162 protein-coding genes, 10 pseudogenes and 1 riboswitch (1 of these 173 running past the window's edge) are annotated in these 165,492 nt (G+C 71.7%); of the genes and pseudogenes, 88 read left to right on the top strand and 84 right to left on the bottom strand.

Features of this window, described 5'->3' with window-relative positions; translation table 11 throughout:
* Nucleotides 1-1,147 (bottom strand): FAD-binding oxidoreductase (locus AC27IY_RS12470; protein ID WP_487178039.1); only part of this gene is annotated, 1,147 nt, incomplete at its 3' end.
* A gap of 235 nt (nucleotides 1,148-1,382) precedes the next feature.
* On the opposite strand from AC27IY_RS12470, the gene AC27IY_RS12465 reads away from it, so the two are divergent.
* The 7 genes from AC27IY_RS12465 (at nucleotide 1,383) to AC27IY_RS12435 (ending at nucleotide 7,541) form a co-directional block, all read left to right on the top strand.
* Complete coding sequence (locus AC27IY_RS12465) at nucleotides 1,383-3,758, top strand: ATP-binding cassette domain-containing protein (RefSeq protein ID WP_487178044.1); 2,376 nt, start codon at nucleotides 1,383-1,385, stop codon at nucleotides 3,756-3,758.
* 62 nt (nucleotides 3,759-3,820) lie between these two features.
* Nucleotides 3,821-4,288 (top strand): helix-turn-helix transcriptional regulator, encoded by a 468-nt coding sequence (locus tag AC27IY_RS12460; protein WP_423448054.1) that lies wholly within the window; start codon nucleotides 3,821-3,823, stop codon nucleotides 4,286-4,288.
* A 5-nt stretch (nucleotides 4,289-4,293) separates the two neighbouring features.
* On the top strand, nucleotides 4,294-4,704 hold the full coding sequence (locus tag AC27IY_RS12455) for a VOC family protein (protein ID WP_344216153.1): 411 nt from the start codon (nucleotides 4,294-4,296) through the stop codon (nucleotides 4,702-4,704).
* A 25-nt stretch (nucleotides 4,705-4,729) separates the two neighbouring features.
* Nucleotides 4,730-5,398 carry a transcriptional repressor LexA gene (gene lexA / locus AC27IY_RS12450; RefSeq protein WP_449952965.1) on the top strand — a complete coding sequence of 223 codons (669 nt, stop codon included), beginning with the start codon at nucleotides 4,730-4,732 and terminating at the stop codon, nucleotides 5,396-5,398.
* Between the two features lie 107 nt (nucleotides 5,399-5,505).
* Nucleotides 5,506-6,297, top strand: a complete 792-nt coding sequence (locus AC27IY_RS12445) for a maleylpyruvate isomerase family mycothiol-dependent enzyme (RefSeq protein WP_487178038.1) — start codon at nucleotides 5,506-5,508, stop codon at nucleotides 6,295-6,297.
* Nucleotides 6,298-6,331: 34 nt separating this feature from the next.
* Nucleotides 6,332-7,078 (top strand): hypothetical protein, encoded by a 747-nt coding sequence (locus tag AC27IY_RS12440; protein ID WP_487178037.1) that lies wholly within the window; start codon nucleotides 6,332-6,334, stop codon nucleotides 7,076-7,078.
* Nucleotides 7,079-7,127: 49 nt separating this feature from the next.
* Nucleotides 7,128-7,541: a hypothetical protein gene (locus tag AC27IY_RS12435; RefSeq protein WP_423448051.1), complete on the top strand. Its 414-nt coding sequence runs from the start codon at nucleotides 7,128-7,130 to the stop codon at nucleotides 7,539-7,541.
* On the opposite strand, the gene AC27IY_RS12430 is transcribed toward AC27IY_RS12435, so the two are convergent.
* Nucleotides 7,538-7,849, bottom strand: coding sequence for a hypothetical protein (locus AC27IY_RS12430; protein WP_423471021.1), 312 nt, complete (start codon nucleotides 7,847-7,849; stop codon nucleotides 7,538-7,540). The two genes, AC27IY_RS12435 and AC27IY_RS12430, sit on opposite strands and share 4 nt — an antisense overlap.
* Nucleotides 7,850-8,035: 186 nt before the next feature.
* Here AC27IY_RS12430 and AC27IY_RS12425 point away from each other — a divergent pair, with 186 nt between their 5' ends.
* Together AC27IY_RS12425 and AC27IY_RS12420 are read left to right on the top strand one after the other, a co-directional pair.
* Nucleotides 8,036-9,055 (top strand): fatty acid desaturase family protein, encoded by a 1,020-nt coding sequence (locus tag AC27IY_RS12425; protein ID WP_487178036.1) that lies wholly within the window; start codon nucleotides 8,036-8,038, stop codon nucleotides 9,053-9,055.
* 7 nt (nucleotides 9,056-9,062) lie between these two features.
* Nucleotides 9,063-9,590, top strand: coding sequence for a GNAT family N-acetyltransferase (locus tag AC27IY_RS12420; protein ID WP_487178035.1), 528 nt, complete (start codon nucleotides 9,063-9,065; stop codon nucleotides 9,588-9,590).
* Here AC27IY_RS12420 and AC27IY_RS12415 read toward each other — a convergent pair.
* Together AC27IY_RS12415 and AC27IY_RS12410 are read right to left on the bottom strand one after the other, a co-directional pair.
* Nucleotides 9,563-10,843 (bottom strand): pentapeptide repeat-containing protein, encoded by a 1,281-nt coding sequence (locus AC27IY_RS12415; protein WP_487178034.1) that lies wholly within the window; start codon nucleotides 10,841-10,843, stop codon nucleotides 9,563-9,565. The genes AC27IY_RS12420 and AC27IY_RS12415 overlap by 28 nt on opposite strands.
* Nucleotides 10,844-10,897: 54 nt before the next feature.
* Nucleotides 10,898-13,126, bottom strand: a complete 2,229-nt coding sequence (locus AC27IY_RS12410) for an ATP-binding cassette domain-containing protein (protein WP_487178033.1) — start codon at nucleotides 13,124-13,126, stop codon at nucleotides 10,898-10,900.
* A 62-nt stretch (nucleotides 13,127-13,188) separates the two neighbouring features.
* Here AC27IY_RS12410 and AC27IY_RS12405 point away from each other — a divergent pair, with 62 nt between their 5' ends.
* Complete coding sequence (locus tag AC27IY_RS12405) at nucleotides 13,189-14,163, top strand: helix-turn-helix transcriptional regulator (protein ID WP_344216133.1); 975 nt, start codon at nucleotides 13,189-13,191, stop codon at nucleotides 14,161-14,163.
* Here AC27IY_RS12405 and AC27IY_RS12400 read toward each other — a convergent pair.
* Nucleotides 14,125-14,559 carry a DUF6010 family protein gene (locus tag AC27IY_RS12400; RefSeq protein WP_487178031.1) on the bottom strand — a complete coding sequence of 145 codons (435 nt, stop codon included), beginning with the start codon at nucleotides 14,557-14,559 and terminating at the stop codon, nucleotides 14,125-14,127. The two genes, AC27IY_RS12405 and AC27IY_RS12400, sit on opposite strands and share 39 nt — an antisense overlap.
* Nucleotides 14,560-14,648: 89 nt before the next feature.
* Here AC27IY_RS12400 and AC27IY_RS12395 point away from each other — a divergent pair, with 89 nt between their 5' ends.
* Nucleotides 14,649-15,602: a GlxA family transcriptional regulator gene (locus AC27IY_RS12395; protein WP_487178030.1), complete on the top strand. Its 954-nt coding sequence runs from the start codon at nucleotides 14,649-14,651 to the stop codon at nucleotides 15,600-15,602.
* 5 nt (nucleotides 15,603-15,607) lie between these two features.
* Here AC27IY_RS12395 and AC27IY_RS12390 read toward each other — a convergent pair whose 3' ends face one another.
* On the bottom strand, nucleotides 15,608-16,114 hold the full coding sequence (locus tag AC27IY_RS12390) for an FBP domain-containing protein (protein ID WP_487178029.1): 507 nt from the start codon (nucleotides 16,112-16,114) through the stop codon (nucleotides 15,608-15,610).
* Between the two features lie 68 nt (nucleotides 16,115-16,182).
* On the opposite strand from AC27IY_RS12390, the gene AC27IY_RS12385 reads away from it, so the two are divergent.
* Nucleotides 16,183-16,755, top strand: coding sequence for a TetR/AcrR family transcriptional regulator (locus AC27IY_RS12385; RefSeq protein ID WP_344216125.1), 573 nt, complete (start codon nucleotides 16,183-16,185; stop codon nucleotides 16,753-16,755).
* A gap of 5 nt (nucleotides 16,756-16,760) precedes the next feature.
* Here the strand turns inward: AC27IY_RS12385 and AC27IY_RS12380 are convergent, their stop codons facing one another.
* Nucleotides 16,761-17,438 (bottom strand): CHAP domain-containing protein, encoded by a 678-nt coding sequence (locus tag AC27IY_RS12380; RefSeq protein WP_487178028.1) that lies wholly within the window; start codon nucleotides 17,436-17,438, stop codon nucleotides 16,761-16,763.
* A gap of 14 nt (nucleotides 17,439-17,452) precedes the next feature.
* Nucleotides 17,453-17,594, bottom strand: a riboswitch (cyclic di-AMP (ydaO/yuaA leader).
* A gap of 198 nt (nucleotides 17,595-17,792) precedes the next feature.
* The gene (locus AC27IY_RS12375) at nucleotides 17,793-18,662 is read right to left on the bottom strand and encodes an LLM class F420-dependent oxidoreductase (protein ID WP_487178027.1); all 870 of its coding nucleotides are present in this window, start codon (nucleotides 18,660-18,662) and stop codon (nucleotides 17,793-17,795) included.
* Nucleotides 18,663-18,679: 17 nt separating this feature from the next.
* On the opposite strand from AC27IY_RS12375, the gene AC27IY_RS12370 reads away from it, so the two are divergent.
* The 7 genes from AC27IY_RS12370 (at nucleotide 18,680) to AC27IY_RS12340 (ending at nucleotide 24,960) form a co-directional block, all read left to right on the top strand.
* Nucleotides 18,680-19,792: an iron-containing redox enzyme family protein gene (locus AC27IY_RS12370; RefSeq protein WP_487178026.1), complete on the top strand. Its 1,113-nt coding sequence runs from the start codon at nucleotides 18,680-18,682 to the stop codon at nucleotides 19,790-19,792.
* Nucleotides 19,793-19,888: 96 nt separating this feature from the next.
* The gene (locus AC27IY_RS12365; protein WP_281249601.1) at nucleotides 19,889-20,017 is read left to right on the top strand and encodes a hypothetical protein; all 129 of its coding nucleotides are present in this window, start codon (nucleotides 19,889-19,891) and stop codon (nucleotides 20,015-20,017) included.
* Complete coding sequence (locus AC27IY_RS12360) at nucleotides 20,017-21,111, top strand: YeiH family protein (protein WP_423448039.1); 1,095 nt, start codon at nucleotides 20,017-20,019, stop codon at nucleotides 21,109-21,111. The genes AC27IY_RS12365 and AC27IY_RS12360 overlap by 1 nt, the downstream gene beginning before the upstream one ends.
* Before the next feature lie 93 nt (nucleotides 21,112-21,204).
* Nucleotides 21,205-21,984, top strand: a complete 780-nt coding sequence (locus tag AC27IY_RS12355) for an ABC transporter permease (protein ID WP_487178025.1) — start codon at nucleotides 21,205-21,207, stop codon at nucleotides 21,982-21,984.
* Between the two features lie 21 nt (nucleotides 21,985-22,005).
* Nucleotides 22,006-23,046 (top strand): taurine ABC transporter substrate-binding protein, encoded by a 1,041-nt coding sequence (locus AC27IY_RS12350; protein ID WP_487178024.1) that lies wholly within the window; start codon nucleotides 22,006-22,008, stop codon nucleotides 23,044-23,046.
* The gene (locus AC27IY_RS12345; RefSeq protein ID WP_423448036.1) at nucleotides 23,030-23,872 is read left to right on the top strand and encodes an ABC transporter ATP-binding protein; all 843 of its coding nucleotides are present in this window, start codon (nucleotides 23,030-23,032) and stop codon (nucleotides 23,870-23,872) included. Before AC27IY_RS12350 ends, AC27IY_RS12345 begins: the two co-directional genes overlap by 17 nt.
* Before the next feature lie 5 nt (nucleotides 23,873-23,877).
* Nucleotides 23,878-24,960 (top strand): LLM class flavin-dependent oxidoreductase, encoded by a 1,083-nt coding sequence (locus AC27IY_RS12340; RefSeq protein ID WP_487178023.1) that lies wholly within the window; start codon nucleotides 23,878-23,880, stop codon nucleotides 24,958-24,960.
* A 9-nt stretch (nucleotides 24,961-24,969) separates the two neighbouring features.
* Here AC27IY_RS12340 and AC27IY_RS12335 read toward each other — a convergent pair whose 3' ends face one another.
* Nucleotides 24,970-25,362: a hypothetical protein gene (locus AC27IY_RS12335; protein ID WP_371247443.1), complete on the bottom strand. Its 393-nt coding sequence runs from the start codon at nucleotides 25,360-25,362 to the stop codon at nucleotides 24,970-24,972.
* Between the two features lie 83 nt (nucleotides 25,363-25,445).
* Complete coding sequence (locus AC27IY_RS12330; RefSeq protein ID WP_344216104.1) at nucleotides 25,446-25,763, bottom strand: sensory rhodopsin transducer; 318 nt, start codon at nucleotides 25,761-25,763, stop codon at nucleotides 25,446-25,448.
* Nucleotides 25,764-25,851: 88 nt separating this feature from the next.
* On the opposite strand from AC27IY_RS12330, the gene AC27IY_RS12325 reads away from it, so the two are divergent.
* Nucleotides 25,852-27,072 (top strand): FUSC family protein, encoded by a 1,221-nt coding sequence (locus tag AC27IY_RS12325; RefSeq protein WP_487178022.1) that lies wholly within the window; start codon nucleotides 25,852-25,854, stop codon nucleotides 27,070-27,072.
* Here the strand turns inward: AC27IY_RS12325 and AC27IY_RS12320 are convergent.
* Both AC27IY_RS12320 and pta read right to left on the bottom strand, forming a co-directional pair.
* Nucleotides 27,064-27,873 (bottom strand): GNAT family N-acetyltransferase, encoded by an 810-nt coding sequence (locus AC27IY_RS12320; RefSeq protein ID WP_487178021.1) that lies wholly within the window; start codon nucleotides 27,871-27,873, stop codon nucleotides 27,064-27,066. The two genes, AC27IY_RS12325 and AC27IY_RS12320, sit on opposite strands and share 9 nt — an antisense overlap.
* Nucleotides 27,870-29,969: a phosphate acetyltransferase gene (pta, locus tag AC27IY_RS12315; protein ID WP_487178020.1), complete on the bottom strand. Its 2,100-nt coding sequence runs from the start codon at nucleotides 29,967-29,969 to the stop codon at nucleotides 27,870-27,872. The genes AC27IY_RS12320 and pta overlap by 4 nt, the downstream gene beginning before the upstream one ends.
* 76 nt (nucleotides 29,970-30,045) lie before the next feature.
* Between pta and AC27IY_RS12310 the strand changes: the two genes are divergently transcribed.
* Nucleotides 30,046-30,768 (top strand): class I SAM-dependent methyltransferase, encoded by a 723-nt coding sequence (locus AC27IY_RS12310; RefSeq protein ID WP_487178019.1) that lies wholly within the window; start codon nucleotides 30,046-30,048, stop codon nucleotides 30,766-30,768.
* Nucleotides 30,769-30,917: 149 nt separating this feature from the next.
* On the opposite strand, the gene AC27IY_RS12305 is transcribed toward AC27IY_RS12310, so the two are convergent.
* Nucleotides 30,918-31,694, bottom strand: coding sequence for an SDR family oxidoreductase (locus tag AC27IY_RS12305; protein WP_344216094.1), 777 nt, complete (start codon nucleotides 31,692-31,694; stop codon nucleotides 30,918-30,920).
* Nucleotides 31,695-31,868: 174 nt separating this feature from the next.
* Between AC27IY_RS12305 and AC27IY_RS12300 the strand changes: the two genes are divergently transcribed.
* Nucleotides 31,869-32,729 carry a helix-turn-helix transcriptional regulator gene (locus AC27IY_RS12300; RefSeq protein ID WP_423471053.1) on the top strand — a complete coding sequence of 287 codons (861 nt, stop codon included), beginning with the start codon at nucleotides 31,869-31,871 and terminating at the stop codon, nucleotides 32,727-32,729.
* Between the two features lie 80 nt (nucleotides 32,730-32,809).
* Here AC27IY_RS12300 and AC27IY_RS12295 read toward each other — a convergent pair whose 3' ends face one another.
* The 3 genes from AC27IY_RS12295 to AC27IY_RS12285 all read right to left on the bottom strand — a co-directional run bounded on the left by AC27IY_RS12295 (nucleotide 32,810) and on the right by AC27IY_RS12285 (nucleotide 34,790).
* Entirely contained in the window at nucleotides 32,810-33,325 is a 516-nt protein-coding gene (locus tag AC27IY_RS12295) for a GyrI-like domain-containing protein (protein WP_423448028.1), read from the bottom strand.
* Nucleotides 33,326-33,423: 98 nt separating this feature from the next.
* Nucleotides 33,424-34,272, bottom strand: a complete 849-nt coding sequence (locus AC27IY_RS12290; RefSeq protein WP_487178018.1) for a cytochrome c biogenesis CcdA family protein — start codon at nucleotides 34,270-34,272, stop codon at nucleotides 33,424-33,426.
* 5 nt (nucleotides 34,273-34,277) lie between these two features.
* Complete coding sequence (locus AC27IY_RS12285) at nucleotides 34,278-34,790, bottom strand: TlpA family protein disulfide reductase (protein WP_487178017.1); 513 nt, start codon at nucleotides 34,788-34,790, stop codon at nucleotides 34,278-34,280.
* 278 nt (nucleotides 34,791-35,068) lie between these two features.
* On the opposite strand from AC27IY_RS12285, the gene AC27IY_RS12280 reads away from it, so the two are divergent.
* Nucleotides 35,069-35,908, top strand: a complete 840-nt coding sequence (locus AC27IY_RS12280) for an alpha/beta fold hydrolase (RefSeq protein ID WP_487178016.1) — start codon at nucleotides 35,069-35,071, stop codon at nucleotides 35,906-35,908.
* A gap of 53 nt (nucleotides 35,909-35,961) precedes the next feature.
* Here the strand turns inward: AC27IY_RS12280 and AC27IY_RS12275 are convergent, their stop codons facing one another.
* The 5 genes from AC27IY_RS12275 to AC27IY_RS12255 all read right to left on the bottom strand — a co-directional run bounded on the left by AC27IY_RS12275 (nucleotide 35,962) and on the right by AC27IY_RS12255 (nucleotide 40,460).
* Entirely contained in the window at nucleotides 35,962-36,441 is a 480-nt protein-coding gene (locus AC27IY_RS12275; RefSeq protein WP_487178015.1) for a hypothetical protein, read from the bottom strand.
* Between the two features lie 104 nt (nucleotides 36,442-36,545).
* On the bottom strand, nucleotides 36,546-37,544 hold the full coding sequence (locus AC27IY_RS12270; protein ID WP_487178014.1) for an LLM class flavin-dependent oxidoreductase: 999 nt from the start codon (nucleotides 37,542-37,544) through the stop codon (nucleotides 36,546-36,548).
* A gap of 119 nt (nucleotides 37,545-37,663) precedes the next feature.
* Entirely contained in the window at nucleotides 37,664-38,881 is a 1,218-nt protein-coding gene (locus tag AC27IY_RS12265) for a L,D-transpeptidase (protein WP_487178013.1), read from the bottom strand.
* Nucleotides 38,882-39,027: 146 nt separating this feature from the next.
* Nucleotides 39,028-39,627, bottom strand: coding sequence for a dihydrofolate reductase family protein (locus tag AC27IY_RS12260; RefSeq protein ID WP_487178012.1), 600 nt, complete (start codon nucleotides 39,625-39,627; stop codon nucleotides 39,028-39,030).
* Nucleotides 39,624-40,460 carry a metalloregulator ArsR/SmtB family transcription factor gene (locus AC27IY_RS12255; protein WP_423448021.1) on the bottom strand — a complete coding sequence of 279 codons (837 nt, stop codon included), beginning with the start codon at nucleotides 40,458-40,460 and terminating at the stop codon, nucleotides 39,624-39,626. The genes AC27IY_RS12260 and AC27IY_RS12255 overlap by 4 nt, the downstream gene beginning before the upstream one ends.
* An 89-nt stretch (nucleotides 40,461-40,549) precedes the next feature.
* Here AC27IY_RS12255 and tsaA point away from each other — a divergent pair, with 89 nt between their 5' ends.
* Nucleotides 40,550-40,951, top strand: a complete 402-nt coding sequence (gene tsaA, locus AC27IY_RS12250) for a tRNA (N6-threonylcarbamoyladenosine(37)-N6)-methyltransferase TrmO (protein WP_364457759.1) — start codon at nucleotides 40,550-40,552, stop codon at nucleotides 40,949-40,951.
* Between the two features lie 110 nt (nucleotides 40,952-41,061).
* Here the strand turns inward: tsaA and AC27IY_RS12245 are convergent, their stop codons facing one another.
* Nucleotides 41,062-43,218, bottom strand: coding sequence for a TerD family protein (locus AC27IY_RS12245; protein WP_487178011.1), 2,157 nt, complete (start codon nucleotides 43,216-43,218; stop codon nucleotides 41,062-41,064).
* 98 nt (nucleotides 43,219-43,316) lie between these two features.
* Here AC27IY_RS12245 and AC27IY_RS12240 point away from each other — a divergent pair, with 98 nt between their 5' ends.
* Entirely contained in the window at nucleotides 43,317-44,543 is a 1,227-nt protein-coding gene (locus AC27IY_RS12240) for an MFS transporter (RefSeq protein WP_423471070.1), read from the top strand.
* A 77-nt stretch (nucleotides 44,544-44,620) separates the two neighbouring features.
* On the opposite strand, the gene AC27IY_RS12235 is transcribed toward AC27IY_RS12240, so the two are convergent.
* The 3 genes from AC27IY_RS12235 to AC27IY_RS12225 form a co-directional block, all read right to left on the bottom strand.
* Complete coding sequence (locus AC27IY_RS12235) at nucleotides 44,621-46,006, bottom strand: hypothetical protein (RefSeq protein WP_423471071.1); 1,386 nt, start codon at nucleotides 46,004-46,006, stop codon at nucleotides 44,621-44,623.
* A gap of 139 nt (nucleotides 46,007-46,145) precedes the next feature.
* Nucleotides 46,146-47,015, bottom strand: a complete 870-nt coding sequence (locus tag AC27IY_RS12230; RefSeq protein WP_487178010.1) for a hypothetical protein — start codon at nucleotides 47,013-47,015, stop codon at nucleotides 46,146-46,148.
* Nucleotides 47,015-47,569 carry an RNA polymerase sigma factor gene (locus AC27IY_RS12225; RefSeq protein WP_364457718.1) on the bottom strand — a complete coding sequence of 185 codons (555 nt, stop codon included), beginning with the start codon at nucleotides 47,567-47,569 and terminating at the stop codon, nucleotides 47,015-47,017. The genes AC27IY_RS12230 and AC27IY_RS12225 overlap by 1 nt, the downstream gene beginning before the upstream one ends.
* Nucleotides 47,570-47,710: 141 nt before the next feature.
* On the opposite strand from AC27IY_RS12225, the gene AC27IY_RS12220 reads away from it, so the two are divergent.
* Complete coding sequence (locus tag AC27IY_RS12220; RefSeq protein ID WP_487178009.1) at nucleotides 47,711-48,526, top strand: pentapeptide repeat-containing protein; 816 nt, start codon at nucleotides 47,711-47,713, stop codon at nucleotides 48,524-48,526.
* On the opposite strand, the gene AC27IY_RS12215 is transcribed toward AC27IY_RS12220, so the two are convergent.
* Entirely contained in the window at nucleotides 48,492-48,884 is a 393-nt protein-coding gene (locus AC27IY_RS12215) for a hypothetical protein (RefSeq protein WP_487178008.1), read from the bottom strand. The genes AC27IY_RS12220 and AC27IY_RS12215 overlap by 35 nt on opposite strands.
* Before the next feature lie 70 nt (nucleotides 48,885-48,954).
* Here AC27IY_RS12215 and AC27IY_RS12210 point away from each other — a divergent pair, with 70 nt between their 5' ends.
* Entirely contained in the window at nucleotides 48,955-49,839 is an 885-nt protein-coding gene (locus AC27IY_RS12210; RefSeq protein WP_487178007.1) for a helix-turn-helix transcriptional regulator, read from the top strand.
* Between the two features lie 70 nt (nucleotides 49,840-49,909).
* Here the strand turns inward: AC27IY_RS12210 and AC27IY_RS12205 are convergent, their stop codons facing one another.
* Nucleotides 49,910-50,422, bottom strand: a complete 513-nt coding sequence (locus tag AC27IY_RS12205) for a GNAT family N-acetyltransferase (RefSeq protein WP_487178043.1) — start codon at nucleotides 50,420-50,422, stop codon at nucleotides 49,910-49,912.
* Nucleotides 50,423-50,469: 47 nt separating this feature from the next.
* Complete coding sequence (rsgA, locus tag AC27IY_RS12200) at nucleotides 50,470-51,546, bottom strand: ribosome small subunit-dependent GTPase A (protein ID WP_487178006.1); 1,077 nt, start codon at nucleotides 51,544-51,546, stop codon at nucleotides 50,470-50,472.
* Between the two features lie 332 nt (nucleotides 51,547-51,878).
* Here rsgA and AC27IY_RS12195 point away from each other — a divergent pair, with 332 nt between their 5' ends.
* On the top strand, nucleotides 51,879-53,147 hold the full coding sequence (locus AC27IY_RS12195) for an ABC transporter substrate-binding protein (protein WP_487178005.1): 1,269 nt from the start codon (nucleotides 51,879-51,881) through the stop codon (nucleotides 53,145-53,147).
* 116 nt (nucleotides 53,148-53,263) lie between these two features.
* Here AC27IY_RS12195 and AC27IY_RS12190 read toward each other — a convergent pair whose 3' ends face one another.
* Both AC27IY_RS12190 and AC27IY_RS12185 read right to left on the bottom strand, forming a co-directional pair.
* On the bottom strand, nucleotides 53,264-53,842 hold the full coding sequence (locus tag AC27IY_RS12190; protein ID WP_487178004.1) for an EF-hand domain-containing protein: 579 nt from the start codon (nucleotides 53,840-53,842) through the stop codon (nucleotides 53,264-53,266).
* A gap of 189 nt (nucleotides 53,843-54,031) precedes the next feature.
* A complete protein-coding gene (locus AC27IY_RS12185; protein WP_487178003.1) occupies nucleotides 54,032-56,359 on the bottom strand; it encodes a molybdopterin-dependent oxidoreductase in 2,328 nt (775 codons plus the stop codon).
* A 159-nt stretch (nucleotides 56,360-56,518) separates the two neighbouring features.
* On the opposite strand from AC27IY_RS12185, the gene AC27IY_RS12180 reads away from it, so the two are divergent.
* From AC27IY_RS12180 to AC27IY_RS12150, 7 genes are all read left to right on the top strand, one after another.
* Nucleotides 56,519-56,905, top strand: a complete 387-nt coding sequence (locus AC27IY_RS12180; RefSeq protein WP_423447996.1) for a hypothetical protein — start codon at nucleotides 56,519-56,521, stop codon at nucleotides 56,903-56,905.
* Nucleotides 56,902-57,798, top strand: a complete 897-nt coding sequence (locus AC27IY_RS12175) for a hypothetical protein (RefSeq protein ID WP_487178002.1) — start codon at nucleotides 56,902-56,904, stop codon at nucleotides 57,796-57,798. The genes AC27IY_RS12180 and AC27IY_RS12175 overlap by 4 nt, the downstream gene beginning before the upstream one ends.
* Nucleotides 57,799-57,852: 54 nt before the next feature.
* Entirely contained in the window at nucleotides 57,853-61,191 is a 3,339-nt protein-coding gene (locus AC27IY_RS12170) for a CHAT domain-containing protein (RefSeq protein WP_487178001.1), read from the top strand.
* A gap of 85 nt (nucleotides 61,192-61,276) precedes the next feature.
* On the top strand, nucleotides 61,277-61,690 hold the full coding sequence (locus AC27IY_RS12165; RefSeq protein WP_423471085.1) for a VOC family protein: 414 nt from the start codon (nucleotides 61,277-61,279) through the stop codon (nucleotides 61,688-61,690).
* Between the two features lie 47 nt (nucleotides 61,691-61,737).
* A complete protein-coding gene (locus tag AC27IY_RS12160; RefSeq protein ID WP_364457692.1) occupies nucleotides 61,738-62,073 on the top strand; it encodes an ArsR/SmtB family transcription factor in 336 nt (111 codons plus the stop codon).
* Nucleotides 62,070-62,528: an SRPBCC family protein gene (locus AC27IY_RS12155; protein WP_487178000.1), complete on the top strand. Its 459-nt coding sequence runs from the start codon at nucleotides 62,070-62,072 to the stop codon at nucleotides 62,526-62,528. Before AC27IY_RS12160 ends, AC27IY_RS12155 begins: the two co-directional genes overlap by 4 nt.
* Before the next feature lie 120 nt (nucleotides 62,529-62,648).
* Entirely contained in the window at nucleotides 62,649-63,611 is a 963-nt protein-coding gene (locus tag AC27IY_RS12150) for a hypothetical protein (protein ID WP_487177998.1), read from the top strand.
* A gap of 79 nt (nucleotides 63,612-63,690) precedes the next feature.
* Here the strand turns inward: AC27IY_RS12150 and AC27IY_RS12145 are convergent, their stop codons facing one another.
* Nucleotides 63,691-66,159 (bottom strand): ligand-binding sensor domain-containing protein, encoded by a 2,469-nt coding sequence (locus AC27IY_RS12145; RefSeq protein WP_487177997.1) that lies wholly within the window; start codon nucleotides 66,157-66,159, stop codon nucleotides 63,691-63,693.
* Between the two features lie 236 nt (nucleotides 66,160-66,395).
* On the opposite strand from AC27IY_RS12145, the gene AC27IY_RS12140 reads away from it, so the two are divergent.
* The 3 genes from AC27IY_RS12140 (at nucleotide 66,396) to AC27IY_RS12130 (ending at nucleotide 69,477) form a co-directional block, all read left to right on the top strand.
* Nucleotides 66,396-67,280, top strand: coding sequence for a Gfo/Idh/MocA family protein (locus AC27IY_RS12140; protein ID WP_487177996.1), 885 nt, complete (start codon nucleotides 66,396-66,398; stop codon nucleotides 67,278-67,280).
* 88 nt (nucleotides 67,281-67,368) lie between these two features.
* A complete protein-coding gene (locus tag AC27IY_RS12135; protein ID WP_423471094.1) occupies nucleotides 67,369-68,376 on the top strand; it encodes an NAD-dependent epimerase/dehydratase family protein in 1,008 nt (335 codons plus the stop codon).
* A gap of 45 nt (nucleotides 68,377-68,421) precedes the next feature.
* Entirely contained in the window at nucleotides 68,422-69,477 is a 1,056-nt protein-coding gene (locus AC27IY_RS12130; RefSeq protein WP_487177995.1) for a dihydrodipicolinate synthase family protein, read from the top strand.
* Between the two features lie 10 nt (nucleotides 69,478-69,487).
* On the opposite strand, the gene AC27IY_RS12125 is transcribed toward AC27IY_RS12130, so the two are convergent.
* On the bottom strand, nucleotides 69,488-70,693 hold the full coding sequence (locus tag AC27IY_RS12125; protein ID WP_364457674.1) for a hypothetical protein: 1,206 nt from the start codon (nucleotides 70,691-70,693) through the stop codon (nucleotides 69,488-69,490).
* Nucleotides 70,694-70,758: 65 nt separating this feature from the next.
* Here AC27IY_RS12125 and AC27IY_RS12120 point away from each other — a divergent pair, with 65 nt between their 5' ends.
* The 6 genes from AC27IY_RS12120 (at nucleotide 70,759) to AC27IY_RS12095 (ending at nucleotide 77,428) form a co-directional block, all read left to right on the top strand.
* A complete protein-coding gene (locus AC27IY_RS12120; protein ID WP_423447986.1) occupies nucleotides 70,759-71,898 on the top strand; it encodes a DegT/DnrJ/EryC1/StrS family aminotransferase in 1,140 nt (379 codons plus the stop codon).
* Between the two features lie 85 nt (nucleotides 71,899-71,983).
* Nucleotides 71,984-73,231, top strand: a complete 1,248-nt coding sequence (locus AC27IY_RS12115; protein WP_423447985.1) for an ABC transporter substrate-binding protein — start codon at nucleotides 71,984-71,986, stop codon at nucleotides 73,229-73,231.
* A 70-nt stretch (nucleotides 73,232-73,301) separates the two neighbouring features.
* Nucleotides 73,302-74,144 (top strand): carbohydrate ABC transporter permease, encoded by an 843-nt coding sequence (locus AC27IY_RS12110; protein ID WP_371247490.1) that lies wholly within the window; start codon nucleotides 73,302-73,304, stop codon nucleotides 74,142-74,144.
* Nucleotides 74,141-75,007 carry a carbohydrate ABC transporter permease gene (locus AC27IY_RS12105; RefSeq protein WP_344215979.1) on the top strand — a complete coding sequence of 289 codons (867 nt, stop codon included), beginning with the start codon at nucleotides 74,141-74,143 and terminating at the stop codon, nucleotides 75,005-75,007. Before AC27IY_RS12110 ends, AC27IY_RS12105 begins: the two co-directional genes overlap by 4 nt.
* A 202-nt stretch (nucleotides 75,008-75,209) precedes the next feature.
* On the top strand, nucleotides 75,210-76,406 hold the full coding sequence (locus AC27IY_RS12100; protein WP_487177994.1) for an RNA-guided endonuclease InsQ/TnpB family protein: 1,197 nt from the start codon (nucleotides 75,210-75,212) through the stop codon (nucleotides 76,404-76,406).
* A 74-nt stretch (nucleotides 76,407-76,480) separates the two neighbouring features.
* Nucleotides 76,481-77,428: a dihydrodipicolinate synthase family protein gene (locus tag AC27IY_RS12095; protein WP_487177993.1), complete on the top strand. Its 948-nt coding sequence runs from the start codon at nucleotides 76,481-76,483 to the stop codon at nucleotides 77,426-77,428.
* On the opposite strand, the gene AC27IY_RS12090 is transcribed toward AC27IY_RS12095, so the two are convergent.
* From AC27IY_RS12090 to AC27IY_RS12080, 3 genes are read right to left on the bottom strand one after another with little or no spacing between them, the layout of a single operon-like run.
* On the bottom strand, nucleotides 77,372-79,312 hold the full coding sequence (locus AC27IY_RS12090) for a PQQ-binding-like beta-propeller repeat protein (protein ID WP_487177992.1): 1,941 nt from the start codon (nucleotides 79,310-79,312) through the stop codon (nucleotides 77,372-77,374). The genes AC27IY_RS12095 and AC27IY_RS12090 overlap by 57 nt on opposite strands.
* A complete protein-coding gene (locus tag AC27IY_RS12085) occupies nucleotides 79,309-80,085 on the bottom strand; it encodes an amidohydrolase family protein (RefSeq protein WP_487177991.1) in 777 nt (258 codons plus the stop codon). Before AC27IY_RS12085 ends, AC27IY_RS12090 begins: the two co-directional genes overlap by 4 nt.
* Nucleotides 80,082-80,807 (bottom strand): amidohydrolase family protein, encoded by a 726-nt coding sequence (locus AC27IY_RS12080; protein ID WP_487177990.1) that lies wholly within the window; start codon nucleotides 80,805-80,807, stop codon nucleotides 80,082-80,084. The genes AC27IY_RS12085 and AC27IY_RS12080 overlap by 4 nt, the downstream gene beginning before the upstream one ends.
* A gap of 82 nt (nucleotides 80,808-80,889) precedes the next feature.
* Here AC27IY_RS12080 and AC27IY_RS12075 point away from each other — a divergent pair, with 82 nt between their 5' ends.
* The 5 genes from AC27IY_RS12075 (at nucleotide 80,890) to rph (ending at nucleotide 88,019) form a co-directional block, all read left to right on the top strand.
* Entirely contained in the window at nucleotides 80,890-82,896 is a 2,007-nt protein-coding gene (locus AC27IY_RS12075) for an outer membrane protein assembly factor BamB family protein (RefSeq protein WP_487177989.1), read from the top strand.
* 197 nt (nucleotides 82,897-83,093) lie between these two features.
* Nucleotides 83,094-83,513 carry a hypothetical protein gene (locus tag AC27IY_RS12070; RefSeq protein ID WP_487177988.1) on the top strand — a complete coding sequence of 140 codons (420 nt, stop codon included), beginning with the start codon at nucleotides 83,094-83,096 and terminating at the stop codon, nucleotides 83,511-83,513.
* 38 nt (nucleotides 83,514-83,551) lie between these two features.
* Nucleotides 83,552-84,700 carry a sensor histidine kinase gene (locus AC27IY_RS12065; RefSeq protein WP_487177987.1) on the top strand — a complete coding sequence of 383 codons (1,149 nt, stop codon included), beginning with the start codon at nucleotides 83,552-83,554 and terminating at the stop codon, nucleotides 84,698-84,700.
* Nucleotides 84,697-85,362, top strand: coding sequence for a response regulator transcription factor (locus tag AC27IY_RS12060; protein ID WP_364457652.1), 666 nt, complete (start codon nucleotides 84,697-84,699; stop codon nucleotides 85,360-85,362). Before AC27IY_RS12065 ends, AC27IY_RS12060 begins: the two co-directional genes overlap by 4 nt.
* A 119-nt stretch (nucleotides 85,363-85,481) precedes the next feature.
* Nucleotides 85,482-88,019 (top strand): rifamycin-inactivating phosphotransferase, encoded by a 2,538-nt coding sequence (gene rph, locus AC27IY_RS12055; protein ID WP_487177986.1) that lies wholly within the window; start codon nucleotides 85,482-85,484, stop codon nucleotides 88,017-88,019.
* Here the strand turns inward: rph and AC27IY_RS12050 are convergent.
* Nucleotides 87,998-88,945 (bottom strand): LysR family transcriptional regulator, encoded by a 948-nt coding sequence (locus AC27IY_RS12050; protein ID WP_487177985.1) that lies wholly within the window; start codon nucleotides 88,943-88,945, stop codon nucleotides 87,998-88,000. The two genes, rph and AC27IY_RS12050, sit on opposite strands and share 22 nt — an antisense overlap.
* Nucleotides 88,946-89,072: 127 nt before the next feature.
* Here AC27IY_RS12050 and AC27IY_RS12045 point away from each other — a divergent pair, with 127 nt between their 5' ends.
* Together AC27IY_RS12045 and AC27IY_RS12040 are read left to right on the top strand one after the other, a co-directional pair.
* Complete coding sequence (locus AC27IY_RS12045; protein ID WP_487177984.1) at nucleotides 89,073-90,314, top strand: MFS transporter; 1,242 nt, start codon at nucleotides 89,073-89,075, stop codon at nucleotides 90,312-90,314.
* A 23-nt stretch (nucleotides 90,315-90,337) separates the two neighbouring features.
* Nucleotides 90,338-90,952 (top strand): cysteine hydrolase family protein, encoded by a 615-nt coding sequence (locus AC27IY_RS12040; RefSeq protein WP_487177983.1) that lies wholly within the window; start codon nucleotides 90,338-90,340, stop codon nucleotides 90,950-90,952.
* Here AC27IY_RS12040 and AC27IY_RS12035 read toward each other — a convergent pair.
* Genes AC27IY_RS12035 through AC27IY_RS12025 form a run of 3 tightly spaced genes read right to left on the bottom strand, consistent with a single transcriptional unit; the run spans nucleotide 90,932 to nucleotide 94,628 of the window.
* A complete protein-coding gene (locus AC27IY_RS12035) occupies nucleotides 90,932-93,433 on the bottom strand; it encodes an FtsX-like permease family protein (RefSeq protein WP_487177982.1) in 2,502 nt (833 codons plus the stop codon). The two genes, AC27IY_RS12040 and AC27IY_RS12035, sit on opposite strands and share 21 nt — an antisense overlap.
* Entirely contained in the window at nucleotides 93,430-94,122 is a 693-nt protein-coding gene (locus tag AC27IY_RS12030) for an ABC transporter ATP-binding protein (protein WP_449953142.1), read from the bottom strand. Before AC27IY_RS12030 ends, AC27IY_RS12035 begins: the two co-directional genes overlap by 4 nt.
* Nucleotides 94,119-94,628 carry a PadR family transcriptional regulator gene (locus tag AC27IY_RS12025; RefSeq protein WP_364457639.1) on the bottom strand — a complete coding sequence of 170 codons (510 nt, stop codon included), beginning with the start codon at nucleotides 94,626-94,628 and terminating at the stop codon, nucleotides 94,119-94,121. Before AC27IY_RS12025 ends, AC27IY_RS12030 begins: the two co-directional genes overlap by 4 nt.
* 83 nt (nucleotides 94,629-94,711) lie before the next feature.
* Between AC27IY_RS12025 and AC27IY_RS12020 the strand changes: the two genes are divergently transcribed.
* Nucleotides 94,712-95,224, top strand: coding sequence for a hypothetical protein (locus AC27IY_RS12020; protein ID WP_487177981.1), 513 nt, complete (start codon nucleotides 94,712-94,714; stop codon nucleotides 95,222-95,224).
* 10 nt (nucleotides 95,225-95,234) lie between these two features.
* Here AC27IY_RS12020 and AC27IY_RS12015 read toward each other — a convergent pair whose 3' ends face one another.
* From AC27IY_RS12015 to AC27IY_RS11970, 10 genes are all read right to left on the bottom strand, one after another.
* The gene (locus tag AC27IY_RS12015) at nucleotides 95,235-95,990 is read right to left on the bottom strand and encodes a GntR family transcriptional regulator (RefSeq protein WP_364457635.1); all 756 of its coding nucleotides are present in this window, start codon (nucleotides 95,988-95,990) and stop codon (nucleotides 95,235-95,237) included.
* A complete protein-coding gene (gene trpA, locus AC27IY_RS12010; protein ID WP_423446721.1) occupies nucleotides 95,987-96,802 on the bottom strand; it encodes a tryptophan synthase subunit alpha in 816 nt (271 codons plus the stop codon). The genes AC27IY_RS12015 and trpA overlap by 4 nt, the downstream gene beginning before the upstream one ends.
* Nucleotides 96,799-98,004: a tryptophan synthase subunit beta gene (gene trpB / locus AC27IY_RS12005; RefSeq protein WP_423446723.1), complete on the bottom strand. Its 1,206-nt coding sequence runs from the start codon at nucleotides 98,002-98,004 to the stop codon at nucleotides 96,799-96,801. Before trpB ends, trpA begins: the two co-directional genes overlap by 4 nt.
* Before the next feature lie 85 nt (nucleotides 98,005-98,089).
* Complete coding sequence (locus AC27IY_RS12000) at nucleotides 98,090-98,680, bottom strand: DUF1707 SHOCT-like domain-containing protein (RefSeq protein WP_487177980.1); 591 nt, start codon at nucleotides 98,678-98,680, stop codon at nucleotides 98,090-98,092.
* A 63-nt stretch (nucleotides 98,681-98,743) separates the two neighbouring features.
* Complete coding sequence (locus AC27IY_RS11995; RefSeq protein WP_487177979.1) at nucleotides 98,744-99,391, bottom strand: TetR/AcrR family transcriptional regulator; 648 nt, start codon at nucleotides 99,389-99,391, stop codon at nucleotides 98,744-98,746.
* A 66-nt stretch (nucleotides 99,392-99,457) separates the two neighbouring features.
* Nucleotides 99,458-100,189, bottom strand: a complete 732-nt coding sequence (locus AC27IY_RS11990; protein WP_423471132.1) for a hemerythrin domain-containing protein — start codon at nucleotides 100,187-100,189, stop codon at nucleotides 99,458-99,460.
* Nucleotides 100,190-100,300: 111 nt separating this feature from the next.
* The gene (locus AC27IY_RS11985; protein ID WP_487177978.1) at nucleotides 100,301-101,566 is read right to left on the bottom strand and encodes an APC family permease; all 1,266 of its coding nucleotides are present in this window, start codon (nucleotides 101,564-101,566) and stop codon (nucleotides 100,301-100,303) included.
* 51 nt (nucleotides 101,567-101,617) lie between these two features.
* A complete protein-coding gene (locus tag AC27IY_RS11980; RefSeq protein WP_487177977.1) occupies nucleotides 101,618-101,998 on the bottom strand; it encodes a VOC family protein in 381 nt (126 codons plus the stop codon).
* On the bottom strand, nucleotides 101,995-102,789 hold the full coding sequence (locus AC27IY_RS11975; protein ID WP_487177976.1) for a metalloregulator ArsR/SmtB family transcription factor: 795 nt from the start codon (nucleotides 102,787-102,789) through the stop codon (nucleotides 101,995-101,997). The genes AC27IY_RS11980 and AC27IY_RS11975 overlap by 4 nt, the downstream gene beginning before the upstream one ends.
* A 15-nt stretch (nucleotides 102,790-102,804) precedes the next feature.
* Entirely contained in the window at nucleotides 102,805-103,188 is a 384-nt protein-coding gene (locus AC27IY_RS11970; protein WP_423471138.1) for a DUF6223 family protein, read from the bottom strand.
* A 189-nt stretch (nucleotides 103,189-103,377) separates the two neighbouring features.
* Between AC27IY_RS11970 and AC27IY_RS11965 the strand changes: the two genes are divergently transcribed.
* Nucleotides 103,378-104,586, top strand: a complete 1,209-nt coding sequence (locus AC27IY_RS11965) for a sensor histidine kinase (protein ID WP_487177975.1) — start codon at nucleotides 103,378-103,380, stop codon at nucleotides 104,584-104,586.
* Complete coding sequence (locus tag AC27IY_RS11960; protein WP_344215924.1) at nucleotides 104,583-105,272, top strand: response regulator transcription factor; 690 nt, start codon at nucleotides 104,583-104,585, stop codon at nucleotides 105,270-105,272. The genes AC27IY_RS11965 and AC27IY_RS11960 overlap by 4 nt, the downstream gene beginning before the upstream one ends.
* 7 nt (nucleotides 105,273-105,279) lie before the next feature.
* Here the strand turns inward: AC27IY_RS11960 and AC27IY_RS11955 are convergent, their stop codons facing one another.
* Nucleotides 105,280-106,686: an MFS transporter gene (locus AC27IY_RS11955; protein ID WP_423446741.1), complete on the bottom strand. Its 1,407-nt coding sequence runs from the start codon at nucleotides 106,684-106,686 to the stop codon at nucleotides 105,280-105,282.
* Nucleotides 106,687-106,877: 191 nt separating this feature from the next.
* Between AC27IY_RS11955 and AC27IY_RS11950 the strand changes: the two genes are divergently transcribed.
* The gene (locus AC27IY_RS11950) at nucleotides 106,878-107,369 is read left to right on the top strand and encodes a hypothetical protein (protein ID WP_423446743.1); all 492 of its coding nucleotides are present in this window, start codon (nucleotides 106,878-106,880) and stop codon (nucleotides 107,367-107,369) included.
* A gap of 673 nt (nucleotides 107,370-108,042) precedes the next feature.
* Here the strand turns inward: AC27IY_RS11950 and AC27IY_RS11945 are convergent.
* The 4 genes from AC27IY_RS11945 to AC27IY_RS11930 form a co-directional block, all read right to left on the bottom strand.
* Entirely contained in the window at nucleotides 108,043-108,807 is a 765-nt protein-coding gene (locus tag AC27IY_RS11945; RefSeq protein WP_487177973.1) for an FG-GAP repeat domain-containing protein, read from the bottom strand.
* Nucleotides 108,808-109,018: 211 nt separating this feature from the next.
* Nucleotides 109,019-109,318: a hypothetical protein gene (locus AC27IY_RS11940; protein ID WP_487177972.1), complete on the bottom strand. Its 300-nt coding sequence runs from the start codon at nucleotides 109,316-109,318 to the stop codon at nucleotides 109,019-109,021.
* 122 nt (nucleotides 109,319-109,440) lie between these two features.
* Nucleotides 109,441-109,920: a cupin gene (locus AC27IY_RS11935; RefSeq protein WP_487177971.1), complete on the bottom strand. Its 480-nt coding sequence runs from the start codon at nucleotides 109,918-109,920 to the stop codon at nucleotides 109,441-109,443.
* The gene (locus AC27IY_RS11930) at nucleotides 109,917-110,441 is read right to left on the bottom strand and encodes a YbhB/YbcL family Raf kinase inhibitor-like protein (RefSeq protein ID WP_487177970.1); all 525 of its coding nucleotides are present in this window, start codon (nucleotides 110,439-110,441) and stop codon (nucleotides 109,917-109,919) included. Before AC27IY_RS11930 ends, AC27IY_RS11935 begins: the two co-directional genes overlap by 4 nt.
* 122 nt (nucleotides 110,442-110,563) lie before the next feature.
* Between AC27IY_RS11930 and AC27IY_RS11925 the strand changes: the two genes are divergently transcribed.
* The gene (locus AC27IY_RS11925; RefSeq protein WP_487177969.1) at nucleotides 110,564-111,274 is read left to right on the top strand and encodes a GntR family transcriptional regulator; all 711 of its coding nucleotides are present in this window, start codon (nucleotides 110,564-110,566) and stop codon (nucleotides 111,272-111,274) included.
* Between the two features lie 522 nt (nucleotides 111,275-111,796).
* On the opposite strand, the gene AC27IY_RS11920 is transcribed toward AC27IY_RS11925, so the two are convergent.
* Nucleotides 111,797-112,657: an SDR family oxidoreductase gene (locus AC27IY_RS11920; protein ID WP_487177968.1), complete on the bottom strand. Its 861-nt coding sequence runs from the start codon at nucleotides 112,655-112,657 to the stop codon at nucleotides 111,797-111,799.
* A 139-nt stretch (nucleotides 112,658-112,796) separates the two neighbouring features.
* Nucleotides 112,797-113,534 carry a VOC family protein gene (locus AC27IY_RS11915; RefSeq protein WP_344220308.1) on the bottom strand — a complete coding sequence of 246 codons (738 nt, stop codon included), beginning with the start codon at nucleotides 113,532-113,534 and terminating at the stop codon, nucleotides 112,797-112,799.
* 188 nt (nucleotides 113,535-113,722) lie between these two features.
* Here AC27IY_RS11915 and AC27IY_RS11910 point away from each other — a divergent pair, with 188 nt between their 5' ends.
* The 4 genes from AC27IY_RS11910 (at nucleotide 113,723) to AC27IY_RS11895 (ending at nucleotide 117,285) form a co-directional block, all read left to right on the top strand.
* Nucleotides 113,723-114,607, top strand: coding sequence for a DUF2268 domain-containing putative Zn-dependent protease (locus AC27IY_RS11910; RefSeq protein ID WP_487177967.1), 885 nt, complete (start codon nucleotides 113,723-113,725; stop codon nucleotides 114,605-114,607).
* A 10-nt stretch (nucleotides 114,608-114,617) separates the two neighbouring features.
* Nucleotides 114,618-115,376 (top strand): MerR family transcriptional regulator, encoded by a 759-nt coding sequence (locus AC27IY_RS11905; protein WP_371247523.1) that lies wholly within the window; start codon nucleotides 114,618-114,620, stop codon nucleotides 115,374-115,376.
* Nucleotides 115,377-115,438: 62 nt separating this feature from the next.
* On the top strand, nucleotides 115,439-116,629 hold the full coding sequence (locus AC27IY_RS11900) for a sensor histidine kinase (RefSeq protein ID WP_487177966.1): 1,191 nt from the start codon (nucleotides 115,439-115,441) through the stop codon (nucleotides 116,627-116,629).
* Nucleotides 116,626-117,285 carry a response regulator gene (locus tag AC27IY_RS11895; protein ID WP_487177965.1) on the top strand — a complete coding sequence of 220 codons (660 nt, stop codon included), beginning with the start codon at nucleotides 116,626-116,628 and terminating at the stop codon, nucleotides 117,283-117,285. Before AC27IY_RS11900 ends, AC27IY_RS11895 begins: the two co-directional genes overlap by 4 nt.
* Here AC27IY_RS11895 and AC27IY_RS11890 read toward each other — a convergent pair.
* The 6 genes and pseudogenes from AC27IY_RS11890 to AC27IY_RS11865 all read right to left on the bottom strand — a co-directional run bounded on the left by AC27IY_RS11890 (nucleotide 117,252) and on the right by AC27IY_RS11865 (nucleotide 121,614).
* Complete coding sequence (locus AC27IY_RS11890; protein ID WP_487177964.1) at nucleotides 117,252-117,779, bottom strand: DUF5313 family protein; 528 nt, start codon at nucleotides 117,777-117,779, stop codon at nucleotides 117,252-117,254. The two genes, AC27IY_RS11895 and AC27IY_RS11890, sit on opposite strands and share 34 nt — an antisense overlap.
* The gene (locus tag AC27IY_RS11885) at nucleotides 117,779-118,105 is read right to left on the bottom strand and encodes a PadR family transcriptional regulator (protein WP_487177963.1); all 327 of its coding nucleotides are present in this window, start codon (nucleotides 118,103-118,105) and stop codon (nucleotides 117,779-117,781) included. Before AC27IY_RS11885 ends, AC27IY_RS11890 begins: the two co-directional genes overlap by 1 nt.
* 252 nt (nucleotides 118,106-118,357) lie before the next feature.
* Nucleotides 118,358-119,185, bottom strand: a complete 828-nt coding sequence (locus AC27IY_RS11880) for an alpha/beta fold hydrolase (RefSeq protein ID WP_487177962.1) — start codon at nucleotides 119,183-119,185, stop codon at nucleotides 118,358-118,360.
* A gap of 1,000 nt (nucleotides 119,186-120,185) precedes the next feature.
* On the bottom strand, nucleotides 120,186-120,893 hold the full coding sequence (locus AC27IY_RS11875) for a hypothetical protein (protein ID WP_449953212.1): 708 nt from the start codon (nucleotides 120,891-120,893) through the stop codon (nucleotides 120,186-120,188).
* Nucleotides 120,866-121,069 (bottom strand): annotated as a pseudogene (locus AC27IY_RS11870) (IS30 family transposase); the annotation flags it as partial. The gene AC27IY_RS11875 and the pseudogene AC27IY_RS11870, both read right to left, overlap by 28 nt.
* The gene (locus AC27IY_RS11865) at nucleotides 120,976-121,614 is read right to left on the bottom strand and encodes a DDE-type integrase/transposase/recombinase (RefSeq protein WP_487178042.1); all 639 of its coding nucleotides are present in this window, start codon (nucleotides 121,612-121,614) and stop codon (nucleotides 120,976-120,978) included. The gene AC27IY_RS11865 and the pseudogene AC27IY_RS11870, both read right to left, overlap by 94 nt.
* 18 nt (nucleotides 121,615-121,632) lie before the next feature.
* Between AC27IY_RS11865 and AC27IY_RS11860 the strand changes: the two genes are divergently transcribed.
* Nucleotides 121,633-123,174, top strand: a complete 1,542-nt coding sequence (locus AC27IY_RS11860; RefSeq protein ID WP_487177961.1) for a hypothetical protein — start codon at nucleotides 121,633-121,635, stop codon at nucleotides 123,172-123,174.
* A 110-nt stretch (nucleotides 123,175-123,284) separates the two neighbouring features.
* Here AC27IY_RS11860 and AC27IY_RS11855 read toward each other — a convergent pair whose 3' ends face one another.
* Nucleotides 123,285-124,379: a tyrosine-type recombinase/integrase gene (locus AC27IY_RS11855; RefSeq protein ID WP_487177960.1), complete on the bottom strand. Its 1,095-nt coding sequence runs from the start codon at nucleotides 124,377-124,379 to the stop codon at nucleotides 123,285-123,287.
* Nucleotides 124,380-125,127: 748 nt separating this feature from the next.
* Here AC27IY_RS11855 and AC27IY_RS11850 point away from each other — a divergent pair.
* From AC27IY_RS11850 to AC27IY_RS11835, 4 genes are all read left to right on the top strand, one after another.
* Nucleotides 125,128-125,913: a hypothetical protein gene (locus tag AC27IY_RS11850; RefSeq protein ID WP_487177959.1), complete on the top strand. Its 786-nt coding sequence runs from the start codon at nucleotides 125,128-125,130 to the stop codon at nucleotides 125,911-125,913.
* A gap of 603 nt (nucleotides 125,914-126,516) precedes the next feature.
* A complete protein-coding gene (locus AC27IY_RS11845; protein ID WP_449958638.1) occupies nucleotides 126,517-126,816 on the top strand; it encodes a hypothetical protein in 300 nt (99 codons plus the stop codon).
* A 223-nt stretch (nucleotides 126,817-127,039) separates the two neighbouring features.
* Nucleotides 127,040-127,585, top strand: a complete 546-nt coding sequence (locus tag AC27IY_RS11840; RefSeq protein WP_449958636.1) for an RNA polymerase sigma factor — start codon at nucleotides 127,040-127,042, stop codon at nucleotides 127,583-127,585.
* Between the two features lie 68 nt (nucleotides 127,586-127,653).
* Nucleotides 127,654-128,367, top strand: coding sequence for a hypothetical protein (locus tag AC27IY_RS11835; RefSeq protein WP_487177958.1), 714 nt, complete (start codon nucleotides 127,654-127,656; stop codon nucleotides 128,365-128,367).
* Nucleotides 128,368-128,519: 152 nt separating this feature from the next.
* Here AC27IY_RS11835 and AC27IY_RS11830 read toward each other — a convergent pair whose 3' ends face one another.
* Nucleotides 128,520-128,957 (bottom strand): glycoside hydrolase family 2 TIM barrel-domain containing protein, encoded by a 438-nt coding sequence (locus tag AC27IY_RS11830; RefSeq protein WP_487177957.1) that lies wholly within the window; start codon nucleotides 128,955-128,957, stop codon nucleotides 128,520-128,522.
* 60 nt (nucleotides 128,958-129,017) lie between these two features.
* On the opposite strand from AC27IY_RS11830, the gene AC27IY_RS11825 reads away from it, so the two are divergent.
* From AC27IY_RS11825 to AC27IY_RS11800, 6 genes and pseudogenes are all read left to right on the top strand, one after another.
* Nucleotides 129,018-129,452: a hypothetical protein gene (locus AC27IY_RS11825; protein WP_487177956.1), complete on the top strand. Its 435-nt coding sequence runs from the start codon at nucleotides 129,018-129,020 to the stop codon at nucleotides 129,450-129,452.
* A 37-nt stretch (nucleotides 129,453-129,489) separates the two neighbouring features.
* Nucleotides 129,490-129,822 (top strand): hypothetical protein, encoded by a 333-nt coding sequence (locus AC27IY_RS11820; RefSeq protein ID WP_449958658.1) that lies wholly within the window; start codon nucleotides 129,490-129,492, stop codon nucleotides 129,820-129,822.
* 12 nt (nucleotides 129,823-129,834) lie between these two features.
* Nucleotides 129,835-130,949, top strand: a pseudogene (locus AC27IY_RS11815) (IS630 family transposase).
* A gap of 110 nt (nucleotides 130,950-131,059) precedes the next feature.
* A protein-coding gene (locus AC27IY_RS11810) for an IS5 family transposase (RefSeq protein WP_487177955.1) occupies nucleotides 131,060-131,874 on the top strand; the annotation gives its coding sequence in 2 pieces (ribosomal slippage) (nucleotides 131,060-131,417 and nucleotides 131,417-131,874; 816 coding nt in all).
* Nucleotides 131,875-132,140: 266 nt separating this feature from the next.
* Entirely contained in the window at nucleotides 132,141-133,022 is an 882-nt protein-coding gene (locus AC27IY_RS11805) for an NAD(P)-dependent oxidoreductase (RefSeq protein ID WP_487177954.1), read from the top strand.
* Nucleotides 133,023-133,400: 378 nt separating this feature from the next.
* On the top strand, nucleotides 133,401-133,745 hold the full coding sequence (locus AC27IY_RS11800) for a hypothetical protein (protein WP_449958655.1): 345 nt from the start codon (nucleotides 133,401-133,403) through the stop codon (nucleotides 133,743-133,745).
* 46 nt (nucleotides 133,746-133,791) lie between these two features.
* On the opposite strand, the pseudogene AC27IY_RS11795 reads toward AC27IY_RS11800, so the two are convergent.
* Nucleotides 133,792-133,962, bottom strand: a pseudogene (locus AC27IY_RS11795) (transposase); the annotation flags it as partial.
* A gap of 68 nt (nucleotides 133,963-134,030) precedes the next feature.
* The gene (locus AC27IY_RS11790; protein ID WP_487177953.1) at nucleotides 134,031-135,092 is read right to left on the bottom strand and encodes a serine hydrolase domain-containing protein; all 1,062 of its coding nucleotides are present in this window, start codon (nucleotides 135,090-135,092) and stop codon (nucleotides 134,031-134,033) included.
* 378 nt (nucleotides 135,093-135,470) lie between these two features.
* Between AC27IY_RS11790 and AC27IY_RS11785 the strand changes: the two are divergent.
* The 6 genes and pseudogenes from AC27IY_RS11785 to AC27IY_RS11760 form a co-directional block, all read left to right on the top strand.
* Nucleotides 135,471-136,182 (top strand): annotated as a pseudogene (locus tag AC27IY_RS11785) (transposase); the annotation flags it as partial.
* 280 nt (nucleotides 136,183-136,462) lie between these two features.
* Nucleotides 136,463-136,750, top strand: a pseudogene (locus AC27IY_RS11780) (transposase); the annotation flags it as partial.
* Between the two features lie 211 nt (nucleotides 136,751-136,961).
* The gene (locus AC27IY_RS11775) at nucleotides 136,962-137,588 is read left to right on the top strand and encodes a TetR/AcrR family transcriptional regulator (RefSeq protein ID WP_449958622.1); all 627 of its coding nucleotides are present in this window, start codon (nucleotides 136,962-136,964) and stop codon (nucleotides 137,586-137,588) included.
* On the top strand, nucleotides 137,585-138,475 hold the full coding sequence (locus AC27IY_RS11770; protein WP_487177952.1) for an ABC transporter ATP-binding protein: 891 nt from the start codon (nucleotides 137,585-137,587) through the stop codon (nucleotides 138,473-138,475). Before AC27IY_RS11775 ends, AC27IY_RS11770 begins: the two co-directional genes overlap by 4 nt.
* Nucleotides 138,472-140,055, top strand: a complete 1,584-nt coding sequence (locus AC27IY_RS11765; protein WP_487177951.1) for an ABC transporter permease — start codon at nucleotides 138,472-138,474, stop codon at nucleotides 140,053-140,055. The genes AC27IY_RS11770 and AC27IY_RS11765 overlap by 4 nt, the downstream gene beginning before the upstream one ends.
* 21 nt (nucleotides 140,056-140,076) lie before the next feature.
* On the top strand, nucleotides 140,077-140,202 hold the full coding sequence (locus AC27IY_RS11760) for a hypothetical protein (protein ID WP_487178046.1): 126 nt from the start codon (nucleotides 140,077-140,079) through the stop codon (nucleotides 140,200-140,202).
* Between the two features lie 74 nt (nucleotides 140,203-140,276).
* Here the strand turns inward: AC27IY_RS11760 and AC27IY_RS11755 are convergent.
* The 5 genes and pseudogenes from AC27IY_RS11755 to AC27IY_RS11735 form a co-directional block, all read right to left on the bottom strand.
* Nucleotides 140,277-140,789, bottom strand: a pseudogene (locus tag AC27IY_RS11755) (class IV adenylate cyclase); the annotation flags it as partial.
* 849 nt (nucleotides 140,790-141,638) lie between these two features.
* Complete coding sequence (locus AC27IY_RS11750) at nucleotides 141,639-142,205, bottom strand: maleylpyruvate isomerase family mycothiol-dependent enzyme (protein WP_487178041.1); 567 nt, start codon at nucleotides 142,203-142,205, stop codon at nucleotides 141,639-141,641.
* A gap of 27 nt (nucleotides 142,206-142,232) precedes the next feature.
* Nucleotides 142,233-142,532, bottom strand: a pseudogene (locus tag AC27IY_RS11745) (IS256 family transposase); the annotation flags it as partial.
* Nucleotides 142,533-142,708: 176 nt separating this feature from the next.
* The gene (locus AC27IY_RS11740) at nucleotides 142,709-143,311 is read right to left on the bottom strand and encodes an isochorismatase family protein (RefSeq protein WP_487177950.1); all 603 of its coding nucleotides are present in this window, start codon (nucleotides 143,309-143,311) and stop codon (nucleotides 142,709-142,711) included.
* 44 nt (nucleotides 143,312-143,355) lie between these two features.
* On the bottom strand, nucleotides 143,356-144,234 hold the full coding sequence (locus tag AC27IY_RS11735; protein WP_487177949.1) for an MBL fold metallo-hydrolase: 879 nt from the start codon (nucleotides 144,232-144,234) through the stop codon (nucleotides 143,356-143,358).
* A 157-nt stretch (nucleotides 144,235-144,391) separates the two neighbouring features.
* On the opposite strand from AC27IY_RS11735, the gene AC27IY_RS11730 reads away from it, so the two are divergent.
* Both AC27IY_RS11730 and AC27IY_RS11725 read left to right on the top strand, forming a co-directional pair.
* The gene (locus AC27IY_RS11730) at nucleotides 144,392-145,069 is read left to right on the top strand and encodes a TetR/AcrR family transcriptional regulator (protein ID WP_487177948.1); all 678 of its coding nucleotides are present in this window, start codon (nucleotides 144,392-144,394) and stop codon (nucleotides 145,067-145,069) included.
* Nucleotides 145,070-145,263: 194 nt separating this feature from the next.
* On the top strand, nucleotides 145,264-145,485 hold the full coding sequence (locus AC27IY_RS11725; RefSeq protein ID WP_487177947.1) for a hypothetical protein: 222 nt from the start codon (nucleotides 145,264-145,266) through the stop codon (nucleotides 145,483-145,485).
* A 293-nt stretch (nucleotides 145,486-145,778) separates the two neighbouring features.
* On the opposite strand, the gene AC27IY_RS11720 is transcribed toward AC27IY_RS11725, so the two are convergent.
* The gene (locus AC27IY_RS11720; protein ID WP_487177946.1) at nucleotides 145,779-146,123 is read right to left on the bottom strand and encodes a recombinase family protein; all 345 of its coding nucleotides are present in this window, start codon (nucleotides 146,121-146,123) and stop codon (nucleotides 145,779-145,781) included.
* A gap of 485 nt (nucleotides 146,124-146,608) precedes the next feature.
* Nucleotides 146,609-146,911 (bottom strand): annotated as a pseudogene (locus AC27IY_RS11715) (nuclear transport factor 2 family protein); the annotation flags it as partial.
* 132 nt (nucleotides 146,912-147,043) lie between these two features.
* Between AC27IY_RS11715 and AC27IY_RS11710 the strand changes: the two are divergent.
* A complete protein-coding gene (locus AC27IY_RS11710; protein WP_487177945.1) occupies nucleotides 147,044-147,637 on the top strand; it encodes a TetR/AcrR family transcriptional regulator in 594 nt (197 codons plus the stop codon).
* A 195-nt stretch (nucleotides 147,638-147,832) separates the two neighbouring features.
* On the opposite strand, the pseudogene AC27IY_RS11705 reads toward AC27IY_RS11710, so the two are convergent.
* The 3 genes and pseudogenes from AC27IY_RS11705 to AC27IY_RS11695 all read right to left on the bottom strand — a co-directional run.
* Nucleotides 147,833-148,021: pseudogene (locus tag AC27IY_RS11705) on the bottom strand (Tn3 family transposase); the annotation flags it as partial.
* Nucleotides 148,022-148,324: 303 nt separating this feature from the next.
* Nucleotides 148,325-149,152 carry a site-specific integrase gene (locus tag AC27IY_RS11700; protein WP_487177944.1) on the bottom strand — a complete coding sequence of 276 codons (828 nt, stop codon included), beginning with the start codon at nucleotides 149,150-149,152 and terminating at the stop codon, nucleotides 148,325-148,327.
* Nucleotides 149,153-149,392: 240 nt separating this feature from the next.
* Nucleotides 149,393-150,304 (bottom strand): Ig domain-containing protein, encoded by a 912-nt coding sequence (locus AC27IY_RS11695; RefSeq protein ID WP_487177943.1) that lies wholly within the window; start codon nucleotides 150,302-150,304, stop codon nucleotides 149,393-149,395.
* A gap of 961 nt (nucleotides 150,305-151,265) precedes the next feature.
* On the opposite strand from AC27IY_RS11695, the gene AC27IY_RS11690 reads away from it, so the two are divergent.
* Nucleotides 151,266-151,598, top strand: coding sequence for a hypothetical protein (locus AC27IY_RS11690; RefSeq protein WP_449958580.1), 333 nt, complete (start codon nucleotides 151,266-151,268; stop codon nucleotides 151,596-151,598).
* Nucleotides 151,595-154,180, top strand: coding sequence for a tetratricopeptide repeat protein (locus AC27IY_RS11685; protein ID WP_487177942.1), 2,586 nt, complete (start codon nucleotides 151,595-151,597; stop codon nucleotides 154,178-154,180). Before AC27IY_RS11690 ends, AC27IY_RS11685 begins: the two co-directional genes overlap by 4 nt.
* Nucleotides 154,181-154,401: 221 nt before the next feature.
* Here AC27IY_RS11685 and AC27IY_RS11680 read toward each other — a convergent pair whose 3' ends face one another.
* From AC27IY_RS11680 to AC27IY_RS11665, 4 genes are read right to left on the bottom strand one after another with little or no spacing between them, the layout of a single operon-like run.
* Nucleotides 154,402-154,776 carry an ATP dependent DNA ligase gene (locus tag AC27IY_RS11680; RefSeq protein WP_487177941.1) on the bottom strand — a complete coding sequence of 125 codons (375 nt, stop codon included), beginning with the start codon at nucleotides 154,774-154,776 and terminating at the stop codon, nucleotides 154,402-154,404.
* Complete coding sequence (locus AC27IY_RS11675) at nucleotides 154,722-155,267, bottom strand: zinc finger domain-containing protein (protein WP_487178040.1); 546 nt, start codon at nucleotides 155,265-155,267, stop codon at nucleotides 154,722-154,724. The genes AC27IY_RS11680 and AC27IY_RS11675 overlap by 55 nt, the downstream gene beginning before the upstream one ends.
* The gene (locus AC27IY_RS11670; protein ID WP_487177940.1) at nucleotides 155,264-156,070 is read right to left on the bottom strand and encodes an SDR family NAD(P)-dependent oxidoreductase; all 807 of its coding nucleotides are present in this window, start codon (nucleotides 156,068-156,070) and stop codon (nucleotides 155,264-155,266) included. Before AC27IY_RS11670 ends, AC27IY_RS11675 begins: the two co-directional genes overlap by 4 nt.
* Complete coding sequence (locus AC27IY_RS11665) at nucleotides 156,067-156,969, bottom strand: helix-turn-helix transcriptional regulator (RefSeq protein WP_487177939.1); 903 nt, start codon at nucleotides 156,967-156,969, stop codon at nucleotides 156,067-156,069. The genes AC27IY_RS11670 and AC27IY_RS11665 overlap by 4 nt, the downstream gene beginning before the upstream one ends.
* Before the next feature lie 260 nt (nucleotides 156,970-157,229).
* On the opposite strand from AC27IY_RS11665, the gene AC27IY_RS11660 reads away from it, so the two are divergent.
* Nucleotides 157,230-158,057, top strand: coding sequence for an oxidoreductase (locus tag AC27IY_RS11660; protein WP_487177938.1), 828 nt, complete (start codon nucleotides 157,230-157,232; stop codon nucleotides 158,055-158,057).
* A 127-nt stretch (nucleotides 158,058-158,184) separates the two neighbouring features.
* On the opposite strand, the gene AC27IY_RS11655 is transcribed toward AC27IY_RS11660, so the two are convergent.
* Both AC27IY_RS11655 and AC27IY_RS11650 read right to left on the bottom strand, forming a co-directional pair.
* Nucleotides 158,185-159,270 (bottom strand): DUF4158 domain-containing protein, encoded by a 1,086-nt coding sequence (locus AC27IY_RS11655; RefSeq protein WP_487177937.1) that lies wholly within the window; start codon nucleotides 159,268-159,270, stop codon nucleotides 158,185-158,187.
* A gap of 195 nt (nucleotides 159,271-159,465) precedes the next feature.
* A complete protein-coding gene (locus AC27IY_RS11650; protein WP_487177936.1) occupies nucleotides 159,466-159,984 on the bottom strand; it encodes a hypothetical protein in 519 nt (172 codons plus the stop codon).
* An 862-nt stretch (nucleotides 159,985-160,846) separates the two neighbouring features.
* Between AC27IY_RS11650 and AC27IY_RS11645 the strand changes: the two are divergent.
* Nucleotides 160,847-160,972, top strand: a pseudogene (locus AC27IY_RS11645) (hypothetical protein); the annotation flags it as partial.
* Between the two features lie 146 nt (nucleotides 160,973-161,118).
* Here the strand turns inward: AC27IY_RS11645 and AC27IY_RS11640 are convergent.
* Nucleotides 161,119-162,036, bottom strand: coding sequence for a TetR/AcrR family transcriptional regulator C-terminal domain-containing protein (locus AC27IY_RS11640; RefSeq protein WP_449958555.1), 918 nt, complete (start codon nucleotides 162,034-162,036; stop codon nucleotides 161,119-161,121).
* 96 nt (nucleotides 162,037-162,132) lie between these two features.
* Between AC27IY_RS11640 and AC27IY_RS11635 the strand changes: the two genes are divergently transcribed.
* The 4 genes from AC27IY_RS11635 to AC27IY_RS11620 all read left to right on the top strand — a co-directional run bounded on the left by AC27IY_RS11635 (nucleotide 162,133) and on the right by AC27IY_RS11620 (nucleotide 165,067).
* Nucleotides 162,133-162,753 (top strand): GNAT family N-acetyltransferase, encoded by a 621-nt coding sequence (locus AC27IY_RS11635; protein ID WP_487177935.1) that lies wholly within the window; start codon nucleotides 162,133-162,135, stop codon nucleotides 162,751-162,753.
* Entirely contained in the window at nucleotides 162,750-163,610 is an 861-nt protein-coding gene (locus tag AC27IY_RS11630; protein WP_449958548.1) for an alpha/beta hydrolase, read from the top strand. The genes AC27IY_RS11635 and AC27IY_RS11630 overlap by 4 nt, the downstream gene beginning before the upstream one ends.
* A 426-nt stretch (nucleotides 163,611-164,036) precedes the next feature.
* Nucleotides 164,037-164,438 carry a hypothetical protein gene (locus AC27IY_RS11625; RefSeq protein WP_487177934.1) on the top strand — a complete coding sequence of 134 codons (402 nt, stop codon included), beginning with the start codon at nucleotides 164,037-164,039 and terminating at the stop codon, nucleotides 164,436-164,438.
* Between the two features lie 413 nt (nucleotides 164,439-164,851).
* Nucleotides 164,852-165,067 carry a hypothetical protein gene (locus AC27IY_RS11620; protein WP_449958542.1) on the top strand — a complete coding sequence of 72 codons (216 nt, stop codon included), beginning with the start codon at nucleotides 164,852-164,854 and terminating at the stop codon, nucleotides 165,065-165,067.
* 265 nt (nucleotides 165,068-165,332) lie between these two features.
* Here the strand turns inward: AC27IY_RS11620 and AC27IY_RS11615 are convergent, their stop codons facing one another.
* A protein-coding gene (locus AC27IY_RS11615; protein WP_487177933.1) for an AlbA family DNA-binding domain-containing protein crosses the window boundary here: on the bottom strand, nucleotides 165,333-165,492 show its 3' portion. The gene runs 953 nt beyond the window's last position; the window shows 160 of its 1,113 coding nt (coding positions 954-1,113); its start codon lies beyond the right edge, outside the window — the gene reads right to left on this strand; it ends in the stop codon at nucleotides 165,333-165,335.

The following is a 165,492-nucleotide window of genomic DNA, read 5'->3' as shown; positions in this document are numbered from 1 at the left end:
GTCGGCCCGCCGCGAGCACCGGCTCGGGGCCCGCGCTCGTGGTCACGACCATCAGCGCGGCGTCGCGGTGCGCGTACGCGGTGGCGTCGGCTGGCACCCGGGCCACCGCGCCGCCGACCGCGCGTACGGAGATGAGCGGCGCCCCCTCCGCCGCCCCCGCCGTGACCAGCACGCGCAGCACCTCGGGCACCGCCGCCGCCCCGGCGAACCCGCTGCGCGTCACGAGCCGGATGCCGGGCGGCGGCACCAGGCCCTCCACGAGCGTCTCCGCGTACGGCTTCAGCGTGACGCCGTCGCCGGTCACCGTGCCGAGCCGGCGGAGCGGGTCGATCGCCCGCGCCGCGAGCCGCGCGTCGTCCCCGTCGAAGGCGACGTGGACCTGCACCGGCGCCTGCGGGCCGCCCGCGAAGGGGTTCGCGAAGTCGGCGACGGAGGTCAGCTCCTCGGGCGCGGTACGCAGGTGCTCCGCCCACCCCTGGAGCACCGTGGCCGCCTCCGCCGCAGGGAAGGCGATCGTGCCGTGGAAGACGTCCGTCGTCGGGTGGGCCGCGAACACGAACGCCGTCACGACCCCGAAGTTGCCGCCGCCGCCGCGAAGCGCCCAGAACAGCTCGGGATTCTCCTCGGCGCTCGCCCGCACGACCTCCCCGGCGGCCGTGACCACCTCGGCGGCGACCAGGCTGTCCAGGGCCAGGCCGTACTTGCGGACCTTCCAGCCGATGCCGCCGCTCAGCGTCAGCCCGCCGACGCCGACGCTCCTGGTGTCGCCCGAGGAGATCGCCAGGCCGTGCGGGGCGAGGGCGTCGGCGACCTGGCCCCAGGTGGCGCCGCCGCCGATCCGTACGAGGTGACGCCGCTCGTCCACGAGCTCGACCTGCGCCAGATGGGCCAGGTCGAGCACCACGCCGCCGTCGTTCGTGGCGAAGCCGGCGAAGCCGTGCCCGCCGCCGCGCACCGACAGCGGCAGCCCCGTGTCGGCGGCGCAGCGCACGCCCGCCCGCACGTCGGCGACGGTCTTGGGCCGCAGGACGAGGGCGGGACTGCCCGGCACCAGCAGCGATCGGGCGGCGGCGGCGTAGCCGGCGTCGTCCGGGCCGATCACGTCGCCGCCGAAGTCGCGGCGCAGGGTGTCCAGTGCTGCGTTCATGATGATTCCTCCACATCGCTCATTGGGCGAACACGAGATGCCGCCCGCCCCAGGCTTGTGACAGTGACCTGCGCCACACCGTCCGTCCCGGCGGACGTCCGCGCCACGGGTCAGGAATCGAGAAGCGGCCTCCCTCGCCCTCCGGCTACCGTGACCGGGCGCCCCGGGGCCGCGCCGAGGTAGGTAAGGTGCACTGACCCGAGCCGGGCGACGACCCCACGGAGACACGATGAGCATGGACACCCGTACGGAAGCCGCGTCGCACCTCGCCGACGGCCACGACCTGATCCGGGTGCACGGCGCCCGCGAGAACAACCTCAAGGACGTGAGCGTCGCGATCCCCAAACGCCGGCTGACGGTGTTCACCGGCGTGTCGGGCTCGGGCAAGAGCTCCCTGGTGTTCGACACGATCGCGGCCGAGTCGCAGCGGCTGATCAACGAGACCTACAGCGCCTTCGTGCAGGGCTTCATGCCGACGCTGGCCCGGCCCGAGGTCGACGTGCTCGACGGGCTGACCACGGCCATCATCGTCGACCAGCAGCGCATGGGCGCCGACCCGCGCTCCACGGTCGGCACGGCCACCGACGCCAACGCGATGCTGCGCATCCTGTTCAGCCGGCTCGGGAAGCCGCACGTCGGCTCGCCGCAGGCGTTCTCCTTCAACGTCCCGTCCGTACGGGCCAGCGGCGCGATCACCGTCGAACGCGGCGGCGGCAAGACCGTGAAGCAGAACTTCACCCTCACCGGCGGCATGTGCCCGCGCTGCGAAGGCCGGGGCACGGTCTCCGACATCGACCTCACCCAGCTCTACGACGACTCCAAGTCGCTCGCCGAAGGCGCGTTCACCATCCCCGGCTGGAAGTCCGACAGCTTCTTCACCGTCCGGGTCTACGCCGAGTCGGGGCTGTTCGACCCGAACAAGCCGATCCGCGACTTCACCGAGAAGGAGCTGCGGGACTTCCTCTACCGTGAGCCGACCAAGGTGAAGGTCGAGGGCGTCAACCTCACGCTCGAAGGTCTGATCCCGAAGATCCAGAAGTCGTTCCTGTCCAAGGACCGCGAGGCGATGCAGCCGCACATCCGGGCGTTCGTGGACCGGGCGGTCACCTTCACGACCTGCCCCGAGTGCGACGGCAGCCGGCTGAGCGAGGCCGCGCGCTCCTCGAAGATCCACGGCGTGAACATCGCCGACCTCTGCGCCATGCAGATCAGCGACCTGGCCGAATGGGTGAGCGGCCTGGACGAGCCGTCCGTCGCGCCGCTGCTGGCCGCGCTGCGGCACACGCTGGACTCGTTCGTGGAGATCGGGCTCGGCTACCTCAGCCTGGACCGTCCCTCGGGCACGCTGTCCGGCGGCGAGGCGCAGCGGGTCAAGATGATCAGGCATCTGGGCTCGTCGCTCACCGACGTCACGTACGTCTTCGACGAGCCGTCGATCGGCCTGCACCCGCACGACATCGAGCGCATGAACACGCTGCTGCGGCGGCTGCGCGACAAGGGCAACACCGTCCTGGTCGTCGAGCACAAGCCCGAGATGATCGCCATCGCCGACCACGTCGTCGACCTCGGCCCCGGCGCGGGCACCGGCGGCGGCGAGGTCGTGTACGAGGGCAGCGTGGACGGGCTGCGCGCCGCCGGCACGCTGACCGGCCGGCACCTGGACGACCGGGCCGCGCTCAAGGCGTCGGTGCGCGAGCCGTCGGGAGCGCTGGAGGTGCGCGGCGCCCGCCTGCACAACCTGCGGGACGTGAACGTCGACATCCCGCTCGGCGTGCTGGTCGTGGTGACCGGCGTCGCCGGATCGGGCAAGAGCTCGCTCATCCACGGCTCGGTCGCGCGCAGGGACGGGGTGGTGGCCGTCGACCAGACGCCGATCCGCGGCTCGCGGCGGAGCAACCCGGCCACCTACACCGGGCTGCTCGAACCGATCCGCAAGGCGTTCGCGAAGGCCAACGGCGTGAAGCCGGCGCTGTTCAGCGCCAACTCCGAGGGCGCCTGCCCCGCCTGCAACGGCGCCGGCGTCGTCTACACCGACCTCGGGATGATGGCCGGCGTCAGCACCACCTGCGAGGAGTGCGAAGGCAGGCGCTTCCAGGCCGCGGTGCTGGAGCACCGCCTCGGCGGCCGGGACATCAGCGAGGTGCTGGCCATGCCGGTGAGCGAGGCCGAGGAGTTCTTCGCGGCGGGCGAGACCCGCATCCCGGCCGCGCACGCCATCCTGCGCAGGCTCGCCGACGTCGGGCTCGGCTACCTCAGCCTCGGCCAGCCGCTCACCACGCTGTCCGGCGGCGAGCGGCAGCGGCTCAAGCTGGCCACCCACATGGGGGAGAAGGGCGGCGTCTACGTCCTCGACGAGCCCACCACGGGCCTGCACCTCGCCGACGTCGAGCACCTGCTCGGCCTGCTCGACCGGCTCGTCGACAGCGGCAAGTCGGTCATCGTCATCGAGCACCACCAGGCGGTGATGGCGCACGCCGACTGGATCATCGACCTCGGCCCCGGCGCCGGCCACGACGGCGGCCGGATCGTCTTCGAGGGCACCCCGGCCGACCTCGTCGCCGCCCGCTCGACCCTCACCGGCGAGCACCTGGCGGCGTACGTCGGCGCCTGATCACTGTCCTGGCCGCCGGGGCCAGGTGGACGAGCCGGAGACCGGCTCGGGAAGATGGCATCGTGCGACCGAACCAATCAGGGCCCGAGGACGCGGCGCAGCAGCAGCGGCTGCGCCTGCTCGCGCTGCTGCGCCGCGTCCGCGACCGCATCGACCGCGAGTACGCCCAGCCGCTCGACGTCGAGGCGCTCGCCCGCGGCGTGAACATGTCGTCAGGGCACCTCAGCCGCGAGTTCCGGCGCGCCTACGGGGAGTCCCCCTACTCGTACCTGATGACGCGGCGCATCGAGCGCGCGATGGCGCTGCTGCGCCGCGGCGACCTCACCGTCACCGAGGTCTGCTTCGAGGTCGGCTGCTCCTCGCTCGGCACCTTCAGCACCCGCTTCGCCGAGCTCGTCGGCGTGCCGCCGAGCACCTACCGGCGGCAGGCGGCGGAGGCGACGGAGGGCATGCCGTCGTGCGTGGCCAAGCAGGTCACCAGGCCGGTCAGGAATCGAGAAGCACCGGCCGAGGGGCCGCCGTTAGCGTGACGGACATGGACATCACCATCAACGCGAGCTTCCTGCCGCACGACGATCCCGAGGCCGCCCTCGCCTTCTACCGCGACACCCTCGGCTTCGAGATCCGCAAGGACGTCGGCCACGGCGGCATGCGCTGGATCACCGTCGGCCCGCCCGGACAGCCCGAGACCTCCATCGTGCTCTACCCGCCCGGCGCCGACCCCGGCGTCACCGAGGAGGAGCAGCGCGTCATCACCGAGATGATGGCCAAGGGGACCTACGGCGGCATCCTGCTGGCCGCCGACGACGTCGACGCCGTCTTCGACAAGCTGCAGGCCACCGGCGCCGAGGTGATGCAGGAGCCGACCGACCAGCCGTACGGGGTGCGCGACTGCGCCTTCCGCGACCCGGCGGGCAACATGATCCGCATCAGCAAGCGCGATTGAGCCCGGCGGGCGGCGCCGGGCTACGATGTCGCAGGTGACCGCCTACGACGATCTCGACGCGTTCGAGCACCTGAACGCCTCGGCCCTGCCGCCGCGCCAGCAGCGGATCCTGGCGGCGATCCGCGACCACGTGGTCCGGCACGGCTATCCGCCGAGCACCCGCGAGCTCGGCCGGGCGGTCGGGCTGCGCTCGCCGTCGTCGGTCTCGAAGCATCTGAAGAGCCTGGAGGAGAAGGGGTTCCTCCGCCGGGCCGACACGATGACCCGCCCGATCGACGTACGCCTGTTCCTGCGCGAGCCCGCGCCGGAGACGGCGAGCGAGCTGGTGAGCGTGCCCGTGGTCGGCGACATCGCCGCGGGCACGCCCATCCTCGCCGAGCAGCACGTGGACGACCTGCTCACCCTGCCGCGCGACCTGACGGGCCGGGGCACCGTGTTCGCGCTGCGGGTGCGCGGCGACTCGATGATCGACGCCGCGATCTGCGACGGCGACCTCGTCGTGGTGCGCCGGCAGCCCGAGGCGCACTCCGGCCAGATCGTCGCCGCCATGATCGACGGGGAGGCCACCGTCAAGGTGTTCCGCCGCCGCGGCGGCCACGTCCTGCTCGAGGCGCGCAACCCGGCCTACGCCGACATCGACGGCGACGAGGCCGTGGTGCTGGGCGTCGTGGTGTCGGTCCTGCGCAACGTGTAGGCCGCCGGGCCGCTGATGATCAAGCCCGGCGCGGGCGGTAGTTTGAGCGGGAGCACCTGCCCGCCTCAGGCGGGAGCACCTGCCCGCCTCAACGCCTGGGAGACGCGATGAGCAGCGCCGACACGGCCATCGCCGCACTGCGGACCGGACACGACGAGCTGTCCGGGCTGGTGTCCGGACTCGCCGACGAGGACCTGGCCAGGCCCTCGGCCGCCGCGGAATGGGACATCTCCCAGGTCGTCAGCCACCTGGGCAGCGGCGCCGAGATCGCGCTGACCGTCCTGCGGGCCGCGCTCGACGGCGCTCCCGGCCCCGGCCACGACTTCAACCAGAGCGTCTGGGACAGATGGGACGCCATGACCCGGCGGGAGCGCGCCGACGGCTTCCTCCAGGCCGACGAGGCCCTGACCGCCCTCTACGAGTCCCTGGACGCCTCCACCCGCGACGAGCTCCGCGTCGATCTGGGCTTCATGCCCGCCCCGGTCGACGTCGCCACCCTGAGCCGGATGCGGCTCAACGAGCTCGCCCTGCACTCCTGGGACGTCCGCGTCGCCTTCGACGAGCACGCCACGCTCGCCCCCGACGCGACGGCCGCCCTGCTGCACCAGGGGCCCGACCTGTTCGCCTGGATCGGCAAGGTCGACCGGCTCGACGGCCGCACCCTGGACCTCCAGGTCACCACCACCGCCCCCGAGTCCGTCTTCGTGCTGCGGCTGAGGCCGCCGATCGGCGTCGACTTCGACGTTCCCGAGCAGCCGGACGGCACCCTCGCCCTGCCCGCCGAGTCCTGGCTGCGCCTGATCTCCGGCCGCCTCGCGCCGCGGCACACCCCGGACGGCGTGACCACGACGGGTGCCGCCGACCTCGACCTGCTCCGCCGCGTGTTCCCCGGCTACTGACCTCGGCGGTGCGGCCGTGGCATGATCGTCCGTCATGATGAAGAAAACGATCACCGCGTTAGCGGTGTGCGGCATGTTCCTGGTGACCGCCGCACCCGCGCAGGCGGCGCCCAAGGACCCCGTACGGGCGCTGAAGGCCAAGCTGGTCCCCGGCCACGGCGTGCGGTTCACCGAGACGGCCGAGTGGTCCGACGGCACCGACACGCTCCACGCGTACGAGAACAAGGGCGTGCTGCAGTTCGCCAGGAAGGGGCTGAACTACGACCTCACCATCACCGCCTGGGACGACACCGAGGAGCGGGTGATCTCCACCGGCGGGAGGACGTACTACAAGGGCGGCTTGCTCGCCGAGCTCCTGCCCAAGGGCAAGAGCTGGCTCGGCGTCAAGGGCGGCGGCGCGATGCCCGGCGTCTACCTGCAGGTGCTCAACCCCGCCGAGCCGACGACGCTGTCGGCGCTGCTGAAGAAGGGCAAGAGGGAGGGGAGCAAGGTCACCGGCACGATCACGTTCGCCGCGCTGACCAAGGTCTCCCCGTGGTTCGCCGGCTCCGGCCTGAGCGCCTGGGCCGCCGCGACGCCGATCTCGTACACGCTGACGCTGGCCCCGTCCGGGCTGCCGACCAGGCTGTACAGCTCGTTCCGCGCCAAGGGCGTGGACCGTCTCTACTCCGACTTCGAGGGCAGCATCATCAACGTCGAGACCCGCTACACCGGCTGGGGCGGCAAGGTCTCGATCAAGGCGCCGAGCCCCAGGACCGTGACGGACAGGTACGCGAGCTGAGTCCGTTAATCGTTTGAACGCACGCGCCGGGCGCTGCCACCATCCACGCATGGACGATGAGGAGCTCCGGACGATCCAGCGGAACGTCGACCTCGCGATCGAGCAGCTCGGCCCGATCAGCGGCATCGACTTCGGCCTCGACGAGGAGTCCGTCCGGTGGGTGGAAGGCTTCATCGAGCGCCGGCGGGCCCAGCCCGGCTTCGACCCGGACCAGGCGGAGGGCCTGGTGAACGTGCTCGGATCCTACCTGGGCGCGTGCGTCGCGGCGGGCGCGGGCGGGCACTGGCACTGGCGGGACGACGGCGGGTGGGGCGTGGCCCTGCCCGACGGCAGCACGGCCTTCCCGTTCACCAAAGTGCGCAAGCAGCTCCGTGACGGCCTGGAGGGCGGCGAGTCGATCGCGAGCTTCTACCGGGTCGCCGTCGAGTTCATCGCCACCGGCAGGATGCGCGACGGCGGTTAGTCCCCGCCCGGCCCGCCGAGCAGCTCGCCGAGGAAGTCGTCGAGACCGCGGGCGAGCGCGCGCACGGTGACCTCACCGCCGGGGCCGGCCTCCTCGAGGCACCGTGCCACGCTGCCGGCCGCGCCCGGCGCCGCGATCACCTTGACGTGCCACCGGTCCCGCTCCCCGCGCCGGTCGGGGCCGGTGGGCGTCACCTCGGCCAGTAGCGCCCAGCCGCGCCCCAGCAGCGCGTTGGCCAGGGAGGCCGCCCGGCGGTAGCCCGCCACCGTGGTCTCGCACTCCATCAGCTCCGGCACGAACTCGTCCATGTGCCCTCCAGGCCCGCGTTCACCTTCGCTCTTTCCGCACGCCGCCCGGCGAATCCTCCCAGGGACGGCGGTAGGGCTGGCCCTACCTGAGGAAGGGGTGACAGCGGGGGTCCGCGTACCCTCTGGTTCTCGCGATGCTGGCAAGAGATCATCATTGGGACGACTTCGCCGGCATCGGAGGCTGATGTGAGTGTTGTAGACCTCGACCGACCGCAACGGGGCAGCGACTTCGCCCGGCTGTCGCGCCGCATAGCCGAGGCCGGCTTACTGGAGCGGCGGCCCGGTTACTACGCCGTCCGGATAGGGCTGGTCGCCGCGCTGTTCGCGGGCAGCTGGGCGGTGTTCGCCGTCGTGGGGGACACCTGGTGGCAGCTCCCGGTGGCGGTGCTGCTGGCCGTGGCCTTCGCCCAGGTCACGCTGCTGGCCCACGACCTCGCGCACGGCCAGATCTCGCGCTCGCGGCGGACCAGCAGGATCGCGGGGCTGCTGGTCGGCAACCTGGCCGTCGGGCTCAGCTACGGCTGGTGGATGGACAAGCACACCCGCCACCACGCCAACCCCAACCACGAGGACCACGACCCCGACGTGGCGCCCGACGTGCTCATCTGGTCACGCGGGCAGGCCGAGACGGCGCGCGGGCTGGCCCGGTTCGTCGGGCGGTGGCAGGCGTGGCTGTTCTTCCCGCTGCTCACCCTCGAAGGGTTCAACCTGAAGGTGTCGAGCTTCCGCGCGCTGCGCCGCCCGACGCTGAAGAACCGCCCGGCCGAAGGGCTGCTGCTGGTCGCGCACGTCGTGGCCTACGTGGGCGCGCTGTTCCTGGTCCTGCCGCCCGCCAAGGCGCTGGTGTTCCTGCTCGTCCACCAGGCGTGCTACGGCGTCTACCTGGGGTGCACGTTCGCCCCCAACCACAAGGGCATGCCCGTGCTGACCGCGCAGGACGAGCTGGACTTTCTCCGCCGCCAGGTCCTGACCTCCAGGAACGTCACCGGCGGCCGTCTCCTGGACATCGCGCTCGGCGGCCTGAACCACCAGATCGAGCACCACCTGTTCCCCGGCATGCCGTCCCCGAACCTGCGCCTGGCCCGGCCCATCGTCCGCGAGTACTGCCGCGAGCTGGGCGTCGAGTACGCCGAATGCGGCCTGATCGCCTCCTGGAGCCAGGCCCTGCGCCACCTCCACGACGTCGGCCGTCCCCTCCGGGCATGATGACGGCATGCCCCGCTTCGTAGACCCGGCCGCCACGTTCCGTCAGTCGTTCCTGGCCGCGCTGGCCGAGTTCCGGGCCGACACCGACTACCCGCTGTCGTGGTTCGTGTCGGACGTGGACACGCCGACGCCGGCCGAGCCGGACGCGTTCGAGGCGTACGTCGCCCGCGTGCTCGCCGAGCGCACCCAGGCGGGGGTGCGGCCCGGGTTCGTGCCGATGACCACGCTGTGGTGGGTGGACGGCGACCGCTTCCTGGGCCGGCTCGCCATCCGCCACCGGCTGACGCCCGCGCTGACGGAGCTCGGCGGCCACATCGGCTACGACGTACGGCCCAGCGCCCGCCGGAGGGGGCATGCGACGGCGATGCTCGGCGCGGCGCTGCCGATCGCGCGGGCGCTGGGCATCGGCGAGGCGCTGGTGCTGTGCGACCTGTCGAACGTCGCCTCCCGGCGGGTCATCGAGGCCAACGGCGGGCGGCTGATCGACGTGACCGAGCGGAAGCGCCGCTACTGGGTGCCCACCGGCACGACCTGACTTCCGTGGGACAGCTTCGTCCTGCCGCCGGTCTTCGCACCGCTCAGGTCCGCCCCGCTCAGCTTCGCGTTCGTCAGGTCCGCGCCCTTCAGGTCCGCGTGGCGCAGGATCGCCGTACGCAGGTCGGCTCCGCGCAGGATCGCCGTACGCAGGTCCGCGCCACGCAGGTCCGCGCCGTTGAGGCTCGCCCCGGTCAGGTCCGCGCCGCGTAGGTCGGCCCCGCGCAGGTCCGCCTGGAACAGGTCCACCCCGCGCAGGTCTGCCCGGCGCAGGGAGGAGTTGCCCAGGTCCGTCTGGAACAGGTCCGCGCCGCGCAGGTAGGCGCCGTGCAGGTCCGCGCCGCCGAGGTCCGCCATGAACAGGACCGCGTACGGCAGATCCGCCCCGTCCAGCAGCGCTCCCCGCAGGTCGGCGCGGGTCAGGTCGGCGTGGTCCAGGTTCGCCCCGCTCAGCCGGGCCCCGCGCAGGTCCGCCGAGGTCAGGACGGCGACGCCAAGGTTCAGGCCGCTCAGCTCCGCGCCCGGCACCCTGATGCGCGCCAGGTCGCAGCCGCACACCCAGTCGCGCCCGGCGTCCGCGACGTCGTGGACGCTGCCGAGCACGGTCAGGGCCGTCTGCACGTCGGCGGCCGGCCGCCCGGCCTGCCCCGCCGAGCCGTGCTCGCGCACGTACGCGGCCATGACGTCGGCGGTCGTCACGCGGTCCCGCTCCGACTCCCGCGCCAGGCGCCGGAGCGTGTGGATCGCGGCCAGCCGGACCTCGGCCTCCCCTGAGCCGAGCCGCCGTACGGCCTCCGCGTAGCCGTCGGCGCCGCGCCGCTCCGGCGCGGCCTCGATGGACCGGGCGTCGGCGTATACCAGGCTGCCCGAGGCCAGCAGCAGCCCGAGAACGACCCCCCAGGCGCTGACCCGTCGCAGCAGCGTGTCGACGGACTCCGTTGCGGCGCGGCGGCGCAGCCGGCACCCGGCCCCGAACAGGAAGCAGGCCACCGCGAGGACGGCCATCGCCAGCGGCGGAAGGTCCTCCGGCGCGTACGGCGGCACCAGGTGAGCCGGCAGCCGTTCCAGGACAGGCCGCCACCAGCCCGGGCCGCCCGCCCAGGCGAGCGCGGCCCCCACGAGCCCGACCACGGCGAGCAGGGCCAGGCCGAGAAGTGCCGCGGTGAGCAGAGCCGCGACGGGCGGGGCCAGCTCGGCGGCCACACCGGCCGGCCCGGCCAGAGCCCGCCGAAGCCGCGCTCGCCACGAGGTCACATCACCCATTCGACCCGAAACCGCGCGCGGAAGGTAGCCCTGCCGGAGGATCTGTCAGTCCGCGTGGAGGGCCGCGGCGGTGGCCGTGCCCTTGAGGTCGGTGACCGGGCCCTGGTAGAGGATGCGGCCTCCGTGCCGGCCCGGGCCGGGGCCGAGATCGATGATCCAGTCGGCGTGCCGGATGACGTCCAGGTTGTGCTCGATGACGACCACCGTGTGCCCCTGCTCCACGAGCTGGTCGAGGACGCCGAGCAGGGCGGCGATGTCGCGCAGGTGCAGGCCCGTGGTGGGCTCGTCCAGGACGTAGAGCGCCGGTTCGGTGGCCTCGCGCAGCTCCCGCGCCATCTTCACCCGCTGGCACTCGCCCCCGGACAGCGTGGTGAGCGGCTGGCCGAGGCGCAGGTAGCCGAGGCCGGCCCGGTCGAGGTGGCGCAGCCCGTCGCGGATGTGCCGGTCGGGCAGCCGGTCGAGGGCGTCGGCGATGGTCAGGTCGTCGAGGTCGGCGATGGACAGGCCGTTCACCCGGTGCCGGAGCACCTCGTCGGTGAAGCGCCGGCCGTGGCAGGTCTCGCAGACGTTCTCCTGGCCGTCCATGAAGGCGAGGTCCGTGTAGATCACGCCGAGGCCCTTGCAGTCGGGGCAGGCGCCGGCCGAGTTCGCGCTGAACATCCCGGCGGGCAGGCCGCTGTGCCGGGCGAACAGTTTGCGTACGGCCCCGGCGATCCCGGTGTAGGTGACGGGGGTGGAGCGGCGGTTGACGCTGACCGGCCGCTGGTCGAGGACGATCGCGTCGTGCTGGGCGACCAGTTCGGCGGCGAGGCTGGACTTGCCCGAGCCGGCGACCCCGGTCAGCACGGTGAGCACCTGGGCCGGGACGTCCACGGTCAGGTTCTGGAGGTTGTTGCGGGTGGCGCCGGTCACCGTGATCACGCCCTTGGGCGGGCGCGGCGCGGTGTTGAGCGGCGTACGGGCGGCGAGGGCCGCCGAGGTGGCGGTGCCGGCCGACCGGAGACCGTCGAAGGAGCCCTGGAACACCAGCCGCCCGCCGCCGGCGCCCGCGTCCGGGCCGATCTCGACGATCTCGTCGGCGATCGCCATGACGGCGGGGTCGTGCTCGACGACCAGGACGGTGTTGCCCTTGTCGCGCAGCCGCTGCAGCAGGGCGGTCATGGAGGCGATGTCGTGCGGGTGCAGCCCGACGGTGGGCTCGTCGAAGACGTACAGCATCTCGACCAGGCTGCTGCCCAGGTGCTTGACGGTCTTGACGCGCTGCGACTCCCCGCCGGACAGCGTGGGGGTGGCGCGGCCGAGGTGCAGGTAGCCGAGCCCGATGGTGATCATGGCGCGCAGCTTGTCGCCGAGTGCCGCCACGACCGGCGCGACGGCCGGGTCGCTCACCTCTTCGACCAGGGCGGCGAGCTCGGTGATCTCCATGCGGGCCATCTCGCCGATCGTGCGGCCGAGGACCGTCGCGGTGCGGGCGGCCTCGTTGAGGCGGTCGCCGTGGCAGTCGGGGCAGGTCTGCGACCGGGTGAAGCGCTCGATGGTCTCCCGCTTGCGGTCGGACAGGTCGTCGGAGGTGTGCAGGTAGATGCGTTCGAAGCGCTCGACCACGCCCTCGTAGTCCTTCGGCGGCCGGGCGCCGAGCCGGGCGGCGTGCTCGCCGCCGTACAGCAGCGCCGCGCGCTCGTCGGGCGTCCAGTCGCGCAGCGGGGTGGCGGGGTCGAAGGCGCCGATGTCGGCGTACTGGCTGTACCAGTAGCCGCCGTTGCCGAACCCCGGCAGCAGGATCGCCCCGTCGGCGAGCGATTTGTCCAGGTCCAGGAACCGTTCGACGGCGCTCACGACGATCTCGCCGAGCCCGGAGCAGGACGGGCACATCCCGGCGGGGTCGTTGAAGGAGAACCGGTTGGACTCGCCCACGTACGGCGTGCCGACCCGGGAGAACAGCAGCCGCAGGTACGTCCAGGCGTCGGTGATCGTGCCGACCGTGGAACGGGCGTTCCCGCCGATCCGACGCTGGTCGATGAGCACGACGGGGGAGAGCCCGGCGATCTCGTCGGTCTCGGGACGGGTCCACCGCGGCAGCCGGTTGCGGGTGAACGGCGGGAACGTCTCGTTGAGCTGGTGCCCCGCCTCGGCGGCGATCGTGTCGAACACCAGCGACGACTTGCCCGACCCCGACACCCCGGCGAACACGGTCAGCCGGCCGCGCTGGAGGTCCACGTCCAGGTTCTTCAGGTTGTTGGTCCGGGCGCCCCGGATGCGGATGAACTTCGGCATGCGTACGACGCTACGAACAGATGTGGCCACTTCCTGGCCGCGTCCCGGGAGAGACTGGAGGCATGGCGGACGTCACCCAGCGCATCCTCGCCCTGCTCGCCACGTTGCAGACCGGCCGGGCGTTCACCGCCGACGAGCTCGTGGCCCGGCTCGGCGTCAGCCCCCGCACCCTGCGCCGCGACGTCGACCGCCTGCGCGCCTACGGCTACCCGGTGCGGACGCGCCCCGGCCCCGGCGGCCACTACCGGCTGGTGGCGGGCAGCGCGCTGCCGCCGCTGGTGCTCGACGACGACGAGGCGATCGCCACCCTCCTCGGCCTCGCCACCCTGGCCGCGACCGGCCGCGCCGCCGAGGGCAGCGTGGACGAGGCCGCCACCCGCGCCTACGGCAAGGTCGACCAGTTCCTGCCGAAGCGGCTGCGGCACCGGGCCGCCCAGCTCCGGGCGAGCCTGGAGACCAGCACCGCGCGGGCCCCGAGCGTCAGCGCCGACGTCCTGGCCGAGCTGGCCGAGGCGATCCAGCGCCGGCTCGTCGTCACCTTCGACTACACCGGCAGGGACGGCGCGGTCACCTCCCGGCGGGCCGAGCCCTACCGGCACGTGCACCACAACCTGCGCTGGTACCTGCTGGCCCGCGACACCGCCAAGGACGACTGGCGGGTCTTCCGCCTCGACCGCGTCACCGGCCTGCGCACCTCGACCAGCACGTACGAGCCCCGCCCCCTGCCCGCCGAGACCGCGCTCGACTACCTGCGCCAGGGGCTCGGCAAGGACCGCGAGCGGGTCGTCCTCACCGTCGAGGCGTCATTGGCCGACGTCGCCGACGCGTTCGCCTACGAGGACGCCGACCTGGAGGCCCTGGGGGAGCGGCGGACCAGGGCCGTGCTGGCGCTCGACACCTGGCAGTGGCTGCTGCTCCGCCTCGCCTTCCTGGACGTCCCCTTCACCGTCGAGGAGCCGGAGCGTTTCCGTGCCGCCCTCCGGTCGTTCGGGGCGCGCCTAAGCGGCGGGGGCGGTCCGGCGCAGCCGGTCGCGTAGCCGGGCGAGCACCGGCGGGCCGCCCGCGAGGCACCACAGCGCGATGACCGGGTCGCAGACGGCGCAGCCGAAGGAGGAGTCGCCGGCGAAGGCGAGGATGGGGCTGGCGTTCAGGTGGTGAAGGACGTCCCAGGCCGTGTGGAGCAGCCAGCCGACGCCGATCCACGTCCAGCTGTCGAGGCCGCGGAAGGCGACGTAGGTCATGACGACAGGCAGGACGAACTCGGCGTACCCGAGCCCGCCGCCGCTCAGGTACGCGGCGCCCGCGCCGGCCACCAGCACGGCGTTGGCCCGGCGGCGGTGCGGGTCGGGGATCAGGGAGAGCAGGCAGACGCAGACGATCCCGATGAGGATCGGCATGAGGACCGGCATGAGGATCGGCATGAGGTTGGACACGGGGGAACGCTAGGGCCGGCCCGCCGCCCGGCCCAGTGGCTGGAACGACAATTTCCCACGGGTTCCCGCCACCGCCTACGGTGTCCCGCATGCACACGGTGGCGGTTCTGGCGCTGGACCAGGTGGTGGCGGCCGACCTGGCGACGCCGGTCGAGGTGTTCGGGCGGGTCCGGGTGGACGGGCGGCGGGCGTACCGCGTGCTGGTCTGCGCGGTGACGCCGCAGGTCGCGAGCGACGCCTTCACCATCGTCGCCCCGCACGGCCTGGAGGCGCTGCGCGAGGCGGACACGATCGTCGTGCCCGGCTGCTCCGAGGGGGCCGCCCCGCCCGACCCGGCCGCGCTGGAGGCGTTGCGCGCCGCGGCCGCGGGCGGCGTCAGGATCGCCTCCATCTGCGTGGGGGCGTTCACCCTGGCCGCCGCCGGGCTGCTCGACGGGCTCAGCGCCACCACGCACTGGGCCGCGGCGGCGCGGCTGGCGGAGGCGTACCCGCTGGTGGACGTGCGGCCGGACGTCCTCTACGTGGACAACGGCCAGATCCTCACCTCCGCGGGCGCCGCCGCGGGGCTCGACCTGTGCCTGCACCTGATCCGGCGCGACCTCGGCTCGGCGGTCGCCGCCGACGCGGCCCGCCTGGCGGTGACGCCGCTGGAACGCGAGGGCGGGCAGGCGCAGTTCGTCACGCACGCCCGGCCGCCGGCGCCGCGCGGCTCACTGCTGGAGCCGGTGCTGTCCTGGATCGAGGACAACCTCGCCGGCGAGCTGACGCCGGCCGGCATGGCCGCGCGGGCCGGGATGAGCGAGCGCACCTTCGGCCGCCGCTTCCGCGAGCAGACCGGCACCACGCCGCTGCAGTGGCTGCTGCGCGCCCGGGTGCGGCGGGCCCAGCTCCTGCTGGAGACCACGGACCACGGCGTCGAGCGGGTCGCGGCGCAGGCCGGGTTCACCTCGGCGACGGCGTTCCGCGAGCGGTTCAAGCGGGTCGTCGGCGTCACCCCGCAGTCCTACCGTGCCTCCTTCAGGAGCCGCGGCCCCGCGGTCTGACCGGCTCATGCGGCTCTCGCGGCCACCTTGTCCAGGAAGGCGTACAGGTTCGTCCGGGTGCGGGCGAGCTTGTCCTCCAAGGTGAGGGACTCGTCGATGACGCCGCCGCCCGCGGCCTCCCTCGTGCCGCGCAGGTAGAGGGAGCAGGCGAGGTCGGCGCACATGTACTGGCCGACGGAGTTGCCCTGACGGCCCGCCTCGCCGGTGCGGCGGGCGCTCATGAGCGCGACGCCGCCGTTGGTGTGCGTGGTCAGGCAGAGCGAGCACATGCTGCGCGCGGTGAAGCCGCGGGCCGCGCCCGAGGTCACGCGGAGCGCCACCCCGACGAGGGCGCCGTCGCGCTCGGCCACCAGGTAGGCGCGATCGGGCGCGCCCGGATCCCGCCAGCCGAGGAAGTCGAGGTCGTCCCAGGGCTGGTCGGGCAGGTCCTTCGGCACGCCTGCGCGCTTGGCCTCACCCTTCGAGCAGTTGATGAGGGACGCGCGGATCTCGCGCTCGGTGAGAGGTCTCATGAGCGGCGAGGCTAGTTTCCTTAATGCTATTATGCAAATGCTTAAAGGCTTTAAGTGATGGAGGGCGCGTGGCACGAGCGGGACTGACCGCGGAACGCCTGACCCGGGCGGCGGCGGAGCTGGCCGACGAGCTCGGCTTCCACAACCTGACGGTGTCGGCGCTCGCCCGCCGGTTCGGCGTCAAGCCCGCCGCGCTCTACTCCCACGTCAGGGACGCCCAGGAGCTGCGGGTGCGGGTGGCGGTCCTCGCCCTGGCCGAGCTCGCCGAGCGGGCCGCCGCCGCCCTCGCCGGCCGCGCCGGCAAGGACGCGCTGGTGGCCTTCGCCGACGCCTACCGCGGCTACGCCAAGGAGCACCCCGGCCGGTACGCCGCCGGACAGATCGAGCTCGACGACGAGACCGCCTACGCCAGCGCCGCCCGCCGGCACGCCGAGATGACCAGGGCCATCCTGCGCGGCTACGACCTGCCCGAGCCCGCCCAGACCGACGCCGTGCGCATGCTGCACAGCACCTTCCACGGTTTCGTCAGCCTGGAGACGCAGGGCGGTTTCGCCCGCACCCCGCGCGAGGTGGACGTGTCCTGGGCGCGGACCCTCGACGCCCTCGACGCGGTGCTCAGGAACTGGCCGCCGGAGGAGTGAGCGGGTCAGGCGGCGTAGTTCGGGTAGCCGTAGCCGACGACCTGGGAGGTCGGGCGGACCCGCTCCTCGACCTTGCCGTTGCCGGTGTTGCCCTCGATCGTGGAGATCGTGCCGTCGCCGTTGTCCTTGACGACGAAACCGACGTGGTTGATGGCGCTCAGGCTCTTGCTGCCGCTCCAGGAGAAGAACACGACGGCGCCGGGCTTGGCCTCGGTGCCCCAGCGGTCGTTGGCGGCGAACCACTTGGCGTGGGCGACGGTGTAGGCGTCCCAGCCGACCTGGGTGCGGGCGCCGGTCTGCTCGCCGACCCAGGAGACGAACATCGAGCACCAGGGGGCGTCCAGGTAGGCGTTCCTGTTGCCGCCGTCGCGCTGGACGGTCTCGCCGGCGCGGGCCGAGTCGGCGTACCACTGCTGGAACTTGGTGCCGCCGCCGTCGGCGTTCTCGGACGTGCCGACCTGGGCGCGGGCGAGGTCGAGGACCTGCTGGGCGGTGACGTTCACGCGCGCGTCGCGGTTGCTGACGCCCTGCTGGGCGGCGGCGGCCGCGGGCTGCGCGGGGGCGCTGTCGGCGGCCGCGGTCACGGCGGCGGTGGCGCCCAGGGCGGAGACGGCGAGGGCCCCGCTCAGCGCCAGCTTGGCGGCGTTCAGCTTGGGGGCACGGATGAAACGGCTGATGGCCATGAGGGGCTTGCTCCTTTGCGCTTCCATGCCGCTTACCGGGTTAGCTGACGGGTTCGGGCGTGCGGAAGCTGCCCTACGGCACGCGGACGTGCCGATTCACCCCGGTCGAGAACGGGTCCCCGGTTCCGCCAGTGGCGGATTCAGCGGCCGCGGGCATCGGACGCCCGCGGTGGGAGTGGGATCGAACATGGCGTCCGCGAGGCGGACGCGGGCGAGCGCGGCCCGGTGGTCACTCGCTCTGAGGCTGAGGTCGCGGCCACGCTCACTGGACGGTACAACACCCCCCTGACCTGCGTAATTCCCCGGTCACGAAATCCCCATGAGGGGCGGCGAAGGTAACGCGCGGGTGTGCTCTCAGCCGCGTCCCAGCCCGAGCGCGGCGGCGGCCTCCTCCAGGGCTTCCAGGTGTCCCTCGACCGGGCCGAGGCCCGCCCCCATCGTGTTGATCGAGAGGTGCGTCGCGCCCGCCTCCCGCCAGCGCCCGGCGAGGTCCGCCAGCGCCTCGGCGTCGCCCGTCCACCCCGCCCGGCCCTCCATGCCGAGCCCGGACGGGTCGCGGCCGGCCTGCGTGGCGGCCTCCTCGACCATGGCCTTGGCCTGGTCGAGCTCCGGCCCCGGGGACATCTGGGGGAACCAGCCGTCGGCCAGCCGCCCCGCCCGCCGGTAGGCCGGGGGCGACTGCGCGCCGAACCAGACCGGGATCGGCCGCTGCACCGGCAGCGGCGCGAGCCCGGCGGCGCTCACCCGGTGGTGCTCGCCCTCGAAGGTGACCGTCTGCTCGCACCAGAGTTTGCGCATCAGCGCGACCTGCTCCTCGATCCGCTTGCCGCGGGTGCCGAAGTCCGCGCCGAGCGCTTCGTACTCGACGTGGTTCCAGCCCAGCCCCACGCCCATGCGGAAGCGTCCGCCGGTCAGCAGGTCGACCTCGGCGGCCTGCTTGGCGGCCAGCACCGTCTGCCGCTGCGGCAGGATGATGATGCCGGTGACCAGCTCCAGCGACGTCAGCGCGGCCAGGTAGCCGAACATCACCATCGGCTCGTGGAAGGTGGTGTGCACGTCATAGGGGCCGCTCCAGCCCTGGTGCACGGCCGGGTCGGCGCCCACGACGTGGTCGTAGGCGAGCACGTGGCGAAAGCCCAGCTCCTCGACGCGCCGGCCGTAGGCGCGTACGGCGCCCGGGTCCGCGCCGATCTCGGACTGCGGGAAGACGACACCGATCTGCATGTGTGGCTCCTGTCATCGTGATCTTCCCTCCCATCATCGCGGTCCCGCCGTGCCCGGCCCGCGACCGCCGCGCTGCCCGGCGCGCCCGGTTTGGACGTGAGGGCCCCGGGCAGCGGAGCCGGATGCACCTGCCCGCCGCCCGCGGCCCCCTCACCGCCGAGCTCTTCGAACGCCTCGCCGGGCCGCCCGCCGACCTGGACCCGCCGCCGGCGACCCCCGGCCCCTGCGCCACGGCCCTGGCGGACGGCGACCTGCAGCTCGCCCTGTTCGCCTGCTACGAGCTGCACTACCGAGGCTTCGTCGGGGTGGACGACCGCTGGGAGTGGCAGCCGTCGCTCCTGGGCTTCCGGCGCGAGCTCGAACGCCGCCTGGAGGCCGCGCTCGCGGACGCCGTGCCGCGTCCTGAGCCGGTGCCGCCCCAGCAGGTACGCCGCGCGCTCAAGGAACTGGTCGCCCACGACGAGCAGCAGGGGCCGGGCCTGGCGGCGTACCTCCAGCGCGAGGCCGACCTCGACCGGTTCCGCGAGTTCGTCGTCCACCGCTCGATCTACCACCTGAAGGAGGCCGACCCGCACACCTGGGGCATCCCGCGCCTGCACGGCCGGCCCAAGGCCGCGCTGGTGGAGGTCCAGTCCGACGAGTACGGCGGCGGCAGGGCCGAGCGCATGCACGCCGAGCTGTTCCGCACCACCATGACAGCCCTGGGCCTGGACGCCTCCTACGGCGCCTACCTGGGCCGGGTGCCGGGCATCACGCTGGCCGTCTCCAACGTCATGTCGCTGTTCGGGCTGCACCGCCGGCTGCGCGGCGCGCTGGCCGGGCACCTCGCCGCCCTGGAGATGACCTCGTCGCTGCCCAACCGCCGCTACGCCACGGCCCTGCGCAGGCTCGGCGGGGACGCCGAGGCCACCCGCTTCTACGACGAGCACGTCCAGGCCGACGCCGTGCACGAGCAGATCGCCGCGCACGACCTGTGCACCGGCCTGGCGACGCAGGAGCCGTCGCTGACCGGCGACATCCTGTACGGCGCGGCGTGCGCCCTGGCCGTCGAGCGGCTGTGGGCGGAGCACGTGCTGGGCCGCTGGGAGCAGGGCGCGACCTCGCTGGAGGACGAGACGGTCGCGGCCTGAGACCCCCAAGATTTACCTACTAAATCAGTAGGTCTTGACGGGTTTAGTCCTCCGTGGTGTCCTGAAATCGGCCGACCGCCGGAGAGGGGCACCCCCATGAGCACCCGAGAAGAACCTCCTGAGAGCCGTACCGCGTTCAACGAGGACTGGGCGGCGACCCTCCTCGGCCTGGCGCTGCTCGTCCTCGTCCTCGCCGGCGTCATCCCGCCCGGCCTGGTGCCGTGATGACCGCCGGGACCGCCGTCACGACCCGCACGTGGCAGTGGAGCGCGCTCGGCGTGCTCGCCGTCCTGCTGCTCGGGGCCGCCACCCGCTTCCTGGAGCAGAACGTCCCGTCCTGGTTCGCCGGCTCGGGCCTGGCCAAGGCCGTCGAGTTCCCCGTGTACGCGATCGTCCTCGGCCTGCTCGGCAACGCGGTGCTCACCGCGGCCGGGCTGCGGGAGCGGCTGTCGGGCGGGTTCCGCACCGAGTTCTTCATCAAGACCGGGCTCGTGCTGCTCGGCGCGTCGATCAACCTCAAGGTGATCGTGACCGCGGCCGGGCCGGCGATCGTGCAGGCCCTGGTGCTGATCAGCACGGTGTTCCTGTTCACCTGGTGGCTGGGCGGCAGGCTGGGGCTGGACGACCGGCTGCGGGCGCTGCTGTCGTCCGCCGTGTCGATCTGCGGGGTCAGCGCCGCCATCGCGGCGGCCGGAGCCGTGCAGGCCAAGCGGGAGCAGCTCGCCTACAGCGCCAGCCTGGTGATCGCCTTCGCGCTGCCGTCGATCTTCGTCCTGCCCGCGCTGGCCACCCTGCTCGGGCTGAGCCCGGAGGTCGCGGGCGCGTGGATCGGCGGCAACATCGACACCACCGCCGCGGTGACCGCCGCGGGCGCGCTCGCCGGCGAGGACGCGCTGGCCATCGCCACCATCGTCAAGGTCACCCAGAACGCGCTCATCGGCGTCGTCGTGGTGGCGCTGACGGCCTGGTTCGCCTTCCGCGTGGACCGGCGGCCGGACGCGCCCCGGCCCGGCGCGGGGGAGCTGTGGCGGCGCTTCCCGAAGTTCGTGCTCGGCTTCGTGGCCGCCTCCGTGCTGGCCACCTGGTACCTCACCACGGTCACCGCCGCCCACGGCAAGGAGGTGATCGGGGTGGCGAACGACCTGCGGACCTGGTTCCTCATCCTCGCCTTCGTGAGCATCGGCCTGGAGTTCCGGGTCGCCTCGCTGCGGGAGGCGGGCTGGCGGCCGGTCGCGGTGTTCGCGGCGGCGACCGTGGTCAACGTGGTGGTCGCGCTGGCGCTCGCCCTGGCGCTGTTCTCGGGGTTCGCCGTGTCCTGAAGGCGGTGAAGCCGCAGCTTGCGCGGCACGGGCCGGATCCTCTACCGTATTCCCCACTAAACCAGTCGCTTATAGGGAATAGGGGTTGAGCCGGTGTTCCGTGGCGTCGGGCTCCGGGTCGCGAGCGTGATCCTGCTCGGGGCGATCTGGTGGGCGGTCGCGGCCGCCCACCTCTGGCCGGAGGTGTTCGTGCCGTCGCCCGGCTCGGTGTGGCAGCAGTTCCTGCTCACCTCCTCCACCCACGACGGGCAGCGCGGCTACGGCGGCCACCTGCTGTCGGAGCACCTGCTGGCGAGCCTCCGCAGGATCGCGCTCGGCAGCCTCTACGGCATCGCGGGCGGCGTCGCGCTCGGCCTGGTCGTCGGGCTCGTGCCCACGGTGCGGGCGCTGCTCAACCCGCTCATCACGTTCGTGCGGACGCTGCCGCCGCTGGCCTACTTCAGCCTGCTCATCATCTGGCTCGGCATCGACGAGCCGCCGAAGGTCGCGCTGCTGTTCGTGGCCGCGCTGCCGCCCGTGGCCGTGGCCACCGCCGACGCCGTACGCGGCGTGCACGCCGACTACCTGTACGCGGCCCGCTCGCTCGGCGCCCGCCGCCGGCAGCTCCCGTACCGGGTGGTGCTCCCCAGCGCGCTCCCCGAGGTGATCACCGGCGTCCGGGTGGCCGTCGGGGTCGCCTACACCACGGTCGTGGCCGCCGAGACCGTCAACGGCGTCCCCGGCATCGGCGGCATGATCCGCGACGCGCAGCGCTACAACCAGACCGACGTCGTCGTGCTCGGCCTGCTCGTCATCGGCGCCTCCGGGCTGCTCATCGACACGCTCCTGCAATCCACCGAGCGCCTGCTCGTGCCCTGGCGCGGCAAGGCCTGAAACCCCCGGAGGCACCAGCCCGTGAAACTCCGCCTCGTCCCCGCCCTGGCGCTCGCCCTCTGCCTGGCCGCCTGCTCGACCGGCACCGGCGCGAGCCCTGCTGTCAACGCCGCCGTCAACGCCGACGGCAGCCCCAAGGAGCTGCGCATCGGCTACCAGCTCATCCCGAACGGCGACCTCATCGTCAAGGACCAGCGCTGGCTGGAGAACGAGCTGCCGGGCACCAAGGTGACCTGGATCAAGTTCGACTCCGGCGGCGACGTCAACACCGCGATGGTGGCGGGGAGCATCGACATCGGCCTGGCCGGCAGCAGCCCGGTCACCCGCGGGCTGTCCGCGCCGCTGAACATCCCGTACCAGGTGCCGTGGATCTTCGACGTCATCGGCGAGAACGAGGCGCTGGTCGCCCGCGAGGCGACCTCCGTCGACGGACTGAAGGGCAAGAAGATCGCCACCCCGTTCGCCTCCACCGCCCACTACAGCCTGCTCGCCGCGCTCCAGCGGGCCGGGCTCGCCGAGTCCGACGTCACCGTCGTCGACCTGGAGCCGCCGGACATCCAGGCCGCATGGACGCGCGGCGACATCGACGCCGCCTACGTCTGGACGCCGGTGCTCGGCGAGCTCCGCAAGACCGGGAAGACGCTGGTGACCAGCAAGGAGCTGGCCGCGGAAGGCAAGCTGACCGCCGACCTCGCCGTGGTGCGCACCCCGTTCGCGACCTCCTACCCCGAGACCCTGCGGACCTGGCTGCGCCAGCAGGACCGGGCCGTCAAACTGGTGCGCTCCGACAAGCAGGCCGCGGCCGCCGCGGTCGGCCGCCAGCTCAACCTCGCCCCGGACGAGGCCGCCGCGCAGCTCGACGAGCTGATCCTGCTCGACGGCAAGGAGCAGGCCGGGCCCGACTACCTCGGCACGCCGGACGCGCCGGGCAAGCTCGCCGAGAACCTGCGCGACGCGGCCACGTTCCTCAAGGCGCAGAACAAGCTGCCGTCGGTGCCCGAGCTCACGGTCTTCCAGAAGGGCCTGGCCACGAAGGACCTGCGCGATGCGTTCAGCGGATGAGCTGACCGGCGGGTCGCGCACCGCGGCCGGCGTGCGGCTCGACGGCGTCTCGCTCACCTACCGCCCGCGCTCCCGCTGGTCGCGGGCCCAGCCCGTCGAGGCGCTGCGCGACATCACGGCCGGGTTCGACGCGGGCGAGTTCGTGGCCGTCGTCGGGCCGTCCGGCTGCGGCAAGAGCACGCTGCTGCGGCTGGTCGCCGGGTTCGCGGCCCCGACCGCCGGGCGGATCGAGGTGGGCGGCGCGCCGGTGACCGGTCCTGGTCCCGACCGGGGCGTGGTGTTCCAGCAGCCGCGCCTGTTCCCCTGGCTGAACGTGCGGCGCAACGTCGAGTTCGGGCTGCGGACGGCGGGCGTGCCGGGGCCGGAGCGGCGGGCGCGGGCGGCCGGGCTGCTGGAGCTCGTCGGGCTCGGCGACGTGGCGGAGCGGCGGCCGTACGAGCTGTCGGGCGGCATGCAGCAGCGGGCCGCCATCGCCCGCGCGCTCGCCCCCGGCCCGGCGATCCTGCTCATGGACGAGCCGTTCGCCGCGCTGGACGCGCTCACCAGGGAACGCCTCCAGGAGGAGCTGCGCCGGCTCTGGCAGGCCACCGGCACGACCGTGCTGTTCGTCACGCACAGCGTGGACGAGGCCGTCTACCTGGGCACCCGCCTGATCGTGATGAGCAGGCGGCCCGGCCGCGTCCTGCTCGACCAGCGCTCGGCCCTTCCCCACGCGCCCGACCCGCACACCCACCCGGACTTCCCGGCGGTGCGCGAGAGCGTGGCGCTGGCCGTGCGCCGGGCCGCGGCCGATGATGACACCGACGACATCAAACAGGCGAGGTAGCCCGGATGCTCCGTTTCCACTGGTTCCTGCCGACGACGGGCGACGGCCACGACGTCCGCTCGGCCATCACCACGACCGACGCCTTCCGCCCCGCCGACCGGGCGGCGAGCCTCGCGTACCTGACGCAGGTGGGCCGGGCCGCCGAGCAGGCCGGGTTCGAGGCCGCGCTCACCCCCGTCGGGGCGGGCTGCCCCGACCCGTGGATCGTCTGCGCCGCGCTCGCCCAGCACACCGGACGGCTGAAGCTGCTCGTCGCCTTCCGCACCGGGTACGCCCTGCCGACGCTGCTCGCCCAGCAGGCGCAGTCGTTCCAGGAGATCTCCGGCGGGCGGCTGCTGCTCAACGTCGTCACCGGTGGCGACCCCGTCGAGCAGCGCGCCTACGGCGACTTCCTCGACCACGACGCCCGGTACGCGAGGACCGGCGAGTTCCTGCACGTGCTGCGCCGCTCATGGGCGGGCACGCCCTTCGACCACCACGGCGAGCACTACCGGGTCGAGCGCGGCGGGCTGGCCCGGCCGCTCGACCCGGCCCCCACGCTCTACTTCGGCGGCGCCTCGCCGGCGGCCGAGCAGGTCGCCGCCCGGCACGCCGACGTCGTGCTCACGTGGGGCGAGCCGCCGCACGCCGTCGCCGAGCGGATCGCCCGGCTGCGGGCGCTGGCCGGGCCGCTCGGCCGCGAGCTCCGCTACGGGCTGCGCGTGCACGTCATCGCCCGTGACACCGCCGCCGAGGCGTGGGCAGTGGCCGACCGGCTGCTCGCCGGCATGGACCCGGCCCGCGTCGAGGCGGCCCAGCGCCGCTTCGCCCGCTACGACTCCGTCGGGCAGCGCCGGATGGTGGACCTGCACGCGGGCTCCACCCGCGACCTGGAGATCCATCCCGGGCTGTGGGCCGGGGTGGGGCTGGTGCGTGAGGGGGCGGGCACGGCGCTGGTCGGCTCCTACGCCGAGGTCGCCGCGCTGCTGGGGGAGTACGCCGAGGCGGGGGTGTCGGAGTTCGTGCTGTCGGGCTGGCCGCATCTGGAGGAGGCCTACCGGGTGGGCGAGTACGTGCTCCCACGCCTCGCCCCGGTCCCGTCGCCGTGACCTGCTACCTCACGCCGCCCGCCACCAGTACGACGGCCGCCGCAACGTGCCCTGCACCCGCCCGTCGCCCTTGAGCAGGTCCAGCAGCGCCTGGCTGAACTCCGTACGGACGGCGCACGCGCAGCCGCGCCCGGCGAGCACGGCCGCCGCCAGGTCGCGCGTGCGCAGCTCCCGCCCGTCGGCGAGCGCGGCCAGCACCTCCGGCATCGTCGCCGCGGCGGGCGCGCCGCCCTCGCCGCAGTCGTGCGCGCCGGGCTGTTCCGACAGGTACGCGTCCAGGCGTGTCAGGAACTCCTCGGACGAGGACGTCACGTCCTCCGCGCCCGTCCGCGGCGGAATTCGCGCCGGCTCGTGCTGGTCGAGCCGCCTGCGCTGACGTCTGATGCGATTACCCTTTCCCATGATCCAGGGACAGTAGCCGCTCGCCGCCAGCCGGAGCGCGTGGCAACGCCCGGCCGATCGGCAAGATTGCGTCAAACGCCGGCTCACGCCGCCGTGCGCCGGCTCGCCTCGTGGGTGTCGCGGGTCAGGTCGACCAGCACGTCCACATCGGCGACGATCACGACCGCGTACGAGATCGCGGGGGACAGGACGGCGGGCCCGGCCAGCTCCTCCAGCGACAGCGCCTGGTGCCGCTGGGCGGGCACGACCGTGCGGTACGGTCCGAGCGGCGGCCGGCCCTCCGCGCAGAAGGTCAGCTCGACGCCGGCGTGGCGCGGCCCGACGTTGAACAGGTGCAGCCGGTCCCCGGGCGCCCAGCCCTCGGTGACCGCCATCCGCTCGGCTCCTACTAACGTCCTCATGCGCGACTCCCGTGTCTGGTGACTCCGTTTGCCGCTACCCAGACAGACCGGTCTCTATCAGACGTCCTTGTGGGGGCAGGGGACAGACATGGACACCGAACCGGGACGGGGGCGCGACGACGGCGGCTCCCCGCTCGGGCGCATCATGCGGAGCGGGGCGGCGGCGCTCGCCAACATCCACCGGCAGGGGCTCGGGCGCTGGCTGCAGCTGGAGCGCGAGGAGCTCATCCAGACGATCAAGGTGACGGTCGCGTGCATGTTCGGCTGGTGGCTGGCCGCGTACGTGCTGAAGGTCGATCTGCCGGTGCTCGTGCCCATCGGCGTGCTGCTGACGATCTCCGCCACCGCGTACGACACGGTGGTACGCGGGGTGCAGCAGGTCGGCGCGGTCTTCGTCGGCATGGCGGCGGCCTCGGCGCTGATCTGGCTGATGGGCGTCAACGCCCTCACCCTGGGCGTGCTCGTGCTGGCGGGCCTCGTGCTGACCCGCCTGCTCAACCTGCCGGAACGCAACGTGCAGATCCCGATCACGGCGCTGCTGGTGCTCGCACTGGGCAAGACCTACGGCTTCGCCCGGCTCGGCGACGTGCTGCTGGGCGCGGCCATCGGCATCGCCGCGAACCTGCTGATCCTGCCGCCGCGCTTCGTCGACAACGCGATGCGCGAGCTCGGCGAGCTGTCCGGCGAGCTGTCGGAGCTGGCCCAGGACATGGCCGACGGCCTGCGCTCCGACTGGGGCAAGGACGCGGCCGACGACTGGCTGGAGCGGGCCAGGGACCTGTCGCGGCGCCTGGAGCAGGCCAAGGAGGCGAGCGACCAGGCCGAGGAGTCGGTACGCCTGTCGCTGCGCCGCCGCCGCTACGACCGCAGGCTGCGGCAGGTGGCCGAGGCCGCGACCTGCCTGGACCACGCCTGCCACCAGTTGAGGGGCGTGGCCAGGGGGCTGGCGGACCTCGTGTCGGGCGTGCGCGGGCTGCCGGCGCAGGAGGCGGCCGAGGTTCCCCGCCCGCTGGCCGAGGAGCTGGACGCGCTGTCAAGGCTGTTCGGCACGTTCGGGCGGCTGCAGCTCGGCCGCGGACGCGAGGAGGACCTGCGGGAGCTGCGCGCCGCCCTGCGCGAGGGCGAGCGGCAGCAGCACGTGTCGCAGTCGATGTTCGGCCGGACACGCGACGACCGGCTGCGGACGCTGCAGGGAGCGCTGCTGGAGGACTGCGCCCGCATCCGGCACGAGTTCGACCCCGACCACGGTCCGCACCGCGACGCCTTCCCCTGGCCGGCGGCGAAGGCGTCCGGCGACGGCTCAGCCTAGGTCGGGGTGGGGGACGTACCTGTCGGGGCGCAGCCGGGCGAGCGCGGCCTCGTCGGCCATGAAGGTGTCGTGGTCGGCGATGTGCCAGCCCGCGCCCAGCAGCAGCGGCACGAGGGGATGCGGGCCGGGGATGGCGATCCGCCCGGTCCGCGCGCCGGTGGCGGCCAGGGCGCCGAGCACCGCGTCCGCGCAGTCGCCTGAGGTGTCGCCGCCCGCCGGGCCGATCAAGGTGTCGTCGCCCGAGCGGCGCGCGAAGGCGTAGCCGTCACCGTCGGTGACGTGCAGGGTGACGTTGGGCTGGGCCGCGTACCAGGAGAGGGTGCCGGGGCGGGCGCCCCCGGAGGCGCGGGCGTCGGCGTCGGCGACCTCCGCCGGCAGGGCCGCGCGGACGGGCGGCGCGGGCAGCGGCGCGGCGGGCCCGGTCAGGTAGAGCAGCGGGGTCCAGGGACGCAACCCGTGCCGGACGTAGAGGGCCAGGGCGCGGGGGTCGGAGCTGGCGAAGGTGACCTTCGGCCCGTCGCCGGCCAGCAACTCGGCCAGCAGGGCCCGGCCGACGCCGCCGGACTGCCGGTCGGGCAGCACGAACAGGTCGCCGAGGTGGGTGAGATCCGCCCGGCGCAGCGTCCCGCCGAACCCGGCGGCGTCCTCGGCGGGAGTGCGCGCGATCAGGAGGGTGCCGAACGCGCGCTCGGCGTCCAGGAAGTCGGCCCCCTGCGGCCAGCCGGTCAGCAGCCCGAACCGGCGGGCGATGCGCCGCACGGCGGGCATGTCGGCGTCCGTGGCGGCACGTACGGCGTTCACCGGCGGGCGCCGGGGGAGAGCGCCACGTCCGCGCCGCTCGTCACGGGTGCGGCCGGGACGTCGTCGCGCACCTGCGCGGCGGTGATGGCGACGGTGGTGACGATGTCGGCGACCGTCGCGCCCCTGGACAGGTCGTTGACCGGTTTGCGGAGGTTCTGCAGCACCGGGCCCACCGCGACCGCGCCGGCGCTGCGCTGCACCGCCTTGTAGAGGTTGTTGCCGGTGTTGAGGTCGGGCACCACGAAGACGGTGGCGCGGCCGGCCACCTCGCTGCCGGGCATCTTGGCGTGGGCGACGGCGGGATCGACGGCGGCGTCGTACTGGATGGGGCCCTCCACCGGCAGGTCGGGGCGGCTCCTGCGGACCAGCTCGGTCGCCTCCCGCACCTTGTCGACGTCCGCGCCCGCGCCCGAGGCGCCCGTCGAGTACGACAGCATCGCGATCCGCGGCTCCACGCCGAACTGCGCGGCCGTACGGGCCGAGGCGATCGCGATGTCGGCGAGCTGGGCCGCGTCAGGGTCGGGGTTGACCGCGCAGTCGCCGTACACCAGCACCCGGTCGGCCAGGCACATGAAGAACACGCTGGAGACCAGCCCGAGGCGCAGCAGCTCGAACGCCGGCCGGATGGTGTGCGCGGTGGTGTGCGCGGCACCCGACACCATGCCGTCGGCCAGGCCGAGGTGCACCATGAGCGTGCCGAAGTAGGACACGTCGGTGACGGTGTCGCGGGCCAGCTCGACGGTGACGCCCTTGTGGGCGCGGAGCGCGGCGTACTCGCGGGCGAAGCGCTCGCGCAGCTCGGGGTCGAACGGGCTGATCACGGTCGCCCCGTCCAGGTCCAGGCCGAGCTGGGCGGCCTGCGCCGCGATGCGCTCGCGGTCGCCGAGCAGGGTCAGCTCGGCCACGCCGCGGCGCAGCAGCACCTCGGCGGCGCGCAGGATGCGCGGCTCCTCGCCCTCGGGCAGCACGATGCGGCGGCGGCGGGCCCGCGCCCGGTCCAGCAGCTCGTACTCGAACATGAGCGGCGTGACGACGTCGGTCCTGGCGATGGCCAGCCGGTCCAGCAGCACCTGGCCGTCGACGTGCTCGGCGAACAGCCGCAGCGCCGTGTCGACCTTCCCCTCGGCGGCGGGCGTGAAGCGGCCCTCCACGGCCGACAGGCGGGTCGCGGTGTCGAAGGTGTCGCGGTCGGTCGCGATCACCGGCAGGGGGATGACCATGCCGCGCAGCAGGCGCTCGACCGGCGCGGGCAGCTCCGTGCCCCCCGTCATGATCACCGCGGACAGCGAGGGGAAGCCCGGCGAGGTGTGGGCGGCGATCAGGCCGGGCAGCAGCGCGGCGGCCCGGTCGGACGGGATGATCAGCGCGGTGCCCTCGGTGTAGCGGTCGAGGATGTTGGGCAGCGACATCGCGCCCACCGTGAGCCCGCTCGCCTCGCGGCCGAGCCCTTCGCGGTCGCCGAGGAAGAACGCGCCGTCGCACGCCTGCAGCAGGTCGGCGACGGTGGGGGCGCGCAGGGACGGGGCCTCCGGCAGCACGAACACGGGCGTCGGATGCTCCAGCGCGGCCCGCAGCCCGGCCGGCTCCGCGGCGCGGGTGACGACGACGGCGAGCTCGTGGGCGTGGTGGTGGACGAGCTGCCGCGTCGACAGCTCCACGGCGGCGGCCACCTCGGCGGCCGTACGGTTCCTCGCGCTGACCACGTTGAGCACGGGCGTGCCCAGGTCGGCGGCCAGCCGGGCGTTGAACTCGAACTCGGTCGGCGCGCCCACGTCGGTGTAGTCGGTGCCGACGACCACCACGGCCTCGCAGCGCCCGGCCAGCTCGCGGTAGCGGGCCACGATGTCGCCGGCGGCGCGGTCGGCGTCGGCGTGCACGTCGTCGTAGGTGACGCCGGCGCAGGCGTCGTAGGGGAGGCCGAGCTGGAAGCGGCTGCGGACGGTGTTGATGAGGTTGTCCTCGCGGCCGGCCCGCACCACCGGCCGGAACACGCCCACCGCCCCCACCTGCCGGGACAGCAGCTCGACCATGCCGAGGGCGACCGTGCCCTTGTTGCTCTCCGCCTCGCCCGCCGCGACGTACACCGCACGTGTCATGCGCCCATTCTGTCCCGCCGCCTGACCGGGTGTTTAACCGGTGGCGCCTGTCCGGCTCCGTGCCTAGGGTCGCGGCATGAACGAGGAGTTCGAGGACCCGCGGCTGGCCGCCGTGTACGACCCGCTCGACCCCGACCGCTCCGACCTCGACGTCTACGCGGCGATCGCGGCCGAGCTGGGCGCTCGCAGTGTGCTGGACGTGGGCTGCGGCACCGGGACGTTCGCGCTGATGCTGGCCGCGCGGGGCCTGGAGGTGACCGGCGTCGATCCGGCGGCGGCGTCGCTGGCCGTCGCCCGCGCCAAGCCGGGCGCCGGGCGGGTGCGCTGGATCCACGGCGACGCCCGCGCGCTGCCGCCGATGGCCGCGGACCTGGCCACGATGACCGCGAACGTCGCCCAGGCCGTCGTCGAGCCGGACGACTGGGCCGCCACCCTCGACGGTGTGCGCCGGGCGTTGCGGCCGGGCGGGCGGCTGGTGTTCGAGACGCGGGTGCCGGCCCGCCGGGCGTGGCTGGCGTGGAACCGCGCGGAGTCGTACCGGGTGACCGACGTCGAGGGCGTGGGCCGGGTCGAGCAGTGGTTCGACCTGCTCGACGTCAGCGGACCGCTGGTCACCTTCCGGGGGACGTGGGTGTTCGCCGCCGACGGTGCGGTGCTGACGTCGGAGTCCACGCTGCGGTTCCGGGAGCGTGAGGAGGTCGAACAGGACCTGGACGCCCACGGGTACGTCGTGGAGGAGGTCCGCGACGCCCCGGACCGGCCGGGCCGTGAGTACGTGTTCCTGGCCCGCGTCCGGTGACCGATCGTGACGGCGGAGGTGACAGAAACCTGCCTTGACGTCACTCTGCGTGACGGGCGAGGGTGGGAGGTGTCAACGCCCGCCCGCAGGGGCCTGCCGGGTCCCTTCCCTGGTGCTCGACCCGGCCGGCCCCTGCCCTCGCCGCCGCGTCAGCTCGCCTGACCGGTCGGCATGATGGTGACCTGCTGGAGGTTCGCCCGGGGCGGCAGGCTCGCGAGGAACCCGATCGTCCGCGCGACGTCCTGCGGCGTCAGCCACTCCATCGCCTGCTTCGACCCCTCCAGCCAGGCCAGCGCCCCTTCGTCGGTGACGTGGTCCTGCAGCTCGGTGCCGACGATGCCGGGCTCGATCGCCGACACCCGCACGTTCTTCGGCCCGAGCTCGGTGCGCAGGTGCCGGGACAGGTGGGTGACGTACGCCTTGGTCGCCGAGTACACGGCGAAGTTCGGGAAGATGTTCTGCGCCGCGATCGACGAGGTGTTGACCAGGTCGGCCACGCCGCGTTCCGCGGCCGCCTTGACCAGTTGCGGGACGAACGCCCCGATGACGTTCATCAGTCCCGTGATGTTGAGGTCGATCTGGTGCCGCCACTGGTCGGTCGCCAGCTCCTCGACGGGCGCGGGCAGCATGACGCCCGCGTTGTTGAACAGCAGGTCGGCGCCGCCGAGCTCGTCGGCGACGCGGTCGGCGGCGGCGCGCACCGCGGCCTCGTCGGTGACGTCGGCGGCGAGGGCCAGGGCTCGGCCGCCGGCCTGGGTGACGCGGGCGACCAGGGCGTCCAGGCGCTCCGCGCGCCGGGCCAGGACGACGACGTGCGCGCCGAGCTCGGCCAGGTGCTCGGCGGTGGCCTCGCCGATGCCGCTGGAGGCTCCGGTGACGACCGCGACGCGGCCGGCGAGGGGACGGGCGGAAGTGTGCGTGGTCATGAGGTGGTCCTTTCCGGGTTCCGTTGCGGAGTTCCGCCCCTTCAGCACATCACCCCGCGACCCCTCGACAGGGGGTCAGGACACGCCCTGACCAGGCAGGTTCTCAGAAGGCTGGTACTGGCAGGGCCACCCACGCCGCGGGCCGCCGGGTCCCGTCCGGCCACAATGGAAGACATGGACCGTAGCCGCGAGCTCGCCGACTTCCTGCGTTCCCGGCGTGCCAGGATCACTCCCGACCGTACGGGGCTGCCCGCCGACGGGCGTGCCCGCCGGGTGCCCGGGTTGCGCCGCGACGAGGTCGCCCGGCTGGCCGGGGTCAGCACCGAGTACTACACGCGCCTCGAACAGGGCCGCGCCGGCAACCCGTCCCCCGAGGTCGTCGAGGCGCTCGCGCGGGCGCTCGAACTCGACCTCGCCGAGCGCGAGCACCTCACCGACCTGCTCGCCCGGCCCGCCCGGCGGGCGCCGGTCAGCCCGCAGCGCGTCCGGCCGGGGCTCCACCTGATGTTGCGGACGCTCGACCACGTGCCCGCGTTCGTCGTCGGGCGGCGTACGGACATCCTGGCCGCCAACCGCCTGGCCCGGACCGTGCTGACGGACTTCGAGGCCCTGCCCGTTCCGCAGCGCAACCTCGCCCGTTACTACCTGCTGGATCCCGCCGCCAGGGAGCGCACGGGGGACTGGGAGCAGATCGCCGCCGAGACCGTGGCCATGCTGCGGCTCGAAGCCGGCCGTTACCCCGGGGACCGCCGGCTCGCCGACCTGGTGGGGGAGCTGACGTTGCGCTGCCCGGAGTTCAGCACGTGGTGGAACGACCATCGGGTGCTGCGGCGCACGCACGGCTCCAAGCGCTACTACCACCCGCTGGTCGGTGAGCTGCACTTCTCGTACGAGTCCCTGCAGCCTCCGGGGGACCCCGACCAGACGTTGTGCGTGTACAACGTGGAGCCGGGGTCCCCGACCGAGGAGGCCCTGCGCCTGCTCGCCGGCTGGACGGCCCCGTCCGTGACCGGCAGTTACGAATCTACATTGTAAAGGCGCCGGGGCTGCACAAAACCCTCAAGATCAACAATGGAACGGGCTTCGCCCGTACCTCTTCAACAACCACAGAAGCTTCACCGTCGTGTCACTGGCTGCCTGAGCAGGGTCTTGGGCTCGGGATCGGTGAAGTCGGTCAGGTAGATCTCGTGGTGCAGGCCGTTGCGTACCAGGCCGTGCTCGGCCATGAAGGCATCCATCACGTCGAGCGACACCTTCTCCTCGCTGTAGGGGCCCTCGTGGAGAAGCTCCACGCACTCGCCCTCGGTGAAGACGACCACCTGGACGCGGTCGACGGCGGCGCCGGACGCGCGGGCCTGCTCGCGCGCCGCCTCGACCGTCCCCGGCTCGGGTACGTCGGGCAGCGGCAGCAGCAGGTGCCATCGCCACTGGTCGCGGGGCACTTCCAGTGGCGGCAGGGTGGTGTCCTCCACCCACCAGCGGCCTTCGAGGGGGCCGGCGGGGCCGCCCATGGCGGCGGCCACGGCGTGGAGGGCTCTGATGGCGGAGAGGTGTTCGGTGCCGCCGGGTTCGCCCATGCCGGTGACGTTGAGGCAGGTGGTGGGGCCGTGGTGGACCAGTTGCGGTGTCATGGGGTGCCTCCTGGGGCTTCGTGGGGTGGCCGGGCGGGGTGGTTGCCCGGGTCGGAGCCCTCAGCATGGGGTCTCCCGGTGTGGGAGAGTCCAGTCGTTCAGGGGGCTGGGTCGCGGCGGCGTGTCGTGCGCAGGATGAGGGTCGTCAGGGTGAGCAGGAGGCCGAGTGCGAGGGCGAGCCGTCCTGGGCCGAGTTCGGCTATCCAGCCGGCGATGGTGGTCTGTGCTGCGGTCGCCGCGTTCACGATCGGGTCGTGGGTGTTCTGGCCTGCGAAGACGCGTAGTTCGTACCAGCCGTAGTAGAGGACGTACAGGCCCGCGAGGGTGAGCAGGGCGCCGCTGGCTCTGGAGATGTAGGGGAGCAGTCGTCGCAGCCGGGTCACGAGGGTGGCGCGGGCGAGTGCGACCGTCAGCGACAGGATGGCGATGATCAGGCCCATGCCGAGTGCGTAGGCGGTGAAGGCCGCGGCTCCGCCGCCTATGCCTTGTCCGGACAGTGCGGCGGAGGTGACGGCGAGGAACGGTCCGGCTGTGCATGACAGGGAGGCGGCGGCGTACGACAGGCCGTAGCCGTAGAGCGACAGGGGTGCGGTGGTGGGGCGGCCGGTGGCGAGCCCTGGGAGGTGGAGCACGAGTTCGCGGCCGGAGAGCAGCCACAGGCCCAGTCCGGCCAGAATCGCGCCGATGGCCAGGGTGGCCCATGGCAGGTGGGTGCCGACTGATACCGCCAGTATGGTCACGATCAGTCCGAACAGGCCGAAGACGGTGACGAATCCGACGGTCATCGCGGTGGCCAGGATGAGGGCCTGGCGGATGGGGCGGGTTTCTTTGTCGTTGATCAGGAGGGTGAGGTAGGCCGGGAGCATGGCGAAGCCGCATGGGTTGAAGGCGGCGACCATGCCGGCGGTGAGTGCCAGGGCGAGTGGTGTCTGGGTGAGGGAGGTCATGGCGTCTACTGGGCGGTCAGTGTGCGGAGGTGCTTCTCCAGTCCGTTCTGGCCGAGTGGTCCGGATGCTTTTTCGAGTGTGCCGTCTGGTTTCATGAAGACGAAGGTGGACTGTTCGGTGACTCCGAGTTTCGTCCATATGGCGCCTTTGGCGTCGGACAGGTGGACGAGGTCGCTGGTGCCGGTGCGCTGGACGAACTCTTTCATGGCGGCTTCGGTGTCCAGGCCGGCGATTCCGATGAATGTGACGTCTTTGTGCTGGGTGGCCGCCGCTTTGACGGCGGGGGCGTCGGAGAGGCATTTGGGGCACCATGGCGCCCAGAACCAGAAGGCGATGGTTTGCCCGCGAGGCTTTCCCCTTGGAAGGTTTTGCCGTCGAGTGTCCGGGTGGTGAAGCGCAGTGCGGCGGGTGCCGTGGCCTTGCGTGTCTCTTCGTTGCTGCCGGTGGGTGTGGCCGGCGCGGATGCTGGGGTGTCGGTGGCCTGCTGTTCCGGCTGGTCGCGGGGCGTGGTGGCGCATGCGGCGGTCAGCAGGGTGAGCGTGGTCATCGCGGCGGCGGCGCTTCGCAGGGTGCTCATGGCGACCACCGTAGATGTGCTGGGCTGTGTCACTTCTTACGAGATGGTGATGGTCGCGGTGGTGTGGCACTGCTCACCCATACCAAGGGTCAGGCCGTGCCGTACGTCGCGTTGCATTGGGTCGATCCGTCCTGACGGTCCTGACGCTGAGCCGGTGGCGGGTACGCCGGTTGCGAACCTTTCCGTGGGGGTGCGGGTTGCGCTCCTAGGCTGTGGGACATGGTGATGATCGATGGTCTGGCGTGCGAGGAGGTCGGTGAGGGGCCCGCGCTGGTGCTGATTCACGCGGGCATCGCGGACCGGCGTATGTGGAGGCATCAGCGTGAGGTGTTGTCCGCTGGTCATCGGGTGATCAGTTACGACTGGCGGGGGTACGGCGAGTCGGCTGATCCGGTGGGTGAGGTCGTTCATCACCGGGATCTGCTGCGGGTGATGGACGGGCTCGGCGTGCAGCGGGCGGTGCTGGTGGGTGATTCGATGGGCGGCTCGTACGCGGTGGAGGCGGCGTTGGTGGCGCCGGACCGGGTGGCGGGGCTGGTGCTGATCGCTTCGGGGTTGTCGGGTCATGTGTGGCCGCAGGACATGCTGGCGCAGGCGCGGGAGCGGGTGCACAGCACGGTTCCGGCTGATCGGCTGGCTCGTTACCACGACGGCACGGCGGAGAAGGTGCTTGCCGAGGATCTGGACGCCTTCGCCCGTGCGCACGCGCTGTGGCAGGTGGCGGGGCCGGATCGGGGGGCGGAGGATCTGGATCCGCAGGTGTGGGAGCTGGCGCTGGCGATGATGCGCCGGGTGTTCGAGCGTTCCTGGAGTTGTCCGCCGGTGCCGGAGCGGCATCTGTCGGCGAAGGGCCGGCTGGGTGAGGTCGGCTGTCCCGCTCTGGTGATCAACGGGTTGGAGGACGTGCCGGGGATTCAGGCGGTGTCGGGGTTGCTGGCGGAGGGGATCAGGGGTGCGCGGCGGCTCGATCTGCCGGGGACGGGGCATCTGCCGCCGCTGGAGCGGCCCGCGGAGGTCAATGCCGCGCTGATCGGTTTTCTGGCGGGTCTGGGCTGGTGAGCGGTCGGTGGCGGGCGATCGGCGGTTCGCCGGCGCTGCTCGGCGGGGTCAGGTCAGGACGCAGCGGGTGCCGGTGTAGACGGCTTGTGATGTCCTTCGAGTCGGCCGCCGAGCCGGGCGCGGAGGTCGGTCAGGAGGTCGGGGGTGGCGACGACGGTCCATCGGTCGCCGACGAGGTAGGTCCCGCCGTACGGTTGGGCTTCGTCGAGCCAGGCGCGGGCGCCGGCCTGGGTGGCGAAGGTCAGGAGGGTGTAGCGGCCCGCGGGGGTGTGGCAGATGACTTCGCGTAGTTCGGTGGCGTCGACCTGGGGTTTCGGGTCGGTGCAGGCGACGGCTCGCTGGAGCTGTTCGAGGTCGGCGGCGGGGAGGGGCTGATCGCCGGGAGGGGACGGCTGTGTCGCGTGCCGGTGGGCGGTCGCGGCGTGGGCGGTCGTGGTGAGGGCCGGGTCGGGGGTGAGGAAGGTGGACACGGCCAGGCTCACGCCGATGAGGATGAGGCAGGACGCCGCGATGGACCGTACACGGTGCAGCATGTCGCCAGGTACGCAGGGGGCGGGGTCGCGGTTCAATTGCCGTGCGAGTTTTTATCGCTTGTGGCGGATCGGGAAGTGACAGCTGGCTCGGAGCTGCCGCTGTGTCAGGTGGTGAGCTGGGGGAGGACTTTTTCGCCGAACAGGCGGATCGCGCTGAGCACTTCGTCCTGGGGGAGCCCGCCGATGTCGATCAGCAGCAGGTGTGTGTCGAGGCCGAGCAGTTTCTGCTGGGCGTTGAGGCGGTCGGCGACCTCGTTGGGGTCGCCGCAGATCGCCGCTCCGGCCATGAGCTTGTCGAGGTCGATCGCGGCGCCGTCGCCGCGCCAGCGGCCGGCGAAGGCGGCGTAGGTGCGTAGGTGGGGCCGCCAGCGTTCCCGGGCGTCGCGTTCGGCGACGAACACGTGACTGGGCAGGCCGACGCGGACGGGGGCGCGGCCGGGGGCGCGGCGCCGGTAGTGGGTGACGAGGTCCAGGTGGACGGCGGGGTCGCGCAGGGTGCTGGGCAGCATGAGCGGCAGTCCCAGGGTGGCGGCGAGGTCCGCCGAGGCGTGTGATCCGCTGCCGATCCAGACCGTGGGGTGGGGTCGTTGTACGGGCCGAGGGGCGGTGGTGACGTTCTCCAGCGGGCCGCGGTATGTGCCGTGCCAGGTGACGTTCTCCTCGCGCAGCAGGGTGAGCAGCAGCCGGAGGTTCTCGTGGAAGCGTGGCCGTAACTCGGCGGGGGTGATGCCGAAGGCGGCGTCGGTCTCCCTGGAGACGCCGCGGGCGGCGATGAGCTCGGCCCGTCCGTCCGACAGCGCGTCGAGGGTGGCGAGCTCTTCGGCGACGCGTACGGGGTCGTGGTGGGCGAGCAGGGTGACGCCGGTGGACAGGCGCAGGGTGGTCGTGCGGGCGGCGATTGCGGCGAGCAGGAGTTGCGGCGCGGAGACGATGTAGCGGGTGAAGTGGTGCTCGCCGATGGCGATGCCGGTGAATCCGGCCTGTTCGGCGGCGACGGCCTGTTCGATCACGGCGCGCAGGCGTTCCCGCTCGGGTGGTGAGACGCCGGTGCGCGGGTCGGGCAGGTGGTCCCCGAGAACCAGCAGGTAGACCGATGCGGTCATGGAAGCCCCCGTCAGCGTGGGCGGTCGTCAGGCACCGGGACCGATCTGTGTGGGTTGGTCCCGGTGGGCCGCTGATTGTGACTATAAGAGCGACGGGGGCGGTGCGCGGGTGTGACGGGTCAGGCGTCGTTCGGCCGGGGCGTCTCGGCCGGCGTGGCGGGTGTGGCCGGGGTGTCGGGCGTGTACAGGGCGCTGCCGGCTCGCCATTCCTCCCAGGACTTGGCCCACGGGGTCGGCCCGTTGCCGAACTGGAGTTTGTGGTTGGTCCCGACGATTTTGATGATGTCGCCGCGCTGGGTGAAGTTGTAGAACCAGCGGGCGTGGGAGGTGCTGGCGTTGACGCAGCCGTGGCTGACGTTGCGGTGGCCCTGGTCGCCGACGGACCAGGGGGCGGCGTGGAAGAACATGCCGCTGTAGGTCATGCGGATGTTCCATTTGGTGCGGGTCCGGTAGAGGCCGGGCAGGCCGATGGTGGCGGAGTCCATGATGATGTCGGGGGCCTTCTCCTGGGCGATCATGGTGCCGGACCAGCTTTCGAAGCCTGGTTTGCCGAGGCTGATGGGGATGGTCCTGACGACCTTGCCGTTGTTGCGGACGACGGCGCGGTGGGTGCCGTTGCGGATCTTGGTGATGTGCTCGGCGCCGACGGTGAAGGTCACCCGCCGGTCCTTGACGCCCCAGGTGCCGCGGCCGACGCGCAGCCCGGCCAGGTGCGCGACCACGGTGACCTCCTGACCGGAGGGCCAGTACGAGCGCGGCCGGTACTGCACCTCCCGGTCGCTCACCCAGCTCCAGGAGCCCTCGACGGGTTTGGACATCTCCACCGTCAGCGCGCGCTCGACCGCCGCGCGGTCCTCCCGCGCCGGCACCGGTTTCGACAGGGTGAGCTGGATGGGCATCCCGACGCCGACGCGCTCGCCGTCCATCGGCGACATGCCGCCGTCGATCACCCGCGCCGGTTTGAGGGTGGTGAACGTGACCCGTTCGGTGACCTGCCGGCCGTCGGTGCCGACGGCGCGTGCCCGCACGGTGTACGTGGCGGAGGGTTTGAGCGGCCACTGGGGCCGCCAGGTGCCGTCGGCGCCGGCGCTGCCGCTGATCTGGCGGCCGTCGGCGTCGGTGACGACCACTCCGGTGACCTGGCCGTCGGCGACCTTGACGGTGATGCCGGCGTCCGGGGCCACCTTCCGCGTGCCGTCGGCGGGCGTGATGAGCAGCCTGGCCGGGGCGCCCTGCGGCTGCCGTGCCGGGGCGCCGGGCTCGCCGGGGGCGCATGCCGCGGTCAGGAGCAGCACCGCCGTGCAGGCGCTGAGGAGTAGGGTGCCGCCGGTCCGCATCGTGTGTGCCTCCAGTTCCCCGCAAGTAGGCATAAGTGGGGCTTGTAGCCTCTTAGTGATACGGATAGCGGCATTCCCACTACTGACAGTAATCATGCCGAGATGTCGCAATCGGCCGGTGATCACGCCATATCGGCGGGCTTCTTCTAGCGGACGCGGTCGTAGACCAGGGCGAGCTCGCCCAGGTCGCCGCTCCGCTGGTGGGTGAGCCGCCACTTCGAGACCGGCAGGCCGTCGTCGAACAGCCGCTGCCCGCCCCCGGCGATCTCGGGGGTGATGAGGAGGTGGAGCCGGTCGAGCAGATCGGCCGCCAGGAGCGGCTTGATGACGCTGGCGCTGCTGTTGACGAGGATGTCGCCGCCGCCGGCGGCCTTCAGCTCGGTGACGACGTCGGCGGCCGGGGCGTTCACCACACGGGTGCGTTCCCACGGGGCCTCGGTCAGGGTGGTGGACAGGACCACCTTCTCGGTGCCGACCAGCCACTGGGCGTATCCGCGGTCGCGCGGGTCGGCGTCGCCGTCGTCGGCGACCGAGGGCCAGTAGCCCATGAACCCCTCGGCGTTGACCCGGCCGAGCAGCGCCGTGGTCGCGTTCTCCCAGATGCCGTTCATGTGGTCGCGCGCGACCTCGCTGGTGACGTAGGGGGCGAAGGCGGCGAAGTCGCCCGGCCCGCCGGGGCCGTGGTAACGCCCGTCGAGGGTGAGGCTCAGGTTCGCGGTCACTTTGCGGCCGGTCGGCTGGTTCATGTCGTGCTCCTGGTGGTGGGGAGGTCGGTGAGGATCGCGGCGAGCTTGTCGAGGCTCTGGCCGAAGCCGATCTCGATGCCCGCGACGAAGTCCGCGGACTCGACCGCGCTGTCGGTGATGCGGAAGCGGACGTCGAGGTCGGTGCCGGCGGCGGCGGGCCGGAGGGTGAGGTCGAGGTGGGCGGTGAAGGCGGGGGTGCCGTCGGGGAGCTCGGGGGAGAGCCGGTAGGCCAGGTGCTCGCCGGGCCGTACGTCGTCGACCACGCCCCGCGCCCGCCCGACGACCAGGTCGGAGCCGTCGGCGTCCTCGGCGTCGCGGTACTCGTGGACGATCCGGCCGCCCTGGCGCGCCTCGAAGACGAGCTCGGAGACGCGCAGGTCCTCCGGTGTCCACCAGCGGGCGAGCAGGCCGGCCTCGGTCAGGTGCCGCCAGACCTCCTCCGGGCTCCCGGCCAGGGACCGGTGGAAGGTGAAGGAGCGGCCGTCGGCCCATCCCGGCTCCCGGGCGGCGAGCCGTTCGGCCTGGAGGTTGAGTCCGTAGCGGTCGTAGGTCTCGCGGGAGCCGCCGGCCTGGTCGGCGGTGTCGGCGAGCCGGGTGAGCGCGGCCGCCAGCTCCCGCAGCGGCCCGGCCCGCAGCGCGTAGACGCGGCGCTGGCCGGAGCGCTGGGAGGTGACGAGGCCGGCGCGTTCGAGGTTTTGCAGGTGCTTGGTCGTCTGGGGCTGGCGGGCTCCGGCGAGCTGGGCGAGCACCCCGACGGGCCGGGGCCGCTCGGCCAGCAGTTCCACGAGCCGCAGGCGGGCCGGGTCGGCCAGTGCGGTGAGGATCGCGTCCATGCCGAGAAGTATTCACCACGGAGAATATTCCTGTCAACGAATACTTTCGGGGGTGGCGCTCCGGGGGCGGGCTGCGGTAGGGAGAGATCATGACGTACGAGATCCGGGCGATCGGCGCGGTCGAGTCGCCCCTGGCGGACCGCGCGAGCGCGCCGAAGCAGGGCCATGAGGGCGCACCCGAAGCCTGGCTGGCGTTCGACCCGGCGATGGCGGAGGGGATCGGCGATCTCGCGGCCGGTGACGAGGTGTTCGTCCTGACCTGGCTGCACCTCGCCGACCGGACCGTGACGGCCGTGCGCCCGCGCGACGACCCGCGCAACCCGCTGACGGGGGTCTTCAGCACCCGCTCCGCCGACCGGCCCAACCCGATCGGGCTGCACCGGGTGCGGGTGCTCGCGGTGGACGGGCTCCGGGTGCGGGTGGCCGGGCTGGAGGCCGTGGACGGCACGCCGGTCATCGACGTGAAACCGGTCCTGGACGCGGCGCGCTAGGCGCCCGCGTCCAGGACCGAAGCGAAGGGCGAGGAAAGCGGGAAGGCTGGAGAGTTCTTTACGAAGAAAGAAGAAGGAAGCCCACCCATGGCCTCGCGATCCGCACCCTATCAGGCGGGGATCAGCTCGTGCAGCGTCGCCGGCGTGTAGACCCGCGCCCCCTCCGGCGCGTCGGCGGGCGCCTGCAGCCCGAGGTAGGTGGTGTGGTCGCCGGCCCCGCCCTTGCGGGCCAGCAGGGCGGCCAGGTGGCGGACCGTGAGGTACTCGCGTTCGACGATCGAGCGCACCAGCAGGGCCGTGCTCAACCGGTTGCCCTCGACCTGGTTGAAGGCGGGGCTGCCCTTCAGGTAGAGGTGCAGCCACTTGGCCCGCCAGCGGCCGTCGCCGCCGCGCAGGAAGACCAGCGGCAGCGCGACGCTGCCCGCGCCGCGCAGGTCGGACTTCATCCGCACCGTACGCGGCTCGAACGGCAGGCCCTGCTGCACGAGGTCCCTGGTCATGAACCCGAAGAACGCCTCCGCGGCCTGGTCGAAGGGCTCACCGTCGTAGATGTTGACCTGGGGGATGACGACCGGGCGGGTCGCGCGGGCGAGGACGACGTCGATGAACTCGCTCGCGCCGTGGGCGGCCGTGGTCAGGTCGCCGGAGTAGGTGGCGAAGTCGTTGGTGTAGTTCGTCCACGAGATGTACTCGGGGTCGCCGTAGGCGTCGTCCAGCATGAGCGCCGACAGGTCGTAGTCGGTGCGGCGCGCGGTCTGGCGCCAGTGGACGAAGAAGCGCAGCAGCTCCCCCTCGACCGGCGCCAGCGAGCCGCGCGGCAGCATGCCGAGGCCGGGCGCGGCCGCCTTGCCCGACAGCGGCAGCGCGACGTCGAGCATGGCGGGCTCGACGACGAGCCTGCCGAGGTCGGGCAGCCGCCGCGTGATCTCCTCGTCCAGGAGGCCGGCCGCCTGCGCCAGCACGCCGGCGGAGAGCGGGGGGCGGGTGTCGGCGCTCGTCCAGGCGCGGCCGTGCCGGTTGACGAAGACGCGCCCGGCGGCCGGGGCGAGCCGGTTGTGCAGGTGCTCGCGCAGCGACAGCAGCACCCGGCCGGACGCGGCCCGCGCCGCCTGGGCGGCCGCCGCCAGCACCCGCTCCGGGTCGGTGCCGGTGCGCAGCAGGTGGTCCAGCCGGCGCAGCAGCGCGCCGGGGGAACGTTCCAGCAGCTCGACCGCCTCGTCGGTGCGCCCGGCGGCCAGCGCCGTCTCCACGCGGCCGCCGAGCCCGCGCGCCGGGCGCTCGCCGCGGGCGACGTCGAAGACGTGCGCCGCGCGCGGCAGGTGCGGGTACTCGTGCGGGTGCAGGCGTTCGCCGAGCCGTTTCCACGGCTCGCGCAGGCGGGGCACGTCGCCCAGGGCGGCGTCCGTGGCGACGGCGTCCAGGGCCTTGAGCAGGGCGCGGCGCTCGGCGCGGCGGAAGGAGCGGAACCGGGTGGCGGTGGCGAGCGTGACGTCGCCGCCGGAGGCGCCGCAGGCCAGGCGGAGCACGTCGGTCACGGTGTCCACGAGCAGCGGCAGGCCGGCGGCCAGGCGCGCCGCGTTGACGACGGCGCGGTTCTCCCGCACGGGGATGTGCTCCGGGGCCTCGCCGGCGGCCGGCTCGGGCAGGTGCTCGGCGCAGTACGCGGCCAGCTCGCGCAGCGCCGCCAGGTCCTCGGCCGGCAGCGGCACCTGCGAGCCCGCGAGCGACAGGTACAGCTCCCGCGCCTCCGAACGCAGGTCGCCGCCCAGGTCCAGCACCGTGACGCGGTCGCCGGCCAGCGGGATCAGCTCGGCGTGCGCGGCCAGCAGGTCGGCGTAGGCGTGCGGGTAGCTGCCGTAGTCGGGCAGGGTGAGCAGGTTCAGCGTCCGCGGCGTGACCGCCTGGTCGGAGGCGTCCTGGCCGAGCAGCGAACGCCACATCAGGCTGGTCCAGAACTCGGCCGTGCCGGGGACGTTGCGCGGGAAGTCGATGAAGTAGGCGTTGTGGCGGACGTGGTCGCCGGCCAGCTCACGGACGGCGGCCAGGATCCGCAGGCCGAGGTCGATCACGTGCTCCACGCTCAGCCCCGACAGCCGCTCCAGCAGCGCCGGTGAGCAGGCGAAGCCGGCGGTCAGCAGCGCGGCGTCGAGCTGGCGGGCGGCCACCTCGCCCCGGCCCGGCCGGCCGCCGTCGGAGGCGCCGCCGGGGTCGGCGTCCAGGGGCACGCGTAACCTGCGGGTGATGACGAGGCTTTCCAGGTTGTCCACCGGCGTACTTTATCGCCGTTGCCGCAGGGCAGATGATCACGCTGAGCGGCGAAAACCCGTTGCCGGGGAATGCTCCGCGATCGTATGGTTTTGCGCTCGTGATCACAGTGGTGGAGCGAGTCCTGCCCGCGCGGCTCGGGACAGGATTTCGATGGTTGCTGGCCTCGAGCTGGCTGACGAATCTCGGGGACGGTGTCGCCGCCGCGGCGGGCCCGCTGCTGATCGCGACGCTGACCCGCGACCCGCTGATGATCTCGCTGTCGGCCCTGGTGGCGTGGGCGCCGCCGCTGGTGTTCAGCCTGTACGCGGGCGTGCTGTCGGACCGCCACGACCGGCGGGTGATCGTACTGGTCGCCAACGCGGTACGGGCCGTGGTGCTGGCGGCGCTCGTCGTGCTCATGATGACCGGCGCCCTGACCGTGGCGACGGCGCTGATCGCGCTCACGCTGCGCTCGGTCGCCGAGGTCTTCGCCGACAACGCGACCGCGACGCTGACCCCGATGCTGGTGGACCGGGACGACCTCGTCGTCGCCAACGCCCGCCTGGGCACGGGGTTCATCACGCTCAACCAGCTCGCCGGGCCGCCGGTCGGCGCGGCGCTGTTCGGGCTGGGCCTGGCCTGGCCGTTCGCCGGGCAGCTGCTGCTGGTGGCGGCGGGGATCGTGCTGGTCTCGCGGGTGAGGCTGCCGCCGCGCGAGCTGCCGGCCGCGGGCCGCAGGCCGAACGCCTGGCGTGAGCTGGTGGAGGGCTTCGGCTGGACCGTGCGGCACGCGGCGGTCCGCACGCTGGCGCTCACCATCCTGATCTTCAACTTCACGTTCGGCGCGGCCTGGTCGGTCCTCGTCCTCTACACCCAGGAGCAGCTCGGCCTCGGCGCGCTCGGCTTCGGGCTGATGACCACCATCGGCGGGGTCGGCGGCCTGCTCGGCACCAGCGTGTACGGGGCCGTCACCCGCAGGCTCAGTCTCGGCGCGCTGATGCGGATCGGGCTCATCATCGAGACGTTCACCCATCTGGGCCTGGCCTTGACCCATTCGCCGTGGGTCGCCGGAGCCATCTTCCTGGCCTTCGGCGCCCACGCCTTCATCTGGGGCACCACCTCGGTCACCGTGCGCCAGCGCGCGGTCCCGCGCGAGCTGCAGGGCCGGGTGGGCAGCGTCAACACCGTCTCCACCTACGCCGGTCTCGTGGTCGGCTCGCTGATCGGCGGCGTGCTCGCCACCCGGTTCGGCGTCGCGGCGCCCTTCTGGTTCGCCTTCGCCGGGTCGGCGGTGTTCGTGGTCCTGCTGTGGCGGCAGCTCATGCACATCGCCCACGAGGAGTGATCGGGCGGGCGCGCCGGTGCCGGCCGCTGCGGCGCACCCCCCAGATGACGGGCGGGCGTACCGGGTGGGCGCGCAGCTCATCGTGCGCGACTCCACCGCGCCCCCGGCCCGTTCCGGGGGCTGAACGCCAGGGCGGCCGCCAGGCAGGCGACCGGGACCACGGGCAGGACGTAGCGGTGGTCGAAGTCCAGGACGGCGACCGGGCCGATCAGCAGGCCCGCCGCGACCGCCCACGGCAGCAGCGCCACGCCGGGCCGCCGCACCGCGGCCACCCCGCCGAGCAGCAGGATCGCGCCCAGCAGCGGGCCCCGCAGGTAGGCGGCGTACTGGTAGGCGATGAGGAAGTCCGCGTATGGCGACACCGACTCCGCGCCGCGCAGGTCCGGGTCGTACTCCCGCTGGACCTTGCCCACCAGCGGCTGGTCCGGCAGCGGCCACCGGCCGTGGGTGAAGCCGAAGGCGGGCGTCGTACGGGCGGGATGGGCGATCGGGGTCCAGGAGAAGGCGATGGCGGTGTCCCGCGCGACCTCGCCCAGGTAGTCGAGCGGCTGGGCGGCGATCGCGCGCAGCGCGAACGAACGGGCCAGGCCGTTGTAGCCGAAACGGTCGCCCGGCAGCAGGTTGAGCGAGGACCCCGGGGCCCACACGTACTCGGAGGCGGCGTCCACCTTCGTGCCGTTGGGGCACAGCCGGGCCTCGGCGGGCGGCGGCTGGACGCGGGCGCAGTCGGCGAAGGTCATCGTGCGCGCCCACAGCGCGACGCCGTCCGCGCCGCTGAGCGCGAACCGGCCGTGGTGCTGGGCGTACCAGGCGGCGTACGCGGCCAGGGGCAGCGTCCCGGCCAGCGCCAGCGCGGCCGGCCGGCGCCACCCCGCACGCCGTACGGCCAGCACCAGCACCACGAGCAGGAGCAGCGGGAGCGCGATCGTGCGCGTGAGCGCGGCCCGCGCGAACAGCAGCCCCGCCCCGGTCGCCGCCCGCACGGACAGTCGCGGCGACCACATCAGCACGGCCAGCCCCGCCACGACGAGGAAGATGAACAGGGTGTCGGACAGGACGGCGTGCTCCAGCCGCAGGAACGAGGCGTCGAACAGCGGCGGCACGGTCGCCGCCGCCGCCCAGCCGGGCGCCGACCTGCGTCGCAGCACGGCGTACACCAGCACGGCGATGCCCAGGCCGAGCGCGTGCTGGACGGCCGCAACCAGCTCGACGCTGTGGAACGGCAGCAGCGCCCGCAGCAGCAGCGGGTAGCCGATCGGGTGGAAGGCCGCCGACGGGGCGAGGTGCGCGGCGGTGTCGAGGTAGGTGTAGGAGTCGTACCAGTAGAGGGTGGCCGGGCGGTAGCCGAGCATCGTGACCACGCGCAGCGCGGCCGCCAGGGCCAGCAGCACGGCGAAGGCGCGATGACCGGCGAGGAGGCCGCGCCGCGAGGGCAGCACGGCAGGGGGAGCGTCGACGAGCACGAGAGATCCGATCGGCGGGGAACGCGGGGAGGTCCGCGCACGCGGCAGCGGCACGCGTGGCGGTGAAAGGAGCCGGCGCGGCGTTTCCGGCCGCCGCGCCGGTAGGAGGAGCCCCGTCGGCGAGGCTTCCGGGGGTCGCTCAGCAGCGGGGCTTCGGCGCGTGCTGGTCCACGGCGCGCGGCTCGGGGGCGACCAGCAGCAGCGCCTCGCCGTCGGCGCTCATGACGCCGTCGTGCACGTACCAGTCGGCGGGGGCCGAGGGCTGCGCCCGCTGCCAGTCGGCGACGTACGTCGGGGTCACGCCGCGCTCGCGCAGCATCGCCCCGACCTCGGCCACGGACTTGTTGACGTAGGGCACGCAGTGCAGGGGCTCGCCGGGCCTGGCGACGCCGGGCGGCATGCGGTACTTCTCGCCGGGCCTGGCCGGCCTGCCGAGCGTGATCTGGGCCTTCTTGTCGAAGTCGGCCGGCACCTTGACGCCGATCGGGCAGCCGTGGGGTCGTGCGCAAGACCCGGGGGCGTCGATGGTGGTGATCGGGCCCTCGGCGGAGACCGCCTGGCCGGCCCGCAGCCGGTCCAGGTCGTGCAGCACGAAGATCTGCCCGACCTGGCTCGCGGAGGTCGCCACCACTTCGAGCGTGATGTCCAGGCCCCGGGCCTTCAGCTCGCGCTGGTACACCTCGGGCTCGGCCATCAGGTCCTTGACCGTGATCACGTAGGCGCCGTCCACGAGCCGGATGTCGAGCGCCGCGGAGGCGGGCGCCTGGGCGACGCCGAAGGACAGCAGGGTCGCCAGCGCGGCCAGCGCCGGCACGGTCAGCCACGCCCGGCGGCGGCGGGGCGCACGGCCCTGGGCGGGGGCCGGGCTCGCGGTGGTGCTGGGCGCGGCGACCGAGTGCGCGGTGACCGGGCTCGCCGTGATCTCCTCCAGCAGCTCCCTGGCGATCGGCGTCATGCCGGGGCCGGCGTCGGGGGCGAGGCTCGCCACCAGGCGGTCGAGGTCGTGCATCAGATCGCTCCCTTCGCCAGCTCCATGGCACGCAGCCCGATGGCGGCGACGTCGATGCCCGCCGCGCGCAACTCCCTCGCCAGGCGTTTACGGGCCCGGTGCAGCCGCAGCCGGGCGGCGCCGCGCGAGCACCCCAGGACCATGGCGACCTCGTCCGAGCCCAGCCCTTCCCAGCCGACCAGCGAGAGGATCTCGCGATCGTCGGGGCTCAGCCGCGCGAACGCCTCCCGCACGCCGGGGAGCACGCTGCCCGAGCGGCCCGGCTCCGCCCATGCGGCCAGCTCCCGGCCGAGTCGTTCCACCAGCTCGCCGCGGCGCGACTCGGCCCGGCGGCCGTTGGCCAGCACCCGGCGGGCCACGCCGAACAGCCACAGCCGCGCGTCCCGCCCCTCGGGGACGTCGTCGAGGCGGCGCCAGGCCGTGGTGAACGTCTCGGCGAGGGCGTCGGCGGCGTCCTCCGGTGATCCGGTACGCCGCGCGACGTAGGCGAGGATGTCGGCATAGTTGGCAACGTAGATCACCTCGAAGCGCCGCTTGCGGTCAGGGGGAGTCACGCTGCCTTCTCTCGTCCGGGGTCCCGACATCCTGTACCTGTCCGGACCGTCCGGATCGTTTCACCCCGATTTCTGTCGGCATCGGATGCGAGACTCCGCGCCATGGATTCCCTACTTCCGGACGGGCGAGAAGAAAAGAGGATGGTTCGCGGGGAGCTCCGTGACCAGCGGTTCCCGCTGCCCGCCGGGGTGACCGATGTGACCTTCGACCGGGCGCACCTGGTGAACGTGGACTTCACCGGGACGCGATTCCGGTTCTTCATCGCCTACGGCAGCGCGTTCGACGGCTGCGACTTCTCGGGCACCGCCGTCGAGCAGTTGGTGATGGGCGGCACCTACGCCGCTGCTCATGGGAAGGAGCGGGACGGCGCGACGTGGCCGCGGACCGTCTTCCGTGACTGTGTGTTCCGCCGCACCCGGTTCCCGGATCTCACCGCGTTCGGCAACGTCCGGTTCGAGAGGTGCACCTTCGACCGGTCCCGGCTGCGGCTGCAGACGAACACGGGGGAGGCCGAGTTCGTCGACTGCGTCTTCGTCGGCCGCGTACGCGGGATGAACTTCTGGGGCCGCCCGCACGACCACGACCGGGCCGCGCTCGGCAGAGACCGCAACGCCTTCACCGGCAACGACTTCACCGCCGCCGAACTCGACGGCGTCTCCTTCCGCCACATCGACCTGCGGGCCCAGCGTTTCCCCGGCCTCCCCGGGTACGCGCTCCTCGACCGGATCGCCGAGCGGGTGAGTGCGGTGCTGCCGCTGGTGGACGGCTGGCCGGACGGCGAGCACCGCGAGGAGGCCCGTTTCGCGCTGGAGTTCCTCGCGGACTCGGCGTACGCGTGGAACGACGATCAGGCTCTGGTGAGCCCGGCGCGCATGGGCCGCAGGCTGCCGCCCGCCCTCCGGGAGGAGCTGTTCACCGCGTTCAGACACACACCCGGCGATACATCCCGTGGCTGAGCCGCACCGCCTCGCGGGCCAGATCCCGCAGGGCGGTGACGCGTTCGATCTCGTGGTCGTCGAGCAGCTCGTCCTCGGCGTACTCACGCAGCCGCGCGTCCTCCACGGCGGCGAGCGCGGCGACCGTCTCCGGCATCACCCGGTCCACGCCCGCCCCCTCCTCGTCGTCGGCCACGACCGCACTGTCGCCGAACTCGCTGGCATCGCGCCCGCTCAGCTCGGCCACCAGGTCGCCGAGCTCGGCGATCCAGCCCTTGCAGTCGACGAACGGCAGCTTCACCTGGCCCGGCCCGCCGGCCATGGCCCGCTCGGCCGATCCGTCGGAGTCCGCCACGAAATAGTCCACCAAGACGCCCATGGCCGGACACCTTATCGGGGGGACAGCCTCGCCCCCCTTCACGCTCCGGCCGCTGCCTACGATGGGAAAAGTGGACAACCGAGACGAGATCCGCGACTTCCTCGCCACCCGCCGCGCCAAGATCACCCCGCAGCAGGCCGGGCTGGCGCCCGGGACCCGCCGGGTGCCCGGCCTGCGGCGTGAGGAAGTCGCGGTCCTGGCCGGGGTCAGCACCGACTGGTACACCCGTCTGGAGAAGGGCCACATCAGCGGCGTGTCGGAAGAGGTGCTGAACGCCGTCGCGCGGGCGCTCCAGCTCGACGCCGCCGAGCGCGCCCACCTGTTCGACCTGGCTCGCGCCGCGAGCGCCCGGCCCCGGTCCCGGTCCCGCCGGCCCGTGCAGAAGGTCCGTACGGGACTGCAACGGATGCTGGACGCCATGAGCGACGCGCCGGCCATCATCCGCAACGGCCGCATGGACATCGTGGCCGCCAACCTGCTCGGCCGCGCCATGTACTGGCCGGTCTTCCAGAGCCGGCGGACCGGCCCGCCCAACATCGCGCGCTTCCAGTTCCTCGACCCCGCCGGCCGGGACTTCTTCCCGCAGTGGGACACCGCCGCCGACACCATCGTCGCCCTCCTGCGCACCGAGGCCGGCCGCGACCCCTACAACAAGGACCTCACCGACCTGGTCGGCGAGCTGTGCACGCGCAGCGACGACTTCCTCGGCCGCTGGGCCCAGCACGACGTCCGCCTGCACCACACCGGCACCAAGACCTTCCACCACCCGGCGGTCGGCGAGCTGATCCTGGACTACGAGTCCATGGACCTGCACGCCGACCCCGGTCTCAACCTGACCGTCTACACGGCCGCTCCCGGCACCTCCGCGCACGACGCGTTGCGCCTGCTCGCCAGCTGGGCCGCAACCCAGGAGAACGCCGTACGCTCCCCGCAGGACGATCGATCGCCCCGCTGATCAGCCGGCACGCGTGCCCGGGCCCCGGCCACGCTGGGGTGCCGCCCGCCGGGGTCAGTGGAGCGGCAGGTCAGACGCCGAACGCCGCCGCGTACCTGATGACGCCGCTCGGGACCGGCCGCGCCGGATCGAGGGCGAGCGCCATCATGTACTTGTCCTCGACCTCGAAGGGCGGGCGGATGCCGTACCCGGAGGCCGGGGTGAAGCCGAAACGCGGGTAGTACTCGGCGTGGCCGAGCACCACCACCAGGTTCTCGCTCTGCTCGGCGGCGGCGCGCAGCGCGGCGCGGATGGCGGCCGAACCCGCGCCCCGCCGCTGGTGTTCGGGCCTGACGGCGCACGGGCCCAGGGCGAGGGCGGGCGCGTCGCCGACGTGGCAGCGGGTGAGCAGCGCGTACCCGGCGAGGTCGCCGCCGGGGGTCTCGGCCAGCCAGGACAGGCCGGGCAGCCACGCCTGCGGGTCGGCCCGCAGCGCCTCGACGAGGTCGGCCTCGTGCGGGCTGGGGAAGGCGGCGAGGTTGACCTCGCGGATGGCGGCGACGTCGCCGGCGCTCTCGGGACGGGTGGTGAAGGAAGAGGTCATGGTCGGGTTCGTCTCCTCGTTCTGCTGCGCGTGCAGGTCATGGCTGGTCATTGCTGCTGGTCCCGGAACCTGTAGGTGGCGCGCAGGTGACTGGTGATGGCCTTCTGCTGGCTGACGCGCTCGTCGCGCAGCCGGGCGTCGGTGCGTGAGGCGGCCCAGGCGGCCTCCCGTTGCAGCTTCCGGTAGCTGTGCAGGCGGCGTTCGGGCAGATCGCCCGCCGCGATGGCGGCCTGGACCGCGCATCCCGGCTCGCTGTCGTGGCCGCAGTCGCCGAAGCGGCACTGCTCGGCGAGGTCCTCGATCTCGGCGAAGACCTGCTCCAGGCCGTCGGCGGCGTCGTGCAGGCTGATCCCGCGCAGACCGGGCGTGTCGATGAGGACTCCGCCGCCGGGCAGGGGGAGCAGCTCGCGGCGGACGGTGGTGTGGCGGCCCTTGCCGTCCTGCTCGCGTACCGTGCCGGTGGCCAGCAGCTCCTCGCCGAGCAGCGTGTTGGCGAGGCTGGACTTGCCCGCGCCCGAGGGGCCGAGCAGCACGGTGGTGCCGCGCAGCAGCGCGGCCAGCGCGTCGATGTTGTGACCGGTCGCGACGCTGGTGACGAGGACGTCGGCGCCGGGCGCCAGCGCCTCGGCCTCGGCGCGGACGGCTTCGGCGTCGTCGGCCAGGTCCGCCTTGGTCAGGGCGACCACCGGCTGCGCCCCGCTCTCCCAGGCGAGGGCGAGCAGGCGCTCCAGTTTGGCCGCGTCCAGGGGCGTGGCCAGGGACAGGGCGATGACGACCGTGTCGACGTTGGCGGCGAGGACCTGTCCGTGGGAGGACCTGGACGCCGACGAGCGTACGATCGCGCTGCTCCGCGGCAGCAGCGCCACCAGGTGCGGCTCGGCGCCGGGGCGCAGCGCGGCCCAGTCGCCGGTGCAGGGGGTCAGGAGCGGGTCGGGCGGGTGCGGCGCGGCGAACGTGGCCCGCGTCGGGCCCGACGCGGTGATCACCGTGCACAGGCCGCGGTCGACCCGGGAGATCCGGGCCGGGACGAGACCCGCTTCGTAGTGGTCGGTGAAGGTTCGGTCGAGTGCGCCGGTCCACCCGTACCGGGACAGGCCGGATGGATCGGTGTAGGTATGTGGCAACGTGAGACCCTTGCGGAGAAGGGGCCCCGACGAGACGCGGACATCACCCCGCCCGGCTCAGGGCAGGGGGAGAAAGTGGGTCAGACCGGGGCCCGGGACGTGAGGTCGGTCCGGGCGCTGCGCGGGGCAGCGGTCTTCACCGCGGTCATCGAACCTCACCTCCCTTCCACACTGATCCAACACCGAACGGACGGTAGCGTAGCACCCCCGTCAGGATCGGTCGTACCGCGCTCCGCATCGTTGTAAGCTCCGACCTTCATCACGATGTCGATCTTCGTGCTGTGCGACCACCGGACCGGAACAGGTCCTCCGTCCCCCCAGGAGGCGAACCCGTGGGCTCTGGCAAGAAAGCGCTGATGGCGACGGCGCTGGCCACCGTCGTGCTGTCGACCACCGTGGCGTGCGGCGGCGACGGCGGCAGAACCGAACTGCGGTTCTTCTACTGGGGCAGCGAGGCGCGGCACAAGATGACGGAAGAGGCGATCAGGAAGTTCGAGGAGAAGCATCCGGACATCGACGTCGTGGGCGAGTTCTCCGGCTTCGGGGACTACTACGAGACGCTGGCCACCAAGGTCGCCGCCGACCAGGCGCCGGACGTCATCACGCTGGAGATCCGCGGCCTGCGCGAGTACGCCGAGCGTGGCACGCTGGCCGACCTGTCCGACAGCGTCGACACCGCCGACATCGACGCGAAGGTGCTGGCCACCGGCACCATCGGCGGCAAGCGGTACGCCATCCCCACCGGCGTCAACGCCTGGTCCCTCGTCGTGGACCCGGAGGCGTTCCGCAAGGCGGGGCAGAAACTGCCGGACGACACGAAATGGACGTGGGACGAGTACGCGACCCTGGCGGCGGCGATCACCGCCGGCACCGGCGGCCGGATCTACGGCGCGCAGCAGGCGTTCAACCCCGCCTTCCTGCAGATCTTCGCCGCCCAGCGCGGCGAGCGCTTCTACGACGGCAACAGGATCGGCGTCTCGCCCAGGACGTTGAAGGCGTGGTGGGCCCTGCAACGCAGGCTGGTCGCCACCAAGGGCTCTCCCGGCGTCGCCAAGACCGTGGAGCTGGCCGCCCAGAACGTGGACCGCTCGCTGTTCGCCACCGGCAACGGCGCGATGGGCATGTGGTGGAGCAACGAGCTCGGCGCGATCAGCAAGGCGGCGGGCGGCAAGCAGGTCGGCCTGCTGCGCATGCCGAAGGCGGGCGACGCCGCGTCGGGCGGCATGTTCCTGCAGCCCGCGATGTTCTACACGGCCTCGGCGAAGTCGCCGCACCGGGCGGCGGCGGCCGCGTTCATCGACTTCATGGTCAACGATCCGGACGCGGGCGGGATCGTTCTCAGCGACCGCGGGTTGCCGGCCAACGCCAAGGTGCTGGCGGCGGTCACCGACAAGCTGCCCGAGGTGGACAAGAGGACCGTGGCGTTCCTGAAGGAGGTCGCGGGCGAGCTCACGGACCCGCCCGCCGCGCCGCCGAAGCTCGCCAGCGCCATGGAGGACATCCTCCGGCGGTACACGCACGAGGTGCTGCTCGGCCGGATGACGCCGGACGCGGCCGCCCAGAAGTTCGTCACGGAGGCCAACGCCTCGATCGCCGGCTGAGGGACAGCTGGCCCGCGACCGGCGCCGCCGTAGGACGCGAGACGACCGGCGTCTTCTGGCGCTGCTGGTGTGGTTGAAGGCCTACCGGACGCCCTCGCTCGCGCAGCGCCGGGCCGTCAGTCCGCGACTCTGCCGAACAGGTGGTTGGCGGGGGCCTCCGGGTCGTCGCCGTAGAAATACTCCGCGAGCGCCTGGTGGAACTCGGCGCGGTCCAGCGTGCCTGAACCGTTCAGGTCCAGGGCCGCGAAAACCTCGGCACAGTGCTCGAAGGAGATGTTGCCGGCCAGGCCGAAGATCTGCTGGAACTCCTCCTGGTCGATCCTGTCGTCGCCATCGAGATCGATGAGGTCGAAATAGCAGTCGGCCACCACCTGGATCTGCTGCGGGTACAGGCCGGGGTCGGTCAGGGCCCGCCGGAACCCTTCGGTCATCTCCCGCAGGTCGATCTTCCCGTCGCCGTCCTGGTCCATCGGCGCGATCACCTGAGTCCAGAACGCCTCCAGCTCCTCGGTGAGGCGATGGGCGGTCGGGGACTGTGCGGCGGCACGAGCGGCGATGTAGCGCTCGGCCATCAGCAGGACGTCCTGCCGGGTGATGACCCCGTCGCCGTCGACGTCGGCGCCCCTGAACCACTGGCGGTACTTGCGATCTCTAAGAGTGGTCATGTCCGCGTGAGCTGCGCATGAGTCAGACATGGTGTGGCTCCTTCCGCCAGGCCGAATAGCCGAAAGTAATGCATGAGACACACACGGTGATATGGCGTGGTGGTGAGGCATGAGTACCGGCGGCAGAAGGACGACTCGGCAAAGAGCGTCAGTCCGCTACGTTCGCCTGGGCGAGGAGACCTCCGCCCGTGTCACCGCCGGACACGATCCGCGGCACGCCTACGCCCCCGCTGACGACCTCCTCCGGTCTCCGTGCTCGAAGCTCGGGGGTGAGAAGGCGAGCACCTCGGGAAGGGGGCTGTCGTAGCGCTCGACGTCGACCAGTGCACTGAGAGCACTCGGTCCTTGGGACAGGCGCGAGCACGGCCGATCCGCGGTGAGAACGTTCGGATTACCGTGGCGGTCCAACGTTCCGTTCAGGCCTGGCTGGACCGGATCCCACCACGCCCCCGTGGACAGTTGCACGACGCCCGGCATGACGTCGTCCGACAGGACCGCGCCCGCCAGACAGCTGCCTCGATCGTTGTGGACGCGCACGATCATGCCGCTCTCGATGCCGCGCGACGCGGCGTCCAACGGGTTCATCGTCACGGGCTCACGACCATCGATCTTCGAGCTGAGACTGCGGCCACCGTTGTCGTACTGACTGTGCAAGCGTGAGGCCGGCTGATTCGAGATCAGGTGCAGCGGGAATCGGTCCGACAGTTCTGCGCGAAGCCACTCCGCTGGTTCGAACCACTTCGGATGCCCGGCGCAGTCGTCGTAGCCGAACGAGTCGATCTCCTCGGAGAAGATCTCGATCCGGCCCGACGGCGTCAGCAGGGGGAAGCGGTGCGGATCTGAGCGGAGGCCCTCGAAACTGCCGGGGAACGGTCCGGTCACCGCCGGCAGCTCAGCGGTGGAGCTGCGCCAGAAGTCGTCGAAGCTCGGCAGGGCGGCATCGCCGCCGAGCTTGGCCCTGGTCTGCTCGTAAAGGTGTCGGACCCACTCGATCTCGGAGCGCGACTCCGTGAACTCCCGCTCGTACCCGAGCCGGGCGGCCAGGGCGGCGAAGATGTGGTGATCGGTGCGCGACTCGCCCGCCGGCTCGCGGACCTTCGGCATCGCGACGATGTGGGGGTCGGAGAATCCGGCGGCGAAGTCGTCGCGTTCCAGGCCGGTGGCGACGGGCAGCACGATGTCCGCGAACTTGGCCGTGGTGTTCCACCAGGCCTCGTGCACCACCACCGTGTCAGGGGTCTGCCAGGCGCGCGCCAACCGATGGAGATCTTGGTGGTGGTGGAACGGGTTCCCTCCGCACCAGTAGATCAGGCGGAGCTCGGGCAACGTGAGGCGCCGGCCGTCGTAGTCGATGGTCTTGCCCGGATGCAGCAGGGCGTCGGCGATCCTGGCCACGGGGATGAAATCCGGAACAGGGTTGGAAACGCCGGGTATCGTCCCCACGAAGGCGCGATCGGGGGCAACGCCTGTCGCGTCCATCGTCGCGTACCCTGCGCCCCAGCCGCAGCCAGGCCGGCCCATCGAGCCGGCCATGGCGGCCAGTACGACAGACATCCAGATCGGTTGTTCACCATGGTCTGCCCGTTGCACCGCGTAGTTGACCATGATGAGAGAACGCCGGGTGGTGAGGCGGCGGGCGAGGTCGATGATCGCGTCGCGGCCGATGCCCGTGATCTCCGCTGCCCAGGCAGCGTCCTTCGGGATGCCATCGAGCTCGCCGACCAGGTAGGAGGCGAAGCGATCGAACCCGACGCAGCATCGGCGAAGGAAGTCCTCATCGTGCCACCCGTTGACCAGCATCGTGTGTGCGATGCCGAGCATCGCGGCGGTGTCGGTGTTGGGGATGACGGGCAACCAGTCAGCGTCGAGGAAGCGGGCGGTATCGCTGCGGATGGGGCTGATGTTCACGAACCGCACCCCAGCCTCACGGCACCGGCGTTGCAGGTTCTGCGTCTGGTGCCTGGCCAGGCCACCGGGGTTGATCTGGCTGTTCTTGAGCGCGAGCCCTCCGAAGGCCACCACGAGCTCACAGTTCTCGGCTATCTCACCCCACATCGGCATCCGGGACTGGTAGCTCCACGGATGGCCGCCGATCACATGAGGGAGGATGACCTCCAACGCCGCGGTGCTGTAGGTGTTGCAGGAGTCGGTGTATCCCCCTCCCAGCGCCAGGAACCGGTGGAGCTGACCCTGCGCGTGGTGAAACCTGCCCGCGCTCGCCCAGCCGTAGGACCCGCCGAACACCGCGCTGTCTCCGTACTGTGAACGAACTCGACGGAGTTCGTCGCTCACCAGCGTGATCGCGTCGTCCCAGCTCACCTCCACGAAGGCGTCGGTGCCTCTGGCCGTGTCGTGGGCGCGCGGCTCGCCGTTCAGCCAGCCCTTGCGCACCGCGGGGCGTAACACGCGAGCGCTGTCGTCGGCGGCTGTCACCATCCCGGGGCCGATCGGTGACGGCACGGGGTCGTCGTGCCTCGGTTCGATGCGCACCAGCCGGCCGGAATCGACCACGGCGATGTAGCTCCCCCAGTGCGTCGCGACCGACATGCGTCGTTCCACCATGGCTCAACTCCGGCTCTGAAGTTTCCGCCTGACAGGGACAGCGGTTGCTGACGTCATACTCCTGGGCACTACAGTGCCACCTCTGACTACCGGGCCCAAGACTTGTTCTACATTGGCGCTGAACCGGGAGCTGAGGAGGGCCGCGTGGCCGTCGGCGTCGAGGTCAAGATCGCGAGCTTCTGCCGGGAGCTCGGCGACGACACCCTGGAAGGGCTCGCCCGGGAGGAGAACGCGCTCGCGGCCTACCTCCGGGCCCGCTCCGCGATCCGGGCGGGCCGGGTCGACCAGGAGCTGGAGGCGGATCTCGACGCGCTGGACCGGGCCGTCCTGTCGGCCACCGGCCAGGGGCTCTTCCCCTCCGGCAACCGCGCCTTCCAGCCGCTGCCGGGAGCCCAGGGGACGGGCGGCGCCCGCTTCTGGGAGTGCCCCCGCGGGCTGTGCGCCGGACGCGGCCGGGTCAGGCCGGGACAGCCGGCCCCGTCGTGCGGCGCGTCGGGGGAGCCGCTGAAGTCCGGGCCCCTGCCGCGGTGAACGGTTTCCTCGGCGAGCTCGGCAAGAAGCTGGCCGAGCGGTGGGTGGCGCTCCTGGCCCTGCCGGGCCTGCTGTTCCTGGCGACCGCGGCCGCGGCCCATACCTTGGGCTGGGCGGACGCCCTGGACCTCGCCCGGCTCCGCGCGCGCGTCGAAGAGTGGGCCGCGGAGCCCGTCCTGCGCTCGGTCGGCGGCGGGGTGCTCACCGTCGCCGCCGTCCTCGCCGGGTCGGTGGCGGCCGGGCTGGTCGCGGCGGGCCTCGGCCGGCTCCTGTCCCGTCTGTGGAACCTGCCCGGCCACCTGCCGCCGGCGAGCTGGCTGGCGGGCGCGCGCCGCAGCAGGTCGCGGCGGGCCAAGAGCGAGGCCGACGACCCCGCGGCCACGGCGCGGCAGGTCGGCGCCGCGATCGCCAGGGCCGACCGCGTCAGCCTCGTGCAGGCCGAGCGGCCGACCTGGATCGGTGACCGGCTGCACGCGTGCCGGGTGCGCGTCGAGACGAGCTACGGGCTGGACCTCGACGCGGCCTGGCCCCGGCTGTGGCTGCTGCTGCCCGACACGGCCCGTACGGAGATCCTCGCCGCCCGCCAGGCGTACGACGCCTCGGCCCGACTGATGGGGTGGGCGCTGCTCCATCTCCTGCTGACCGCCTGGTGGTGGCCCGCCGCCCTGATCGCCGCGGCGACGGGGGTCACCGCCTGGAGCAGGGCGCGGGCGAGCGTCGCCGGCTTCGCCGACCTCGTCGAGTCGGCCGTCGACCTGTACGGCAGGGAGCTCGCGACCCGTCTCGGCCATGCCGTTCACGACGACGGCCCGCTGACCGTCGCGGAAGGCGAGGCGATCACCACGACGACGCGCAAGTCACGGTGGGATCCCAACTCGCCGCTCGCGGACTGATCCGGGCCGGCGGAAGGCAGGGCGGATCGCCCGGGCGCGGCGTACGTTCGGGTGGTGCGCCAGGATCTCCTGTCCCTTGTCGCCGCCCGGGTGCTGGAGATGAGCGCCACCGGCGACCTGTCCGCGGTCGCGGACCCCGAAGCGCTGCGGCAGGCCCGGGCCCTGGCCGACTCGCTGGCGGCCGACGACCTGCCCGAGGTCCGGGTCGTCCTGGGCTGGTGGCACTGGCTCCGCCACCGCGGCACCGGCGATCCCGGCGAGTTCCGCCGCGCGGTCGAGCTGCTCGTGCCCTGCTTCCTCCTCGAGATCGACGCGCTGCCCGAGCCGATGCTCCCAGCCATCGCCGTGGCGGCGGCCGTCCCCGCCGTGGACCTCCTGCGCGGTGCGTTCGACGGGGCCGACCCCCAGCACCTGTCCGCGGTCATCCGGCTGTGGCGGCGCATCACGGCCGCGGTGCCCGCCGACGGCCAGGAGCAGATCCTCTACCAGCCGCTGCTCTCCTCGGCGCTGCTCGAACGGTTCCTGCGAGCAGGCCAAGACGCCGACCTCGACGCCGCGCTCCAGGCCTCGGAACGAGCCCTGCGGGCCGGCGCCGCACACGACCGCAGCGACCCGCGGCACCTCTTCGACCACGCCCAGCTTCTCCTGATCCGGAACCGCCGATCGGGCCGCCGCGAGGACCTGGACGCCGTGGTCGCCGCGCTCGGGCTCGCCTTCTCCGCCGGGTCGCCCGGCGACGGCTGGTGGGATCCCTGCGTGACGCAGCTCGGCGGCCTGCTGGCCTCCCAGTACGAGCACTTCGGCGACGCCCGCGCCCTGGACCAGCTGATCGAGGTGTACGCCAGGGCGTCGGCGGCCGACCCGGCCGGCCACCGGCGGGGACTGCTCGCGACGGCCCTCCACCACAGGTTCAAACGCTCAGGGCAGCCGGAGGACCTGGCGGCCGCCGTACGGCTCGGCGATCCGGGGCCGGGGTTCGTGCCGTCCGACCACGCCGACGCCGAACGGCTGGCCCAGTGGGCCGACATCCTCCAGACCCGCTTCGAGGAACACGGCGACCCCGCCGACCTCAACGCTTCCCTCGAAGCCCACCGCCGGGCCCTGCGGGTGCCCGGCCCGCACCCGGCGCACCGGCACTCCGGCTACGCGAACACGCTGCGCCTCCGCTACCAGCAGACGGGGGACCCCGCCGATCTCGACGAGTCCGTCGCCGTGCACCGGCACGCTCTGGACCTCGCCCAGAGGTCGTCGCCCGGGAACGACCTGCCCATGTTCAGGTCCAACCTCGGGCTCGCGCTGGTCACCCGGTTCGAGCGGACCGCGCGGGAGGACGACCTGGACGAGGCCGTCGAGCTGCACCGGCAGGCCGCGTCCACGGGCGGCCGGGAGGACGTGCGCCGGGGCCTGCTCCACGCCAACCTCGGGGGCGCGCTGATGAGACGCGTCGAGCTGCGCACCACGGCCGACGACGACCCCGGCGCCGCCGATGACGACCTCGGCCAGGCGATCGAGGCGTTGCGCACCGCCGTGGCCGCCGCGCCTCCCGGCCACCGGGACCGGGGACGCTACCTGGTCAACCTGGGCAGCGCGCTGCTGCTGCGGCAGCGGCGCGCCCCGGAGCACGCCCTGCTCGCCGAGGCGGAGGAGCTGCTGCGCGAGGCCGTCACCTGCCAGCCGGACGGCCATCCCGACCGGGCGTCCGTCCACCTCGCGCTCGGGCAGGTCCTGCGGGCGCGCTTCGACCGGGAGGGCGGTGAGCCCCTGCGCGCCGAGGCGGTGTCGGCCTTCGTACGCGCGGCCGAGAACACCTCGGCTGCCCTCGTCCTGCGGATCCGGGCCTACGAGGCGGCCTCGTACCTGGTCGCGGAGTCGGCGCCGGGCCGGGCCGCGGATCTGCTGGAGGCCGCCGTACGGCTGCTCCCGCACCTGGCCGCCCGCCAGCTCGGCCGGGACGGGCAGCAGGACCTGCTCAAGGAGTTCAGGACGCTGACGGCGCAGGCCGTCGCCCTGGCGCTGACCCGGCCCGAGTCCGGCCCGGCGCAGGCCCTGCGGCTGCTGGAGACCGGCCGGGCCGTGCTGCTGAGCCAGGCGCTGGACGTCCGCGCCGACCTGGGCGCGCTGCGCGAGCGCGATCCCGGGCTCGCCGGCCGCTACCTCGAACTCAACGACCGCCTCTCCCGGCCGCGGTCGCCGTCGGCCGCCGACCCGCACCGCGTCGCGCAGGAGCTGGCGGAGACGGTGGCGGCCATCCGGAGGCTCGACGGCTTCGCGACCTTCCTGGAGCCGCCGACGCTGGGGGAGCTGCTGGCGGAGACGGCCCAGGGCCCGATCGTGGCGTTCACCGTCAGCCGCACCCGGGGCGACGCGCTGCTGCTGACCTCCGGCGGCGTCCGGGCGCTGCCGCTGCCGGGCCTGGACGTCACGGCGACGCTCGGCAAGGTCACGGAGTTCTACGGCGCGCTCCACCTCACGCAGACGGGGACGACCCTGGCGGAGCGGGCCGCGGCCCAGGCGACGATGAACGAGGTCCTCGCATGGCTGTGGCGGGTGGCGGCCCGTCCGGTCCTTGACGCCCTGGGGCTCGGCCCCGTCGCCGCCGGCGGCGTATGGCCCAGGATCTGGTGGGCGTCCGGCGGCATCCTGTCGCTGCTTCCCCTGCACGCCGCCGGCGTACCCGGCTCCGAGACCGACGCCGTGATCCACCGGGTCGTCTCCTCCTCCATCCCCACCGTCCGCGCCCTGCGTCACGCCCGCCGCCCGCTCCCGCCCGGCGACGGACGCCACGGCGCCCTGGTCGTGGCGATGCCCACCACTCCCGGCGGGCCGGACCTGGAGCACGCCGCCGCCGAGGCGGCCGCCGTGGCCGGGCACCTGCCCCAGGCCGTCGTGCTGACGCCCGGCGGGCCTCGCGAGCCCACCCGTGAGACCGTGCTCTCCCACCTGGCCACCAGCTCGATCGCCCACTTCGCCTGTCACGGGGCGATCCACCCGACGGACCTCTCCCGCAGCATGCTCGTCCTGCAGGACCACGCCACCGCCCCGCTCACCGTGGCCGCGCTGAACGCGGTACGCCTCGATCACGCCGAACTGGCCTACCTGTCCGCGTGCGTGACCGCGACCGGTCCCTCCGCCCATGTGGCCGACGAGGCGATCCACCTGGCGAGCGGGTTCCAGCTAGCCGGGTTCCGGCACGTCGTCGGCACCCTGTGGGAGATCCAGGACGAGTTCGCCGTCGACCTCGCCGACGCCTTCTACCGGGGGCTGGCCACGGGGGCGGGATCGATCGACCCGGCGCGGTCCGCGTTCGCGCTGCACCACGCCGTCCGCGAGCGGCGAGCGCGACACCCCCGGACCCCGTCCCTGTGGGCGGCCCACATTCACGTGGGAGCGTGAACCGCGCCAGGCAAAGTGCTCATTGGGTGAGCACTTTGCCTGGAAGCATCGTTCTCACAAGCCACCGGACGGAAGGCAGAGGGACATGCTCCGCGGACTCACCACCATCAGCTTCTACGCCCACGACGTCGTGGCCGCCCGTGACTGGTACGCCGAGCTGCTCGGCGTACGGGCCTACTTCCAGCGGCCCGAGCAGGGCGACCCGGCCTACGTGGAGTTCCGCGTCGGCGACTACCAGCACGAGCTCGGCATCGTCGACGCGCGCTTCGCCCCGGACGGCTGGAGCGCCGAGAGCGCCGGAGCGATCGCCTACTGGGCCGTCGACGACCTGGAGGCGACCTGGAAGCGGCTGCTGGAGCTGGGGGCCACCCCGTTCGACAAGCCGACCGAACGCGGCCCGGGGTTCGTCACCGCGTCGGTGCGCGACCCGTTCGGCAACATCCTCGGCATCATGGCCAACCAGCACTACATGGACGTCCTCGCGGACCGGAAGGGCTGACCACGAACTTATTGAACCTTTTGGTTCAGCGTCGTATACTGAACCATATGGTTCAGCAAGAGGTCCTTGACCGGACGTTCGCCGCCCTGGCGGATCCGACGCGACGACAGATCCTCGTCCGGCTCGGCCAGGGGCCGGCCACGATCGGTGAATTGGCCGAGCCGTTCGACATGTCGCTCACCGGCATGAAGAAGCACGTGCAGGTCCTGGAGAACGCCGGGCTGGTCACCACGGAGAAGGTCGGGCGATCACGGCGATGCCGCCTGGGCGCCGAACGACTGGAGGACGCCATGTCCTGGATCAGGTTCTACCAGCGGCTCTGGGAACGCCGGCTCGACGGCCTCGACGCCTACTTCACCCTCAGGAAGGAAGACGACCGATGACGCAGAACATCGAGACCGCTCAGCTGCGCGTGAGCCGGGTCCTGCCCGCGACCCCGGAAGAGGTCTTCGACGCCTACACCGACGCCGAGAAGCAGAAGATCTGGTTCAGCATCCTCGACGAGACGCCCGGCTTCGTGGAGATCGACGTGGACCTGCGGGTCGGAGGCCGGCAGACCGCGGTGTGGGGGCCGGACCCCGAGACCCTGTTCCGCGAGACGCAGACCTTCCTGGTCATCGACCGCCCGCACCGCCTGGTCACCGAATCCGTCGGCGCCAGTCCGGACGGCATGACCATGACGACCACGGTCGAGGTCACCTTCGAGGAGCACGCCGACGGGACGCTCCTCACCGTGGTGCAGTCCGGGTTCCCGGCGGCCGAGATGCGCGACTTCTTCGTGCGGGAGGTCTGGGCGGGCGCGCTCGACCGCATCGAGGCGTACCTGCGCCGTCAGTAATTCGCGGCAAGCCGAATGAGCAGGCAACTGGTACGCTCCGGGCTGCTGTAGATCATCCGGTTGCTGTGCCAGGTCTCGGAGGCCCTTTCGATGCGCCGTTTGCCAGCCCTCTTATCCGCCATGATCGTCGGCCCGGCGGCCCTGCTCGTGGTTCCGTCCGCGGCGGAGGCCGCCGTTCCCGATGTCGTACGCGCGGTACGCGAACAGCTCGCCAGGGGCGCGAGCGTGACGTTCACGCAGTACGGCTCCGTCGAAATCAACAACCGCAACAAATACACCAACCACACGGCCCGGGTGTTCCGCTACAACCCGATGCAGGAAGGGACGCTGGTTCTCGGCAGAGGCGGGGTCGTCGCGGCGAGCATCACGCGCCGGGTGGATTTCAACCGTCACCTGCTTTCGCTCCCCAAGGAGCGCGCGGCCGAAGGCGACCCGGTCTCCCGGAGCCTGCTCGCGCAGACCCGGCCGCACCGCTGGATCAACGCCAAGGGCCGCTTCTACAGCACCGGACGGCTGTGGACCGCGGACCTGCCGCAGGGAAAGACATGGGCCCGGCGCGGCGACCGGGGCGCGGGCGCCACGGCCTTCGGCGACCACCTCATCAACATCTTCGAGCTCGGGACGCTGAAAGCGCTGATCGCCGGCGCCGATGAGAAGAAATTTAATCTGCCGAACCCGGCGGGCAAGACCGCGGACCTCAAGCGGACCGGGTTCTACCGCGGCAGCCTCACGTTCGCCGAACTGTACGACCTCTCGCCCACTTTCCGGCAGGTCGCGGGGAAACGGCCGGACGCGAGTTACGCGAACAAGGAAGTGGGCTGGACGCTCTATTTCGACGCGAAAGGGCTGCCCTTCAAATTCGGATCGGGCTTCTCCACGCAGGAGAAGGAGAAGTACTACACCCAGGGAGGTGCGACGACGGACATCGTGAGCTGGGGCCCGTCCAGGAACATCGCGCCGCCCAGGCCGGATCAGGTCGGTGTCGTCCGCGCTCCCGCCGACGGTCTGCCCGAATTCGACGACCTCGCGGAGGTCGCCCAGGTGAAGGCGCCGAGCACGGAACCGGCGTGGGAGTCGAGGTGAGCTGAAGGCCGGACCCGCGAGGCGGCGGCGCGGGGATCGGCGGTCCGACAGCCCGCCCCGCGCCGAACGCCTGCGCGGGTCACCGGGCGAGCCGGTACAGCCGCTCGTTGATCCTGTAGTAGAGGTTGCCGAAGTCGTCGGCGGTCAGTCCTTCCATGCCGTCGGCCGTCAGCAGGACGGTCACCGCCTTCGTCGACCTGTCGATCCTGAAGATCTGGTCGCCGAGGGTGCCGTACACGTGGCCCGGATCCTGGGGCACGGTCAGCAGCACGCCGTCGCGCCAGACCAGGCTGGGATGGGCGGCGTAGTCGGGGTCGGGGAAGAGCCGTTTCGTGGTGATCGTCCCGGGCCGGGCGGGGTCGAGCGTGAACAGCGTGCCGCCCGCCAGGCCCCACAGCTCGCCGTCCACCTCCCTGAGGGCCGTGACGGCCTTCGGCGCCGTCAGCGGGAGGGGATGCAGGCGTACGGCGCCGGTGGCGGGATCGTAGGAGAAGAGCGTGGCCGAGGCCCCCGGCGCGTAGACCGGGTCCACGCCCAGCGCGCCGCGCGTGGACGTGCCGCCGAACACCTTGCCGCCCGCGTAGGCCAGCGCGACGACGGCCTGGTCCTGCGCCACGCAGAGGGTCCGCGCGGCCGTGCCCTCCTTCCAGACGGTGAGGGCTCCGCTGCGCTTGCCGTACTTCGGCACCGTGCCCATGTAGACGGCGCCGTCCGGGCCGCCGGCCAGCGCGTACGGCCGGTCCTGCGGCGGCGGCCCCTTGCCCGGCTCGCAGTCGTCGGCCTTGTCGCCCGCCTCGCCGCCGGTGTGCAGCAGCGCGGGCGGCCAGGAGCCGCCGGGTTCGTAGGCGTACAGCTTGGCCGACGGGTAGGCGCCGATGTAGAGCCGGCCGTCGTGCGTCAGCATGCTGTCGGTCTGGCTGAGCCCGTTGCGCGTGGGCGTGTCGGGACGGTCGTCGTCGCCGTCGCCGCGCAGCGGGTCGTGGACGCCGAAGCCGCCGGTCAGGTAGCCGCCGGTGTAGACGCGGCCGTCGGGCCCCGTGGCGAGGGTGTTGATCGCGGCCGGCAGCACGGGGGTGCCGGAGACGGGTCTGGTGCTCCCTTCACCGGTCGCCGGGTCGTACCTGAAGATCCTGGTGCCGTCCGTGGCCCCGCCGAGCCCGATCAGGGTGCCGCCGGACCAGGTGTAGCCGGTGACGTCGAGGCCGGGACGGACCGAGGTGGCCTGCACGGACCTGGTGGCCACGTCGTAGGAGTGCAGGAGCCCCTCCTTGACGAACCAGACCTTCCCGTCGCGGGCCGGCGAGTGCTGCAGGTCCACGTCCCTGATGGTGGCGTCGGTCTCGGCGGCGTACGAGCCGTCGGCCGCGCGGACCACGCGCAGGACGAGCAGGGTGCGGTCGATCCAGGCGAACAGCCTGCCCCCGGTCCAGGTCAGCCCGCCCACCATGGAGTCGTGCGCGTAGGCTGCGGGCAGCAGGCTGTCCTTGCGGCCCGTGACGTTGTCGAACCTGGTCAGCGCGGCGTTCGTGCCGGTGCCCAGGTAGGTGGCGTTGGCGTCCGGGTCGTGGGCGATGCTGCGCACGTTCTGCGCGCCGGTCACGACGGGCACGCTGCCGATCGTGGTGAAGGCGCCGTTGTCGTACTTGAAGTAGCGGCCGTCGTTGTGCGTGCCGCCGTACACCTTGCCGTCCGCGCCCGCCTCCAGGTCCCAGATGAAGGAGTAGCCGCCCTCCGCCCGTCCGAGGTCGCTGATCGTGGACTGGCCGGGGACGTACCGGTAGAGCTTGGAGTTCGGGTAGGTGCCGAGGTAGACGCTGCCGTCGGTGGCCGTGGTCGCCGCCCAGCCGCCGACGGTGGGCGTGGCCGCGCTGTCGGGGATGGTGAGCTTCCTGGTCGTCGTCCCGGTGGCCAGGTCGATCACGGCGAGCTGCGGGTTGACGTCGGCGGTGCCGGTGTAGAGGGCGTAGGCGCTGCCGCCGGCGAAGGTGGTGGCGTTGGGCACGCTGCTCTCGATCTGCACGCCGAGGTCGCTCACGTTCTTGGTGATCAGCACCTCGTCCCAGTAGGCGGTGCCCACGTCGGCCACGCCCGAGTAGATGAGGGCCGAGACGGTGGCCGTGCCGGCGGGCGCGACGCCCGAGGTCGTCACGCGGTTCCACCGCCGCCCCGTCGCCGAGGCGTTCGCGCCGCCGGACAGGAGCCGGCCGGAGGCGTCCCTGAAGCGGAGGTACAGCTGTGCCGTGCCGCTCTCGGCCCAGACCTGGGCGTTCAGGGTGTAGCGCGTGCCTGCGGCGGCGGGCAGGCCGGGCATGCTCTCCCTGCCGTAGGCGGCCGCGGGGTCGGCGTCGGTGACGCGGGCGGTGGTCCGCCCGTCCCAGAGCACGGGATCGACGCCGCCCGGGCTGTGCGAGCCGCTCCACCCGGTCAGCCCGTTGTCGAAGCCGTCGTTGACGAGCCGCAGGTCGGCCGCGGAGGCCGGCGTGAACGGCGCCGCGAGCAGCGCCGCCACCAGCGCGGCCGGGGCCGCCGCGCGCAGGACGCGCCTCACGCGCCCGTGCCTTGCCTGGGGGCGGCGCGCCGCCGATGGGGCTGGGTCGAGGGAACATGCGGGGGGACGTGCACAGCGCCACCTCCAGGGGCTCGTGCAGGCGTGATAACGGTCCTGACCGTAACTTGGCAAGCCGGGTCCGTCAATGACGGGGCTGTCATGAGGGCTAGGCTTGCCGCCGCCGTAACCCCGAGGCCGTTGATCCGCCGCCTTTATCCGATATGGAGGGACAGACCGTGCGCATCGCACTCGCCGGGCTCGCCACCAGTCACCCCTACACCGATGCCCGCACCCTGTCCCGCCACGCCGAGCTCGTGGTGTGGGAGCCCGACCCGGAGCGGCTCGCCCGTTTCAGCGCCGAGCACCCGCGGGCGAAGGTGGCGGGCAGCCTGGAGGAGGCGCTGGCGGGCCGGCTCGACGGGGTGGTGCTGACCGTGCCCAACCCGCAGGTTCCCCAGGCGTTGGCCCAGGTGCTGGAGACCGGGCTGCCCTGCTTCGTGAACAAGCCCGCCGCCGCCAGCCGGGCGCAGCTCGACGCGCTCGACCGGCTGTCGATCCATGACCGCGTTCTGTCGAGCTCGGTGCTGCGCTTCGCCCCGGCCTTCGCGGGCACGCGGGTGGATCGCGACGAGGTGCTGGCGGTGCGGGCCACCGTACGGCACGACGTCGGCCTGTGGGCCACCGGCTACAACGCCTGGCAGGACACGCCGGGCGAGGGCGGCGGCACGATGGTCACCATGGGCATCCACGGCGTGGAGCTGCTGGTGGCGCTGCTCGGCCCCGACGTACGGCTGGCCGGAGCGGCGGGGGCGAAGCGGCACTACACGACGCTCCGCTCCGAGGACACCGGAGTGATGGCGCTGCGCTGGGACGACGGCGTCACCGCCACCGTCGAGATCCTCGGCGTGTCGGAGTCGGAGTCCTACGGCGTCACGCTGCACGGCCGGGACGGCACCGAGACGATCGTGATCGAGAGCGGGGACGACCCGGTCCGCAACCTCGGGTACGAGGCGACGATCGAGGCGTTCCTCGCGATGGTGGGCGGGGCGCCCAGCCCGGTGCCGTGGAGCGAGACCAGGGCCATCCTCGACGTGCTGATCCGGGCGCGCGAAGCCTGCTGACCACCCGAGGAGCGCCGCCTCCCCGTTGACAGCCGACGCTTCGCCCAGTTACGGTCTGGGCCGTAAATCGAACTTCGGAGGAGACCGCGTGCGGACGACAGCGGAGCTGGAGGAGCGGCTGGCACGGCCGAGCCAGGGGCTCGTCGACGATCTGGGCAAGCTGGACGGCGACATCATGATCCTGGGGGCCGGCGGCAAGCTCGGACCGAGCCTCGTACGCCTGGCGCTGAACGCCACCGGCGGCGACAGGCGGATCATCGCGGTGTCCCGTTTCTCCGAGCCCGGCCTGGCGGCCGCGCTGCGGGACGAGGGCGCCACGGTGATCGCCGCCGACGTCGCCGACGAGGCCGCGCTGGCCGAGCTGCCGGACGCGCCCAACGTGGTGTTCCTGGTGGGCGCCAAGTTCGGCACGAGCGGCCGCGAGCACGCCGCCTGGTTCACCAACACCTACCTGCCCGGACGCGTCGCCGACCGGTTCGCGGGGAGCAGGATCGCCGCCCTGTCCACCGGGAACGTCTATCCGCTCGTCCCCGTCGCCGAGGGCGGCAGCACCGAGGACTCGCCCGTCGGCCCGGTCGGCGACTACGCGATGAGCTGCCTCGGCAGGGAGCGCGTGCTGACCCACTTCGCCGAGCGCAACAGCACCCCGATGTCGCTGCTGCGTCTCAACTACGCGGTCGAGCTGCGCTACGGCGTGCTGGTCGACCTCGCGCAGAAGGTGCTCGCCGGACAGCCCGTGGACCTGACGACCGGCCAGGTGAACGTGGTCTGGCAGGGCTACGCCAACGAGGTGACGCTGCGCTCGCTGCTGCTCGCCGACGTGCCGCCGTACGTGCTCAACGTCACGGGCCCCGAGCTGATCTCGGTGCGGCAGGCGGCGCTGGCCCTCGGCGAGGCCCTGGGCAAGGAGCCGGTGTTCACCGGCGAGCCGGCGCCGACGGCGCTGTTGTCGAACGCCTCGCGCTGTCACCGCCTGTTCGGCTATCCCGAGCTGACCCCCGCCGAGCTGATCGAGCACACCGCGCGCTGGGTCACCGACGGCGGGCCGCTGCTGGGCAAGCCCACCAAGTTCGACCGACGCGACGGGCGTTTCTGAAAGCGCGTGCTCACTTCACACGGCAACCACAAAGGGGGACCTCACGTGCTCGGCACGGTTTCAGAGGCGCAGACGTCCGTACGCGACCTGTTCAGGCGCGGTCTGGTGATCCCGGCGCACCCGCTGGCCCTGACGGCGGACAGGAGGCTCGACGAGCGCCGCCAGCGCGCGCTGACGCGCTACTACGTCGAGGCCGGCGCCGGCGGGCTGGCGGTGGGCGTGCACACCACGCAGTTCGCCCTGCACGGCGGCGGCCTGTTCGCGCCCGTGCTCGACCTGGCCGCGACCACGGCCAGGGAGGCCGGCCGCGAGGTCGTGCTGGTGGCCGGCGCGACCGGCCCGACCCGCCAGGCGGTGGCGGAGGCGGAGCTGGCCCGCTCCCTCGGCTATCACATGGTGCTGCTCAGCCCGCACCGGGAGCTCGACGAGGACGGGCTCATCGCGCGGGCCAGGGCCGTGGGGGAGGTGCTGCCCGTGATCGGCTTCTACCTGCAGCCCGCGGTGGGCGGGCGGCCCCTGTCGCGCGACTTCTGGACGCGGCTGGCGAGCATCGAGTCCGTGGTGGGCGTCAAGGTCGCGCCCTTCGACCGCTACCGCACGCTGGACGTGCTGCACGGCGTCGTACGGGCCGGCCGCGCCGGCGAGGTGGCGCTCTACACGGGCAACGACGACCACATCCTGGCCGACCTCATCACCTCGCACCGGGTGGTCGTGGACGGGCGGCAGGTGGAGGTGGAGTTCGTCGGCGGCCTGCTCGGCCAGTGGGCCGTGTGGGTGCGGCGGGCGGTGGAGCTGCTGGAGGAGGCCAAGCTGGCGCGCTCGGGCGACGACGCCGCGGTGCGCCGGCTGCTCGGCCTCGACGGCCACCTCACCGACGCCAACGCGGCCATCTTCGACTCGGCGAACGGTTTCCACGGCTGCATCCCCGGCATCCACGAGGTGCTGCGCCGCCAGGGGCTGCTGGCGGGCCGCTGGTGCCTGGACCCCGAGGAGGACCTGTCGCCCGGGCAGCTCGCCGAGATCGACCGGATCTGGGCCGCCTACCCCTGGCTGCGTGACGACGATTTCGTGGCCCAAGGGCTGGACCGATGGCTGGCCTGAAGGAGAGCGGCTACAGGGTGAGGCGGTAGAGCGTGAGGGGACGGCCGCTGGACCCGCTGGTCAGGTTGCCGGTGCGCTCGGCCAGCCCGGCCAGCTCCAGCCGGTGCAGCATGCGCCGGGCGGTGCGCTGCTGGACGCCGAGCCGCTCGGCGATCTCGCGGGTGGTCAGCGCCTCCCCGCCGGCCGCGTCGCGGGCTTGCAGCAGCTTCTCCAGCGTCGGCACCGACAGCCCCACGCGGCGGGCGATCAGCGCCAGGTTCTGCTCGCCGGAGGGCGTGCTGATCACCGATTCCAGCACGATGTCGGTGTCAGCGCGCAGGGACAGCACGGCGGCCACGTTCCCGATGCGCCTGGCCCTGGCCAGGGCGCGGCGGGCCAGGCTCTCGGCCTCGGCGGCGCTGCGCCCGAGGCCGAAGCCCACCCGCGCCACGCTGCTGTGAGCGGCCAGCCGCGCCAGCATGGGCAGGCCCGTGAAGCCGCCCGTGGCGTCGTGGAGCGGGCCGCGGGTGGTCACCAGCAGGTGCGTGCCCCCGCGGAACCCGGCCAGCGTGCCGGCCAGCGCCCCGGCCTCGCGCAGCAGGCCCTCCTCGCCGTCCACCTCGACCAGGCCGAGCGCGATCTGCGCGTCCTCCTGGGCCTGGCCCTCGGCGGTGAGCAGGAGCTGGCGCAGCGCCGTGCGCACCGAGTGCTCCGACGGCGCCAGCCGCAGCACCTGCATGTCGCCGCGCAACGCCTCGTGCACCGAGCTGAGGCAGGTGATCACGGGATGGTCGGGGGAGCGGCGGTGGAAGGCGATGATCTTCTTGGAGGTGGTCTCCGGCCGGTAGCCGAGCGTGCGCAGGCCACCGGTGGGCAGGCCGGCCTCGACGAACGTGGCGGTGACGTCCGCGGGCGCGATGGTGTCGATGGACAGGCGGGTGATGTCGCGGCCCTCGTGCTGGAGCCGTACGAGGGCGCTCAGCAGCGTCGCGCCGGAGTAGTCGACGAACACGGCGGGGCGGGTGAGCACGTCGGCGCCGCGGGCCAGCATGTACGGGACGATGCCGGTGAACAGCCAGCCCTCGACCGAGCTCGCCTGGGCCTCGACGATGGCCGGCGCCTGCGACTCGTGGTCGTAGTCGAGCCGGAGCGTGCTCACGCCGGGCTGCTCCTCGCAGGTGGCCGCGACGTCGTCGACCAGATCGTGCGGGCCGACGACTCCGATGACGAAACCCACCCGCGTCTCCTTCCGTTTTACGGTCTAGACCGAAAGGCTATCCGGTGACCCTGCACTTTCCCAACATGGCCGAACCCGCGGGCCGCACCCTCGGCGACGAGGAGCTCGCGGCGCTGGAGCGGGTGATCCGCTCCGGCATGCTCAACTCCGTCTGGGGGAGCGAGGCGCGAGCGCTCGAACGCGAGGTCGCGGAGCTGTACGGCTCCCGCCACGCGATCGCGTGCTCCTCCGGCACCGCGGCCCTCCACCTGTCGGTCGTGGCGGCGGCGCCGGATCCCGGTGACGAGATCATCACGACGCCGATCACGGACTTCGGGACAGTGGCCCCTATCTTGGCGCAGAACGCGGTTCCTGTCTTCGCCGACGTGGATCCGTCCGACGGCAACCTCGATCCCGACGCGGTGGCCGCGCTCATCGGGCCGCGTACCCGCGCCATCATGGTGGTGCACCTGTTCGGCGCGCCCGCCCGGGTCGGCGAGCTGCGCCGGCTGGCCGACCGGCACGGGCTGACGCTCATCGAGGACTGCGCGCAGGCGTGGCTGACCGAGCTGCCCGGCGGCCGGTACGCCGGGACCGCCGGCCACGTCGGCACGCTGAGCCTGCAGCAGTGGAAGCACATCACCTGCGGCGACGGTGGCCTGACGCTCACCGACGACGACGAGCTGGCCAGGCGGATGCGGCTGTTCGCGGACAAGGGATGGGACCGCGCCGCGGGCCGTTCGCACGAGAGCCTCGGCCTGAACTACCGGATGACCGAGCTGCAGGCGGCGGTGGCCCGCGCCCAGCTCGCGAAGCTGCCCGGGGTCGTCGAGTCCAGACGCCGCACGGCCGCCGAGCTGATCGCGGCCCTGAGCGCGCTCGACCTGGGCCTCGGCCTGCCGCGGCCGGACGGGCACGCGTGGTGGCTGTTCCCGATCGTCCTGCCCGGCGGCGACGCGGCCGGGCTGGCCGCGCACCTGAGCGCGGCCGGGGTCCCCGCGCGGGCCGGCTATCTGCGCGAACCGCTCAACCACGCCCCGCTGTGGGACGGGCCGATCTACGGCTCCTCGCGCTACCCCTTGCGGGACTACCGTCCCGCCCCCTGCCCGGAGGCCGAACGGCTGGTCGCGGCCACGCTGCTCACCGTCGAATGGAACGAGCACTACACGTCCGAGCACGTCAAGGTCATCGCGGAGGCCGTCGCGGACTACTCCGCCCGGGCCTAGTCACGTTCATGTATCAGGCATTGACCGGGCCATCCGCTATGACTAGGTTTCGGTCAGGACCGGTATTCAGGAAAGGAAGCCGCCGATGAGAAAGCTAGCGGCAGCAGGCATAGCGGTCGCCCTCACCGTCGTGACCGGCGCGTGCGGATCCGGTGGCTCGGGCTCGGACAAGAGCACGGTGACGCTCTGGATGTACCCCGTGATCTCGGACCAGGCCAAGAACAAGGCGTTCTGGGACAAGGTCGAGAAGGACTTCGAGGCCAAGAACCCCTCGATCGACGTGACGATCGACCAGCAGCCCTGGGACAGCCGCCAGGAGAAGGTCACCACGGCCCTGGCCTCCAGGAAGGGCTTCGACCTCACCCTGCTCGGCCCGGACCAGATCCCGCAGTTCGCCGGGCAGGGCACGCTGGAGCCCGTGGACGACGTCGTCGCGGCGAACAAGAGCGGCTATCTGCCCAACGCCCTCACCGCGCTCAGCGTGAACGGCAAGCTCTACGGCGTGCCCATCTACCAGACGATCACCGCCCCCATCTACAACAAGAAGCTCTTCGCCGACGCGGGCGTCACGAAGGTGCCGGAGACGCTGGAGGAGCTGAAGGAGGCCGCCCCCAAGCTGGCCGCCAACAAGGTCGCCGTCCTCGACTACCCGGGCAAGCCGGAGATCTCGCTCAACCAGAGCTTCTACCCGATCCTGTGGGCCAACGGCGGCTCGGTGTTCTCCCCCGACGGCAAGAGCGTGACCGTCAACAACGAGCAGGGCGTCGCGAGCCTGCAGTTCCTGCTCGACCTCAAGGCGCTCGGCGGCCTGCCGCAGAACACCGCCAGCAAGGGCAACGACATCGAGGGCGGCGCGCTCGCCGGCGGCAAGACCGCCATGTACCACGCGGCCACGGCGCTCAACGCCGTACAGCTCGGCGCCGCCATCGGCGCGGAGAACGTCGGCGTCGGCCTGCCGCTGGAGGGGACCAAGCGGGTGGCGTTCGGCATCCCCGGCGGCCTGGTCCTCGCCAAGCACTCCGAGAACAAGGACGCGGCCAGGAAGCTCGCCGCCTACATCTCCTCCCCGGAGGTCGCCGGCGAGCTGGCCAAGGAGTCCGGCTTCTTCTCCGCGCGCACCGACGTGACCATCCCCGGCCAGTCGGAGACCTCCAAGGAGTTCGCCAAGTCGCTGCAGTACGCCTTCCCCGGCGACACCCACCCCAAGGCCCGCCAGGTCATGGCGATGGTCGCGGCCCACATCCAGGCGGCGCTGATCGGCAAGGAGGACGCCAAGACGGCCCTCGACGCCGCCGCCAAGGAGGCCGACGAACTGCTGGCCAGCGGTGGCTGAGGCGACCCGGGCCCGCTCCGGCGGGCCCCTCCGCACGGAAAGGCGCGGACGAGGGCGCCTGCGTGACCCGATGACGGGGCTGCTGTTCGTGCTCCCGATGCTCGTGCTGTTCCTGATCTTCAAGATCTTCCCGACGCTCGGGGCGGCGGGCATGAGCCTGACGAACTGGAGCATCGGCGGCGACTGGAGCTTCGTCGGCGCCGACAACTACGCGCGGCTCGTGAACGACCCGAACTTCTGGTCGAGCCTGCGGGCCACGCTGGTCTACACCGTGATCTACGTGCCGCTCGTCATGGCCGTCTCGCTCGGCAGCGCCCTGCTGCTCAACAGCATCATCTTCATGCGCGGGCTGTTCCGCGGCATCCTCTTCCTGCCGTACGTGACCAGCTTCGTCTTCGCCGGCATCATCTGGCGGTGGATCTACGAGTTCGACGGCCTGCTCAACGGCGTGCTGGCCAAGCTCGACCTCGGGCCCGTCGCCTTCATGGAACGCACGGAGCTGGTGCTGCCCGCCCTGGCCCTCGTCTCCTGCTGGAAGGGCTTCGGCTACTCCATGCTGATCCTGCTGGCGGGGCTGAAGGCCATCCCCGGCTCCTACCTGGAGGCGGCCAAGGTCGACGGCGCCGGCCCCTGGCAGCGTTTCCGCGGCATCACCCTGCCCCTGCTCAAGCCGGCGATCTTCTTCGTCCTGGTGATCGAGACGATCGCCTCGTTCCAGGTCTTCGACACGATCTACGTGATGACCGGCGGCGGGCCCGCCAAGGCCAGCTACACCCTCATCTACGGCATCTTCGAACGCGGCTTCAGGTTCTGGGAGTTCGGCTACGCGGCGACCTGGGGGATGGTGCTCTTCGCCATCGTGCTGGTCGTCTCGCTGATCCAGCGCCGGTTCGTCGGCAAGGAGAACGCATGACGTTGACGGCCACGCGCCCCGCCGTCCAGAACCGGCCGGCCGTCGAGCGCCCTCGCCGCCGCCACGGACGGCGGTGGCCGCTCTACACGCTGCTCGCGCTCATGTCGCTGCTGACGCTCGGCCCGTTCGCCGCGATGATCATCGTGGCGCTGTCGCCCCGGGGGAAGCCGACCGTGCCGGCGCAGTGGCCGGACTCGCTCACCTTCGACAACATCACGCAGGTGCTGAGCGCGTCCGGGTTCGCCGAATGGACGCTCAACTCGCTGGTCTACTCGGGCGTGTCGGTGGCGGTCATCCTGCTCACCGCGTCGATGGCCGGCTACGCGTTCGCCAAGAAGCGCTTCCCCGGCCGCGACACCATCCTGTGGACGTTCCTCGCCACCATGATGGTGCCGTTCCAGGCCACGCTCATCCCGCTGTACGTGCTCGTCTCCGACCTCGACGGCGTCGACACCTTCTGGGGGCTGATCGTGCCGACGCTGGCCAACTCCCAGGCGGTCTTCCTGATGCGGCAGTTCATCCTGGGCCTGCCCGACGAGCTGTTCGACGCCGCCAAGGTCGACGGGGCCTCGGAGCTGCGCGTCTACTGGACGATCGTGGTGCCGCTGACCAAGCCGATCCTGGCCACCCTCGGCGTGTTCGTCTTCCTGTGGCACTGGAACGACTTCCTGTGGCCGCTGGTGATCTCGCAGAGCGACGCCACCCGGACGCTGACCGTCGGGCTGACGGTGCTGAAGACGGAGGAGCTGCAGTGGTCGATGCTGATGTCCTCCGCCGCCGTCTCGGCGGTGCCGTGCCTGGTGGTCTTCTTCCTGCTGCAGCGCTACCTGGTCAACAGCATCGCGATGACCGGCCTGAAGTGACCGGCTCCCTTTCACCGGGAACCGCCCAGGATGCCCTGGCCTTCAGGCCGGGGAGGAATGGGCGTCCCGCTAGGGGCGGCCAGGCGGAGCCGGGACAAGCCTGCCCGGGGTTCGTGAAGGTCGTCGGGAAGCCGCACGATGATCTGTTTCATGCCGGCGGAACAGCCGCCGCACACCATCCCTGTGACGGTAACTTAACGTTGTGTCACGCTTCCGGCTCCAGCCTGCGCCCGCCCAGGAGGCGGCGCTGGCGGAGCACTGCGCGCACGCCCGGTACGTGTGGAACCTCGCCGTCGAGCAGCACGCGCACTGGAAACCGGGCCGGAAGAACGCGCCGGGATTCGCCGAGCAGTGCCGCCAGCTCACCGAAGCCCGCGCGGCGAGCCCGTGGCTGGCTGCTGGTTCGGCCGTCGTGCAGCAGCAGGCGCTCAAGGACTTCGCCCAGGCCATGGCGAACTTCTTCGGCGGCACCCACCGGCGGCCGACCTGGCGCAAACGCGGCCAGGCCGAAGGCTTCCGCATTGTCGCGGTCAAGACGGGCGACGTGCGCCGCCTGTCGCGCAACACCGGCGAGGTGAAGATCCCCAAGGTCGGGTGGGTACGGTTCCGCTGGTCGCGCGCCGTCCCCGGCGGGGCCAAGTCCTACCGCGTCACCCGGGACCGTGCCGGGCGCTGGCACGTCGCCTTCGCCGCCGTCCCTGCGCCGATCCCCGCGCCCGGCACCGGGGAGGCCGTCGGCGTGGACCGGGGCGTCGCCGTCAGCGCCGCCCTGTCCACCGGGGAACTGCTGAACGTCCGCGGCCTGCGCGACACCGAAAAGGCGCGCCTTCGCCGGCTGCTGCGCAAACTGGCGCGGGCCAAGCGCGGCTCCCGCCGCCGGGCCAGGGTCAAGACCGCCGTCGCCCGGCTGAAGGCCCGTGAGGCCGACCGGCGTAAGGACTGGGTGGAGAAGACCAGCACGGACCTGGCCCGCCGGTTCGACGTGATCGCCGTCGAAGACCTCAAGATCCGTGACATGACCCGGACGGCCAAGGGCACCCGCGACGCTCCGGGCCGTAACGTGCGCCAGAAGGCCGGGCTCAACCGGGGCATCCTCGCCGCCGGATGGGGGCGGCTCGTGCGACGGCTGGAGCACAAGGCCCCCGGCCGCGTCCACAAGGTCAACCCGCGTCACACGTCGCAGACCTGCAACGCCTGCAAGCACGTCGCCAGGGAAAGCCGCGAGAGCCAAGCCCTCTTCCTGTGCGTCGCCTGCGGGCATCGGGACAACGCCGACGTCAACGCGGCCAAGAACATGCGAGACACGGCCGCAGGGCATGCGGTCACTGCGCGGGGAGGCCCGCCGTCGGGCGGGCCGGTGAACCGCGAACCTCAACCCGACCTCCCCCCAGCGGCGTAGCAACGGTTGGGATCCCCCGCCGTCAGGCGGAGGAGGATGTCAAGCTGGTCGCCCTGAAACGTGAGGGAGCGAGCATGAGCATGCCGATCGACGCGCGGGCCGCCGGGTTGCGCGACCGCCTGCGCGGGAGCCTGGCCGCCGCGGCGCTGACGCCGATGACCCCGGCGGGAGAGGTGGACCTCGACGTCGCGGAGGAGTACTTCCTGCGGCTGGTCGCCTCGGGCGCGGGCGCCCTGGCCGTGCTCGCCCACACCGGCCGCGGGCCCTTCCTGCCCGCGGAGGTGCGGGCCGGCCTGATCGTACGCGCCCGCCGGGCGGGCGCCCCCGTGATCGTCGGCGTCGGCTCTTCGGCGGGCGGGGCGGTCGCGGACGCGCGGATGGCGGCCGAGCTGGGCGCCGACGGGGTGCTGGTGTTCCCGGATCCGGGGGACCGGGTGGCGCTGCACGAGGCGGTGTGGTCGGCGGCCGGGCTGCCGATGATCGCCTTCGACCTCTACACGAACCCGTGCCCGCCCGCCACGCTGCGCCGCATCCTGGACCTGCCCGGCGTGGCCGGCCTGAAGACGGCGCTGCTGTCGGACGCGATGGGCTGCCAGGAGACGATCGCGCTCACCCGCGAGGCCGGGCGGCTGGCGATCACCGGCGAGGACCGCATGTTCGGTCCGTCGCTGCTGTGGGGCGCGGAGGCGGCGCTGGTGGGCGTCGCGGCCGCGTCGGTGGAGACGACGGCGGCCGTGCTGCGCGCGTTCGAGGGCGCGGACCTGCGCGGTTTCGAGCAGGCGTCCGCGCGGCTGGACCGGCTGGCGGCGGCCACGTTCACGGCTCCCATGGAGGGCTACGTCCAGCGCATGGCGTGGCTGGCGGCGGCCGAGGGGCTCGTTCCGGAGAGCCACGCCCACGACCCGTACGGGCCGGGGCTCCCGGACGGTGAGCGCGCCCGGGTGCTCGCGGCCGCCGCGTGGCCGTCAGATCGCGACGCTGATGAGGTTGCGTCCCTTGAGGGCGTAGAGCGCCTTGCGTGACGGGTCGATGTTGATCCTGGAGCCGCCGCCGAACCAGTCGCTGGCCAGGCCCGTCACGAGCTTCTCCGAGGTGAGGCGCGCCAGGTCGATCCGGTAGACGGCGTCCTCGTCGCTGGTGTAGGCGTACCGGCCGGCGAGCACCAGATCGCCGCCCCGGTCGCACACCTTGAGCGTGCGGGTCACCTTGCGGCGGAGCAGGTCGTACTCGAACAGCACGCCCGTGTCGGTGATCCCGTACAGGGCGAGCGGGGTGTTCTTGAGGCTCGTGACGGCCTTCGCGCCGGCCACCGGCTCGATCTCCCACTTCACCCGGCGGGTACGCAGGTCGAACGCCGCCAGCCTGGCCGTGGACGTGACCGGCGGCGCGCCCAGCCCCTCCTGGGTGCTGGTGCCCATGTAGACGGTGCCGAGCAGGGCGGTCAGCGAGAACACGGTCTGGCGCTCGACCACCGGCCGGTAGGTGTCGAGCCGGCCGGTGCGCGGGTCGTACACGTCGAGCGCGCCGTTCTGGTGTCCGGGCTCCGGCTGGGTGGACATCACGATCAGCCCGGTGAGCTGGTCGTGGACCAGGTCCTTCGGCCGGTCCTGGCTCTGGCCGGTGCGGAAGAGCAGCTTGGCCTCGGCGTCGCCGGCGCGGTGGGAGTAGAGGGCGGCCTGGGTGTAGACGCCGAGGTAGGTGGTGTCCTTGACGGTCATGATGGTCTTGGGCTCGCCGGCGATGGTCAGCCGGGTGACCTGCCGGGTGGCCAGGTCGTGGATGTCGCAGCCGCCCTTGCCGCCGACGTAGACGCGCCTGCCGTCGCTGTGCACCGACATCGGCTCCTCGGGCGCGGCCTTGAAGCCCTTCTGCACGTGGCTGACGTAGTCGATCGCGCCCGTGGCCGGGTCGTAGACGAAGACGCCGGGGTCCTGGACGCCGTAGATGCGCCCGCCGTGCTCCAGGATGCGGACGGTGGCCGCCTCGGGGAAGGGCACGCCCAGCACCTCGTACGCGCCGCTCTCCAGGTGGTAGCGGTAGAAGGTCCCGGACGGGCGGCCGGCGAAGTAGACGTAGCCGTCGTGGATCAGCACCGAGACGATGTACTTCTCGCCCGGTGCGGTGGCCTTGACGACCTTGTACGCGGCCGGGTCCGCCTTCTCCAGCACGAGCAGCTCGGCCAGCGAGTTCATGCCGCCCGCGATGTGCGTGTCGCTGATCGACATGCTCGACACCCAGTCGCGGTCGGCGACCTCGGCGGGCAGCAGGTCGCGGGTCTCGCCGGTCGCCCGGTCGATCGCGACGAGGTGGGCGTTGGTGCCGACGCCGGCGTACACGTGGGTGGCGTCGGCCTGGATGCTGCGGACGTACGGCTCGCCGGGGGCGGGCTGGCCGAGGTCGCGGCTGGCGCCGGTGGCGGGGTCGTACTCCAGGACGCGGCCGGGCTGCGAGGTGCCCATGTAGACCTTGCCGTCGGGGGAGGCGGCCATGGTCCAGATGTAGTCGTCGGAGTAGCGCTCCAGCAGCGTCGTGGTGCCGGTGAGTGTGTCGATCCTGTAGAGGTCGGAGCGGGTGTGGGTGGCGACGTAGACGTCGGTGCCGACCTTGCACATCGCCCAGATGCCCACGCCGGTGGGGATGTCGAAGTGCGCCGTGACCTTGTCCTGCCCCAGGTCCCAGGCGCCCACGACGTTCGGTGCGAGGCCGCGTGAGCCCAGGTAGAGCACGTCGCCGACGAACTCGGCGTTGCCCAGGGGGCTGGCCACGCTGGCCGGGCCCAGGTCGGTGATCGTGCCCGGCTTCTCGCGGGCGGCGGCCGTCGCGGGGGAGGCGGGCAGGGCGGCCGCGCCCGCGGAGACGACGGCGGAGGCGGCTGCGGCTTGGAGGAAACGGCGGCGAGGGATCATGCGCTGGTCACTCCTTGTGAGGGGTCGCCGCACGCTATAACGGGCCGGGCCGTAATGTCCAGCCTGAAGAGCCGTACGGCGTTCCGCCACGCGACCAGCTCGGCCGTCTCCTCGTCCAGGCCCGCCGCCGCCACCGCGCCGAACGCCGAGGCCGGATCGATGAGGGTCGAGTCGGTGCCGAAGAGCAGCCGCTCGGGGTCCACCGCCGCCGCGACCTGCGCGACCCGGCCGGCGGGGGCGTGGGAGTAGCACGGCTCGAGGTAGAGGCGATCGCAGGCGGCAGCCGCCTCGACGGCGTACGCGTGACCGTCGGCGCCCATGTGCCCGGCGATGACCCGCAGGTCGGGCGTGTCCAGGCAGACCTCGGCCAGGTCCAGCACCGTGGCGCCCCAGGTGTGGACGAGCGCGGGCACCCCGGCCTCGGCGACCATGGCCAGCGCCTCCCGCGTCTGGGGCGAGGAGGCGGGGGACCGGGTGTAGTCGGTGTGGATCTTGACGCCCACGAACCTGCCGGTGGGCAGGTACGCGCGCAGGTCCCGCTCGGCGTCGGCGAGTCTGCGGGGGTTGACGGTGACGTACCCGAGGTGGCGGTCCTGGGTCTCCAGCCAGGCGGCCAAAGCCCGGTTGCCCGCGGGCGCGTCGTAGATCACCGCTTCGGTGGCCGAGACGATCGACAGGCCGATGCCGTACCGGTCCATGGCGCTCACGTTGGCGCCGGCCACGTCCATGGTGAAGAACCAGGGGCCCCAGTGGGCGTGCACATCGATGATCATCCGAGCAGCCTCCTCGCGTTGCCGCCCGCGACGGCGGCGATCTCCTCCGGCTTCAGCCCGCTGGTCGCCAGGCGCAGCCGGGGGACGACCGGCTCGTAGTGCGGGGTGCGCGAGCCGTACAGGAGCCGGTCGGCCGGCACGCTCTCCAGCGCGTCGGGCGAGTTCAGCAGGCGCGTCGAGGTGTGGAAGCCGGGCTCGTCGGCGGCGAGGACGAGGAAGTCGCCCAGGTGGTAGAAGTGCGTGTCGAGGAAGACCACGGTGGCGTCCAGGCCGGCGAACGGCTGCCAGAAGCGCCGCACGTCGCCGCCGGTCAGCACGACGAGGCCGAGCCGCGCGGCCTTCCTGGCCACGTGGCGCACCGAGGGGAAGCCCGCCTCCACGCCCTGCTCGTCGGGGAAGAGCCTGACGCCCCTGACCCCGGCCTCGGCCAGCCGGTCCATCTCGCGTACGGCGCCGACGGGGTCGCGCAGATCCACGGTCCCGATGGGGACCACCGGGCCGTCCAGCGCCAGGACCTCGTCGTTGCCCGAGCGCACGTCGAACAGCGCGGCCCGCAGGGACGTGACCGCGCCCGCCCGGATGCGGTGCGCGGCCAGCGTGTCGAGCACCGTTTCAGGCGTGCCCGGCGGGCCGTCGCGGTCGGGATAGGCGCCGACCAGGACGTCCACGTCGAGGCTCACCTCAAGGTCCCCGATCAGCTTGCTCGCGTCGAAAGCCGTCACAACCGCCTCCATTGACTTCTCAGGCTCAGCACATTACGGTCTGGGCCAAAATTGGGCAACACGCTCTTGTGGAGGTGCGGCCGTGCCGCGCAGACCCCTCGCCATCCCCGCCGCCCTGGCCGCCCTGGCCGCCGGCCTGCTCCTACCCGTGTCCCCGGCCCAGGCGGCCGCCCCGGCGCAACCGTCCACGTGCGACGCGCCACGGGTGGAGACCTTCGGCCCCGCGTCCATGACCGGCGCCATCGTGGGCGCCACCGTCCACCAGGACAAGGCCTACGTCGTCACCCGCGGCCAGAAGCCGCCCGTCCTGGCCGAGCTCGACCTGAACACCCGCACGGTCCTCAGGAGCGTGCGCCTGCCCGACGCCCCGGCCGCCGGGGAGCCGGAGGGCGGCTGGGCCACCGCCGTGGCCGGCGGCAAGGTCTACGTCGGCACCTACCCGGTGCCCGATCTCTACCGGTTCGACCCGGCCACCGGTGAGGTCGCGCATCTGGCCTCGTTCGGCAAGAACGGCGGCTACATCTGGTCGCTGGCCGCCGCCCCCGACGGCACGATCTACGCCGGCACCTACCCCGACGGCCGGGTCAGGGAGTACGTCCCGGCCACCGGCGCCGTACGCGACTTCGGCGTGCTGGCCACCGGCGAACGCTACGTCAGGGCGCTCGCCGCCGACGCCGACAACGTCTACGCGGGCCTGCTCGACAAGGGCAAGCTCATGGCGATCAACCGGGCGACCGGCGCCGTCAAGGAGCTGGCCCAGGGGGCGACGGGCATCTCGGTGGTCGTCGAGCACGGCGACCGGATCCTCGCGGTGAGCGGCCAGACCCTCATCGACGTGCGCAAGGACGGCACCGACGCCAGGAACGTCCCCCTCGGCTCGGTCAGCAGCCTCGACGCGCTCACCGTGGCCCCGGACGGGACCGTCTACGGCACCTCCCGCCCCGACGGCGCCGTCTACCGCTACCGCACCGGCGACAGCGCCCCCACCCGGATCGCCGATCCGCCCTCCCAGGACGACGAGACCCGGCGGCTCGCGCTGACCGGCGACGGCGCCCTCGTCGGGTTCTCGGGCAGCGGCGGCATGTGGTCGCTCGACCTGGGCACCGGACGCTCGACCTTCACCGACCTGATCGAGGCCGGCCTGCCGGCGGGCGCGGAACGCCCGCAGAGCATGCTGCTGGTGCCCAACCGCGCCCTGTACGTGGGCGGCCACTTCTTCATGGACGTCCGCGACCTGCGCACCGGCAAGCAGCGCCGCTTCCGCGTCCCCGGAGAGCCCAAGGACCTCGTGCGCCGCGGCGACAAGATCTACGCCGCCATCTACCCCAGCGGGAACATCATCTCCATCGACCTGCGCACCGACGAGGTCCGCAGCCTCGGCTACCTGGGACACGGCCAGCAGCGCCCCTGGGACATCGAGTACGACGCCGTACGCGACAAGCTGCTGGTCGCCTCCGCCCCGCTGGGCGCCGAGCTGGACGGCGCCCTGTCGATCGTCGATCCCCGCACCGGCCACATCGACGTCTACAAGGGCGTCATCCCCGGCCAGAGCCTGATGAGCCTGTCGCTGGACGAGCGCGAGGGCGTCGTGTACCTCGGCGGCGACGTGCTCGGCGGCGGCGGCACCCCGCCGGTGCACACCACGGCGTCGGTCGCGGCCTTCGACCTGCGGACCCGTACCGTGCTGTGGCAGACGGACCCGGTCGCCGGCTACCGCACCTTCCAGGACATCAAGGTGCACGACGGGCTCCTCTACGGCGTGTACAAGCGCAACTCCGGCGCCTGGATCGCCCTGGACCTCGCCACGAAGACGGTCAAGCACCAGGGGACCCTGTCCGGCTACGGCGAGCTGACCGTCCACCGCGGCCGGGTGTTCGTCAGCACGTTCTTCGGCGGAGGCAACGCCTACGAGCTGAGCGACACCGCCACCCACCTGGCCACCGGGCTGGGAGACGACTGGTACACCAACCCGCAGCTCCACTTCGAGCCCGGCTCCTGGAAGGCCTGGGCGCTGAGCGGCCGGCACCTGGCCAGGATCGACCTGAACCCGCGCTGCCCCCTGCTCACCGTCACCCCGCCCCAGAGCTGACGACGCCCCTTCCCAGGCGGAACGTCCGGAGCCTCCCGGCCCCGGACGTTCCGCCTTGCTGATGCCTACACCCTTCGGTGCAAGGCGTACAGCGAACGGTGCAGGGTCAAGTGACGGTCATCGGACGACGCGCTCCCGATGCGTCCCGGCCTAACGTTTCTCGTCGTCACAACCGGACGAGGACTGAAGGAGCCGCCATGAGCAAGAGAGTGCTGACCGTGGTCGCCGGGCTGAGCCTGACAGCCGGCCTGCTGGGATCGGCCGGTGCCCAGGCCGGCACGGCCGGCACGGCCGGCCAGGTCACCGCTGCGACGGCCGCGCCGAAGCCGCCGAAGGGCGCCAGGGCGGTGGTGCGGGTCAGCCCGAACCCCACCACCCGGCGCGGTCAGGAGGTGACGATCACCGGTCACTGCGGCGGCGGCGAAGGGCTCAGGGCCGTGCTCGCCGGGCTCGACAGGAAGCACCCGGTGCTGCGGAACGTCCGCATCGTCGAGGACGATCCGAAGGGGTTCGTGGCCAAGGCGACCCTCGCGTCCACGATCGGTAACGGCGTCGGTCCCGTTTTCGTCGACTGCGGCGGCGAGGCGGGCGTGACCCTCCTGGTCACCCACGTCTGATCCGGACCCGTCACCCTTCGCCGAGAAAGAGCCTCCGCATGGCCGAACCGTCCCCCCGACGTGAACCCGCGCCCGTCCGGCACCTTGCCTGGATCGTCGACATCACGCTCGCCGTCCTCACCCTGGTCTTCTTCGTCGCCGTGGCGCTCGCCACCGGGGTGCGCAGCCCCTGGCACGGCCCGATTCCCCTCGGGCTGTTCCTCGGCGGGCTCCTGCTGGTCAGACGCCGCCGGCCGATGACCGTGCTGCTGCTGTCGATCGGCGGGATCTTCGTCTATCACCTCGCCGTGCACTGGTCGCCCGCCGGCTGGATCTGGCCGGCCGCGGTCGCCTACTTCACCGCGGCCACCACCTCACGGGTGCGCTGGGTGCCCGTCATCGGTCTGGCCCAGCTGGTCTACTCGGCGGTCGACGCCCGCTGGATCCTGGACCACAACGTGACCCGCTACGTGATCCACGTCGCGGGGGAAGGACTGCTCCTGACGATCCTCGTCGGCGCGGGCGTCACCTACGCCGCCGCGACCCGCTGGCGCGGGCGGCTGCGCGAGACCGACAGCCGCGCGCACGCGGCCGAGGAACGGCTGCGCGTCTCGCACGAGGTGCACGACGTCATCGCCCACACGCTGGCCGTCGTCGGCGTGCAGCTCAACGTCGCCGCCGACGCCCTGGAGGACGACCCGGCAGCGGCCGCCGCCGCGCTGCGCGTGGCCAAGGACGTCAGGAACCGGGCGATGACCGACCTGCGCTCCCTCATCACGATCCTGCGTGACGATGCCGGCGGCACCACGCCCCAGGCGGATCTGGCCTCCTTGGACACCCTCGTCGCCGACGCCCGCGCCGCCGGTCTCGAGGTGACCCTCGACGAGCACGGCGACCGCGCGGCCGTCCCCGCCATCACCGCCATCGCCGTCCACCGCGTCGTACAGGAATCCCTCGCCAACACGCTCAAGCACGCGGGGGCGCGCAGGGCCGGGGTGACGATCGGCTACCAGCCCCGCTCGATCACCGTCGAGATCACCGACGACGGCCGCAGCGTCCCGGGCGGCACCGACGTCGCCGAAGGTCACGGTCTGGCCGGCATGCGCGAGCGGGTGAGCGCGCTCGGGGGCACGCTCACCGCGGGACCCCTCCCCGGCGGCGGCTTCGCCGTGCGGGCCGACATCCCTGTGGCAGGCTCGACGGCATGACGATCAAGGTGCTCCTCGCCGACGACCAGGCACTCGTACGGGCCGGCTTCCGCAGCCTGCTGGCCCGCTCCCGGGACATCACGGTCGTCGGCGAAGCCCAGGACGGCGACGAAGCCGTACGGCTGGCCGCGAGCACCCGCCCCGACGTCGTCCTCATGGACATCCGCATGCCGGGCACCGACGGGATCACCGCCACCCGCCGCATCGTCACCGGCCCGGCCGCTCCCGGGTGTCGCGTCATCATCCTGACCACGTTCGACACCGACGAGCACGTCTTCGCCGCCCTGCGGGCCGGAGCCAGCGGCTTCCTCACCAAAGAGGTCGAACCCGCCGAGCTCCGCCGGGCGGTCGCCGCCGTCGCCGGCGGGGACGCGCTCCTGTCGCCGGGCGTGACCCGGCGCGTCATCGAGCAGTTCGCCCACCGGCAGGACCTCACGCCCGGCGCCGGGCAGCGGCTGGCCGCCCTCACCTCACGGGAACTGGAGACGGTCAAGCTCGTGGCGCTCGGACTCTCCAACCACGAGATCGCCGAGCGCCTCTCCATCAGCCCGCTGACCGCCAAGACCCACATCACCAGGGCCATCGCCAAGCTGGACGTGCGCGACAGGGTCCAGCTGGTCATCCTGGCCTACGAGAGCGGCCTGATCAGGCCCGGCGCGTGACATCCGCGCGGCTCCCTCCCTTTTCACTCTATAGCAGATCATCGCCCCTCATGAGAAGCCAAAAAGTGCTCCATACTTGCCCGTTGCGTACCGACCCGACGAACGATGGAGCGAACGAAGTGGGCTACGTGCTGGGTTTCGCGCAGATCGACTCGACCAACCTCGCGGACGTCGGCGGCAAGGGGGTGGGCCTCGGCGAGCTCTCACGGATCGACGGCGTCCGCGTGCCGGACGGCTTCTGCGTCACGACGGACGCCTTCCGCCGGGTGGTGGCCGCGGCACCGTCGTTCGGCGACCGGCTCGACCGGCTGTCCCGCGTGGATCCGGACGACCGCGAGGCGATCCGCGTCCTGAGCGCCGAGATCCGCGGCGTCATCGAGGACGTCACCGTGCCGGACGACCTCGTGGCGGCGATCGGCGACGCGCTCGACGGGCTCGGGGCGCAGGCCGCGTACGCGGTGCGTTCCAGCGCCACGGCCGAGGACCTGCCGGGCGCGTCCTTCGCCGGGCAGCAGGACTCCTTCCTCGACGTCGTGGGCCTGGCGGAGATCGTCCGGCAGGTCCGGCGGTGCTGGGCGTCGCTGTTCACCGAGCGGGCGGTCACCTACCGGCGGCGCAACGGCTTCGACGACCGCAAGGTGCTGATGGCCGTGGTCGTCCAGCGGATGGTGCACCCGGACGCGGCCGGGGTGCTGTTCACCGCCGATCCCGTGACCTCCAACCGGAAGGTCGCCACGGTGCAGGCCGTCCAGGGGCTCGGCGAGGCGCTCGTCTCCGGCCGGGTCACCGGTGACGTCTACGCGGTGCGCGACGACCAGGTCCGTGCCACGGCGCTCGCCGCCGAGACGCGGCCGATCTTGACGGACGCCCAGGTCGTGGCCCTGGCCCGGCTGGGCCGGCGGATCGAGGCGCACTTCGGCCGCCCCCAGGACATCGAGTGGTGCCTGACCGGCGACGACGTCCACGTCGTCCAGAGCCGGCCGATCACCACCCTGTTCCCCGTCCCGGAGGCCGGCGACGAGGAGAACCACGTCTACGTCTCCGTCGGTCACCAGCAGATGATGACGGACGCGATGAAGCCGCTGGGGCTGTCGGTGTGGCAGCTGACGACGCCACGGCCGATGTACGAGGCCGGCGGGCGGCTGTTCGTCGACGTGGCCGCCCAGCTGGCGACGCCCCGGGGCCGGGAGGGGCTCTTCGCGACCTTGGGCAAGGACGACCCGTGGATGCGGGACGCCCTGCGGACCGTCATCGACCGCGGCGACTTCATCCCTTCACGGCCTGACGACCCGGCCGCCGCCGCGCCGCCGGTCCCGCCCGCACCGGCCGAGCCCGATCCGGCCGTCGTCACCGAGCTGATCGAGGCCGACCAGGAGCACCTCGCCACCCTGCGGCGCACGATCGCGACCCTGTCCGGGCCCGAGCTGCTGGACTTCGTCCTGGCCGACCTCGCCGAGCTGCGGCGCGGACTGTTCAGCCCGCGCAGCTACCAGGCGATCATGGCGGGCATGCAGGCGTCCTGGTGGCTCAACGACCACCTGGAGACGTGGCTGGGGGAGAAGAACGCCGCCGACGTGCTCACCCAGTCGGTCCCGCACAACGTCACCTCCGAGATGGGGCTGGCGCTCCTCGACGTCGCCGACGCGGTCCGGCCGCACGCCGAGGTCGTGGCGCACCTGCGCCGCGTCGCCGACGAAGGCCGCGAGGGCCCGGACTTCCTGGACGAGCTGGCCGGGCTGCCCGGCGGCCGCGAGGCGCGCGACGCCATCCTGGGCTTCCTCGACGAGTACGGCATGCGCTGCGCGGGCGAGATCGACATCACCCGGACGCGCTGGAGCGAGAACCCCGCCATGCTCGTGCCCACCATCCTCGGCAACGTCAGGAACTTCGAACCGGGCGCCGGCCGGCGGCACTTCGAGCAGGGACTGCGGGAGTCGCGGCGCAAGGAACAGGACGTGCTGGCGCGGCTGCGCGACCTGCCCGACGGGGAGCGCAAGGCGGAGGAGACCAAGCGGATGATCGACCGCGTCCGCGCCTTCACCGGCTACCGCGAATACCCCAAGTACGGCATGATCAGCCGCTACTTCGCGTACAAGCAGGCGTTGCTGCGCGAGGCCGACCGGCTCGTCCGGTCCGGCGTGCTGCGCGAGCGCGACGACGTGTTCTTCCTGCGCTTCGAGGAGCTGCGGGAGGTCGTGCGCACCGGCGAGGCGGACGCCGGGCTCGTCGCGGAGCGGCGGGCGGCGTTCCGGTCGTACGAGACGCTCACCCCGCCCCGGGTCTTCACCTCGGAAGGCGAGGTCGTCACGGGCCGCTACCGGCGGGACGACGTCCCGCCAGGCGCGCTGCCCGGCCTGCCCGCCTCGGCCGGGACCGTCGAGGGCCGGGCCAGGGTCGTCACGGACATGGCGCGGGCCGACCTGGAGGCGGGCGACATCCTGGTCACCGCCTACACCGACCCGAGCTGGACCCCGTTGTTCGTGGCCGCCGCCGGGCTGGTGACGGAGGTGGGCGGCCCCATGACGCACGGGGCGGTGATCGCCCGCGAGTACGGCCTGCCGGCCGTCGTCGGCGTCGAACGGGCCACCGGGCTCATCAGGGACGGCCAGCGGATCCGGCTCAACGGCACCGACGGCTACGTGGAGGTCCTCGACTGATCCGCCGCCCACTCAGGCACCCAGGTCCCGGCCGCGCCGTGGTTCGCCGCGGCGGCGAGATGGTCGCGGAGGGTGGCCAGCGCGGGGTGGGGGTTGTCGCGGTGCCACAGGAGCGAGTGCGGGTAGACCGGCACGGGATCGGTCACCGGGATGCGGCGCAGCCCGTGGCCGGAGGGCCAGACGAGCCGGGTGTGCCCGCCCATGAACGTGGCCAGCGCCGGGGTGTCGGCGATCGTGTCGAGCAGCACGTCGGAGCCGAAGTTGGGGCCCGTCGCCTCGATGGTGAGGCCGAACGCGGCCACCAGGTCGTCGTAGTAGGCGGCCCACTCGGTGCCGGGGGCGAGGCCGGGCATCCAGATGCGATGCCCGGCGAGCCGGGCCAGAGGCACCGAGCGGGCGGAGGCCAGCGCGTGCGCGGGCCCGGTGAGGAGTTCGAGCGGCTCGTCGAGCACCCGTACGGACGCGAGGTCCTCCGGGAGCGGCCGGCCGGGCGCGTCGACCGCGCGGAAGGACGCGTCGATCGTGCCGGACCGGAGGGCGGCGACGGCCGCGTCGATGTCGTGCAGCATCACCACGCCGAGCTCGATCTCGGGGTGGGCCTGGTGGAAGGCGCGCATCAGGCCCGACTGCGCGCTGCGCGAGGTGATCACATCGACGCGCAACGGCCGGCTGCCGGTCCGCACCGACCCGGCCGCGCGCTCGGCGACCCGCAGCAGCTCACGGGCGTGGGGCAGGAACGCCTGCCCGTCGATGGTGAGCACGGCGCCGCGCGGCGTCCGGGTGAACAGCCGGACGCCGAGGTCGCGTTCCAGCGCGGCGACGCGCTTGGAGACGGCCTGCTGGGTGATCGCCAGCTCGGCGGCCGCCTCCTGGAACTGGCCCGCGTCGGCGGCGGCGACGAAGGTCCTTACGGTGTCGAGATCCACGCCGACACCCTAGCGGTACAACCGCCGGTTGTGGCTGAGCCGATCCGGGTTGTTTGATCACCTGCTCCGTCGCACGCTTTGATGCTCCTCGATCACGGATCGGTTGTGGCGACGAGGAGCGTGGAGCATGCGGAGCGGGCATCGGCTGGGGCGGGACTTCGGGTGGCTCTGGGCAGCGTACGGGACCAGCGCCCTCGGCACCTGGCTGGCCTTCGGCGCGTTCCCGCTGATCGCCGTCCAGGTGCTGCACGCGGGGCCGGCGGAGGTCGCCGCGCTGTCCGCCGTCGGGGCGGCCGTGGGCGCGGCCGTGGCAGTGCCGCTCGGCCCGTGGGTGGAGTTCCGGCACAAACGGCCGGTGCTGATCGGGATGGACCTGGCACGGTTCGCGGCGCTGCTGACGATCCCGGCCGCGTACGCGCTCGGCGTCCTCACCTTCGCCCAGCTCCTGCTGGTGTCGGTCGTGTCCGCGGCGGCCGACATCACCTTCCGCGCCGCGTCCGGCGCGTACCTGAAGACGCTGCTGCCGGCCGGGGACCTGCTCGTCGCCAACGCCCGCTTCGAGTCCACGTCCTGGACGACGACGATCGTCGGGCCGCCGCTCGGCGGCGCGGCGATCGGGCTGCTCGGCCCGGTGGCGACGGTGCTGGCCGACGCGGTCAGCTACCTGCTGTCGGCCCTCGGCATCCGCGCGATCGGCGGCCGTGAGCCGAGCCCCGAGCCGCGGCCGGCCGCGCGCCTGCGGGCCGGGGACCTGCTCGACGGCTGGCGGCACATCCTCGCCGACGCGACGCTGCGGCCGCTGTTCTTCAACACCGCCCTGTTCAACGGCCTGGTGATGGCGATCGACGCGCTGCTCGCCGTCCTGATGCTCGGCGAGCTCGGGTTCGCGCCGTGGCAGTACGGCCTCGCCTTCGCCGTGCCCGCGATCGGCGGGCTGTTCGGCGCGCGGCTGGCCCGGCCGCTCGTCGCCCGGTTCGGGCAGCACCGGGTGCTGGTCGCGTCCGGGGTGCTGCGCGCGCTCTGGCCCGCCGGCCTCGCCTTCGTGGGGCCGGGCACCGGGGGACTGGTCCTGGTCATGGCCGTCGAGCTGGGGCTCATCTTCTGCTGCGGGGTCTTCAACCCCGTCCAGGCCACCTGCCGCCTCGAACGCACCCCGTCCGGCCGGGTCACCCGCACGCTGTCGGCCTGGACGGTGACGACCCGGGCCTCGACCGCGCTCCTGACCGCCGTCTGGGGGGTGCTGGGCGGCCTGCTCGGCCCGCGTCCGGCCATCGCGCTGGCCGGTGTGCTGCTGCTGGCGACCCCGCTGCTGCTTCCCCGGCGCGCCGCCGCCGCGCCCTCGCCCGACCCGGCCTCCCACCTGGCCTGACCCCATCCGACAAGGAGAAGACGATGACCGTCCCGCCGCTGGACCCCCGCACGACCGCCCTGCTCGTCCTGGACTACCAGGAGGCGACCCTGGCCGTGCTCCCCGACCCGGCCGAGCCGCTGGCGCGGGTGGCCGGCGCCGTCGCCGAAATGCGCGCGCACGGCGCCGCCATCGCGTACGTACGCGTCGGATTCACCGAGGCCGACTGGGCGTCGATCCCGCCGGCCAACGAGACCTTCGCCTTCCTCGGCCGGCAGCGCCTCCTGCACCACGCCGACCCCGCCACGGCCGTCCACCACCGGCTCGCTCCCGAGCCCGGCGACATCGTCGTGCGCAAGACCCGCGTCGGCGCCCTGTCCACGACCGACCTGGACCGGCGGCTGCGGGAGCGCGGGATCACCACCCTGGTCGTCGCGGGCGTCACCACCAGCGGCGTCGTGCTGTCCACCGTCACCGACGCCGCCGACCGCGACTACCGGCTCTACGTCCTCTCCGACGCCGTCGCCGACCCGGACCCGGACGTCCACCGGGCTTTGATGACCGGCGTCTTCCCGCGGCTGGCCCACGTCATCGACACGGCCGGGCTGCGCGCGCTCCTGCCCGGGGGCGGCGCCGGGTCACTGGAGCCGGCGGGTTAGGGGCAGCCTGGTCCTGGTGATCAGCGCCGCGGCCGTCGCCAGGACGGGCGGCCCGGCCACCACGGCGATCACGAACGGCCACGGCACGGCGATCGTGGCGGGGTCGCCGGCTCCGTGCGTCGTCATCGGCCGGCTCAGCGCCACGCCCGTCACCGTCCCCGCGGCCAGCCCCATCAGCGCGCCGAGCCCGGAGACGTAGAGCGCCTGACCGGCCACCACCAGCCGCAACGTCGCCGGCGGCGCGCCGATGGCCAGCATCGTCGCCCGCTCGGGCCGCATGTCGGCCGCCGCCAGGCCGGTCGCGGCCAGCGTGCCGCCGGCGGCGAGCACGACGGCGCCCACGAGCCAGCCCAGCAAGCCGGGATCGGGCAGGTTGCGGTAGCCCTCCTCGGAGGCGACCGTGACCCGGCCGGTCACCTTGGCGAGATCGCGTCCCAGCGTGGAGTCGGCCGGCGGCCGGTACATCGCGTAGAGCTGGCGCTCGGCCGTGGTGAACCCCGCCTGCTCGACGAGCGCGCGGGGCAGCAGGGCGCCGCCCTGGTGCTCCTCGGCCGGCACGGCGACCACCGCCGGCACGTCGAGCCTGCGCGGGGGACCGGACGTGGAGGCGGCCCGCAGCGCCAGCTTGCCGTCGCGCACCGCGGCCGGGTCGAACACCACGGCCTTGCCGCTCGCCAGCGCCTCGGCCGCCCGCGGGTCGTCCCGCCCCTGAAGGAGCCTGAGCAGGGCCCGGTCGCCGATGGCCGCCGTGCGACGGGTACGGATGCCGTTCCACTTCACGGTGTACCGCAGCGCGTAGCGGCGGCCCTGGGCGTCCTGCGCCTGGTATCCGGAGGCCAACGGCACTCCGGGCAGCAGCCGGGCCGCCTCCGCGCGCAGCCTGCCCCAGGTGGCGTCGCTCATGGTGCCGCCCCAGATCGCGAGCATGCCGGTCGGGCGCGCCGAGGTGTAGGCGTTGCGCCGGTCCATGTACTCGCTCTGCACGCCGATGCCCATGGCGACGGCCGTGGCGGTGACCGCCATGACGGCCGCGACGGCGCTCGCCGTACGGGAGCGGTGGCGGACCGCGTCGCGGACGGCCACCCGCAGCGGGAGCCGCAGCCGCGTGGCCGCCCGTCCGGTGAAGCGGACCAGCCAGGGGGTCAGCACCAGCAGCCCGATCATGATCAGCACCGCGGCGGCCCACACCCACACCGGCTCCGACTGGCGGCGCGCCACCAGGGTCGCCCCCAGCCCGGCCAGCACCAGCACGACCCCGGCCAGCGGCCGTCCAGGCCCGTCGGCGGCCACGGGCGGGCGGGCGGCCAGCACGCTCGCGGTGTCCTGCCGGGCCGCCTGGGCGGCGGGCACCTGCGCCGCCGTGATCCCGGAGAACAGGCCCAGCGCGGCCACGGCCAGCACCGCCGCCCATGGCACGTCCACCGGGCCGACCATCCCTTCCGTCCAGCGCGCCACGAGCGGGGCGCCGAGCGCGCCGGCCCCGACGCCCAGCACCGTCGCCACGACCGCAGCCGCACCGCCGAGGACCAGCCCGTCGGCCAGCACGATCGTCCGCAGGTGCGCGGCGGAGCCGCCCTGCGCCGCGATCTCGGCGAGCTCCCGCCGCCGTCTTCTGAGCCCGACCGCGAAGGCGGGCCCGGCCAGCAGTACGGTCTCCAGCACCACCATGATCACCATGACGCCTAGCCCGGCGGTCCCCGCGACGTTCATCGGGCCGGGACGGGCCAGGGTCCGGGCCGAGTCCGAGATCATGGCACGGGAGGTGACGTACAGGTCGGCCGCGTTCAGCGCGGGGACGTCGTCCCAGGTCACCGGCTTCGGGGTGTCGGCCAGCCAGCCCGGGCCGTACTCGTGCGGCGACCAGAACTCCTCCGCCTGCACGGGCGAGACATCGGGACCCACGACCTGCCGGAGCGAGGGCCGGTGCGGATGCTCCACCACGCCCACCACGGTCAGCGGGGCCGCGCCGGGCGGCCGCAGGACCTCGCCGGGCCGCAGGCCGGACGCGGGGGTCGCGACGACCTCCCCGGCCCCGGGCAGTCTGCCCTCGGTCAGCGTCAGCATCCCCTTGGTGAGGGGGTCGCGCAGGTCGATCCGCAGCGCGTCGATCCGCTCGGCCCCCCGCCGGAACACGCCGGCGGTGAAGGGGACCAGCCGGGTGCCGGGCCCGAGCAGGGCCGCCACCTCGGACGGGCTGCGCGGGGCGGCGGACGCTCCGTCGTCGCCCGTGCTCCAGCTCGCCCCGTTCGGCTCCTGGCGGAGCTCCGTGCCCGCGGGAGCCTGCCAGATGCGGGCGTCGGCCGCGCCGAACTCGGCCGTCTGCCCCTCACGGGCGGAGACGTTCATGGTCTCGACGACGGTGAACAGCGCCGTGATCACCAGCACCGGCAGGCCGATCATCACCATGATGAGCGCGCTGCGCCCCCGCGAACGCCACGCGCTCCTGCGGGAGATGCGCAGCGCGGCCGGCAGGGCGCTCATCGGGCGCTCGCCGGGGGCGTGTCCGTGGTGTCGGCGATCATCCCGTCGCGCAGGAACACCACCCGGTCGGCCCAGGCGGCGTAGCGCGGCTCGTGGGTGACCAGCAGGACCGCCGCGCCCGCGTCGGAGCGGGCGCGTAATATCCGCAGGATCTCGTCGCCGGTGCGCGTGTCGAGCGCGCCGGTCGGCTCGTCGGCCAGCAGCAGGCGCCGCTCGCCGACGAGGGCGCGGGCGATCGCGACCCGCTGGCGCTGCCCGCCGGACAGCTCCTCGGGGAAGCGGTCGGCCAGGTCGGCGCTGTCGATCTCCGCCAGCACGGCCAGGGCCTCCTGCCTGGCCCGGCCCGAGCGCACGCCGTCGAGCTCGCGCGGCAGCATCACGTTCTCGGCCGCGGTCAGCGACGTGATCAGGTTGAGGTCCTGGAAGACGTAGCCGACGCTGCGCCGCCGCAGCGCCGCCAGATCGCGTACGGCCGCCAGGTCCCGCTCGCCGACGTGCACCGTGCCGGAGGTGGGCCGGTCGAGCCCGCCCGCGAGGTTGAGCAGGGTCGACTTGCCGGACCCGGACGGGCCCATGACCGCGACCAGCTCGCCCACGTCCACCTCCAGGCTCACGCCTTTGAGCGCGTGCACGGCCGTGGCTCCCTCGCCGTGGACCCTGGTCACCCCGGCCAGCCGTACGTACGTCATCTCTCCTCCTTCAGAACGGCCTCGCAGTGGTCCAGCCACCGTTGCTCGGCCTCGGCCTGGAAGATCATGGAGTCGATCACGAGCCGCTGGGCGGCGCCGTCCGTGGCCGCGCGCTTGGCCGTGGTCAGCTGCTGGAGGGCGCGCATGGTCGCCGTCCGCTGCTTGTGGATGACCTCGGCGACGTCCGCCCGGCCGGCCGCGACGGCCATGGCCAGTTTGATGACCAGCTCGTCGCGCGGCCGGTCGGACTGGACGACCGGGGTGCCGAACCACCGCGCCAGCTCCTCCCGGCCGGCCGCGGTGATCGTGTAGGCGACCCGGCCCTGTTCGTCCGACTCGCCCGGCTCGACCAGGCCGTCACGCTCCAGCCGGGACAGCGTCGTGTAGACCTGGCCGATGTTGAGCGGCCAGGTCGCCCCTGTGGACGCCTCGAACTCGACCCGCAACTGGTAGCCGTGGCGGGGTCCCGTGCTGAGCAGAGCGAGCAGCCCGTGTCTGATCGACATGAATACTCAGTATGCATACGCGGTATGCCCTGGGCAAGATTACTCTGTGTTGTTTTATTATCACTCTAGGTAATCTCGGCCTCATGACGAACCCGATGCACGGCCTGACCGTGCTGCTCACCGCCGCCGCAGCCCTCACCGCCGCCCCGCAGGCCGCCTTCGCCGCCTCGCAGCACCCTCCCCGCGGCTGCGCCAGTAAGGAGGTAGCCTCCGGCGACTACTCCGCCAGGGTCACCATCTGCCTCACCGAAGCGTGGAAGACCCACGTCTTCGGCGAGCGCACCCTGGAGCCGACCGACACCCTCACCCTGGAGTGCTGGCACGGCGTCGTCCTGTGGTCCAACTCCGACTGCTCGATGAGCTCGAAGCTGTCGCTGCTGAAGGACGGCGTCAACGCCTGGACCGAGCCGCGCAGCAACAGGGTCCACATCGCCCGCTCCGGCAACACCAGCACCTACACCGACTACTACGCCTGCCGTGGGCCCGGCGCGTACGAACTCCGCTTCGAAGGCGCGACGGTCCACGTCACGCCGCATTCCAGCAGCGCGAGCCTGACCGTCCCGGCCTTCTCCGTGAAGGCGCGCGGCTGCGTCTGACGCCGGGCGCTCAGCTCGTGGCGCCCCAGGTGAGGGAGAGGCCGGTGGCGGCGCGTTCGGTGCGGATCTCCATCATGCTGCCGAGGATGGTGGCGTGGTCGGACACCACGGGCGTGGCGTCGAGCGCGTACGTGATCCGCGTGCTGACGAGCACCGGGCCGCCCGGCGCCTCGTGCAGGTGCCGGGCGGCGGCCGCGTCGAGCAGCCCCGGCCGGACCACCTCCGACGCCCGGGCGACCGCCACCCCCGCGTCGGCGAGCGCCGTGTAGAGGGAGACGGCCGTGAAGTCGCGGTCGCGGATCGCGTCGGCCACCGGCCGGCGGACCCAGGACACCTGGTGCACGGCGGGCCGCCCGGCGAACTCGCGGACCCGCTCCAGCCGCAGGGCGCTGTCGCCCGGACGCAGCCGCAGCTCGGCGGCGATCCCGGCGGGGGCCTTGCGCACGGCCCGCCCGATCACCTCGGTGCGCACGTCATGGCCCTGCCCGCGCAGGTCGTCGGCCAGGCTGCGGAGCGAGTCGAGCTGGTAGGCCAGGTGGGGCGGGGCGACGAAGGTGCCCTTGCCGGGCCGCTGGACGATCAGCCGCTCGTCGCTGAGCTCGCGCAGCGCGTGGCGCAGGGTCATGAGGGTCACCCCGTAGGAGGCGCTCAGCTCCCGTTGCGGCGGCAGCGCCTCCCCTGGGGCGTAATGTCCCGACCGGATCTTCGTGGCGAGGTCGGCGGCGATGGCGCGGTATCTCGCCTCGTGCCCGGCGTCGGGGGTCATCGTGGTCGGTCACACTCCTGGTCGAGGGCTTGCCGCAGGGTCATGAGGAAGGACTGCAGGTCGTCCGGTCCGGCCCCGTCGAGCACCCGTCGCATGACCGCGGCGCCGACCACGACGCCATCGGCGTGCCGGCGGGCCTCGCGTGCCTGGTCCGGGGTGGAGATGCCGAATCCTAGCAAGACCGGCAGGTCGGTGACGTGCCTGATCCGTCCGGTGAGCTCCGCCGCCGAGGCGGCGAGCGCGGTCCGCTCGCCGGTGGTGCCCATCACCGACACCGCGTACACGAATCCGCGGCTGTGACGGGCGATCTCCGCCAGCCGCTCCCGCGGCGTGGACGGCGAGGCCAGCAGGGCCGGCTCGATCCCGGCGGCGGCGGCGACGTCCGTCAGCTCGTCGGCCTCGTGCACCGGCAGGTCGGGCACGATCAGGCCGCTCACCCCGGCCCGGCGCAGCGCCTCGCAGAAGGCCCGGGGGCCGTCGTGCAGCACCAGGTTGTAGTAGGTGCTGACGACGAGCGGCACGCCCAGGTCCGGCAGCCCGGACAGGTCGGCGAGGATGCGGCGGGTGCTCGCCCCCCGGTCGAGCGCCGCCTGGCTGGCCTGCTGGATGGTGACGCCGTCCAGCGTGGGGTCGGAGAAGGGCAGGCCGACCTCGATCGCGTCCGCCCCGGCGGCGGCGAACGCCCGCAGGTAGCCGGTCCAGCCGGGCGTGATCCCGGCGGTGACGTACGGCATGAGCAGGCCGCGGCCGGCGTCCCGGCGAGCGCGCAGGTGGCGTTCGACCGCGCCGGCGGTCAGGGCGGAGTTCGTCACAGCAGCTCCTTCAGCGTCGAGACGTCCTTGTCGCCCCGGCCGGACAACGTCATGAGCACCGTCGATCCCGCGGCCAGCTCTCCGTCGCCGGCCGCGCGGATCACCCAGGCGAGGGCGTGGGCCGATTCGAGCGCGGGGACGATGCCCTCGGTGCGCGCCAGCCGTACGGCCGCGGCGATCGCCTCGTCGTCGGTCACCGTCACGTAGCGGGCCCGGCCGAGGTCGCGCAGGTGGGCGTGCTCCGGGCCGACGCCCGGGTAGTCGAGCCCGGCGGCCACGGAGTGCGCCTCGACGATCTGCCCGTCGTCGTCCTGCAGGAACAGCGAGCGGGAGCCGTGCAGGACGCCGAGCCGGCCGCGGGCCGCCCCCGCTCCGCCCTCGGCCTCGACGCCGACCAGCCGTGCCGGGGTGTCGGCGAACCCGGCGAACGTGCCGGCCGCGTTGGAGCCGCCGCCGACGCACGCGACCACGTGGTCCGGCACGCCGGTCCGCAGCTCGGCGGCGCACTGCGCGCGGGCCTCGTCGCCGATGACCCGCTGGAACTCCCTGACCAGCCACGGGTACGGATCCGGCCCGACGACCGAGCCGATGCAGTAGTGGGAGTCGGCGGTCGCGCCCACCCAGTGCCGCATGGCCTCGCTGGTGGCGTCCTTGAGCGTGCGGCTGCCCGTGGTCACCGGGACGACCTCGGCGCCGAGCATGCGCATGCGGAAGACGTTCAGCGCCTGTCGCTCGATGTCGCGCTCGCCCATGAAGACCGTGGCCTCCAGCCCGAGCAGCGCGGCGGCGGTCGCGGTGGCCACGCCGTGCTGGCCCGCGCCGGTCTCGGCGATCAGCCTGCGCCGTCCCATCCGGGTGGCCAGCAGGGCCTGGCCCAGCACGTTGTTGATCTTGTGGGATCCGGTGTGGGTGAGGTCCTCGCGTTTGAGGTAGAGCTCCACGCCCAGCGCCTCCGACAGCCGGCGGGCCGGCGTGAGCGGGGTCGGCCGCCCGGCGTGCACGGCGAGCAGCCGCGCCAGGGCGCCGCGGAACCCCGGATCGGCCCACGCCTCCCGGAACGCCTCGTCCACCTCGCGGCAGGCCTCCACGAGGGATTCCGGGGCGTACCGTCCGCCGTACTCGCCGAACCGGCCCCGCGTCAGGGGCTCGCCCATCGTCCCGGCCGGCGTGGCCGGCTCCCGCCAGGGCAGCACGTTTCGCATGCCATACTCCCGTCGTTATAGAACTCTCGAAAGAGTTCTATAACAGTGAGTGTGACATGGACGGCGCGGGCCCGCCACTGCCGCCTCAGTCGTGGGACGGTCCCGGTGCCGGCTTGGTCTTCGTGCCGACGCCGCCGAACAGCGCGAGGCCGCTGATGACCACCCGCGGCGCCCCCCGCCTGGCGCGGACCGCACTCCTGTCGAACGCGCCGAACAGGCCGAACCCCTTGACCTCGACCTCCACGTCGTCGGGCACGATCACCTCCGTGTACCCCCACAGGGCGAAGGCGCGCACCCGGATCTCCTGGCTCGCGAAGCGGGCGTCGCGCAGGTCGATCTCGCCGCCGCCGAACATCGACAACGACGTGAACGCCCGCGGCGCGACCCAGCGCCCCTTGCGGCTGAACCAGCCGAACACGCTGAAGGCGAAGCGGGAGCCGGGCTCCTCCGCCACCACCAGCGAGTCGGCGCGTGTCGGCTCGGGCAGGCCGCGGCCCGCGTGCGCGAGCTCGCCACGGGTCCGGGCCCCGTAGATCTCGTTCAGCCGCTGGTCCAGCTCGGCCAGCTCGATCCGGCCCGCGGCGGCGGCGTCCTGGAGCCGCCGGGCCGCCCGCTCACGCTCCTCGTCGGAGGGGCGGGTCTGGCGGTCGGGGAAGGGGGTGGCGTGCTCGGCCATGCTCTCGGTCCTGTCTGCGGAATCAGCGGGCAGGACCATCTTATTCTCCAACTGGAGAACAAGTCAGCCGGACTCCTCCCTGCCGGACTCCTCCACCCCGGACTCCTCCACCATGTGGGCGCCCATCATCCGCGCGAGCTGGACGCGGAACTCCGCCGCGTGCGCCGGGTCGTCGGGGTCGTGACCCAGGCCCGCCAGCCACGACCGGCCGCCGATGGCGAAGCCGTACGCGGCCGAGAGCCCGATCAGCACCACCGCCTCGATCCGCGCCCTGCCCGGCACGGGCCGGCCCCCGAGCGCGTCCCTGATCCCGGTCTCCATCGTGTCGACCAGCTCCACCAGCGCCGGCCGTGTGGCGCCCCGGTAGTCGGCGTGCATCTCCGCCCAGACGAACAGGCGCAGGTAGCGCTCGTCCGCCAGCGTGTCGAAGACCACGTCCATGATGTCCGCCGCCAGCGGCACGCCGCCCTCGGCGCGGATGCGCTCGCGTACCCGCGCCTCGATGCGGTCGTTCTCGACGCGCAGCACCTCCCTGACCAGGGCGGCATAGCTGCCGAAATAGTGGGACACAAGCCCGTGGGCGACCCCGGCGGCCTCGGCGATCTGCCGCAGGCTCACGTTGTCCGGGCCCCGCTGCCTGATCAGCTCGGCCGCCGCCGCCAGCAGCTCGGCGCGTGACTCCGCAGGGTCGCGCCTGCGTCTCGGTGCCATGACCGGCAGTTTAGGCCGCGCGGCAGGGCCGTCCCGTCTCCAGCTCGCGTCAGCGTTCGGGCAGGGTCACCGGCGAGGGGTGAACTGGTTCAGGTCGTAGATGCCGAGCGTCTTCTCGATGTCGGCGACCTGTCCGACGACGCCGGTGAAGCCGGCCGGGCCGAAGCGGCGGTGCTCCTCGTCCTCGAAGGTCTCGGCCAGCTCGCTGAACTCCTTGGGCGGGATGACCTCGCGCATGGCGGGGAAGACCACGGTGTCCTCGCGGGCCTCGTGGGGCTCGTACATGCGGACGAACGCCGCCAGGTCGGCGGCGAGGTCGCGACGGGCCCGCTGGGGGACGGCTCTGGCGGTGACGTCCAGGACGCGGCCGGTCAGCACGCGGCCGCGCTGGTGCTGCCGGACCAGGACGGGGACGGTGTCGGTCAGCTTGCCTGCCTTGACCAGGCGAGGGAAGACGTAGCGTTCTTCGAGCTCCTCGTGGTACTCCTCGATGAACGTACGGATGATGCCGGCCCCGGCGTGCAGGGGCCGGATCGGCACCGGCTCGCCCGCGCCGATCCGCCGGATGCCCTCGCGGTAGATCAGCAGGACGCGTTTGAGCACGCCGTGCTCGCGCATGAGGTCTTCCGGCGGCGTGACCGGCACCTCTTGTCCGGCCTGTTTCCCGAGGGTGGCGGGGGTGGAGGTGGCGCACGCGGCCGGCACCACCGCGCCGCAGGCCAGGGCGACGGGCAGGCCGAGCACGTTGCGGCGGCGCACGTCCGGTGCCGCGCGGTCGTCCCGTGCTTCGTCGCTCATCATCCGTCCCCGATCCCCCGCCTGTCCGCGTCGCCTCAGATGCCTGCCCGGTCGCCGGTGATCCGACGCGGCGACGGAGGTAATGCTTCCCCCTGGCCGGGCGCGGTCGCTTCACGCCGAGCGTGCGGTCATCGCCCGGCGCAGGCCGTACGCGGCCGCGCCGGCGGCCAGCACCGCGGCCCCGGCGATCACCGAGGAGAGCGGCAGCGCGAAGGCCAGGACCAGGCAGCCGGCCAGGCCGACCGCGGGGATCGGCCGAGCCGGGCGGCCCTCGGCGCGGGTGAGGGTCCACGCGCTCGCATTGGCGACGGCGTAGTAGACCAGCACGCCGAAGGAGGAGAAGCCGATCGCGCCGCGCAGGTCCGCCGTGGCGGCCAGGACCGCCACGACCGCGCCGACGACCAGCTCGGCGCGGTGCGGGACCTTGAAGCGGGGGTGGACGGCGGCCAGCGCGTGCGGCAGGTGCCGGTCGCGGGCCATGGCCAGCGTGGTACGCGACACGCCCAGGATCAGCGCCAGCAGCGAACCGGTCGCGGCCACCGCGGCGCCCGCGCCGACCACCGGCGCGAGGGCGGGCAGCCCGGCGGCGCGGACGGCCTCGGCCAGCGGGGCGGTCGCCACGCCCAGGCCGGCGCCGCCCAGCACGGACAGGACCGCCACCGCGACTCCCACGTAGACCACGAGGGTCAGGCCGAGCGCGAGCGGAACGGCCCGGGGGATGGTCCGGGCCGGGTCGCGCACCTCCTCGCCCAGCGTGGCGATGCGGGCGTAGCCGGCGAAGGCGAAGAACAGCAGACCCGCCGCCTCCAGGACCCCGCCGACGCCGGCGTCCGAGGTCACGTCGAGGCGGGCGGCGTCCGCGGCGCCGGAGGTCAGGCAGGCCAGCACGACGGCGGCCAGCACGACCATCACCACGACGACGATCCCCCTGGTCAGCCAGACGGTCTTGTGCATCCCCGCGTAGTTGACCGCGGTGAGCGCCACCACGGCGGCCACCGCGACCGCGTGCGCCTGCTCGGGCCACAGGTAGGCGCCCACGGTCAGCGCCATCGCCGCGCACGAGGCGGTCTTGCCGACCACGAAACCCCATCCGGCCAGGTAGCCCCAGAAGTCCCCGAGGCGCTCGCGCCCGTAGACGTAGGTGCCGCCGGAGGTGGGATAGCGGGCGGCCAGCCGGGCCGAGGAGGTGGCGTTGCAGTAGGCGACCAGCGCGGCCAGCGCCAGCCCGAGCAGCAGCCCCGAGCCGGCCGCGCGCGCCGCCGGAGCGAAGGCGGCGAAGACCCCGGCGCCGATCATGGAGCCCAGCCCGATGACGACGGCGTCGGTCAGGCCGAGGCGCCGCTCCAACCGGTCCTTACCGGCGGACGTGCCCGCCACGGTGACCTCCCGTTTCCCCGGACCCACGATACTGTCGCCGTTCTGCCGCGTTCAGGAGGCGGGCTGGAACAGCTCGACCAGGTTGCCGGCGGGGTCGGCGAGCAGGATCTGGCGGCCGCCGGGGCCGGTGACCACGTCGCTGCGGAACGGCAGGCCCGCCTCGCGCAGCCGGGCGACCTCGGCGTCCAGGTCGCCCACGACGAGGTGGATGCGGTTGCGGCCGGCGCCGGCGTCCTGGGCGGGGGTGGCGCGGGCGCCGGAGCTGGCAGGGCCGGACAGCAGCAGCCGCAGCGGTCCGCGTACCACGTCGGCGAAGGCGGGCGCGGCGTCGAAGTTGACGGTGAAGCCGAGGTGGGCGGTGTAGAAGTCGACGGCCGCGCGGACGTCGTCGACGATGTAGCGGACGCTGGCGACCTGGTCGGCTGCGGTCATGGCCGGACCTCCTGGCGTGGGACGGGGAAGAGGACGGGTTGCAGGTGCCGGACGCGGGTGTCGATCTCGGCGGCGGTGCGATCGAAGGCGGGGTAGCCGTCCTGGTCGGCGGCCGGGTCGGGGATGCTCCAGTGCAGGCGTCGCGGGTGGCCGCCGAAGTCGGGGCAGACCTCGCGGACCTTGTCGCACAGGCTGATCACGTAGTCGAAGCGGCGGCCGGTCAGCGTGTCCAGGCCCCGTGGGCGCCGGTCGGCGACGTCGATGTCGTACCGGCGGCGCAGCACGCGTACGGCGTCGGGGTGCAGGCGGTCCTTGGGGTGGCTGCCGGCGCTGGTCACCTCGGCGCGGCCGCCGGTGCGGTGGCGCAGCAGGGCCTCGGCGACGGGTGAGCGGGCGCTGTTGCCGGTGCACAGGAACAGCACGGCGGGCGCCCCCGCCGAAGCGCCGGCCGCGCCGGGGGTCTCGGCGGTCCCGGCGGTCTCGGCGGGAGACGGCCGCAGCGCGGGATGCAGGGCGGCGCCGGCGGCGGCCAGCGCGTCCGCGCAGCGCTCCAGGTCCAGGTGGTAGTAGCTGTCGCGGCCGTCGAAGCTGCTGCGGCGGGCGGTGACCAGCCCGGCCGAGCGCAGCAGCCGCAGGTGGTAGGAGACCAGGTTCTGCGGCTCGCCGACGAGGGCGACGAGCTCGCGCACGCGCAGGTCGCCGTGCGCCAGCTCGCTCAGCAGCCGCCAGCGCACCTCATGGGCGGCCAGCCGCACGAACGGCGGCGGTACGGCCCGGCCGGACAGCTCCATGCTCCGCACAATACATCAAACCTGCTTGATGTATTCGGCTGAGGTGCGGCGGACGCGGGCCATCACCAGCCCGCCGAGGATCATGGCGACCGGCCCGACCACCAGGCACACCCAGCCCCCGACGATGCCGTAGCCCGTGCCGGGGCCACCCTCGGCGGCGGCCACGACCAGCGCGCCGACGACCGTGCCGGCCAGTCCCGCCGCCAGGGCCACGATCGCCCCCCTTCTCCTGGTGACGGGGCGGCTTGAGCGGCGGGCCAGCGCCAGGGCGCCGATGACGACGCCGGCCAGCCCCAGCGCTATGCCCACCATGGACCAGAGGCGCCCGGTGGTCATGGCGTAGGCGTCGACGGGCTGGGCCAGAACGTTCGTGGTCGCCAGCAGGTGAGGGACGGACATCGGGATTCCTTTCGACGGGGGTGACGGCCTCGATCGTCGCGCCGTCGCGGCGCCCCCGGCCTCCGCCTGCGGTCGGCGACGGCTACGTAGTTCCGCGTAGCCGGCTCGTCCCTCGCTACGCCCGTCGTCGTAGGCGGCCGCGCGTCTGGGCGGAGGGCGCTCGACGTGGAGGAACCGTAGGATCGCGGCATGAAACACCGCGTGGCGTCGTTGCGCCTGCCGATGCCGGCGCAGGAGGTGCTGCTCGCGCTCTTCGTCACCGTGATGCAGGTTCAGGGCACGATGGTGCGCAATGCCGGCGAGGTGGTCCAGCGTCCCCTCACCGACCTGGGCGACCTCGGCTATGTCCTGCTGATCGTGAGCGGCCTGGCCGTCGCCGTGCGCCGCCGGTGGCCGGTGCCGGTGTTCCTCGTCACCGCGTTCGCCAGCCTGGCGTACTACACCCTCGACTTCCCCGACGGGCCCGGCTGGCTCGGGCTCTTCGTCGCCCTCTACACGGTCGCCGCCTACGGCGACGGGCGCAGGTCGCTGGTGATCGCCGGCGTGGGCATCTCGGTGCTCGCCGCCTGCTGGCTGGTCGCCGCGGCCGACGTCGAGCCGGGCGCCGCCATCGGCTGGGTGTACTTCAGGATCGGCGCGTCGGTCATGAGCGCGGCGCTCGGCGAGTCCGTACGGACCAGGCACGTCATCGCGGCCGAGGCCCAGAAACGCGCCGAGCTGGCCGAACGCACCCGCGAGGAGGAGGCGCGGGCGCGCGTGGACGCCGAACGGCTGCGGATCGCCCGCGAGGTCCACGACACCGTCGCGCACGCCATAGCGATCATCAACGTCCAGTCCGGCGTCACCGCGCACGTGCTCGACAAGCGGCCCGAGGTGGCCCGCGAGGCGCTGCGCGCCATCGAGCAGACCAGTTCCCGCGCGCTGCGGGAGATGCGGGCGATCCTCGGGGTGCTCAGGGACGACGACGACGGCGAGCGGGTGCCGTACCCCGGGCTGGGGCAGATCGGCGAGCTGACCGCCAAGGCGCGGGAAGCCGGGCTCGACGTCGAGGTCGAGGAGAGCGCGCCCGGCGCGCCGTTGCCCAGCGCGGTGGGAGGCGCGGCCTACCGGATCGTCCAGGAGTCGATCACGAACGTGGTCCGCCACGTCGGGCCGACCCGCGTGACGGTGGCGCTCAGGCCGGGGATCGAGGACCTGGAGATCCGCGTGACCGACGAGGGCCGCCGGGCCGCCCCGGAGCAGCGTCCCAGGGGGCCGGTCAGGCCCGGCCGAGGGATCGTCGGCATGCGCGAGCGCTGTCAGCTGCTCGGCGGGGAGCTCGACGCGGGGCCGACCCCGGACGGCGGGTTCGAGGTCAGGGCACGACTGCCCCTCGCTCCGACCGGGCCGAGCCTGTGACCGCGGCCGGCCCGCCGCCGGACGGCGCGTCGATCAGGGTGCTGCTCGCCGACGACGAGGGTCTCGTGCGGTCGGGGTTCAAGGTCCTGCTCGACCTGGAGGACGGCATCACGGTGGTGGGGGAGGCGACCGACGGCGCCGAGGCCGTCGAACGGGCCCGCGCCACCCGCCCCGACGTCGTCCTCATGGACATCCGCATGCCCAGGGTGGACGGGATCCAGGCCACCGCCCAGATCGCCCGGACGCGCGGGCTGGAGCGGGTCCGCGTCCTCATCCTCACCACCTACGACACCGACGAGTACGTCTTCGACGCCCTCCAGGCCGGCGCCAGCGGCTTCCTGCTGAAGGACGCGGGACCGGCCGAGCTCCTGCACGCCATCCGGGTGATCGCCGCCGGGGACGCGCTGCTCGCGCCGCGGATCACCCGGCGGCTCATCGGCCAGTTCACCGCGCGCCGTACGGCCGCCCGGGCCGCGGAGGACCGGCTCGCGGTGCTGACCGAGCGCGAGCGCGAGGTGCTGGCCCTGGTGGGGCAGGGCCTGAGCAACCAGGAGATCGGGGCCGAGCTGTTCCTCAGCCCGGCCACCGCGCGCACCCATGTCAGCCGGGCGATGGCGAAGCTGGGCGCGCGCGACCGCGCCCAGCTGGTCGTCATCGCCTACCGGACAGGGCTGATCAGCCCTTGACCCTGGTTCAGGAGTTCCTGGCGTCCTCCAGGACGCGGGCGGCCTCGCGTTCGTACGAGCGGCGGGAGGCCAGCACCACGAGCCCGCCGAGGATCATGGGCACGATCAGCGCGTACATGGCGGCGAGGAGTGAGCCGGTCGCGTCCGAGGCGATGCCCACGATGAGCGGGCCGAAGGCGGCGCCGATCGTCAGCAGGACCTGCAGGACGGCGAAGCCGACGCCCCGCGACGAGGCGGCCACGACGTCGGCGATGCACGCCGTGCAGGTGGGGATCGCGGTGGAGGAGATCGTGACGGCCAGCAGGAGGAGGATCACCAGGGCCGCGGACGAGTCGGTGATCAGGGCGACGCCGAGGACGATCGAGCCGGCGGTGATGCCGGTGCCGCCGACGAGCAGCCGGCCGCCGGGGACCCGGCCGTGCAGCCGCTTGCCGAGGCGGGTGCCGATCACGGTTCCGGCCAGGACGCCCACGATGGTGATGCCGCCGCTGAGGCTGCCGGCGGCGCCGACCTCCATGCCGAACCCGCGGACCATGAGCGAGGGCAGCCAGAAGTAGACGCCCCCGAGGCCGAGGGTCAGGATCATCACCCCGAGGGAGACGAGGACCAGGGTGCGGATGGCCAGGACCTGACGGACCTGCGGCCAGAAGGGCCGCTTCGCGGTCGCGCCGGGGGTGGGGGCGGGGTCGGCCTCGGGCGGCCCGGCCTGCGGCGGCACCAGGGCGCCGGGCGCGGGTGCGGGCGCGGAGGAGGCGCCGGCGGTGGCCATGATCCGGTCCATCTCGCCGCGCTGCGGCTCGCGCAGCCGCCACACGAGAAGGGCGGTCAGGGCTCCGGGTATCGCCATCAGCAGGAACGCGGCCCGCCAGCCGAACGCCTGGCCGATGACGCCGCCGAGCAGCGTGCCGACGCCGCCCAGGTACGTGGTCATCCGCGTCCAGCCGTACACCTGCATGCGGGTCGCGGCGGGGTAGTAGTCGGCGAGCAGGCTGCCGACGGCGGGGTTGTCGATGTTCTCGGCGGCGGCGAGCAGCACCCGCGTGAAGTAGAAGAAGGCGAAGCCGGCGGCCAGGCCGGAGCCCAGGGTGGCCAGGGCCCAGACGAGGACCACCACCGCGATGATCTTCGTACGGCTGTGCCGGTCGGCGAGGTAGCCGGCCGGCAGCGCGACGAGCGCGGCGGCCAGGGCGGCGGCGGTCGGGATCGATCCGGCGGCGGTGTCGCTGAAACCCCATTCCTCCTGGATGAGGGGCAGCACGCCGGACATCAGGTTGGCTTCGATGCGGTCGACCATTCCCACGATGAACAGCACCACGAACGGTCCCCATCCGAAGGGATTGGGATCGGTCGCGCTGATGCCGCCCGGTGGCGGGGACCCGAGTCGGCGACGTTCGCGGGCGACGGCCTTCACCATGTCTTTCTCCTCCGCGCTAGGTGCTCCCGCGTGGGGTGGTACGGCGGCACGGGAGCGCAGAACGCTGTTCTAAAACAGGGTTCTAGGAAGAGAGTGTCGTACATCACACCGTGTTTCGCCAGTGTCTCCTGGGACCCGTAGTCTGGCCCCCTGTTCCCGCGCCACTTTCCGCGCCGCTGAAGGGGCTGCCGATGATCACCGACCCGACGATTCTCCGGATCGGCCAAGGGGTGGAGTTACATCACCACCAAGGTCAGCGCGAAGCCGCTCGTGACCTGTTCGCCGAGATCTGGGAGGACATCGGCGGCGAGGAGGGCGACCCGCTGCACATCTGCGTCCTCGCCCACGCCATGGCCGACGTGCAGGACGACGTGCACGAGGAGCTCATGTGGGACCTGCGGGCGCTCGCCGCCGTCGGCCAGGTCACGGACGAGCGCCTGGCGGGGGCCGGGGTCGCGCTCTCGGTGGCCGGCCTGTACCCGTCGCTGCACCTCAACCTCACCGAGTGCTACCGCAAGCTGGGCGATCTCGACCGTGCCCGCGAGCACCTGCGGCAGGCCCGGGCCGAGATCGGCAGGCTCGGCGACGACGACTACGGGCGGCTCATCAGGGGCGGCCTGGAGCGGCTGGAACAGCAGCTGGGCGAGGCCGACGACCGGGCCGCTCCGCCCTGCCCGCCCTGAGCTCCAGGTGGGAGCCGGTGAACCTGGCCCGCACGCGCCGGTCATGGGTGACGATGACGAGGGCTGCCAGCAGGAGGGGGTCTTCGATCCTCCGTAGCGATCTTGATTGGGTGAGGCCGCCTACCGCTCCAGGTGCACGATCAGACCGGTGTCCTTGCTCAGCCAGAGCTTGTCGCCCCCGGCAAGCACGGAGTAGGTGACCTTGCCGCCGTCGGCGCCGATGACGGTCATGTCGGCGCGCTCCAGACAACAGTCGTCGGCGTCGCTGGTGGGCCCGAAGTAGACGACTCAGCTGACAGGCGCGTTCAAGTGCTGCTGGACGACCGCGGCTATGTCACCCTGCTCAAGCTCTGTCTGGCCCGCGCCGGCTACACCGCCGGACCGCTGTTTCACGCCGGCATCGACGGCGCTGGCGGGTCGCTGTCCTACGACGCCGCTCACCACCGCTGGCAACGCTACTGCGCCACAGCCGGGGTCGATCTCGATGTCTCGCCTCGGCCACGCCTGCACCGACCCAGCCCAGCTGTACGCGCTGCTGGACGACAAGGTCGCCGACGCCGAGATTCGTGCCACCCGGCGGCGCCGTGACGGAGTGGCGCGCTGATCACACGGCAGAGGGCGGGCAGGTGGGGTCGTCGGTCCGACCGCGCGGTCGGGGTGGCGTGGCCCAGGGTCAGCCGATCCAGCCGTTGCCGATCTTCACCGGTTGCTGGCTGCTGTAGCCGCGTTTGCTCTCGCCGGGGTAGAGCCACAGGTCCCAGGTGTCGTAGTTGATGGCGATGACGTCCTGATGGCCGTCGGCGTCCCAGTCGGCGACGCTCGCGACGAGATACCGCTGCCAGCCGTTGCCGATCTGGACCCGGGGTTGGCTGCTGAAACCCCGGATGCTTTCACCGGGGTAGAGGATCAGCAGATCGTTTCCGGTGCCGTTGCCGATGACGTCCTGGTGGCCGTCGGCGTCCCAGTCGGCCACCCAGCGGATGTAGGTGAGGCGGCCGGCCATGACGACTCCCACCATTGGCTGACTGCTGTAGCCGCGCTTGCTCTCGCCGGGGTAGAGCCGCAGCCCGCCGCCTTGGTACTGCGCCAGGATGTCCTGGTGGCCGTCGCCGTCCCAGTCCGCCAGGCCACGGATGTGGTACCCGTCCCATCCATTGCCGATCACCACCGGTTGCTGACTGCTGTAGCCGCGCTTGCTCTCGCCCGGGTAGAGCCACAGCAGGCCGGTGCTGCGCTGGATGGCGAGGATGTCCTGGTGGCCGTCGCCGTCCCAGTCGGTCATGCCGCGGACGTAGAAATCGTTCCAGCCGTTGCCGATCCTCACCCGCGGCTGGAAGCTGTAGCCGCGCCTGCTCTCGCCCGGATAGAGCCATAAGTAGCCGGTGCTGCTGTCGATGGCGAGGATGTCCTGGTGGCCGTCGCCGTCCCAGTCCGTCACGCCTCTCAGGGAGATCGTGGGAGTCGCGGTCGCGTGCGCGGGCGTGGTGGACGCCAGCGCGACGACTGTCGCGAGGAGGATCTTTGCGGCACGACGGGCTTTCGATGGGCGTTGAGCTGATCGCGGCACGTGTTCCTCTTTCTGTGCTGGAGCGACGGGTCTGCGCCGAGGATCGCATTCGCCGTTCCAGGTGTCGAGCGGCAGGGGCTGCTCACGTGTCGCGGCGGCGGCTCCGGGCGAGCAGGTGCTCGCCGACTTCGACGTAGTCGGAGAACAGGCCGATCACGTCGCGGAGCCGCTCCCGTGCCGGGCCGGGCTCGACCAGGCCCTCGCCGTAGCGCAGGGCGGCGATCAGGGTCCCGGCCCGGGCGTGGCCGGCCGCCGGCAGCGACTCGATCCCGGCGGTGGCCTCGACGAGCAGCCTGCGGCTGCCGGGCTGCGGGATCTCCTGGGCCAGGCCCCAGGAGTCGAGCTGCCGCACCGCTGCCGTCCTGGTGCTCTTCCTGTCCACCAGAGGCCAGCGCAATCACCGAGGCCGACATCGGAGACCTCGGCCACACCGAGGGCTACGACGTGCTGTGGGTGCGTCGCAAGGGTGGCAAGCACCAGCCGCTCCGGCTGTTATCCGGGGTTTTAAGGCAAGTAGGGCCGGCCACCGCACACCTCCGGGCACTGGTCGTACTCGGAGCATCGCGCGGTGGCCGTTTCCGTCAAGAGGGGGTCGGCGCGGCTCTCCAACCGGCCGCCACATGACGCAGTGATGGTCATGATGGTGCTGGGGATGTCGAGCTGGATCCGGCGCCACCGCCCGCGCGGGACGATGGCGGCGGTGCCGGCCGTCAGTCTGATCTCCTCCTCTACTTCCCCCTGCCGTCCCGGTCGTTCTGGACGCAGGTAGAGGCGGATCTTGCCGATGACGCAGGACACGATCTCGTCGGACTCGGTGTTCACGTGCCAGTGGTCGGCGTGGACGTCGGAGCCGGTCCTGGCGTGGAACGCCTTCAGGTGCCAGCCATCGCGCCCGGCGTCCGCCGGCCGGGCACCGGCGTGGATCCTGCCGCCCCGGGACAGGTGGATGCCGGACGCGGAGAGCTCGATCGGGGTCACGGTCATGGGGTTTCGGCGGTGGCGGTCAGGACCGCGCGGCCGAGGAGGTGGCCGGTGATGGTGAAGCCGAGGTAGGCGGGCGTGGCACCGGCCGGGACGCCGATGGCCTCGGTGTCGAGGGCGTGCACCACGACGAAGTAGCGGTGCGGGCCGTGCCCCGCCGGCGGGGCCGCGCCGAGGTAACGCGCCACTCGGGCGTCGTTGGGCAGCTGGTAGGCGCCGTCGGGGAGGCCGGAGCCGGTGTCGTCGCCCGCGCCTTCGGGCAGCTCAGTGACGGTGGCGGGGATGTCGGCCACGGCCCAGTGCCAGAACCCGGAGCCGGTCGGCGCGTCCGGGTCGTACACCGTGACGGCGTAGCTCTTCGTCCCCTCGGGGGCGCCGTTCCACGACAGCTGTGGCGAGATGTCCTTGCCTCCCGGGAGGCTTGCGGACATCTGTTCGGCGGGCCAGGGGGCACCGTCGGCCAGCGTGGTGCTGGTGAGGGTGAAGGAGGGCACCTGGGGCAGGCGGGCAAAGGGGTTGTTCATGTCTGGTCCTTCGAACAGGTGGTGAGGGTGTCGGCCGATGGGTCGGCAGACGTGGGCGGCGCCATCGGGGGACGCCGTTCACGCATCATCGACTGTAACACGAATAATCGATTATTTTGCGGATGGTCTATCCTGAGGACATGCCGCAGACGGTCGACCCCTCGACGAAACAGATGCTCTCCGAGCGTGTGCACGCCCGGCTTCAGGAAGCGATCATGAGAGGCGAGTACGCCCCCGGTGAGGCGCTCAAGCCGCAGCAACTGGCCCAGCAGCATCAGGTCAGCCTGGCCGTCGTACGTGAGGCCCTGGTGCGACTGGTGGGCGAGGGCATCGCGGTACGGTTGCCCAACCGCGGCTTCGCCGTGCCCGACTTCTCCGACCGGCGGTGGCAACAGATCGCCGAGGCCCGCCGTACGATCGAGCCGGTCATGCTGCGCCTGGCGATCGAGCGCGGCGACCTCGACTGGGAGGCGCGGGTGCGCGCGGCCCACCACCGCCTGACCCGCACACCGCCGTACGAGCCGGAGGAAGGCGAGTACTACACCAGCGCGTGGTCGGAGGCACACCGCGTCTTCCACCGGACCCTGCTGGACGGGTGCGGCAACCCCGTGCTGCTGGACACCTTCGACAGGCTATGGACGGCCGGCGAGCTGGCCCGCCGCTGGTCGGCGCAGCGCACACCCGACCGGGATGGCGCCGCGGAGCACCGCCGCCTGGAGGAAGCGGCACTGGCCCGTGACGCCGACACCGCCACCGAGGTACTGACCCAGCACCTGACGCTTACCGTCGCCGCCCTCACATCCGCACCTGATCAGGTCAAGCTGCAGTCGTGACTTTCGACAGGCAGCGAGATCAACGCTGATCGATCGCTCTCCACACGTTCGAATGCCTTCACGCCGGAGCTCACCCTGCTGGGCATGCTGAGCTCCACTTGCCTGACGTGCCTGACAGACCTTCACGCTGCCCGCACCGGTGTGCCGCACCCTCACCCCGAACGGCCTGCGGCACAGCTTCATCAACCTGGCCCTGGTCGCCGGCGCGACGCTGCGCGACGTGCGCGACGCCATCGGACACGCCAGCGCCGACACCACCGGCCACTACGACCGCCACCCCGGACGCCTGGGCTGTCACCCCGCCCACCCAAGGAGCCGGTCAATTCTGCGGGTCGTGGCAGGGCCTCCCTCCGTGACCTGCAGCGAGGCCGCTCGTTTGGGCCGTGTGGCGCGATTCTTACCGGCGGGCCTCATAGCGCGCGGTGACGCCGGACAGGGCGAGCTGGGTGCCGGGCGAGGGATGACCGATGCGCATATGAGCGTCCTCCTGGTGTCGGTACGGCCGGGGGCGTGGCGGGTGCGTCAACGGCCGCTCCCCGGGGCGGGAACGGCGTGCTCGGCGTCGCGGCTGACCTGCTCCCAGGCGGCCCAGGTCGCCATCCGCTGCCGGGAGAGGTCGAAGGCCAGGTCGTACACCATGCTGCCGAGCAGCAGCCGCAGCGGCGGGTCGTCGCTGTCGACCAGCTTCAGCAGCGCCTCGGCGGCCAGGCGCGGCTCGCTGTCGACCGAGCCTTCGGCCCACTGCTTCTCCAGCTCGGCGCGCAAGGATGCGTACTCCTCCTTCGGCGTGGCCATGGTCATGCTGGTGTAGAGGTCGGTCCAGTAGCCGCCGGGCTGGACGATGCTGAGCTTGACGCCGAACGGCGCGGCCTCCATCGCCAGCGACTCGCTCATGCCCTCCAGCGCGAACTTGCTCGCGCTGTACATGCCGGTGCTGGGGAAGCCGCCGAGCGCGGCGATGCTGGAGACCTGCACGATGTGGCCGGACCGCTGGGCGCGCAGGTGCGGCAGGACGGCCTGGCAGACCCACATCGCGCCGAAGAAGTTGACGTCGAGCTGGGCGCGGGCCTCGGCCTCGGTGAACTCCTCGATCATGCCCAAGGACATGGTGCCGGCGTTGTTGACCACGATGTCGAGCCGGCCGAAGTGCTCGGCGGCGGTGTCCACGGCGGCGAACACGGCGGCGCGGTCGGTCACGTCCAGGGGGAGGACGAGCAGGCGGTCGGCGTACTGGCTGGGGAAGTCCTCCGGGGTGACGGTGCGGGCGGCGGCGGCCACCCGGTCGCCGCGCTCCAGCGCGGCCAGGGCGAACGCGCGGCCGAGGCCGCGACCGGCGCCGGTGATGAACCAGGTGCGGGGGGCGGCGGTTTCCGGGGTGCGCATACGCGATCTCCGATCGGTCGGTGCTTAGCGACACGAGACGGTTCGTCTCGTGTCGATGCTGTGAAAGTACCGGCTCTCCTTCGTCAGGTCAAGACGGTCCGTCTCGTCTTGTTTCGCGCCGGCCCCGTCGGCTGCGGCGTCAGGCCGGGCGCAGGACGCAGAACTCGTTGCCCTCCGGGTCGGCCAGCACCCGCCACGGGACGTCCCCCTGGCCGACGTCGGTGAGCGTCGCGCCGAGCGCCTTCAGCCGTTCCACCTCCGCCGCCTGATCCTCACCGGGGTAGGGCAGCACGTCGAGATGGACGCGCGTCCACACGCTGCCCCCGCCGGGCACGCGGATGAACTCCAGGTACGGCCCCACGCCCTTCGGCGAGCGCAGCCGCGCGAAATCGTCGCCCGCCTCATGGACGGTCCAGGCGACCGCCTCACCCCAGAACCGGGCCATGGCCCGCGGGTCGGCGCAGTTGACGACCACCGCGGCGATCGGCCCGGTGTCGCGGTAGATCTCCCGGGGCTCCAGCACGCAGAACACGTTGCCCTCCGGGTCGGCGAGGACCGTCCACGGCACGTCGCCCTGGCCCACGTCGGCGGGCGTCGCGCCGAGCTCCTTCAGCCGCGCGACCAGCTCCGCCTGATGGGCGGCGGAGGTGGTCGCCAGATCGAGGTGCGCGCGATACCTCACCGTCTCGGGGTCGGGGACGCTGACGACGTCGACGCAGACGGCGGCCGGGTCCGGCCACGTGAAGCCCACAGGCTCGACGTTGGTCACGCCGGGCCCCTCGCTCGAGACGCCCCAGCCGAGCGCCTGCGCCCAGAACCGGCCGAGCGCCGCGTCGTCCCGAGCCTTGAAATTCACCTGAACCAGTTGCAACCCCATGCCCGCCAACCCTAAGCCCGCGCCCCCTGCTCCGGCGGTCTTAGCCCGGGTCGCGGTCCTCGTGGCCCTCGCGCCGCCGACACCGTGGCGGCCTGCGCGGCCGGTCGTCGTGACCACGTTCGACACGGACGTTCCGCGCCTCAATCTGGTTTGACCTTGACGCTGCGTCAACTTCTAGCATCGGGCCCATGTCCATCACCGTTCTTGACACCTGCTCCGCCATGCGCCGGATCCTGCAGGCCCCGGCCGCGGACCGCGCCGACCTGCTGCGTTCGATGCTGGAGCCCATCAGGGGCCTGTACCGCTACTATCCCGGCGAGCTCGACCTGGTGGCGATGCACCTCCAACAGTCCGGTTTCCCGATCGACCGCGACGAGGAACGTTGCCTCGACGCGCTCGAGACCTTGGCGGCGGCCGACGCCTGGAAGCGGATGCAACGCGCCGTCGACGACGCGTTCGCCGTGCTGCGGGAGGCGACGCCGGGGCTGGAGGTCCCGGACATCGACGTGCTGTTCGTGCTCGGTGACCCGGGTGACGACCATTTCATGGGGCCCTGCAAGGGAGTGACCGGGTTCGGCGGCATCTCGGGCCAGATCCTGATCACGTTCTGGCCCTTCCCCGAGAATGTCGAGCGGCTGGAGAGCACCGCCGTCCACGAGCTGCACCACAACCTGCGGTTCGGCCCTGGCGGGGTCGTGTGGGACCCGGCGACCGTCACGGTCGGCGAGCACATCGTCTCCGAGGGCCTGGCCGACGCCCTCGCCCGTCAGCTCTACGGCGACGAGCTCGGCCACACCCGCATCGGCGTGCCGCACCTGCACGACGACGAGGTCTTCGCCAAGGTGCTCACCGGGCTCGACGTGACCGGCATGCAGAACTTCACGGCCTGGGTGCACGGCGACCCCAGCGCCGAGCGCTTCGGCCTGCCCCCGGTGGGGCTGCCGATCGGCGCCGGGTACGCCGCCGGCAGCCGGCTGGTCGACGCCTACCTGGCGGAGACGGGGCAGACGGCGGCGCAGGCCCTGTACGCCGACAGCGCGGAGATCATCGCGGCCACCCTCGGAACCAGGTGACACTGAGACGATGGAGTGGACGATCCAGGAGCTCGCGGCGAGGGCCGGCGTCACGAGCCGCACCCTGCGTCACTACGACCGCGTCGGGCTCCTGACACCGTCCCGGGTGGGCGCGAACGGCTACCGCTACTACGACGCGGCCGCGGTCGTACGGCTGCAGCGGATCCTGCTCATGCGCCGCCTCGGCATGGGCTTGCCGGCCATCGCCGAGGTCCTGGCCGACGAGGTGGACGTCCGCGACGGGCTCCACGCCCACCTCGCCGCGCTGGAGGAGGAACGTGACCGCGTCGAGCGGCAGATCCGGTCGGTGCGTGACACGCTCGACGCCCTGCGGAAGGGGGTGGAGCCGCGGTTGGACGTCCTGCTGGCGGGGTTCAACGACCGCTACGAGGACGAGGTGGTCGCACGCTGGGGCGAGCGCGCGTACCAGGTGAGCAACGACTGGTGGCACGGCAAGACCCTCGACCAGCAGCAGGCGTGGAAGCAGGACACCGAGGACCTCGTCGCGGCGTGGGTCGCCGCGGCGAAGACCGGGACCGCTCCCACGTCGGAACACGCGCAGTCGCTGGCCGCCCGGCACGTCCGGTGGCTGAGCAGGATTCCCGGCACCCCGACGGCCGAGGGCGACCGGGAGCGCTCGATCGAGATGGTGCAGTGCCTGGGGGACATGTACGTCGACGACCCGCGTTTCGCCGGCATGTACGACGACGAAGCGGGGGCGCGACTCGTCCGCGACGCCCTGCGGACGTACGCGCGGACCCGGATGTAGCCCCTGGTCGTACACCCGTGGTCCGATGCGCGGGCCGCGGACGCGTCGTTACGATTCCGGGCATGCACGTGACACCGCCCTCGCCGCCGCTGAAGCGGGTCCCGCCCGCCGCGTGGACGGTCCTCGCCTGGTGGGCGGGTCTGGTGTTCACCTTCCTCATCCGGTTCAGGCTGCCCGGCGAGTCCGGGCCCGCCAAACTGGCCGGGCCGCTCTTCTTCGAGTGGGACGGGTTGACCTGGCTGGTGGTGTCCACCGCGCTGGCGCACGTGGCCGCCGTCCTGCTGCGCCGGCGACCGCTGCCGGCGCTGGGCCTGCTGCTCGCCGCCGCGGTCTTCGCGTGTGTGCCGCTGGGGGTGGCCGAGATCCCGTTGGCGCAGTTCCTGGCGGTCGACGCCGCCCTCTACTTCATCGCGGCCGGACGCGCCCGCCGGACCGGGATCCTCGCCCTGCTCGGCGCGCTCACCGTGCTCGCCGGCTACCTGACCGTCCGGGTGCTGGCCGGCTGGCCCGCCGGCACCTCGGCGGAGCTGGCGGTGGCCATGACGGCTGTCATCGCCTGGCTGGTCGGCCACTCGGTGCGCCAGGCCCGCGAGCACGCCGAGACGCTGGCCGCCACGGCCACCGCCCAGGCCGTCGCCGCCGAACGCCTGCGCCTGTCGCGGGAGCTGCACGACACGGTCGCCCACAGCATCGGCGTCATCGCGCTGCAGGCCGGCGCCGCCCGCCGGGTCATCGACACCCAGCCGGGCCGGGCGGGCCAGGCGCTCGGGGTCATCGAGACGGTCGGCCGGGAGACGCTGTCCGGACTGCGGCGCATGCTCGGCGCCATGCGTCACGGCGAGCCGAGCCGTCCCCTCGACCCGGCGCCCGGCCTGTCGGACCTCGACCAGCTCGTGGCCACGACCACGGACGCCGGCGTCCACGTCGAGGTGCGCCGGCTGGGCGAACGCCGCCCGCTGCCGCCGGAGATCGACGTCTCGGCCTACCGCATCATCCAGGAGGCGATCACCAACGTCGTCCGCCACGCCGGCACGAGCCGCTGCCAGGTGTCGATCGACTACCGGGACGACGAGCTGGCCGTCGAGATCCTCGACGGGGGCCGCGGCCCGCGCCGCCCGCCGGAGGGCGGATTCGGCCTGGTCGGGATGCGGGAGCGCGTCAACCTGCTGCAGGGCAGCTTCTCCGCCGCGCCCCGCGCCGAGGGCGGCTTCCGCGTCACGGCCCGCCTGCCCCTGCACGCCGAGGCACGATGACCGTACGCGTCCTGCTGGCCGACGACCAGCCGCTGATCCGCACCGCCCTGCAACTGGTCATCTCCGACGCCGCCGACCTCGAACTCGTCGGCGAGGCTGCGACCGGGCTCCAGGCCGTCCTGCTGGCCGAGGAGCTGAACCCCGATGTCGTGGTGATGGACATCCGTATGCCCGTCATGGACGGCATCGAGGCCACCCGGCTGATCGCCCGGGGTCCCGGCCAGGCCCGCGTGATCGTCCTGACCACGTTCGACGAGGACGAGCACGTTCACGGCGCGCTCCGCGCCGGCGCGTCCGGATTCCTCGTCAAGGACATGGCCCTGGACGACATCCTCACCGCGATCCGGGTCGTGGCCGCCGGCGACGCCCTGATCGCGCCGGGCGTCACCCGGCGGTTGATCGAGACGTTCGCGGGCCGCCCCGCCCCCGATCCCGTGCCGCCGCGCGAGCTGGAGGGCGTCACCGAGCGCGAACGCGAGGTCCTCACCCTGATCGCCCGCGGCCTGACCAACACGGAGATAGCCGCCGACCTGGTCATCAGCGTCGCCACCGTCAAGGCGTACGTGGGCCGGCTGCTCAGCAAGCTCGACGCCCGCGACCGGGTCCAGCTGGTCATCCTCGCCTACGAGGCGGGCCTGGTGTCACCGTCGAAGTGACGATATGAGGTCCCATCAGGGTGGAACTCATGTCCGGCGAGCCACCGCCGTCTCAGACCGTTGCGGGACAACCGGGCCATCAGGTAGGTGCAGCACATCATCACCAGCCCGGCCCAGTACGGCAGGCCCCGCTCGACCCGTACGAGAAACATGACCCAGAAGAGCATGACGACGCTCACGTACCGCTCGACGAAGAAACGGCCGCGGATGTCGTCCCTGGCCCACCAGCGATAACGCGAGGGCAGCCGAACGCCGAACACCCGGTAGAGCAGCCAGCGCCACGGCGGCGGATGCTCGCGCAGACGCAGCATGAGCCCGGCGCGAACCAGGTCGAAGGACTCGCGCACGCCCGGGCCGCGCTGTCCCGGCTCGGCCAGGTCCAGCAGGGTGCCCAGCAGCTCGGCGCCGCGGAACTCCCGGAAGCGGGGCGGATAGGCCAGCCGCATCAGTAGGCGGCAGCGGCGTTCGTAGGCGGAGGCGACGTCGTGGGTCATCACACCCCCATCCCGGGCTGGAGGCTCAGACGCCGCTGAGCGGTGGCGGCCAGGCGGGCCAGGCGGGTGGTCTCCTCGGCCAGCACCTGGCGGCCGTGGCCGGTCAGGTCGTAGTAGCGGCGGTGGCGGCCGGAGACGACCTCCTCCTTGACGACGGTGACCAGGCCGTCGCCCGCCAGCCGCTCCAGAGCGCCGTAAAGCGTGCCCGTGCCGAGCCGTACGTGTCCGTCGGACAGCTCCCGCACCGCTTTGATCACGCCGTACCCGTGCAGAGAGCCCTGGGAGAGGGCCAGAAGGATCAGATAGCTCTGTTCACGTAATGGCATGTAGCGATATATCGCTATCCGTACTATCGCCGCAAGCTCCGATGATCCCGCTCCGCCACCCCCGCTGCGCGCCGCCTTCGGCCTCGGACAACCTGCGACGTGAACGGAACCAGCTCACGAGGTGTTCGCCGAGGTCACCTGGAGAGAACGGGTGTCGCTACCGGGCATCACGACGGTGTCGCGGATGGTGACCGAGGCGCGGCGGTCGAGGTTGACCGCGCCCCGGGCGGCAACACATGGCCGGTCCAGGCATCAGGGATTACGGGTCGTCGACGGCCCCGTTGCCGTGAAGCTCAGCAGCAGTTCGCTGACCGTCTCGGGCGCTTCCAGCATGGGCAGGTGCCCGACGCCGGGCAGCAGCTCGACCCGCGCGCCCGGCACCGCGTCGTAGTGGTGCGCCGACGACGGCTCCCAGCGGGGGTCGGCAGCGCCGAAGATCACCTGTACGGGGAGGCCAAGGGCGGCGAGACGCTCGGGCACGCTCCGTTCGGCGATGTAGGCGGTGTTCTGACGCAGCACCGTCCTCATCACGCGGTAGGTGATGCCCCGTACGTCGGCGACCACGTCATCCGGGAGGTCCACCGGGCGAACGGCCGTCGCGCTGATCCCCTTGCGGATCATCGCGTCCGAACGCCTCGGCCACAGGAGCGGGCCCAACGGCGGGGCCAGCAGCACCCGAAGGATGAACGGCTGCCGGAGGAGCGCATCCGGGCTCGGGCCGCTACTGATCAGTGCAAGCGATCCCACGAGGTCGCGACGTTGCTCGGCAAGCGCGGTGGCGACGTAGCCGCCGCTGGAGTGCCCGGCCACGGCGACGTGACGGAGGCCGAGGTCGTCCAGCAGCGCCGCCACCTGGCCTGCCTGCGCGGGCACGTCGTACGACGGCGCGGGCGGGGACTGGCCACAGCCCGGAAGGTCGACGCGGATGACGTGATGATGGCCGGCCAGCGCCGGGACCACCCGGCCCCAGAAACCGCCCGAGGCCCCCGACCCGTGGATGAGCAGCAACGGCGGCGCCTGCCGCGGGCCGTCATGGACCACGTGCATCCCATGCGAGTGCTCAATGTCGTATTCACTCATGCGGAGACTGTGCACGGCCGGCAGACCGGCGGTCTTGGACAAATGTTCCCGCGGAGCTGAAGATCGGCTGCCGCCACCGTGACGGCTTCACCGAGGTTTCCTCCAGCACCAGCACGGGCGCGCCGGACAGCAGCGCGCGGGCGATCGACATCCGCTGCGCCTCCGCCTCCGGACAGCTTGGCCTTGTGCAGATTGCCACGAAGTTGTCCTGGGGTAATGCCGCTTAGTGTCAGTAGAAGTGCCACGAGGTGTCAGTAAAATCGTTTGAGTGCTCGACGCTGGGGGACGCCTTCGCGACTTCTGGAAGATGTCTTCGCAGGTGAACGCCCACATTTACAGTAGATGCCGCGCCGCAGCGTACATACTTACGATCCGTTTGGGGTTGCGCCCGTAAGAGTTGATCGTCCTGTCCTGTTGCCTATCGACAGTTAGATGTGTACGGAAGAGCCTTCCGCTCCAGTGACAGGTGATGGCAATAGTGTCATCCGCTGACCACGCGATCGCACGTCTGAAGTGGCGTTATGCCAGAAGATGTCAGCAAGAAATGCCAATGGATGTCAGCGCGATTGAGGCCTGTCAACGTGGGTTCATAACACCCAGAGCTTCGCCTCTGTCTAACGAGTCCCGACACCGCTGTGTCGACATGCATTGGTGGCAGCCGGTTCCCTTCGCCCTCGCTAATCCTGTACGTTTCCGCAGTTCAGAGGCATGTTGTAGATATGGCCCTTGCGGCGCCGTCAATCGGATGACGGGGCGGTGATGGCCAGGAGGGCGGCGCTCAGTGCTCGGGCCTGTGCCGGCGACTGGAGTACGTCGGTGAGGGGGGAGGGCGCGGTCGTCATGGTGCAGCGTCACGACGCCGTCCTCGAGGGTGACGGCGTGAAAGCCTCCGGCAGGCAGGTGTACGCCGGGCCGGCCGTCGACGTCGGCGAGTGGCGGCACCACCAGGGGGGCGGCCGGAGTACGCCAGAAACACACCGCGTGGCGTACATGCCTGGCGTCAGCGCTTGCGCCGGCGGGCCGCGGGGTCTTCCTCGGCGGTGATACGGGCGGAGGTCTTCTCGCCCAGGCGGACGTAGCGGCCGAGGCTGGCCAGGCTCTGGCGGCGGAACTTGGCCTGGAGTTCGGGTGCGGTGCGGCCGGCCTCGGCCAGATGCTGTAGCGCGCTGTGCCGGAGTTGGTGCAAGGTCCAGCCTTCATGGTGGGGGTCGAGGGCGGCGGTGGCGGTTTTGAACAGGTACTCGGCGCGCGGGTAGGACAGGCGGCCGCGTCCGGTGACGGGCAGATGTCGGTGGTGGCGGGCGCGCGGCCCGGAGGCGGGGGCGCGCCGGTCGGCCAGGAAGACGGGCCCTGCCTGGCGGCCTTGCAGCAGGCGGGGCAGCAGGCGGGCGGTGGCGGTGGCCCAGTGCACGTACTCGATGGCGCCGCCCTTGGAGTGACGCGGGCGCGGCGGCGTTCCAGGTCGAGGTCGGTGACGAGGGCGGACAGGTGCCGGTTCCAGGTGGCGGCCGCCGCGGTGGTCCAGCGGTCCATGACCGCTGCGTGGTCCTCGCAGGGAGAGGTCGGCGACGGGCCGGTCCCCGGCGCGGGCGGCCAGGTGGGTGAGGGTCTTGGCGTAGCTGTCGCGGGTGGTCTTGGCGGGCAGGCTGGCGAGGAAGCGGTCGATGGCGGCGGCGACGAGCGGCCCGACACCGTCGGGGCAAGGCATGGTCCCACCCCGCCAGCCTGGCGGAACCACCGTGTCCCAACCGCTGGTGACACGCCGATCTCAGCTGCGCCGTCCTCCGAGCTCACCCCTCGAGCGATCGCTTGCCAGAACCGGACACGGTCCTGTCGCCAGGCGACAGTTGGCCTTCCCTGCGAGGGGATCTGACCGCGATACAAGCGGACCGCCTGCTGTTTCTTGCCCACGCCCATGCACCAACACCTCTAACGACGAGGTGTTGCGAGCACTGATTGAATCCACCTTGACAGCCGCGATCGGAATGAAAGATCACCGGCTCAGTCGGCCGGCGGCGGGCGCAAGCCTGCTGCAGGGCCTCGGCCACCAGGCCGGTGCGCAGGTGATCGGCGGTCGCCCAGCCGACCTCCCGCCGCGAGGCGATGTCGATGACGGTGGCGAGATAAAGCAAGCCCTCCTCGGTCGGCACGCACGTGATGTCGCCGCACCAGCGCGTATCGACGGCTGCCGCGTCCGGCGTGAAGTCGCGCTCGATCAGGTCCGGGTGGAGGCTTGCGTGCGGGTCGGGGATCGTCGTTTGCCGCCGGCGGCGCCGATACCGCCCGGCCAGGCCGAGCGCGCGCATCAGCCGGGTCACCCACCGCCGTCCGCACCGCTGGCCGTCCTGTCGCAACTGCGCGTGCACCCGCGGCGCTCCGTAGCTGCCCCAAAGGACGCCCGTGGGGTGGCGATGTGCCCGACGGGCCACAACGGTCAAGATGGGCACATGATCGGTCCTTCGGCCTCCGGTGCCCCGCTACCGGTGACGATCCTGCTGGATGCGGTCGATGACTACCGGGTGACTCGAGCTGTGCTGGGCTCTCTGGATCGCGCCAGTGGAGTGCTGGTCGTGAATCCGACAGTGGGCACTACGGCGGTGGTGTCGTTGGCCCGGGATATTCTGGTCGCTTTGGGCAAACAGCCCGCCGCCGTGGTCAGCAGCCGCATCGGCACTGCGGCGATGTGGCAGGCGGCCACCGCGTGGCTCGTCGCGGCGGGCATCGGGCGCTTGGTGGTGCTGCGTGGGCACCGGCTGCCGCAGCGCGCGCTGGCCCGGCTGACGCAGCTCGCCGCCGACGCTCCTGTGGCGCTCACGGTGGTGTGGCACGCGCCACCACCGCCGTCGTGGGAGACGGTCCTGCCGGCGTCCGCCATCTGCCTGTCACGGCAGGTGGCCGAGGCGGTCGCGGTGGCACGGCAGCCGAAACCGGGCGCGGCGCCGGTGGTGACCGGTGAGCGGCGTGAGCAGAAGGACCACACGCTCGCCCACGTACTTTCGCAAGCCTTGCCCCCGCTGCCCGGCAGCGAGGCCCCGTGGTTTCGCGCGGATGCTCAGCGGCTGCTGCAGCGCAAGGATTTTTGCCGCGTGGACGTGCTGTACGACTACGGCGGGGAGGCGGTCTGTGCCTTCGCGTCTGCCGTCGCAGAGCAGGTGAATCGGCCTCCGGCCGAATGCTGCCGTCAGTTTCGGGCTCGAGACGAAGCCAGGCTCGCGGAATGCGGCCCAGCGAGCCGGGCGATGGCGTGCGAGCCCGGGCTGTGGGAGGTGCCGAGCTGGGAGAGCGTGCGAGCGCGCTGGGCCGCGCTGCTGAGCCCGCCGGAGTCGGCAGTCTCGCCGCAGGTGCAGGAGTGCGATCGGAGATCGCTGGTGCGCTTCCTGGTCGGGCTGGTGGCCGGCATGCCGTCGGGGGCGCACAGCTTGGCGGTGCTGCGCGGCGCGCAGGCCGGCTTCCTCCGGCATGGCCTTCACCTGCTGCTGCCCGGGCGACCTGAGCGGTGGAGCGGGCCGGGCTTCACTGACCTGCCGTTCACGCCCGCGGTGGCCGAGCAGTGCCGTAGCCGGGTCGTCGACCCGCTACACGCCTGCGCCGTGGCGGCGCTTTTGGTGACCAGCCTGCCGCCTGCCCTGCTGGGCTTCATGCGGCTGTCCAACCTGGCGCCAGATGCCGCCACGCTGAGCAGCTATCTGCCGTTCCGGATTGATTATCCCGTTCCGGAGTGGGGCCGGGACCTGTTCGCCGCCGCACGTGCCTACGCTGCCGGCTACCAGCCCGGCGATGGCCCTCTGCTGAGCCGGGGCATTGGGCGGGCCGGCCAGATCCTGGCCGGCACTGCCCGGCAATGCGGGCTGCGGCTCCGACCGGCCATGCTCGAACCTGGCCCGGAGGGGTGGCACGTGCGGGCCCGCTGCTGGACAAAAGGGCCCGCTGGCGTGAGCCGACGGTTCCGAGGCGCTGGCCGTCCTACCGGCAGCCGGTGGAGGTCCTGACCTGCTGCCGACGCTGTAGCGCTTACCGGGGTAGCTGACCGGCGGCACCTCGTGAAGCGCTACGACCGGGACAGCTCGCGGGCCGATGCCGGGCCTGGTGCCGGTCCTTGTCATGGTGCGGCGGGAGGCCGATGGTCAGCGGGTGTCTCGGGCAGTAGGGGCGCGACGGTGGGGGTGCGGAGTCGTTCGACGGCGTCGCGGGCTTCTTCGTCGGGGCGTACGTCGTAGCCGAGGGTGGTGCTGGGGCTGGCGTGGCCGGCCAGGCGGGCGGTCATGATCGCGTCGGCCTGCGGCAGGAGGTTGGAGATGAAGGTGCGGCGCAGGTCGTGGGGCCGGACCGGGGTGGTGGCGGCCTGTTCGGTGCGTTTGGTGAGGATGTCGCGTACGGCCTGGGGGTTCATCTGCCAGGGGCGGCCGTCGGGGGTGGTGCGTACGGTGCCGCCGCGGGTCAGGCGCGGGAACAGCGGGCCGCGGTGGGTGCCGCGGCGGGCGAGCCAGGCCTCCAGGCGGCGGGCGGCGAAGGTGTTGACCGGGATGCGGCGTTGTTTGTCGCCCTTGCCGATGACGGTGAGCATGCGACGGGCCCGGTCGTAGTCGGCGTACTGCAGGGCGACCAGCTCGGCGCGGCGCAGGCCGCACGCGTCCAGCACGGCGATGACGGCCGCGTCGCGCAGCCCGGCGCCGGTGACGACGCCGGCGGGTGAGAGGTCGGCGTCGCAGGCGGCGATGAGCGCGCCGATGACGGTGTCCGGGACGTGCTGGCCGGCCGGCTCGCGGTGGCCGGTGAAGGGGGCCAGGGCGACGGCCCGCTGATGGTCGTCGGTGCTGAGCAGGCCGAGTTTCCACGCCTCCTTGAGCACGCCGCGCAACGCGGCCAGGTGTTTGTTGCGGTAGGCGGGCGACCAGTCCATCTGGTCGATCTGCTCACGGATCCAGGCGGTGTGCTCGTAGCGCAGGTGGTGCCAGGGCTGGCCCTGGCCGGTGACGGTGGCGTCGTCGAGCGGGTCGCCGGTCAGCATGCGGGTGATGTGGTCCAGGCAGATCCGCATGGCGCGGCGGGAGTCGGCGCTGCCCAGGCGTCCCAGGTAAAGCAGGTACGGATCGCGGGCGGGCGCGATCGCCACGGCGGCGACAGGCGCCAGTCCGGCGGCGGAGGAGGGGAAGGCGGTCGCGGGGAGCGGGCGGGATCCCGCCTCGGGAACCACGGCAGGGTCGGTCCGAAGAGCAACCCTAGCAGAGATGATCTTTGAGAATTGCCCTTCTCAGTGATCGTTAAGAATACGCCTAAGCGATATGCGGAACGTAGATTGCTGCGGCATGTGCTAATGCTAATTATCCACGTGAGCGAGACCAGCGCAGATCCGGGCCAGCACCAGGACCGCCCCTACGCTTTCTCCTCCCGGAAAGCGCCAGGTCGGGCAGGTGCGGTTTCTGCCGACGTCCGAAGCCTCAGCTCCTGCCGGAAGACCACGACCCGGATCGCGCCATGCGTCTGCCACGCGAACCCGGGCCTCGCCTCATCAGCACAGGCGTCGATAGCTGGCACGAGACACCGTGATCAATGACCTGGACAAGCCCTCGCCGCAGCCCGACGGGCGCACACCGCGCGCCGGTCGGGGGCAGAGCCCGGTGCTGGCCCTGGACGTCGACGGAGTGCCGCCGCCCCGCAGCGGGCGCAACGACAGGAGCAGGCGGCGGGCCTCTACGGCATGGTGCCCAGCTGGGTCATCGACGAGGCCAGGCAGATGCTCGCCCTGGTCAATCGGGTGCGCGCCGCATCCGGGCGGCAGCCCGCCACGCTGGAACAGGGCCGCCGCTGGTCACAGACCTGGACGAGCTGTTGGAACGGCGCGCCGCCCAGCTCGCCGCGCTGGGACTCGATACGGCCGTGCGAACCGGGACCGACGCGCCAGCGACAGGCTGCATGACGGAGCGACCCGCTGGGCCTCGGGCATGACCGGCAAGCAGCCGGGCGAGCGGATCGACGTGCTCGTCCCCACCGCGCTGTGGCGGCCCGGCCCGGCCGGCCCGCGCCCCGGCACCGCTGACACCACGGCGGGTGCCTCGGGTACTCCCGCCACGCAGGCGGGCGTCAGCGGCCGGGGGAGCGGGGGAATGCACGGCGTGGCCGGGCGGCAACCGCCACTCCCGGCGTCGCCCGCATCGCCGCTGCCGCCGCCACGTCCGCTGGTGGACTCGGTCGGCGACATCGCCGGGCTGCGGCCGCGTCGCCGGTGGCGGGACGGCGGCGAGGTGCCCGGCGTCGACGTCGACCTCATCGACGCGCTGCCCCGCCACGACGACCCGGCGACCGGGCAGCAAGCCAGCTGGCCGACGGCGGCCGCGTGGCTCCGCGCGGGCCGGACCGCGGCCACCCGACGCCCCCGGCTGGCCGATCTGAGCATGTTCGTGCGCTGGTGGGCGGCCACCGCGCCCGGCGCCGGGCTGTGGCAGGTCACCGAGGACGTCCTGGTCGCCTACGCCGACGAGCTCGGCACCGGCACCGGCCGGGCGGCGGAGCTCACCCGGCGCGGGCGCGCGCTGGCCGACGCCACGGTGAAGCGGCACATCTTCGAGCAGCATCACCGCCGCGGCGTCGGCCGGATGGCGCTCGTGATCCGCTATGCGCCGCGCAGCAGTGCGCCGGCTTCGTCCAGGGTCCAGGGCGCTCTGGCCGCGGTCGTAGCGCTGGGTGGTGACCGGGGAGGCGTGCCCGAGCAGTTCCTGGACGTCTTCTAACGGGACGCCGACGGCCCGCAGCAAGGGTAGCCGCGGTGGCGCGGAGCATGTGCGGGGGCACGGTCATGCCGCCTACCGGCTCACGGACCTGCTCATCCAGCAGTCCGCTCCCGGACCGACCGAGATGGGCCAGCCGGCGGGCTCCGGCACGCGAGCCACCGAGGCCCATGTTGCCGCCGCTGATGCGCAGCCCAACCCCCAGCAGGGCCACCGGCTGACATGCCCCCGTTGCACGAGCTGTTCTTCCAGCGTGTCTAAGGCGATGAGCCGGTAGACCGTCACGGGGCGTGTCTGGCCGATACGGTGAGCACGGCCGGTGGCCCTGCCATCCGGTGCTGAGTTTGTTCTGTGGTTCGAGGATGACCACCACCGACGCGCTGAAAAGGTTCAGGCCCTGACCGCCGACGATGATCTATGCGATGAGAGCGGCGAAGCTGGGTGCGCGCTCGAAATCGTCGATCTGCTGGGGCCTTCGGCTGTGCAGGATGTCTCCATGCAGTACGGAGCAGTCAGTGCCCAGCACCGTTTGGGCCGGGGTGAGCGCGGTCACGGAAGTAGCTGAAGACGAGAAGTGGTCACCACAACGACCTCAGGATCATGCTCATGGGCACCTTGAGCACGATGGCCTTCGCCCAGGAGCGTCCAGAGACGCTGCGCATCGGGCGGCGGGGGACGGTCACGGTCGTCTCACGCGGTCCTGGACCGCTGTCGATCGTGCCCGCCGGGCACCCGATGGGCTACCAGGACGCCTTCAACGCGTTCGTCCGCGACGTCTACGCAGGCATCGCGGGGGAGCTGCCCGAGCGGGTGCCGACGTTCGACAACGGATCGCGGATGAACGTGGTCACCTCGGCCGTGCTGAGGTCGGCGGAGACGTCCGCCTGGGTGACGATCGGACGATGACGGGCCGGCCGTCCGCCAGTGGGGCGCGGATCGCGCTCTGCGGGGTGAGGCGCCGTAGTTGTAGGGCGGTGCGCGACAGCGGGTGCTCCAGTGCCTGGCTGCGCCTGGCCCTGTCGCGGCTGAAGGTCTCGATCTGAGGTGTCGTCGAATTAGGGCCTGAAACGCTTCTCGCCGCCCGATCCAAGTAGAGGTGTAAGGGCGAACGACGAAGGGAGCGAGGCCAGTGCGCCTCCACGAGGACCCCGCGGCCTTTGAGGCCTTCTATCGCCGCCACGTCGATGCCGTCATGAGATTCGTGGTCCGGCGGGTGAGCGATCCTCACCTCGCCGCCGACCTGACGGCGGACATCTTCCTGGCGGCCCTTGACTCGGCGCACACCTACGTGCCCGGCCGGGGTAGCGAGCTCGCTTGGCTCTACGGCATCGCACGCAATGTCGTATCCGCCCAGCACCGCAAGGCGGCCATCGAGGCGCGGGCGGCCAGCCGCGTCGCCGGCCGCCGGCTGATGGATGATGACGATCTCACCAGGATGGAGGAGCGGATCGACGCCGAGCGCCGGATGCGCAACGCCTTGGAGGCCATGCAGGGCCTTCCCGAAAGCGAACGCGCTGTGCTGGAGCTCGTCGCGATCGATCAGCTCACCGTCACCGAGGCCGCCAAGGCTTTAGGCATCAGGCACGTGACCGCACGCGTCAGACTGCACCGCGCCCGCCGCGCCCTCGAGAAGGTCGTCTCGCTGTCGGCCGTGTACCAGGAAGGACGGATATGACCAACTTCGAAGATCGCCTTCTGAGTGCACTCAAGGACGAGATCACGACGAGAAAGGCAGAAGATCAAATGACAACTGTGATACCCGTACGACGCATCCGGCGCATCCTGGGACTGTCCGCCGTGGTGGCGGGGGCCGCGGCGGCCGCCACAGCCGTGGTGATGCTGACCGGCGTGACCGCCAGCGCGGCGTACGCGGTCTCGAAGGGCTCGGACGGCACTGTCGAGGTGCAGATCAACTCGTTCGTCGACCCCGACGGCCTGGAGTCCGAGCTGGCCGAGGCCGGGGTCAAGTCGGTGGTGGACTACCTGCCCGCAGGCCAGACCTGCAAGCAGCCCCGGGGCGAGAACGGGGCCGCGGACGGGAAGTTCGCCGTGGGCATCAGCAAGGCGGGTGACGGGATCGCCTTCGAGATCAAGGAGGGGAAGGTCCCCGAGGGGTCCACGCTGGTGCTGGCCGTCACGAAGAGCGTGGACGGCGACTCCGCGCCGCCGTCCACGGTCTCTCTCCAGGTGGTCAAGGGGACGGTCGCGCCCTGCGAGCCCACGTCCGCGCCCACGATCCCGCCCGCTGACGACGAGACCGGCGGAACCACGGACAAGCAGGACAACGGTCCCACCCTCAACGAGAGTACGGAGGAGGGACAGGGCGTCACCAAATCCGCGCCCGCGACCCCGCCCCTTGACAACGAAACCGGCGGAACCACGGACAAGCAGGACAACGGTCCCACTCTCGACCAGGGTACGGAGGAGGGACAGGGCGTCACCAACAAGAACGACTGACCGCCTCAATCCGAACGGCTCCTCACCCACAGGACCGTGACTCCTCACCGATAGACCGCTGGTCCGGCGACCTCCCGCCGGAAGAAAGCGGCCCGCCCGGCGGCCCCTCCCGAGTAGCGGGGGGCCGCCGGGCCTCCCGTCGTCACGATACGTCATGGTCCCGTTACGGTCGATTGAGGCCACCCGGAGAAGACCAGGACGGACACGGGAAATCCGTGCACATGGTCATGCCCGGCTACCGGCCCTACTCGCCGGCCGCGAAGAACCCCGCCACCCCGATGGGCTCCAGCGTGTCCCGCAGTACGACCGTTGAACCGCTTCAAAAGCGACAGTTCGGCCAGCATGGTGGTGTGCGACATCACCCGCCCGGTGCGCGGGTCCACATCATGGCGGTTGACGCTCTGGATCAGCACACGGCGACCGTTGACGAGCAGGTCGCGGCCCTCGACGCGGACGCGGCGGAAGCCGATCCGGGTCTCGATCCGGTCGGTGGTGCGATCGTCGGGGCTGACCAGTTTGACGACGAGGGTCTTCAGGTACGGCGCCTCCGCGTACCACGGGGTGACGGCCAGGTCATCGAGCCGGAACACCGCGGTGCCGGCCCCGGGCACCTTCTGGGCCCGGCTCCGGACGGGACTCCGCGGGAAGGCGTGCTGGCCGACAAGACCTGGTTCGACGCCTTCTTCCCCCCGACCTCCGTCAGCCGCGGCAAACCATCGCCTTCTCGCCAGGACTCGGCGTCACAAGGCGCCGGAGACACCTCCGATCACCACGACGAGGGAAACGGCGACGGGAACAAGGAGGTCCACGAGGACATCGTCGAAGACGCGCCCACCCGCGTGACGCGTCTGCGCGATGAGCTGTCTCAGCGGCTGAAGGAGAGCCAGGACGGGATCAAAGCCACCACCAAAGATCTCCAGGCGCTGGTGGAGTTCATCCACGAGGCCGTGGCCGCTCGCCAGGAGGCTGCTGCGCCTGAGCAGCCCAGCCAGGTGCAAAAGGCTTACGCCGAAGAGCTGATCGCCGCCCGGAAGCAGATCACCTCCCTTCTGGACCAGGCCGTCGCGGCGGTGATGGAGTTGTGAGAGGCGACTCTGCCGGGAGCCCGTGCCGGGGGCGCTGGTGACCCTGCAGGTGCTGGCACGGGTTTGGACCGCGCTGGGTCCGCTCGCGGAGGGGGAATGGCCCGAGTCATACAGCCTCGATGCTGCGCAACGGCACCACAGCCTCCGCGCGCTGGACGACGTGCTGGCTGGCCTGTACCTGGCCGTCGATGCCGACGGCATGCTGCACTGGCTCGGCAAAGCCCACCGCGACGGCGGCGCCGCAGCTCGCCTACGCGAGCACCTGACGCATCCGGAACGCGCCCGGGTCCACGCCGCGGCCTACGTCGTAGGCGCTGACCCCTTCAGCAAACCCCTTGACGATCAAGCGAGATCTTCAGGGCATTCCTAGTCTCCTGAGTCTATGGTTATGGGGCGTCCGGGACCGAAGGTGGAGCCGCTGCATCTGACCGAGAGCGAGCGGGCTGAGCTTGAGCGGTGGGTACGGCGGCGTAAGGGCGCTCAGGACATGGCGTCACGGCCCGGCTGATCCTGGCGTGTGATGCGATCGGCGAGGACGGCGTGCCTGTGTCCACCAAGGTGGTGGCCGGGGAGGTCGGGGTATCGCGCGAGACGGTCTCGAAGTGGCGTCGGCGCTTCCTGGCTGATCGGCTGATGGGTCTGGCGGATGAGCCGCGTCCAGGCCGGCCGCGGACGGTGAGCGATGAGCAGGTGGCGGAGCTGATCGCGCGCACCTTGGAGTCCAAGCCCGCCAACGCCACGCACTGGTCGACGCGCTCGATGGCCAAGCAGGTGGGCCTGTCGCAGTCGACGGTGTCGCGCGTCTGGCGGGCGTTCGGCCTGCAGCCGCATCGGTCGGAGACGTTCAAGCTGTCAGCCGATCCCTTCTTCGTGGAGAAAGTGCATGACGTGGTCGGTCTGTATCTGGATCCGCCAGAGCGGGCGCTGGTCTTATGCGTCGATGAGAAGTCGCAGATCCAAGCGCTGGATCGCTCGCAGCCGGTATTGCCGATGATGCCGGGTGTGCCCGAGCGGGCCACCCATGACTATGTCCGGGCCGGCACCACCACGTTGTTCGCTGCTCTGGACGTGATCTCGGGCAAGGTGATCGGCTCCCGGCACCGCAGGCATCGCGCGGTGGAGTTCAAAAAATTCCTGATCAAGGTGGACAAGGAGGTCCCGGCCGAGCTCGATGTCCACCTGATCTGCGACAACTACGCCACGCACAAGACGCCTGCGATCAAACGCTGGCTGCTGGCACACCCGCGCTTCCATCTGTACTTCACCCCGACCGGCTCGTCCTGGCTCAACCTGGTGGAACGCTGGTTCGCCGAACTGCCGACCAAACAGCTACGACGCGGCGTGCACAAGACGGTGCAGGCGTTGGAGAAGGACATTCGTACCTGGATCGCCTCCTGGAACGAGGACCCCAAGCCCTTCATCTGGACCAAGACCGCCGCAGAGATCCTCGACGCTCTCGCCCCATATTGTCGGCGAATTACCGACTCAGGACACTAGGAGCTGTTTGAAGGTCGATCATGTGGTTGAGGTGAGGAGTCTTAGAGCGCCTAACAGAATGATCTACGTTGTGCTTTGATCTCTCGCTGTAGCAGGCGAGAGGAGCGCGGATGGCCAAGCTGAAGCCGTGGGAGGTCAGCGACGAGCTGTGGGCGGTGATCGAGCCGCTGCTGCCCCAGCGTCAGCCCAGGTTCCGCCATCCTGGGCGCAAGCGGCTGGATGACCGGCTGGCGTTGCAGGGCATCTTGTTCGTGCTGCACACCGGGATCGCCTGGGAGCACCTGCCGCAGGAGCTCGGCTATGGCTCAGGCATGACGTGCTGGCGGCGGCTGGCCGAGTGGAACAAGGCCGGCGTCTGGCAGCGGCTGCACCAGGTCCTGCTCGACCGGCTACGGGCCGCCGACGCACTCGACTTCTCCCGGGCCGCAGTGGACTCCTCGCAGATCAGAGCGTTAAAAGGGGGGCGCAGACCGGCCCGTCCCCGGTCGACCGAGGGCGGGCCGGCAGCAAGCACCACCTGATCACTGACGCCACCGGCATCCCGCTGGCCGTGATCTTGACCGGCGGCCACCGCAACGACGTCACCCAGCTACGCCCGCTGCTGGACGCTATCCCGAAGGTCCGCGGCAAGCGCGGCCGACCCCGCCAGCGTCCCGACGTCGTGCTCGCCGACCGCGGCTACGACCACGACAAGTACCGCCGTCTGGTACGCGAGCTGCAGATCCGCCCGCTGATCGCCCGCCGCGGCACCGAACACGGCTCCGGCCTGGGCAAACAACGCTGGGTCGTGGAACAGGCCTTCGCCCTGCTGCACGCCTTCCGCCGCCTGCGCATCCGCTGGGAGATCCGCGCCGACATCCACGAGGCCTTCCTCAAACTGGCCTGCGCACTCATCTGCTGGCGACGCCTGACCTCATTGCGTTAGGAGCTCTTAACCACAGGATCGAGCCCCGAAGATACAGCCCGGCCTCCTGGCTTTGCGGGGCCTTGTCGTAGCGGGTCGCCAGTCCCTCCGGCGACGGAACCCAACAGCACCTGGCCGATTTCTCCCACGCATGCCAGCATCCGGCGCGTCGAGGGTGTAACACATTGGCGGCGGGCCACCGATCCAGTCGGTCATGGTTAACACGGACAAACGATTGCAAATCACACCTTGACCTCAAGTAAGGTTGATATTGCAAGATCATCTTCATGACGGAACCCAAGACCTCTGACCATCAGATTGCCGTGATCGGCGCGGGTGCCATCGGCAGTGCGGCAGCACGTCGCATCCTCGCCCATGGTCACGACGTGGTGGTGTGGAACCGTACACCGAGCCGTCTCGACCCATTGGCCGCCGCCGGGGCGCGGCCGGCGGGGTCGGTGAGAGAGGCGGTGTCCTCTGCCACGCTGGCCCTTTTCACCCTCACCGACTACGTCGCCGTGCAGCAGTGCCTCGCCGAGCTGGATGGAGACCTGTCCGGACGAACCATTGTCGCGATGTGCACCGGAACCCCTGAGGACGCGGAACGCGCCGCCCAGTGGGTGACCGCCCTGGGAGCGTCCTACCTCGATGCGGGGATCCAGACCTCGCCGGAGATGATCGGCACCGACGCGGCGACCATCCTCTACGGCGGCTCACGATCGGCGTTTGAGCGACACCGCGCGCTCCTGGGCCTGCTGAGCACACCGTACTTCGTGGGAGAGGCACCACAAGCGGCCGCCATCTGGGATCTCACTCTCTTCGGCCTCTGGTACGACGCCCAACTCGGCCTGCTGAGAGCCCTCGACACCGTGCGGGCGGCAGGCATCGACGTCGCCGAGTTCACCGACACCGCAGTCAAGCAACTCGGACACGTGGTCACCGGAGCCCCTGGCACCGCCTCCGAACTGCTGAATGCCACCTATCCGGCAGGGCCCGCCACCCTCGCCGAGCACCTCACCGTCATCCGCCACCTCACCCGGCTGCGGGACGGCCAAACGCTCGGCGACGGCGGACTGCCGACGGTGGCAGCCAGAATAGAAACGCTCATCGCACAGCGTCGTGAAGGCGAAGGCCTGACCGCTACGATCGCTGCTGAACAAGGTCTTTAGCGCCTCCGTAAAAATCGCAAGGAGGAATCGAGACACCCTCCAACTCTGCTTTTGACCTCTGAAGCGGGCGTTCGGCCTGCTTCGGGTTGCAGTGGACCGTCCACTGCATGAATGCGGGCATCTGTGGCGCGTCTCGGCATGTTTGCGCGTTTCTCCGCTACCGACCGTTACCCATGCAGGCCAGAACGACGTGTAGTCGCTCGGCTGAAGAACAGGGCGGCCGTTGACGTCGACCTGTGCGGCAGGTCGAGGGCCACCGTCTCACCGTGGATCTGACGGATTCCGGAAGGCGGTGGCCCGATGCTCAGAATGGCGCGGCGGCCTGATCGACCGCAGGCATTGATGCTCTCGCCTGCCCCACTCAGCGAGGCGGCACGCATGTACCCGGTGACCTCGCTGGTGCAGTTGTCGCTGGAGCCTGAGTTTCGTCGTGGCCATGGCGCGTTGTACGACGCGCTGGCGGTCGGCGGCATCGATGCCGAGGCGCTGACGGACCTGCTGGTGGACTTCCTGCCGTCGGCCGGCTCGCCTCGCAGGCCGCGGCTGGCCCACGACGCGAGCGTCATCGCTGGCGAAAGCGATCACGCCGGCGACCTGCAGGCGCTGGCCGACGCGCTGGCAGTGCTGCCGGCCGAGCAGGCGCGGGCACGGCGGAGGCATGCCTGCCACGCGGGTGCCCGCGGGCCGCGGCCTCAGCGATCATCGCCTGCATCAGCCGCTTGAACATCCCGCTTACCGCCCACGAGCGGAACCGGTCATTTTCCGTGGACCAGGGCCCGTACTCGGCAGCGGGCAGGTCCCGCCACGGGCTGCCGGTCCGAAACCGCCACATCACCGCGTTTGACTGTTGCCGCAGATCCGGGATCGGGCCTCGCTCGCCCAGCGGCAAGTGAGGCTCGATCAAGGACCACTCCTCATCGGTCAGGTCTCCACGCGCCATGGCGAAGGACTACCAGGAGCGCAGATTGGAGCGCAGGCAATCTCTGCGATCTCAACTCCGTACAGGCTCTAGCTCGCCGGGCAGAACACCGCCTTGACGGACTGTGAGACGGCTCGCATGGCCGCCTCCCGTTCCGGTTCTCGGCCTGCCACCGTCGTGGAGACGGCGTACTGCAGGCGGCCGTCGGAGGAGGTGTAGGTGGTGGCGGAGAAGCCGGGTGCGGCGCCGCCGTGTCCTGGGAGCAGTTCGGGGTTGCCCGCGCAGGGGCCGCCCGCCGGCAGCGGCTCCTGGCCGGGCGGCGGGTCCGTGATGACCTTCTGCAGGTCCGCGGGCAGCAGGTTGCCCTGCTGGAAGGCCTGCTGGAAGCGACTGACGTCGCGTGCGGTGGAGATCACGCCTCCGGCGGTGAGCAGGGTGCTGGCGTTGAGCCGGTCGACGTCGCGCAGCTTGCCGGTCTCGTCGGTCCAGTAGCCGTGTCCGTGGGGGCCCTTGATGCCCTGCGGCGGCTTGGTGGGCAGATAGCTGTCGGTCATCTTCAACGGGCCGAACAGGCGCCGGTCGAACTCGGCGGCCATGCTGTGGCCGGTCACCTTCTCGATCATCATGCCGAGCAGGAGGTAGTTGGTGTTGGAGTAGTTCCACGTACCGATCTCCACCGGCCGCTGCCTCTTGCGGGAGATCTCCAGCAACTGGGTGGGGGTGTAGCGAGTGGTGAAGTCGAACGGCGCGGCGGGCAGGTATTCCGGGACGCCGCTGGTCAGGGTGATGAGGTGGCGTACCGTGATGTCGGACGCGTATTCGACCAGGTCTTGCTCGGCCACCTGCGGCAGGACCTCGCTGAGCTTGTCGTCCAGGCTCAGCTTGCCCTCCCTGACCAGCTGCATCACGATGGTGGCGGTCATCTGCTTGGTCTGCGAGCCGATCCGGTAACGGGCATCGGACGGAATCTTCCCGCCCTTGCCATCGAGCAGGCGCGAGCCGGCCGAGCCCTTGCCGATGCGTTTGCCGTCGTAGTAAACCTCCCCGATGACGCCCACCACGCCGGGCGTCCGGGCCACCGTCTCCAGCGCCTTCTGTACGTCGGCGATCTTCGGTCGGCCTGCGCTTTCGGCCACGGTAGCCGTGGCCATCGCGGTACCGGGGAACACGGTGCTCAAGGCCAGGACGGCACAGGCCAAACCCGCCATGCGCGGAGCAGTAATTCGTATCACAATGAGTCCCTTCCTGTTGGACACGCCGGTGCGCTGGGCGGAGGCCCTGCGCGGAATCTGCCGGCGCCGAAATGTTCGGGGACCAGGTCTAGGGGGTCGGCCGTTTCTTCGGCGTTTCCACTGTCCAGACGAAGGACCTCGGGCATGGGAAGTGGGCGCAACATCATGATCTGACCTTCGAACAGGCCCTTGGAATGTCCTGAAGATGTTGGTGGGCTGGCCAGAGCGGGATCGGGGATTCAAGTGGGCCGTCGGAGGGCTCCGGCCGGGCCTGAGGTATGGGTGGTGTGCCGCGAGATGATCCCGGCCGGGAGCGTGTTCGCGTTCCTGGCTGAACACCGGCGGGTGTTGTTTCCGCCGGAGGCGTTCGCGGACATGTACGCGCCGGTCAACGGGCGTCCATCGGTGCCGCCGGGTCTGCTGGCCACGGTGGTGGTGCTGCAGGCGCTGCATGGGCTGTGGGATGAGGAGGCGGCCGGGGCGCTGCGGTTCGACCTGCGGTGGAAGGCCGCTTGCGGGCTTGGCCTGTATGACCAGGGGTTCGACCCGTCGCTGCTGACCTGCTTCCGGCGCCGGCTGGCCCGCTCGTCAGACCCGGACCGCATCTTCGGCATCGTCCGCGCCGTGGTGGCGGAGACCGGGGTGCTGGCGGGCCGGACGCGGCGGGCGCTGGATTCGGTGGTGCTGCTGGACGCGGTCGCCACCCAGGACACCATCACCCAGCTGATCGCCGCGATCCGCCGGGTGGCCCGCCAGGTGCCCGGCGCCGGCGCGATCGTGGCGGCGCACTGCCATGCGCACGATTACGCTGATCCGGGCAATCCGATGATCGCCCGATGCGCTCACCCTGCTCCACCACCTCAGCGGCCGGCCTATGGACAACACGGCCGAGCAGGCGCTCGGCTTGCTCGCCCTGATCGCCGGTCAAGACGTCGAGCCCGCCGACGGCTCGGATGGGACCGACGGACGGTGGCGGATCGCCCGCCGCACCGCACCCGATCGGATCATCCGCGACCATCCTGGACACCGCCGGCGTGCAACCCGCCGACAGCCACCCCCTGGACGGGCACGCCCTCCTGCCCTACTTCCTTGACGGAGCCCAAGCGCCGGACAACGCCCTGTTCTGGCGCACCAGCCGGGCCGGAGCACTGCGCATCGGACGCTGGAAATACCTACGCGCCAACAACGCCGAAACGCTGCGCGACGTGCCGGCCGACCCCCGAGAGCAAGCCAATCTGGCCAAACACCACCCCGACATACTCGACCAGATCCGCACGCGCTGGGAGCAGATCAACGCCGACCTGCTTTCCTACTTCGGCCGCATCGAGCCGCGTCGCGCCGCCGGTGCTTACGTACGCGGGTTGCTGACCGACATCGACCGCAAGAACTGCTGGAACCTGGCCGAACACCTCGGGCTCACCGGGCCGCAGGCGGTGCAGCGGCTCCTGCGCACCCTCGCTGGGACGCCGACGCCGTCCGCGATGACGTCCGCGATTTCATCGTTGACCGGCTCGGCCCCGGACGGCGTGCTGATCGCGGACGAGACCGGGGTTCGTCAAGGGGGATGCCGAGCAGGACGTGAGCCACGGCCAGAGTCAGTAACCCGGCATTGAGGTCGTTCGTCACACATCGATCCTCGGCACCCTTCGCCCTTCCTGCACTCCAGTGACTTAGGACTTAACTCGTCTACAGAGTCATCCGGCCCATCCGAGGCACGTCTGGGGGGCGAGTTCGCCGATAGGTTGAACACTTGCATGGTGACCAATACATTTGTATAGACTCTTGGACGTGCGACCAATCTCTGAAGAAGACCTGACGACCCGCGCCCGCATCCGGGACGCGGCAATGGCGTTGTTCGCCGAGCAGGGAGTCAAGGCCACCACCATCCGCGGGATCGCCGAGGCCGCCAAGGCCTCGCCCGGCCTGGTGCAGCACCACTTCGGCACCAAGGAAGAGCTGAGACAGGCTTGCGACGAGTACGTCGTCAGCTACCTGCGCGAGCAGGTCACCGTCGGCGTCACCGAGCACAATCTGGACAAGCCCGAATTCATCGAGAACGTCCACCGAACCGCGCCGCCCTTGATGAAATATCTGGGCCGCGCGCTGGTGGACGGTTCCCCCGCAGCCGCCGCCATGTTCGACGAACTCGTCAGCGTGACGGAGGAGCATCTCGCCGACGAAGACCGTTCCGAGGCCGATCATCGCGCCCGCGCGACCGTACTGACGGCGATGAAGCTGGGCATCACCGTGCTGCACGAGCACGTCTCCCGGGCCCTCGGCTCGGACCTCTACACCCCGCAAGGCGCGGTACGCGTCAGCAAGGCCCAGCTCGACCTGATCAGACCGGAATTCCTCGGCCGCGAACTGTTCAACCAAGCGCGGACGGGCCTGGAGAAGCTCGAGGGACAGCAATGAACGCCGCAGTGCACGCGGACGGTCTGGTCAAGACCTTCGGCCAGGCCAGGGCCCTGGACGGGCTCGACCTCACCGTCAAGACGGGCGAGGTGCACGGCTTCCTGGGCCCCAACGGCGCGGGCAAGACCACCACCATCCGCATCCTGCTCGGCCAGATGCGCGCCGACAGCGGCCAGGTCGCGTTACTCGGCGGCGACCCCTGGCGCGACGCCACCGAGCTGCACCGGCGCCTGGCCTACGTGCCGGGCGACGTCACCCTGTGGCCCTCGCTCACTGGCGGCGAGGTCATCGACCTGCTGGGCAGGGTACGCGGCGGCCTCGACCCGGAACGCCGCACCGAGCTGCTCGAACGCTTCGAGCTCGACCCGCGCAAGAAGTGCCGTACCTACTCCAAGGGCAACCGGCAGAAGGTCGCGCTGGTGGCCGCTCTCGCCTCCGACGTCGAACTGCTGATCCTGGACGAGCCGACCTCGGGCCTGGACCCGCTCATGGAGGCGGTCTTCAACGAGTGCGTCCTGCAGGAGAAGCGCGACGGCCGCACCGTGCTGCTGTCCAGCCACATCCTGTCGGAGGTGGAGACGCTCTGCGACCGCGTCAGCATCATCCGCGCCGGCCGTACCGTCGAGTCCGGCACCCTCGCCGACCTGCGCCATCTCACCCGCACCTCCGTCACCGCCGAGTTGATCGGACCGGCGCCCGGCCTGGCCGCCCTGCCCGGCGTGCACAACCTGACCGTGGACGGCGCCCGGCTGCGCTGCCAGGTCGACGGTGATGCGCTCACCTCGGTGCTCGCCGAGCTCGCCCGGGCAGGCGTACGTGCCCTGACCACCCAGCCGCCGACGCTGGAGGAGCTGTTCCTGCGCCACTACGAGGGAGCCGCCAGATGACCGGCACCATGACCGGCACGGGGACACTGATCCGGCTCATCCTGCGCAGGGACCGCGTGCTGCTGCCGGTGTGGATCGCGATCACCGCGCTGCTTCCGGCGAGCATCGCCTCCGCCACCACCGACCTGTACGCCGACCAGGCCGCCCGCGACTCCTTCGCGGCGGCCTCGGCGAGCAACCCCGCGCAGCTGGCCATGCGCGGCCCCATCTATGACGCGAGCGTCGGCGGCCTGACCGCATGGACGCTCGGCTCCTCTCTCGCGCTGTTCGGCGGGCTCATCAGCATCCTGCTGATGATCAGGCACACCCGCGTCGAGGAGGAGACCGGCCGGCGCGAACTGCTGGCCTCGGGTGTCATCGGCCGTCACGCCCCGCTGGCCGCCGCGCTCGCGGCCGTGCTGGCCGCCAACCTGCTCCTGGGCCTGCTGTCAGTGCCCGCCCTGGTCGCGGGCGGCCTGCCCGCGGGTTCCTCGCTGCTGTTCGGGCTGTCCACCGCCGCGGGCGGCTGGGCTTTCGCGGCCGTGGCCGCCATCACCGGGCAGCTCACCGCGTCCTCCGGTACGGCGCGCGGCATCGCGATCGCGGCCGGCGGCCTGCTGTTCGCGCTGCGCTCGCTGGCCGACACCGGCGGCATCGGCTGGCTGGCGTGGCTGACGCCGTTCGGCTGGGTCCGGCTGACCAAACCCTACGCCGGCGACCATTGGTGGGTGCTGGGGCTGATCGCGGCGCTCGTCACCGCGCTGGCGGCGGCCGCGTTCGCGCTGTTCACGCGGCGTGACCTGGCCGGCGGCCTGATTCCCGCCCGCCCCGGACCCGCCGAGGGAACGTTGCCGGGCGCGTTCGGCCTGGCCGCTCGCCTGCATCGCGGCACCCTGGCGGGCTTCACGATCGGTTTCGGAGCGCTGGGCGCCCTGCTCGGAGTGGCAGCGCGCGGGCTGAACACCCAGCTGGACACGCCGCAGTTCCGGGAGCTGGCCGCGACCCTCGGTGGCGCCGAGGCCCGGCTCTCGGATGTGTTCTTCACGTTCGTGATGTACGTGCTCAGCCAGCTCGTCGCGGGGGCCGCGCTGGTGTCGGCACTGCGCGCCCGTGGCGAGGAGGCGGCGGGCCGGGCCGATCTGCTTCTGTCCACCCCCGTCGGCCGGCTGCGCTGGGCGCTGAGCCACCTGGTGTTCGCCGTCATGAGCCCGGTGCTGCTCCTGACGGCGCTGGGCGCGGCAGCAGGGCTCACCTTCGACGGCGACGTGGCCCGCGTCACCGGGGCCACGCTGGCCTACCTGCCCGCGGTCTGGACCGTGGTCGGGATCGCGACGCTGCTGTTCGGCCTGCTGCCACGGCTGACGGCGGCCGCGAGCTGGACCGCGCTCGGCCTGTTCCTGCTCGTGGATCTGCTGGCGGAGTTCAAGCTGGCCACCGGGATCATCCTGGACCTTTCGCCGTTCGTGCACGTGCCGGCGACGCTCCTGGGCAGCGCCTCGTCACCGGTAGCGCCACTGCTGGGGCTGACCATCGTGGCCGTTGCCCTGGCCGCGGCGGGGCTGGCGTTCCTGCGCCGCCGCGATCTGACGCCCTCCGCCTGAAACAGCCCCGATGAGGCGCTGATGGCCGACCTCGATATGGTCCACGATGTCGAGTCCACCCACACGCTGACCACCGCAGCTGACGCTGTGGCGGCTGCGGCCAGGGTGGGGTGCGACCGCGGCGCGGAGCGCACCAGCGAGTCGTAGGTGTCGCTGGTGCGCTCCAGCTCCACCCCGAGCGACCGCGCCCACGCGTCGAGTTCGGCCTGCACCGCGGCGCCCGGCTCCTGCGCGCTCACGGTCCACTCGACCTCCATGAAGGCCCCGGCCGCCTCGACCTCGTCCACGCAGACGCGCAGCCCGTCGAGCACGGCGGTGCGCCGGGTCTTGACGATGCGCACGGTCGGCCGGAACCCCATCGTGGTGATGGCCTCGTGCATCTGCTCGCGGTCGGCGATCGGGGTCTCGTGCTCCAGGCACGCCTGCTCGTTGGCGAGGGGCTGCTTCACCGTGAACAGGTGACGGCCGTCCTGCGTCCGCAGCCGCGCGAACACGATCCCGATCTTGGGCTGCCCGTAGTCCCAGCCCGGCTGCGCATATGCCTGATCGTCCTGGTGGACCGGCGGCGACAAGGCCGCGCCCCGGGCGGCCAGAGCGCTCACCAGCGCGCCCAGGTCGAACACCCGGTACTTGACCTCGATCTCCTGCGCTGCACCACCGGTCACCAGGGCCTCCTGAGTCTGCTGTGACTCCGGGAGCCTATCGAGGAAGTTCCGAGGCCGAGGGGCGATCATGGAAGGGAGTACGGGGCCAAGCACAAGATCGTCTGCCGTGGGCCGGTGCCGGGAAGCACCGCGGCGACCTGGACGGCCTTCGTTCATGCTCCGTGCGGGCGGATCTGCCACCAGGCGGGAGCCGCCGGACGGCCACGGAATGATAGTGACGCTGCTGTCTGCCTGAGCGAAAGGCCCTGCTGGACCATCGGACAGGCACTACCGCCGGCGTTCCGGAAATCCGCAACCGCCTGAATCATTTCTCTGCGAGCGGATTTCCGAGTCGTGTCACCCTGAGTAAGGACATCGCCGCTCAAAAGAATGGGATCCGGTTGCTCAATCGATGGAGTATTGGTAGCGGAAATACCAGCCCGGCAGGAGCTTGTAGCCGGGCACGCCGCTTTCGGAGTAGAAGCAGGGAGAACTGTAGACGTCCGGCGGATCGTTCAGCGCGGCGCTGTATGCGTTGCAGGTGGTCTCGGCACTGAAGGGTCCCTAGTAAGCGACCCGGTACGTACGGCCTGCGGACGCGTCCGCGATCCCGCCGGATACCGCTAACATGCTGACGACGCCCATCGTCAACGCCGCCAGGCGCACTCGAGGTCCAGCCATTTTAATGCTCCTTTTCTTCATCCTGGACATGGCTGAGAACACAGGTCATTCTGACACGAATTACTCGGAGCGCATAGGCGCTAAGGCGCCGCCGGACCTGCGGCGTATAAACCGCAAATTCCGCCGGATGACCGGGTCGAACGGTGCTTGCCCATTCACCAGGTCCTGTGATCTGGTGTCAGGCGAGTGAGGGGAGGGGCGGTAGCCGGGTCCTGCCGCCGACCGCCGACCGATGATGGTCGCCCCCGAGGCCGGCGATCACCGTGTGGAACGCAGGTCCTCACGGGCGGCCGGGCGGCCGGTGGCGAGCGGGAGGAGGTCGGCCGCCGGGCCGCGCACCTCGCGCGGTCCCTCGCCCGCCGACCAGCCGGCATCCGTGGCGATCAACCGTGTGGTGCGCAGGAGCTCCCGGCCGCCGTAGAACTTGCCCGCCACCACGTGGTCGAGCGCCGCGACTGCCGCCGCGGCGGGCATGTCGCGCGTACGGCCCAGCGGGCGGGCCATGTCCTGACCGTGGACGAGCGCGTCGACCAGCGGGCCGAGCGGGCTCGCCCCCGGAGCGCGGCGTGCCGAGCCGGCCGTTTCGCGCAGTTGCGCGATGAGCTCGTGCGGTTGGAACCGGGCGGCCCGCTCCCGGGCGAGATCGGCGACCATGCGGTTGAAGTCGCCCCGGGCGCGGATCGCGCCCCTGATCGCCACGAACAGGGTGGTGCGAGTCGAGAGCGTCAGGTGGGCGGCCACGTCCCGCACCGTCCAGCCGTCACACAGCGAGGCGGCGTCCCACTCGTAGTCGTCCAGGTCTTCCAGGAAGGCGGCGAGGCTCAGGGCCCCAGTGCATAGGCGCAGGCGGCGAATTGCTCCGCTCGACGCTGCTGCGTGAGCTGCTGCCGCATCGACGCGCTTGTCGTTCACCCGCGGCGCCTTGACCTGCACCGGCCCGGCCGAGGCGGCTATCGTCCGCTCGGCGTGGAACCCGTTGCGCACCACCAGACGCCGGACGTCGGCGTCACGAGCGTCGGTCAGCTCGGCCAAGGAGGAGTTGACCTCGGCCTCCAACATCCGCCGCGCTCCCTCCCGGACAATCTCATCGATCGACGATCCGTTCGCCGTCGCGCCGCCAGCCTGACTACGTACGCCCCCGAGCCGATCCACAGGTTCTGAGCATTGCTCGGCCGCCCGCACGTGTCCCACCCCCTCTGTGAGATGGAACGGAATCCGGCGATCATCACTTCGGCAAGATGGCGATGACCTGAGTTTCACCGACCAGCGGGAAACCCGTCAACGCGGGATTCCGTTCCAGACCTCTCTGCTCCCCGGCCCGGCGGCTTTCAGCCCTTGAGGTCGTCCACCTTGAGGGCGACCGTGCCGAACAGGTCCGAGATCGTGGTCAGGCTCGCGATCTGCAGCGCCTGCGACGGCAGAACCTCCCCGTCCGGCGACCGCAGGGGGCGGGTCGCGGTGGCCTCGGCGACCACGGTCGGACGGTAGCCGAGGTTGAAGGCGCCCTGCGCGGTGAACATGACGCACATGTGCGTCATGAACCCGGCGATGATCAGCTCGCTCCCGACCCCGAGGCCCTGCAGCGTGTCCTCGAGATCGGTGCCGTGAAAGGCGTTCGGTGCCTGCTTGACGACCACCTTCTCACCCTCGATCGGGGCGACTTCGTCGATGATCGCGCCGATCTCGGCCCGGATGTCGTACGGCGTGCCCTCGCCACCGTCGTTCATGATGTGCACGACCGGCGCGCCGGCGGCACGGGCGGCGGCGAGCAGCCGGGCGCCGGCGGCCAGGGCCTCTTCGGCGCCTTCGAGCCGCATGACGCCGGTGAGGTAGGTGTTCTGGAAGTCGACCATGATGAGCGCTGCCTCGCTCAGCCGCGGCAGCTCGTTCGGCAGGGCCATCACGTCACGCAGGGCGGTGGACGCGGTCATGGGGGTTCCTTTCTGACTGATGGAGTGGATGCGCGGGCTGTGCCCTACGACAGGGTCTTCTCCCCGCCGGCCGGGCTCAGGTCGACCAGCTTCCCGGCGACGCCCCGCTCGCGGAACGCCTTGACCAGGGACTTCATGTCCTCGGAATAGATGTTCCACCCGTCGGTGTGCACCGCGACCACCTTGCGGGGGTTGAGGTACTGCGCCACCAGGGCCGCCCTCTTGGAGGTGAGGGTCAGCGGGACGTTGTCGAGAATCGCGGGCGTACGGGCGGCGCCGGCAAACAGGACGGCCGTGTCGATGCGTCCGAACTGCTTCTTGATGCGGTCACCGACCGCCTTGGCGACCTTCACCGAGGCGTTGTCGCCGGAGATGTACGTGGTGGGCACGCCCTTGCCGCTGAGCACGAACCCGGTAACCTCGCCGTCCTCGCCGCGGTCCACTCCGTCGGGGCCGTGGAGGGCGGGCACCGCGGTGACCTTGATGGTGCCGCGGGAGGTCTTCAGCTTCTGGGAGGTCCAGCTCTTCATGCCCGTCACGTGGTCGCCGAGCCGCTTCTCCGCACCCGGCGTGGAGAACACGACGGGCACGCGCTTGAGCAGTTCGCGGCCCGTGTCGTCCAGGTTGTCGTCGTGCTGGTCGTGGGAGAGCAGCACGGCGTCGATCCTGCCGATCTCGTCCACGTCCAACGCGGGGCCCTGGGTCTTCTCCAGCCCACTCGGGTACCTCTTGGGCTCGTCGAAGGTCGGGTCGAGCAGGATGCGCGAGCCGGCGATCTCCAGGATCGTGCTCGGCCCGCCGACGTGGGTCACCGTGAACGCGGCGGCGTAGTGCTTTTCCGCTGCTGCTGTTGCGCTACCCGTGACGGCGAGGGTCACGGTGGCGGTGGCCGCGACGGCGGCAGCGGCAGCGCGCAGGAACATCGAACGGTTCAAGGGAAATACCAGCTCTCTTGCGACGAACAGTGCGTGTTCAACGCTAACACAACTTGTAAGCAATGATAACGAATAGCTCCCTCGGCGTGGCTCTCCGACGGGAAATGTCGAGCTCCGAAGTGTTAGCGCTGTTATCATGGAAGCCATGTCAACGGCACGAGAGCGCATCCTGGAAGCCACCGCCGAGCTGCTCGCCACCAAGGACGCCCTGGCGATCTCGACCCGGGCCATCTGCGACCGTGCCAAAGTCGGAATGCCGGAGATCTACCGCCAGTTCGGCGATAAGCAGGGGCTGCTCACGGCGGTGGCCGACCTCGGCTTCGAGCGCTTCCTCGCCAACAAACGCCGCAACCCGGCCACCGACGACCCGGTGGCCGACCTGCGTACCGCCTGGGACAGCCACGTCGCGTTCGCGCTCGGGAACCCCCACCTCTACCGGCTGATGTTCACGCCGACCGGCGACGCCAAACCGCAGGCGATCGAGGAGGCCAAGGCCCTGCTCCTATCAGCCGTGGAGCGCTGCCGTGCCGCCGGACGCCTACGCGCCACGCCCACCCTGGCCGCCCAGTCGATCCTCGCTGCCAACGTGGGCGTGTGCGTGATGGCGCTGTCCTTCCCCGAACTGTTCGGGGGGCTCGACATCTCACGGTCCGTACGTGAAGCAGTGATCGGCAAGGTCACCGGCGACGAACGCGAGGACACGCGAATCGGGCCGGCCACTGTCCTCGCGCAGGCGCTGGTCGGCACCCTCACCGGGACGACGCCGGTGAACGACGCCGCCATCGACGACCTGGCCCGCGCACTCCGGCCCGTCGGCGAGTGAGCGGTCACGTCAACCCCGTCCTGGTGTTCGACGCGACGGTCAAGATCGGCATCAGGGAGTCGGCCGAGCACGTCTGGGATGCCTATTTCCATGCCGACCCCTAGACGAAGCCCACGATCAACGAACCCAAGAAGATCCCAGGGCGCGCCCCGAACGGCGGACTGCACCGCATCCGTGAAGGAGCTGCGCCAGGCTTGGAGGATCCCGACGAAGCGCCGGCCGGAACGATCCGCGCCAATCGCCGCAACTCCATTAGCCAATGCGAGCAGCTCTGGCCGTCCGTGAACCAGGAAGCAGATGGCCTCGACGGTGACGAATTCCCCTTCGCCCAGCACTCGGGAGGGCTCGCTTGCCGCGCATGGCTACTACTCGGTCAGATACATCAGCAACAAGGACAACCGGTCAAGCGGCAGTGACCTCGGATTGTTCTACGAACGGCAGCGCAGGCTTGCCGGAGACGCGTTCTGGGTGTTCCCCAAGCCAGTCGCCGGTAACGAGAACCTACCGCCGGTCCGCTGACCTCTAACTGATCGTGGCCGCCCCTGGCCGGGGCCTGCCGAGCGGCCTCTGGGCCGACCCGGACGACCTCGAGAACTTGGAAGAGTCGTACCACGGGCAACTGCTTCAGCTCACCCCCTCGGACGGGCGCTGCTGGGCCTGGCCCGCGCCGGCCGAGGGGGGAGCCGCATGCCGCAGCCGTCGCCGGCGCTCATATCAAGTTTGGGCTCGTACGCCCACATGCCGGGACGTCCTGAGGGGATGTGGTCCGTGGCCGTGGCCGGCATGGGCTCGATCGGGGTCTGCATCTGCGCGCGAGCATGCTCGGGGAGCGGCCGGAATACGCCAGAACCATGCCCTCGCGGGTGCGCAGGTGGCCCAAGTTGCCCTCGAACTCGGCGACCATCGCCAGGGTCTGCAGGAAGAGCCGGCCGAACGGGTCGTTCCAGTGGTAGACCGACCCGCCCAGCCCGAACAGCACGCCGCGGCCGGACAGGTCGGTGAGGATCTGGTTGGCCTCGGCCATGTTGCGGGCGAACCGGTCTAACTTGGTCACGGTGAACACGCTGGCGGCCACACCGCCGCGAGGGCTTGGTCCAGGCCGCCGCGGTTGCTGCGGGTGGTCCCGGAGAAGCACCGGTCGATGTAGATCCGATCCTGCGCGACTCCGAGACCGAGGAGCTGCCTGGACGACGACGTCCTGCTCGTCGGTGGAGCAGCGGGCGCAGCCGACCCGGATCGCGGCCGGTGCGGCGTTGACGGCGTTCAGTGTTCCGGATAGGGCCCCGTCACCGGAACGGTTCGCGGAACACTCTTACGGAACACCTCGACCTGGGCGACCATCCTGGCCGGCGGGTGTTCCGGTAGGGGATCCCCCACCGGGGTTGGGAGGGCATTCCAGTGCTGTCTGCTCGAGGGGCGGCAGGTCCACGATCTGCAGCCTTTCGTCTCTCCGGGGGCGCGACGACCTCGATGCCGGCGGGGATATCGACAAGTCCCATCCGTTGATATCGAGCGCCGTAGTGCCGGACAGCACCCGGTTCAGGCAGGGTCCGGCTCGACGAAGATCCAGTGCTCGACGAGTCGGCCGTCGACGACTCGGACCATGTCCATGCCGCGGGTCTCGGCACCGCCCGAGCCCGGGGCGCTGCGTAGTCGGTAAAGGTTGGCAACCCACTCGCCGTCCTCCACGGTCCGCTCGGTGACGACCTCCAGGCCGGACGCCAGCAGACCTTCCCATTTCCGCCGCCAGTCCGCATGGCTGACCACCCGACCCTGGTCACGGGACTCCGGAGCGATCAGCCCGATGGCGCCGTCCACGTCACCCTCGGCACGAGCCCTGATTATCGCCTGGACGACGTCGCCCGGTCCCTTCACTGTGTCCAATCGACTCACCTCCGATGAAACGGGGATCGGTCCCCGTTTTACGTGTGGAACAATACGGGGACTGCTCCCCGGTTGACAAGGAGGCCCGGTATGCAGCCACCGCCCCGTCGTGTCGACGCCGCACGCAACCGCGAGCGGTTGCTCGCGGCCGCCGACACCGTGTTGAACAGCCACGGCTCGGCCGCGTCGCTGGACGAGATCGCCAAGGTCGCGGGGGTCGGCAATGCCACGCTCTACCGGCACTTCCCGACCCGGGGGCGGCTGATCGAGGCCGTGTACGAGCAGCGGATCCAGGACCTGTGTGACAGTGCACGTGACCTCGCGGCGGCCCCGGACCCCGGTGCGGCGCTGACGACGTGGCTGCGGTTCGTCTCCGCGCACGTCACCAACAGCCGCCTGCTCAGGGAGGCGTTCCTCGCCGACCACCCGGGCCCCGCCGACGTCGAGCCGCTGCAGGCGACCGCCTGGCACGATTCGCTCTTCGAGGCCGCCGCGCCGCTGTTGGCCCGCGCCCAGGACGCCGGTGCGGTGCGACCTGACATCGGGATCGCGGAGCTGCTCACGTTCCTGACCGCCGCCACCCGAGCCGCCCCGCTGTGCGCCGACCGCGCCCTCGAACTGCTCATGGAGGGCCTCCTCCCGCGACCCGCGGTCGCCCCAGCACGGCCCGATACCGGCGGGTAGCAACAGATGGGCGGTGCGCCGAACAGCACCCGTGGTTCGAGATCGAGCCGGGTGGTGGGGGGTCTGGGCGGGTGGGGTGAGGTTGAGGGTCCAGTTGCCGGATCGGTGGTGGTGTGGGTGATGTAGGGCGAGACGGTGGCCAGGTCGTCGGTGTCGACGGGGTGGCCTTCGGCGGCCAGGGCGTTGGCGGCGTCGGTGCAGCCAGTCGGCGAAGCCGTGGAAGGCCTCGGTGCGGTTGGTGATGGCGGTGATCTGCTCACGCAGCGCCGGCTCGGACAGGTAACGCAGCAGGGTGATGGTGCGGATCGCGCGGCCGAGCTCGCGGAAGGCCCGGTACAGGCGGTTCTTGCGCGAATGGTTGCCCAGCCGGCGCAGCAGCCGCGACCCTCGACGGTGGAGGTGTCTCGTCGATCTATCCCGACCACGACCCCATCGACTGCGACACGTCGCCGCACCACTGTCGCTGATCCGCGGCTAGTCATGATCGACTAGCCCGGCCTTTCCCATAGGGGGAGAGCGCGGACGATTCTGGGGAAACAGAGGTCCTCCGTGCTCTCGACCCAGCGGCTTCATCGGCTCATCGTGCCCTTGTACAGGGCCTGCCGTTGACGAAGCTGTCACCACGTACCCGCGATTGCGTTGTCCCTGCTCAAAGCCGCCTGAACTTGGAGATGGCCAACTGTGCGATCAACGCGCCGCCCGGTCGCGGCGGCGTCGGGCGGCGCGGATCTCGGCGTCGGCGACCTTGTCGTCGAGCAACGCGTACAGCTGCGTCGTCTCGGTGGAGGCGTGTCCGAGGCGGCGGCGCACGGCCTCGATGGAGTACGCCGGCGTTGATGAGCTCGCTGGCGTGGGCATGACGCAGCTGGTGGATGTCGATCTCGACACCGGCGGTGGTGCAGTAGCTCTGCCAGCGGTGATGGGCGGCGTCGTAGGACAGAGGTCCGCCGCGGCCGTTGATGGACGCGCGGAACAGCGGCCCGGCGCTGTATCCCGCGCGGTCCAGGAGTCTTCGACGTACAGGCCGCAGACCTCCGAGGCGCGGGCGCCGCAGACGTAGGTGGTCTCGAACAGCACCCGATCCCGCAGCCGGTCCAGCGGCAGGTCCTTACGCGGCCGCCGCGAGCAGATCACCGCCAGCACCTTGGCAACGTCGGCCACGCTGGCGGGGCGCGGCAGGTTCTTGGGCACCTTGACCGTGTCGATCCGGTCCATCGGGTTAGCGGCCAGGAGGTCGTGGCGGACGGCCCACTTGGTGAAGGAGGCGACGGCGGCGCGCTTGCGCTTGCGGCTGGCCGGTGACAGGTCGGCGAGCTCGGCCAGGAAGGCCCGGATCGGCGCCGCGGTCAGTGCGCCGATCTCCTCGCCGTGGTGGGAGGCGAAAGCGATCAGGTCGCCGCGGTAGGCGCGCCGGGTGTGGACGGAGGCGCCGGCGTTGGCCAGCGTCGTCGTCGTCGAGGAGCTGACCGGCAGTACGGTGACCGGATGGGACCCGGACGAGTCCAGCCGCTCCATCAACGGCACATCGTCGTGCTGCCCCGTGCACCAGGTTGACCGCCGGGCCGTCGTCCTGCCCAAGCCGCGCCAGACCCGCGGCGAGGGCGCCGCTCGGGACGGCAGATGTGTTCACAGCGTGTGTCACGGGTTGCTCCTCTCCTACCCGCACCGGGCGGGATCGGAGAGGAGGACCGACCCGGGACCGCAGACAATACGCGCCGTCGCCTTTCCGACAGGGATTCCGTTGGGGGCAGAAGATCAGCATCTGGGGCAGGCGGCCTCGCGCCGGACGCGCCAGGTGAAGGTGGTGCTTGCCTGGCCGCCGCCGACGGCCGTGACCGTGACGTTGTAGCTTCCTATCGAGGGCGTGCCGGTGATCAAGCCGGTCGTCGTGTCGATGGTCAGCCCGGGCGGCAGATCGGTCGCCGACCAGGTGTAGGACCCGCTCCCGCCGGTGGCCTGCATCTGCAGCGTCACGCTGTCCGGGAGGCGCGTGCTCTGGGTGCCCGGGTTGACGACCGTCATCGCCGGCGGGGGCGTGGGGATGTCCGGCGGCGGGCAGTCGAGCCATACCGGACCAGACCCCGTCGATGCGGTGATGAACTCCGGAGACCCCGACAGGTATTGGACCATGGCGGTCGCCCGGCCCGAGTAATAGCCGGACTCGCACAACTCGCCCGGGGTGGGGGCGCCGAGGCCGAACAGGGGGACCAGGGTGGTGTACTGCCAAACATCGGTGCGGCCGCTCACGGTTACGCCGGGGCCGGCGACCAGTCCGTGGTAGAGCAACTCCACGGTGAGGTCGATGCGGCGCACTGGACCGTCGCACTGGACCGTCGCGCTGTAGTTGACGGTCTTGGCGTCGGTCTTGCTCGGTGGGCTGCCCGGCGAGACCCACCAGCAGACGTGGCCGTCGGGAAGGTCGGCGGATGCCGGGGTGGCGTCGATGCGGCGCGCTGAACCGTCGCACTGGACCGCCGCATTGTCGTTGACGGTCTTGTTGTCGGTCTTGCTCGGTGGGCTGCCCGGCGCGACGTACCAGCAGTTGTTGCCGGCGGGAACGGCGGCGGATGCCGGGGTGGCCAGGCCCAGGGATGCGATGGAGAAGGCGGCTGCGACCAGGGCCAGGAGGATGCGGGATAAATTGCGATGCCACAGATTTACACGCATCGCTGGATGCTCTCACGGGACATCGGCGTCGACAACGGGTGAGCCCGGGACCGGGAGGTGGGCCGGGGTGTGCACTCGAAGACAACCTGCTCATGCACAACGACAACCTGCTCATGCACAACTGCGGTGCCAAGCCGCCTTTGCGTCCACGAGCGCGGATCTTATCGACCTGTCCATCAGCGGCGTCGAACAACGCCTGCACTTCGTCATAGGCCAGCGGCCGCCGCCCAGGACGGCCCTCGTAGTCGGTGACATGCGCGACGGTGTTCCACTCACCGAGCACCTGCTGCGGGGCCACGCCGAAACGGTCCATGCACGCCTGGGCCCAGCCGTAACGGCTGTCGGTGATGAACTCCCGGAACTGCCGCGACTGCGTCTGGTACTGACGGGTGGTGGGCTGCCTGATCGGCTGGTCTCCCGAGCACAGGTGATCGAAGAACGCCTCTACCTCACCGGCGTCCCACTGCCACGGATAGAGGTTGGAGAAGCGCATCATGCGCCGGACCGTGCTGGCCGCTCGCCGAATCGTGTCGTCCTTGAGGTAGCGCACGCGCTGCTGCCGAGCCCAGCCGTCCAGCATCGCCGTGAACATGGCCGGCTCCGGATCAAGCGGCAGCACGTTCTCCACCAGGGTCAGGTGTGCTGCGGCAGGAGCGTCGCCGTGCGCCTCCACGTGTTACTTCTCATGCGAGATGGTTGCGTCTGTCTCAGAAACCGAGGAAGAGCCGGCAGCCGGCTTGAGACACTGTGATCGCGGCGAGGCTGACCTGGCTCTAGGCCCTCCGCTCCTGAGGCTGCCCCCAGCCCCGAAGCAGCTGTGTGGGTGATCACGGCCGATCCCACGCGACGCACTGGTGACAACTACCCCACGTCCACTCTTGAACCGATCTTCTCGTGTGCGCTGACCGCGGGTAACGCCCGCGGTCGCCGAGCAGATGACCAAGTGACCGGGAGGGATTCTGTGTCCGACGACGGCCTGCGTGACGCCCTTGTCCAGATCGAAGAGGCCGCGGGGATCGGTCGCCCCATCGGGGGCGCCAAGCTCCCTGACGCGATCCGCTTCTTCCGCGTGCTGACGTTGCTGCGCGACGCCGTGTGCCCGCGGCTCACTGACCTGGCCGCTGCCGCGGACGGCAGGAGCGGTGACCTCGTCGTCGTCCTGGCCGACCTCATCGTGGCGACCGTCGGCAAGGTGCCCGTGCCCGCCGCGACCGTGGCCAGGGCCATCGTCGGGATCGGCGCCGACCGGTTCTGCGCGAACCCGGCGGCCCTCGTGGAAACTCCACCGGAATGACCGGCCCGGATGACTGGGCTCCGTTCGTCGCCGCGATCACGGAGCACCAGCAGCGCTCCGAGCGCGGCGGTGCGTTCCTGCGCACCGCCGCGGACGTCGAGCAGGGGTTCGCCGATCGCGCGGCCTTCCACCGGGCGCTGCACGCCGACGACGTCACCGCAGAGGAACTGGCCGCGCTCTGCGGGGCGACGGCGGGGGAGACGGCGCGGCTGCGCGCGGATCTGGAGCCCGGCACGATCCGCTTCACCCCGGCGGAGCCCGCGTCCTGCGTCATCCACCTGTCCAGGTCGTTCACGAGGGTGAGCAAGCTCATGGGGCTCGACGGGACGCACAAGTTCCTGTTCGCCACGGACTGCCGTTACCGGCCGCACGCCTCGGTGCAGCAGTGGGCAGACAGCCGCTACCTGGTCCTGATGGGCCGCTATGTGGTGCAGGACATGTGGGCGCTGTCACTCGTCCTGGCGCAGCTCGTCGTCGTGGCGGGCCGCGCGTTTCCAGGCTTGGAGGAGCCGTGGACGCACCCGGACTTCCCGCGGGTCCTGCGCGACACGGCCCACACGAACCCCTACCTGCACCAGCAGATCGCGTACGGTATGTGCGCCACGGTCGAGGGCGAGCGGTTCAGGACGGCCATCGGGGTCGACGATGACGAGACGCTGGCCCCGGTAATGTTCGAGATCGCCCAGGGCGCCTTGGACTTCCTGGTCGGCCACGAGCTGTCCCACGTCTACCGTGGTCACCTGCACGCGGCCGGCCGTCCCGCCGACGAGTCCCCATGGTTCGCGGGCGAGGCATTCGACCGGGTGCGGGAGTCACCGGGCGGCGCCGCCGTGGTCGAGACCTACCTGCGTGACTACTGGCCGGCGCACAGCCTGGAGCTGGAAGCGGACAGGTTCGCGATGATGGCCGCCGCCGACGCCGGCGCGTCCGTCGCGCGGGACCTGCGGCTGATGGGCATCGAGTTCGCGGTGAGCGTGCTGTCCTTCCTGGACCGGGCCAGCTATCTGACCGAGTACGGCGACGACCCCGCGGAGGCGGTCGGCCTGCGGGAGTACAGCCGGGTGCCGGGGCTCGTGGACGTGCTGCTGCCGATGCAGACGCATCCCTGGGGCAAGACCCGGGCCACCGCGGTGACGTCAGAGGTGCAGCTCGTCTACCGGAGCCTCGTCGACCCCGCGGAACTACGACGCAAGGCACTGCTGATGCAGGCGGTGGGCAATGTCCTCGGCTCGATGAGCGGGCGGGCGCTCAACGCGATCCAGTGGATCAACAGCCGGCCCGGTGAGAGCCTGGCCGTCATCCTGCCCGACGACAAGCTGCTCACCCACTACTGGCCGCCGGAGGCCACCACCGACGACGACAGGCTGGAACGGCTGGAGTCGAGCGCGTCCCTCTTCTACACCGACCTCACCGGCGCCGATCCTCCCGCCGACGCGCAGACTGTCGCGACGGCCTGCCGGGTCGCCTTCGCCCGGATGCGGGAGGAGCAGGGCATCCTGCCCGAGGCCATCCTGCGGATCATGTCCTGGTACGCGCCGGGCGGCATCCCGCTCGACCTCTTCCGCCAGGGGGACATGTTCCCCGCCGACGAGCTGGACGCCGCGCTGGCCACGCTGGAGGAGCACTCGCTGATCGCTCTGGACGGCTCAGCCGTACGCGTCGATCCCCTCGTCCAGGCGGTCGGTCGCGACGTGGACGAGGTCGAGGAGGAAGAGGTCTTCCCGGCCGGAGAGACGCTGGACGTCGCGGTGGTGCTCCTGTCGTCGGCCGTCCCCGAGTGGCACGATCCGGCGGGCCAGCAGGTCTGGCGCGAGCTCCTGCCGCACATCGACGCCGTCGCGGGCCATCTCGCCGACGTGGAGCGGGAACCGCCGCTGGTGCTCTGGAACGACACGGCGCAGTACCTGCTCGACCAGGGGATGGTGGAGCGCGGGCTCGGCTACGCGCTGCGGGCGCTGTCGGACGGGCAGCGGCTCAACGGGCCTGACCACCCCGACACGCTGGCGCTGCGGCACAGCCTGGGCCTCGCCTACACCGCAGCGGGTGACCACGCCGAGGCGATCTCCGTGCTTGAGCGGACCGTCGCCGACCAGGAGCGGCTGCTCGGCGCCCGCCATCCGGTGACCCTCACCAGCCGCAACAGCCTGGCCTCCGCCCATCTCGCCGCCGGGGACTTCGCGCGGGCAATCGCCCTGCTCGAACGGACGGTGACCGACCGTCGCCGGACGCTCGGCCGTGATCACCCGCACACGCTGGCGTCCCAGAACGACCTGGCCATGGCGTATTCCGGGGCTGGAGAGCTCTCCCGGGCGATCCAGCTGCTCAGGAGGGTCGTCGCACGCAGCGAGCGCGTGAGCGGGGCTGATCATCCAGATGTGGTGATCGCGCGCGGGAACCTCGCGTACGCCTATTACGCCGCCGGGCGCGTCGTCGAGGCGATCCCGCTGCTGGAACGGTCGGTCGCCGACCACGAGCGGGTGTTCGGGCCCGACCACCCCAACACGCTGACGACGCACACGGTCCTCACCGACGCGGTTGAGAGAGCGGCCCGGCCTGGAGGCGCGCCCGCGGGGGGCCCGTGAGAAATTCATGGGTCCCCCCGCATGATGAGCGCGCTCCCGCCGGTCGGCGAGCGCGGAGACGACCGTGCGCGTGAGGCTCTACGGTCGATCATCGCTCTACGGTCGATCATCCGAACAGGCGCGCATTCGGCCGCCTGGTCACGGCCCTCCGCTCCCGAATGTGTCCTCAACCGCCAGGGGGCTGGGGCCAGCTTCGGGAGCGGAAGGCCCTCTACGCCTGCTCAGTCGATCGGGTCCAGTTGCGTCGGATGCAAGTCCGCCCGTACCCGGAGGTACCTCACCGCGTGCCGGTGGCGAGGCGCGTCCAGGGCAGTGTCCACCAGCACCTCCACCACTAGATCCGGCTGGACTTGGGTGTAGGTGATGGGGTCGCGGTCGCCGTACGGGCTGGACGCCCAGCCCGGCGGCAGCGTCTCCGGCCACGGATGCCCGGCGCCGGCGGCGGTGAGCAGCGGGGCGACCTCGGCCGCCGCCTGCGCGGCGAGTTGAGCGGTGCGGCCGACGACGCGGAGCCGCCCGGCGTCGTCGTACCGGCCGAGGATCAACCCGCTCGGCCGCCGCGGCGAGCCGACGAACCCGCCCACGACCGCGTCCATGCTGGTCCGCCGTTTGAGCTTGAGCCAGCCTCGGGCGCCGACCTCGTACGTGGACCGGGTCGGCTTGATGCCAGACCGGAGGCCCGCATCTCCGCCGCCAGGTCGATGGCCCGCTCGAGTTCGGGGCGGACGACAGCCCGGGTGGAGATCTTCTCGGCGAAGACGCGGGCGACGCCGGCAGCCTTGAACGCGTCCAGCTGGGTGTCCAGCGATTGGCGCACAGTGGAGGCGCGGGCGTATCCGATCCGCACGTGCCCGGCCGGTTCGGCGCCAGCCGGGGCGGGGCGGGGCAGCTCGATCCAGAGCGTGCCGGGCTTACGCACGAGTGGGGTAGCAACGCTGAGCGCCTTGGCGAGCGCGGGGACGAGCCGGAAGCGGGCGGTGTGGTACTGCACGGCCACTTTGCCCTTGCCGGTCCGGCAGGGTGAGCCGGCCGGGGCGGCGCAGGAGGTCATCGGACAGTCATGAGCTTCCCCGAGTGGGACTTTCAGGGGCGCGGCTTGGCCATGCGGGCGTGACGGGCGGCTTTGCGCGTCTCGGGCAACACGTGGTGCTTGACATAGGCGAGCTTGGTGGCCCTGTCACCGCCGACAACCTGGGCTCGGCCGGCCAACATCGCCTCGAAGCCCTGCCGGGCCACCTGGGCGCGGCTGTTCTTCTTCATACCGGAGCCAAAGGCGGTGTTGCCCATCCCGGCGCGGGCGTGGAAATCGCTGTCGGTGGCGCCGGGCAGCAACGTGGTGACGCTCACTCCGTACTCGGTGAGCTCCTCGCGCAGGGCCAGGGCGAACATCCGAGTGAACGCCCGTGACGGACCGTAGACGGTCTCGTACGGGGTCGGCAACGTGGCCGACAGCGAGGAGGTGATCAGGATCCGTCCGCTGCGGTTGGCGGCCATGTGCCGGGCCACATGCTTGGCCAGGTGGACCACCGAGGTGACGTTCAGGGCGATCAGGCCCAGCTCGTCGTCCAGATCGGTGTCGAGGAAGGAGCCGCCGATGCTGCGCCCGGCGTTGAGCACGGCTGCCGCCAGCGGCCGTCCGGTGGCCTGCACGGCCTGCCAGACGGCCTCGACGCCCTCGTGGTCGGCGAGATCGGCCTGGACCGGGATGACCTGCGCGCCGTCCTTCTCGAGATCGGCCGCAGCCTGGTGGATGTTGCCGCTGCGGCCGGTGGCCACCAGGTCGTAGCCGTGGCGGGCCAGCAGCCGGGCCAGCTCGTAGCCGATCCCAGCCGACGCTCCGGTGACCAGTGCCAGCGGCCTGCCGGACGCGCGGGGCGTGGTGCTGTTCATGAGGTGCTCCTTCGAGCTTGCGCTGTGTCGTGCGGTCGAGGGGACGAGGCAGTCGCGGGCGGGTCCGCGTTCCAGCTGGCCAGCAGCCGCCAGGCGTCCTGCGAGGCCTGGTCCTGGGCGGGCATGTAGACGAAGAGCGTCTGGTCGGCTTCGCCGGGCAGGGTGAAGGCCTGGTAGTCGATGGTCAGCGGCCCCACCAGCGGGTGGTGGAAGCGTTTGTGCCCGAAGCTGCGATCCAGCACCTTGTGGTCGGCCCACCAGCGGCGGAAGTGCTCGCTCTTCATCGTCAGCTCACCGACCAGCTCGGCGGTGCGGGTGTCGTCCGGGTGACGGCCGGCGTCCAGCCGCAAGATCGCGGTCATCTCCGCGGCGATCTTCTCCCAGTCCGCATACAGCTCGCGGGCCGCCTCATCCAGGAGGATCCACCGGGTGAGGTTGCGCTCCCGATAGGGCATGGTGTCGAAGTCGGCCAGAAGCACCCGGCACAGGTGGTTGGTGGCCAGCACATCACCGCGCCGGCCCAGGATGAACGCGGCGTGGTCGGTGAAGGAGTCCAGCAACCGGCGCAGTGCCGGGCGGGCCCGCTGCACCACCGGCGGGCTGCGGCGCGCGGTCGCCGGCTGAGGTCGGATCAGGTCGGACAGGTGGGCGCGCTCGGCGTCGTTCAGCCCAAGCGCGGCGGCGATCGCCTGCAGCACGCTGTCCGACGGGCTGATCTGCCGCCCCTGCTCCAACCGGGTGTAGTAGTCGGTGCTCACCCCGGCCAGCTGAGCGACTTCCTCGCGGCGCAGGCCAGGCACCCGCCGGTAGGAGCCGCGTTCCGGAAGCCCCACCGACTCCGGGCTGATCCGGGCTCGGCACCGGCGCAAGAACTCACTCAAATCGACATTACGGGCCATATCTCCATGCTGCCCTCGCCGCCCACCGCCAGGCACCCGCCAAAGGGGGTCGCTGCGTCCTAGGAAGCCGCTGACCAGGAAGTTCTGCCCCCTGCATCGCGCCCGAGCAGGGGGCACGACGGTGATGTCCTGGAAGAGGACGGCGATCGGACCTGACACCTTAAGGCAGCGCCGTCCGCCTTTTGCCCCTGTGGCGAGCGCACTCCGAGGAAGATCGCGTGGTGTCTCGCCCTGCGAGATCCGAGAGAGGGACATCTGCTGTGAACACCTGGTTCATCACCGGTTGCTCAACCGGCTTCGGCCGTGAACTGGCCCGCGCCGTGCTGGCCCGCGGCGAGCGCGCGGTGGTCACCGCACGTGACGCCATGCAGCTCAAGGACCTCGTCGAAGGCGCGGGCGACCGGGCCCTGGCGCTGCCCCTCGACGTCACCCGGCCCGAGCAGGTCCGTGCCGCCGTCCAGGCCGCCGAGGACCGCTTCGGCGACATCGACGTGCTGGTCAACAACGCCGGCGTCGGCTACTTCGCCGCCGTGGAGGAGAGCACAGACGACGAGATCCGCCGCATGTTCGAGATCAACGTCTTCGGGCTGTCCGACCTCACCCGCGCGGTCTTGCCCGGCATGCGCAAGCAGCGCAGCGGTACCATCGTCAACTTCTCCTCCATTGGAGGGCTGCGCTCCTTCCCCGCGGTGGGCTACTACAACGCCACCAAGTTCGCCGTCGAAGGGCTGTCGGAGGCGCTTTGGCAGGAAGTGGAACCGCTGGGAATCAAGGTTCTGCTCGTCGAGCCGGGCCCCTTCCGCACCGACTGGGCAGGCCGCTCAGCCAACGAGACCCTGCCCGGCCACGAGATCAGCGACTACACCGCCACCGCCGGCGCCGTACGGGCCGGCTTCCGCGCCAGCACCGGCAGCGAGCCCGGCGACCCGGCTCGCGCGGCCACGGCCATCATCACCGCGGTCAACGCCGATGAGCCGCCGCACCGGCTCCTGCTCGGTAGCCCGGCCTACGACATGGCCCTGGAGAAGCTCGACCAGCTGCGCACGGAGTTCACCGCCTGGGAGAAGCTCTCCCGCAGCGCGCACTGACGCGCAGCCCTGATCTGCGGTAACGCAGGCGCGTGTACCCAGTGCCAGCACTCCTACTGACACCCCGTCTCGGTCGCGATGCCGTTGGTGATCTCCGGCGACGCGCCGACGAGCGTGATGCCGGCCGTCATGCATCTCGTCGTCGGTGCCGCCTGGCGCGCCAGCCCCGCCCACCGCCTACGTGCGCCACCGACGTCTCAACAGCGCCGACCGGCTTCGGCCTCCGCTGCGGGGGAGAGGTTGCTGGCCTCCTGGGCGCCGTCGTGGAAGGGACGCAACCCCCCCGGCCACCTCGGCACGAGAGAAGGCGTAGCGGCCCAGGAAGTTGATGTGGTACCGACGAGGTCTCCAGATGCCGCACGGTGGCCAGCAGCGTGGCCGCCTGCCGATCGCCTTCCAGGTCCCGCAACGTCGGCGCCTTGGAGGCCAGCCCATACCGGGCCAGCGCCGACAGCTTCACCGCCGGCACCGGCTCCACCCGCACCGCCCCGGCGCCCAGCCCGCCGATCTCGGCCACCCGATGCAACTCCGCCACCATCACCCGGCCCGCAGCACGCGTCGGCGCGGTGCGCAGCCGCTCCAGCTCCGACACCCGCCGATCGGCAGGCACCCGCAGCAGATCGGCCAGCCGCGCCCGCAGCTCCGGGCCGGCGTGCTCGGCCAGCGTGCGATACAACCGGGCGTGCTCGGCCTGACGCACCTCGCTGATCAGCCGGGTCAGCGTGGTGATCCCGGCGGGCAGCAGGATGCCCTCGCGCAGCATGTGCACCACGGCGCGGTCGAACAACGCCCGCGGCCCCTCGATCGTCGGCCACACCCGCGCTGCCAGGTAGTCGCGCACCTCCTGCTCGCGTTTGGAGAACTCTGACAGCTCCAGCAGGTCCCGGATCTCCCACGCATGCTCATAAGCGGTCTTCGGCCGGGTCAGGTACTCCGGCGCGCACGCCGGGTCGATGTCGAGCTGCTCGGCGACGAACGCCAGTACCTCCCCGGGCACGTCCAGGGGGTCTTCGGTAAGGAAGGTGCCGAGCATCCGCACGGTGCCCCACTGCACCGCCCATCCCAGCTTCGTCGCCGGGCGACGCTTACCCGCCAGCGCCTCCAGCGCCTTGGCGTCCAGCCGGAAGAACTGCTCGAGCTCGGCCACCGACACCTCAGGCCGGAACCGGCGATAGCGGTCTACTTGCTCACCCGAGAGGAAATCCACAGGCATGAGTAGGCACGCTAGGGCGCTCGACCAGGGCAAGCAGCCGCCGTCACCGAATCGTCTTCAAGATCGTCTCTCTAGCGCCAAAATCCGGTCCGATCCTCCCCGGAGGCCACAATGTGGATCATGTAGACCCGGATTGGGATCCGGGACGCGGCCCTCAGAGAGACTTAGAACGAAATTCGGGCCCGTGCCGGCCGGTCAGAGGACCGGGTAGTGCCGCCAGGTGCCGGGCGTGGACAGGTGCAGCCTGGTCGCGCATCCGGGGATGGCCGTGGAGACCACCTCAGGGAAGCCGACGTCCTCGGGGCACAGGACCACGAGTAGCGGCAGGATGGGGACCTGCTGGCCCGCCTGGGTCGCCTTCAGCTCGGCGGTCAGCGTGCCGATGTCGTCCTGGATCTTGGATACGGCGTCGTTGGCCTTGCTGCGGCACTTCCACTGCGAGTAGATCGGCGGGCGGTTCGGGTCCACCACCGGGTTCCTGCGGTTGTAGACGATGTCGAACTTCCTGGAGCCTTCCACGTTGGGCCGCTCGGTCTCGTAGTCGACGTTGGCCCGGCCGCCGTGGGTGAGCTGCCACTGCAGGAACTGCATGCGCGCCCACTTCTCCCAGTCCTCGTCCCCTCTCTGCGTCCGCGCCATGTCGATGGCGCGGGCGTCGTGCGTCATCCACGCGACGAGGTCGTTGGCCAGTTCGTTCATGGTGATCGTCTGCACGCTGATCCCCTCCTTGGTCTGTCTCCGTTCTTGACTGACAGAGGGACCCGGCCGGGATGTCGTACTTGTCCTGGAGGTGAGAACCATGTCACTCAGGAAGGGGATGGTGTCCATCGGTTCGCCAGGTCGAGTCACTTGCCGCCCACACCCAGCGCTGACGCCACCGCCAGCGAGGTGGTTTCGATGACGTTCCGCAGCCTGCACAGCCACCAGCCCCACCATCACGAACCACACCAAACACTCATTGAGGCCCGGGGCTCGGGTCGCTGTCACTAGGGGCAAGGTAGGGGCGTTGCCGCAGGCCAGAGCGGGTGACGGGGACGGCTCCCGGGTCCGGGATTCGGTCTGGGCATTCGGGGATGATTCCGGCGTTCGCCACCGCGATAACGACAGCAAGGACGTTTTCGCAGGTCGCGTTGCTCGCCAATAGCTTTATTTCAAACCGTCCGGGAGCTTCCGGTTACTCACGGCTACTTTGCGTCTGGTGGCACAGACCCGAGCGCCGGGCCCAGGTAGTCGCGGGCTGCGCCGCCCAGTTCGTACGGCTTAACGAGGAGCTGGAGGGCGTTCTCGGCGTTCCATGTGGCGACCTCGTGCAGGTCGGTCGGGTTCTGGGGTCCCAGTAGCAATGAGGCAATTTCAACGAAGTAGCACCTGACCTGCGGTAATGGTGAGGTTGACCTTCTGTGGCGGGCCAATGATCACTGCCGCTACGTTCGTTCCGGTTTTATCCGGTACGGCATGTGGAGTGGTGCATTGTCAGAGAAGATGTTCTCCGAGGAGCAGTTGGCCCAGCTGCGCTCGTTCCCGGAGATCAGCGCGGATGAGTTGATCCAGGTATTTCACGCCGACGGCGGCTGACGTGGCCTTTGTGAGTCCCAGCGGGCGGGGCCCTGTTGACCGGCTGGGCATGCTGGTCCAGCTCTGCACGCTGCCCTGGCTTGGGTTCGTACCCGACGATGTGGGCGCGGCACCGTCGGCGGCCGTGGCCCGGCTCGCGGAGCGGCTTAGCATGGCGCCAGCGCCACGCGACTTGTCGGCGACCACCTCCCGCCCTCACGACCTATGCGAAGACGACGCGAGGCGCGGCCATCAGTCGCACAAGCCGCGAAGCGACCGGTCGCCGAGGATGGGCTACATCTTCTTCAGCATGGCGGCGAACCCGTCCAGGTGGCGGGCCAGGCCGTACTCGAACAGTGCGTCCACGTCCGACACCGTCTCCGTGGCGATGGCGGCCAGCAGCGGAAACCGCCCGGTGCCGAGGAGCGCGCCGGTCCGCTCTTGCTGGGTCCGCCACCACCGGTCGAGCGTTACGCCGGTCTCCTGCTCGGTCTCGGCCTCCTGCGCCATGGACAGCGAGGCGGAGACGACCAGCGCGTGCAGGGTGAGCGCTTCGCGGATCCGGATCGCCATGTCCAGCCCGAGCCCGTCGAGCGCGCGCAGCGTCCACTCCGTGTGCTCCATCACTCTGGGCGCCAGCAGCGGGCGGGTGAACGAGACCGCCCTGGGCAGCCAAAGATGCCTGCGGCACAGCTCCCATTGCCGGCGGGCGATCAGTTCGAGCTTGGCCCGCCAGCCGTCCGGTCCCGGTTCTGGTAGCTCCACCTCGCCGAACACCTCGTCGGCCATCTGCATGACCAGTTCGTCCTTGCCGGCGACATGCCGGTACAGCGACATCGGGCCGACGCCCATCTCGGCCGCGATCCGGCGCATGGAGACGGCGTCGAGCCCCTCTCTGTCGGCGATCGCGATGGCGGTGCGCAGGGTCTTTCCGCGGTTCAGTGCCGGTTTGGGCGTGTCGGCCTGCCGCTGCCGCGCGGCCGGTTGCCCCCGGCCGGCGGTGACCACCGCACCGGCGCCGACCTTCGTCTCCACCAGCCCTTCGTCGCGGAGGGCCGCCATCACCTTCGTGGCGGTGGCGACCGCCACGCCCCAGCGCTGGGCGATCTGGCGGATGGAGGGCATGCGTTCGCCGGGGCGCAGTTCGCCGGTCAGGATGCGGGCACGGATTTCGGCGGTGATCTGCTGGTAGGGCGGGGTTGAGGACGGCATGACAGTAAAGTGTACTAGTTCACATTCGGGCTCCGTCTAGTACACTTCCTTCATTTATCACGGGTTTTGCGGGGACAGCCCGGATACGCTGTACACATGACACATGATACGTCGTACGCAACCGTACGGCGGGCTGACGGCGAGGAACGGCAGGCGGTGCTGGACGTCCTGACCGAGGCGTTCATGAACCACTCCCTGATCCGCTGGCTCTTTCCCGAGGTCGGCGATCGGGGCCGCCTCCAGAGGCACTTCTATCGCCCTTTGCTCGCCCATCCCGCCGCCGAGGCGTACTTGGCCGGCGGCCGTGCGGGCGCCGCGGTGTGGCTGACGCTGATGGCCGGCGATCAGGCGCTCAGCGAGGACTCGTTCGAGCCGAAGGCCTTCGGTGACAGCGGAGCGCGGCTGCGGGCCCTGGGAGAGGCGCTGGACCCGCGGCACCCCCGTGAGCCGCACGTCTACCTGCCGTGCATGGGCGTGATCGGCGGACAGCGTGGCGCCGGGCTCGGCTCGGCGTTGTTGCGGCACCGCCTGGAGCGGGCGGACGCCGACGGGCTCCCCACGTACCTGGAGGCCAGTTCGACCCGGAGCCGTGCCCTCTACCTGCGACACGGTTTCGCGGATCTCGGCGAGCCGGTGCGCGTGGCCGACGCCCCGACCCTGTGGCCGATGTGGCGTCATGCGGCACAAGAAACAGCACAAGAAGGAGAAAACCGATGACTCGCGAAGCCCGGCCGACCCTGGTGTTCATCCACGGCACCCACTCCTCGTCGTACCTGGCGAGCGGCCTGCTCACCGAGCTGACCCTGCGCGGGCACCACGCCGTGGCCGTGGACCTGCCCGGACACGGCGGCGAGGCGTTCTATCCCCGCGCCTACCAGGCTCCGCAGGATCTTCAGGCGCTGGCCACCGAGCCGTCCCCGCTCGCCAAGCTCACCATCGACGACTACGTCGAACGCGTCGTCGAGGCGGTGCGCCGCGCCCACCGCCGAGGCCCCGTGATCCTGGCCGGCGCCAGCCAGGGCGGCATCGTGTTGAGCAGGGTCGGCAACGCGATCCCCGACCTGCTGGAGCGGGTGGTGTACGTCGCCGCGTACTGCTGCGTGACCCTGCCCAGCCTGAACGCCTACCTGGCCACCCCCGAGAACGCCGGCAGTCTGCTCCCCCAGGTGACCTCCGCCGTCGTCGGCGATCCGGCGGTCCTGGGGGTGGCCCGGGTCAACTGGCGCACGGCCGACCCGGAGCTGATCAAGGGCATCAAGGAGTGCCTGGCCGGCGACTTCACCGACGAGGCCGTGATGCACCTGCTCAACACCTTCCAGCCGGACGAACCTGTCGGCATCCCGATGGCCGACGCGCGGGGCGAAAAGCACGCCTGGGGGCGGATCCGCCGCACCTACATCCGCTTCACCAAGGACCGGCTGATCCCTCTGGCCCTGCAGGACCGCTTCATCGCCGAGGCCGACCGCCTCACCCCGGACAACCCGACCGACGTACGCAGCGTGGACGCACCTCACGTCGGCCCGTTCGACCGGCCCGAACTGGTGGACATCTTCGCCGGCCTCCTGACGCGCTGACCCACCCCGAGACGTCCCGGCCCAGAAGCGGGTCGCCCTGGGTGACGCGTCCGAGCTTCCTTCACCACCTGGGCCCAGCGCCAGGACCTGCTGGCGACCAACCCCGCCCGCCGCCTGACCCGGCGCATCACCGCACGCCGCGTCTTCACGCTCCTGGCCACCCGGGAGCCCGGTCGTACGGCCAGGTGCATCGTCTGGGTGGGGTCGCGCCAGGAGTTGTGCTCGCTGTAGCGGGCGATGCGCAGGCCGGGATTGCCGGGGTGGGGTTCGCCCAGGCCGGCGAACCGCCACACCGCGGTCTGTCCGGTGGTTTCGTAGGTGAGGCGGATCTCCGCGCCGGGCTCCAGCTCCTCCCATCGGGTCGGGTCGTCGGCCTCCTCGCCAGGCCTGCCACTCGGCGCTGTACCTGGTGGCGGGGGCGCTGCCGTGTTTGCGGGCGTAGAACGCCTTCCACGTTCGCTTGACCTCGATGTCGGCCAGGGCGTACAGGCGGGAGTCGGCGGCGCGTGCGACGGCCCGGGCCTGCTCCTCGACGCGCAGAGCGGCGCGAGTTTGCCGGTCGGCCTCGTCGTGGGCCTGCTCGGCCCGCCGGCGGCGCTCGGCGGTGCCGTTGAACCCGCCGTGCCTGGCGTCGTCGCGCTGCGCCTGGTCGAGGCCGGCTTCGGCGTGTTCCAGAGCCTCCTGGGGAACGAGCATCGCGCGGGCGATCTTCAAAGAGGTGTCCACGATCGGGTTGCCGGTCGCGACGAGCTGGTCATCGGCCAGGTTCATGGGCTGGCCGCGGGTCCATGCGGGCATTGCGCGGTCCTCCTGTCACATGGGGGCTGAGGTTGGGGGCTTTTCGTCGTGGAGATGCTGCCTGCCGCCGATGGCCGGCCAGTGGCGAGCTGACCGGGGGGGTGGCCGCCCGAGCTGGTGGATCACGCTCACGGCGGGCGGCGCGGGTCACGTCGTCGGAGCGTCGCCGAGCCTGGGCGGCGGTTTGAGCCGCGCCACCCGCCGCCCGCGTACGCCGCGGCGTACGCGAGCGCGGCATAGTGGGCGTGCAGGCACGCGAGCCGTGCCGGATCCGGCCCGCCCGGTCGATGCGTGCGGGCGATCGGCCCATCCTGGCGTCCTTCACCGCGCGGTCGCGGCCGCGACTAGCGGGCGCATCCTCCGGTGAAGGCGCAGCTGTCCTTGTTGGTCGCCGTCCCGCCGTCGGTCTCCACCGCACGTCCAGGTGGAGCCGCCGCAGCGAAGTGAGGACGTACGACCTGGACGTGCGGTGGACGACGGCTATGCTGCGGCGACGAGGACAGCCGCATCTGACGCCCGGACCGCGTGGCCCCGGGCGGTCGGTGACCTCGATCGCCAAGCTGCTCGGGGTGAGCGTGGGCACCCTCTACAACCACATCCCCGATCTGCAGCGCGCCGGTGACACCAGCGAGCCTCCCGCCGCGGTGACGGAGTCATGATCGCCGGTTGGGCCGTGAGCTTGCTGAGCTACCAGGAGGCCCAGTTGGTGATAATGGACCGGAGCGGCTCTTCTCAGTGGTGGGGATTGATGGTGCCGTTGATGTCGAGCGGGGACACTTCGGCCAGGCCGAAGGCGTGACATGCCTCGTTGGCAACCATCGCGGCCGCCGAGATCAGGCTCGGTCCATCGGTGGCGAGATCGTCGAGCGGGGCGAAGACGTCACCGACGGCACGGCAGGTCGGCGACAGACCCGCGTAGTCGCCCTAGCTCGTGTCAGATGTTAGCTGGATCTCGCGAAGAGAATCACGACGGGGGAGGTCAATACCGGAGCCGTCGATCTGGTCGGTATCTGCCAGCAGGCTCAGTCTGATCGCGGTGACGCCGCTGGCTGCGGTGCGATCGCGTGCGTGGCGGCCGAGGTAT

It is taken from the genome of Nonomuraea sp. B208, from assembly GCF_057536035.1.
The sequence above is the reverse complement of the archived record's forward strand: the minus strand, read 5'-3'. Positions and strand labels throughout refer to the sequence as shown.

Excerpts from the sequence above, each read along its gene's own strand:
- AC27IY_RS12465 (WP_487178044.1), top strand. The coding sequence starts at position 1,383 with ATGGACACCCGTACGGAAGCCGCGTCGCACCTCGCCGACGGCCACGAC.
- AC27IY_RS12455 (WP_344216153.1), top strand. The coding sequence starts at position 4,294 with ATGGACATCACCATCAACGCGAGCTTCCTGCCGCACGACGATCCCGAG.
- lexA (WP_449952965.1), top strand. The coding sequence starts at position 4,730 with ATGTCGCAGGTGACCGCCTACGACGATCTCGACGCGTTCGAGCACCTG.
- AC27IY_RS12445 (WP_487178038.1), top strand. The coding sequence starts at position 5,506 with ATGAGCAGCGCCGACACGGCCATCGCCGCACTGCGGACCGGACACGAC.
- AC27IY_RS12440 (WP_487178037.1), top strand. The coding sequence starts at position 6,332 with ATGATGAAGAAAACGATCACCGCGTTAGCGGTGTGCGGCATGTTCCTG.
- AC27IY_RS12435 (WP_423448051.1), top strand. The coding sequence starts at position 7,128 with ATGGACGATGAGGAGCTCCGGACGATCCAGCGGAACGTCGACCTCGCG.
- AC27IY_RS12430 (WP_423471021.1), bottom strand. The coding sequence starts at position 7,849 with ATGGACGAGTTCGTGCCGGAGCTGATGGAGTGCGAGACCACGGTGGCG.
- AC27IY_RS12420 (WP_487178035.1), top strand. The coding sequence starts at position 9,063 with ATGCCCCGCTTCGTAGACCCGGCCGCCACGTTCCGTCAGTCGTTCCTG.
- AC27IY_RS12410 (WP_487178033.1), bottom strand. The coding sequence starts at position 13,126 with ATGCCGAAGTTCATCCGCATCCGGGGCGCCCGGACCAACAACCTGAAG.
- AC27IY_RS12405 (WP_344216133.1), top strand. The coding sequence starts at position 13,189 with ATGGCGGACGTCACCCAGCGCATCCTCGCCCTGCTCGCCACGTTGCAG.
- AC27IY_RS12395 (WP_487178030.1), top strand. The coding sequence starts at position 14,649 with ATGCACACGGTGGCGGTTCTGGCGCTGGACCAGGTGGTGGCGGCCGAC.
- AC27IY_RS12390 (WP_487178029.1), bottom strand. The coding sequence starts at position 16,114 with ATGAGACCTCTCACCGAGCGCGAGATCCGCGCGTCCCTCATCAACTGC.
- AC27IY_RS12380 (WP_487178028.1), bottom strand. The coding sequence starts at position 17,438 with ATGGCCATCAGCCGTTTCATCCGTGCCCCCAAGCTGAACGCCGCCAAG.
- AC27IY_RS12375 (WP_487178027.1), bottom strand. The coding sequence starts at position 18,662 with ATGCAGATCGGTGTCGTCTTCCCGCAGTCCGAGATCGGCGCGGACCCG.
- AC27IY_RS12365 (WP_281249601.1), top strand. The coding sequence starts at position 19,889 with ATGAGCACCCGAGAAGAACCTCCTGAGAGCCGTACCGCGTTCAACGAG.
- AC27IY_RS12360 (WP_423448039.1), top strand. The coding sequence starts at position 20,017 with ATGACCGCCGGGACCGCCGTCACGACCCGCACGTGGCAGTGGAGCGCG.
- AC27IY_RS12345 (WP_423448036.1), top strand. The coding sequence starts at position 23,030 with ATGCGTTCAGCGGATGAGCTGACCGGCGGGTCGCGCACCGCGGCCGGC.
- AC27IY_RS12340 (WP_487178023.1), top strand. The coding sequence starts at position 23,878 with ATGCTCCGTTTCCACTGGTTCCTGCCGACGACGGGCGACGGCCACGAC.
- AC27IY_RS12335 (WP_371247443.1), bottom strand. The coding sequence starts at position 25,362 with ATGGGAAAGGGTAATCGCATCAGACGTCAGCGCAGGCGGCTCGACCAG.
- AC27IY_RS12330 (WP_344216104.1), bottom strand. The coding sequence starts at position 25,763 with ATGAGGACGTTAGTAGGAGCCGAGCGGATGGCGGTCACCGAGGGCTGG.
- AC27IY_RS12325 (WP_487178022.1), top strand. The coding sequence starts at position 25,852 with ATGGACACCGAACCGGGACGGGGGCGCGACGACGGCGGCTCCCCGCTC.
- pta (WP_487178020.1), bottom strand. The coding sequence starts at position 29,969 with ATGACACGTGCGGTGTACGTCGCGGCGGGCGAGGCGGAGAGCAACAAG.
- AC27IY_RS12310 (WP_487178019.1), top strand. The coding sequence starts at position 30,046 with ATGAACGAGGAGTTCGAGGACCCGCGGCTGGCCGCCGTGTACGACCCG.
- AC27IY_RS12305 (WP_344216094.1), bottom strand. The coding sequence starts at position 31,694 with ATGACCACGCACACTTCCGCCCGTCCCCTCGCCGGCCGCGTCGCGGTC.
- AC27IY_RS12300 (WP_423471053.1), top strand. The coding sequence starts at position 31,869 with ATGGACCGTAGCCGCGAGCTCGCCGACTTCCTGCGTTCCCGGCGTGCC.
- AC27IY_RS12295 (WP_423448028.1), bottom strand. The coding sequence starts at position 33,325 with ATGACACCGCAACTGGTCCACCACGGCCCCACCACCTGCCTCAACGTC.
- AC27IY_RS12290 (WP_487178018.1), bottom strand. The coding sequence starts at position 34,272 with ATGACCTCCCTCACCCAGACACCACTCGCCCTGGCACTCACCGCCGGC.
- AC27IY_RS12285 (WP_487178017.1), bottom strand. The coding sequence starts at position 34,790 with ATGCGCCACCACGCCCCGCGACCAGCCGGAACAGCAGGCCACCGACAC.
- AC27IY_RS12280 (WP_487178016.1), top strand. The coding sequence starts at position 35,069 with ATGGTGATGATCGATGGTCTGGCGTGCGAGGAGGTCGGTGAGGGGCCC.
- AC27IY_RS12275 (WP_487178015.1), bottom strand. The coding sequence starts at position 36,441 with ATGCTGCACCGTGTACGGTCCATCGCGGCGTCCTGCCTCATCCTCATC.
- AC27IY_RS12270 (WP_487178014.1), bottom strand. The coding sequence starts at position 37,544 with ATGACCGCATCGGTCTACCTGCTGGTTCTCGGGGACCACCTGCCCGAC.
- AC27IY_RS12265 (WP_487178013.1), bottom strand. The coding sequence starts at position 38,881 with ATGCGGACCGGCGGCACCCTACTCCTCAGCGCCTGCACGGCGGTGCTG.
- AC27IY_RS12260 (WP_487178012.1), bottom strand. The coding sequence starts at position 39,627 with ATGAACCAGCCGACCGGCCGCAAAGTGACCGCGAACCTGAGCCTCACC.
- AC27IY_RS12255 (WP_423448021.1), bottom strand. The coding sequence starts at position 40,460 with ATGGACGCGATCCTCACCGCACTGGCCGACCCGGCCCGCCTGCGGCTC.
- tsaA (WP_364457759.1), top strand. The coding sequence starts at position 40,550 with ATGACGTACGAGATCCGGGCGATCGGCGCGGTCGAGTCGCCCCTGGCG.
- AC27IY_RS12230 (WP_487178010.1), bottom strand. The coding sequence starts at position 47,015 with ATGCACGACCTCGACCGCCTGGTGGCGAGCCTCGCCCCCGACGCCGGC.
- AC27IY_RS12220 (WP_487178009.1), top strand. The coding sequence starts at position 47,711 with ATGGTTCGCGGGGAGCTCCGTGACCAGCGGTTCCCGCTGCCCGCCGGG.
- AC27IY_RS12215 (WP_487178008.1), bottom strand. The coding sequence starts at position 48,884 with ATGGGCGTCTTGGTGGACTATTTCGTGGCGGACTCCGACGGATCGGCC.
- AC27IY_RS12205 (WP_487178043.1), bottom strand. The coding sequence starts at position 50,422 with ATGACCTCTTCCTTCACCACCCGTCCCGAGAGCGCCGGCGACGTCGCC.
- AC27IY_RS12190 (WP_487178004.1), bottom strand. The coding sequence starts at position 53,842 with ATGTCTGACTCATGCGCAGCTCACGCGGACATGACCACTCTTAGAGAT.
- AC27IY_RS12185 (WP_487178003.1), bottom strand. The coding sequence starts at position 56,359 with ATGTCGGTCGCGACGCACTGGGGGAGCTACATCGCCGTGGTCGATTCC.
- AC27IY_RS12165 (WP_423471085.1), top strand. The coding sequence starts at position 61,277 with ATGCTCCGCGGACTCACCACCATCAGCTTCTACGCCCACGACGTCGTG.
- AC27IY_RS12160 (WP_364457692.1), top strand. The coding sequence starts at position 61,738 with ATGGTTCAGCAAGAGGTCCTTGACCGGACGTTCGCCGCCCTGGCGGAT.
- AC27IY_RS12155 (WP_487178000.1), top strand. The coding sequence starts at position 62,070 with ATGACGCAGAACATCGAGACCGCTCAGCTGCGCGTGAGCCGGGTCCTG.
- AC27IY_RS12150 (WP_487177998.1), top strand. The coding sequence starts at position 62,649 with ATGATCGTCGGCCCGGCGGCCCTGCTCGTGGTTCCGTCCGCGGCGGAG.
- AC27IY_RS12120 (WP_423447986.1), top strand. The coding sequence starts at position 70,759 with ATGGCCGAACCCGCGGGCCGCACCCTCGGCGACGAGGAGCTCGCGGCG.
- AC27IY_RS12115 (WP_423447985.1), top strand. The coding sequence starts at position 71,984 with ATGAGAAAGCTAGCGGCAGCAGGCATAGCGGTCGCCCTCACCGTCGTG.
- AC27IY_RS12110 (WP_371247490.1), top strand. The coding sequence starts at position 73,302 with ATGACGGGGCTGCTGTTCGTGCTCCCGATGCTCGTGCTGTTCCTGATC.
- AC27IY_RS12105 (WP_344215979.1), top strand. The coding sequence starts at position 74,141 with ATGACGTTGACGGCCACGCGCCCCGCCGTCCAGAACCGGCCGGCCGTC.
- AC27IY_RS12095 (WP_487177993.1), top strand. The coding sequence starts at position 76,481 with ATGAGCATGCCGATCGACGCGCGGGCCGCCGGGTTGCGCGACCGCCTG.
- AC27IY_RS12090 (WP_487177992.1), bottom strand. The coding sequence starts at position 79,312 with ATGATCCCTCGCCGCCGTTTCCTCCAAGCCGCAGCCGCCTCCGCCGTC.
- AC27IY_RS12085 (WP_487177991.1), bottom strand. The coding sequence starts at position 80,085 with ATGATCATCGATGTGCACGCCCACTGGGGCCCCTGGTTCTTCACCATG.
- AC27IY_RS12070 (WP_487177988.1), top strand. The coding sequence starts at position 83,094 with ATGAGCAAGAGAGTGCTGACCGTGGTCGCCGGGCTGAGCCTGACAGCC.
- AC27IY_RS12065 (WP_487177987.1), top strand. The coding sequence starts at position 83,552 with ATGGCCGAACCGTCCCCCCGACGTGAACCCGCGCCCGTCCGGCACCTT.
- AC27IY_RS12060 (WP_364457652.1), top strand. The coding sequence starts at position 84,697 with ATGACGATCAAGGTGCTCCTCGCCGACGACCAGGCACTCGTACGGGCC.
- AC27IY_RS12045 (WP_487177984.1), top strand. The coding sequence starts at position 89,073 with ATGCGGAGCGGGCATCGGCTGGGGCGGGACTTCGGGTGGCTCTGGGCA.
- AC27IY_RS12040 (WP_487177983.1), top strand. The coding sequence starts at position 90,338 with ATGACCGTCCCGCCGCTGGACCCCCGCACGACCGCCCTGCTCGTCCTG.
- AC27IY_RS12035 (WP_487177982.1), bottom strand. The coding sequence starts at position 93,433 with ATGAGCGCCCTGCCGGCCGCGCTGCGCATCTCCCGCAGGAGCGCGTGG.
- AC27IY_RS12030 (WP_449953142.1), bottom strand. The coding sequence starts at position 94,122 with ATGACGTACGTACGGCTGGCCGGGGTGACCAGGGTCCACGGCGAGGGA.
- AC27IY_RS12025 (WP_364457639.1), bottom strand. The coding sequence starts at position 94,628 with ATGTCGATCAGACACGGGCTGCTCGCTCTGCTCAGCACGGGACCCCGC.
- AC27IY_RS12020 (WP_487177981.1), top strand. The coding sequence starts at position 94,712 with ATGACGAACCCGATGCACGGCCTGACCGTGCTGCTCACCGCCGCCGCA.
- AC27IY_RS12015 (WP_364457635.1), bottom strand. The coding sequence starts at position 95,990 with ATGACCCCCGACGCCGGGCACGAGGCGAGATACCGCGCCATCGCCGCC.
- trpB (WP_423446723.1), bottom strand. The coding sequence starts at position 98,004 with ATGCGAAACGTGCTGCCCTGGCGGGAGCCGGCCACGCCGGCCGGGACG.
- AC27IY_RS12000 (WP_487177980.1), bottom strand. The coding sequence starts at position 98,680 with ATGGCCGAGCACGCCACCCCCTTCCCCGACCGCCAGACCCGCCCCTCC.
- AC27IY_RS11995 (WP_487177979.1), bottom strand. The coding sequence starts at position 99,391 with ATGGCACCGAGACGCAGGCGCGACCCTGCGGAGTCACGCGCCGAGCTG.
- AC27IY_RS11990 (WP_423471132.1), bottom strand. The coding sequence starts at position 100,189 with ATGAGCGACGAAGCACGGGACGACCGCGCGGCACCGGACGTGCGCCGC.
- AC27IY_RS11980 (WP_487177977.1), bottom strand. The coding sequence starts at position 101,998 with ATGACCGCAGCCGACCAGGTCGCCAGCGTCCGCTACATCGTCGACGAC.
- AC27IY_RS11975 (WP_487177976.1), bottom strand. The coding sequence starts at position 102,789 with ATGGAGCTGTCCGGCCGGGCCGTACCGCCGCCGTTCGTGCGGCTGGCC.
- AC27IY_RS11970 (WP_423471138.1), bottom strand. The coding sequence starts at position 103,188 with ATGTCCGTCCCTCACCTGCTGGCGACCACGAACGTTCTGGCCCAGCCC.
- AC27IY_RS11965 (WP_487177975.1), top strand. The coding sequence starts at position 103,378 with ATGAAACACCGCGTGGCGTCGTTGCGCCTGCCGATGCCGGCGCAGGAG.
- AC27IY_RS11955 (WP_423446741.1), bottom strand. The coding sequence starts at position 106,686 with ATGGTGAAGGCCGTCGCCCGCGAACGTCGCCGACTCGGGTCCCCGCCA.
- AC27IY_RS11950 (WP_423446743.1), top strand. The coding sequence starts at position 106,878 with ATGATCACCGACCCGACGATTCTCCGGATCGGCCAAGGGGTGGAGTTA.
- AC27IY_RS11935 (WP_487177971.1), bottom strand. The coding sequence starts at position 109,920 with ATGACCGTGACCCCGATCGAGCTCTCCGCGTCCGGCATCCACCTGTCC.
- AC27IY_RS11930 (WP_487177970.1), bottom strand. The coding sequence starts at position 110,441 with ATGAACAACCCCTTTGCCCGCCTGCCCCAGGTGCCCTCCTTCACCCTC.
- AC27IY_RS11925 (WP_487177969.1), top strand. The coding sequence starts at position 110,564 with ATGGTCTATCCTGAGGACATGCCGCAGACGGTCGACCCCTCGACGAAA.
- AC27IY_RS11920 (WP_487177968.1), bottom strand. The coding sequence starts at position 112,657 with ATGCGCACCCCGGAAACCGCCGCCCCCCGCACCTGGTTCATCACCGGC.
- AC27IY_RS11915 (WP_344220308.1), bottom strand. The coding sequence starts at position 113,534 with ATGGGGTTGCAACTGGTTCAGGTGAATTTCAAGGCTCGGGACGACGCG.
- AC27IY_RS11910 (WP_487177967.1), top strand. The coding sequence starts at position 113,723 with ATGTCCATCACCGTTCTTGACACCTGCTCCGCCATGCGCCGGATCCTG.
- AC27IY_RS11905 (WP_371247523.1), top strand. The coding sequence starts at position 114,618 with ATGGAGTGGACGATCCAGGAGCTCGCGGCGAGGGCCGGCGTCACGAGC.
- AC27IY_RS11900 (WP_487177966.1), top strand. The coding sequence starts at position 115,439 with ATGCACGTGACACCGCCCTCGCCGCCGCTGAAGCGGGTCCCGCCCGCC.
- AC27IY_RS11895 (WP_487177965.1), top strand. The coding sequence starts at position 116,626 with ATGACCGTACGCGTCCTGCTGGCCGACGACCAGCCGCTGATCCGCACC.
- AC27IY_RS11890 (WP_487177964.1), bottom strand. The coding sequence starts at position 117,779 with ATGACCCACGACGTCGCCTCCGCCTACGAACGCCGCTGCCGCCTACTG.
- AC27IY_RS11885 (WP_487177963.1), bottom strand. The coding sequence starts at position 118,105 with ATGCCATTACGTGAACAGAGCTATCTGATCCTTCTGGCCCTCTCCCAG.
- AC27IY_RS11880 (WP_487177962.1), bottom strand. The coding sequence starts at position 119,185 with ATGAGTGAATACGACATTGAGCACTCGCATGGGATGCACGTGGTCCAT.
- AC27IY_RS11875 (WP_449953212.1), bottom strand. The coding sequence starts at position 120,893 with ATGCCTTGCCCCGACGGTGTCGGGCCGCTCGTCGCCGCCGCCATCGAC.
- AC27IY_RS11860 (WP_487177961.1), top strand. The coding sequence starts at position 121,633 with ATGATCGGTCCTTCGGCCTCCGGTGCCCCGCTACCGGTGACGATCCTG.
- AC27IY_RS11850 (WP_487177959.1), top strand. The coding sequence starts at position 125,128 with ATGACCGGCAAGCAGCCGGGCGAGCGGATCGACGTGCTCGTCCCCACC.
- AC27IY_RS11845 (WP_449958638.1), top strand. The coding sequence starts at position 126,517 with ATGGGCACCTTGAGCACGATGGCCTTCGCCCAGGAGCGTCCAGAGACG.
- AC27IY_RS11835 (WP_487177958.1), top strand. The coding sequence starts at position 127,654 with ATGACAACTGTGATACCCGTACGACGCATCCGGCGCATCCTGGGACTG.
- AC27IY_RS11805 (WP_487177954.1), top strand. The coding sequence starts at position 132,141 with ATGACGGAACCCAAGACCTCTGACCATCAGATTGCCGTGATCGGCGCG.
- AC27IY_RS11800 (WP_449958655.1), top strand. The coding sequence starts at position 133,401 with ATGTACCCGGTGACCTCGCTGGTGCAGTTGTCGCTGGAGCCTGAGTTT.
- AC27IY_RS11790 (WP_487177953.1), bottom strand. The coding sequence starts at position 135,092 with ATGGCCACGGCTACCGTGGCCGAAAGCGCAGGCCGACCGAAGATCGCC.
- AC27IY_RS11770 (WP_487177952.1), top strand. The coding sequence starts at position 137,585 with ATGAACGCCGCAGTGCACGCGGACGGTCTGGTCAAGACCTTCGGCCAG.
- AC27IY_RS11765 (WP_487177951.1), top strand. The coding sequence starts at position 138,472 with ATGACCGGCACCATGACCGGCACGGGGACACTGATCCGGCTCATCCTG.
- AC27IY_RS11760 (WP_487178046.1), top strand. The coding sequence starts at position 140,077 with ATGGCCGACCTCGATATGGTCCACGATGTCGAGTCCACCCACACGCTG.
- AC27IY_RS11740 (WP_487177950.1), bottom strand. The coding sequence starts at position 143,311 with ATGACCGCGTCCACCGCCCTGCGTGACGTGATGGCCCTGCCGAACGAG.
- AC27IY_RS11735 (WP_487177949.1), bottom strand. The coding sequence starts at position 144,234 with ATGTTCCTGCGCGCTGCCGCTGCCGCCGTCGCGGCCACCGCCACCGTG.
- AC27IY_RS11730 (WP_487177948.1), top strand. The coding sequence starts at position 144,392 with ATGTCAACGGCACGAGAGCGCATCCTGGAAGCCACCGCCGAGCTGCTC.
- AC27IY_RS11710 (WP_487177945.1), top strand. The coding sequence starts at position 147,044 with ATGCAGCCACCGCCCCGTCGTGTCGACGCCGCACGCAACCGCGAGCGG.
- AC27IY_RS11700 (WP_487177944.1), bottom strand. The coding sequence starts at position 149,152 with ATGGAGCGGCTGGACTCGTCCGGGTCCCATCCGGTCACCGTACTGCCG.
- AC27IY_RS11695 (WP_487177943.1), bottom strand. The coding sequence starts at position 150,304 with ATGCGTGTAAATCTGTGGCATCGCAATTTATCCCGCATCCTCCTGGCC.
- AC27IY_RS11685 (WP_487177942.1), top strand. The coding sequence starts at position 151,595 with ATGACCGGCCCGGATGACTGGGCTCCGTTCGTCGCCGCGATCACGGAG.
- AC27IY_RS11680 (WP_487177941.1), bottom strand. The coding sequence starts at position 154,776 with ATGGACGCGGTCGTGGGCGGGTTCGTCGGCTCGCCGCGGCGGCCGAGC.
- AC27IY_RS11670 (WP_487177940.1), bottom strand. The coding sequence starts at position 156,070 with ATGAACAGCACCACGCCCCGCGCGTCCGGCAGGCCGCTGGCACTGGTC.
- AC27IY_RS11665 (WP_487177939.1), bottom strand. The coding sequence starts at position 156,969 with ATGGCCCGTAATGTCGATTTGAGTGAGTTCTTGCGCCGGTGCCGAGCC.
- AC27IY_RS11655 (WP_487177937.1), bottom strand. The coding sequence starts at position 159,270 with ATGCCTGTGGATTTCCTCTCGGGTGAGCAAGTAGACCGCTATCGCCGG.
- AC27IY_RS11640 (WP_449958555.1), bottom strand. The coding sequence starts at position 162,036 with ATGCCGTCCTCAACCCCGCCCTACCAGCAGATCACCGCCGAAATCCGT.
- AC27IY_RS11635 (WP_487177935.1), top strand. The coding sequence starts at position 162,133 with ATGACACATGATACGTCGTACGCAACCGTACGGCGGGCTGACGGCGAG.
- AC27IY_RS11630 (WP_449958548.1), top strand. The coding sequence starts at position 162,750 with ATGACTCGCGAAGCCCGGCCGACCCTGGTGTTCATCCACGGCACCCAC.